The organism is Gardnerella sp. DNF00354, assembly GCF_049262755.1.
Lineage (GTDB): Bacteria > Actinomycetota > Actinomycetes > Actinomycetales > Bifidobacteriaceae > Bifidobacterium > Bifidobacterium vaginale.
Genome location: NZ_CP058402.1, coordinates 1153433 through 1384118, shown reverse-complemented (window position 1 = coordinate 1384118; position 230686 = coordinate 1153433). Strand labels below are relative to the sequence as shown.

180 protein-coding genes, 3 tRNA genes, 1 pseudogene and 1 riboswitch (2 of these 185 cut by a window edge) are annotated in these 230686 nt (G+C 39.9%); of the genes and pseudogenes, 108 read left to right on the top strand and 76 right to left on the bottom strand.

Translation table 11 applies throughout. The features are described from left to right. Positions 1–38, bottom strand: the start of a protein-coding gene (locus HXT24_RS05500) for a hypothetical protein (RefSeq protein ID WP_422119304.1). It extends 4876 nt beyond the left edge of the window; the window shows 38 of its 4914 coding nt (coding positions 1–38); the start codon lies at positions 36–38; the stop codon falls past the left edge of the window. Positions 39–624: 586 nt separating this feature from the next. Continuing rightward, entirely contained in the window at positions 625–2691 is a 2067-nt protein-coding gene (locus HXT24_RS05495; RefSeq protein ID WP_422119303.1) for an AMP-dependent synthetase/ligase, read from the bottom strand. Positions 2692–3080: 389 nt separating this feature from the next. Between HXT24_RS05495 and HXT24_RS05490 the strand changes: the two genes are divergently transcribed. The 12 genes from HXT24_RS05490 (at position 3081) to HXT24_RS05435 (ending at position 24984) form a co-directional block, all read left to right on the top strand. After that, positions 3081–3698, top strand: a complete 618-nt coding sequence (locus tag HXT24_RS05490) for a 50S ribosomal protein L25/general stress protein Ctc (protein WP_410312640.1) — start codon at positions 3081–3083, stop codon at positions 3696–3698. A 689-nt stretch (positions 3699–4387) separates the two neighbouring features. Next, a complete protein-coding gene (locus HXT24_RS05485) occupies positions 4388–14194 on the top strand; it encodes an InlB B-repeat-containing protein (protein ID WP_422119302.1) in 9807 nt (3268 codons plus the stop codon). Positions 14195–14296: 102 nt separating this feature from the next. Next, entirely contained in the window at positions 14297–14509 is a 213-nt protein-coding gene (rpmE, locus tag HXT24_RS05480; RefSeq protein WP_004114884.1) for a 50S ribosomal protein L31, read from the top strand. A 144-nt stretch (positions 14510–14653) separates the two neighbouring features. Then, complete coding sequence (prfA, locus tag HXT24_RS05475; protein ID WP_415698556.1) at positions 14654–15751, top strand: peptide chain release factor 1; 1098 nt, start codon at positions 14654–14656, stop codon at positions 15749–15751. Positions 15752–15808: 57 nt separating this feature from the next. Then, positions 15809–16717, top strand: coding sequence for a peptide chain release factor N(5)-glutamine methyltransferase (gene prmC / locus HXT24_RS05470; protein ID WP_422119301.1), 909 nt, complete (start codon positions 15809–15811; stop codon positions 16715–16717). Continuing rightward, the gene (locus HXT24_RS05465) at positions 16710–17384 is read left to right on the top strand and encodes an L-threonylcarbamoyladenylate synthase (protein ID WP_415681073.1); all 675 of its coding nucleotides are present in this window, start codon (positions 16710–16712) and stop codon (positions 17382–17384) included. Before prmC ends, HXT24_RS05465 begins: the two co-directional genes overlap by 8 nt. Next, entirely contained in the window at positions 17381–18484 is a 1104-nt protein-coding gene (locus HXT24_RS05460) for an MraY family glycosyltransferase (protein WP_410311315.1), read from the top strand. The genes HXT24_RS05465 and HXT24_RS05460 overlap by 4 nt, the downstream gene beginning before the upstream one ends. Positions 18485–18565: 81 nt before the next feature. Next, the gene (gene guaB, locus HXT24_RS05455) at positions 18566–20110 is read left to right on the top strand and encodes an IMP dehydrogenase (RefSeq protein ID WP_410312636.1); all 1545 of its coding nucleotides are present in this window, start codon (positions 18566–18568) and stop codon (positions 20108–20110) included. A gap of 233 nt (positions 20111–20343) precedes the next feature. Continuing rightward, positions 20344–20652: a type II toxin-antitoxin system RelB/DinJ family antitoxin gene (locus tag HXT24_RS05450; RefSeq protein WP_422119300.1), complete on the top strand. Its 309-nt coding sequence runs from the start codon at positions 20344–20346 to the stop codon at positions 20650–20652. Positions 20653–20739: 87 nt separating this feature from the next. Next, on the top strand, positions 20740–21447 hold the full coding sequence (orn, locus tag HXT24_RS05445; protein WP_004117685.1) for an oligoribonuclease: 708 nt from the start codon (positions 20740–20742) through the stop codon (positions 21445–21447). Positions 21448–21468: 21 nt separating this feature from the next. Continuing rightward, positions 21469–22926 carry an ATP-dependent DNA helicase gene (locus HXT24_RS05440; protein ID WP_422119299.1) on the top strand — a complete coding sequence of 486 codons (1458 nt, stop codon included), beginning with the start codon at positions 21469–21471 and terminating at the stop codon, positions 22924–22926. A gap of 228 nt (positions 22927–23154) precedes the next feature. After that, on the top strand, positions 23155–24984 hold the full coding sequence (locus HXT24_RS05435) for a proline--tRNA ligase (RefSeq protein WP_422119298.1): 1830 nt from the start codon (positions 23155–23157) through the stop codon (positions 24982–24984). 198 nt (positions 24985–25182) lie between these two features. On the opposite strand, the gene HXT24_RS05430 is transcribed toward HXT24_RS05435, so the two are convergent. After that, positions 25183–25827 (bottom strand): single-stranded DNA-binding protein, encoded by a 645-nt coding sequence (locus HXT24_RS05430; RefSeq protein ID WP_116692017.1) that lies wholly within the window; start codon positions 25825–25827, stop codon positions 25183–25185. Between the two features lie 394 nt (positions 25828–26221). Between HXT24_RS05430 and HXT24_RS05425 the strand changes: the two genes are divergently transcribed. Beyond that, positions 26222–27433, top strand: coding sequence for a CAP domain-containing protein (locus HXT24_RS05425; protein ID WP_422119297.1), 1212 nt, complete (start codon positions 26222–26224; stop codon positions 27431–27433). A gap of 106 nt (positions 27434–27539) precedes the next feature. Here the strand turns inward: HXT24_RS05425 and HXT24_RS05420 are convergent, their stop codons facing one another. Next, positions 27540–29684, bottom strand: a complete 2145-nt coding sequence (locus tag HXT24_RS05420; protein WP_422119296.1) for a M13 family metallopeptidase — start codon at positions 29682–29684, stop codon at positions 27540–27542. 91 nt (positions 29685–29775) lie between these two features. On the opposite strand from HXT24_RS05420, the gene map reads away from it, so the two are divergent. From map to HXT24_RS05365, 11 genes are all read left to right on the top strand, one after another. Then, on the top strand, positions 29776–30549 hold the full coding sequence (gene map / locus HXT24_RS05415) for a type I methionyl aminopeptidase (protein ID WP_004107450.1): 774 nt from the start codon (positions 29776–29778) through the stop codon (positions 30547–30549). Between the two features lie 60 nt (positions 30550–30609). Further along, positions 30610–31752: a peptide chain release factor 2 gene (gene prfB / locus HXT24_RS05410; protein WP_004114918.1), complete on the top strand. Its 1143-nt coding sequence runs from the start codon at positions 30610–30612 to the stop codon at positions 31750–31752. Positions 31753–31870: 118 nt separating this feature from the next. Then, positions 31871–33229: a cell division ATP-binding protein FtsE gene (gene ftsE / locus HXT24_RS05405; protein ID WP_422119295.1), complete on the top strand. Its 1359-nt coding sequence runs from the start codon at positions 31871–31873 to the stop codon at positions 33227–33229. Further along, positions 33229–34152, top strand: a complete 924-nt coding sequence (gene ftsX / locus HXT24_RS05400) for a permease-like cell division protein FtsX (RefSeq protein WP_004113496.1) — start codon at positions 33229–33231, stop codon at positions 34150–34152. The genes ftsE and ftsX overlap by 1 nt, the downstream gene beginning before the upstream one ends. A 154-nt stretch (positions 34153–34306) precedes the next feature. Then, positions 34307–35701, top strand: coding sequence for a CHAP domain-containing protein (locus HXT24_RS05395; RefSeq protein WP_020760222.1), 1395 nt, complete (start codon positions 34307–34309; stop codon positions 35699–35701). Between the two features lie 53 nt (positions 35702–35754). Beyond that, positions 35755–36243: an SsrA-binding protein SmpB gene (gene smpB, locus HXT24_RS05390; RefSeq protein WP_410311737.1), complete on the top strand. Its 489-nt coding sequence runs from the start codon at positions 35755–35757 to the stop codon at positions 36241–36243. Between the two features lie 815 nt (positions 36244–37058). After that, entirely contained in the window at positions 37059–37985 is a 927-nt protein-coding gene (locus HXT24_RS05385) for an ABC transporter substrate-binding protein (protein ID WP_422119294.1), read from the top strand. Between the two features lie 160 nt (positions 37986–38145). Continuing rightward, complete coding sequence (locus tag HXT24_RS05380; protein ID WP_004113501.1) at positions 38146–39138, top strand: amino acid ABC transporter permease; 993 nt, start codon at positions 38146–38148, stop codon at positions 39136–39138. A 66-nt stretch (positions 39139–39204) separates the two neighbouring features. Next, a complete protein-coding gene (locus tag HXT24_RS05375; RefSeq protein ID WP_016816803.1) occupies positions 39205–40026 on the top strand; it encodes an amino acid ABC transporter ATP-binding protein in 822 nt (273 codons plus the stop codon). Positions 40027–40134: 108 nt separating this feature from the next. Beyond that, a complete protein-coding gene (gene glmS / locus HXT24_RS05370) occupies positions 40135–42042 on the top strand; it encodes a glutamine--fructose-6-phosphate transaminase (isomerizing) (RefSeq protein WP_016816801.1) in 1908 nt (635 codons plus the stop codon). Positions 42043–42053: 11 nt separating this feature from the next. Continuing rightward, a complete protein-coding gene (locus tag HXT24_RS05365) occupies positions 42054–43544 on the top strand; it encodes an extracellular solute-binding protein (protein WP_422119293.1) in 1491 nt (496 codons plus the stop codon). Between the two features lie 39 nt (positions 43545–43583). Here HXT24_RS05365 and HXT24_RS05360 read toward each other — a convergent pair whose 3' ends face one another. Beyond that, positions 43584–44354 carry a type III pantothenate kinase gene (locus HXT24_RS05360; protein ID WP_004114938.1) on the bottom strand — a complete coding sequence of 257 codons (771 nt, stop codon included), beginning with the start codon at positions 44352–44354 and terminating at the stop codon, positions 43584–43586. Positions 44355–44804: 450 nt separating this feature from the next. On the opposite strand from HXT24_RS05360, the gene HXT24_RS05355 reads away from it, so the two are divergent. Next, complete coding sequence (locus HXT24_RS05355) at positions 44805–46571, top strand: glycoside hydrolase family 13 protein (RefSeq protein WP_422119292.1); 1767 nt, start codon at positions 44805–44807, stop codon at positions 46569–46571. Positions 46572–46665: 94 nt separating this feature from the next. On the opposite strand, the gene pdxT is transcribed toward HXT24_RS05355, so the two are convergent. Continuing rightward, positions 46666–47259 carry a pyridoxal 5'-phosphate synthase glutaminase subunit PdxT gene (gene pdxT, locus HXT24_RS05350; RefSeq protein WP_422119291.1) on the bottom strand — a complete coding sequence of 198 codons (594 nt, stop codon included), beginning with the start codon at positions 47257–47259 and terminating at the stop codon, positions 46666–46668. A gap of 15 nt (positions 47260–47274) precedes the next feature. After that, a complete protein-coding gene (gene pdxS / locus HXT24_RS05345) occupies positions 47275–48210 on the bottom strand; it encodes a pyridoxal 5'-phosphate synthase lyase subunit PdxS (protein ID WP_004113518.1) in 936 nt (311 codons plus the stop codon). A 418-nt stretch (positions 48211–48628) separates the two neighbouring features. On the opposite strand from pdxS, the gene HXT24_RS05340 reads away from it, so the two are divergent. The 10 genes from HXT24_RS05340 (at position 48629) to HXT24_RS05295 (ending at position 60160) form a co-directional block, all read left to right on the top strand. Continuing rightward, entirely contained in the window at positions 48629–50311 is a 1683-nt protein-coding gene (locus HXT24_RS05340) for an ABC transporter substrate-binding protein (RefSeq protein ID WP_422119290.1), read from the top strand. Between the two features lie 96 nt (positions 50312–50407). After that, positions 50408–51376 (top strand): ABC transporter permease, encoded by a 969-nt coding sequence (locus HXT24_RS05335; RefSeq protein WP_004138287.1) that lies wholly within the window; start codon positions 50408–50410, stop codon positions 51374–51376. Between the two features lie 8 nt (positions 51377–51384). Continuing rightward, positions 51385–52230 carry an ABC transporter permease gene (locus HXT24_RS05330; RefSeq protein WP_415681085.1) on the top strand — a complete coding sequence of 282 codons (846 nt, stop codon included), beginning with the start codon at positions 51385–51387 and terminating at the stop codon, positions 52228–52230. After that, the gene (locus HXT24_RS05325; protein ID WP_422119289.1) at positions 52220–53893 is read left to right on the top strand and encodes an ABC transporter ATP-binding protein; all 1674 of its coding nucleotides are present in this window, start codon (positions 52220–52222) and stop codon (positions 53891–53893) included. The genes HXT24_RS05330 and HXT24_RS05325 overlap by 11 nt, the downstream gene beginning before the upstream one ends. Positions 53894–54075: 182 nt before the next feature. After that, the gene (locus HXT24_RS05320) at positions 54076–54576 is read left to right on the top strand and encodes an S-ribosylhomocysteine lyase (protein ID WP_101887959.1); all 501 of its coding nucleotides are present in this window, start codon (positions 54076–54078) and stop codon (positions 54574–54576) included. 60 nt (positions 54577–54636) lie between these two features. Continuing rightward, positions 54637–55182: an N-acetyltransferase gene (locus tag HXT24_RS05315; protein ID WP_415681088.1), complete on the top strand. Its 546-nt coding sequence runs from the start codon at positions 54637–54639 to the stop codon at positions 55180–55182. A 126-nt stretch (positions 55183–55308) separates the two neighbouring features. Beyond that, positions 55309–56664 carry an alanine racemase gene (alr, locus tag HXT24_RS05310; RefSeq protein WP_422119288.1) on the top strand — a complete coding sequence of 452 codons (1356 nt, stop codon included), beginning with the start codon at positions 55309–55311 and terminating at the stop codon, positions 56662–56664. Between the two features lie 51 nt (positions 56665–56715). Then, positions 56716–57999, top strand: coding sequence for a deoxyguanosinetriphosphate triphosphohydrolase (locus tag HXT24_RS05305; protein ID WP_422119287.1), 1284 nt, complete (start codon positions 56716–56718; stop codon positions 57997–57999). A 57-nt stretch (positions 58000–58056) separates the two neighbouring features. Further along, the gene (locus HXT24_RS05300) at positions 58057–58206 is read left to right on the top strand and encodes a CHC2 zinc finger domain-containing protein (RefSeq protein ID WP_422119286.1); all 150 of its coding nucleotides are present in this window, start codon (positions 58057–58059) and stop codon (positions 58204–58206) included. Further along, entirely contained in the window at positions 58190–60160 is a 1971-nt protein-coding gene (locus HXT24_RS05295) for a DNA primase (RefSeq protein WP_422119285.1), read from the top strand. Before HXT24_RS05300 ends, HXT24_RS05295 begins: the two co-directional genes overlap by 17 nt. Positions 60161–60338: 178 nt before the next feature. Here the strand turns inward: HXT24_RS05295 and HXT24_RS05290 are convergent, their stop codons facing one another. After that, complete coding sequence (locus tag HXT24_RS05290) at positions 60339–61589, bottom strand: AGE family epimerase/isomerase (protein ID WP_192382152.1); 1251 nt, start codon at positions 61587–61589, stop codon at positions 60339–60341. 377 nt (positions 61590–61966) lie between these two features. On the opposite strand from HXT24_RS05290, the gene HXT24_RS05285 reads away from it, so the two are divergent. Next, positions 61967–65092: an alpha-mannosidase gene (locus tag HXT24_RS05285; protein WP_422119284.1), complete on the top strand. Its 3126-nt coding sequence runs from the start codon at positions 61967–61969 to the stop codon at positions 65090–65092. Positions 65093–65137: 45 nt separating this feature from the next. Here the strand turns inward: HXT24_RS05285 and HXT24_RS05280 are convergent, their stop codons facing one another. The 5 genes from HXT24_RS05280 to HXT24_RS05260 form a co-directional block, all read right to left on the bottom strand. Continuing rightward, a complete protein-coding gene (locus HXT24_RS05280) occupies positions 65138–65983 on the bottom strand; it encodes an energy-coupling factor ABC transporter ATP-binding protein (protein ID WP_285064348.1) in 846 nt (281 codons plus the stop codon). Then, complete coding sequence (locus HXT24_RS05275) at positions 65967–66821, bottom strand: energy-coupling factor ABC transporter ATP-binding protein (protein WP_004113544.1); 855 nt, start codon at positions 66819–66821, stop codon at positions 65967–65969. Before HXT24_RS05275 ends, HXT24_RS05280 begins: the two co-directional genes overlap by 17 nt. After that, positions 66805–67611, bottom strand: a complete 807-nt coding sequence (locus tag HXT24_RS05270) for an energy-coupling factor transporter transmembrane component T (RefSeq protein WP_004113546.1) — start codon at positions 67609–67611, stop codon at positions 66805–66807. The genes HXT24_RS05275 and HXT24_RS05270 overlap by 17 nt, the downstream gene beginning before the upstream one ends. Positions 67612–67665: 54 nt before the next feature. Further along, complete coding sequence (locus tag HXT24_RS05265; protein WP_020761463.1) at positions 67666–68277, bottom strand: ECF transporter S component; 612 nt, start codon at positions 68275–68277, stop codon at positions 67666–67668. 79 nt (positions 68278–68356) lie between these two features. Next, positions 68357–69058: a Crp/Fnr family transcriptional regulator gene (locus HXT24_RS05260; RefSeq protein ID WP_020761464.1), complete on the bottom strand. Its 702-nt coding sequence runs from the start codon at positions 69056–69058 to the stop codon at positions 68357–68359. A gap of 136 nt (positions 69059–69194) precedes the next feature. Between HXT24_RS05260 and HXT24_RS05255 the strand changes: the two genes are divergently transcribed. Together HXT24_RS05255 and HXT24_RS05250 are read left to right on the top strand one after the other, a co-directional pair. Continuing rightward, positions 69195–70373: an MFS transporter gene (locus tag HXT24_RS05255; RefSeq protein ID WP_009994132.1), complete on the top strand. Its 1179-nt coding sequence runs from the start codon at positions 69195–69197 to the stop codon at positions 70371–70373. A 17-nt stretch (positions 70374–70390) separates the two neighbouring features. After that, positions 70391–71356 (top strand): nucleoside hydrolase, encoded by a 966-nt coding sequence (locus HXT24_RS05250; protein WP_020761465.1) that lies wholly within the window; start codon positions 70391–70393, stop codon positions 71354–71356. Positions 71357–71492: 136 nt separating this feature from the next. Here HXT24_RS05250 and HXT24_RS05245 read toward each other — a convergent pair whose 3' ends face one another. Both HXT24_RS05245 and HXT24_RS05240 read right to left on the bottom strand, forming a co-directional pair. Next, the gene (locus tag HXT24_RS05245) at positions 71493–73436 is read right to left on the bottom strand and encodes a beta-N-acetylhexosaminidase (RefSeq protein ID WP_410311724.1); all 1944 of its coding nucleotides are present in this window, start codon (positions 73434–73436) and stop codon (positions 71493–71495) included. Positions 73437–73502: 66 nt separating this feature from the next. Further along, the gene (locus tag HXT24_RS05240) at positions 73503–74642 is read right to left on the bottom strand and encodes an ROK family protein (RefSeq protein ID WP_422119283.1); all 1140 of its coding nucleotides are present in this window, start codon (positions 74640–74642) and stop codon (positions 73503–73505) included. Positions 74643–74919: 277 nt separating this feature from the next. Between HXT24_RS05240 and HXT24_RS05235 the strand changes: the two genes are divergently transcribed. Next, positions 74920–75876 (top strand): ROK family protein, encoded by a 957-nt coding sequence (locus tag HXT24_RS05235; RefSeq protein WP_415698579.1) that lies wholly within the window; start codon positions 74920–74922, stop codon positions 75874–75876. 161 nt (positions 75877–76037) lie between these two features. Here HXT24_RS05235 and HXT24_RS05230 read toward each other — a convergent pair whose 3' ends face one another. Beyond that, positions 76038–77753, bottom strand: coding sequence for an acetolactate synthase large subunit (locus tag HXT24_RS05230; protein ID WP_101887970.1), 1716 nt, complete (start codon positions 77751–77753; stop codon positions 76038–76040). Between the two features lie 277 nt (positions 77754–78030). Here HXT24_RS05230 and HXT24_RS05225 point away from each other — a divergent pair, with 277 nt between their 5' ends. From HXT24_RS05225 to HXT24_RS05215, 3 genes are all read left to right on the top strand, one after another. Continuing rightward, positions 78031–79224, top strand: coding sequence for an SLC13 family permease (locus tag HXT24_RS05225; RefSeq protein ID WP_415685763.1), 1194 nt, complete (start codon positions 78031–78033; stop codon positions 79222–79224). A 390-nt stretch (positions 79225–79614) separates the two neighbouring features. Next, positions 79615–81000: a PTS ascorbate transporter subunit IIC gene (locus HXT24_RS05220; RefSeq protein WP_004113572.1), complete on the top strand. Its 1386-nt coding sequence runs from the start codon at positions 79615–79617 to the stop codon at positions 80998–81000. A gap of 301 nt (positions 81001–81301) precedes the next feature. Next, complete coding sequence (locus HXT24_RS05215) at positions 81302–82030, top strand: GntR family transcriptional regulator (protein ID WP_422119282.1); 729 nt, start codon at positions 81302–81304, stop codon at positions 82028–82030. 144 nt (positions 82031–82174) lie between these two features. Here HXT24_RS05215 and rpsT read toward each other — a convergent pair whose 3' ends face one another. Beyond that, a complete protein-coding gene (gene rpsT, locus HXT24_RS05210; protein ID WP_422119281.1) occupies positions 82175–82435 on the bottom strand; it encodes a 30S ribosomal protein S20 in 261 nt (86 codons plus the stop codon). 255 nt (positions 82436–82690) lie between these two features. On the opposite strand from rpsT, the gene lepA reads away from it, so the two are divergent. The 9 genes from lepA to HXT24_RS05165 all read left to right on the top strand — a co-directional run bounded on the left by lepA (position 82691) and on the right by HXT24_RS05165 (position 92612). Continuing rightward, positions 82691–84571, top strand: a complete 1881-nt coding sequence (lepA, locus tag HXT24_RS05205) for a translation elongation factor 4 (protein WP_422119280.1) — start codon at positions 82691–82693, stop codon at positions 84569–84571. Positions 84572–84624: 53 nt separating this feature from the next. Beyond that, the gene (gene hemW, locus HXT24_RS05200; protein ID WP_422119609.1) at positions 84625–85890 is read left to right on the top strand and encodes a radical SAM family heme chaperone HemW; all 1266 of its coding nucleotides are present in this window, start codon (positions 84625–84627) and stop codon (positions 85888–85890) included. Positions 85891–85935: 45 nt separating this feature from the next. Further along, entirely contained in the window at positions 85936–86391 is a 456-nt protein-coding gene (locus tag HXT24_RS05195; RefSeq protein ID WP_410309877.1) for a tripartite tricarboxylate transporter TctB family protein, read from the top strand. A 436-nt stretch (positions 86392–86827) separates the two neighbouring features. Then, positions 86828–88198 carry an ABC transporter permease gene (locus HXT24_RS05190; RefSeq protein ID WP_415685765.1) on the top strand — a complete coding sequence of 457 codons (1371 nt, stop codon included), beginning with the start codon at positions 86828–86830 and terminating at the stop codon, positions 88196–88198. Between the two features lie 8 nt (positions 88199–88206). After that, positions 88207–89547, top strand: coding sequence for an ABC transporter permease (locus HXT24_RS05185; protein WP_422119279.1), 1341 nt, complete (start codon positions 88207–88209; stop codon positions 89545–89547). A gap of 158 nt (positions 89548–89705) precedes the next feature. Beyond that, complete coding sequence (locus tag HXT24_RS05180; RefSeq protein WP_353582808.1) at positions 89706–90344, top strand: ABC transporter ATP-binding protein; 639 nt, start codon at positions 89706–89708, stop codon at positions 90342–90344. A 150-nt stretch (positions 90345–90494) separates the two neighbouring features. Beyond that, entirely contained in the window at positions 90495–90959 is a 465-nt protein-coding gene (gene purE, locus HXT24_RS05175) for a 5-(carboxyamino)imidazole ribonucleotide mutase (protein ID WP_217430555.1), read from the top strand. Then, on the top strand, positions 90943–92115 hold the full coding sequence (gene purK / locus HXT24_RS05170) for a 5-(carboxyamino)imidazole ribonucleotide synthase (protein ID WP_004120730.1): 1173 nt from the start codon (positions 90943–90945) through the stop codon (positions 92113–92115). The genes purE and purK overlap by 17 nt, the downstream gene beginning before the upstream one ends. 92 nt (positions 92116–92207) lie before the next feature. Further along, on the top strand, positions 92208–92612 hold the full coding sequence (locus HXT24_RS05165) for a Fur family transcriptional regulator (protein WP_004120727.1): 405 nt from the start codon (positions 92208–92210) through the stop codon (positions 92610–92612). Positions 92613–92702: 90 nt separating this feature from the next. On the opposite strand, the gene HXT24_RS05160 is transcribed toward HXT24_RS05165, so the two are convergent. Together HXT24_RS05160 and HXT24_RS05155 are read right to left on the bottom strand one after the other, a co-directional pair. Further along, on the bottom strand, positions 92703–95411 hold the full coding sequence (locus HXT24_RS05160) for a bifunctional lysylphosphatidylglycerol flippase/synthetase MprF (RefSeq protein WP_422119278.1): 2709 nt from the start codon (positions 95409–95411) through the stop codon (positions 92703–92705). Positions 95412–95414: 3 nt separating this feature from the next. Next, the gene (locus tag HXT24_RS05155; RefSeq protein WP_116692047.1) at positions 95415–96791 is read right to left on the bottom strand and encodes an alpha/beta hydrolase-fold protein; all 1377 of its coding nucleotides are present in this window, start codon (positions 96789–96791) and stop codon (positions 95415–95417) included. A 266-nt stretch (positions 96792–97057) separates the two neighbouring features. On the opposite strand from HXT24_RS05155, the gene HXT24_RS05150 reads away from it, so the two are divergent. Continuing rightward, on the top strand, positions 97058–99091 hold the full coding sequence (locus tag HXT24_RS05150) for an LTA synthase family protein (protein WP_415685769.1): 2034 nt from the start codon (positions 97058–97060) through the stop codon (positions 99089–99091). A 25-nt stretch (positions 99092–99116) separates the two neighbouring features. On the opposite strand, the gene purD is transcribed toward HXT24_RS05150, so the two are convergent. The 6 genes from purD to purT form a co-directional block, all read right to left on the bottom strand. Continuing rightward, positions 99117–100391, bottom strand: coding sequence for a phosphoribosylamine--glycine ligase (purD, locus tag HXT24_RS05145; protein WP_422119277.1), 1275 nt, complete (start codon positions 100389–100391; stop codon positions 99117–99119). A gap of 64 nt (positions 100392–100455) precedes the next feature. Next, a complete protein-coding gene (gene purM, locus HXT24_RS05140) occupies positions 100456–101490 on the bottom strand; it encodes a phosphoribosylformylglycinamidine cyclo-ligase (RefSeq protein ID WP_422119276.1) in 1035 nt (344 codons plus the stop codon). Between the two features lie 42 nt (positions 101491–101532). Continuing rightward, positions 101533–103008, bottom strand: a complete 1476-nt coding sequence (gene purF / locus HXT24_RS05135) for an amidophosphoribosyltransferase (protein WP_422119275.1) — start codon at positions 103006–103008, stop codon at positions 101533–101535. Between the two features lie 66 nt (positions 103009–103074). Beyond that, a complete protein-coding gene (locus HXT24_RS05130) occupies positions 103075–106836 on the bottom strand; it encodes a phosphoribosylformylglycinamidine synthase (protein ID WP_422119274.1) in 3762 nt (1253 codons plus the stop codon). 149 nt (positions 106837–106985) lie between these two features. Further along, positions 106986–107768, bottom strand: a complete 783-nt coding sequence (gene purC / locus HXT24_RS05125) for a phosphoribosylaminoimidazolesuccinocarboxamide synthase (protein WP_004125997.1) — start codon at positions 107766–107768, stop codon at positions 106986–106988. 172 nt (positions 107769–107940) lie between these two features. Further along, complete coding sequence (gene purT, locus HXT24_RS05120) at positions 107941–109278, bottom strand: formate-dependent phosphoribosylglycinamide formyltransferase (RefSeq protein WP_422119273.1); 1338 nt, start codon at positions 109276–109278, stop codon at positions 107941–107943. A 133-nt stretch (positions 109279–109411) separates the two neighbouring features. On the opposite strand from purT, the gene HXT24_RS05115 reads away from it, so the two are divergent. From HXT24_RS05115 to HXT24_RS05085, 7 genes are all read left to right on the top strand, one after another. Continuing rightward, positions 109412–109487: transfer RNA gene (locus HXT24_RS05115), tRNA-His, on the top strand. A 197-nt stretch (positions 109488–109684) separates the two neighbouring features. Next, the gene (locus HXT24_RS05110) at positions 109685–112438 is read left to right on the top strand and encodes a DNA translocase FtsK (protein WP_415681108.1); all 2754 of its coding nucleotides are present in this window, start codon (positions 109685–109687) and stop codon (positions 112436–112438) included. A gap of 63 nt (positions 112439–112501) precedes the next feature. Continuing rightward, positions 112502–113116: a CDP-diacylglycerol--glycerol-3-phosphate 3-phosphatidyltransferase gene (gene pgsA, locus HXT24_RS05105; RefSeq protein ID WP_019261289.1), complete on the top strand. Its 615-nt coding sequence runs from the start codon at positions 112502–112504 to the stop codon at positions 113114–113116. Positions 113117–113123: 7 nt separating this feature from the next. Then, positions 113124–113840 (top strand): CinA family protein, encoded by a 717-nt coding sequence (locus HXT24_RS05100; RefSeq protein ID WP_019261288.1) that lies wholly within the window; start codon positions 113124–113126, stop codon positions 113838–113840. Next, positions 113827–114060: a DUF3046 domain-containing protein gene (locus HXT24_RS05095; protein WP_004113620.1), complete on the top strand. Its 234-nt coding sequence runs from the start codon at positions 113827–113829 to the stop codon at positions 114058–114060. Before HXT24_RS05100 ends, HXT24_RS05095 begins: the two co-directional genes overlap by 14 nt. Positions 114061–114273: 213 nt before the next feature. Further along, on the top strand, positions 114274–115428 hold the full coding sequence (recA, locus tag HXT24_RS05090; RefSeq protein WP_004113623.1) for a recombinase RecA: 1155 nt from the start codon (positions 114274–114276) through the stop codon (positions 115426–115428). Between the two features lie 86 nt (positions 115429–115514). Further along, a complete protein-coding gene (locus HXT24_RS05085) occupies positions 115515–116240 on the top strand; it encodes a regulatory protein RecX (RefSeq protein ID WP_422119272.1) in 726 nt (241 codons plus the stop codon). A gap of 10 nt (positions 116241–116250) precedes the next feature. On the opposite strand, the gene thrC is transcribed toward HXT24_RS05085, so the two are convergent. After that, entirely contained in the window at positions 116251–117768 is a 1518-nt protein-coding gene (thrC, locus tag HXT24_RS05080) for a threonine synthase (protein WP_019261285.1), read from the bottom strand. Between the two features lie 72 nt (positions 117769–117840). On the opposite strand from thrC, the gene HXT24_RS05075 reads away from it, so the two are divergent. The 15 genes from HXT24_RS05075 to HXT24_RS05005 all read left to right on the top strand — a co-directional run bounded on the left by HXT24_RS05075 (position 117841) and on the right by HXT24_RS05005 (position 130962). Beyond that, a complete protein-coding gene (locus tag HXT24_RS05075; protein ID WP_020759737.1) occupies positions 117841–119199 on the top strand; it encodes a glutamate-5-semialdehyde dehydrogenase in 1359 nt (452 codons plus the stop codon). A gap of 49 nt (positions 119200–119248) precedes the next feature. After that, on the top strand, positions 119249–119824 hold the full coding sequence (locus HXT24_RS05070; RefSeq protein ID WP_019261283.1) for a hypothetical protein: 576 nt from the start codon (positions 119249–119251) through the stop codon (positions 119822–119824). Positions 119825–119873: 49 nt separating this feature from the next. After that, positions 119874–120710, top strand: a complete 837-nt coding sequence (nadD, locus tag HXT24_RS05065) for a nicotinate-nucleotide adenylyltransferase (RefSeq protein WP_014554566.1) — start codon at positions 119874–119876, stop codon at positions 120708–120710. A gap of 125 nt (positions 120711–120835) precedes the next feature. Continuing rightward, positions 120836–121858, top strand: coding sequence for a ribose-phosphate diphosphokinase (locus tag HXT24_RS05060; RefSeq protein WP_032836384.1), 1023 nt, complete (start codon positions 120836–120838; stop codon positions 121856–121858). A gap of 76 nt (positions 121859–121934) precedes the next feature. Next, positions 121935–122005, top strand: a tRNA-Gln gene (locus HXT24_RS05055). A 106-nt stretch (positions 122006–122111) separates the two neighbouring features. Further along, complete coding sequence (locus HXT24_RS05050; protein WP_004125964.1) at positions 122112–122774, top strand: CDP-alcohol phosphatidyltransferase family protein; 663 nt, start codon at positions 122112–122114, stop codon at positions 122772–122774. 65 nt (positions 122775–122839) lie between these two features. Continuing rightward, positions 122840–123598, top strand: a complete 759-nt coding sequence (locus HXT24_RS05045) for a YebC/PmpR family DNA-binding transcriptional regulator (protein WP_004113651.1) — start codon at positions 122840–122842, stop codon at positions 123596–123598. Between the two features lie 6 nt (positions 123599–123604). After that, positions 123605–124186 (top strand): crossover junction endodeoxyribonuclease RuvC, encoded by a 582-nt coding sequence (gene ruvC, locus HXT24_RS05040; RefSeq protein WP_004113652.1) that lies wholly within the window; start codon positions 123605–123607, stop codon positions 124184–124186. 48 nt (positions 124187–124234) lie between these two features. Beyond that, on the top strand, positions 124235–124873 hold the full coding sequence (gene ruvA / locus HXT24_RS05035; RefSeq protein WP_019261281.1) for a Holliday junction branch migration protein RuvA: 639 nt from the start codon (positions 124235–124237) through the stop codon (positions 124871–124873). 3 nt (positions 124874–124876) lie between these two features. Next, positions 124877–125938 (top strand): Holliday junction branch migration DNA helicase RuvB, encoded by a 1062-nt coding sequence (gene ruvB / locus HXT24_RS05030; protein ID WP_004113654.1) that lies wholly within the window; start codon positions 124877–124879, stop codon positions 125936–125938. A 68-nt stretch (positions 125939–126006) separates the two neighbouring features. After that, positions 126007–126423 carry a preprotein translocase subunit YajC gene (yajC, locus tag HXT24_RS05025; protein ID WP_032836704.1) on the top strand — a complete coding sequence of 139 codons (417 nt, stop codon included), beginning with the start codon at positions 126007–126009 and terminating at the stop codon, positions 126421–126423. An 18-nt stretch (positions 126424–126441) separates the two neighbouring features. After that, entirely contained in the window at positions 126442–127023 is a 582-nt protein-coding gene (locus tag HXT24_RS05020) for an adenine phosphoribosyltransferase (RefSeq protein WP_004125952.1), read from the top strand. Positions 127024–127156: 133 nt separating this feature from the next. Then, positions 127157–128752, top strand: a complete 1596-nt coding sequence (locus tag HXT24_RS05015; protein ID WP_422119271.1) for a DUF6350 family protein — start codon at positions 127157–127159, stop codon at positions 128750–128752. Positions 128753–128825: 73 nt separating this feature from the next. Next, positions 128826–130466 (top strand): bifunctional phosphoribosylaminoimidazolecarboxamide formyltransferase/IMP cyclohydrolase, encoded by a 1641-nt coding sequence (gene purH / locus HXT24_RS05010; RefSeq protein ID WP_422119608.1) that lies wholly within the window; start codon positions 128826–128828, stop codon positions 130464–130466. A 106-nt stretch (positions 130467–130572) separates the two neighbouring features. After that, positions 130573–130962: a DUF3017 domain-containing protein gene (locus HXT24_RS05005; RefSeq protein ID WP_353582788.1), complete on the top strand. Its 390-nt coding sequence runs from the start codon at positions 130573–130575 to the stop codon at positions 130960–130962. Positions 130963–130989: 27 nt separating this feature from the next. On the opposite strand, the gene HXT24_RS05000 is transcribed toward HXT24_RS05005, so the two are convergent. Continuing rightward, the gene (locus tag HXT24_RS05000; RefSeq protein ID WP_285069046.1) at positions 130990–131976 is read right to left on the bottom strand and encodes an MIP/aquaporin family protein; all 987 of its coding nucleotides are present in this window, start codon (positions 131974–131976) and stop codon (positions 130990–130992) included. A gap of 199 nt (positions 131977–132175) precedes the next feature. On the opposite strand from HXT24_RS05000, the gene HXT24_RS04995 reads away from it, so the two are divergent. The 4 genes from HXT24_RS04995 to HXT24_RS04980 all read left to right on the top strand — a co-directional run bounded on the left by HXT24_RS04995 (position 132176) and on the right by HXT24_RS04980 (position 139199). Further along, on the top strand, positions 132176–132949 hold the full coding sequence (locus HXT24_RS04995; RefSeq protein ID WP_004130807.1) for a pseudouridine synthase: 774 nt from the start codon (positions 132176–132178) through the stop codon (positions 132947–132949). After that, positions 132946–135150 carry a bifunctional cytidylate kinase/GTPase Der gene (gene der, locus HXT24_RS04990; RefSeq protein ID WP_422119270.1) on the top strand — a complete coding sequence of 735 codons (2205 nt, stop codon included), beginning with the start codon at positions 132946–132948 and terminating at the stop codon, positions 135148–135150. Before HXT24_RS04995 ends, der begins: the two co-directional genes overlap by 4 nt. Positions 135151–135203: 53 nt before the next feature. After that, entirely contained in the window at positions 135204–137732 is a 2529-nt protein-coding gene (locus HXT24_RS04985; protein ID WP_422119269.1) for a DEAD/DEAH box helicase, read from the top strand. A gap of 93 nt (positions 137733–137825) precedes the next feature. Continuing rightward, positions 137826–139199 carry a replication-associated recombination protein A gene (locus HXT24_RS04980; RefSeq protein WP_422119268.1) on the top strand — a complete coding sequence of 458 codons (1374 nt, stop codon included), beginning with the start codon at positions 137826–137828 and terminating at the stop codon, positions 139197–139199. Between the two features lie 75 nt (positions 139200–139274). Here the strand turns inward: HXT24_RS04980 and HXT24_RS04975 are convergent, their stop codons facing one another. From HXT24_RS04975 to HXT24_RS04965, 3 genes are all read right to left on the bottom strand, one after another. Further along, a complete protein-coding gene (locus HXT24_RS04975) occupies positions 139275–139580 on the bottom strand; it encodes a YhbY family RNA-binding protein (protein ID WP_004117809.1) in 306 nt (101 codons plus the stop codon). Between the two features lie 208 nt (positions 139581–139788). After that, the gene (locus HXT24_RS04970) at positions 139789–142137 is read right to left on the bottom strand and encodes an energy-coupling factor transporter ATPase (RefSeq protein ID WP_422119267.1); all 2349 of its coding nucleotides are present in this window, start codon (positions 142135–142137) and stop codon (positions 139789–139791) included. Positions 142138–142195: 58 nt separating this feature from the next. Beyond that, the gene (locus HXT24_RS04965; protein WP_415684128.1) at positions 142196–142810 is read right to left on the bottom strand and encodes an ECF transporter S component; all 615 of its coding nucleotides are present in this window, start codon (positions 142808–142810) and stop codon (positions 142196–142198) included. A gap of 5 nt (positions 142811–142815) precedes the next feature. Continuing rightward, positions 142816–142967: riboswitch (FMN riboswitch) on the bottom strand. A gap of 109 nt (positions 142968–143076) precedes the next feature. Here HXT24_RS04965 and HXT24_RS04960 point away from each other — a divergent pair. Further along, entirely contained in the window at positions 143077–144087 is a 1011-nt protein-coding gene (locus HXT24_RS04960; RefSeq protein WP_422119266.1) for a glycosyltransferase, read from the top strand. Between the two features lie 96 nt (positions 144088–144183). Here HXT24_RS04960 and adhP read toward each other — a convergent pair whose 3' ends face one another. Further along, entirely contained in the window at positions 144184–145194 is a 1011-nt protein-coding gene (gene adhP / locus HXT24_RS04955) for an alcohol dehydrogenase AdhP (protein ID WP_009994725.1), read from the bottom strand. A gap of 316 nt (positions 145195–145510) precedes the next feature. On the opposite strand from adhP, the gene HXT24_RS04950 reads away from it, so the two are divergent. The 7 genes from HXT24_RS04950 to HXT24_RS04920 all read left to right on the top strand — a co-directional run bounded on the left by HXT24_RS04950 (position 145511) and on the right by HXT24_RS04920 (position 156800). Next, positions 145511–145586 (top strand) — tRNA-Gly (locus HXT24_RS04950). Positions 145587–145861: 275 nt separating this feature from the next. Next, the gene (gene ahpC, locus HXT24_RS04945) at positions 145862–146425 is read left to right on the top strand and encodes an alkyl hydroperoxide reductase subunit C (protein ID WP_004115062.1); all 564 of its coding nucleotides are present in this window, start codon (positions 145862–145864) and stop codon (positions 146423–146425) included. A 75-nt stretch (positions 146426–146500) separates the two neighbouring features. After that, complete coding sequence (gene ahpF / locus HXT24_RS04940) at positions 146501–148120, top strand: alkyl hydroperoxide reductase subunit F (protein WP_422119265.1); 1620 nt, start codon at positions 146501–146503, stop codon at positions 148118–148120. A gap of 83 nt (positions 148121–148203) precedes the next feature. Beyond that, on the top strand, positions 148204–149103 hold the full coding sequence (locus HXT24_RS04935) for a LysR substrate-binding domain-containing protein (protein WP_422119264.1): 900 nt from the start codon (positions 148204–148206) through the stop codon (positions 149101–149103). Between the two features lie 270 nt (positions 149104–149373). Beyond that, positions 149374–152673: a tetratricopeptide repeat protein gene (locus tag HXT24_RS04930; protein WP_422119263.1), complete on the top strand. Its 3300-nt coding sequence runs from the start codon at positions 149374–149376 to the stop codon at positions 152671–152673. A gap of 86 nt (positions 152674–152759) precedes the next feature. After that, positions 152760–155642: an NAD-dependent DNA ligase LigA gene (gene ligA / locus HXT24_RS04925; protein WP_422119262.1), complete on the top strand. Its 2883-nt coding sequence runs from the start codon at positions 152760–152762 to the stop codon at positions 155640–155642. A gap of 9 nt (positions 155643–155651) precedes the next feature. Next, entirely contained in the window at positions 155652–156800 is a 1149-nt protein-coding gene (locus HXT24_RS04920) for an Mrp/NBP35 family ATP-binding protein (RefSeq protein ID WP_116692075.1), read from the top strand. A gap of 63 nt (positions 156801–156863) precedes the next feature. Here HXT24_RS04920 and HXT24_RS04915 read toward each other — a convergent pair whose 3' ends face one another. Continuing rightward, on the bottom strand, positions 156864–158231 hold the full coding sequence (locus tag HXT24_RS04915) for a DUF349 domain-containing protein (RefSeq protein ID WP_020761916.1): 1368 nt from the start codon (positions 158229–158231) through the stop codon (positions 156864–156866). Positions 158232–158327: 96 nt separating this feature from the next. Between HXT24_RS04915 and hisS the strand changes: the two genes are divergently transcribed. The 12 genes from hisS to HXT24_RS04855 all read left to right on the top strand — a co-directional run bounded on the left by hisS (position 158328) and on the right by HXT24_RS04855 (position 173366). Next, positions 158328–159728 (top strand): histidine--tRNA ligase, encoded by a 1401-nt coding sequence (gene hisS, locus HXT24_RS04910; protein WP_004111603.1) that lies wholly within the window; start codon positions 158328–158330, stop codon positions 159726–159728. 114 nt (positions 159729–159842) lie between these two features. Next, positions 159843–161639, top strand: coding sequence for an aspartate--tRNA ligase (gene aspS / locus HXT24_RS04905; protein WP_020761915.1), 1797 nt, complete (start codon positions 159843–159845; stop codon positions 161637–161639). A gap of 216 nt (positions 161640–161855) precedes the next feature. Further along, positions 161856–162626, top strand: coding sequence for an amino acid ABC transporter ATP-binding protein (locus HXT24_RS04900; protein WP_422119261.1), 771 nt, complete (start codon positions 161856–161858; stop codon positions 162624–162626). A 55-nt stretch (positions 162627–162681) separates the two neighbouring features. Next, positions 162682–163554: a glutamate ABC transporter substrate-binding protein gene (locus tag HXT24_RS04895; RefSeq protein WP_004117844.1), complete on the top strand. Its 873-nt coding sequence runs from the start codon at positions 162682–162684 to the stop codon at positions 163552–163554. A gap of 1 nt (position 163555) precedes the next feature. Further along, the gene (locus tag HXT24_RS04890) at positions 163556–164233 is read left to right on the top strand and encodes an ABC transporter permease subunit (protein WP_004117849.1); all 678 of its coding nucleotides are present in this window, start codon (positions 163556–163558) and stop codon (positions 164231–164233) included. A 5-nt stretch (positions 164234–164238) separates the two neighbouring features. Then, entirely contained in the window at positions 164239–165342 is a 1104-nt protein-coding gene (locus HXT24_RS04885) for an amino acid ABC transporter permease (protein WP_004117853.1), read from the top strand. A gap of 163 nt (positions 165343–165505) precedes the next feature. Then, positions 165506–166933, top strand: coding sequence for a UTP--glucose-1-phosphate uridylyltransferase (locus tag HXT24_RS04880; RefSeq protein WP_004115085.1), 1428 nt, complete (start codon positions 165506–165508; stop codon positions 166931–166933). A gap of 253 nt (positions 166934–167186) precedes the next feature. Next, positions 167187–169112: a helix-turn-helix transcriptional regulator gene (locus tag HXT24_RS04875; RefSeq protein WP_415685800.1), complete on the top strand. Its 1926-nt coding sequence runs from the start codon at positions 167187–167189 to the stop codon at positions 169110–169112. A 1-nt stretch (position 169113) separates the two neighbouring features. Then, a complete protein-coding gene (locus HXT24_RS04870) occupies positions 169114–169479 on the top strand; it encodes a hypothetical protein (RefSeq protein ID WP_102720695.1) in 366 nt (121 codons plus the stop codon). A 53-nt stretch (positions 169480–169532) separates the two neighbouring features. Then, positions 169533–172184 carry a DEAD/DEAH box helicase gene (locus HXT24_RS04865; protein WP_422119260.1) on the top strand — a complete coding sequence of 884 codons (2652 nt, stop codon included), beginning with the start codon at positions 169533–169535 and terminating at the stop codon, positions 172182–172184. Between the two features lie 90 nt (positions 172185–172274). Next, positions 172275–172622: an RNA polymerase-binding protein RbpA gene (locus HXT24_RS04860; protein ID WP_004111625.1), complete on the top strand. Its 348-nt coding sequence runs from the start codon at positions 172275–172277 to the stop codon at positions 172620–172622. A gap of 45 nt (positions 172623–172667) precedes the next feature. Beyond that, positions 172668–173366, top strand: a complete 699-nt coding sequence (locus HXT24_RS04855) for an HAD hydrolase-like protein (protein ID WP_004117864.1) — start codon at positions 172668–172670, stop codon at positions 173364–173366. A 116-nt stretch (positions 173367–173482) separates the two neighbouring features. Here HXT24_RS04855 and HXT24_RS04850 read toward each other — a convergent pair whose 3' ends face one another. From HXT24_RS04850 to uvrA, 19 genes are all read right to left on the bottom strand, one after another. Beyond that, positions 173483–174007, bottom strand: a complete 525-nt coding sequence (locus HXT24_RS04850; protein ID WP_410311691.1) for a MerR family transcriptional regulator — start codon at positions 174005–174007, stop codon at positions 173483–173485. Continuing rightward, positions 174007–174447, bottom strand: a complete 441-nt coding sequence (locus tag HXT24_RS04845) for an FHA domain-containing protein (protein ID WP_004111634.1) — start codon at positions 174445–174447, stop codon at positions 174007–174009. The genes HXT24_RS04850 and HXT24_RS04845 overlap by 1 nt, the downstream gene beginning before the upstream one ends. Before the next feature lie 18 nt (positions 174448–174465). Next, entirely contained in the window at positions 174466–175368 is a 903-nt protein-coding gene (locus HXT24_RS04840) for a DUF881 domain-containing protein (protein ID WP_101886464.1), read from the bottom strand. 1 nt (position 175369) lies between these two features. Continuing rightward, complete coding sequence (locus HXT24_RS04835) at positions 175370–175702, bottom strand: small basic family protein (protein WP_004111642.1); 333 nt, start codon at positions 175700–175702, stop codon at positions 175370–175372. An 11-nt stretch (positions 175703–175713) separates the two neighbouring features. Then, entirely contained in the window at positions 175714–176745 is a 1032-nt protein-coding gene (locus HXT24_RS04830) for a DUF881 domain-containing protein (RefSeq protein ID WP_246979212.1), read from the bottom strand. Between the two features lie 42 nt (positions 176746–176787). Continuing rightward, a complete protein-coding gene (locus HXT24_RS04825; protein WP_410311690.1) occupies positions 176788–177390 on the bottom strand; it encodes a CDP-alcohol phosphatidyltransferase family protein in 603 nt (200 codons plus the stop codon). Positions 177391–177492: 102 nt separating this feature from the next. Continuing rightward, a complete protein-coding gene (gene rpe, locus HXT24_RS04820; RefSeq protein WP_004111648.1) occupies positions 177493–178158 on the bottom strand; it encodes a ribulose-phosphate 3-epimerase in 666 nt (221 codons plus the stop codon). A 64-nt stretch (positions 178159–178222) separates the two neighbouring features. Continuing rightward, positions 178223–179158, bottom strand: a complete 936-nt coding sequence (gene lgt, locus HXT24_RS04815; protein ID WP_410314143.1) for a prolipoprotein diacylglyceryl transferase — start codon at positions 179156–179158, stop codon at positions 178223–178225. Between the two features lie 89 nt (positions 179159–179247). After that, the gene (locus HXT24_RS04810) at positions 179248–180288 is read right to left on the bottom strand and encodes a phosphatidate cytidylyltransferase (RefSeq protein WP_410312492.1); all 1041 of its coding nucleotides are present in this window, start codon (positions 180286–180288) and stop codon (positions 179248–179250) included. 34 nt (positions 180289–180322) lie between these two features. Then, positions 180323–180877 (bottom strand): ribosome recycling factor, encoded by a 555-nt coding sequence (gene frr / locus HXT24_RS04805; protein WP_004111654.1) that lies wholly within the window; start codon positions 180875–180877, stop codon positions 180323–180325. Positions 180878–180976: 99 nt separating this feature from the next. Next, positions 180977–181726 (bottom strand): UMP kinase, encoded by a 750-nt coding sequence (gene pyrH, locus HXT24_RS04800; protein ID WP_004111656.1) that lies wholly within the window; start codon positions 181724–181726, stop codon positions 180977–180979. A 176-nt stretch (positions 181727–181902) separates the two neighbouring features. Beyond that, positions 181903–182754, bottom strand: a complete 852-nt coding sequence (gene tsf / locus HXT24_RS04795) for a translation elongation factor Ts (protein WP_004111658.1) — start codon at positions 182752–182754, stop codon at positions 181903–181905. A gap of 29 nt (positions 182755–182783) precedes the next feature. Continuing rightward, positions 182784–183584, bottom strand: a complete 801-nt coding sequence (gene rpsB / locus HXT24_RS04790) for a 30S ribosomal protein S2 (protein WP_004111661.1) — start codon at positions 183582–183584, stop codon at positions 182784–182786. 266 nt (positions 183585–183850) lie between these two features. After that, positions 183851–184339 carry a peptide deformylase gene (gene def / locus HXT24_RS04785; RefSeq protein ID WP_116692084.1) on the bottom strand — a complete coding sequence of 163 codons (489 nt, stop codon included), beginning with the start codon at positions 184337–184339 and terminating at the stop codon, positions 183851–183853. Positions 184340–184466: 127 nt separating this feature from the next. Further along, positions 184467–186527: an AMP-dependent synthetase/ligase gene (locus HXT24_RS04780; protein ID WP_422119259.1), complete on the bottom strand. Its 2061-nt coding sequence runs from the start codon at positions 186525–186527 to the stop codon at positions 184467–184469. A 211-nt stretch (positions 186528–186738) separates the two neighbouring features. Continuing rightward, positions 186739–187320 carry a hypothetical protein gene (locus HXT24_RS04775; RefSeq protein WP_116692086.1) on the bottom strand — a complete coding sequence of 194 codons (582 nt, stop codon included), beginning with the start codon at positions 187318–187320 and terminating at the stop codon, positions 186739–186741. Positions 187321–187626: 306 nt separating this feature from the next. After that, positions 187627–188757, bottom strand: coding sequence for a GuaB3 family IMP dehydrogenase-related protein (locus HXT24_RS04770; RefSeq protein WP_004115105.1), 1131 nt, complete (start codon positions 188755–188757; stop codon positions 187627–187629). A gap of 88 nt (positions 188758–188845) precedes the next feature. Further along, positions 188846–191077 (bottom strand): excinuclease ABC subunit UvrC, encoded by a 2232-nt coding sequence (gene uvrC / locus HXT24_RS04765; protein ID WP_422119258.1) that lies wholly within the window; start codon positions 191075–191077, stop codon positions 188846–188848. Between the two features lie 47 nt (positions 191078–191124). Next, positions 191125–194148: an excinuclease ABC subunit UvrA gene (gene uvrA / locus HXT24_RS04760; protein WP_422119257.1), complete on the bottom strand. Its 3024-nt coding sequence runs from the start codon at positions 194146–194148 to the stop codon at positions 191125–191127. Between the two features lie 261 nt (positions 194149–194409). Between uvrA and HXT24_RS04755 the strand changes: the two genes are divergently transcribed. Then, positions 194410–196011 carry an ABC-F family ATP-binding cassette domain-containing protein gene (locus HXT24_RS04755; RefSeq protein WP_004111673.1) on the top strand — a complete coding sequence of 534 codons (1602 nt, stop codon included), beginning with the start codon at positions 194410–194412 and terminating at the stop codon, positions 196009–196011. A 15-nt stretch (positions 196012–196026) separates the two neighbouring features. Continuing rightward, positions 196027–198246, top strand: a complete 2220-nt coding sequence (locus HXT24_RS04750; RefSeq protein WP_422119256.1) for a beta-carotene 15,15'-monooxygenase — start codon at positions 196027–196029, stop codon at positions 198244–198246. Positions 198247–198256: 10 nt separating this feature from the next. Here the strand turns inward: HXT24_RS04750 and HXT24_RS04745 are convergent, their stop codons facing one another. The 3 genes from HXT24_RS04745 to HXT24_RS04735 all read right to left on the bottom strand — a co-directional run bounded on the left by HXT24_RS04745 (position 198257) and on the right by HXT24_RS04735 (position 201378). Beyond that, positions 198257–199471, bottom strand: a complete 1215-nt coding sequence (locus HXT24_RS04745) for a pyridoxal phosphate-dependent aminotransferase (protein WP_422119255.1) — start codon at positions 199469–199471, stop codon at positions 198257–198259. Between the two features lie 113 nt (positions 199472–199584). Then, the gene (ppgK, locus tag HXT24_RS04740; protein WP_004111678.1) at positions 199585–200355 is read right to left on the bottom strand and encodes a polyphosphate--glucose phosphotransferase; all 771 of its coding nucleotides are present in this window, start codon (positions 200353–200355) and stop codon (positions 199585–199587) included. A 180-nt stretch (positions 200356–200535) separates the two neighbouring features. Continuing rightward, positions 200536–201378: an inositol monophosphatase family protein gene (locus HXT24_RS04735; protein ID WP_004111680.1), complete on the bottom strand. Its 843-nt coding sequence runs from the start codon at positions 201376–201378 to the stop codon at positions 200536–200538. Between the two features lie 267 nt (positions 201379–201645). Here HXT24_RS04735 and serB point away from each other — a divergent pair, with 267 nt between their 5' ends. Then, positions 201646–202329 carry a phosphoserine phosphatase SerB gene (gene serB, locus HXT24_RS04730; RefSeq protein ID WP_422119254.1) on the top strand — a complete coding sequence of 228 codons (684 nt, stop codon included), beginning with the start codon at positions 201646–201648 and terminating at the stop codon, positions 202327–202329. Positions 202330–202391: 62 nt separating this feature from the next. Here serB and fmt read toward each other — a convergent pair whose 3' ends face one another. The 3 genes from fmt to hrcA all read right to left on the bottom strand — a co-directional run bounded on the left by fmt (position 202392) and on the right by hrcA (position 205721). Then, positions 202392–203372: a methionyl-tRNA formyltransferase gene (gene fmt / locus HXT24_RS04725; RefSeq protein ID WP_004111686.1), complete on the bottom strand. Its 981-nt coding sequence runs from the start codon at positions 203370–203372 to the stop codon at positions 202392–202394. A gap of 115 nt (positions 203373–203487) precedes the next feature. Then, positions 203488–204645: a DnaJ C-terminal domain-containing protein gene (locus HXT24_RS04720; RefSeq protein ID WP_004138365.1), complete on the bottom strand. Its 1158-nt coding sequence runs from the start codon at positions 204643–204645 to the stop codon at positions 203488–203490. 59 nt (positions 204646–204704) lie between these two features. Beyond that, entirely contained in the window at positions 204705–205721 is a 1017-nt protein-coding gene (hrcA, locus tag HXT24_RS04715; RefSeq protein WP_020759703.1) for a heat-inducible transcriptional repressor HrcA, read from the bottom strand. Between the two features lie 261 nt (positions 205722–205982). Here hrcA and tkt point away from each other — a divergent pair, with 261 nt between their 5' ends. Then, positions 205983–208082 carry a transketolase gene (tkt, locus tag HXT24_RS04710; protein WP_004138261.1) on the top strand — a complete coding sequence of 700 codons (2100 nt, stop codon included), beginning with the start codon at positions 205983–205985 and terminating at the stop codon, positions 208080–208082. A 211-nt stretch (positions 208083–208293) separates the two neighbouring features. Then, a complete protein-coding gene (gene tal, locus HXT24_RS04705) occupies positions 208294–209397 on the top strand; it encodes a transaldolase (protein WP_004117904.1) in 1104 nt (367 codons plus the stop codon). Between the two features lie 80 nt (positions 209398–209477). Here tal and HXT24_RS04700 read toward each other — a convergent pair whose 3' ends face one another. Beyond that, entirely contained in the window at positions 209478–210206 is a 729-nt protein-coding gene (locus tag HXT24_RS04700) for an ATP-binding protein (RefSeq protein ID WP_422119253.1), read from the bottom strand. A 358-nt stretch (positions 210207–210564) separates the two neighbouring features. Then, a complete protein-coding gene (locus HXT24_RS04695; RefSeq protein ID WP_422119252.1) occupies positions 210565–211290 on the bottom strand; it encodes a MerR family transcriptional regulator in 726 nt (241 codons plus the stop codon). Positions 211291–211555: 265 nt separating this feature from the next. On the opposite strand from HXT24_RS04695, the gene HXT24_RS04690 reads away from it, so the two are divergent. Continuing rightward, on the top strand, positions 211556–211798 hold the full coding sequence (locus tag HXT24_RS04690) for a type II toxin-antitoxin system Phd/YefM family antitoxin (protein WP_422119251.1): 243 nt from the start codon (positions 211556–211558) through the stop codon (positions 211796–211798). A 178-nt stretch (positions 211799–211976) separates the two neighbouring features. Here HXT24_RS04690 and HXT24_RS04685 read toward each other — a convergent pair whose 3' ends face one another. The 4 genes from HXT24_RS04685 to HXT24_RS04670 form a co-directional block, all read right to left on the bottom strand. Beyond that, the gene (locus tag HXT24_RS04685; protein ID WP_415686338.1) at positions 211977–212594 is read right to left on the bottom strand and encodes a hypothetical protein; all 618 of its coding nucleotides are present in this window, start codon (positions 212592–212594) and stop codon (positions 211977–211979) included. A gap of 352 nt (positions 212595–212946) precedes the next feature. Next, positions 212947–213933, bottom strand: a complete 987-nt coding sequence (locus tag HXT24_RS04680; protein WP_422119250.1) for a helix-turn-helix domain-containing protein — start codon at positions 213931–213933, stop codon at positions 212947–212949. Between the two features lie 396 nt (positions 213934–214329). Next, entirely contained in the window at positions 214330–215538 is a 1209-nt protein-coding gene (locus HXT24_RS04675) for an ATP-binding protein (protein WP_415684102.1), read from the bottom strand. A gap of 185 nt (positions 215539–215723) precedes the next feature. Beyond that, positions 215724–215924, bottom strand: a complete 201-nt coding sequence (locus HXT24_RS04670) for a hypothetical protein (RefSeq protein WP_415684269.1) — start codon at positions 215922–215924, stop codon at positions 215724–215726. 169 nt (positions 215925–216093) lie between these two features. On the opposite strand from HXT24_RS04670, the gene HXT24_RS04665 reads away from it, so the two are divergent. Then, on the top strand, positions 216094–216342 hold the full coding sequence (locus HXT24_RS04665) for a prevent-host-death protein (RefSeq protein WP_004120533.1): 249 nt from the start codon (positions 216094–216096) through the stop codon (positions 216340–216342). After that, on the top strand, positions 216339–216716 hold the full coding sequence (locus tag HXT24_RS04660; RefSeq protein WP_415684101.1) for a type II toxin-antitoxin system death-on-curing family toxin: 378 nt from the start codon (positions 216339–216341) through the stop codon (positions 216714–216716). The genes HXT24_RS04665 and HXT24_RS04660 overlap by 4 nt, the downstream gene beginning before the upstream one ends. A gap of 91 nt (positions 216717–216807) precedes the next feature. Here HXT24_RS04660 and HXT24_RS04655 read toward each other — a convergent pair. From HXT24_RS04655 to HXT24_RS04620, 8 genes and pseudogenes are all read right to left on the bottom strand, one after another. Continuing rightward, positions 216808–217197, bottom strand: a pseudogene (locus HXT24_RS04655) (hypothetical protein); the annotation flags it as partial. Then, a complete protein-coding gene (locus HXT24_RS04650) occupies positions 217193–217372 on the bottom strand; it encodes a hypothetical protein (protein ID WP_285060866.1) in 180 nt (59 codons plus the stop codon). The pseudogene HXT24_RS04655 and the gene HXT24_RS04650, both read right to left, overlap by 5 nt. A gap of 199 nt (positions 217373–217571) precedes the next feature. Further along, positions 217572–219014, bottom strand: a complete 1443-nt coding sequence (gene abc-f, locus HXT24_RS04645) for a ribosomal protection-like ABC-F family protein (protein ID WP_422119249.1) — start codon at positions 219012–219014, stop codon at positions 217572–217574. Positions 219015–219586: 572 nt separating this feature from the next. Beyond that, the gene (locus HXT24_RS04640) at positions 219587–220198 is read right to left on the bottom strand and encodes a CadD family cadmium resistance transporter (RefSeq protein WP_004123508.1); all 612 of its coding nucleotides are present in this window, start codon (positions 220196–220198) and stop codon (positions 219587–219589) included. Between the two features lie 399 nt (positions 220199–220597). After that, positions 220598–222076, bottom strand: coding sequence for an Lsa family ABC-F type ribosomal protection protein (locus tag HXT24_RS04635; RefSeq protein WP_004123507.1), 1479 nt, complete (start codon positions 222074–222076; stop codon positions 220598–220600). A 108-nt stretch (positions 222077–222184) separates the two neighbouring features. Next, entirely contained in the window at positions 222185–222469 is a 285-nt protein-coding gene (locus HXT24_RS04630; RefSeq protein ID WP_004123506.1) for a hypothetical protein, read from the bottom strand. A 91-nt stretch (positions 222470–222560) separates the two neighbouring features. Beyond that, on the bottom strand, positions 222561–223154 hold the full coding sequence (locus HXT24_RS04625) for a DUF4097 family beta strand repeat-containing protein (protein WP_004123504.1): 594 nt from the start codon (positions 223152–223154) through the stop codon (positions 222561–222563). A gap of 513 nt (positions 223155–223667) precedes the next feature. Next, positions 223668–224654 (bottom strand): recombinase family protein, encoded by a 987-nt coding sequence (locus HXT24_RS04620; RefSeq protein ID WP_422119607.1) that lies wholly within the window; start codon positions 224652–224654, stop codon positions 223668–223670. Between the two features lie 278 nt (positions 224655–224932). Here HXT24_RS04620 and HXT24_RS04615 point away from each other — a divergent pair, with 278 nt between their 5' ends. Beyond that, the gene (locus tag HXT24_RS04615) at positions 224933–225133 is read left to right on the top strand and encodes a helix-turn-helix transcriptional regulator (RefSeq protein WP_020761027.1); all 201 of its coding nucleotides are present in this window, start codon (positions 224933–224935) and stop codon (positions 225131–225133) included. A gap of 1 nt (position 225134) precedes the next feature. Then, on the top strand, positions 225135–225584 hold the full coding sequence (locus HXT24_RS04610) for a hypothetical protein (protein WP_032836439.1): 450 nt from the start codon (positions 225135–225137) through the stop codon (positions 225582–225584). A 590-nt stretch (positions 225585–226174) separates the two neighbouring features. Here the strand turns inward: HXT24_RS04610 and HXT24_RS04605 are convergent. From HXT24_RS04605 to whiA, 5 genes are all read right to left on the bottom strand, one after another. Continuing rightward, the gene (locus HXT24_RS04605) at positions 226175–227011 is read right to left on the bottom strand and encodes an HAD hydrolase family protein (RefSeq protein WP_422119248.1); all 837 of its coding nucleotides are present in this window, start codon (positions 227009–227011) and stop codon (positions 226175–226177) included. A 130-nt stretch (positions 227012–227141) separates the two neighbouring features. Further along, the gene (gene secG, locus HXT24_RS04600; RefSeq protein WP_004115170.1) at positions 227142–227390 is read right to left on the bottom strand and encodes a preprotein translocase subunit SecG; all 249 of its coding nucleotides are present in this window, start codon (positions 227388–227390) and stop codon (positions 227142–227144) included. 59 nt (positions 227391–227449) lie between these two features. After that, positions 227450–228247 carry a triose-phosphate isomerase gene (gene tpiA / locus HXT24_RS04595; RefSeq protein ID WP_004111753.1) on the bottom strand — a complete coding sequence of 266 codons (798 nt, stop codon included), beginning with the start codon at positions 228245–228247 and terminating at the stop codon, positions 227450–227452. Positions 228248–228352: 105 nt separating this feature from the next. Next, on the bottom strand, positions 228353–229558 hold the full coding sequence (locus tag HXT24_RS04590) for a phosphoglycerate kinase (RefSeq protein ID WP_075038648.1): 1206 nt from the start codon (positions 229556–229558) through the stop codon (positions 228353–228355). Positions 229559–229773: 215 nt separating this feature from the next. Next, positions 229774–230686: the 3' portion of a DNA-binding protein WhiA gene (gene whiA / locus HXT24_RS04585; RefSeq protein ID WP_004111755.1), read on the bottom strand. It continues 26 nt past the right edge of the window; only the last 913 of its 939 coding nucleotides appear in the window; its start codon lies off the right edge, out of view; its stop codon occupies positions 229774–229776.

Genomic DNA, 230686 nt, shown 5'->3' with positions numbered 1-230686 from the left:
GCGCCTAAAGATATTGCTGCGGCAAGCTTAGCGTTCATAACTATCTTCTCCTCTATCTAGTGATTTAAAAATCGTAGACTCTGTTGATTAAACAAGATTTTGTGCGAGAATCGCATTTTTTGTTCGCTTACATTGCGATCCTTTTAAACCTTGCTTCTGAGAGGATAGTATACATCTCTTGGGGGGGGGGTATCAAGTTTTCAATGCGATTTTATCAAATACCTATGGATTAAATTTGCGCGAGCGACATTCTCTGTTTACTGTTGCGCGAGGGCTGGATTCGTTATATATGTCTCGGAGGTGCGACATTTGTAACGTTTTTTGCCCTAATTTCGTTAGATTTGCATCATTGATGAGACATTTATAACGCTTTTTGGCTGATTTTCGTTATATTTGTCTCGTGAGTGAGACATTTGTAACGTTTTTTGGCTGATTTTCGTTACATTTGTCTCGCGCATGAGGCATTTGTAACGCATGAGCATGGGGTAGATGCAAAAAGCATGGGTGTGGGGGATAGATACGAAACGCTGAATCGTGTGTAGATACGAAAAACCGCGGAAGACGAGTCAGTTATAAGACCAGTCAACCGCGGTTTTGGGCGATTTGCGAGTTACGCTTTAAGCGCTATTTCTTGCGAATCGTGTACATTTGCGCGTTGAGCAATGCAGAATACTTCTTAATGACGCGCGGGCGAATAATCTTCATAGAAGCAGTCATTAAGCCGTTTTCTTGAGTAAACTCTTCTGGCAGAATAATGAACTTTCGCACAGATTCCGCGCGCGATACGCCCTCGTTTGCAATATCCACAAACTTTTGGACTTCCGCACGCACAACCGCGTTATTTACGGCGTCTTCCATGCTCATAGTCTCGTCCAAACCCTTGGTTTTAAGCCAATTGCGTAAAATCTCCTCGTCTAAAGTCACAAGAGCAGATATAAATGGCCTCTTATCTCCAAGAACAAGAGCTTGAGACACAAGCTCGCAACGCTTAATCACTTCTTCAATAGGACCAGGAGCCACATTCTTGCCGCCAGCAGTAATGATCAAGTCCTTCTTGCGACCAGTAATGTAAAGCATGCCATCGTCGTCAATTCTGCCCAAATCGCCAGTAGCATACCATCCGTCTTCTGTAAACGAAGTTTCGGTCGCCTCTTCGTTCTTGTGATACTTCTTAAACACGCAAGTGCCTTTAATTTGCACTTCGCCATCTTTAGCAATTCGCAAAGTGAAAGCTGGGAAAGCAATGCCAACGGAACCTTCACGGAATGGAACGCCAATAGGAGTAAACGCGCACGGTGCAGTGGTTTCTGTAAGACCATAACCCTCGTAAACTGGCACGCCTGCGCCGCGGAAGAACGCTAGCAGCTCTGGATCCAGTGGTGCACCGCCAGCAACAATCCAGCGCGCACGCCCACCAAGCGCTTGGCGAATTGGGCGGTAAACGAGTGGGTCGTAAGCAGCGCGGCGAGCCTTTGTTAGCGCTTTAGCATCTCCAGAATCCTGTACTTCCTTCATATATTGCTGAGCTGTAACAACAGCACCCTGGAAAGCAAGTCCCTTAGCACCATGACCCGCCTTTTGCGAAGCCGCATTATACACTTTTTCGAGCACACGCGGAACAACAATCATAACAGTTGGCTTTGCAACTTGAAGGTCAGATATAAGCGTTGTAATGCCTTGCGCAATGTAGATTCTAAGCGTGCTAGCAACAACAATATAGTTGATTGCGCGCGCAAAAGAATGGGCTTGAGGCAAGAACAACAGCACAGAACCGTTAGGCTCGCTAAGCAAGTCCGGCAAATAAGTTGGCAAGTTTAACGCTGTTGTGCAGTAATGCTCATGCGTCATTTCCACGCCTTTTGGCGCAGCCGTAGAGCCAGAAGTGTACACAATAGAGCACAAGTCGGTTTTTTTAACCGAGTCAATGCGCTCGTCTAGTTCTTCGTCGCTAACGGAGTATTCAAAGGCTTGTAGTTCCGCCAATCCGCCTGTTTCTATGCAAATAATGCGCTCAAGGCTTGGGCATTCTTCAATAGCTCCGTCTGCCTTGTCTTTCATTTCAGTTGTGCCAACAATCAAAAAGCGTGAGTCGGAGTTGTTTACAATGTTGCGAATTTGCTCGGCAGAATCCGTGTCGTAAATTGTAGCCAGCACGCCTCCGCAAGCCATAACTGCAGCGTCAACAACATCCCACTCATACGAGGTTTTGCACATTAGTGCAACAGCATCGCCTTTGCGCAATCCATAGTGAATCAAGCCTTTTGCGGCTTGTCTAACTTCTGTAAGGAACTGGTTGGCTGTTTTTGTAACCCATTCATCGTTTTCTTTGTATGTGTAAAGCGGATCATCTCCCATTCTGGCTGCCCTGTCTGCATACAAGTCGTAGATGCTTGTGCCTTCGTCTAATGGCGGATTTCCGTCCGTTTTTGTGGTTAGCAAGCCAGTTTGTGGGTCTAGGAAAGTGGTGGTTTGTAGTTGGGAACCCCATTCGTCTACTCGTGGAAGATGCTGATTTTGCTGAAGCAGATTATTCTGTTTATTCTGTGATCCGTCTTGCTGATCTTGTGGAATAGAATAGTCTGGTTCTCCTGCGATGTCGTCGCTTACTGGGTGCGCGAAGTTGCTGCCAATTTGCAAAGCCTTGCGAGCAAGATTGAAAGCTTGCTGCTGGAGTGTATTTAGGACGGACACATCTGCTCCTTAATTTTGCTAAATGCTTAAATTTGCTAATTTGTTTTGGTTAAATCAGCTTGTTTCGAGCACATATTTGTTATGCGCCTTTGACTATATATACATGATAATCGTTGGTGTGATTCAAGTCACCTTTTGGTGTTGGATTTGACTTTAGACTTTATCTGTCTAAGTGTTTTTGTAGACTAGATAAGTTGCTTTGGCGAGGGAATAACACTGCGATACTTGTAGCAGGCGCTTTGCGATTCATTGGTTGCTTGCGATTGTTGTGTAAGTTCCGTTATCGACTGGGCTGATAGCCAACTTATGGTGGTTTTCGGCGCGTCGGTGCGCCTGAAGCTGGATTTAAATAAGATTATCCGCATAATCCAGACCATAAGGAGACCGATATGGCTACAAAGATTACACTTGAAGGCGAAGTTCGCAATGAATTCGGTAAGGGCGTTGCTCGCCGTTTGCGTGTTGCCAATTTGATTCCAGCCAGCATTTACGCTGGTGGTGCTGAGCCTGTACACGTGACTCTTCCAATGAGAGAGACTACTCTTTCTCTTCGTCACGCAAACGCTTTGTTCACTATTAAGTTCGGCAATGAGTCACGAATCGCAGTTGTTAAGGACGTTCAGCGCAACCCTGTTAAGCGCATCGTTGAGCACATTGACTTCTACGAAGTCAAGGCTGGCGAAAAGATTGACGTTGAGGTGCCAGTGTTTGTTGAAGGCACTCCAAAGGGTGCTGCTGTTGCATTCGTAGATGTTCAGGAGCTTAAGGTTCGCGCAGACGTTGCCAACTTGCCAGAGCGCTTGGTGGTTAATGTTGACGGCTTGGCCGATGGCACCAAGGTGTTTGCTAAAGATGTTAAGCTTCCTGAGGGCGTTGTGCTCGACATGGATGGTGAAGAGTCTGTTGTTAGCGTCACTGTTCCAGAAGATGCTGCTACAGAAGAGCCAGCTGCCGCTCCTGCTGCCGATGCTGCCGCTCCTGCAGCCGAAGCTCCTGCAGCCGAGTAAGGTTTTGCTTAGGATTTTCTAAGATTTTACAAGCCGCGCGTAGTCAAGATTTTCTTGGCTTGCGCGGTTTTCTGTTATTTCTGCACACGCGAATCGACGATTTTCCGCACTTGGTGTTGTGCGAGGTTTGAGTATTTCTCTCCTCGCAAGTTCCGTCGCTACGCTCCTCTTTTATTGCTCGTATAGAAATACATCAAACCTTCTGAATATCTAGAACTTTTGCGTGGTTTTCATCGCTGAGATTCTCGATTTTTCTTGCTCTCTCGGCGAGTCACCACCTTCGGCGCTGAGGCTCGCCTCATTCGCGGCGAAAAATCTCGAATCTCTACCGAACTTGGCGCAACCTTGTAGTGCGTTTGTACCTGATTTACGGCGTGTCGCCATACAATCGCACTACAGAGAATCTAAACTGCGATTTATTCATATACAAATGTTTAGGCGATTAAGCTAAAAACGATGTTTGGTGTGTTGAAATCGCCAAAAATGTCTAAAGATATCACGCAAAAACACAGATATTGCAATGCTTATGGGGGGGGGTATCTATAGCTTGTGCTTAAATAATAAAGGTTAAGTATTTTTTGGAGTGCATCGGTTGCTAAACATTGCTGTATGTTGTGTATTTTGATTGTTGAATACTAAACGTGCATTTTGATTCTATGTACTAGATGTAACGGAGTTTGGGAGTCGAATTGGCTAGAACTAAAAATAGTGGTAGTGACGTTTTAAGCATTAAATCTGTTAAGCATAAGAGCGTTTCTGGCGACGCTAGTAACGCTAATGACGTTAAAAGTGTTAAGAGTGTTAAGAGCGCTAAGAAAAATGCTAAGGCTGCTAAGCGTTCTTCCTCGTCTACTGCTACTAGTGCTTCTGGTCATCGCCTTGGCGTTGCAGCTGTAGCTTTAGCGTCTACATTGTCTATGGTGTTGCCTGGCGCAGCGGCTTCAGCTAGGACTTCTTTTAACCCTGATTCTTTTGATCCGTCTTATGTAAATAGTGTTGCTAAGACTTCTGGCAAAGGTGCTGGGAATGGCGCCGGCAAAGGCTCTGGTAATGGCAAGGGCGATGGCGATGGAAACGGCTTATATAAGCATGGATTGCTTAACACGGGTGCTACTTTTGATCGTACTACGCGTCAGATGGTTGGTTCTGCTAAAGAGTATTCAGTTAAAAATACTGATCCTAATTCTATCGCTGAAGGCGTTGAGAATCAGGAAACGGTTGCTGGCGATTCTTCCGTAGGTGTTAAGGATTCTGGCGAATATTTTGTTACAAATGGCGATTCGTCTTCGCCTTCAAATCGTTCTTTTGATACTAATAATTTTGAGGATAGATCTGCTACTAGTAGTGCAGATAATAGTGCTACTAAGACTGCGACTAAGAGTGAGCAAGGTACAGCAAGTTCTGAGATTACAAAACCTATAAAATCTGCGAAGAAGTCGGATGCAACGCAGACTAAGGCTGAGCAAACCAATCCAGCTGAAACTGGTAAAGTCGCTGGGAAGACAAAATCGAACGCGTCTGTACCTGCACATAAAACGACTGAAAAGACAACTGTTGCAAAACCTAAAGTTGAAAATTCTGTAAAGCCATCAGATACAAAGGCTTCAGACACAAAGCCAGCTGCGACAAATCCTGATGCTGTAAAGCCAGAAGGAGTAAAGCCAGCTGAGACTCCTGCAGCGAAGAAATCTACACAACCAGAAACTTCACAGCCTGCAAGTGCAAAGCCTGTTGCAAAGACGAAACCAGAAGCAAAGGCTGAACCAAATCAGAATTCAGCGCAGACTGAACACGCTGAAAATCAGCAGCCTGCGAACGCAAAACCAGCTGCTTCGAATACTGATTCTGAGGGTACTAAGCCTACTGATGTTAAGCCAGCTGAAAATCAGCAGCCTGCGAATGCGCAGTCTGGAAATGCTGAAAGCTCGAAGCCTGTGGCTGAGCAGAATACAAATGCACAACCTGCAAGCACTCACGCAGAAAATACGAATACAGTAAACGATGCAAATACACCAAATGGGCGTGTTCGTAGGTCTGTTGGGAGCGGCGATGGTGCTTCCAATGGGGGTAGTGTAGCTCCTGCAGATAATACAACTGCACCGTCTGCTCCTGTAACTTCAACAGGTACAGAATCTAACGCTGGCGCTGGAAGTACAGCGAGCACAAGTACAGATACAACTGCACAAGGCAATACACAAGGGCAAGGTTCACAAGGCTCTACTCAAGGTTCGCAAGCCAATACACAAGGCGCGCAAGGGCAAAGTGTAGGCAATGCGCAAGGTGCAGATACAGTCGAAGATAAAAGCGCTACGCTTTCAGCTCCTGGCTCAACACCTTCAGAGCCTCGGTCTGCTTCTACTCCGAGCAATGATCCAACGCCTTCGCCTGCTTCAACGCCTACTACAAACACTGGCACACCGACCACTGGCACAACAACTAATAACGCAGCAACTGATCCAAACAGCCAGGTAATTAAGCCGAATACAGATAATCTAGAGGCTGACAGCACAGATACAGCCAACAAACAGGTACAAACTGACAAAAAGCCAAAAGCTACGTACAATTTGAAAATTCGCTACACGATTGGTGGCGCTGCGAATAAGCAGCTTGTGCAGCCGTACGAGCTTACGATTGACGTTGAAAAGTTGAATAAGCTTGACGATGTTAATAGTTACGAATACATTGAGCTTCCAAAGTCTGCTGGATACCGCCCGTCCGTATATCACTCCGGTGATTACCAGTACTACGTTAAAAAAGGTGAGGGAAATAACAGCAAGTTCGTTATTGACGATGGCACGGATGCGGATGCTGTTCGCTACTTGCGTTTAAGCAAGAAGCTGATTACTGATTACGCTGTAAAAGAAAGGCCGGCTGTTGGGGGCAATAACGGCGCTCAAGCTCCGCAAACCTCATCATCTCAAGCAACTACAAATCCGCAATCTTCGTCCTCTACAGAGCCAAAAGCAGAAGATGGCATTCAGTACTATGGCGAGTTGAACATCAACTACGCTCCTAAAACAGCTAAGTACTATGTACGTCACTTGGTGCAGGATCTTGATCATAAGGATGAGTTCCACGATGCTCCAAATTTGGGTATAGGTAAAGTAATTACTGTAAAGCATAAGGATGGCACTGAAGAGAGAATTCACGTTACGGAGATTACTGGCACAGTTGGCTCGGATGTAACAGCTGTTTCAACGTATATTCCAGGCTATGAACCTGAGCACAATCTTATTAGCTCGCCGCTTTCGGATTCTGAAGATGAAAGCGACAAGCTTGTTTTGAACCTTCGCTACTACCGTAAAGCGTATGAGGTTACTTACGATTCTGCTGGCGGTACGGATGTTACTGCTCAAAAAGTGTATTACCAGCAACCTGTGCCAAAAGTTAAGAAACCAACTAGGCGCGGCTACACTTTTAAAGGATGGTCTTTAGTAGATCCTAGCAAAAAGAGTAATTCACTTTATGATGATAATACTATTGTTTCTCTTGATGACTACCAGATGCCGGATCACAATGTGCAATTCCTCGCTAATTGGGAAGCGAACAAGACTACTAGCTACCGCGTGAATGTGTGGGTGCAAAAGGCGGATTTGGTTGATAAAGAGCATCCGAATTCGCTTGCAAACTACGACTTTGTTGGTCTTGTTGAGCGCAAGAACGTGCAAACTGATAGTGAAGTTGCGCTTGATAAGATGGATGATGCTGGCGTTGCTAAGGATACTAGTAAGCTTAATGGCGAAAGCGTAGATGATTATGTAGAAAGCCCAGAGCTTGGCTTAACTAGAAAAGAGCTGCAGGGTACAGAAGCGAATGACCACGAAGACGGCTTAATTGCAAAGTTCAACTGGATGAACGATACGCATGTAACAAACTTAGACGGGTATGATACTAATAATCTTGAAAACAATTACATTAAAGATTCTAAAGGAAACTATGTTAAAGACGCTAAGGGCATAAGAACTTCTAAGGACTTATTCACGCGCTACTTCCACGTGAATAAGGAGCTTACTAAAAAGCTTAACAGTGAGGAACATGATTTTGTGCCGGGTCGCCCAGATTTTGGCAAACGTAGTAAGTCGATGCTTTGCGCGGACGACTTAAACAACACTCTTAACTTAGTTTACGACCGCAATACTTATGAGCTTATTTTTGCTAAGCCTGCTGTACTTAAATCTTCAGAAGATGCTGAGCGTTTAAACAATGCTGCTATAAAAAGAAAAGACAAAGACGGCAAAACAACTATTTATTGCTATGCTGGTGGCGGCAATTGCTCAGAGAAGTATGATGAAGTAAACGAAGATGAGGATAACAATACAATTAACCACAAAGGTTACCGTGTAAATGTTCGTTATGGTCAAAGTCTTACTGGTATTTGGCCTGATGTAAATGAATTAGATTTTGGTGAAGATACAGGCTCTCTTGGGTGGCGTATTGGATATGCAGGGGAAATAGAGTTTCGTGATACTCCTCCGTATCGTTTTACTAAAAAAGAATTTGCTGACCCTAAATTCCGTGTAGTGGGTAATAAGCACAATCTTAAAATTAGTGATAATCCTGATAGTGATCCAAATAATACATACGAGTTAAAAGATAATCAGCGTCTGATTACAGCTGATACCAGTAATAAACAGGTTATGCCTATTCAGGTAATCATTAAAAAGCAAAGTATTGCGTCTGCTAAAAAAGGCAATGATATTGCGTCTGCTAAAAAAGGCAATGATTCAGGCAATGATGATTATGTTCCAGGTGATGACGATTATGAGCTTTCAACAGATTCGTATAGCAAAGATGATACTAGTAGCCCGGAATACCCTCATAAGTCTTCATCCATAGCTGGTTTTAACTCTGTTGACAAAGAGAAGCGTATAGAGACATATGATCGTGGTGATTTTGATGATACGCTATTATCAGATTTATATTCACATTCTATTGAATATAAAAAAAATGGTGAAAAAGACTGGGATGATCTAGATGATGATGTAAAAGAAGCTTTTAAGAAAGAGTACCATGTAGGCTTCCGTAATCACTTAGCTGGTGGAGGCGAAGACTCAGAAGAATATGAGGAAAACGGCTACCTTGTATTTAAATACAACCGCCAGTCGTACGACGTGCAGTTTTATAATGCGGACGGCAATGCTATAAAGGACGACAGTGGCGCTGCTACAGAAAAACTGCCGTTTGAGTATAGCTTGACTAAGCGCGGCAACGATAAATTGACCGGCGACGACGCAGCCTTGTACTACAACGATGGCGCCGTTAAGTCTTACGATGCTTCTGTAACTAAAGACGATGCCGATAACAAGTCTAAGCAATTCGACGGCAAGTACACATTCAAGCTTAACGGCAAAACTTACTCCATCGTTCGCCCTGATAATTTGCCAAAAGACTACGTGTTTAAAGGCTGGGCTGTTGATCAGGCTGGCACTCGGTTTATAAATGGCGAAGACAAAGATATTACAATGCCAGTCAACGGCATTAAGCTTTACGCTGCGTGGGGTAAGCCAGAAGGTATTAAGCACACTGTAACGCTTAACTACAATATGCCTGAAATTGACGGAAACGGCAAAGAAATAAAGGACTCTAACGTAGTTACGAAACAGCAGTTCGATCACTACTATGTTATTAAGGAAAATAAAGATATAAAGGTTCCAACTCGCAAAGGCTACGACTTCTACGGCTGGGAAATTGACAAGAATGGCACAAAACTTCCGTACGCTTTCGGCAACAAAGTAGTCGAAGATATAAAGCTTGATGCAGTGTGGGTTAAGGATACTCGCTACAACGGTACTTTTAAGCACATATTCTTAAAGCCAGGGTACACGTTTACTGACTATAAGAAGCCTGGTCTTACAGCCGCAGAAAAAGCCGCGATGGTGGATCACGTTTCTACTCAAACGGTTTCCGGCTTGCGTGAGCATTTGCGCTACAATGCGGAAGCAGTCTACAGTGACGAAACGCACTTCCCAGATAAGCATTTCACGAGCTTTGAAGCTTCGAGCGATGAGGATCAGAATACTGGCGAGTTTATTTACCAAACGTACAATACGCGCAAGTATAAGGTTCGCTATGTAACTATTGGTAAGGATGGCAAAGAAAAGAATCTTCTTCCAGAAAGCGAAGTCAGCTCTGTAAATCGAAAGTACGACGTAGCATTCTACAAGCCGATTGAAGGCTTTATGCCGGAAACTACGCAGGATAGTTTTACTTATAAAACTGACGAATATGGCAAGCAGGATGTTAATAATATTCCTGAAATTACCTTCAAATATAAAGACGTTCGCGTGCTTAAGCGCAAGAACGATGGTCAAGCTCGCCCGGATCACTACACGCGCTACGTGTTCAAAGTGGATAATAAGCAAAGCTCTATGGGTAGCGTTGTTGACTGGCAAGGAAGTAAGGTAGCTGACGGCTCTGCTCTTGTGTACGATGCGATTAAGGGCACGAAGGCGTATCAGATGCCGCTTCCAACAGTGAAAGCGAAGCCTGGATTTGAGTTTGCTGGCTGGACTTCGAAAATCGGTTCGTCTGCTCTTGGTTCTACGGAGCTTCAGTATTCTGATGGCGTAAATCGTTTGCCGATTCGCTCCGAAGAGCAGAACAGCCCTGAAGTAATTTACATTGCTAACTTCAAGCTGAAGGCACCTGTTGCTGCAGCTCCGCAAGTGCTTACGCCAAAGGAGAATATTAGTACCGGAAGTAGTAATGATGCTAAGAAGCTTATAACCAATGCTACTGATTATCCGGCTGGTGCTACGTTCAGCTTTGCGCAAAACGAAAAGTTTGACAACACTCCAGGTTTGCACAAGATTAAAGTGCAAGTGCATCTTGATGGAAATACTGCTGAAGCTGAAGTGCTGTATCGCGTGCTACCAGATTTGGTGTATGCAAGCGATTGGGAGAAGTTTAAAGCTACCGAGTATGGCAGCAAGCATAAAGACGATTACGTGCCGATTAACTTTACTGGCAAGAATGATGAAGGCAAGCTGATTGGCCACGATAGCGATAATGCTAATCCTATTGCTGGCGTAGAAACTACGCTAACTGCGTACGTTTATAAAGGTAAGGATGTTAGAATCCGCGTTCCGCAAGCCTTCGGCAATGATTACAGCGACCAGCATTACCACTACGTGTTCAAGGGTTGGGCGACTAAGGTTGTAGAACCAGCTACTGGTACGCCTTCTTCTGGCAATCCTTCTTCTGGCACGACGAAGCCAGAGGAGAAGAAGCCAGAGCAGACGTTTGATATAAATTCAAGCGACCGTTACAAGAATGTCAAGTTAGACAAAGGCGTAACTTATCACGCTATTTACAAGCGAATCGACTACTTCTCGAGTTCGTCTGACAACGGAACAGTTCCTAAGGATTCTGTAATTGCAATCTTCAAGCCTGCTGCAGGACGAAGGTGGAAGGACGGCGCAGACGGCCCTAAAGTGTTCTACGTAAAGAAGGGCGCTAATCTTGCTGATATTACAGTAAAAGTTACGGATAGCTATGGTAATACTACAGAAGAAAAGGCGTTAGATTTCCTCCAAAACAATCTCACCAACCCTACTGGTAAGTGGTCTCGAAGCAGAATGATTAATGGCAAAGAAGAAGTAACGCCTATAGGCAATGTTTCGGATTGGCATGTCAATGAACCATTCCAAGAGTTTGTGGCAGGTCAAGCTCCTTGGATAGAGCCAGAAGTGCCTACTGATTACCTTGCCGCTGTGCAAGATGATTCTGGAACATTTCCGAAGTTGGTTGATTTAGAAAAGTATATTAAAAATGCTTATAAGAAAAAGTATGAGGGTAAGCAAGAGAAAAAGGGTAACAAGTATAAGGTTTACAATCTAGGCGACGTAAAAGTCGAATATGATTTGCCAGAAGGTAAGAAGCTAGAAGACTTTAAGGAGGAAATGCTTAAGAAGCCTTCTTTGTACACTGTGCCGTTAAAGATTACGGTCAATTACAAGGATGGTGAGAAAACGTATAAGCGTGATGTTCGTCTTAAGGTGATTTATAAGTTGATGTACGGTAAGAACCTACCGAAGCCGCCTGATGGTGGTTCTCAGACTGGTTCTGGTTCTCAGCCTGGTTCTGGTACAGGAACTCAATCTGATACTACTACTGAAACTATTCTTACTGGTGCTACTGCAGAGCGTGACCTTGTTCTCAAGCAGGGTAAGTATGTTGTGGTCAACTTTATAAATGCCGAGCCAGTTAAAGGTAAAGAAAAGGGCGAACTTGATAAGGATGCGACTAAGCTGTACTACGTTCTTAAAGACGACGTTAAGGGCGTAAAAGCTCCGCAAGCTGTTGGCAAGGATTATGACGCTGATGGATATCATTATGTGTTTAAAGGCTGGAAAAAGCTTAGCGATTTTGTTGATCCTAATGCGAATAATGCTACGAATAATGCTTCTAGTCGCGCAAAGCGAAGCCTAGCAGATCAACCTGCAATTCCTTTCACTACTTTGATGGCAAGTGAACCAACATCTGTAACTAGTGTTGATGCACCAAGTTCAGATGATGGTAATTTATTATCGAATGATGATATTCGTAAAGAAACGTATCCTGAAAATACTACATACCAAGCAGTGTATGAAAAGGTGATGAACATCATCGACGCAAAGAGTAATGAGAAAGTTCCAGATAACTACGTGCCGTATGTGTTCTTACCAGCTTTCGGAAGAAAGTGGGATGATGGATCATATAAACCGAAAGTTATCTACTTTAAGTCCGATAGTACTAAGTATGATGATGACGTTACTGGCAAAACTAATGAGTTGAAGAACCGGCTTAAGAACTTTAGCAAGTGGGAAGTTTATGATGCAGGCAACAAACCTGTTCCGTCAACTGACACAAATAAGAATAGACAAATTCGCGTATATGTTGCAAATCAGATTGCTGATATGCCTGTGAATGTATCTCAGTTTGTCAGAAGTGTTGGGGATGAAGTGCCTGCTCCTGATGAGCTTGTGTCTGGTGTCGATCCTAATAACCTAGAGATTGCGGGCATGCACGGTGCTGGTGTAGTTTATTCTTCCGGTGCAAATTCTGTTCGAATTGCGAAGCCTGGCATTACTACTGTTAGAGTGAAGGTCGAAACATCTGATCCAAATAAGAAGGGCGCAAAGATAGTACGTTATGAAAATGTACCTATTCAAGTGCTTCCGAATGTGATTGCAGAGCGAGATTTGCCTTCAGGCGGCAGCCAAGCAGGAAAGTTTATTTTAGAAAACTACACAAAGGTAACGTATGTAGCTGGCAATGGCGGAACTATGCAGTCACCAATGCATACATACTGGGTGCGTAAAGATAGAATGTCTGAAATAAAGAATTATATTCCAGACGTTCTTGCTAACAAAGGCTACATATTCAAGAATTGGAATGAAGTATCTTACTCTAAACATATTGATACCATCTATAACAGTGCTGATAACCACAAATCAACTGATATTGAGCGTGAAACATTAGCTAATACTGCTGAACGCTATGGCATGTCGTTTACAGCTAATATAATCCGCAAATCTAAGAATTCTACATTTGCGGCTATAAAGAATATTCTTGCTGAAGCTATAAATAACGAGAATATGAGTTATGAAGCAAGTCGTGATAGATTGGCTATTGTTGCTGAAACATTAGGAAAGTCATATACAGCAAAAATAATTCGTAATTCAAAACGCTCAAGTATTGAAGCTTTGAAGAATTTACTTGTGCAAGCTGGTATTACTGACGCCGATATTGCAATGGTATTCCCAGAAAGAGAAACCATTATTACTGCAAACTTCGAGAAGATGGCTCCTATGAAGTTTACGTTTAGCGGTTCTGCTCGCGAGGGTATTTTAACGAACTTCAGATTGCAAAACATGACTGAAGGTTCGGGCGATGCGAATAACAAGATTACGGTAGACGGCAAGGAAGTAACTATTAACGAGTTAGTTTCCCAGGTTAAGAATTCTGTAAACGGTATTAACGCAAATTGCGCTGGCACTGCTTGCACGATTTCCGGAACTCCGAAGATTGTGGACAGTAAGCCGAAAGTTGAGCTAACGTTTACCACTACCGACAAGTACGGTCGCCAAGCGGAAATTACTGTTGAAATTGATGTGATTTCTGAGAGTAAACCTGCTCCCGTGCCAACTCCTGCTCCCGTGCCAACTCCAGTGCCTGTGCCAACGCCTGTGCCGCCAACTCCTGCACCAGCTCCGTCGAAGCCAGAGGAGGAACCAAGACAAGAAGAATATCCGATGCCAGAATCATATCCGTATATTCCAATGCTTGAAGCTCCTTCGTCTGAAGTCGTACCTGAGCAGGAGGTTGCGGAAGCGAAGCAAAAAACAGAGCCAGAAGCCGTGAAGGATTCTGCAAAGCAGCCGTCAGAAGCTCTGCCTCAAACTGGTAGTGACGTTACACAGTCCGCGTTAATCGCCAGCTTGTTAGCGTCTGTTGGTTTAGCTGGATTTGCTGCTAAGCATCGCAGACGTAAGAACGAAGATAACGAAAGTTGATTTGTTGAGTCGAGGGTGGTGACTAAAATAACGAAGGTTCCGGTTCACGCTTAGCTATTGGGGCTTTGCGACCCGGGTCGCCCGAATTCCATAGGAGACATTATGAAGCAGGGTATTCATCCCGACTATCACGCAGTGCAGGTTACCTGCTCCTGCGGAGACACTTTCGTAACTCGTTCCACCGCAAATGGCGATCATATGACGGTTGACGTGTGCTCAAAGTGCCACCCATTCTATACCGGCAAGCAGAAGATTCTCGACACCGGCGGCCGCGTGGCTCGCTTCGAGAAGCGCTACGGTAAGAAGACTAAGTAGCTTTTTAAACGCCAGCCCTGCTTTCGTGTAACTCGCGGAATCGGGGCTGGCGTTTTATGTGCTAAACATGTGTGTATCTTACAATATTTAAATTTAATATTTTCGATTCAAAATCCGCGTCAAGCGTGACTAAAAAGGAATATGATGGCTGAGTCAGTAGAGGAACAGTTCCCAGCAGCGGTTACAGCTCTAAACGAATACCGCGATATTGAAAATCGCATGGGAGAGCCAGAAGTAGCGTCTAATCCAGACGCAATTCGCAAGCTCGGTCGTAGACACGCAGAACTCGGGTCAATCGTAAGCGCGTACCTAAATTACAAGCAGCTTTGCGAAGACTACGAAGTAGCTAGCGAAATGGCAAGCGAAGACGAAGACTTAGCAAAAGAAGCAAAACATTTAGAAGAACAAATTCCAGCAGCAAAAGAAAAGTTGCGCACAGCTTTGATTCCTAGAGACCCAGACGATGCGCGAGACATGATTATGGAAATCAAAGCTGGTACGGGCGGCGAAGAAGCGGCTCTGTTTGCTGGCGATTTGTTGCGCATGTACATGCGTTACGCGGAAAAGCGCGGCTGGACTACCGTAATCCAAAGCGAAAATGCGACGGAACTTGGCGGCGTAAAAGACGTGCAGCTTGCGATTCGCGCAAAAGGCACGCCTGCCCCAGAAGACGGCGTGTGGGCAAGCATGAAATACGAGGGCGGCGTGCATCGCGTGCAGCGAATCCCAGTAACTGAATCGCAAGGGCGTATTCAAACTTCGGCAGCTGGCGTAATCGTGTTCCCAGAAGCAGACGAAGACGACGACGAAATCGAAATCGATCCAAAAGATCTGAAAATCGATATTTTCATGAGCTCTGGTCCTGGCGGACAGTCCGTGAACACTACTTATTCCGCTGTTCGTATGACACATATTCCAACGGGAATTGTGGTTAGCATGCAAGATGAAAAGTCGCAGATTCAAAACCGTGCGGCGGCTCTTCGCGTGCTAAAGTCGCGTTTGCTTGCCATGAAGCACGAGCAGGAGGCAGCGGAGGCGGCGGATATGCGCCACTCGCAGGTGCGCTCGTTGGACCGTTCTGAGCGAATCCGCACATACAACTTCCCAGAAAATCGTATCGTGGACCATCGCACGAATTACAAGGCATACAATCTTGACCAGGTGCTTAACGGAGACTTGCAGCCTGTTATCGACAGTGATATTCAGGCGGATGAAGCCGATCGCTTAGCTAAAGCCAAGTAAGTTAAGTTATCCAAGTAAGTTAAGTAAGCTAAGTAAAATCACCACGTGGCTTGTAAAATGCAAGAAATTTTACACATTTTGCGCGCATCTGCCGAAAAACTTAAGTCTGCAGGAGTAGAGTCAGCAGAATACGACTCACGTTTGCTACTGGCTCACGCTTGTGGCGTAAGTTTGGCAGACTTAAACAAAGCGCTAATACTTGGCGATTTTAAAGATTTTTCGCCCGATTATGCTAGCAAATATAGCGTTTTTATATCCAGGCGTGCTTCTCGTGAGCCATTGCAACATATTATTGGATGCGCAACTTTTCGCTACATAGACCTAATAGTTGGCAAAGGCGTTTTTGTGCCGAGGCCCGAAACGGAAGTCGTAGTTCAAGAGGGAATAGATTGGATTCGCGCAAATAATCTAAAAAATCCTATTGTTTTAGACTTGTGTGCAGGGTCGGGAGCAATCGGACTATCGGTTGCAAGCGAAGTTTCAAACGCGCAAGTGTGGGCTGTGGAAAAATCACCAAAAGCTTTTGAATATTTGCAAAAAAACTACAACAAAATCGCAGAAAAATATGATATTTTAAACAGATATCACGCAATATTAGGCGATGCTACAAGCGTTAACCTGACTGAAACAGCTGCGATTAAAGAAAAAGTAGACGTAGTAATCACAAACCCACCCTACGTACCAGAAAATCAACCAGTAGAGCAGATTGAAGCTCGCGACTACGACCCCAAAATGGCGTTATATGGTGGATCTAAAGACGGACTACTAATACCGCAAAAAATTATGGAAGCAAGTTTTGAGTATTTGCGCAACGGTGGAATAATGATTATGGAACACGACATTACGCAAGGAAAAGCGCTTACAGATTATGCAAAAAACATAGGATTTAGCAGCGCAAAAGTTAAAAACGACTTAACAAACAGAGCAAGATTTGTAGTATGCAAAAAAGAGGCTAAAAATGAGTAAAATTTGCACGATTAACGAAGAATCATTGCAACTCGCAGCGCAAATAATCAACGCAGGTGGCGTAATCGTAGTGCCGACTGACACAGTTTACGGAGTAGCATGCGACCCATTTAACGAGGCGGCAGTAGCGAAAATCTACCAACTAAAACGCAGGCCACGCACAAAAGCCTTGCAAATACTTATGAGCAGCGTAAGTGATTTAGAAAAACTCGGTCTTTACTTGCCAAGCCCATTAGACGTGCTGGCGGAAAAATTCCTGCCAGGCGGATACTCGCCAATCGCGCGCGCAAAAAAAGATTCGGTAGCTACAAGGCTTGCTACGCTTTGTAAAGCAGATGAGAGCAGTGAGCAAAACAAAATCCAAGCTGAAGCAACGCAAGGCGTGCGCGTGCCAGATTGCCCAGAATTAATGCAAATTTTAAGAGTTACGGGGCCTTTGGCTGCATCTAGCGCAAATCGCAGCGGAAACGAGAGCGCAGACAGCGTAGAAGAGGCAGTAGCAGCTTTTGGAGACGAGATTCCTCTGTATTTAAATGCCGGTCCAACTCGCTCACACGTAGCAAGCACAGTAGTTGGCGCGGATGCAAGCGATAAAGACGGAATTGTGATTTTGCGCGAAGGCGTAATAAGCGAAGAACAGATAAGAGCAGAAAGTCGCAAGAAATGAGGGTATACCTGTTTATAGCGGCAATCGCAGGAGGCGCAACTTGGCTAATAATGCCGCTTGTACGTCATCTTGCGATTCGCATAGGAGCCGTTGGAAAAGTGCGCGCTCGCGACGTGCACACAATACCTACGCCACGTATGGGTGGAGTGGGAATGCTATTCGGCTTTGCTGTATCAATGGCGTTTGCAAGCTCCATGCCTTTTATTTCAGGGCTTTTTACAGGAACACACCAGCCGTGGGTAGTTTTAGCTGGAGCTGTACTCATATGCCTTTTGGGAGTTTGTGACGACATTTGGGACTTAGATTGGATGCTAAAACTTGCAGGTCAATTGCTAATAGCTGTTTTTGTAGCGTGGGGTGGGCTTCAAATCGTAACATTGCCGCTCGGCTCTCTAGTTACAGCGTCTCCAAGTCTTTCAATCGCAATAACCGCAATACTAATCGTGGCTTCAATTAATGCAGTCAACTTTGTAGACGGACTAGATGGGCTGGCTTCTGGAATTGTGGCAATAGGCGGAATCGCATTCGCAACATACTCTTATATTCTTGCGCGCACATCTCCAAGCTATGCTTCAATGGCAACTCTTATAGACGTTGCAATGGTTGGAATGTGCTTAGGCTTTATTTTGCACAATTGGCATCCTGCAAAGCTTTTTATGGGCGATTCTGGCTCCATGCTAATCGGGTATTTAATAACTTGCGCGTCTATTATAATGACAGGTCACTTAGACCCATCTGCAGTGCACACAAGCATCTATTTGCCAGTATTTATGCCGATTTTACTTCCGATTTTAGTGCTGTTTTTGCCAGTGTTAGACATGTGCTTAGCAATATGCAGAAGGCTTGCAAAAGGGCAGTCGCCAATGCATCCAGACCGCATGCATTTGCATCACAGAATGTTGCGCATTGGGCATTCTGTGCAAGGAGCAGTGCTTATTTTATGGGGTTGGGCGGCGCTTATATCTTTCGGGTCAATAATGATTCTGTTCTTTAAAGCAATTTACGTGCTTGTTGGCATGATTATTGCGGCAGCGCTGCTTACAGTTCTTACAATGATGCCATATTTGCGGCGTCGTCTGCCAGAGCTACGAAATTCGTAAAATAATACTCGAATACTCGCGAATCATAGTTCATGAAACGCGATTTTTACAAACGTCATAGCAAAAACGTATAGTAACCCTATGGCTACAACTGATATGAACACGGAATCCGTGTATGCTCCTGTTCCACCAATTTTCGAGAAGCTCGGCCTTGCTTATGATGATGTGCTGTTGCTTCCAAATGAGACTGATGTTATTCCTTCCGAAGTGGATACAACTACTCATCTGACTCGCGAAATCACTATGAAAGTTCCTGCAATTTCTGCAGCAATGGACACAGTAACCGAGTCCGATATGGCTATTGCAATGGCTCGAAATGGTGGAATTGGTGTTCTTCATCGCAATCTTTCTATAGATGATCAGGCTGCGCAAGTCGATATTGTTAAGCGCAGCGAGTCTGGTATGATTACCGACCCACTCACTGTTCACCCAGATGCAACGCTCGCAGATTTAGATAAATTGTGCGGGCGTTTTCATATTTCGGGTTTGCCAGTGGTAGATAGCGAAAATCGTCTAGTTGGTATTATTACCAATCGCGATATGCGTTTCATTGCTTCCGAAGACTATGATCGTTTGAAAGTCAAAGACGTGATGACTCGCGAAAATCTCGTCACTGGTCCTTCTAATATTTCTAAAGAAGACGCGCATCGTTTGCTTGCAGACAACAAAGTTGAAAAATTGCCTTTGGTTGATGCAGAAGGCAAGCTTACTGGTTTGATTACTGTTAAGGATTTTGTGAAGACTGAGCAGTATCCAGATGCTACTAAGGATGATCAGGGTCGCTTGCGCGTGGCTGCTGGAATTGGCTTCCTTGGGGATGCTTGGCAGCGTGCATGCGCTCTTATGGAGGCTGGAGTTGACGTGCTTGTGGTTGATACCGCAAACGGAGAGGCTCGCTTGGCTCTAGATATGATTCGCAGAATTAAGGCAGATAGGGCTTTCGACGGCGTACAAATTATTGGCGGAAATATTGCTACTCGCCAAGGCGCGCAAGCTATGATTGATGCTGGTGTTGACGCTGTAAAGGTTGGCGTTGGACCAGGCTCTATTTGCACTACGCGCGTTGTTGCTGGCGTTGGTGTGCCTCAGCTTACTGCTGTTTATGATGCGGCTCAAGCTTGCAAGGCTGCTGGAGTACCATGCATTGCTGATGGTGGTATTCACTATTCTGGCGATATTGCTAAGGCTTTGGTTGCTGGTGCTGACACCGTTATGCTCGGCGGTACTTTGGCTGGTTGCGAGGAAGCTCCTGGTGAAAAGGTTTTGCTTCACGGCAAGCAGTACAAGCTTTATCGTGGCATGGGTTCGCTTGGCGCAATGGCTCCTCGCGGTAAGAAGTCTTATTCGAAGGATCGTTACTTCCAGGCAGACGTTACAAGCTCCGATAAGGTGGTTCCAGAAGGCGTGGAAGGCGAAGTTCCATATCGCGGTCCGCTTAACGCTGTGCTTTACCAGTTGCTCGGCGGATTACATCAGTCCATGTTCTACGTTGGTGCGCACAATATTAAGGAAATGCAAGAGCGCGGACGCTTTATTCGCATTACGGATGCAGGTCTTCGCGAATCGCATCCTCACGATATTGTGATGACTGCAGAAGCGCCAAACTACAGCGGTTTCCACAACTAAATCGCGTGGTGTGTATGTCGTGCTCGTATAAATCACGTATAAATCACGTATAAATCACGTATAAATCGCAAGTATTTTTGCACTAAACGGCGAAAAGTTAGCTAAGTCTTATTTTCTACTTTCTAACTTTTCGTCGTTTTTGTTTGTTTAAACATTATGATTGCTGTTGTATGTATATTGTATTACAATAGCAATTTAATAAAAATAAAAATCATTAGAAAGTGTGTATAAAATTGTCTGCAATATTGGTTAGCGATAGCGTCAAAAGTAAATATGCTGAAAATACGCATCAAGCAACTGTGAGTTTTCGCACAGATTCTAGAGTTAAAGAGGAAGCAAAAAAATTATTTTCTTCAATGGGAATGGATTTGTCGACTGCGATTAATGTCTTTTTAAGACAGTCAATTGTTGATCAGGCTATGCCTTTTTTGATTACTCGTGAAAGCCGTGAAAGTGTTGAAGCTCGTAGTCAAGCTGAAGCTCATGATGGAAAATCATTTAATAACACAGATGACCTTATGCAGGATTTATTAGATGCTTAAATCAGTATTTCGTACAACTCAGCTCATAGTCGTCTGTACGAAGATGTAGGCTGATGGGTTCGAAAAAATATTAGGAAAGGAACGAAAATGGCTGAAGCTAAGGAAGATCTTACGTTTACGCCGGAAGAATCGCGCTTAATTTGGATCGATTGTGAGATGACGGGACTTGATATTTTCCACGACGAATTATGCGAAGTGTCTGTAGTTCCAACCGATTTTAATTTGAAAGTTCTAGACGACGGTATTGATTTAGTGATTAAGCCTAGCGATGCTGCTGTGGCTCATATGAACGATTTTGTACGCAATATGCACACTTCTTCTGGGCTTGTTGACGAGTGGAATAAAAACGGTTTGCCGCTAGAAGAAGCGCAAAAGCAGGTAGTTGAGTACGTAAAGCGCTTCCTGCCGGCTCGCGGAAAAGCTCATCTTGCTGGAAACTCGGTTGGTTCCGACAAAAAGTTCCTCGACCGTTACATGCCAGATTTAATGGCAAATTTGCACTATCGTGTAATCGACGTAAGCACGTTGAAGGAAATTTCGCGCAGGCTTTACCCGGACGTTTATCGCAATAAGCCGGCAAAACATGGCGGTCACCGTGCGCTCGCGGATATTATTGAGTCGATTGACGAGCTTCGTTACTACCGCGATATGATGTTCGTTCCAGCTCCAGGCCCAAGCGAAGCACAGGCAAAAGCTGGCGCACAGCACATTGAGAGCACGAGCTTGCTTCGTGACTATGAGCGTCGCGGAGAGGCGCTAGAAGACGTAAATTCCGCGGAAAAGCGCGACTACTAAACGCAATAAAAGGTACTGCCAATGAAGCAATCCGAAGCCCTAACCATAATCAACGCTGGTGCAAGCGCGTTCATTACCGGCGCTCCGGGTGCAGGTAAAACCTACGCATTAAACGAAGCTATTCGCGAAATGCGAAAAAACGGTTTAAGCGTTGCCGTAACTGCTTCTACCGGCATTGCGGCAACTCATTTAAACGGTCAAACCATTCACTCGTGGAGTGGAGTTGGAGTTTCAAACGCGCTTACCGATTCGCTTCTTAAAACCATTAGAGCTAGGCGAGGAAAACGCATAAAAGCCACGGACGTGCTCGTGTTGGACGAAGTTTCAATGATTCACGCGTGGCTTTTCGACATGGTTGATGAAGTATGTCGTAAAGTGCGCAAAAACTCTGCTCCCTTCGGCGGACTTCAAGTAGTTATTTCAGGCGACTTCTTCCAGCTGCCTCCTGTAAGTACTTCTATGCGAAATCGCGATGTGTTCGAGCCAAGTCAGGCATTTATTGAGTCGCGCGAAAAGTATGCTGCTGCTGGCAAAAATCCAGAAGGCTATATTACGGAATCTTTCGCCTGGGATGCTTTAAAGCCTGTTGTGTGCTATTTAACTGAGCAACATCGTCAGGATGACGGCAAATTGCTTGAAGTTTTGACGGATATTCGTGGCGGTCTTGTAAGCGACGAAGATAAGCAAGTGTTGGCCAGTCGCCTTGGTGAGTATCCGCAAGACGATGAAGTTTCAGTGCATCTTTTCCCTACGAACTCACAGGCAGATGGCTTAAATAATGTGCAGCTTGCGGCAATTGATGCTGAGCCTCACGAATTCGTGGCAACGGAAGCTGGCCCTAAAAATCTCGTCGAGCGTTTAAAAAAGAATATGCTCGCTCCAGAACGGCTTGTATTAAAGGCTGGAGCTGCGGTAATGGCGTTGCGAAACGATCAAGATAAGCAATATGTGAACGGCTCGGTTGGGCGAGTTTTGAGATTCGCACCTGAATCTAAAGGCGGATGGCCGATTGTTGAGTTTGAAAACGGCAATATTGTCACTCTTAAGCCGGCTGCTTGGGAAATGACGGATGGTGAAACTGTTCTTGCTAGCGTAAATCAAGTGCCACTTAGATGCGCGTGGGGAATTACGATTCATAAATCGCAAGGTATGACGCTTGACAGTGCGGTAATGGATTTGCGTAGAACTTTCGCTCCCGGAATGGGATATGTGGCGCTTTCTCGCGTGGAAAATTTGAGCGGACTTTATTTGGAAGGTATTAACGATCGCGCGTTTAGTGTTTCGGCAGATGCTGTGCTGCTTGATGGATCTTTGCGTGAGGCTTCCAAACGTGCGAGTGAGCTGCTTGCTAGCGGTGGTGCTTCTGCATTTTTGACAGATAAGTTTGAAGGCGATTCTGCAAATCAGCAAGAGTTTGACATTTTTGGCGCTGTCAATTACGCAGATAATGACGAATTTTCCTTCGATAATGAGTTTTAGCATTTTGCGCCACGACCTGCCTTCGCGTTATTTTGAGTCACAAAGTGCGTCAGTTTTTCCGCTTTTTGTACGTGATTCGGGTCAAAATTGGTACAAAATGCGGAGGATGTTTCCCGAGTTTGTAGTCCAACACTCCATTTAGAGCTACAAAGTCGGTAAAGTGTTTTTGCTTTTGATTAGCTGTGTAAACAAGTGTTTATGTCCTCATGCGCAAATAGATTGGAACGCATGAATTCCAATGTACTTCGTATGTCTCAGCTGTTCCTTCGTACGCTGCGCGAGGATCCAGCAGACGCGGACGTGACTTCCGCAAAACTTATGCAGCGCGCAGGCTATATTCGTAAATCTGCCCCAGGTGTGTGGACTTGGTTGCCGCTTGGACTCAAGGTTTTAAACAAGGTTCAAGCGATTATTCGTGAAGAAATCAACGGTATCGGCGCTCAAGAAGTTCACTTCCCAGCGCTTCTTCCTCGCGAGCCATACGAGGCTACAAACCGTTGGGAAGAGTACGGCGACAACATTTTCCGCCTTAAGGATCGTCATGAGGCTGACTATCTTCTTGCTCCAACGCACGAAGAAGTTTTCACGCTCCTTGTTAAGGATATGTATTCTTCTTACAAGGATTTGCCAGTTACTTTGTATCAAATTCAAACGAAGTATCGCGACGAGTTCCGTCCTCGCGCAGGTCTTATCCGCGGCCGCGAGTTTATTATGCAGGATGCTTATTCGTTCTCGATTGACGAAGATGGTTTGAAGTCTGCTTATGTTGAAGAGCGTGCTGCTTACGCTCGAATTTTCGACCGTTTGGGCATTAAATACGTGATTGTTCACGCTGTTTCTGGTCCTATGGGTGGTTCTGATTCTGAGGAATTCTTGGCTCCAATGCCAATTGGCGAAGATACTTTTGCGCTCGCTCCTTCTGGAAAAGCTTGGAATGTTGAGGCTCTTACCACTCCAGAAATGCAAGATGTTGATTATTCGGCAACTCCTGCAGCAGAAGCTCTCGAAACTCCAGATGCTAAGACGATTGAGGCTTTGGTTAAAGTTTCTAACGATTTGCATCCGCGCAAAGATGGCCGCGAATGGCAAGCAAGCGACACTTTGAAGAACTTGATTATTGCTGTTAAGCACCCTGCAGATGCGGCTGGCGGCGAGCACGATGAGCCGTGGCGCGAAATCGTTGCTATTGGTATTCCAGGTGATCGCCAGGTAGATATGAAGCGTCTTGAAGCTCAGTTTGCTCCTGCAGAAATTGAAGAAGCAACTGAGGATGATTTGAAGGCTCATCCTGAGTTTGTTAAGGGCTACATTGGCTTTAGCGTATTAGGTCCTCAAGCTCGCAAAGAGGGTAGTGGAATTGAAAATCCTGTCCGCTACTTGATGGATGCTCACGTTGCAAAGGGCAGCGCCTGGATTACAGGAGCCGACGAAGATGGAAAGCATGTTTATAACGCTGTTTACGGACGCGATTTTGAAGCTGATGGTGTTGTTGAAGCAGCCCAGGTTCGCGATGGCGATATGAGTCCAGATGGTTCTGGTCCATTGAGTTTCGAACGAGGCGTGGAAATCGGACAGGTGTTCCAGCTTGGCTTAAAGTATTCTAAGGCTTTGGGCTTAAGCGTTCTTAACGAAAATGGTAAGGCTGTGCCAGTTTGGATGGGTTGCTATGGTATTGGCGTTAGCCGCGTGATTGCATGCTTGGCAGAAACGCATCACGATGATGCTGGTCTTGCATGGCCTATGGCGATTGCTCCAGCTCAAGTTCACGTTGTTGCTACTGGCAAGGATCAAGTTGCTTTCGATGCTGCTGAGAAGGTTGTTGAAGAGCTTAGTAAGCAGGGAATCGAAGTAATCTTCGACGATCGTCCAAAGGTTTCTCCAGGCGTGAAGTTTAAGGATGCTGAGCTTGTTGGTGTGCCGCTGATCGCTGTAGCTGGCCGCGATACTGTGAACAATGGCACAATTGAAATCCGCGATCGAAACGGCTCAAACGTTGAGGCAGTCCCAGTGGATGATGCTGCTGCTCGAATTGTAGAGCGCGTTCGCGAACAGTTGTAATCGCAATAACTGTTAACAACGAATCAGCGATTAAACGATTAAACAATTAAACGACTAAGCAATATTGCCGTTGATGTAATGCTTCGCATATTATACGCATTATTTTCAGCGGCAATATTGTTATGAAAAGCAAAAAATTATCTGAATTGTTAAAATAAAATGTTCATAAGTTTTAATGTTTAATTCTATTAAAACTTTCTAAAAATCATTTACACCTCCTTCAATATCGTCATATTGGTTTTCTTCGACTTGTGAGCCGAAATCTATTGTTTCTTTTGCTGAAGATTCAGCATCATAATGGTATTCTTGGCTGTCGTTTTCTTGCGAAGAATCCATAGAATATGTATTAGCCATAGGGTTTTTCATAGCCAAGCTCAAATCTTGGTTGGAATAAGTATCTTGATTTGCCCGATTTTCCTGGTTTATTTGATTAGTGTGATATTTGCTATTGTTACTCTGATCGGTTCTTCCACGATTATAAGAGTATTTAGTAAAAGCACTGATTCCTCGATTCAGGTCGTGTCCAATTGCGGTTGCTTCTAATACAACTCGAGATCGGTCTTCTCCATCTTTGTGCCAGGATTCCGTGTTTAAATTTCCACACACGACTATCGCATCTCCCTTATGCACACTTTTTAGCACATTTGCAGCTAAAGACTTGTATGCTTTTACTGTCATCCAAGTTGTCGGTCTATCTTTCCACTGTCTTTCTTCGCTATGATAGTAAGACGTTGTGCTTCCTATTCTAAGTGAGCATGCGGGTGAGTTTTCGTTGCGACTAAAGTTCACAGGGTCACTCCCTACATAGCCGCTGATTGTTAGTGTTGCTTGTTGTTGTGCCATATTCTTAACCTTTCAAAAGTTTGGACTGCGACTAATTTAAATCTCAAAATTCATCGCGCAACACGTGTTGATTATTGTGATTTTCAATAAATTCGCCGCAGTAGAATCAACTATGAAGTATCAAAAATAGTTTTGCAAGATATTTTTATCAATGTGGTTAAAGCCTATGCTTTATGCACATCGTTTAAAAACTCTTGACAAAATATATAAAACTGAGTAGGCGAGTCTAAAATGCGAAAAATATATGTAGATTGATATACTTAGCGGAAGTAGTTTTTGTTTTTCATTAGCATTGGAAGGTGAAACTTGAATTTTTTGCCTACATGTTTGTGTTATTTGAATCAGGGATTACTGAAAAAGTAGTTATTAATCACGTGGAGAGAGGACTACATTTATGTGGCATAAGTCGCACGTATTTTCTGCAAAGAAATGTTTAGCTGCTGCGGCATCAGCCGTTGCTTGCGTAGCAATGATTGGATCTACTGCAGTATCTGCTAGTGCTTTGGTTATAGTGCAGAATCACAGTGTTGCTAATGTTAATACTAATTGGCAAGTTCAGAATCAGTCAGTTGCAAGATACATTTTAGGTGCAATTCGTGATGTGCGTTCAAAGTATTATGACGATGGCGTTACCCTTATGAACGGTATGCCTCTTGCGGATTATGTTGCTTCTAAAGGTCTTACAAAAGAGCAGTATATTAACGATATTCGCTACGATCGTGCTAATGAAGAGGATGCTTATCGTCGTGCAAATGAGACTGTTCAGCATGGAAAACTTGGTCATTTTGCTGCGGATGGTGTGAGCCTTCCAAACTACGATGGTCGTAAGGCTTGGGGCGAAAACATTGCTTGGGGTGAAAGCCCAGAAGAAGCTATGTCGGATTGGACTGCTGGAGAGGAATCTGCATTACACCAGTCTAATGGTGCTGCAACTACTGACAATGCTCATCTTTACCAGATTTTGAATCCAGAAAACATTTCCTTCGGATATGGCGAAATAGCAGGTACATCATACGGAAGAGTATCTGTTTTAACTCTTTCAACTCAGGTTGGAGACACTGACTACCCACAAGGCAAATTAGGCGTGGCTCCTCACCTTGATTTTGCTTGGATTATCCGTAATAACGATATTGCTGTTGGTGCAAATGCTTACACCGACAAGCAGCTTGAGTATCGTTGGCTTTCCTACAATTTGAATACTCAGCAGTGGGCTACTATTGCTGATTGGAGTACTGGAAACTGGGCTTCGTGGGTTACAAAGCCAGGTGACTATTGGCTGCATTGCGAAGCTCGTGATCCTTCTACCAAGGAAGTTGTTCTAGAAAAGACTATTGCTTTCCATTATGCTGTTCCAAGTCAGACTGTTGTTTCTGGAACTTATGCTGCATGGCAGGGTAATAATGTTCTTCTTGGTGCAACTACTAATAATCCTAATGGTTCTACCAAGATTAAGATTTATGATTACAATGCTAAGCAGTGGGTTGAAGGATTTGATGGTCCTTGGGCTTTGTGGAGCCCACGCCCAGGCATTTACTGGACTCATTTCGAAGCTTACGATGAGAACGGTAATTTGTCGGATGTTAAGACCTACGCTTTCGGCGTGTGAATCTGATTAGTGAATCTGATTAGTATCATTTAAAAAGCCTGCAAACGTTTTAAACGCTTGCAGGCTTTTGTTTACTTGTTTACTTTATTTGTGTTTTATTTGCGATTTACCAAATGTGTACGCGCTTAGCAGGGTCGAGCCACATCTCGTCGCCTTCTTTAACGTCGAAAGCATCGTAGAACAAGTCAACGTTGCGTGCAATGCCGTTAGTGCGGCATTCTGCAGGGGAGTGTGGGTCGATTTGAAGGTATTGCTCCGCAATCTCGTTACGAGCCTTTGAACGCCACACAAGTGCGTAGCTTAAGAAGAATCGTTGCAAAGCAGTGAAACCATCAATCTTAGGAGCGTTCAGCAAAGTTTCGCGAATCGCATCGTCACTTCCGTCGATTTCTTGTCCCTTGCTCTTTTGCAAAGCAAAAGCGTACGCTTTAAGCGCAATAGTTACGCCGCTTAAATCGCCAATGTTTTCGCCGATTGTTAAAGCGCCATTTACGTGAGGCATTGCATCGCGCTCTTCTTTGCTCTTTAAGTGAGAGTATTTAACAATAAGCTGCGTTGGAGTAAAAGCATTGTATTGCTCAATAAGCGCTTTAGTGCGCTCAGTGAAGTTGGTTTTGTCTTCTTCTGTCCACCAATTGTTAAGCACGCCGTCGCCGTCGTATTCGCAACCTTGATCGTCAAAACCGTGGCCGATTTCGTGACCTATTACGGCACCAATAGCACCGTAGTTTGCTGCGTCTGGAGCACTAGGGCTAAAGAATGGCGGCTGCAAAATCGCAGCTGGGAACACGATTACGTTAAGCAGCGGATCGTAGTAAGCGTTTACAGTTTGCGGAGTCATCTGCCACTCTTCGCGATCCACAGGTTCTCCAGCTTTTGCAGTATACCTACCAAACACAAATCGAGAAACTTCGCGCATATTCTCAATTAAGCCAGCGTCTTCCTTAATATTTAGAGCAGAGTAGTCAATCCAATGATTAGTGTAACCAATATTTGGCTCAAACTTGCTAAGCTTTTCCAAAGCCTTTGCTTTAGTTTCCTCGCCAAGCCAGCTGCTGTGAGAAATCGACTCGCGGTAAGCGTTAATAAGATTGTCAACTAAGCCTTGCATATACTTTTTAGAAGACTCAGGGAAGTGCAAGCGCACGTATTCGCGGCCAACTTCCTCACCGCAAGCATCGTCAACAACTCCGATTGCGCGCTTCCAGCGGTCGCGCGGCTTGGTGGCGCCAGAAAGAACTTTGCCGTAGAAGTCAAATCGTGCTTGTGCAAAATCCTCGCTTAACATGCTTGCCCAGCATAAAATCACGTGCACGCGTGCCCAAATCTTTAGATCTTCTAAGTCGGCTTCTTGCCAAATCTTATTCAATCCTTCTATAAAGCTTGGCTCGTGAACTACTACTTTGCTAAAAGCTTTACGAAAATCTATTGGCTGATTCTTTGCTTCTTCGGAATCGTCGTAAGATTTTTGAGCAGCATCTAGGAAGGCGTCAAGATTTAACGCTTCAAGCGTTTTTGCCAAATCCGCATAATCGTAAGGATTATAAGTTTTTTGAGAATCGCGTGTTGCTACGTTATCCCAGTGGTTGCTTGCGATTTGTGTTTCCACCTTCAAGAAACGTTCCGATTGCTCTCTTGTAGTAGTGGCATCACCGTATCCAGCTAAGCGCAACAATGAAGCTACCATTTTTACGTATTCAGCGCGAATCGGAGCGTAATTATCTTCGCGATAGTATGCTTCGTCTGGCAAGCCCAATCCAGCCTGCTCAATGTGCATAATATTCGTCTTAGGGTCTTTAGGGTCTCCGCAGACGCCAAAAGCAAACATTGCATTAGGTCCGCCATATGGAGTAAGAGAAGCAATAGTGCGAACTAAGTCTTCTTTGCTGCTAGCTGCATCAACAGCGTCTAAATCGCTCTTAATTGGCGTAATTCCAGCTTTTTCAATAGATGCAGTATCTAAATAGTTGCGGTATAAGATTCGCGACTTTTTGGCTGGGCAATCTTCGCTTTCTAAAATATCTCGAATTTGCGTCTCTGCATCTTCTGCGAGCTTGTAGAAAGCACCATACATTGGTTTGTCTTCTGGAAGAGTGTAAGTGTCAATCCAAGGACCGTTTACGTAACGGAACAAATCGTCTTGTGGTCGAGTAACCGATGAGAAGGAAGCTGGGTCAAAATTTACAGCAGAAATTTCCTTCTGCGATTCCTTATTGTTATTAGCATTATTATTTTCATTGTTATTAGGCATGTGCCTAGATTACAAGTATTAAGCGACATCATTAGCTAGTATTTTCGCCATATTTTGCGCTATTTTCGTGCCTGCGAGTTAGTCTTAAATCATGATTGAACTTAAAACTCCATCCGAAATTGAAGCTATGAAGCCTGCAGGTCGCTTCGTTGGTAGTATTCTTAAAGACTTGAAAGCAATGACAAAAGTTGGCACAAATCTTCTTGAGATTGATGACTTTGTTCGTCAACGCATTATGAGCCGTAAAGGTGCATCTTCTTGCTATGTTGACTACGCTCCTGATTTTGGAACTGGTCCTTTTGCGCACTACATTTGCACTTCTGTAAACGATGCTGTTCTTCACGGAGTTCCTTTTGATTACAACCTTAAAGACGGCGATTTGTTGACTCTTGATTTGGCAATTAACGTTGATGGCTGGGTTGGAGATTCTGCTATTAGCTTTGTGGTTGGAAAGCATGCGGATCCTGAAGATTTGCGCTTAATTAAGTGCACTGAGGAAGCACTTGAGGCTGGAATTAACATGGCTCAGCCTGGAAACCGTCTTGGAGACATTTCTGCAGCTGTTGGATGCGTTGCTCATGAGTATGGTTACAGCGTAAATCTTGAGTTTGGCGGCCACGGAGTTGGTCATATTATGCATGGCGATCCACACGTTCCTAACGATGGTACTGCTCACCACGGTTATAAGCTTCGCCCAGGTCTTGTGATTGCAATTGAGCCATGGTTCCTAAAGACTACTGATGAAATTTACCAAGATCCAAAGGACGGCTGGACTCTTCGTTCTGCTGATGGTTCTCGCGGTGCACACACTGAGCATACGATTGCAATTACTGAGAATGGTCCAGAGATTTTGACCGTACGCTAAACTTCGAATAGTAAGTGCGTAAAACGAATAATATAAAATATAAAGAGGTACTTTAAGTAAATGGCGGAATTTGATTTTGCCCAAGCGTTAAATGATGTTGAAGCAAAGTATTCTTTGATTTCTAAGGCTTTAGACGTTAATTCGTTGAAGACTGCTATTGCAGATTTAGAAAAGCAGGCTTCGGAGCCTGGACTTTGGGATGATTCTGAGCACGCTCAGCAAGTTACGAGTAAGCTTTCGGCAGCTCAGTCTCAATTAAAGCGTTTACAAGCCGTTGAGCAACGCATTGAAGATACTAAGACTTTAATTGAACTTGGTCAGGAAGAAGAGGATGCTGATTCTATGAGCGAGGCTCAAGAGGAGCTTGGCTCTATTGCTCACGAGTTGGACGATATGGAAGTTCAAACTCTTCTTGACGGCGAATATGATGCTCGTGCAGCGGTGGTGACAATACGCTCTGGTGCGGGTGGTGTGGATGCTGCCGATTTTGCGCAAATGCTTCTTAGAATGTACTTGCGTTGGGCGGAACGAAACGGCTACAAAACTAAGATGATGGATACGTCTTACGCAGAAGAAGCTGGTATTAAATCCGCCACTTTCCAAGTTGATGCCCCATATGCGTATGGTCGTCTTTCCGTAGAAGGCGGCACTCACAGAATGGTTCGTATTTCTCCATTCGACAATCAAGGCAGGCGTCAAACTGGCTTTAGTGCCGTAGAAGTAATCCCACTTGTTGAAGCTACAGATCATATTGACATTCCAGATTCTGACATTCGTGTGGATACTTTCCAGGCGTCTGGTCCTGGCGGACAAGGCGTAAACACTACATATTCCGCTGTGCGCATCACGCATTTGCCAACTGGTTTGGTTGTTTCAATGCAAGATGAGCGCAGCCAGATTCAGAACCGAGCTGCTGCAATGGCGGTTTTGCAATCGCGTTTGCTTGTGTTAAAGCATGCCGAAGAAGCTGCTAAAAAGAAGGAGCTTGCTGGAGATATTAAGGCAAGTTGGGGAGACCAAATGCGCTCATACGTGCTTCACCCATACCAGATGGTGAAGGATTTGCGCACTGGCTACGAAACTTCGCAAACTCAGGCTGTTTTTGACGGTGATATTGACGGTTTTATTGAAGCTGGAATTCGTTGGCGTCACGAACAGAGAGTTGCAGCTAAAAAAGAGGCTGAGGAAAAGTCGCAAGCTTAGTCTGCATTAGATAAAATTCAAGATAAAAGTCAGAATAAAAATCAAAAATAAAATATAAAATAGTTAAAAACAAAATTAAAGTATATCGTTCAATAGTTCGTAAAGGAAACTGCAGAATATGTCTCTGATTTCACTAGAACATGTGTCGAAGATCTATCCTAAGGGTACGCGCCCTGCTTTGGACGATATTTCTTTAGACGTTAATCGTGGCGACTTCGTGTTTCTTGTTGGAGCGTCTGGATCTGGTAAAACAACTCTTCTAAGCTTGCTGCTGCGCGAAGAGGAGGCCACTAAGGGCGAGATTCACGTTGCTGGTAATGACTTGCGACGCTTAGTGAATCGTCAGGTTCCGCAGTATAGACGTACTCTCGGCTTTATTTTCCAGGATTATAAACTGTTGAATAATAAAACCGTGTATCAGAACGTGGCTTTTGCACTAGAGGTTATTGGCACGAGTCGTTCTACTATTAAGTCGCTTGTTCCGCGTGTGCTTGAAACGGTTGGCTTAACTGGTAAAGAAAATAATTATCCTCATGAGCTTTCGGGTGGTGAAGCTCAGCGTGTTGCCATTGCGCGCGCGTACGTGAATCATCCGCAAATTCTTCTCGCTGACGAGCCTACTGGTAATTTGGATCCGACCACTTCGCTTGGCATTATGGAAGTTTTGGACGCCATTAATCGTACGGGCACTACAATTGTTATGGCTACGCATAATGAGGAAATTGTTAACTCAATGCGCAAGCGAGTTGTGGAGCTTCATGCTGGAAAAATTGTGCGAGACGAGCGCGAAGGCTCTTATGATTCTGCGCTTTACTTCCCAGATGCAGATGTTGAGCAAAAGTCGAAAGCTCAGCAGGCAGTTGAAGGCGATTCAGGTGTTCGTACTGTGGCAGATTCTGGCTCTGATCACACTAGTTTTAACTCGTCTTCTGAAGATCCTAAAAATTACAGATTCATGTCTAAACGCGCAAAGCGTGCAGCTCAAGCAAAGCAGGCTATGGATGCTGTTGCGCAAACTTTGCAAAATGGTTCTGAAGATAATGAGGGCATTGCTCGACTTGCTCAATCTGTTCATTCAGGCAGAACGGGTAGATATGGTGAAGTTTTTCAGCCTTTAGAAACAACTATGACTTGGGGGCGTGGTCTTTCAATTCCACCAGCTCCTCCTGTACAAAAGTCGAATGATGCTGAAGATATGAAGAATTCAGATTTTGCAGATTCTAGCAACTCTTCGGATTCCGGCGATTCTTTGGATTTAAGTGAGAATCAAAAAGATAAGAATAATACAGAAAATATTGTCGAAAACGATATTGAAAATTCTGGCGAAAATTCTGGCGAAAATTCTGGCGAAAACGTCGGCAATACAAGCGAGAACTCAAGCGAAACTGGCGATTATACTGAATCTAAAGAATCCAATGAAAACAGTAAATCTGAAGCCAGTAAAAGCGAAAATCTTAAAAACGAAGGAGACGAGTAATGCGATTGCGGTTCATATTCTCAGAAACGTGGATTAGCTTGCGCAGAAACGTTTCTATGATTGTTTCGGTAATGCTCGTTACCTTCATATCGTTCTTGTTTATAGGCGCATCTGTTCTTATGCAAGCGCAAATCACAAAAGCCAAAGGCGATTGGTATGACAAGGTAGAAGTTGTAGCATGGCTTTGCCCAGACGGTACAAGTCAGTCAGCATCCTGTGCTTCTGGAAAAGCTCCTACTAAAGAAGAAATTGTAAAATTGGAGAACATTATTAACCAAGAGTTAGGTGATGATGTTTCGAATATCACTTATGTTAGTAGAAGCGAATTTTACAAGAATACTTTTCTTAAGCAATATCCTAATGGCTTATATCAGGGGCGTACTTTAACAGCTGCTGATATGCAAGATTCTTTGCGACTAAAGCTTACAAATCCAACCAAATATCAGGTTGTTTCAGAAGTTCTTTCTGGCAGAAATGGTGTTGAGGAAGTAGTAGACCAAAGACAAATTTTTGACCCAGTGTTTAGCGTTTTGAATCATGCCACGGCTGTGACAATTGTGCTTGCTGCAGTTATGGTTGTTGTTGCGATTATGCTAACCGGTACAACTATTCGCATGTCTGCAGCCTCTAGAAAACAAGAGACGGAGATTATGCGACTTGTGGGCGCGTCTAATTGGACAATTCGCATGCCATTTATTTTAGAAGGTGCTTTTGCGTCCCTTATGGGATCCCTACTATCTGGGTGCGCGCTAAGCGTTGTTGTTAAAGTGTTTATTACAGATTGGCTTGCACAAAACGTTCGTTGGATGCCATTTGTAAATCAAACAACTGTTTGGATGACAGTTCCAGTGCTGGTTCTTGGAGCCGTGCTACTTTCAATAGTCGCCTCCGCGGTTGCACTCAGAAGATATCTGCAAGCGTAAACATAAAAGAAAAATTTAAATTATCAATAAATTATGAACATTAATAAATCATAAATAAAAAATCATAAATAGAAAAATTTTATCGATAATAGAATTTTCAATGTATAATTCGCATTAGTTGTGTTTGAATTTTCTACTTGAAAGGGAAGTAAATATGGAAAGCAAGAAATGCCATGCAAAATATTGTAAGCGCACTGTCGCAAGCGCGATTGCAAGCAGCTTTCTTATGCTTTCTGCCGGTATTACCTTATATGCTTACCAGCCACTACGCGCTGATGCAGTTACCATGCAAGATTACAACAGGAAAGTTCAAAGTAATGCAGCTCTTAAAAAGCGTCTTGCTGGAGTAAATAAACAGCTTGCTGATAAGATCCTAGAGCTCAATGATTTAAACGAGCATCAAATCCCTAATCAAGTCCGTGCTGCTCAGCAAGCTCAGGAGCAAGCGCAACAAGCTATGAGCCTTGTTGAATCAACAAATCAGCGTTTGCAATCTGCACAAAAAGACAAACGCGATTTAGAAGAAAAAATCAAGCAGACTGGCGAAGATTTTGATGATGCAAAGGCTGCTGTAGCTCAACTTGCTCGCAAAAGTTTCCACGGCTCCAATGCCTCTAACGTAATGGCAATGGTGACTAATTCCACCACTACCGAGCAGTTTGTTGGAAAACTTCAGTCAGAGGCTGCTGTTGCACGTAGCGAAGCAAATGCTGCAAATGATGCTGCTGTGACTTTGAGTAATTCTATGAATAGACGTCAGCGCTTAGCTGCTATTGAAACAGAGATTCAAAAATTAAAAGCAAAAGCTGATTCTGAGGCGCAGAGTGCTCAGGCTGCGGCTAAGGCTGCCAGTGAAAAGCAGCGTTCTCTTCAGTCTTTAAGAGATCAGGGAACTATTCTAAGAAAGCAGTTAGAGAGTCAAAAGAATAGTCTTACTTCTCAAGATGCTCGCGAAGCTGCTGAAATAATTGCTTTGAAGTCACAGATTGACGCTCAAGCTAGGGCTTTAGCCGCTACGGCTGCAGCTCGCATGAATCCTAATAATGGTAATCGTCAACAACTTAGAGGCGGCGGCAGTTGGAATACTCCTTCCTTGCCTGCATTACCGCTTTCTAATGGTGCTGCAAACGGTATGAATTACGCGGTTCCTGGGAATTGTCCTGCCGGTTCTGGCAATTGCTATGGTCATAATACTGGTAACACAGCTGGAGGTTCTGCCTATCCAGCTCGTCAATGCACACTTTGGGCGTATTTGCGTAGATCACAGCTTGGTCTACCAGTAGGATCCTTTATGGGCAACGGTGCTGATTGGGCGAATTCTGGGCGTAGACTTGGGTATCTTGTAAATCGCACACCGCATGTTGGTGCTGTTATGGTATTCGCTAGAGGAGCTGCTGGATCAGATCCTACATATGGACATGTTGCTGTTGTTGAACGCGTTAATTCGGACGGTTCGGTACTGATTTCCGAAGGTGGCGTTGGATTTGCTACGTTCCCGTCTTATAGGACTATTCGTAATGCTGGCAATTATGAGTATGTTCACTATTAATTTTTAATTTTTATGATTCGATTTAGGTATGATTCGATTTAGGTTGGTGTAGTTTGGATAAAAAACCTGGTTCAGATGGTACTTTAACTGTTGCAAGAAATAAAAAAGCAAATCACGACTATGCGATTGAAGATTGCTATGAAGCAGGTATTGCTCTTACTGGCACAGAAGTTAAGTCTTTGCGCGAAGGCAGAGCTTCTTTAGCTGAAGCGTTTGTAAATATTGATAGACGTGGTGAGATTTGGCTAGAAGGCGCAAATATTCCAGAGTACTTAAATGGCACTTGGAATAATCATGCTCCTAAGCGCAAGCGCAAGTTGCTTCTTCATGCGATTCAAATTGCTAAACTTTCTAGGCAGATTGAAGCTAAAGGTTATACCATTGTGCCTTTGAGGATTTATTTTAAAGGCAGCTACGCTAAAGTTGAGATTGCTTTGGCGCGAGGCAAAAAAGAGTACGATAAGCGTCAAGCGTTGCGCGAAGAACAAGATAAGCGCGAAGCATTGCGCGTTATGCGATACAAGAATATGCAATCTAGGTGATTTGCTGTTGCGCGCTTTGAGCGTAGCGCGATTTTCCTATTTACTGTTGCGCGAGGTTTGATGTATTTCTCTCCTCGCAGGCGCGACGACCTACCTTCGCGCTTTAAGCGTAGCGCGCGAAGGTAATTCGGAGCGCTGAGCTTGCTTAAGGTTGAAAGCACGGTGTGCTTTCAACGCAAGCGAAGACGTGAGCGCGCTGTAACGCGCGAGCGGTTTTCTTTGTTTACTGTTGCGCGAGGGCTGGGTGATTCTTGTCTCACAACGCTCCGCCTATTACGTGTAATCTGTTGTTGCGGTTGTTCCGTTTTGGCTTTGATTTTGTTTTTTGTGTTGATGTTTGTTTGTAGTGGTTGATCATTTGGATTATTTGGTATCGGCTGCCGCTCTTATACTGTTCGACCAAGAATCACCCAGCCCTCTTACGTGCTTGAACAATTACGTGGTTTTTATCACTGAGATTCTCGATTTTTCTTCTTCATTCGATGAATCACCATCAAAGATGCTGAGGTTCATCTCATTCAGTGCGAAAAATCTCGAATCTCTACCCAGCTTGGTGTAATCGTACGTCTTTGTAGTAGGTCTATAAGCGACACGCCGTATATTATTCATTTTTGTGAATAATATACGGCTTTCGATTTTGTAATTCGCTATTTTTTGCTGATTTTTAGCATATTCATGTATGACAATTTATGAATATTCGGTTTTTGCATTTTAATAATCGCAATTTAGTAGCGATATAGTGTATAGTTATGCACATCACTGTAAATTATAAGTTATTAGTTGTTTAAGACTGAAATACTGAACAGGAGAAGAAAATGCTTAAGTCAAATAAGATTTTTAAGTCAATTAAGCCTATTGCAGCAATTGCAACTCTTGCATTGATTGGATGCACATGCGCATGCGGTCCAGCTGATTCTAAGGCAGCAGACCCAGATGTGGCACGCAGCTACGATGTAAGCAAAGTTCAAAAAGACGATGAGATTGCAAAGCTTGTTCCAGAAAGCGTTGCAAAAACTGGCGAATTAACAGTTGGTGTAAACGTTAGCTATGCTCCAGCAGAGTTCTTCGCTGCAGATGGCAAAACACCAGTCGGCTACGAAATCGACTTTTCTAAAGCTTTAGCAAAATTGATGGGCTTAAAAGCCAAGATTATGCACGCTCAATTCGATTCCATTATTCCAGCAATCGGAAGCAAATATAACGTTGGAATCTCGGGCTTTACTGTAAACGCTGAACGTATGAAGTCCGTTGATTTTGTAACGTACGCAAACGCTGGCTTATCTTTTGAAGTTCGTAAAGGAAACCCAACTAAAGTAGATCCAAAGAATCTTTGCGGCAAAAAAGTTACATTAGAAACTGGCACTGTTGGCGAGCCAATCATGGAAGAAGCTAAAAAGCAGTGCAAGGCAAATAACGATAAGCCACTAGAAATCATGAGCTTTAAGGAGCAGACAGACGCCACTACAGCATTGCTCTCTGGTCGCGCAGACGTTATGTATGCTGACACTCCTGTAGCTGGTTATGCTGCAATAAAGAACGATGGAAAGCTAGAGATTCTAGAAAGCAGTAACGACGCGGAGCCAATGGGTGCAGCTGTTAAGAAGGGCGATGCTAAGATGCTAAAGCTCATTAAGGCTGCAATCGATAAGCTTATGAAGAATGGCGTTTATAATGACATTCTAAAGAAGTGGGGTGTTGAAAACGTTGCTATTAAGGAAGCGCAAGTAAATCCAGAAGTCTGATCTTAAATTTGGCGTGCGTTTGTAGCTATTAGTATAGTGAAAACTGCACGCCTTATTTGTATTTAATCTATTTGTACATCGCAAGTGCGTTAATTACTAGTTAATAATCCGCTAGTTATTATTCACATATGTGACAATTTAAAATGTTAATGGAGAAAATATGTTTAACAATGCGAGTAAGAAGCTTTCGCAAAACTCTGATGGTGATAGAATTCTACCAGTCAAAAAACCTGGACCAATCATAGCTGGCATAATCGTAGCTATAATTGCGTGCTCGCTGCTTTATTCTATAGTTACAAATCCGCGTTTTGAGTGGAATGTTGTAGGCATATATCTAATAAGCGACAATGTTCTTACAGGCATTGCTTGGACGCTAATACTCACATTCTTGTCTATGATTATTGCAATCGTTCTTGCTATAGGATTAGCAATGATGCGTAAGTCTGTAAACCCTGTTCTTCGAGCCGTAAGCTGGTTCTTTATTTGGTTCTTTAGGGGTACTCCAGTTTATACGCAGCTAGTATTTTGGGGAATGTTTGCTGTACTTGTTCCTAAGTTGAGTATGGGCATTCCGTTTACATCCGTTGAGTTTTTCTCCATTGATTCCAACGTTGTTATGACTTCTTTAAACGCTGCAGTTATTGGATTGTCTCTTAATGAGGCTGCGTATTTGTCGGAGATTGTTCGTGCTGGTTTAGAAGCTGTGGATGCTGGTCAGGTTGAGGCGGCTCAAGCTCTTGGCATGGGCAGGTCTTTGACTATGCGCAGGGTTGTTTTGCCTCAGGCTATGCGTATTATCGTTCCACCTTTGGGCAATGAGACTATTGGTATGCTTAAAACTACGTCTTTGGTTTTAGCTGTGCCTTTTACCTTAGAACTTCAGTTTGCCACAAATGCTGTAGCAAATCGTATTTATAAGCCGATTCCGTTGCTTATAGTTGCTAGCATTTGGTATTTAATTATTACGTCTATTTTGATGGTTTTTCAAGTTATGTTAGAAAAACATTTTGGTAAAGGATTTGAAGCAAAAGACATTGTAAACAATGCTCAAATTAACTCTAATGCTGCAAAACGTGGGGATAATGCGATTAAAGCGAATAGTGACGCTGTAAAGGGTCGCAATAATGCAACAATGTTAGGTTTTAACGCATAAACATATAACGCATAAACCGCGTCAAAATTACAAATTTTATATAATCGTAATTAGATTTGAGGAAAAATGACTGATATTTTAACGGTTGATACACAAAACCAAAATGTTACTAAAAGTGATACTCCAGCAGTAGTCATAAAGGATTTACACAAGTCCTTCGGTAATCTTCAAGTCCTTAAGGGAGTTGACATGACTGTTAATCCAGGAAGTGTAACAGTTATACTCGGTCCTTCTGGAAGTGGAAAATCAACCCTATTGCGATTGATAAATCAACTAGAAAAAATTACGTCTGGTAAAATCACAATTTATGGCGAGCGCATTGGTGTAAAAACCGTTATACATAAAGGTAAAGAAGCATTGCAAGCGTTAAACGACAAAGAAATTGCAGAGCAACGCGCAAAGCTTGGAATGGTGTTCCAACGTTTTAATTTGTTCCCGCATATGACGGCTATTGAAAACGTTATGGAAGCGCCAGTTCATGTTTTACACATGGACAAAACCGCTGCACGCGATTTAGCAATTAAAGAACTTGAACGTGTTGGAATGGCAGACCGCGTAGACCATTATCCTTCTCAGCTTTCGGGTGGTCAGCAGCAGCGAGTTGCCATTGCGCGTGCGCTTGCGATGAAACCAGAAATAATGCTTTTTGACGAGCCTACGTCTGCATTAGACCCAGAACTAGTTGGGGAAGTGCTTAACGTTATGCGCGATTTAGCTAATGATGGAATGACAATGATTGTTGTAACTCACGAGATTGGCTTTGCACGAGAAGTTGCAGATCAAGTTGTGTTCATGGATGGCGGAAAAGTTGTTGAATGTGGTACTTCAGGAATCATAGATTGCCCACAAACAGAAAGATTTAAAGATTTTCTACATCACGTTTTATAAGTGTTTTGCAAGTATTTTGCAAGTGTTTTTCGCGTATTTTAATAAGATTTTTGCATATTTTCGACATGTGTAGAAACACGCACACTTTATAACGTACAATAGAAAATTATGTGTGGCATTGTAGGATATGCAGGTTTTGGCACAGTTTGCTCAAAGCCTCTAGAAGTTTGCTTAAATGGGTTAGAACGCTTAGAATATCGCGGATATGATTCATCTGGAGTAGCTCTTGCTGCTCCAGGAATGGATTCTATATGCGTACGCAAAAAAGCTGGTCGCTTAGCTGTTTTAAGAAAAGATATAGAAGCTAATCCAATGCCAGAAGCGAGTGTGGCAATAGGTCACACTCGATGGGCTACGAATGGCGCTCCTTGTGATTTAAATGCGCATCCGCATGTTAGTGCCGACGGAAAAATCGCACTTATTCACAACGGTATTATTGAAAACGCTATTAGTCTTAAAGAACAAATGCAAAAAGAAGGCATAGAGTTTTCATCTCAAACAGATACGGAAGTTGCAGCAAAAGCGCTTGGAAAAATCGCGAATCAAATAATTGAAGAAACTGGTAAGCCAGATCTTTTTGAAGCAATAAGACGAGTTGCGAAAATTCTTAAAGGAGCTTTTACTTTACTTGCTGTAGACGTTAGACAGCCTAATATTGTTGCTGCTGTTCGTCACGATTCGCCACTTGTAGTAGGTGTTTCAAATAACGAGTATTTTCTAGGCTCCGATGTTGCTGCTTTTGTTCAATACACAGATAAAGTGCTTGAAGTTGGTCAAGATCAAGCTGTTTTAATCGGAGATATAGAAGGAAACAAAAAAGCACAGCTTCGTCTTACTGATTTTGACGGCAACGAGATTAAAAACCCTAGTTACTTTACAGTAGACTGGGATGCTTCTGCAGTAGAAAAAGGCGGATGGGATTCCTTTATGGATAAGGAAATCCACGAAGATCCGCATGCCGTAGCTGATACTTTACGAGGACGATTCGACGCAAAAGGGAATATTATTCTTGACGAAGTTAGGATTAGTCAAGATATTTTGCGATCAATCGACAAGATAATAGTTGTGGCTTGTGGAACAGCAAGCTACGCTGGATTAGTTGCAAAATATGCGATTGAACATTGGGTGCGTGTGCCAGTAGAAGTGGAGTTGGCTCACGAATTTAGGTACAGAGACCCAATTTTAACGCATAGAACACTTGTTGTTGCAATATCTCAATCTGGCGAAACAATGGACACGTTAATGGCGTTAAGGCACGCGCGCGAGCAGGGTAGCCGCGTGCTTGCAATATGCAATACTCAAGGCTCGAGTATTCCGCGAGAATCGGATGCTGTACTTTACACTCATGCTGGCCCAGAAATCGCAGTTGCTTCTACAAAAGCATTTGTTGCGCAAATCGTGGCAGCATACATGCTTGGGCTTTATTTGGCTCAAGTCAAGGGAACAATGTACAGGGATGAGATTCAGCAAATCGTGTCCCAGCTTAAAGAAATGCCAGATAAAATCCAAAACGTTTTAGATACGCAAGCTGATTCGATTATGCAAGCCGCAAAGAAAACAATAGACGCAAAATCGTTCTTGTTCCTTGGCAGGCATGTTGGCTACCCAGTTGCTTTAGAAGGCGCATTAAAGCTAAAAGAGATTGCGTACACGTTTACAGAAGGTTTTGCGGCAGGAGAATTAAAGCATGGTCCTATAGCTCTAGTAGACAAAGGCGAGCCAGTTGTTGTGATTGTGCCATCTTCTAGAGGCAGAGACGTTTTACACGCTAAAGTAATCTCGGGAATTGAAGAAGTTAAGGCTCGCGGAGCGTTTACGATTGCGGTTGCAGAAGATGGTGATCCAGACGCTGAGCGTTACGCAGATATTGTTTTCTGGCGCCCTAAATGCCCAACGTTGTTAAGTCCTTTAGTAGATGTTGTAGCATTACAACTTTTTGCTATGAATATGGCAAAGCTTAAAGGCTATGACGTTGATAAGCCTAGGAATCTTGCAAAATCTGTAACTGTAGAATAGCAGTGAATATTATGTGTGCAAGAAGCCCGCAGAAAAGTCGCAAGCAGAATTTTGGTTGTTTTGTTATGCGTAATATAAATCGTAATATAAACCGCGTTTTTGTTCGTAATATAAAGCGCTTAATTTCTGCGATTACATGCGTTTTTATTGTTGCTTTTTGTGCATCATGCGGATCTGTTGATTCTAGAACAAAAATAACAGTATGGTCTTGGGAACCAAGCATGAAGCGGATTGCGGCAGATTTTGAGAAACGAAATCCAGATATTCGAGTTAGCGTTAAAGATACAAGCGGATACAACAATCTTAACAGCGCTATTCAAGACGGCTACGGTATGCCGGATGTCGCTCAGCTTGAATACCACGCTTTGCCACAATACGCGGTTAGCGGACAACTTTTGGATATTACAAATCGCGTTCAAGGAACTCAAACATTCTATACGCCAGGCACATGGTCTTCTGTTCAATTAGGAGGACGAGTTTATGGATTGCCAATGGATTCAGGTCCTTTAGCATGGTTTTATAATCAAGACGTATTCAACCAAGCAGGTGTGGATGTTACGCAAATTCACACCTGGAAGGATTATCTACATGCTGCAAGAAAATTAAAAAATATTGGCGTTTATATTGCTGCAGATTCTGGTGATGCTAGTTTTTATAACGCTATGATTTGGCTTGCAGGAGGAAGACCTTTTATAACTTCTCACGATGGTAAAACCGTTACAGTTCGCTTAAGTAAAGACAAAGGAACAAAAGACTTTACTAAATTTTGGCAGTCCATGATTGACGAAGATTTGGTTGATACAAGACTTGCAACTTGGACTCCAGCTTGGAAAAGTGCAGTCGGTTCTGGCAGTGTTGCATCTGTTTTTGCTGGAGCATGGATGACATCGCTTTTAATGCATGATATTCCAGGCGGAGCAGGGTTGTGGCGTGTAGCGAGAGTTCCGACTATGAATGGAAACAATGACAATGCGCAAATGGGAGGATCTGCTCTAAGCGTCCTTCAGTCTAGTCGCAAGCCTGAAGCCGCGATGCGTTTTGTGAATTTTGTATGCCATGATCAGACTGGTATTAAAGAAAGAGTTTTATCTGGAGCATTCCCAGCAGACGTTGTGACTCTTAGAGACAAATCGTTTCTAAACAAAACAATGGTTCGTGATTCTCGCGGAATCGATGTGCCATATTTCGGAGGACAACAATTCAACCGTATTTTTGCAGATGCAGCAAATCATGTAGATACAGGCTACAAATATTTGCCGTTTGAAGTATATTCTCGTAGCGATTTTCGTTTCACAGTCGGTTTGGCCTATGATTGGAACAGAAAATCAAGAGCACGTTTAACAGTGCAGTCGATGATTGATGCAGGCATTAAACAAGACGATGGTAAGGATTTTCAACTTCCCGACGACCCTGGTCCTAAAATTAGTCTTAAAGATGGTATTAATCTTTGGAAAAAAGACTTGAAAGAATACGGGTATAATCAGGGTTTTGTTGTGCGCTAGACTTATGCACTTTAGGTTTGTAATCCAAAGGAAAAGTCGCTAGCAGCCGATTGTTCGTCTATAAATCTCGTACATTCCTTTAAAAATCAAATTTGGATCGTAATAATCAATAGTTTCAACGTCTTTTTCAAAAAGTCGTCCCAAGCCGCCTGTAGCAACAACCTTAAAAGGCTCATTTATTTCTATTTTGAATTGCTCAATCGTGCGCTCAATTCCACCCAAGAAGCTGTAATACAATCCAGCTTGCATAGCAGGACGAGTTGATTTTGCAAGAACGGATTTAGGGCGCGAAATCTCAACTTCTGGAAGCTGAGCAGTATTATCCCATAGAGCTGCAGCCGCCGCACTAATTCCCGTGCAAATAAGTCCGCAAGTAATTGCTCCGCTTTTATCAACGTAGTTATAAGTGGTAGCTGTGCCAAAGTCTATAACTAATACGGGGCCGCCGTATTCGTAAAACGCGCCAACACAATCCGCTAAGCAGTCTGCTCCCAAAGAGCGTGGCTCGTCGATGCGAATATTTACGCCAGTTTTTACGCCAGGGCCTACAATCATAGGGTCGATTTGCAAAAACTTAACAATGCTTGCGCGGAACGAGTGCATAACTTTTGGGACAACCGAAGCAACAATAACATCTTCAACATCGTTTACGCTAAAACCGCTAAGATTTAAGAATTGCGTAATCATAATGCCGTATTCGTCAGAAGTGTGATTTGCTTTTGTAGTCATTCTATACGTGCCAACAATCTTGCCGTTCTCCAAGAATCCAAGCACAATATTCGTGTTTCCAATATCGACTGCTAAAAGCATATTCGCCTCCGTTGTGTTTGTGTGTTGCCAAACTTAAGTATGCGCATCTTTAGAGCAATACTACATTAATGCTAAGTCCGTTGCGGTCTTTTACAAGCTTTCCTTACTTGGTGTTGCGCGAGGGCTGGCTAATTCTTGTCTTACAACGCTCTGCCTCTTGTGTGTTGCTTGTTGTTGCGGTTGTTCCGATTTGTCTTTGATTTTGTTTTTTGGTTTAGGTTTGTTTGTAGTGGTGACTCATTGGATTATTTGGTATCGGCTGCCGCTCTTATACTGTTCGACCAAGAATCACCCAGCCCTCTTACATGCTTGAACAATTACGTATCACTTAAACACTGAGATTCTCGATTTTTCTCGCTCTCTCGGCGAGTCACCATCAAAGTGTAGCGGTGTAGAAGAGTAGGTGATAAAGTCGAAAACAATGGCAGCGAGGCTAGAAAGGAAATGTAAATGATAAATCGTCAAGCAATATTGCACCGACCACTTTCACAATATGCGTATTCTACGGCAGAATATTGTTTAACAATTCGCTTGCGTGCAGCAAAGAATAATCTTTGTTCATGCGTTTTGCATTACGGAAATCGCGTTGATTTGACTCCGTTAGATAAGTTCCGCACGTTGAAAATGGAAAAGATTGCAAGCGACGATTACTTTGACTACTATGAAGCAAACATAAGCAGCGATTTAGATAGAGTTTGTTATTACTTTGAGATGCAAGATGCGGATGAGCGCTTGTATTTGTACGCCGATACTATTGCGACTGATTTTCCAGAAGATCGTACAGAAGTCTACCAGTTCCCATTTATTCGCCGCGAGGAGATTAGCGACGTTCCTAATTGGCTTAAAGAGGCTGTTGTTTATAACATTTTCCCAGATAGTTTTGCAGATTCTAAACGTGGCATAAGTTGCGAGGCAAAAGATTATTTTGATGAAAAAACTGGTCAAACTTTACACACTCGTTTGGGTGGAACCATTAGAGGAATAATCGAAAATCTTGATTATATTGAGGATTTGGGCTTTAATTGCTTGTATTTAAATCCTATTTTTAAGGCTGCAGAATACCATCGTTACGATCTTCTTGACTATTACCATGTTTGCCCTAATTTAGGAACGGACGACGACGATTTTAGGGAGCTTGTTAGCGAGGTTCATAATCGCGGCATGCACATAATTATTGACGGCGTTTTTAATCATTCTAGTTGGTATTTCTTCGCGTTTGACGATGTTGTTAAAAATGGCGAAAATTCGAGATACAAGGATTGGTTCTATGGATTAAAGTTCCCTGTTAAGCGCCCCGAAGATGGTAAGCGCCCAAGCTACACGTGTTTTGCGTATGAGCGTAAAATGCCAAAGCTCAATACTTCTAATCCTGAAGTTCGCGACTATTTTATGGACGTTTGCCGCTATTGGCTTGAAGATTTTGATGTTGACGGTTGGCGTTTGGATGTTGCTAATGAGGTTGATAAAGACCTTTGGCGTGCCTTCCGCGCTATTGCTAAAAAGACTAAAAAAGATAGTGTGCTAATTGCGGAGATTTGGGAGAATTCTGAGCGTTGGCTGCAAGGAGACATGTTTGACTCCACTATGAACTACGAATTCCGCAAAGTTTGCCGCGATTTCTTTGCTTTTGGCAAGATTAATGCGCGCGAGTTTAATAGTCGATTTGTAGATATGCTTTTAAGATACCCATTCCCGATTGTTCAAGGTCAATTGAATTTGCTTGATAGCCATGACGTTAGTCGCTTTAGAAGCTTGTGTGCTCAAAGCTCTTCGGAAGCTTGCGACTTTTCTACGGCAGATAAGCGATTCCGCTTGGCTGAGCTTTGTTTGCTTACATCTGTTGGAGCTCCAAGCGTGTTCTATGGTGATGAGCTTGGCGTAGTTGGTTTTGAAGAGTGTGATTATCGAGCGCCTATGCCTTGGGCAAATCCTGTTAGCGATAATCGTGATTTGTTCCGCGAACTTATAAAATTGCGTAAAAATAACGATTGCTTTATTCATGGCAATTTTAGAGTTCTTGACTATGATGAGCGCGGAAAGTTTGTGTTTGCGCGAGAAACTGACTCTAAGTGTGTTGTAGTGGCTCTAAATGCGTTAAATGAATCTAATGATTCGTTTAGTGCTTTGCCTGATTGTAAGCCGATTATTAGCTACAATTATGATGCTCAAAATCAATCTCTTGGAGCTTTTGGATACGCGATTTTTGAAGTAAAATAGCGATTTATTAGCGATTTTGCTGGCGATTTAATCAATAAAAGTGGCACTTAATCAAGTTATTTAAGTGCCACTTTAATTTAAAAACGCAAGATATCTATAAGCTTAAGAAAAGCTGGTGTATTCTAGTGTCTTCATCAAGCTCTGGGTGGAAAGCTGTTCCGATTTGATTTCCTTGGCGAGCTGCAACAACGTTGCCATCTACTGTTGCAAGAGTTTCGGCATTAGGACCGATTTGCACAATATAAGGAGCGCGAATAAACGTCATCGGCACTTTGCCAAGATTTCCAAACTCAGATTCGTAGTGAAAGCTTCCAAGCTGGCGGCCGTAAGCGTTGCGCTTAACAGTAACGTCTAGCGTGCCAAATCCGCTAACTTCGTTACCTTCCACGTTTTTTGCAAGCAAAATCAAGCCTGCACAAGTGCCAAGAACTGGCATTCCGCTTGCAATCCTCTCACGCAAAGGCTCGAGCATATTTTGCTCTTTGAGAAGCTTCGATTGCACAGTGCTTTCGCCGCCCGGTAAAACAAGGCGGTCAAAAGACTGCTCCAAGTCGCGCGCTTGACGAAGCTCGATAACGTGTGCGCCTAATTTTTCAAGCATTAAGCGATGTTCAAGAAAAGCACCTTGAACAGCTAAGACAGCTACAGTATGCGAGCAATTATTTATATTGATAGGTGAGTTTGCCAAAATAATTCGCCTCAATTACTCGCCGCGATTTGCCATTAAAAGCTTGATTTCTTGCTCGTTAATACCAACCATTGCTTCGCCCAAATTCTCGGAAAGCTTAGCAATCATCTTAGCGTCTTTGTAATTAGTCACGGCCTTAACTATTGCAGCAGCGCGCTTTGCTGGGTCGCCAGACTTAAAGATGCCAGAGCCAACAAACACGCCTTCTGCACCAAGCTGCATCATTAAAGCAGCGTCTGCAGGGGTTGCAACACCGCCAGCTGCAAAGTTTACAACAGGAAGCTTGCCGTTTTGTGCAACGTACTTTACAAGATCGAAAGGCACGCGCAAAGTCTTAGCTTCCTCAAAAAGCTCATCTTCGCGCATGCTTGTAAGCTTGCGTATTGCGGAATTCATCATGCGCATGTGGCGCACAGCTTGAATAACATCTCCAGTTCCAGGCTCGCCCTTTGTGCGAATCATGGAAGCACCCTCGTTAATCCTGCGCAAAGCTTCTCCCAAATCTTTTGCACCGCAAACAAATGGAACTGCAAAATCGCGCTTGTTAATGTGGTAAACGTCGTCTGCTGGGCTAAGCACTTCGCTTTCGTCAATGTAATCAATCTCAATAGCCTCAAGCACCTGCGCTTCAACAAAGTGACCAATACGGCATTTTGCCATAACAGGAATAGACACAGCCTCTTGGATTCCGTGAATCATAGCTGGGTCGCTCATTCTAGAAACTCCGCCAGCCGCGCGAATATCGGCAGGAATACGCTCCAACGCCATTACAGCGCAAGCTCCAGAATCTTCAGCAATTCGCGCCTGCTCCGGAGTAGTAACATCCATAATCACGCCGCCCTTAAGCATTTGTGCAAGCTGGCGATTTAGAGCAGTGCGGTCTTGGCTGCCGTTATTTTGCGGATCCGAGGATTCGTTTACTGTTACCGTAGTATTCAAGTTCTCTGCCATTATTCCTCGCTTTTTACTAAACCTATTAAACGCATTTTTATGTTGTACATTGTTATACTACACATTTTCATGCATCTATTAAACGTATGTATTTTGTTAATATGCAAGCTAGCGTGATTCTAATCTTTTTAGGATTTTGCGCACGTTTGCAAGTTTACGTCTGTTGGCATTTAACCACATTCGTAGGATATATGGTAATAAAATAGGCTTAAAATATCTGAAAAATCATGCAAATATGCAATGTGTTGTTTAGACTCACCGCATCTTCGTTTGACTTGTGAATCGGATACGATTGTGTTTGCCGTTGACTTTATGGTTGCGAAAGTTGCAGCTAGATAAAGCGACGAGCTGTAAAACAGAATAAATATAAATTAAATATAAATAATGTATCTAATTACAATCCAGAAAGGTTTGTTGAATGGATAACAAAGAACCCAAAGATGGCGCGTACAATAACGACGCGACCGATAAATTCTATGGGCAAGAAAACGCAGAGCAATCGCAATTTAGTTCTAGTACAGATGCTTCGCTTAACGCTGCGTCTAAAAGGGGATATAAAACTAATAAGCGTGGTTTAGGAAAATTCTGGCTTGTTTCTGTAGCAATCGTAGTAATTGCAGTGGTTAGCGCTATTATTGCAACGTTTACAGGTCCACAAAAAAATTCTGCAAGTCAAACATCTTCTACACAAGTATCAAATAAAACTGTGTCAATCGGATTAAAACTTGCTCCTACAAATCTCGATATTCGCAATCAATCCGGCTCTTCCTTGGAACAGTTATTGATTGGAAACGTGTATGAAGGTCTTGTAGCTAGAAATACTAAAAATCAGGTTGTTCCATCCCTTGCAAAGAGTTGGGAAATAAGCAAAGATGGCTTAAAGTACACGTTCCACATGCGTAAGGGAGTCGTGTTTTCTAACAAGCACAGGCTTACTGCTAAAGATGCTGAGTGGTCTTTTAACGAGCTTGTTGCAAAGAAATATCGCGGATCAAACATGGTTGGAAAAGTTGAATCCGCTAAAGCTAAAGATGATTACACGTTTGAAATCAAGCTTAAAGAGCCAAACGCAAAGCTTTTGTGGGCGTTGTGCTCTAGAGCTGGCTTAGTCTTCGATAAGCTTGCGAATTATGATGCTAAAACTCAAGCTGTTGGATCTGGCCCGTATTTGGTAGAAAAGTTTGTGCCGAATGACCGTGTTGTGTTAAAGGCAAATCCGTGCTACAAGGGTATTAATAAGCCTAGAACATCAAAAGTTGTTGTTCGCTATTTTGTGGATGATATTGCTGCTGTAGATGCGCTTTCTTCTGGAGCTGTTCAAGCTTTGGCTCCTATTTCAGGTCAGCTTGCTAAGACTTTTAAAGCGGATACAAAGCGCTATGTTGTTAAAGCTGGAAACAGTACCGATAAATTTGTGCTTGCTATGAACATGAATGGTGAGCGGACTAAAGATAAGCGCGTGCGCCAAGCGATTCGATATGCTATTGACCATAAGCAGATTATTGCTTCACGCGGCGGTACGGATGCTTTGTTGGGTGGTCCAATTCCTTCTCTTGACCCAGGTTATGAGGATTTGACTAATATTTACACTCATGATGTTAAGCGCGCTAAGTCATTGATGAAGGAGGCTGGTTTCAGCGAATCAAATCCTTTGCATCTTTCGCTTACATACCCGAATATTTATGGAACGCAACTTGGTGACCAGTTGAGGTCTCAGCTAAAGAAGATTGGCATTGATCTGAAGGTAAACATTGTAGAATTTACTACTTGGCTTCACGACGTTTATAACAATAAAAACTACGATTTGTCTATGGTAGATCACAATGAAAGCCATGATTTTGGCCAGTGGGCAGATCCTAAATATTACTATGGCTACAACAATAAGCAGGTTCAGGATTTGTATGCTAAGGCAATGCTTTGCGCGAATACTAAGGAGTCTAATAAGCTTCTTGCTAAGGCTGCGAGAATTGTTAGCAAGGATGCTCCTGCAGATTGGTTGCTTAATTATAAGGTTGTTACAGCTAAGGTAAAGAATCTTGAAGGCATGCCTTTTGATATTAATCAAGTTCTTTTGCCGCTATACAACTTGCGACTTAGCTGATTTGCTCTAATTTTCCCGATTTTGTACGTAAAATAGGCAAAATCACGTACAAAAAGCGGAAATTCTCGGGAACATTAAACTAAGTAAGGGGTTTGTATGAAGCGCATGATTCTTCGACGCATCACGTTGTTTTTTGTAGCGCTGCTATTTATTTCTGCAATCGTATTTCTTGCTCTTAGAGTTTTACCTGGAGACGTTGCTCAAGTCATGGCTGGCTTAAACGCGCCAGATGGAAAAGTTGAGCAATTAAGACGCGATTTAGGATTAAACAAGCCCCTTTTTGTTCAATATTTAGAGTGGATTTTTGGCGTTTTTAGAGGCGACTTTGGTGTTTCAATGCTCACTGGTCGCTCCGTTGCATCCACTATTGCTATGCGTGCTAGTATAACTTTTCCACTTATTTTCCTTGGACTTTTAATTGCGCTCGCAATTGGTATTCCTCTTGGATGCTTGCAAGTTTTGCATTCTGGCAAGGCTTCGCAAGTAGTCGCAAGGTTTTGTGCTATTACAGCAGGATCTGTCCCAGCTCTTTGGGGTGGAATGATTTTAATCATGATTTTTGGCAAGGGTATTGGTTTGGTGGAGCTTTTCCCTACTCAAGGTTTTCCAACAGATGGTTGGCGTGATTTTGGTAGTGCGTTTTTGTCTTTGATTCTTCCAGCGCTAACAGTTGGCATTATTGTTGGATCTGGTTTTATGCGTTACACTGCAGCATCGTTAGAACAGATTTCTAATAGCGATATTGCTTTGCAAGCTATGGCTTGTGGAATGACTAAAAAGCAAATGATTTGGCGCGTTGGCTTGCGATTAGCGTTGCCGCAGCTTGTGTCTGTAATCGGCTTGACTTTTGCGCACATGATTATGGGCGTAATGGTTATTGAAAATCTGTTTTCGCTTCCTGGAATGGGTATGGGTCTTGTGCGCGATGTTGGTTTGCGAGATCTTATATCTGTTCAAGGCAATCTTTTTATGCTTTCTGCATTGTTCTTGCTTGTTGGGTTTGCGATTGACGTGTTGCATCGTTTGTTGGATTCAAGACTTAGCCAAGATTCAAGTGGGGAGTGATTCAAGCAATGATTAAGTTTTTAAGCCGAATTTGGCGCGGAATTATTGGAAAATTTGTTTGCATTATTTTGTGCTTGTGGATTTTTGTAGCTGCGCTTTCTTTTGTGTGGACGCCTTATTCTCTTCTAGAAACAAACGGATACCAGGTATGGCAAAAGCCTTCGCTAAAGCATTGGCTTGGCACAGATGGCACGGGTGCAGATATGCTTAGTTGGCTTATGGCTGGTTCTAGAGTAGAGATTTTGCTTGTTATTTCAACAATTGTGATTGCAAGCGTTGTTGGGTTTGTGATTTTAAGCTTTACGATTTGCCGCGTTCAAAAAATTCGTTCCGTAATCATTATGGCAGTAGACGCTTTAATTTCCATTCCAACGGTTTTGATTGCGCTTATGCTTGCTGTGCCTCTTGGAACGTCCGTTCTTGTAATCATGCTTGCATGCGGATTCGGCTACGGCTTAAATCTTGCGCGTATTTTACGTCCAAGTGCTGTTCTTGTTCTTAAGTCTGACTATGTTGATTGCGCGATTTCTAATGGCGCTAGCAGAAGTTACGTTTTGCTAAAGCATGTTCTTCCTAATATTTTGCCAATTGCTTCCGTTCAGCTTTCGCTTTCTGCAGGAACTGTTATTTTAGCGGAAAGCGGACTGACTTATCTAGGTGTTGGTGTTCCTTCGGGAGTGCCGAGTTGGGGTCGTGTTCTTTCTACTTCGGTTACTTTGATTCACGTTTATCCGCTTGCGGCTCTATGGCCTGGTCTTGTTGTTACTTTAACAGTTTTGGCTCTTAATCTTTTTGGCGATGTTTTAAGAAGTGTTACAAATCCAGCAAATAGGGAGTCTAAGAATGAGTCTTGATGTAAAAGGATTATCTCTTAGCATTGGATCTTCGCGCATTTTAAGTGATGTTTCACTTAACGTTAAAGATGGTGAGCGCGTTGGGTTAGTTGGATCTTCTGGCTCTGGTAAGTCAATGCTTTTAAGAGCTGCGATTGGCCTAGTTCCGTCTAATTGCAAAATTACGGGCTCTTGCCATGTTGGCAATGCCCAAATTGTTGGTGCTAACGATTCTGCGCTTGCGCGCATTCGTGGCAAGTATGTTGGCGTCGTTTTTCAGCAAGCGGATCGTGCTCTTAACCCTATTATGAGTGTTAGCGAGCAAATCGCGTTACCTCTTAGGCTTCATTACAATTTAGACGAAGACGATATTCAAAATCGCGTTAAAGTTATGCTTGAAAAAGTTGGTTTAGGCGCGAATATTTTGAATAAGCGTACTTTTGAGCTTTCGGGCGGGCAAATGCAGCGAGTTGGTATTGCTACAGCTCTTATAACTTGCCCTAAGTTGATTCTTGCGGATGAGCCAACTACTGCTCTTGATTCTGTTACGCAAAAAGATGTTGTAAATATGCTCACTTCTTTAGTTGATGATATGGGCGCTTCAATGCTTTTTGTTACTCACGATTTTTCGGTTCTTTCTCGCGCTGCTACTCGTTGCTATGTTTTGGATTCTGGGCGATTAGTCGATAGCGCGCGCGTTGGTGAATTGCTAGAAAATCCTAAGGTTCGCTCTACTAAACAGCTTGTTCTTGCTGCGCGAGCTTTAAGTCTTAGTAAAAATGATTTAAGTTTAGATAATAATGATCTAAGCCTTGACTGTAAAAGTGATTTAAATAAGAATAATTCTTCTAAAGATGATTGCATTTTTAAAGCTAAAAACATTCACGTTGTTTTAGGAAGTTCAAAGACTCGGGTTGAAGCATTAAAAGGCGTTGACTTTAATCTTAGAGTTGGCGAATCGTTAGCGCTAATTGGCGGATCTGGAAGTGGTAAAACAACTTTGATTCGCTCTTTACTTGGATTGCAAGAAATAAGCGAAGGAAGAATAGAGTATTGCGGCAAAGTTGTTGAAACTGTTAAAAACGCTAAAAAATTAAGTTTAAAAGATTCTGCTTACGTAAATATGAGAAGACAATGTTCGCTTGTATTTCAGCATCCTTTTGCAGCTTTAGACCCGCGTTGGACAGTTAGAAAAAGTGTTTCTGAGCCGCTTGAAATATGGCGTAAAAACATGAGTTCTGATTCAAATACTGTTGATTCAAATACTGTTGATTCACATGTTATTGATTCTAAAGTAGATGATGTTTTGAATTTAGTTGGATTAAATCCTAATGTTTTTAGCAAAAGATACCCTTGCGAGCTTTCGGGTGGGCAAGCTCAATGCGTTGCGATTGCGCGCGCGCTAATCAATAATCCTAGAGTTTTGGTTGCAGATGAGCCAATGAGCGCAATCGATGTTGCTGAGCGCACAAGAATCTTAGATGCTTTTAATGTGATTCGTGCGAATCGCCCTAATATGGCGTGCGTATTCGTTAGTCACGATCTTGGTATGATTCAGCATTTGGCGTCTAGTGTTGTTGTTCTAAAAGATGGCGTTGTTGTTGAATCTGGGAATGTAAGTCAAATTTTAACTAATCCAAAACATAGTTACACGCGTGAACTTATTGATGCTGCTACTTTGTAAGTCTGTATCTGTAAGTCTTGCAAGTTTGTAAGTAATAAGCTTTGTAAGTCAATAAAAAATATTTTTTAAATTCGCGTTTATGTGTGTTTGGCAAGAATAGCGTCTAATATTATTTAGTAATCGTTATTTACGCATATTTACGCATACATTTTGCGCGTGTATTACAAGTTAGGAAAGATAAAATGAGCGAAAATCAAAACAATAAGCCAACTCCTCGTCCAGAAAGCTTTGAACTTGATCACACTAAAGTTAAAGCTCCATATGTTCGCTATATTGACACTCAAAAAGGCCCGAATGGAGATGTTATTTCTAACTACGATATTCGCTTAACTCAGCCTAACCAAGAGGCTATTCCTACGGGCGCTTTGCATACGATTGAGCATACGATTGCTGTTCTTTTGCGTCAGCGCATTGAAGGCTACATTGATTGCTCTCCATTTGGTTGCCGCACAGGATTCCATCTTTTAACTTGGGGCACTCATAGCACGGAAGATGTTGCGCGCGCGTTGAAGGAATCGCTTGAATTTATTGCGTACAAAGCTACTTGGGAAGATGTTCCAGCTACAACTATTGAGTCTTGCGGAAACTACCGCGATCATAGTTTGTTTGGAGCGCGTCAATGGTGCAAAGATATTTTAGACAAGGGCATTAGCTCCGATCCTTTTGAGCGTAAGATTGTGTGACTTGTTGCGTTCGCTTGTGTAATACTGTAAAATCGCCATATTCTAAGCATAGGGGGGTGTATGTGTGAAATAAGATTGAGGAAAGCAACTCTTAGCGATCTAAAAGATATTGAAAATATTTATGAGAGAGCAAGAGTATTTATGGCAAATAATGGCAATCCTCATCAATGGGGAGATCGTTTTCCTCTAACATCTAGTGTTATAGAAGATATTCGTTTGAACCGTTTTAATCTTCTTGTAGACACGGACCCAGACTTTGGCAATGAGCGCATTTTGGCGCAATTTGCACTGTGCGAAGGGATTGATGAAGTCTACGCAAAGATTGACGGAGCGTGGCTAGATGACGTTTTGCCATACGTTACAATCCATCGACTTGCATCTTCGGGAGTCAAGCCAAAAATGGCAAGAGAGTGTTTAAAATGGGCTAAGCTCAACTACTCTAATGTTAGAATCGACACTCATCCCGACAACTTGATTATGCAAAAAGTTATTTTACGAGAAGGCTTTAGCAAGTGCGGTCTTGTTGTGATTCCAGATCGCGCGCATAGTGCAACTAGAATCGCGTATCAATGGTTGCGCTCGCATAATCATGTAATACGGTATTAGCGGTATTTGCTGTATTTGCAGTATTAAAATGTAAGTCAAAATTAGTTGCAGATATAGTAGACGAAAAATAAATATAAAAGTAAAAATTAAACATAAAGCTAAAAACTAAAAGTAAAGGCGTGAGATATGTGTAAAAATTCGAGTATACAAGCGATTTTGCAAGAAAACTATGCTCGCGCCTTAAGTACATACCCGGGGCAGGTAATCGTTGATTTAAAAGCGCTCAGGGATAATATGCGAACGCTGGTTGAGCGTGTTTCTAAAGATTTGCAGCCTGGGCAAAAGTCGCCAGCAGTTATGGGAGTTGTTAAAGCAGACGCTTATGGTCACGGGCTTATTCCTAGTGCGCTTGCAGCTCTAGCAGGAGGAGCAACTTGGCTTGGCACAGCTCAGCCTTATGAGGCTTTGCGACTTCGCGCGTGTGGAATTGATTCAAGCAGATGCCGTATTCTTACGTGGCTCACCAGCGCTCCAACGTCTCTTTTTGCTGATTTAATAAACGCGGATATTGATATTTCTGTTGGCTCGCTTGATTCAATTGATGCTGTTGCGCTCGCTGCTAAATCGGTTTGCACTACCGCGCGCGTACACGTTAAAGTAGATACAGGATTTGGCAGAAACGGTTTTACGCCTGCAGGCTTTAGTGATGCTTTAGAAAAACTTAGTGAATATTCTAGTCAGGGATTAATCGAAGTTATTGGGCAATGGAGTCACTTGGCTGTTGCTGATTGCCCAGACGTTCCAGAGTTTGTGGCGTCTACAGATAGGCAAATTGAGCAATTCCACGATTTTACTCGCAGAATGCGCGAAGCTGGGTTGGAGCCTAAAATCCGACATTTAGCTAATACGGCTGCAACTCTTAATAGACCAGAGATACGATTTGAGCTTGTTCGCCCAGGAATTGGATTGTACGGATACGAGCCAGACCCTGTTATGGGAGCGCCTCAAACTTACGACTTGCGTCCAGCTATGACTTTACAAGCGCAATTAGGAACAGTTAAATCTGTAGAAGCAGGTCACGGCATTTCGTACGGCCGCACGTATTTAACGCCAGACAATACAAGCACAGCAATCGTTCCACTCGGCTATGCGGATGGCATTTTGCGCGCCGCTAGCGGATACGATATGCAAGGATCTCGGCATGTTGATAAGCCTGGAGGACCAGTGCGCGTAGAAACTAATAACGGTGCTAGGATTTTGCATGTTTCGGGGCGCGTTTGCATGGATCAATTTATTGTTGATTTAAAAGGCAGTGCTAAAGAGCTTGGGGTTAAAGAAGGAGATACAGTCAGGCTTTTTGGGCCAGGCAGAGGTATTGAATATGCGGAGCCGACGGCAGACGATTGGGCGACGGCTGCAGGAACAATAAGCTACGAGATTATGACTGGGATTGGTCCTAGAGTTCCTCGATTGTATAAGAATGCTTACGAAGTTTTGCCTAAAAAAGACATAAAAATGTTGGACGAAAAAAGCTTAATCTAAATATTTTGTGATTTGTGATTTGCGGATTGCGATTAGTTGAAGAGGTTTTTAATGTGTAACGATGTGATTGCTTCCGATAACGAAGTTGTTGGCGAATACAGCTTGCACGATACTGAGAGATGGGCTAGCGAGCCTCACCACACGCGCGCTCGCACTCCGTTTGAACGAGACAGAGCCAGAATAATCCACTCTTCAGCGCTTAGAAGACTCGGCGCTAAAAGCCAAGTGCTTGTAGCAGGTTCCGACGATTTTGCTCGAACGCGCTTAACGCACACGTTGGAAGTTGCGCAAATTGGTCGCCAGATTGCTTCGATGCTTGGCGCGGATCCAGATGTTGTAGATTGCGCTTGCTTAGCTCATGACTTAGGTCATCCTCCTTTTGGTCACAATGGCGAGCGCGCGCTTGCTCAAATCGCCAGCAATATTGGTGGTTTTGAAGGAAATGCTCAAACTCTTAGACTTTTAACGCGTTTAGAGCCTAAAGTTTTTAGAGAAAATGGTGCTAGCGCAGGCGTAAATCTTACGCGTGCAAGCTTGGATGCTGCTGTTAAATATCCTTGGGGTTTTGATGAAGCAAAAGCGCACGATAAAGGCGAGCGTGACCTAAAATTCTGCGTTTACCCAGATGATAGGGAAGTTTTTGATTGGCTAAAAAGTGGCTCTCCTCGCGAATTAAAGCCTATGGAATGCCAGATTATGGATCTTTCCGATGATATTGCGTACAGTGTTCACGATATTGAAGACGCGATTGTGACTGGCGCTTTTAATACGGAGCTTGTTTGGGATTCAAGCGTTGCGGATCAAGTTGTTCAAGAAGCTCATAATTGGTATGGCAGCCAGTGGGATGCGGATAGTCTTTTGGCAGCTTTTAAGCGTTTGCGCGCTCTTAGCATGTTCCCTGATTCTTTTGACGGCTCTAGAAGGTCTCTCGCTCACTTAAAGAATATTACTAGTGCTTTAATTGGCAGGTTTGCAAGCTCAGTTGAGAGAGCAACTCGAGAAAAATATGGGAGCGGTGCTTTGATTCGCTACCGCGCAAATGTTGTTATTCCGCCAGAAACATCTTACGAGATAATCGTTCTTAAAAGCTTGGCTGTGCATTTTATAATCCAACCTAGAGAGCGCGAGTTTTATAAGCGTGAGCAAAAGATTCTAACAGATTTGGTTGAAGTTTTTATGAGCAAGTCTCCAAGAGCGCACGATGCTATGGAATCTGTGTTTATAAGTGATTGGAATACTTGCTCTAGCGAAGACGAGCGTTTAAGAGTTGCGATTGATCAAGTTGCAAGTCTTACAGATGGATCGGCTACAGCTCTTCATGCCGCTTTGTGTTAAATTTGCGCTTTTTTCGTAGAGTGTCTATAGCCTTCGGCTTGCGATAAGCTAGAGATTATGGCTGGAATGATTGTAAAAGAAGACGTTGAGCGTGTGCGCGCTGCTGCAGATTTGTACGATATTGTATCTGCAACTGTTACGCTTAAGCCTTCTGGAACGGGTACTTTTGTGGGGCTTTGCCCGTTTCACGATGAAAAAAACGCCTAGTTTTAGCGTTCGTCCAAGCTTAGGTGTTTGGCATTGCTTTGGTTGCGGTGCTGGCGGAGATGTTTTTAAGTACGTTGAGCAAAAAGAAAACATTGATTTTCGCGAGGCAGTAGAACTGTTGGCAGATCGATACCACGTTGAAGTTCATTATGACCAATCGCAAGCTGGTAAAGATAGTGCTCACGCAGGTTCTAAGCGTGCTCGTCTTATAGAAGCAAATGAGGAAGCTCAGCGTTTTTTCGTGTCCCAAATCAACTCTAAAGAAGCAGCTCCAGCTCGTAGTTTGCTTGCTGGACGTAATTTTACTCAAGCGCAATGTGAACGTTTTGGTTGCGGATATGCGCCGAATAGTTGGGATACTCTAGTTAGATATTTGTCTAATAAGGGTTTTACTCGTCAAGAATTATTGGATGCAGGTTTAGCGCGCCAAGGTCAGCGCGGAATTTACGATTATTTTCGCGGCAGATTAACGTGGCCTATTCGCGATTCTACAGGCAGAACTTTGGGTTTTGGTGCTAGAAAGCTTTATGACGACGATTCTATTAGTGCAAAGTACATTAACACTCCAGATACTGTGTTGTATAGAAAAACGCAGGTTCTTTATGGAATTGATATTGCTAAGTCGAATATTGTTAAAAAGCGTCAAGTTGTGATTGTGGAAGGCTATACGGATGTTATGGCTTGCCATTTAGCTGGTGTAGATACTGCTGTTGCAACTTGTGGAACGGCTTTTGGTGCGGAGCATGCGAAGATTATTCGCCGTCTTATTGCAGACGATTCTTTGGGAGCGATTCAGCTTGTGGGGCCTGTAAAAGTAGAAGGTCAAAAAGTTAGTTCGCGTATTGTTTTTACTTTTGATGGAGACGCGGCAGGTCAGAAAGCTGCGTTACATGCTTTTGGCTTAGATTCAGCGTTTTTGACACAGACTTTTGTTGCTGTTGCAGATAACAACTTAGACCCTTGTGATTTGCGTATTCAAAGGGGAGATGAGGCTGTTCGCTCTTTGATTGCACGCGCTAATCCTCTTTACGATTTTGTAATCGACACTGTTATTCGTAAGTTTGACACGTCTTTTGCAACAGGGCAGATGGGTGCTGTTAAGGCGGTTGCTCCTCTTGTTGCGCAAATTCGAGACATGTCTTTGCTTGACTTGTACACTAGAAAAGCTGTTAGAAATATTGGTGTTGATTTAGACGTTATGCGTAGGGAAGTGGAGTCTAATAGAAGGCGATTGCATGTTATAGACGATGACGCTTATTCTAAAAGCTATTCTTCTATCGTTTCCGCGGATTCTCGCGTATTTGATCAGCGTTCTCAAAGCATGAATGAAGCTGCTATAAAAACAGCTATGCTTAGAAGCGCGTACAAAAATCAAAGTTACTACAAGGTTGACGATTCCGTGTTTATGTGCGAACAGCAATTTATGGCTGTTCTTATGCAATCTCCTTTAGCGTTTAACAGTCAGCTTTTTGCGCAGCTTACTTTGAATAATTTTATTACGCCAGTTTTTAGAACGCTTTTTCAGGCTTTTGTGGCAGCTGGGGGATTGCCTACTTCAAATGTAAGTCAAGGATTATGGCTTCATATTATAACTAAAGCTGCTGGCCCTATGTTAGAAGGCGTTATTAACGAGCTTTCTGTAATGCCTCTTCCATTGTCTTTAAGCAAGGGCTTAAGTAGCGCTTCTTCGCTTAACTCGTCGGCTGCTTACGACTATAGTGGCGAAAGTGCTAAAGGCGGACCATCTGATCTTTTGCGCGTTCCTAGTGAAGAAGAGCAAAAGTACGCAAACGAGTTGCTTATTAAGCTTTTAGACGTTGGTTTTATGCGAAAAATCGGAGCTTTTAAAGTTCGTATGAGTAAGCTTCCTGATGGTCAAGAAAAGCTTACTCTTTTAGGTCAAATCACTAAAATGGAAAGCGCTCGAAAAGACCTTCAGTCGCAAATTCTATAATGTGCATCAATATTGTATTTACGTCCTAATGCTGCTTACTTTACTTTTTAACGTTTCTCATTTTTATATTTTTATACGTATTTGTGAAATATTTGGAGTGTATGTGATGAAATAATCCACACTGCAGATTTAATTGCAATGTGGATTATTAAATTAATAAATTAACAATATTTTATTATTAATCAAGTTGCTCTCTGTATATAGCACTTGCTATAGAACACGTCGGATCTATAAATGGAATCAGAGTGGATTGGAAAGCATGATAAGCGTCTGATTTTCCTGGCCATACAGTATTTAAAACATTGTTTTTATCATCGAGTTGATGGAACCACGAACCGTTAGAATGATCAATGACTGAGTGGTCTAGATATTTGCAGAATTCTTTATACCAAGTAGCATATTGCTTATTTTTAGTGATTCTGTAAAGCGTTGATGATGTATTAATGGCTTCTGCTAGTGTCCAATGCATACGGTCGTGGACTATAGGCTTTCCATTCCAATCTGTTGTGTATACGATACCTGGTTGCCCATCGGCATTCCATCCATCTTTTAATGCTTGGTTAAACAAATTTTCTGCAGCGTTTAATGCTTCTCTTCGCTGTTTGCAATCTTCCTTATAGTAACTGTATGCCCATTGGAGTATTAATCTTGACCATTCGATTCCATGACCTGGTGTTGCACCGTATGGTTTAAATTGGTCATCTTTTTTGTCTTTATTATATTCTAAGTCTGCTTGCCATTGATCGTTGAAATGTTCTGGTATTCGCCAATTGTTGTTAGATGCCCAATTGATTACGTGGCTGATTATGCGCTTTGCGCGTTCTCTATATTTTTCATCTCCTGTGCTATCAGCTACTGCAAGAAATGCTTCTGTTGTATGCATGTTTGCATTAAGCCCGCGATAAGAATCAAGCTTATTGAAGCTTGTATCCCATGTGTCTACTGTTAAACCTATTTCATTATTCCAGAAGTACTTATCGAATACTTTTAATGCATCTTCTAATAGTTGTTTTGCTCGTTCATGTCCTGCTAGTAGTGCGCTTGATGCGGCTAGTATAACGAATGCGTGAGTGTAACAAATTTTGTCTTTTTCAGGTTCTTTGTTCCAACTTACTTGTGGATACCATCCTCCGTGTTCGTTGTCGTGTAAAGGACCTAATAGTCCGTCGAGTCCTCGTTCAACAAGTTGATTCGCTTCTTTGTATCCTAACATTTCTCCTATTGAGTAAACATGAGTCATTCGTGCTGTAATCCATGTTTGTACTCCGCGTGTTTTATCTAGTGTTCCGTCTGTGTTGAGCCATCCTGACCCTCCTATTGGTGCTGGGAAGTTTTTTGCGAAATCAAGTAATTGTTTTGTTTGTTCTGCCATGAATATTCTGTTGGCTTGTGTGTCAAACGTATATTTAGTTGTTTCAAAATCTTGCATTATTGTCCTTTCGTAGATTGTAATTTTAAAATTGAATCAACAGAGTCATGTGTTATGTTAGGGATGAATAATTGCCTATATTCATTTATGCTGTTTATATACTGTCTACAGATAATTATTCCAATTAGAAAATATCATCTTTAATATTTTCTGAAGTTTCTAACAGCTCATCACTATATATGGACAATTACTCTTTGCTGATTAAATATTATAATTTTGGTTAGCAAAATTCATAGCAGTTATGAATTTTTATTAATTACTGTCTTTTGTCATAAACTTTTACTGATTTAATATCGTATACTTGTTTTGTCTTTATATACAGAGATACATGATTTATTTATAAATGTATAGTTGTGTAAGAAAGAAGTGTAGGAACGATGTTTTTATTACCTGAGCAGCAATTAAATCGCTGCACAAGAGTTATGCAACAACGCTTATATCCGTATATAAATACTGTTCTATTGCACTGTAAAATTCGAGCGTATGAGATTGCTGGAGAACCTATTTCTTCTAACGAATTCTTTTCTAAGTTAAAAAGAAACGATATTGTGTTTCATTCATTCAATGTTCCAAGCGTTTGGGGAACAACTTGGGGCACAACGTGGTTTGAGATATCAGGGTCGATTGATCTTTCAAAGGTAAAGGGGTGCAAAGTTGAGCTAAATGTTGATTTAGGTTGGATTGAGAATCTTTTTCCTGGTTTTCAAGCTGAAGGATTAGTATATAATCCTGATGGAAGAGTTGTCAAAGCTGTAAACCCTTGTAATCATTGGGTTCCATTGATTGATGAACATAATAATCGTTCTATTAGTATTGATGAAAATGGTAATTTTACTTTATATTTGGAAGCGGCATCAAATCCATATGTTGAAGGACCTACTCCATTTTCTCCTACTGATTTAGGTGAGTGTGCGACTGGAAATACAGAATGCCAATATATGTTGAAATATGTTGACGTTACCGTTTTTAATCGTAATATTTTTGATTATTATATGGATCTTGAGACTGTAAGTTCTTTGATGCGAGAATTGAATGATGATAATCCGCGTTACTGGAAACTAGCTAAAGCTTTACAGCGCTCCTTAAATGCATATGATGAACATGATTCTTCTACTGTTCAAAATGCTCGTAATATGTTGACTAATGTATTAAGTCAGCCTGCGGCGGCAAGTTCTCTAAGGCATATTGCTGTTGGGCATGCTCATATTGATTCTGCTTGGCAATGGCCTGTGCGCGAGACGCACAGGAAAGTCGCACGCACAATATCTAACGTTTTAGCTCTTATGGATGAGGATCCTGATTTTACTTATTCTATGAGTTCTGCTCAACAATACGAGTGGCTGGGAAACGAGCATCCTGATTTGTTTGAGCGTATGAAAAATAGGATTAAGGAAGGACGTTTTATACCTGTTGGTGGTATGTGGGTTGAGTCCGATGCAATTATGCCATGTGGTGAATCTTTGATTCGCCAAATGACTTTTGGTAAGCGTTATTTTAAGGAGCATTTTGGTGTTGAGCCGCATGGCATTTGGCTTCCAGACAGTTTTGGCTATACTGGCGCATTGCCTCAACTTGCTCGCCGCGCTGGATTTGATTGGTTTTTAACTCAAAAGATTTCTTGGAATGATACCACTAAATTCCCACATCATTCATTCCTTTGGGAAGGAATAGACGGTTCTAGGATTTTAGCTCATTTTCCTCCATCTAATACTTATGCTTCATCTGTGAGCATGCATGAGTTAGTTTATTCTCAACGCAATTTTTTGGATAAAGATTTATCTGATCACGCAATATTGTTATACGGTTTTGGTGATGGCGGTGGAGGGCCTACTCGCGAAATGACTGCTCGTATTAGGCGTGATCGTAATTTAGAGGGTGCTCCTAGAGTTGATTTCGGCACTCCTGATGAGTTATTTGAAAAAATACGAAAAGATATTGTTGACGATTCAAATTGCAATACGCCAGTGTTTAAGGGTGAGCTTTATCTAGAGTTGCATAGAAAAACTCTTACTTCTCAGCAAGATATGAAGCGCTATTGCCGCATGGAGGAATCATTGTTGCGTGTGGCTGAATATCTTGTTGTTTTAGCTCGAGTGTATGCGCCAGAATATCGTTTCAATAAAGATGAGCTTACTAGAATTTGGAAGACTTTATTATTGAACCAGTTCCACGATATTCTTCCTGGTTCTGCTATTGCATGGGTTCATAGGCAAGCTAGAGAAGAATATGCTAGAGATATTTCTTGTTTACGTAAAATTATTTCAGATATTGCCAATGCGATTGTAAAAGCTAACAGCACGGTTAACGCGGTTAATGCGCGTGAAAATGTAAAGTTGTTGACTTATACAGGTAAAAATGAGGTCGCTTGGAATTTATATCAATGTAGTGAAAGCTGTAAAAATAATACAACAACTGTAAAACACAAAAATGATGGTGGAGTAATTCTTAATAATGGTGTTTTAAGTGTGACTATTGAACGCGATGGCACAGTATCTTCTGTTGAAGATATTAAATTTAATCGTGAGCTAATCCCATCTGGTTATCGCATGGCGCAATATGAGATATTAAAAGATGAGCCGTATCAGTGGGACGCATGGGATATTGAGCGAGATGCATTTATGAGGAATCGTAAGATTGATGATTCTTCAATTGTTGACGTTAAAGAGCTTTTATCGGGCGGTGTATCTGTTGAAATCTTGGCATGTAAAAAGGATGTTAAGATTCAAACAAGTATAATTTTAGAGCCATGTGTTAAACGACTTGATTTCCATGCGCAAGTTGATTGGAATGCTAAAGAGCAATTTCTAAAAGTAGATATGCCAACATCTGTATGTTCAGATAAGGCCCAGTATGAGTGCCAATATGGTTTAGTTGAAAGGCCAATAGTAAAAAATACTCGTAGTGATGATGCAAAGTTTGAATCATGCACACATAGGTTTGTTCGCATAGAAGATTCCTCGTATGCTGTTGCTGTTGCAAATTCGTCTACTTATGGCGCTGATACTGCTCCTATTGGCGATTATTCTTCATCTTATGGAACTATGCTCAGATTATCTTTGCTTTCTGCGCCTCTTTACCCCGATCCTAACACCGATCAAGGTAAGCATGAATTTACTTGGTCATTTATTGCTGATGCAAATATGGATTCAGTTATAAGTACAGCTGATTTTTTGAATTCGCCAATTATTGATATGCTACCAGAAGTCGATCCATTGTTTACGATTCGCAGAAACTCAGGTCTAATTGCATTAGATTGGGTTAAGCTGGCTGATGATTGTTCTGGAGATATAATCTTACGTATTCACGAGCCGTCTGGTGGATATGCAAATGGGCAAATAAAACTCAATAAAATCTTGCGTTATTCCTCAATTGAAGAGGTAGATCTTATGGAAATGCCAGTGCTGCATGGTATGCCTATAGCTTTGCACAATAATAATGACGCGTTAAATGTAGAATTACGTCCTTTCCAACTATGTTCATTGCGTATTCGCATTGCCTCTTAATGTTGATATTTTGTTTATATTTTGATGCTTTTGATTGCATATACCTTAATGATTATTGCGATTCGCAATATATTTAGCTAAAGCACGTATAGGATTATCTTTATGCATATAGTTAATTCCGAGCGCATTCATTATATGTACTATGATTGGTTGGTCAATATGCGCGCGTTTTATTATTTCTACATTCTGGAATGCAGATTCGATGCTCCCTTTGTATAGCACATTTCCGTTATCAAGTATGAGAGCATTTTGACAATTTTCGTATGCGAATTCCATGTCATGGGTGATAAATAATACTGTTACATTTATCGTATGTAAATAATTAAGTATTTTTACAAGTCGCATTTTTTGTGGTTTATCCAACCCACCAGTCACTTCATCCATAATAATAATATGTGGTTCTCTTAGTAGTGCAGATGCAATGTTAATAAATTTTCTTTCAGCGAATGACAAATTAAATGGGTTTGTATTTTCTTTATCGTTTAAACCAGTAAGATTCAGAACGCGACTGTAAAGATCATTGTTTATATTCTTTATCCCATATGTAATTTCTTTATGCACAGTGCTGTTAAAAATTTGATCATTTGGGTTTTGAAAAATATAACCAACGAGTGATGTAATATCGTGTTGCTTTAATGTCTTATATTGTTTTCCTTCAATAGTTATGTCTCCAGAAGTTGGCTGTAATAAATTGTCTATTATTTTGGCGAGAGTGCTTTTACCTGCTCCATTGCTACCTATTATTGCGCATAATTCACCACTTTCGAATTCTATGTTTACGTGTTTTAGTATTCTGCAGGATTTTTCTTGTTTATCATTATTTTTATTTTTTATTTTTTCATTTGAAGGATATTGAAAACTTACATCGTTCAATTTAATTGCGATGCTCATCGCATTTCTCCTTTAATAAAACTATTAATTCGCCTATATCTGTTATGTCAGGGGTTATTTGGATATCAAACTTACGTAACTTTTTCACAATTTTGACAACTTCTGGAATATCAATACAGTCAGAAGGGAAAGTTTCATCATAAAAAACATCATATTTATTTCCATAATGAGTGATAAAACCATTTTGAAGAACAATGATATTATCTGCATATTCCGCTAACAAATTTGTATCTTGTTCACTAATTATTACGGTATGTCCCTCGTCTTTGTATTTTTGTAGAAAATTATAAATATTTTTAGTTTCTTCTGGATCAAGTTGTGAAGTAGGTTCGTCAAGAATTAGTATTTCTGGATTATTAACTATAACGCACGCTATTGCAACGCGTTGAACCTGCCCTCCGGATAGGGTTAGTGGGTTTTGAAGCGCAAGTTGTTCTATGTTAAGTAATTGCATAACTTGTGTAACCAGACTCTCTATTTGTTGAATAGGGATACTGCGATTTTCTAAGCTGAATGCAATTTCTTCAAATACAGTTTTTTTGATATGACTTAACTGTGAAAAAGGATCGCTAAATACAAAGCCTACACTGTCACATTCATTAGATTTTAATAAATCAATCGTGTTGTTTAATAGTATTTTTCCAGAATATTTTCCCTTATAGAAATGAGGAATATATCCCTTAAGAGATAAGCATAGACTTGATTTACCTGAAGCGTTAGCTCCAATTACTCCATATATTTTCCCTAATTCTAGCTGTATTGTTATCTTGCTTAAAGCTGGTTTTGAAGTAAGTGGATAAGTGTATGAAAAATTGCAAATATTATATGATATAACCATAAATTACTCTTCCTAGAATAAGAAAAACTAGCGTAATTGTTCCTATTGTTAGTACTAATTTTTCGTGACCATTATGATTAACCTGTTTAATATATGTCTTTTTTTCTGAACTAAAAAAATTTCGCGAATCAAGCATCATTATGCGTTGCTCGATGTTTATTAGTGAAGTAATAAATGCTGGAAGCAAAATCGAAGTAAATGTGCCAATTCTACGTATTAAATTTCCATTAAAGTTTATTCCACGACTTTTTTGCGAGGTTATTATTGCTTTAATTTGCATTTGTAAATAATCAATCGTTTGGAAAGTAGAAAGTATTATGAAACATGTTTTATTGCTCATCCCAAGTTTGTTTAAAGATATTGTAATATCTTCTATATCAGTTATTTGGAAAAAACATATGACTATAGTTGATATATTTAAGGTATTCATTCCGAGCGTTATAGAATTAGACAATGCTGTATCTGTAATCTGCAAAAAATTAAGACTTAATATTGTATTTCCTTGTCTACAGAAAGCGACTTGAAATATCGCAACAAATAATGAGAACATGGCTATACTTGATACGAGCTTATATCCATTCTTTTTTATTCCACATAGAATCATCAGAACAAGTAGAGCAACAAAATAGGGGAACAATAAAAGTCGCAAATTGTATAATGTGAATGAAAAAGTATTTAATATAATATCTACTAATATTAAATATATGGTCAATATAAATTTTGTTGTCGGGTATAGCGTCGCAAGTATCTTGGTATTTTTTACTTGATTAATAGTATCGATATAATGCATGTACATAATTACTTTTATCTCTGTATTTATATAGTAAACTCGATTTAATTTTTACTATTCAGAATCTGAATTTTTTAAATAAAGTAAACCTAATGGGAAAAGAAGCAGTAATTTATTGGGCAAGCATTTTATAACGCTTAAGCATATGATGATTGTTAATACTCTATCAACCCATGTAAAGAATCCTTCAGTAGAGAATACAGAAATCCAGATATTCATTCCAGATGCAGTTATTAAAGCCGCTATAATAGATGATCCTCCGCCAGTGAACCCGCTAAATACTAGGACTACAATCGGTGCTGAAATAATAATGGATATTGTTGCCATGATTATTGAAGAAATAAAAATTTTCATATAATTTGAAAACATTTTATGTTTTGCTAGAATACCAGCGCATAAGGCTAGAGCAATATTGACCACTATAAATGGAAGCATGGTTGGCATAGTGATTGATGAAATTATTGAAGATAGCATTCCAGTTGTTATTCCTACAAGTGGCCCAAAAATCATGCATGCAAATAAAGTACCTATAGTATCAAGGAAAATAGGTAGTTTTAGCAGGCCTGCTATAGTTCCAGAAATATAATTAACAGCAACACATAATGGTATTGTGACAACTGCAACAGTAGTAAATTCTTCCTTGAATGATTTAATTATCTGTTTCATGCAATCACTTCCTATTTGATTACTACAAATATTATCTTTTTTACTATTTAATTATCAAATGACATTTGTCATTTGATAATTAAATAGTCATAGAAGAGTATCTTTTATGTAGCAAAGCAAAATGTTGGTCCGTTATAACCAATTTTCCTCTTATGCTTGTTATAAGATTCTCTTTTTTCATGGATTCTAGATACCTGTATAAAGTTCGTAAATTAATATTTAGTATTTTTGCTAAATCTTCGCGAGTATATGGGCATATATACGGTCTATGTTTGTTTGCTTGAGTATATAAATAATATCCAATAATGTCAATTGATTCAAGTAGTCTTTTCGTTGCTGCTTCTTGCATTGTTCTTCCCGCTGTTTTGGCGAATATTGATAATACGCAATAGCAAATTTTGCCATTTTCTTGAACAATTTCGCGAAATAGCGAAGATGGAATTCTAAATACCAAACTTTTTTCTTCTGCCATAACGAAAGCAGTATAATGCGGTTCATTGGTAACGAGTTCAAAAAGTCCCAGTATTTCTATTGGTTCAATATTTGAAATAACTCCATCGTTACGATTTAAACTTCCTCGAACTGTAGCTTTACCATCTAAAAAGATATATACATATTTTGCTGCACTATTCATATTTATGAGAACATCATTAGTGTGATATGTTCGTATGAATTGGTGAGGAATGAGTTGTTTTGCTTTCTCTATTTTTACAATCGTACTCATGCTATCCGTTGCATCTAGTATAAATGCAAGCGCCGTTGCTATACATTTGTTGTTCATGATTTACTTTTACTCCTTAAGAACAAAATTAGTCATGACAAGTGTCATTTTAAGCATTATAAAATCATGATATTTTTTAGGCAAGCCTCTAATGGTTTATAAATGTTAATTAAAAGAACTAGGAAAGTGTGAAATCATGAAGCGTAATGATGCGCTAAAAGCTTTTCTTTCATTTGCTATGTATTTCTTGGCAGGTTCGACATGTGTAATGATTGGCAGTACGTTGCCACAGTTAGTACAAACCTATGGACAGAAGATTGAACTTGTCGGTTTACTTGGATCAGCATATGCTCTTGGTAGAATTCTCACCGTTAACATAACAGGTGTTCTTGTAGAGAAAATTGGATCAGTAAAAGTTTTAGGAATTGGTACTTTTATTACTGGCATATTTATGTTTGGTATTCCTACAATTCCTAGTTTTGTTTCTGGTTTAATACTTGCGTTTGCGGGAGGCATTGCATTTGGCACGCAGGATGCTGCATGCCCAACATTGTTAAGTAGCATATTCAAAAAGAATTATGAAAGTTCATTGACTTTTGGACAAGGACTATTTGGTGTAGGAACTACAGTTTCACCATTTGTATTAGGTCTGTTCTTGAGTGGTAAATTATCTTATGCATGGTCATATTATGTGTTAGGTATTCTTTCATTTATTATCTGTGCGGTGTCTTTTATAGTCAAAGATACGTCTGAGATTAAAGATACAGAGAAAGAGGAAGAACATATCAGGCCACTATATGCTAAGAGTAAGATTCTTGCCTATGCTGGAATTGTTATTTCAGTTGCCGCATTCAGTGGAGTATCGACTGCTATAGGTATGTATACAACAAGTTTTGCAATAACAAAAGGAATAAGCGAATCAAATGCTGCATTTATGTTTACACTATTTAACTTAGGTTGTGTCCTTGGAGGTTTCCTTTTCACTTGGATTCTGAGATATGTAAAAGGTACCTTAGTGCTACTCATGAATTGTATCGGTTCCTTTATTGCTATTCTTGCCGCAATGCTTGTTAACACTGCCTTGAGTTACTATATTGGGCTTTTCGTTGCTGGTCTTTTCTTAGGCGTTTTATTTAGTGTTATTGTTGCAATTGCCTCTAGAATTATGTATAAGCGCGTGAGTATAGCATGCTCTATCGTTGCTACAGCAAGTGGCGTAGCTGATATGCTAACTCCTATAGTTGTTGGTGCTGTTATTTCGCAATTTGGAGTAGGGTTCTCATATACATTTGGGCTTATAATGCTGGCAATATGTATTGCTTCGGCTGCACTGCTAAAGATAGTTACATTTGAAAATACAGTTTCTATTAATTGATAGGGTGTTGAGAGTTTATGGAAAATAAAGAAATTTATTCTAAAAAGAAAATAATAATAGATACAGATTGTGGTTCGGATGATGCTATGGCAATTGCCATGGCTTTAAATGATCCTAGATATAAGATATTAATGTTTTCCACTGTATCAGGAAACGTATGCATGGAACAAGCGACTATTAATACGCTTACTACTATCGAGCATGCTGGTTCATATGAACCACCTGTATATAAAGGAAGTAGCAGCATGCTGTTGCGCGATTTGGTTTATGCTCATGAAACCCATGGCAGAGATGGAATGGGTGATATTGGCCTAGTGCCTCATCGCTTAAAAGAAAGTAATGGTAATGCTGTTTTGAAAATGATTGAAACTTTGAGAAACAGTGAGGATGGTGAAATAGACATTATTGCATTAGGGCCATTAACTAACATTGCTCTAGCTATTAAGGTTGATTATGAAGCGATGAAAAAAGTTGGTCGCATAGTAGTTATGGGATCTGCTGGTCTAGGTCGTGGAAATGTTTCTCCTGTAGCAGAATTCAATATTTGGCAAGATGCAGAAGCTGCAAAGATATTAGTTGATTCTGGTCTTAAAAATATTATGTTTGTTGGATGGGACGCATGCTTGGGAGAATGTATGCTGAATCCACAAGAAATTGCTAATATTCGCGAAAGTGGAGAACTTGGTAAGTTTGCCATTGATTGCAATAGGGAATTAATGGAAATGAATATTAGCCGTTTTGGGGATGCTTATCTCGATATGGCTGATCCATCTGCTGTTGCCGCTGCGCTATATCCTGAATGTGTAAGCGAATGCACAAAATATTATTGCCAAGTTGATGCAACTCCTGGACCAAGTTATGGTTCAGTTCTTGTTGACGCTAATTTCTTCTCTGGGAAGACTCCGAATGTTGAAATATGTAGTAAGCTTAATCCAGAAAAATATAAAAATTACATTTATCGTACTTTACATGTTGTAGATTAGCAAAATTTGTCTTTACCGACATGCTTTTCTATCTTGCAATAACATTTAAATACGACCGGGTTTGTTTATTGTTATTCATAAACTTTCTCGGTCGTATTTATATTTAATGCGTATATGTCCAATAAATATACTTTTCTCACAGCCCTAGTCTTTTTATATACCAATCCAATACTTCTCGTATCCTGTACAAGTCTGCCGTTTTACCTATTGATTCCCAACGATTTTGATATTGGGTGAACCATTCGTTCAAATTTGTTTTAAAAGATTTTGCTTCAGCTAGAGTAAATCTCTGGTTTAGTATGTACAACCCTAATTGGTTGAGCAGTTGTTGACCTTGAATGTTTAAAATGCTAGTGCTTATAAAATCTTTGTTTATATTTTCACAGTTTATATTTTCGCTGCAAGCATTTATATCGTAGATGCTCTTTGAGCATTCTGATAGAGTGCGATTATATTCTTTAGCATTTAATATTTGTGCTTCTCTTTCATTTAAGAATCGTCTTCTTGCTTGTTCTAGGGAAGTGTTTTTTGGATATCCTAATGAAAATAGTACATCCTCGTTTGCTATATTTTCGTTATTGTATTCAAGTTCTTTGAATTGCACAGCGTCAGACCAGCTGAATGCTTGTGCATGAGACGCTTGTTTAATAATGTTAAGTAAGTTTGAGTTTGTTCTGTTAGCAAATACATTACTTACCTTGTTTATTAAATCTTTTTTTGCAATATTATTAGATTTCCAAGCATATTCCGATGATATTATTACATACGGAAGTGAGAGTATGGGATCGTTTATATGTCCATAATCTCCCCAATCAGTTAGCAAAAATCCTAATACATGATTTTTGTGCCCATATTCACATGTTTTGGATATGTTACTTATAGCAGAGTCAAAATCTGGTATAAGCCTATTCCAAGATTGTGTGCCAGGGCATACGTATTGATCGCGATTCTGACTTTTTATTAGTTTTATATTGTTTTCATTCACGTTTGCCGAGTAATCCCAATTTGCAAAAATAACATTTTTTGGAATATCAGCTAATAACTCTGGGTGTTTTATTGCAATATCAGCATACATTATTGGCTGCAAACCTAATTCGTGTAATTTTTCACATAGCTTTTTAATATAGGACAAATAAAGATTTGCCACTCCTATTTTTTCAGCAACATTTTTACTTTCACCGCATCCAAGGTCAAAGGTCTCATCGGCGCCAATATTAAACTTATTAGATTTAAATAGTGATGCATAATCTTTAATCCTTTTAGATATAAACGGTATAGTGTTAGGATTAGTAGGATTTAGAGTATGATGCATCATTCTTTCAACAAAACTGAAGGGTCTTTCTGATTGTTCTGGGAATTCGCCAAGCTGTTTATATGAGTTACTTCTTAGTATTTCATACATGTGTCCAAAAGTTGCAAGTGTTGGAACGAGTTCTATTCCTCGTGCATAGCAGTATTCATCTAGATCGATAATCTCACTACAAGTTAATGGTGAATGTCCAATCCAGGATTCAATTGTGTCATCTAAATCGATAACATGTTCTACGTATAGTTGAAGTTGATTATATTTGTATAGACTTAACTGGTCTACTAAAGTTTTTAACCATGAAAGTTTTGGCACTCTTCCTCTTGAAACATCATAAGAATATGCTCTTACAGGTATTTCTGGAAAGTCTTGAATTTGTAATGATGGCAGTATTAAACCATATTGCATAATTAGTTGTCTTATAGTTTGTATTGCAAAGCATATACTCGCTATGCTCCCAGCTTCTATGCTTATAAGTGTTTGATTGGTCGAGATTTTAGATGAAATTTTATATTCTTGAATACGTAGATTTTTGTTAATAGCTGCCGATATAGCGCTTTTATATCCTTCTGAGTAGCTAATGCTCCAGTTGCAATTGTGATTGTTTTTCAAATCTTCACATAGCTGTTTTGCTGCTGTAGTTATTCTTAAGTCTGGTTTAATATTTATGAAACTAATATGACTTGATTGTGGAAGCGTAATAGTATCTTTTGCGTATATTGATATATTTTGTGGTGAAGGTATTATTTCGATATTTGAATTGTCGATTTTCATTTTGTGCTTCTTTGCTACTAGTTTTTACATTAATTTTTTGTTTATTGCTTCTTTGCTTTTTATATTTTAGAGATGCATGATTCTATTTTGAATTACTGATATACATTCTCCTATAAGAGTTATGTCATTGTTGCAAGTGCATCTTCTTACTGTGCAAGGATGTTTTGGACTGTATGGACCATATTCTTGTATTGCTTTTTCTGTAGAGCTTATAAATACCTTATTTACAATGTCGGATGGTCCATAAATTACCACGTCTGTTAGGTCTAAAAGATTAATTGTTGTTGTGAGAGCTTTTCCTAAATAATTACCTGCCTCCGCTAATATATCTTCTGGTTTTCTGTTTGATGTAAACATTTTTCTATGCAGTGTTTCCGCGGAAATATATGTTTCTAAACAACCTTTTTTGCCGCATGAACAATCTGGTCCTTGTGGATCTACTGTAATATGACCAATTTCTCCTGCAGAATTATTTATTCCAGTGATAATAGCATCGTTTATTAATATTGATGCGCCAACACCTAACGATAACTGTATAAATATTGTATTTGGTACGCCGTTGCCGAAGAATCTTTCGGCTAGTAATGCGCTATTCGTGTCATGATCAACGATAATTGGACAATTAAAATGCTTAATCAACTCTTCTTTAATGTTTATATTTTCCCACTGAAGATTCGATGAGCGAACTACTCTTCCTTCATCGTCTACGATTCCAGGTACAGCAATTCCTATTCCTAGTATGTGATTATTTGAATTATTTATTAGAGTTTTGCAAACTTCTATGATTTTTTCACAGTTCGCATCTGTGCTTTTATATAACGATATTTCCGATCTTTTTAATATATCTCCGCACAGATTAACAACAGCGCCTTGTATGAGACAAGGCTGTGAAAGATCTATAGTTATAATGTTCCAATAGTTTGCGTCTACTTCGAGTAGTGTACCTTTTTTACCTCTTTCTATTTTTGACTCTTGACCACTTTCTACTAATATGTGGTCTTCAAGCATTTCGTACACGACGGTTGAAATAGATGCTTTTGATAATTTTGTTTTTCTTACGAGCATAGCTCTAGAAAGTATTTGTTTTGGGAATAAATAGTTGAATATTAGCATTCTGTTATTTATTCTTGCGTCGGCAGGTATGGTTTTTTGAGACACTGTCATTAATTGATTAATCATTGGCTTCGCTATTGTTTTTATGCTCATGTCGTCGTTCCACTTTTAATGCCCATTGTTTTATACATGATATTCTATCAGATAAATATATAGTTTGGAATATATACTAAAACATGTTTTTGTAAAATATTTTCTAATTTTATTTTTTATATATGAAATATTAGGGCTATAGATTCCTTTATTTTTCAATGTTTTTATTAAATATATTAGATAGTCTTGCATTTTTATCTTTTAGTGCAATAATTGTACTTAATTGGTTTAATAGGGTTCAACTTCAAAGCAGAAGTATTTTTCTAAGGAGTTTATTATGACGCCCAGCACACCGTCGCATATAAGCATAGGGGTAGATGTAGGTGGAACAAAAGTATTATGTGCAGCTTTCAATGCTAATAATGAACTGATTGCGCATTCTCAAGTTTCTACCAAGCAAGGTGAAGTAGAGATCGTCGATGAAGTGTGCAAGCTTATTTCTGAAGTGATTAATCAAATTATCATAAAATATGGCAATGATACTAAATTCACTATAGGAATTGGTGTGCCTGGTTTAGTTAATCAACATACTGGGCAAGTATCTGAATCAGTAAATTTGGGATCTCATAGTATAGATTTTAAGACTGAAATACGTAAACGTTTTGGATTGAATTCTGTAATAGATAATGATGTTAATGCTGCAGCATTCGGTGCATATAATTATTATGGTTCTGATTCTAGTAGTTTAGTGTTTTTGAATTTAGGTACTGGAGTTTCTGCGGGAATTATCATTAATGGCTCTATTTTCCATGGCTCCACTGGTGTGGCTGGAGAAATAGGTCATATAATTGCTGATACGCAGGGTAGGGATTGCCCATGTGGGCAGCGTGGATGTGTAGAAACAATAATCTCTGGAACTGGTTTATCTAAACTTTGGCCAGCAAAGAATGAGTATCCTATTGCGTCTTTGCTGCGCAATGTTTCTGCTAAAAATAAAGAAGCTGAAAAAGTATGGAATAAGTTCATTTCTACCTTAGTTAGTGCACTACAGATTATTACAGTTACTTTTGATCCAGAGATTATTGTTATTGGTGGAGGAGTGAGTAAAACAGGAGCAATTTTATTAAAAGGCGTAAAAGAATATATTTGTAGACTTGAACAAAAATCGTCATTTTTGTCCTCACTAAAAATATCCGATCGTGTAGTGATTGCAAATCAAGAAGTGTTCTTTGGTGCGTTAGGAGCAGCTCTTATTGGCAGATGCTACGACGATAAAGCAAAGGAGGAAAATTAAATATTTAAACCGTTTTGTAAAAGTATTATAAAAATCTCCGCATTGCATTCATGCTTCAGAAAACTACCTTTAACTATCTTTAAATTGGCAGATGATAACTGAATTAATGCAAGTGCGGAGATTCTTCTTATGCAATTAGCACTCTAGTTGCCACAATCAACCTAGTTGCCAAAATCAATGTCTCCAAGCTTTTCAATAAGCTTCATGTTTTCGCTATAATCCACTGGGCAAGCTATAACGTCAACGCCGCTTTCTTGTTCCAAAGCTTCTTTAAGCATGTTGTATAAGTCTTCTGGCTTTTGTACAACATGGCCTCTAGCTCCAAAGCTTTCCGCCAACTTTGGAACATTTGGATTAGTAAAATCAACGTATTCGTGTTCTCCAGCGTGTAAGTCCATCTTCCACTTAATCAATCCGTAAGCGTTGTCTTCCCAAACTAGAACAACCATTCTAGAACCCACGCGAACAGCGGTTTCAATCTCTTGAACATTCATCATAAAGCTGCCGTCGCCCATAACAGCAAGAACAGGCTTTGTGTTGATTTTTCCACTATTATCTTTAATAAACGATGCTCCAACAGCTCCAGGCAAAGTCCAAGCCATTGTAGAAAGGCTGTTGTCTATAATGCAGGTATTTGGGTGCATTGTTGGGTAAAGCCTTGCCATCCACATTTTTAAAGCGCCCGTATCTACAAGAACCTTAGTTCCTTCTGGAACAGCGCGCCTAGTGTCGTATACAACACGCTGTGGTTTCATAGGAATGCTGCTATCGTTTTCAAATGAACGTAGCTCGTCTGTAATCATTTGACGAATCTTTGGGTGAGTTACATCAAAAGTAATGTTTCTATCCTTAAGAACATTTGTAAGAGTTTTAAGAGTCTGACCAATATCTGCCATAATGTTTAGGGCAGTAGGGTAGTGTGCGTCTGTGTCTTCAACAAATGTGTTTATGTGAATAATAGTCTTGTCAATATTTGGATTAATCTTCTTAGGGTCAAACTGTTGTATAGAGAATCCAACAGCAATAATCAAATCTGCTGTATCGAAAGCAAAATTCTCATAATCCCTATGCATGAATCCGACTACGCCAAGAGCATTAGGGTGATTATCTGGGAACACGCCTTTGCCTTCAAATGTTGTTGCAACTGGAACATTAAGCTGTTCTGCAAAAGCGCGTAGCTGATCTTGAGCGTGGCTTCGTGCAACTCCGTTTCCTGCAAGAATAATCGGCGTTTTTGCTTGGCTAATGATTTTAGCAGCTTCGTCAATAGTATCTGGAGCGGGAAGGATGTGCAGAGGTCTTGGAAGTGGAAGTGGCTTTGCGTTTTCTGGAACGCTCATTTCGCTAATGTCTTCTGGGATTACAAGGCAGGTTGCTCCTGGACGCTTTCTTTGAGCTATTGAGAAAGCTTTACGAACCATTTCTGGAGCAGTGCTTGGAGCTAACATCATCGAAGACCACTGAGTAATCGGTTGGAACAATGACACCAAATCAATGATTTGGTGAGATTCTTTATAAAGACGAGATACGTTTCCTTGAGCGCATATTGCAACAAGCGGGGTTGTGCTTGCGTTTGCCTGAGCTACTGGAAGAGTAAGATTTAATGCTCCAGGTCCAAGCGTTGCTAAGCACACGCCTGGCTTTCCAGTAATATGAGCATAAGTTGCGGCCATAAAACCTGCGCCTTGCTCGTGGCGAGTAAGCACAAAGCGTATATTTCCATTTCGTTCGATTGCTTCTAAAAGCGGAATATTTTCTTCGCCTGGGATTCCAAAAACAACTTCAACGCCTTCATTTACAAGGCATTCTACGATTAAGTCTGCTGTGTTTCTTTTATGATTGTTTTGTTTTGTTTTCTGCAATTCTTCGTTTGCCATAATTGCGCTTCTCGCTTTTGCTTTAAGTTGTTTCAGCCTTTAAGCTTAAACTTCAAGACTTCTTTTCCATTTATAATATAGTCTTCTACGACATGCGCCCATTTTGCGCGTGTCATAAAAATGGGCGGATTTTTGCCTATTTGCTTTGTGGCAAAATTAAAGCTCTTTTAAGACAATATGCCTTGTTATTTCAACGATTTTGTCGGGAATTTTTGCCCCTTTGGATTGGGTTTCTTATACAATTGAACGAGTTGTGTATTTTTGTCACGGAGGAACGATGAGGCGTTGGCTTCTGAATTTGGTCAAGTGTGAAACCATCCTTATTGTGGCCGCCGTTTTAGCTGTTATTTCTTGCTTTTTCGTTCCACCAGATGCGCAATATTTTAGCTACATTCACGTAAACACTATTTCTCAGCTTGTTTGCTTAATGATGGTTGTTTGCGGATTCCAGAGAATAGGTGTTTTTAGAAGCATTGGTGCAAATCTTCTTAGAAGAGTAAGAACTGAGCGCGGATTAGTTCTAGTTCTTATGTCTTTAACGTTTTTCTCAGCGATGCTTATAACTAACGATGTTGCGCTTGTAACTTTTGTTCCTTTTGCGATTTCTGTTTTGATGATGGCGAATGCAGAAAAGCATGCAATTCTTGTTGTGACTTTAATGACGATTGGTGCAAACGTTGGAAGTATGCTAACTCCTATTGGCAACGCGCACAATTTGTATCTTAAAGCGCTTACTGGAATGTCTACTGGCAACTTTCTTTCCATTATGGCTCCGTACACGCTTACTGCTGCGATTCTTATGATTGCGTTTGCGTTTGTGTTCTTTAGCTCTAGAAAAGTCGATCAATTTGAGGGCTTGCATGGAGATGACATTGAACAAAGTGTCTTGGCTCCGCACTCTAAATCACCTAAGCCAGATGAGATTCGCGTTATGGGTTACGGTGTTGGTTTTACTCAATGGCGAGTTATTGTTTATAGTCTTTTATTTGTTTTGTGCTTGTGTGGAGTAGCTGGCTGGATTCCAGACTGGATTATGGTTTTGGCAGTTGTTGTTGCCTTTATTATTTGCGATTCGCATGTGTTCCGCGCTCTAGACTGGGCTTTGCCTCTTACATTTATAATGTTCTTTATTTTTATTGGAAACATGCGTAGGGTCCCAGGATTTACCGAGATTGCACAAATGTGGGTTGGCTCTCATCCTATGGAAGTTTCGGTTGTTTCTAGTCAGATGATTAGTAACGTTCCAACTACTATCTTACTTTCAGGCTTCTGCGACCAGTGGAAGATGCTTATTATTGGTACTAATCTTGGCGGTATGGGAACGCTTATTGCGTCTATGGCATCTTTGATTTCATACAAGAGTATTACGCATAAGTATCCTCATAATAAGGGTCGCTATTTGCTTATGTACACAATTGTGAATCTTCTTTTCTTGGCTGTTTTGATTGGTTTAGCTTGGATTATTGAGTAGTGTTTTTCTGGCTTTTTGCGTGATTTTTGCATTGTGGGTGTGTCTTTTATTGTAATTATTGTGATTATTTTCACATATTTTTACGTTATTCTGCAATGAAATGCTAGTAAATTTCAGATTATTTGCGATTTTGTTGTATTATTTTCTATTAAATCGCAATTATGCTTAATAATTTTCATTTTATTTAAAATATATACGAAAATCATCAAAAATTGAATATAACATTATAACAAATTTATGTCTTGGCTTATCCGTTATTATGGCTTCTTGCACTAAGTTAAGTTTGGGCAAAAGACTTTTGGCATTAATTACATTTTCTCTCTTGTAATTTTGTAAATTATGCATGCCAAAATCAGCTCACATACTAATAAAAATATATAAGGAGAGACTATGAACGGTGTTCTGTCTATACTGCTAGATGTTTTTAGACAACCATCTGTAATAGTTGCAATGATTTCTCTAATTGGTCTTGCAGTACAAGGCAAAAAGATTTCCGACATAGTACAAGGCTCTATTCGTACAATGATTGGTTTCTTAGTATTGGCAGCCGGATCTGGAGTAGTCACTGAAGCACTAAATCCTTTTGGGAGCATGTTCCAATATGCGTTCCATGTTCAAGGCGTAGTACCAAATAATGAAGCTATAATCGGTACAGTTCTTATGAAGTATGGATCAGAAGCAGCATTAATCTTCTTCTTTGGAATGATTGTTAACATTGTTTTATCAATAACATCTAGATTTAAGTTCATTTACTTAACTGGTCACGTTGCATTCTATATGGCAAGTATGCTCGCAGTAATCTTCAATGTCGCAGGTTTTAATACTCTAACCGTTATTATTCTCGGATCATTCGCGCAAGGTTTACTTATTACGATTTCTCCAGCATTGGTTCAGTCATTTATGCGCACTGCTTCCGGCAAAGATGATGTTGCACTTGGACACCCTACTAGTAGTGGAGTTCTTATTGGAACTTTGATTGCAAAACTTACAGCTTCTAAAAAGCATCCGTCTAAGTCTACTGAAGATATTAAGTTCCCAGCTGCTCTTGGATTCTTAAAAGATACGACTGTTCTCATTGCACTTTCAATGGCAATTATCTACGCTGTTGTAGCACTTTTTGCGGGGCCGCAATATATTGAATCGCATTTATCTAATGGGCAAAACTTTATTGTGTTTGTTATTCTTAAGGCTGCAATGTTCTCTGCAGGCGTTTTCATTATTCTTGCAGGCGTACAGGTTGTTTTAGATGAGATTGTTCCAGCATTTAAAGGAATATCCGAAAAACTCGTTAAAAACGCTAAACCAGCATTGGATGCTCCTATGACTTTTGGTTTTGCTCCAAATGCTGTTCTTATTGGATTCTTGGCAAGCTTTGCTGGCGGAATCGTTGGAATGGTTATTATGGCTTTGGCTGGCACAACAGTTGTTATTCCAGGAATTGTTGCCCACTTTATGGCTGGTGGTGTTACTGGCGTATTTAGCAACGGTCAAGCTGGTAGAAGAGGCTGCGTTGTAGGCGGTTTTGTTAATGGTATTGTTATTACATTCTTGCCGTTACTTCTTTTGCCTGTTTTGGGTAACCTTGGTTCTGCAAACTCCACTTATTCAGATGCTGATTTTGGTGTAACTGGAGTTTTTCTTGGTTACACGAATGTTGCAGGAGGCAAAATCGTAAGTATTATTGCAGTTGTGATATCTTATGTTCTTTTCTATGCGTCTTCAATATTGTTGACTCGCAGAGAAAATAGTAAAGTCAAATATGCAATTGAAAACTAATACAATTGTGAAGAGTTATCGTAGAAATTAAACTCAAATCACAATTAAAAAATAGAATCGATAAGTCTAAAAGGTTATAATCTTGAATTTGCGATTAAATAGCAACTTTAATCAATAATTTAAGATTGTAGCCTTTTGTAGTATAGGCGCGCCTTAATCGTATATTGGCATAATATACTGATACTATGTAACTGTTGTGTGTTTTGAAAGCAAATTTGTAAAAATTTTCTTAAAAGCTTCATTTTTTAAGATTTTTTTTTTAATAGCTTTTAAAAGAAAATTACTATTTGGAGAGTGGATTGTGACCGAAGGTGTACCTAAATATATTGCCGTGCGAGACAATCTTAGGAAACGCATTGACTTAATGGAGCCAGACGAACAACTTCCTCCAGAAGTAGAATTGTGTAAGCAATACAACGTTAGCCGAATTACTCTTAGACATGCAGTTGATAATCTGATATTGGAAGGTCTGCTTGTAAGAATACAAGGCAAAGGAACTTTTAGAGCAAGAGATGTTATTCACAGTGTTAACCGTGAAGTTATATCAGACCAGGTTCAAGGCTTTTACCAGAATTATTCTGAAAGCAAAAAACATATACGAATCAAAGTTATCCAAAACGATGTAGTTAAAGATGAATCTGCTGCTCATAAGCTTGGTCTACATGAGTCAATTGATCTGATTTGTGTTAAACGATTAAAGTATGTTGATGATGTTTTGTCTAATTACAGTGTAGTTTATCTTGAAGCTTCAAGATTTCCAAAAGTTTTGACTCATGATTTTACGAAAAAATCTTTAGCAGAGTTCCTAGAAAGCGATTACGCTGTAAAGCTTTGTGAAAATGATTTGTCTGTTCATATTGAACAACTATGTGGAACCATGGCAAAAGTTTTACAGGTTGAAGATAAAACTCCAGCTCTCGCAGTTGAATCCATTGTTAAGGACTCTTTTGGTTCAATAATAGCCTTTGGTGCTGCTGCTTATACACCAAAGTATGGAGATATTCAATTCAAAATGCATATTAGCGTTTGATATTACTTTATTTATTTTTGAACTATTCTTGTTTTTATATATAAAAATGGTCTAGTATACAGAAAATCTCCGTTACCAAATGTACACAAATGATAACGGAGATTTTTCAAACTCTAATTAAGATCGCAATCTAATGCGACTATTTTAAAGAGCGTTGATTGCCAAAGCAAGACCAGACTTACGGTTTGCAGCCTGATTCTTATGAATCACACCACGACCTGCAGCCTTGTCAAGCTTCTTAGCAGCCACTGCGAATGCAGCTTCAGCTGCAGCCTTATCACCAGCAGCGATGGCTTCACGAGTAGCGCGGATAGTAGTCTTCAAAGCAGACTTCACTGCCACGTTACGCTTGTGTGCCTTCTCATTGGTGAGCACGCGCTTTTTCTGCGACTTAATGTTTGCCACTATTACTCCAAACGACGTTTGCTATATCAAGGACATACAAAGGGTAAGCATAGCATGATTCTTGGATAAAACCACTAATTTTCACGAATATTAATCACCATAATGCTTACTGCATGGATTAAATGTAATTAAGTGCATAACTTGCTGTTCTTATCTTCTTGGACTAGGGTAGTCAAGTTGCTACCATTAATGAGTTACAGTGCTTGATGCACATTATACTATATATTCATTGTGTCTTAAAAGGAGATATTTGCTTTGATTACACCGCATAACCAGCCAGGATTTACGGATCAATCGTTGATACGCAATTTCTGCATTATTGCGCATATAGATCATGGCAAGTCTACTGTAGCGGATCGCATTTTGCAGCTTTCTGGGATTGTGCCAGAACGTGAGATGCGAGATCGTTTCTTGGATCGCATGGATATTGAGCAAGAGCGCGGAATCACTATTAAATCGCAGGCTGTTCGCGTGCCGTGGACTTTTGACGGTAAAGAGTACTCGCTTGGCATGATTGATACTCCTGGTCACGTTGATTTTACTTACGAAGTTTCGCGTGCGCTTGCAGCATGCGAGGGTGCGGTTTTGCTTGTGGATGCCACTCAAGGTATTGAAGCGCAGACGCTTTCTAACCTTTATATGGCAATCGAACACGATTTAACGATTATTCCTGTATTAAACAAAATCGATTTGCCTAGTGCGGAGCCAGACAAGCATGCTGAAGAAATAGCTGGATTAATTGGTTGCAAACCTAACGAAGTTTTACGTGTTTCTGGAAAAACTGGCGAAGGTGTAAAAGATCTTCTCGACCAAATCGTGTTGGAAGTGCCAGCTCCTAGTGGAAATCCTAATGGTGCTGCTCGTGCGCTTATTTTTGACTCAGTCTACGATTCGTATCGCGGAATCGTCACATATATTCGTATGGTTGATGGCGAGCTTAAATCGCGTGAAAAATTGCATATGATGGGTATTGGCATGACGCATGATCCTATTGAAATCGGCGTTATTAGCCCAGATATGACTCCAACAAAGGCGCTTGGAGCGGGAGAAGTCGGCTACGTAATTACGGGTGCAAAAGACGTTAGCCAGTCTAAAGTTGGCGACACTATTACTAGCGCCGTAAATCCTGCATCCGAGCCTTTGGAAGGCTACAGAGACCCTAAGCCTATGGTTTACGCTGGCTTATTCCCAATCGATAACGCGCAATTCCCAGAGCTAAGAGATGCTCTCGATAAGCTAAAACTTAACGATGCTGCTCTTATTTACGAGCCAGAAACGTCGGTTGCGTTGGGATTTGGTTTCCGTTGCGGATTCTTAGGCTTGTTGCACATGGAGATTGTTTCCGAGCGCTTAAGTCGAGAATTTGGATTAGATCTTATTTCAACTGCTCCAAACGTAACTTACGATGTTACTAGCGAAGACGGCACCGAGCATCATGTGACTAATCCTAGCGAGTTCCCAGAAGGCAAAATCAAGCGCATTATTGAGCCAATGGTTGCTGCCGATATTATTGCGCCTAAAGATTTTATTGGCGCGATTATGGACTTGTGCCAAGATCATCGCGGAGAAATGGGCACAATGGAATACATTAGTGCCGATCGCGTGGAAATGCACTACAGAATTCCTCTTGCGGAAATTGTTTTTGACTTCTTCGATCAGCTTAAAAGCCGCACAAAAGGCTACGCTTCTCTTGACTACCACGAAGATGGCGAGCAAGCTGCAGATCTTGTTAAGGTAGATATTCTTATTCAGGGAGATAAGGTTGACGCTTTTAGCGCGATTGTTCACCGAGATAAGGCTTATTCTTACGGCGTTATGATGACGAAGAAGCTTCGCGGACTTATTCCTCGCCAACAGTTTGAAATTCCAATTCAGGCTGCGATTGGCTCGCGTATTATTGCGCGCGAAACGATTAGTGCGCTTAGAAAAGACGTGCTCGCTAAATGCTACGGCGGCGATATTACTCGTAAGCGCAAGCTTCTTGAAAAGCAAAAGGCTGGTAAGAAGCGCATGAAGATGCTTGGACACGTTGAAGTTCCTCAAGAAGCGTTTGTTGCGGCTTTGACTACGGATGATGGCGCAAACGATAGAGACACTAAAGATAAGATTCGTGCAGCGCAAAAGTCTGAAGGCTGAGGCTTATATTGAATTTTGAATCGAATAAGACCAGTGAAGATTCACATTCAATCATGCCTTTTGAAGTTTACGTGCACGTGCCGTTTTGCTTGCGACGCTGCGGTTATTGCGATTTTAATACGTATACTGCTCGTGATTTGGGCGAAGGTGCGAGTCGTGAAGGGTACGCGGATGTTGCGATTCGCGAGATGCGTCTTGTAAAAAAGTGGCAGGAATTTCACGGGATTTTCGAGCCTAAAGCGCAATCTGTTTTCTTCGGCGGCGGGACTCCGACCGTTCTTAAAGCGCAAGATTTAGTGCGAATTTTGCAAGAAATACGTAACTTGTGGGGCATTATGCCTGGCGCGGAAATAACTACAGAAGCAAATCCAGACACTGCAGATGAGTCTTATATTGAGACGCTTGCAGAAGGCGGATTTACACGAATATCTTTTGGAATGCAATCGGCTGTGCCGCATGTGCTAAAAACGCTTGACCGCACGCATACTCCAGAAAACGTAGAGCGCGGAGTTAAAGCAGCGAATACTTGTGGTTTGCGCTCAAGCGTTGATTTGATTTATGGAGCTCCAGGGGAGAGTCTAGACGATTGGCGAAAGTCGGTAGAAATGGCTTTGAGCCTGGGCGTTAACCACGTTTCCGCGTATGCGCTAACAGTAGAGCCGCGCACAAAAATGGGTCGCCAAATTTCTGCTGGCACAATTCACGCGCCAGATGACGATGATGAAGCCGCGAAATACGAAGTTGCAGACGAGCTTTTTAATTCTGCTGGCTTAAAGTGGTATGAGATTTCTAACTGGGCGCGCACTGCTTTTGAGTCTCAACATAATCTTGGATATTGGAAGAACATTGATTGGGCAGGGGTTGGCCCGGGTGCGCACTCGCACTACAATGCGGTGAGCGGCATTAGCAAGCAAAGCATGGATGATTGTGCTCTTTTGGCGGATTCAAGCAAGTTTTACAATCTTAGATCTTGGGGTATTTTGCATCCAAAACGTTGGGCGCATGCGATTAATGCAGGAAACGTGCCTTGGCAAAACTACGAGTGTATAAACAGTGAGGATGCGTTGATAGAAGAGGTAATGCTTGGGTTGCGCATTAGAGATGGGCTTAGTATTGATGCATTGTGTACAAAGATGCGTAAAGCCAATTGCGAATTTGACGATTCTTATTTGCAAAAAGTTCTAATCGAAGTGTGTAAAGAAGATTTGGCAGTGTTGAACAAAAATCGTATTGTTGCCACTCGAAAAGGGCGTTTATTAAACGATTTATTAATCGAAAAAATTGTTGACGCGTGCCAAAATGGCTTAGTTATGCGTTAAAATGATTCGTATTGTGTGAAAATTCAATGCAGAAAGGAATCAATCATGGCAAACCGCAAAGAGCGTAGAGCAAAAGCCAGGCAGAGTCGTAGGGGAATCCCGTCTCAATACGATCAAACGAATGGCCGCGGTCGCGGTGGAATGATTGACGAATATAATCTGCAAGAACATTCAAGAAGACTTCAAGAAAACGGCGTTGACGGTTGGAAGCCATCTTCTAGCGTTACAGAACAAGAGGAACAGTTGACTCGCAATATTAAGCGAGCTAAGGCTGGAGATGATACTTGGAATACTGTTCGCAAGGTTATTGGCGTGTGCTCTTGGGCTGTTCTTTTGCTTTCTGCATTCGCGTTCTTGGTTATTATGTGGCTGCCAAGTCAGCCAATGGTGCTTGTTATAACTGTTGCAGTGTTGTTTGCTTTGGGCGTGTTTGGACTGTTCTTTAGCTTTAGCAACTCTAAGCAAAATCCGCGACTCGATCAGCACGGCACTGCGATTTAAGTGTATTTATAGAACTAAGGCGTGCACTTGTAATACAACGTGCTCGCCTTTTTGTTTTGGTGTGCCTTGTTGTTTTATACGCCTTTATCCATGCAAATCCTGCAAAATGATCATGCAAATTCTAGTTAAATCATGCAAAATAAATTTTTTTGACTAGTAAGTTTTAATTAGTAAAACTTATAGTTTGTTTGCGTAATTTTCTTCTATAATCATTTGACAACTAAAAATATTTAAAATGATTATAACAATATTGCGCATATTTTTTAGATTAAATCAGTAATTTTCATAAAATTTTCTAAGATATTTAAAGAAAATCAACAGTTCTTTCTTAGCTTTTTATAAGGGTAAATCATATAAGCTACGAGATTGTACTTATTGTATCTATTTTGTAACAGACAATTTCATAATGACAAGTGTTCAATGAGGAAGGTAGTCTATGACATTTATTTCTCGCGCAATACGCTACGTTTTGAGAAAAAGAGTAAAAACAGCAATCGTGTTTGTAATACTAGCTTTGATTTCAACGCTTTTGCTAGCATCTTCTGCAGTTGCGATTGCTGCGGAAAAAGAAGGCAAAAAAGTAGAAGAACAAGCAGAATCTAGTTTTGTTTTAGCAAATAATCCGCAAGTAAATCCTGGAACTCCTAGGGGAGCAGGAACCGTTAAACCAAGTGATGTTAAAAAAATCGCGTCTTTAAAAAACGTTGATTCTTATGTTTTGCGTCAAAATGTTACTGCCGATTTAGTTGGTGCAAAAGCAGCTAGAATCAAAGGTGTTCAAGACTACGATGCTCGCAGAGAAAAGCAATTTGGAAACGCTGTAAACTTAGAGGGAACAAACTCCTCTAAGGGTCTAAATGCGTTCAAAACAAAATCAATTCACATGGTTAAAGGAAGAGCTTTGCAAGAATCAGATGAGCATGCTTCCTTAATCCACGAAGATTTAGCAAAACTAAATGGCTTAAAATTAGGCGATTCGTTAACACTTAAAGCAAACCCGTTTGACGCCGATAATCTTAACCATTCTACGGAGCAAGTAAAAACACGCATAGTTGGAATTTATGGCGGAGCTAATAATCGCCCAGTTGCAACACGTGCGGAATTAACTGCAAATACTGTGTATACAGATTTGAAAACAACCAGAGAGCTTTACAAATATAAGCCTGGAAAAGAGATATACCAGGACGCAAGTTTTAAGGTTAAAAAAGGAGCGGACGCAGATTCTGTGATTGAAGAAGCGTCTAAGCTTCCGATTGATTTGCAAAACTATCAGATCACTAGAGACGATCAGTTTGTGCAAGGCATGATTGGCGCAGCAAAAGGCGTAAAATCCATGATGAACATAACAGTTATTGCGGTAAGCGCGTTTGCTGTAATTGCTTTAGGATTAGTGCTTATTCTTTGGATTAATGAGCGTAGAAGAGAAATTGGTGTTCTAACTTCAATTGGTGTTGGAAAGGCATCACTTGTATTGCAGCAGATTTCTGAGCTTGTGATACTTGCTATTCCAGCCATTGCAATAGGTTACGGTTTTGCGAGCGCAATATCTCCTTGGATTAGTGATTGTGCATTAGGCTCAGTAAAAAATTCTGCCGCGCAGCAGCTTAGTTCGATGGGTCAAGCTGGAGGAAATCTAGAATCGAGCATGGCAACGAGAACATTAGATAAGATTGCTGTTCAAGTTAACACAGAATGTTTAATTCAATCGTCATTAATTGTTCTGATGGTTATTATTGTGGCAGTTGCGTTGTCTTATCTTCCTATTTTGCGAAAGTCTCCTAGAGATTTGCTTGGCATGCAAAAGTAGGTGGTAAAATGACTCAAATTATAAAAAGAGCTTGGCTAGCTATAGTTAGAAAACCAAGGCGCAGTGCTATTTTAGCTTTGATTATTACGGTTGTTCTTAGTGCGCTTATTTGCCAGAGTGGAGTTATTGCTTCTGTAAAAAATCTTGAGAATCAAATAGCTTCTAATATTGGCTTAGGTTTTAGCGTTTATGCAAAAACGCAGGGAGAGACTTTGCCAGAGTCTGATTCTTCCAGTGATTCTGCTAATCAATCACAGCAAGATATTCCTCAAGATTTGCAAAAAAACGAAGGAATTTCCGAAAGTCTTATTGCAAAATTTAAAAAGATTAGTGGAATAAAAACTATTGCAGAAGAAAAAGATGTTTTAGCAAATCCTGTTAACGCTAAGATTGTAGCGCCAATAAATGGTCCGCGTTTAGACAATGATGGAATGTTTTCGCTTGTTTCAATAACGGGAACAACTAAATCACAGTTATCACAAGGTTTTCAAGAAGGATTATATAAGCTTGAGGAAGGTAATCATATTGATTCTTCTGTATCTGGCAACTTTAAGCGAGCAAAATCTGCAATAATTCACAAGAGCTTTGCTAAGCAAAATAATCTTAAACTCGGGTCTGTTTTAAAGCTAAAACAAGGCAGCAAAAGCATTAATCTTAAGGTTGTTGGTATTTTTTCTGGCAAGATGCAAACAAAAGGTGCGTTGCCTTCCGATTCTTCCGAAAATCGCGTAATAACTGATTTAGAATCCGCTCTTTACTTGTCTGGAAGTAAAAATCGCAGTTCTATAAAGTGCGTTATGCAAAATTCAAATAATCTAACTAAAGCTTTAGAAGAAGCTAATAAAATCGCTAAAAACGATGGCGATGGCATGCTTTCTGTAGAAAATAATGCGCAAAGATTTGCCTCTGTTCTTCAATCTGTAAAAACAGTTAAGCAACTAGTAACTATGATTTTAATGTGTCTTGCATTAGTCGGAATTATAGTGCTTGGTTTAGTTCTTGTTTTTTGGGTTCGAGGAAGGATTCACGAAGTTGGAGTTCTAATGGCAATTGGTATGAACAAGTCTGTAATAGCTTTGCAAATGATTATAGAAGTTTTTATAATAACAGCCTTCTGTTCAGTTGCATCAATTCTAATTGGGTCTGCAATATCTTCAAGTGTAGGATCAATGCTATTGGCTAATGTCTCAAATAGTGCAATTTCTGACTTAAGCATTTCTTGGATTCCAAATAAACAAACATTTTTTGCTATTCTTATAGGATTTGCTATAGCGTTTGTATCTCTATGCATTGCTCTTGCGCCAATAATGTTTAAAAAGCCTCGTTTTGTATTGAGTTCAATGAGCTGAGGTGATTTTCTTAGATAATTAAGATGAATCAATTAGAAGATTGGATTTAACTGGATTTTATTAAGAATAAGATTCGGATTCTGATAGAAAATTAAAAATTTACAAGTATTAAATATTAAGTATGAAATATTAAATTTAGAAAATATTGGAGTTTTATTATGACTACTTTATTAAAACTTAACAACGTTGATTATTCTTATGGTGCAACTAATATTCCTGTTCTTAAAAACGTTAATGCGGATTTTGAATCAGGGAAAATATACAGTATTACGGGTCCATCTGGAGCTGGAAAATCCACTATGCTATCTCTTCTAGCGGGATTAGATACTCCAACAAAAGGAACAGTATTGTTTGATGAACAAGATATTTCCAAGAATGGTGGATATTCTAATCATCGCAAGAATCATGTGTCTTTAGTTTTTCAGAATTTCAATCTAATCGACTACTTGACTCCTGTAGAAAACTTGCGTCTTGTTAATTCAAATGCTGATTCTAAGATTCTTAAAGAACTGGGACTTAGTGAAGACGAATCAACTAGAAATATAACAAAGCTTTCTGGCGGGCAGCAGCAGCGAGTGGCTATTGCGCGAGCGCTTGTATCTTCTGCTCCTGTTATTCTTGCCGATGAGCCAACAGGTAGCTTGGATCCAAATACAACACAAGAAGTTATATCAATCTTAAAAGACGCAGCTCATAAACACGGAAAATGCGTGATTGTTGTAACACATTCGAGCGATGTGGCGGCTGCTGCAGACATAAAATATGTTCTCAAAAACAAACAGTTAACAAAAAAATAATATAAAAGACTAATTATCAACAATTTTTCCGTGCTTCTGCGTAAAGTAAAACCTGTGCGTAACCTTTGCGCAGAAGTTGCGTATTAGTGCATACACGGGGAGGTTGTTGTGGCTGAAGTGTCAGATTCTAAGCCTATTGTGGCAGTTGTTATGGGGTCTTCAAGTGATTGGGAAACCATGCGTCATGCCTGCGAAATCCTAGAAAGATTCAGAGTGCCGTATATGAAAAAAGTTATTTCTGCACATCGCACTCCAGAACTTATGGCAGATTTTGCTCACAGTGCTAGAAAAAATGGTTTTCGCGTAATTATTGCTGGCGCTGGTGGAGCGGCACACTTACCAGGTATGATTGCTGCTCAAACAACTCTTCCAGTTGTTGGTGTTCCTGTAAAATCCCATGCTCTTTCGGGCTGGGATTCTTTGCTTTCTATAGTGCAAATGCCTGGTGGTATTCCTGTTGCTACAACAGCTGTGGGTAACTCGGGTGCTACAAATGCTGGTTTGCTTGCAGTAAGCATGTTGAGCACAACAGATAATCGTCTTGCAGACGAACTTGAAGATTACCGTCAAGAATTAAAAGAGAAGGTTGAGGAATCTAATGCCGAGCTTATCTGAAGTCACTAATGGTGCTGTAGAGCGTTTGATGCCAGGAGCCACTATTGGAATTATTGGCGGCGGTCAATTGGGACGCATGATGGCTATTGCAGCTAGACATATGGGATTCCGCATAGGGGTTTTAGATCCAACGCTTGATTGCCCAGTATTTCAGGTTGCAGATTTGCAGGTTGAGGCAAATTATGATGATCCTGAAGGTTTGCGCGAGCTTGCTGAACGTTGTGATGTTCTTACATACGAGTTTGAAAATGTTAACGCCGATGCGTTAGATAAAGTTCGTCATTTAACTGCTATTCCTCAGGGCACAGATTTATTGCGTGTTACGCAAGATCGTGTTTGTGAAAAAGAGTTTATTAATAAACATGGTATTGAGACTGCTAAATGGCGTGAAGTCAATAATCTTGACGATTTAGATGCAGCAATCGAAGAAATTGGTTTGCCTGCTATTCTTAAGACTCGTCGTGGTGGTTATGATGGTCATGGTCAGGATGTTCTTCGCACTGAAGAAGATGTTGCTAATATTCATCACCGTTCCGATAGGGGAGGAAAATTCCCTCCGTCAATTCTTGAAGGTTTTGTAGATTTTGCTTTTGAAGCCTCAATTCTTGTTTCTGGCAATGGTAATGATTTTGTGACTTATCCTCTTGTAAAAAACGTTCATCATAATAGCATTCTTCATATGACTCTCGCACCTGCAGTGGTGGATTCTATAGTAGAAGAGACCGCACACGATTTAGCGCTTCGACTTGCTAAAGGTTTTGAGCTTGCTGGCACGCTTGGTATTGAGTTATTTATTACTAAAGATAATCGTGTAGTAGTAAACGAGCTTGCTCCTCGCCCTCATAATTCTGGTCATTACACGATTGAAGCTTGCGATATGGATCAGTTTGAAGCACATATTCGCGGTATTGTTGGATGGCCTTTAAAAAAGCCTAAGCTGCTTTCTCCTGCAGTTATGGTTAATGTTCTTGGTCAACATGTTGCTCCTACTCGTTCGCTTATATTAGAGCATCCAGAATGGCATGTGCACGATTACGGCAAAGCTGAGGTTCGTAAGAATCGCAAAATGGGTCATATTACTGTTTTGTGTGATGACCCAGTTAAAGAAGCTGCAGAATTAGATGCTACTGGGTGTTGGGATGACGAGCTTGATTAAAAGATTTAGTATTAGTCTTAAAATTTAAATAGTTATAGTTTGTTGGACTAGTATTAGATTTTTTAATAGTTTGAAAGGTAAAAGGTTAAATAATGGTTGGTGAGCCAGTACGCAGAAACACTAAGCAAAAAGAAACTGTTCTTGAACATTTAAGAGCTTCACGTAATTTTGTTTCTGCACAGAATCTGCATCGCGCGCTTGTGGAAGATGGCGAGATCATTGGTTTAGCCACAGTGTATCGTCAGCTTAATATGCTTGCACAAAGTGGCGATGTTGATACTGTTCGTTTTAATGGACAGCAACTGTTTCGCATTTGCGATGAGAATACTCATCACCACCATCTTGTGTGTGAAAAGTGTGGTAAAACCGTTGATATAGAGCCTCCTGATGATGAGGGTTGGATTCACAAGATCGCCGAATCTCATGGGTATACGGTTATAGATCACACTTTGGAAGTGTTTGGATTATGCCCAGACTGTAATCAGAGTGTAGATTGATTGCAAACTCATTAATCACTCTAATTGTTTACAGTTGAAAATCAGCCTAGATTTAGAATTTAGGCTGATTTTTCTATATATTACTATGAACTATTTTTTAAGCGTTTTTATCATTTCTAAAATCTGCTTAGGATTAGTCTCTGGCAAATAAGAACTTGTTACCGCCAAAGATATTTGTGCTAGTTTTGCAGAATCCAAATAGCATATGTATACAGGCCTATTAGTCGGCTGGAACTTCTTTTTAAAGAAGTATAGCGATTTAAATCCGTAGGCTGGTTCCAAAATATCTGACATCATTTCAAGCGTATGAACAATAATATCATTTGATTCATGATGATTCGAAGATTGAGAATCCCCATGAATCGTAGGCTTTTGGCTTGCATGAGTATCTTTGCCAGAATCCTCATTGCTTAATGTAGGATTCTCACAAATATCTGTTATTCCAGCAAGAGGAGCTGCAGAAAGACTCATAAACTCCACAGCAGATTCTGGATTTTCAAGACCTTCGTCTCTTAACCGTTCTGCCATTCTCGCAATAAGCAGTTCCATAATTCCATTAGGGCTATCTGTGCGATGCCTCATAAAATCGAGAGTCCACCCGATTACGCGATTATTGTCATAAGTCGGCATCCAGCTTGTAACTCCAAGAACGCGATTGTTCTCGTCAATCGCATACAAAATCTTTACTCTAGGATCATGCAATTCTTCCAAACCGCCAAGAGTAAACTTCATTTCTGGAAGGGCTTTAAGTTCTGCCCATTCTTCCGAAATCTCAATAATTTGTTGCTGAACTTCCCAAGGAGCATCGTTGTATGTGCTAAGAACATCCGTTATTCCATCACGTTTTGCCTTGTTTATGGCAGTGCGAATATCCTGCCACTTTTTACCCCTAGTTTGCCACTCTTTAGGGTAGACCAGCATATCGCTTCCAACTTTTATAGAAGAAAAACCAAGAGATTCCAAGGATTTTCGTTCTTCATCATGAACAGCGTAGAATGCTGGCGACCAAGAATTTTGCTCGCAAAGCTGAATGAACGCTTTCAAATCTTGTTTATATTCTGTTTTATCTCCGAAAGGACCAGTTAGTGTTAAAGCAACCCCATACTTAAGTCTATATGCTATTGCTGAACGTGCAGTGTTAGAGAACCAATAGTGGTTATCATGCCATGTTGTCATAAAACTCATGGTGTCTCCACCAAGTTGAACTAACTTGCTCGCTTTTTCGCGGTCTTCTTCATTAATTGTTATTTTGTTTCTAAACCACACCATGCAAACAGCAAAAAGAACAAGCCAGAATAGAACTCCAACACCTTGAGTTATTGCTGAAGACAAAGGTGTTATAGGTGTAAGCATGGCATTGGATCTTAATCCAAAGCCCATAGGCATCCAACGTCCTGGAAGGTCACGTAGTAAATGATGCAAGTCTGCTACAGGCTTAAATTCATTTGGTGCAATTAACCCGAAGAAAACATATCCTATTCCAGTAGAGAATAGTGCAAAAACAATTGCGGCTAATCCAATTCTGCGCTCGAGTTTATCACTATGATTTGGAAAATGCTTTATGCTTATAAACAGTAGGATTGCGATTAATAAAGGAGGCAAAGCTGTAAGCATAAAGGCTATAGAAGTAGCATTATTCTTGTGGAAAATTACAGTTTGCTTAGTTGCAATCAAAGGCAAAATAGCAAAATACATGGTTGCATATACGGCTGTAATTGCGTTGATTGTTATAGCAGCATAAGCTGCAAGTCTTCTTCCGCGTAAAAGTCCCCAAGATATAATCATTAAAGTGACAATAGGCAAAAGAATACGAATCCAAAGACCTCCTATTGTTGCGTGCTGTAATCCTGAATGAAGCAGGCAACTGCTTGAACTATAGTTTGATATACATCTTGCTAGCCACGGTTTCGTACCCATTTGCGGAGACATGAATAAACCTAATGTAGTTAGTATTCCAGCATGAGATCTAGAAGATAGTGCAAGAACTGGTCCTAAAGCCATAACAAATTGAGTTATGGAAAATAGACGTCTAATCTCGTAGTCTGTTCCTTCCCACCAGTTAGCGCTTTTCACAGTATTTGTATTAGCATTGCTATTTTTGTTCATCAGATTGCCAATGATATGGCCACAAATTGCTGCAAAAATTGTGCAATAATCTCCAGGATTTCCACTATAAAGAAGCATTGCAGACGTGATTGCATATCCCAAAACAAACATTCGTCTACGCCACAGTATTGATTCGCATGTTGCTGCAGCCATAAAAGCTCCAACAAAAAGTGTAAAAGGAGAAAGTCTAATTGGTATTCTAGTAATCCAACGCATGTTTCTAATAATCATCGAAAGATTACCGATTAAAGTAAGACCGAGTATTGTTCCAATAAGAGTGCTTGTTACGGAAACAAAAAGCAAACGCATTTTACCGATACGTGTTTCGGCTAATCCTATTAAAACAAGTGAAAGTATTGCATTTACTATTAGAGATGAGAAACTATTTACAAAAAATAGCGAGTGGAATAGTTTAATCAGAAGCTGTGTAATATTTCTATGCCCAAACAAAAAAGTAGAGCTTATTTTCGGTTTATGATACGAGAAGAATTGTGCAAGAGTTGCATTGGTACCATAAGTATAGATGTGCATTACGGTACGGAAAACCCAGTGAATAAGGTTAATAACCAAGAAAACTAGAGTTATTTTCGCTGCTAGCACGCGCTGCGATAGCCACATGCGCACATCGTTTGTAAGAACGCTTAAATGATGTTTTGCTGTAGACTCGTGATTTTTTGATAAAAAGTTTGGCATGATTTATCGCCTCACCTTCTGATTGATAACCACTTGAATATTATTATAAGAGTTTAAATCTGGATAATTGCTTGTTATTCCAGAATCTTTACAAAGATGGTCGATTACAACTTTTAACCCATTTTGAACGGTATGCCAATCGTGTCCAGATCCTTTAGAAATCATGGTTATAACGCTTATTCCAGACTTATGAGCTGCTATAGCAATATTAGACTGATTTACTTGCGATTTAGGATCCCAAGCTCCAGCTATAGAGTAATAATTTTGTTTTAAAGGAGCATTTTTTCTCATTATGTTTGCTGGAATATGCTTTTCGTATTTTTTGCGATCTCCATCAAAATAGCGTTTTATTGTTTCATTGCGATTCTTGTATGTTGGTTCTAGTTCTCCGCCTGCAGAATACATGTTTCCAAATAGTTTAGGATAAGCTGGAACAATCTGAGTTGCGCAAGTGCCTCCTTGAGAAAATCCTCCCATTAGCCAAAGTGCTGGATTGTTGCTTGCTGGCAGATTTTTATGAATCCAATTAACAACATCTTTTGTCAAATAAGTTTGCGCTTTTCCATAAACCTTTGTATCAGCGCAAAGAGAATTATGTGTTGCAGTACCGTTTTGATCTGGGGACACAACAATCGGAGCTAAACCATTATGATCCTTAGCATAAGCGTCTAAGGTGTTTACAATTTCGCTCGCAGCAAACAGCCTATTAGGGCTTCCTGGTTGACCAGAAAGAAGAACCATTACAGGCAGTTTTGGAGCGTATTTTGTTAAAGCCGCTGGAGGTAAGTAGACGTTTGCGGTGCGAGCACGGAAGTTAGATGTTGTTGCTGGAATTTTAACGGATCTACTTATTCCTTTGGATGGTATTTTTGGGAGCTTGTTTTGTGCTGCGAGTGAATTCCAATCAGCTATTTCCATAACCCCATTATGTTTATTATGCTCTTCAAGCTTTGGATAATTACCTAATCCAAATACTGATCCAATAGTTGTGTATTCGCCATAAATCATATTTACGCGAATCATTGTGGCTAAAATAAACAAAATAATTGAAAATATTGCGAAAGCTCTTCTATATCCTTTAGATATTATCGCAGCGCTTAAAGCAAAGCCTACGGCTGCAAATCCTCCTGCAATAGAAAAAATCACAAGCCATCCTAGGCTTACTCCGAATACAAGAAAAACGTCTGAAATAAGCCAAGTTATAAATCCAAATATAAGTGCGAATAATGACGCAGAACCTAATTGTGTTAAAAGAGATGGAAAATACTTTATTTTTTTAGATTTTGTTATTAAAAGGACAGCTAAGCATAATCCAGATATTGTGAATATACTTACAGGTAGTATGCCGTGCATTAGATTAATTGTGGCAATAAACTTCATTCTTACTGTTCCTTAAAACCTCACTAGATTAGAGCTATCAAAAATACAGCCGTTGATAATATAATTCGTAATCCTTAAAATTTTCTATATTATGTCATCAATTATAATGATAAAAGATACAGGGTTTATTACAATACGTCAAAAGTATGAATATACACAATTGTTTACTACAAGTTATGTTTATTTATGACGATAGCGATAATTAAGATGTACTTGTAACATAGATGCGTAAATGAGTTATGTATTAGCCATGTAATTAGAAGGGTGTGAAATTGCCATTAAGCAATTTTCTTACTATTTTTAAACGTTTTAAGCTTGCGATTCCGCGATGGTTGTATGCGGTTCTGTTCGTTGTATTTGATGCAATAATGGTTATGATTGTGCAGCTTTCTGTTCAAAGGTCTGGACGAGTAGAAATGACTTCCTCGCTTTCGGCAAGCGCATGGAACATAATTTCAAAAATGTGGATTAGCTTAAATTTTGTATTCGTTTTGAATCTGCTTATAGTTGCTCTAATTTACGGAATTCTGTTGATGGTAATAAATCGTTTTTGGATTACTACACTTATTCTGATTACATTATCTGTAATAATTTCTGTAATCGAGTATATGAAGGTTAATGTTAGATACGAGACAATTCTTCCAGCGGACTTGAACTTTTTAAAGAGTAATACGGGGAATATCGCATCTTTTCTGCCAGATAATGCTATAGCCGTGATTGTCTGCTCCATAATTGCTGTACTTGTAGCTGTTATTGCTGCTATTTTTATGCATTTTGTAGATGTAAATCGCGGAAAAATCGTGTTTACTAAGGATTTTCGTATTTCTATTGTAATTAGAGTTGTTACATGCTTAGTGTGTTTTTTGGGTCTTGGATGGTATGTTTCTGGGGTTGGAACAGTTGGTTCTAGTGCTAACGGTTTTGCTAAGTTTATGGGCGATGCTCCTGCGATGTGGGATTCTGTTTATGATTCGCAAAGAAACGGTGCTTTAGTTGCTTTCTTAAGACAAGTGAATCCAAAAGTTATGGATAAACCATCGGATTACAATGAATCCACTATGAAAGCTCTTCTAAAAAAATATGATACTGAAGCTAAGAAAATCAATGTTTCTCGCAAAAGCAAAATTTCAGACAATACTGTGGTTTATGTACTTTCGGAATCTTTCTCAAATCCAATGAGGGTTCCAGGATTGCAACTGAATAAGAATCCAATGCCATTTATAAGCTCTTTGAAAGAGAAAACAGATAGTGGTTTAATGCTTTCTTCTGGTTATGGTGGGGGAACGGCGAATCTCGAATATATGTCTCTTACGGGATTGAGCATGGTGAACTTCAATTCATCTCTTACAAGCCCGTATCAGCAGCTTGTTCCAAATTCTTCTTGGACTCCTACAATAAACAGATATTGGGGTAGTGAAGAAAATTCTGTAGCTTTTCATCCATATGAGCCGAGCATGTATTCTAGATCAATAAACTACAAGAAGTTCGGTTTTAGTAAGTTTTATGCTCTTGAAGGTACTAATATTATTTCTCATAGAAAAATGTTGGATAAATCTCCTTATGTTTCAGATTCTTCAGCTTACGATAGCGCAGTTGAGTCAATTTCTGCTAGTAAAAAACCGCAGTTTGTGCAAGTAGTCACAATGCAAAATCATATGCCTTATAGAAATTGGTATAAGAATAATGATTTTGTTGCAAAAGCAAAAGATGGTTCACCTAATTTAGGACAATCGGAAACATCCTCAATTGAAACATATGCTAAGGGTGTTAATTACACGGATCATGCTACGCAAAAGTTCTTAGAGAATCTTGATTCTATTGACAAGCCTGTTACCGTTGTGTTTTACGGCGATCATCTTCCTGGCGTATATAGTACGGCTAGTGCGGATCAAAATAATTCTCTCGATTTGCATTTAACTGACTACTTTATTTGGTCAAACAGAAAAGCTATTGAGACAAATAAGATTAAAAATATTCATAAAAATACTTATTCGTCTCCAAACTTCTTCATATCTCAAGTAGCATCTCATACTAATTCCAAGGTTTCGCCTTATATAGCCTTCCTTACTAAATTACACGATAAGGTTAGTGCTATGGAGCCTCCTGTAGTCAATAAGATTCAAGGTTGGGATAGGATTCCAGAAGGACAATCCATCTATCTGGATAATCATGGTAAGCCAATGATTGCTAATAATATGAATAAAGAAACTAAGCAATTATTGCATGATTACCGCTTGATTCAGTACGACATTACAGCTGGGAAACATTATCTTAAAAATACAAACTTTCTTGGTTTTTAAGATAATCAGATAGTTGGCTAATCCTCTACAAGTCTAGTGCTTTTGACGCAATGTCATGCCTAAAGAACATGTGAGGAAGATTAAGCTTATCTAATATGCTGTAGACGTTGTTTTGAGCGTCCTTTACGTCGTCTCCATGCACTTGCACAAGAGCTACTCTACCCGAAGAAGTAAGAAGTTTGCCGCTTTCTTCATCGCTTTTTACTCCTGCATAATACACGTGCTGACCTTGATTTTCGTCAACAGGAATTTGAGGAAGAGGAGTTCCGGTAACTAAAGTGCCAGGGTAGCCTTCGCTAGCGATGATTACGCCGAGCGTAACACCGCTATCTTTCCAAGTAAAAGTCGGATTTTTATGCTGCAAAATATTCCATATAGCTGCACCAAAATCTGAAGTAAGACGAGGAAGTACAACTTCTGTTTCTGGGTCTCCAAAACGAGCATTAAACTCAATAACTTTAGGACCTGAAGCTGTATCAATTAAGCCAGCATAAAGCACACCGGTAAAAGGCGTACCCTCTTTAGCTAGTCCTTCAACGGTTGGGCGCACAATTTCGTCGATAGCACGCTGAACTGTTTCGTCGCTAATTTGTGGAACAGGGCTATAAGCTCCCATGCCTCCAGTATTTGGTCCTTTGTCGTCGTCATAAGCACGCTTGTGGTCTTGAGAAATAGGCATAACCCAAAAATCAGTTCCGCTTACAAAACTCATAAGTGAAAACTCTTGACCTTGCAAAAATTCTTCAATAACAACTTTTGCTCCGGCTTGACCAAAACGATGATCGACGAAAATATCCTCCAAAGCCTCAATTGCTGTTTGCTCATCCATAGCAACAGTAACGCCTTTTCCTGCAGCTAAACCGTCCGCTTTAATAACAATTGGAGCACCATGCTCAAGAACGTATGCGCGTGCTGGTTCCAAAGTGTCAAATGTTTTGTAGGATGCAGTTGGAACGTTGTGACGAGCCATAAGCTTTTTTGCGAAATCTTTAGAGCCTTCAATTTGAGCTGCAGCTTTGTTTGGTCCGAATGCTGGGATTCCTTGAGATTCAAAATCATCCACTATGCCATTCATAAGCGGAACTTCAGGGCCAATAAACGCAAAATCGTAGTTGTTGTCTTTAACGAACTTAATAAGAGCGTCATGATCTGATTGACTTATGTTTACAGTTTGAATGCCATCTGCTGCAATACCAGGATTTCCAGGAGCAACAGTTACTTCTTCAACGCTTTCTCCTTTAAGTAGCGCGTGTGCAATAGCGTGTTCGCGAGCGCCAGAACCAACTACTAAAACTTTCATTTTTAATCCTTTATTGCTTTAAGATTTTGCTGTCTACTGTTTTGCGTTTTTGCGTTTTTGCGGTTCACAACAAATCAACTGCAGCGTTTTCGCGCTTAGCCATTTTGCCAATAATATAAGCGGCTTCGTTATGCTCGTTTAATATACGCATTGCCTTGTTTGCTTGGCTTTCATCAACTGCCAAAACCATGCCAATGCCCATATTAAAAACGTTGAACATTTCAGAGTGAGCAACTTTCCCAGCTTTTTCAATAACGCCAAAAATAGGTGGAACGCTCCAGCTAGTAGTGTCAATTTTTGCGGCTAAATCATCTGCGTACATGCGCGGAACATTTTCAATAAATCCGCCGCCTGTAATATGAGCAACTCCCTTAATAAGATGCTCAGCAAAAAGTGGCTTCAAAGCTTTTACGTAGATTCGAGTAGGTTCAAGAAGAACTTCGCCAAGCGTTTTGCCATTAAGCTCATCCAACTTCGTATCGACGCTAAAACCTGCTTCTTCAAACAGGGCTTTACGAACAAGAGAGAATCCGTTTGAATGAACTCCCGAAGAAGGCAATCCTATAAGCACATCACCGGCAGTAATAGTGGAGCCGTCAACAATATTCGAACGTTCTGCAACGCCTACTGCAAAACCTGCAAGATCGTACTCGTCTTCGTCGTACATTCCAGGCATTTCGGCAGTTTCGCCGCCAATTAAACCTGCTTCTGATTGCACGCAACCGTCTGCAACGCCTGAAACTACTTGCTCCAGTATTTCAGGATTGTTTTTTCCACACGCAATGTAATCGAGGAAGAAAAGCGGCTCCGCACCTTGAGCTGCAATGTCGTTTACGCACATTGCAACGCAATCAATGCCAATAGTGTTATGCTTATTCATCATTTTTGCAATCACAAGCTTGGTTCCTACACCATCTGTGCCAGAAATTAGCACTGGCTCCTTGTAGCCAAGAGATGCCAAATCAAATAAGCCGCCGAATCCGCCGATGCCACCTACAACGCCTGGGCGCTTCGTGCGATTCACATGCGATTTAATACGACGCACTACTTCGTAGCCTGCTTCTACGCTAACGCCAGCTTCTTCATATGCGTGTGGCATTGGAAAATCCTTTCTGCTTGTTTAATATCAGTTAAGTTTTACTTAAAAATTGTATTTACTATTCTTTTTAATATTTTCTAAAACTTCTTTATCTTCTTTAGAAAGAGATGCGAGGAACTCATACCTATAATCGTCTAAAGCAGTAGGGTAGTCGCCGTTAAAATACGCTACGCATAACCCGCCATAAGGCGCTGGCTTATTTAAACCGATTGATTCAACTAATCCATCTAAAGATAAGAAGGCTAAAGAATCTGCTTCAATATATTGTCGAATCTGCTCAACAGAATGCTTTGCAGCAATAAGCTCTTTAGTGGTTTGAATATCAATACCATAGAAGCAAGGGTATTTAAGTGGAGGTGAAGAAATTCTCATATGAACTTCTTTAGCACCAGCTTCTCTAAGAAGACGAACAATTCTTTTAGATGTTGTTCCGCGCACTATAGAATCGTCAATAACAATTACACGCTTATTCTTAACAACGCCTCTAACAGCGGAGAGCTTCATGCGAACTCCCTGCTCACGAAGCTCCTGAGTTGGTTGAATAAAAGTTCTAGCAACATACTGGTTTTTAATCAATCCCATTTCATTAGGAATACCACTAGCCTCTGCATAACCTGCTGCTGCAGAAAGAGAAGAATTAGGCACGCCAATCACCATATCTGCATCTACAGGAGATTCCTTAGCTAATCGCGCTCCCATGCGTTTGCGCGCAGAATGAACATTAATTCCATAAATATCGGAATCAGGGCGTGCAAAATAAATAAACTCCATGGAACACACAGCATGCTGAACGTTCTCAGCATAACGGTCAATCGTGTAACCATTATCATTAATAACAATTATTTCGCCAGGCTCAATATCCCTAATAAACTCTGCCCTAACAATATCTAATGCGCAAGTTTCGGATGCGAGTACATAAGCTCCATTACTCATTCTTCCTAAAGAAAGAGGTCTAAAACCATTCGGGTCTGTTACGCCAATAAGCTCCTTTTCAGTTAGAAGCAAATAGGCAAAACCACCATGAACGATTTGCAAAGCATCTTTAAGCTTATCCATAAAAGAAGTTTTATTTGATCTTCTAATAAGATGCATTAACACTTCAGTATCCGAATTTGAGTGGAAGATTGCTCCCTCATCTTCAAGCTTATTTCTAAGAGTTGTGCAATTAGTAAGATTGCCATTATGCCCTAAAGCAACATCTCCATCATGGAAGCAAAAAAGAAAAGGCTGAATGTTTTCAACACTTCCCGAACCAGCAGTAGCATAGCGAACATGCCCAATTGCGCTGTTTCCAGTGAGTTTCTTCATAATGTCTTCGTTTGCAAAAACTTGAGTTAAAAGACCTAAGTTTCTGTAACCTTTAAGATGACCATTATCGTTTGATACGATTCCAGCGCCTTCTTGACCTCGGTGTTGCAGTGCATGCAATCCGAAATATGTTAATCTAGCAGCATCTGAATGACCCCAAACGCCAAAAACGCCACACTCTTCATGAATGCCTTCAAGCTCTGCAGACATCAAACACCCCCTGTTGTTTTAGATTCTTAATCAAGATTTTCCTATAAACTTGCTACAAAAATCACGTTATGCAGTGAAGTATTCGACTCCAGCGCTAAAAATGTTTTGTGTTCTAAAATCTGGAATATTCACGTACAAACCGCTACCGCTGCGTTCGCAATGTCCCATTTTTCCAAACACTCTGCCATCTGGGCTAGTGATTCCTTCTACGGCCATAAGTGAACCGTTCGGATTCACTTTAAGATTTATGCTTGGAACTCCATTGCTATCAACATATTGTGTTGCGATTTGACCGTTTTGTATAAGCGCATCCATAACTTCTGGCTGGGCTACGAATCGACCCTCGCCATGCGATATTGCTACGCTATGAACATCGCCAATTTTGCAGTTTGAAAGCCATGGAGAAAGATTAGAAGAAACACGAGTTCTAACAATCTTGCTTTGATGCCTTCCAATAGTGTTAAAAGTTAAAGTTGGGCATTCTGAATCAATTGGAACAATATCTCCAAATGGAACAAGCCCTAGTTTAATAAGAGCTTGGAAACCATTGCAAATACCGAGCATTAAGCCATCGCGATTATTGAGCAAATCGCGAACAGCGTCACTAACAGCAGGATTTCTAAAGAAAGCTGCTATAAACTTGGCTGAACCATCTGGTTCATCGCCTCCAGAGAATCCGCCTGGAATCATAACAATTTGGCTTTTATTAATCTCATCAACAAGATCTTTTGCAGATTGCGCAATATTATCAGCGCTTAAGTTGTTGATTATAAGCGTTTTGCATTTCGCTCCAGCTTTTTCAAAAGCAGCTTGAGTGTCGTATTCGCAATTATTACCAGGGAAAACTGGAATGATTACGCGAGGATGGCTAAGTGGAGTTTTTCTATGAGAACGCATGTGGTTATGAGAAGACTTCAGTTCACTAGAGTTTATAGCAGGAACTGAGTCTCCCTTAGCTCGATACGGGAATATATCTTCTAAAGTATTTTCCCAATCTTCTTGCAAACTAGCTAAATTAAGTTTCTCGTTTTCTACGCAAAACTCGAACTCATTAAAAGTTTCGCCTACTACATCTACGCTTACAAGATCTGAATTTGCATACGTAAGTTCAGAATCATCTTTAAGTTCCACATAGAACGACCCATATGCTGGCTTAAACAAATCATTCTTGCTAATCGCATTATTAAGCTTTAACCCAATATGATTTCCCAAAGTCATCTTAAATAAGATTTCCGCACTAGCGCCAAATCCAGGAGTGCTAACTGAAAGAGCATGCTTATTTGAGGTAAGATTTTCCACAATCCTAATCGCCTCTAAGAAGCTTTGAGATTTAGGCGTGATTCCATCTTCCTTATATTTAGGCAATATTCTTAAAATTCTACTATTGGCTTTTTTGAATTCTGGCGAAACAACATTTCTTGCGTCTCCTGTAGAAACAGCAAAAGAAATAAGTGTTGGTGGAACATCAAGATTTTCAAAGCTTCCGCTCATAGAATCCTTGCCGCCGATAGCTCCTACACCAAAGTCAATTTGTGCGCTTAAAGCTCCAAGAATGGCTGCCATTGGTTTTCCCCAACGTTCTGGAACATTATGAGGCTTTCCAAAATATTCTTGCAAACTTAAATAAGCATTTTCTATAGTAAAACCGCTGGCTGTGAGCTTTGCCAAAGATTCAACAACAGCTAAGTAAGCTCCAGTAAATTGATTCTTTTCCATAATATATGGGTTAAAGCCCCATGACATTGCAGAAGCGGTGTTCGTTTCTCCAAAAACTGGCAATTTTGCAACCATTGCTTGTGCAGGAGTAAGCTGACGTCTGCCTCCAAAAGGCATAAGAACTGTTGCAGCTCCAATAGTGGAGTCGAACATTTCACTAAGACCTTTATTTGAGCAAATGTTTATGTTGGAAACAAGATTTTTCATGCGCTCGCCAAAAGATTTATTAGCGTATTCGCCACTTATATCTTGCCACTTTGAAGTATAGTTTTCGCCACTTTCAACGTGAATATTCTGCTCTTTTGGAGCTCCATTAGAAGCTAGGAATTCACGGCTTAGATCTACAATTGTTTTTCCTCGCCAAGTCATTTTCATTCGGGCTTCTTCTGTGACTATAGCTACAATTTGTGCTTCCAAATTTTCCTGACGCGCGTAGGACAAAAATTCGTCGGCATCGCTTGCAGCAACATCGACTGCCATTCGCTCTTGAGATTCAGAAATCGCGAGCTCCGTGCCATCAAGACCCTCATACTTTTTAGACACTTTATCTAAATCAATAATCAAGCCATCTGCAATTTCACCCGTTGCAACACTTACGCCTCCAGCACCAAAATCGTTGCAACGCTTAATAAGTCTGCATGCATCTTTGCGGCGGAAAAGTCGTTGCAGTTTGCGTTCAATAGGAGCGTTTCCTTTTTGAACTTCTGCTCCGCATTCCTCGATGCTATCAGTGTCTTGAGCTTTAGAAGCGCCAGTTGCTCCGCCTATTCCGTCTCTTCCAGTTCGTCCACCTAGAAGAATAATCAGGTCTCCTGGCTCAGGTGTTTCTCTTCGAACATGGTCTGCTGGGGTAGCGGCTACAACAGCACCCACTTCCATTCGTTTTGCAACATATCCTGGGTGGTAAATCTCGTGTACTTCGCCTGTTGCAAGTCCAATTTGATTTCCGTAAGAAGAGTAGCCTGCAGCTGCCGACGTTACGATTTTTCTTTGAGGCAATTTTCCTTCAAGAGTTTGGTCTATTGGCGTTCTAGGATCTGCAGCGCCAGTTACTCGCATTGCCTGATATACGTAAGATCTTCCCGAAAGAGGGTCGCGAATGCATCCGCCAATGCATGTTGCAGCGCCACCAAAAGGCTCGATTTCTGTAGGATGATTATGCGTTTCGTTTTTAAACAAAAACAGCCAATCTTCATCGTGTCCGTTTACGTCAACTTTGATTTTTACTGTGCAAGCGTTGATTTCTTCGGATTCGTCTAGATTTTTAAGAATTCCATTATGCTTCAAATACTTTGCACCAATAGTTGCCATATCCATAAGGCAAATCGGCTTATTTGTACGCTTAAGCTCTTCTCGCATTTCAAGATAACGATTGAATGCGGTTTGTACCTGCTCATCGTCTATTTTTATGTTTGTAAGATGCGTACCAAAAGTTGTATGGCGGCAATGATCAGACCAATATGTGTCTATTACTTTGATTTCTGTAATAGTTGGATTGCGATTTTCGTTTTTAAAATAGTTCTGGCAGAATTTTGCGTCTTCCAAGTCCATTGCGAGCGCGCGATCTTCTATGAACTTTTTTAAACCTTGTTCGTCTAAATCGGTGAATCCGTTGATAACTTCTACATTCGCTGGAATAACTGTTTCTGTTTGCAAAGTATCGACTTTATCTAAAGATGCTTCGCGCGCTTCAACTGGATTAATTACGTAGTGTTTAATTGCGTCTAAATCTTTTTTAGACAAATCACCTTTAAAAGCCAAGATTTGTGCGGTTCTTACTCTTGGTCGCTCTCCTTGGCTTATAAGCTGTATGCATTCACTTGCAGATTCTGCTCGCTGATCGAATTGTCCTGGAAGAAATTCCATAGCAAAAACATGTTCGCTTGTGCTTATGGGCAGGTAATCATAGGTGTTATCGACTGGTGGTTCGCTAAAAACTGTTTTGATAGCAGTGTTGAATAGATCTTCCGATATTCCTTCAACATCATACCTGTTTATTATGCGCGTTGATTTTAAAGAATCTATTCCTAGAATTTCTTTAAGCTCGTGATTAAGATGCTGTGCTTTAACATCGAAACCAGATTGCTTTTCAACATAAACGCGAAATACCACGGTAAACCTGCCTTGTAATTGTACGTTTTGGCTATTTTGGTTGTTTTGTTTTTTTCAGTTTTTTTTTCAGTTTTGTTTTAAGTTTCGTTTAGTTTTGCTTTAAGAACGCGCGTGGCTCGCACCTCGAAAGATGCGAGCCACATTAAAAATCATTCTTCAACATAATTATTTGGATTTATTTCGTCGAAGTTTACGCCTTCGCTTTGAGCAAGAGATTTAAGCCTTGAGAATATCTCCTCATAGGCTGGGATTATATCTCCTAAATCTCGTCTGAATAAATCTTTATCTAAGTGGCTTACTTCAGAATTATTTGTATTGCGCTTATCCCAAAGCCTGCAAGTATCTGGCGTTATTTCGTCAGCGAGCAGAATGTTTCCCTTAGAGTCAACGCCTTCTTCAATCTTGAAGTCAACAAGTTGTACGTCAATCTTAGAGAAAACATCAAGTAATGCATTATTAACAGCATGAGCCTGGCGCGTAATTTCTGCCAGCTCTTCATCTGTTGCTAAGCCAAGAGCTACAACGCCTTCAGGATTAATAAATGGATCGCCAAGTTCGTCGGATTTCACGCAGAATTCCAATAATGGTTTCTTTAAAGGAGTGCCTTCTTTTACTGCATAACGTTTTGCAAAAGATCCAGCAGCAGTGTTTCGCATTATTATTTCTAATGGGAACATTTTCATGCGTTTTACAAGCTGCTCAGTGCTAGAAACGCGCCCTAGGAAGTGGCTTTTTACGCCACGCGCTTCAAGGAGATGGAATAGTAAAGAAGTTATTTGATTGTTTAAGCTGCCTTTGCCAGCAATTTGAGCTTTTTTAAGACCGTTGCCAGCTGTTGCCTGATTCATGTACTCCACCCACAACACATTATTGTTATCAGTGGCATACAATTTCTTTGCTTTGCCTTCATACAACTTGTCAAGTTTTTCCATTGACGTGCCTCTCTTGTTGCATCTATGGCTGTAGGCGAAAACCAACATTATTTGAAGGTTTATCCAACCTTGTCAGCACGTTCAGACTAACAATTGTTACCTACAATTTTTTTGTATTATTTTTTAATTTTTTAATGTCTTAAACCAGTAAAAACCTTGATTTTCCAATGCTTTAAGACGGTAGCTCTACAGTGCTTAAGTCGCTAACAATGCGTGTCGCACAAGATTTTGCATCACTTACGTTGTCTGCTACTGTCAAAATAACACCCATGCGTCTTGAGCCATGAACTTCTGGCTTTCCAAAGATGCGTATATCACATCTTGCACAGTCTTCAGTGTTTAACGCTTTTGCTACATTCGTAAATCCAATTTTTCCGTTACCTTCTACAACAAGAGCATGGCTTAAAGCGACTTCATTATTCTTTAAGCAAAGAGCAGTGTGCTTTTGAGTAATAGGAACACCCAAAATCGCTAAAACATGCAGAGCAAACTCGCTGTAATACTGTGAAATCATTGTAACCATGCCAGTATCGTGCGGACGAGGGGATAGTTCGTTGAAAAGTAAATCACCGTTTTTAAGAACAAAGAGTTCAACTCCATAAACGCCCCACCCAGTTTCTCCGTTTTCTCTTGCTATTTGAGATAGACCTTCAACGGCTCGTTTAGCAATATTTTGAGCGTTGATTCGAACGTTTTCTGGTATATTTGCTGGTTGCCATGATTGTCTGTAATCGCCATTTTTTTGGAATTGTGCAATGGGTTCGCATGTTGTTATTCCAGCGCTGGAGCTTACAGTCAGTACTGTTAGCTCGTAGTCTAATGGTGCTAAAGCTTCAACAATTACGCGAGATATATCAGCGTTTTGCGTGTTCTGATTCTTATGCTTAGATCTTCTTCCATTTTGTGCTTCTATCCAAGCATTTTGTAGGTTTTCAGGATTTTTTACTATTGATTGACCATGACCAGATGAGCTCATAATTGGTTTCACGACGCATGGATATCCTACGATTTTTGCTCCTTTTTCTAATTCTTCATAGTTAGAAGCAAATCGATATGGTGTTGTTGGCAATCCTAGTTTTTCGTGTGAAATTTTTCGCAAAGCTTCACGGTCCATAGCAATTGCAGTAATATCAGAGCTTGGAACAACTTGAATTTTCTTACTCTTTACAACATTTTTTAGTATTTGAGTTGATATTGCTTCAATTTCAGGAATTATTATGTCTGGGTTTATATCGTTTATTAAGTCTTGTAACTCTTTAGAGTCGCTCATATCTAGAACGCGATTCTCTTGAGCTACTTGCATTGCTGGAGCGTTCGCATAGCTATCTGCCGCGCATACTCTTATGCCAAGCCTGATAAGTTCTATAGCAATCTCTTTGCCAAGTTCTCCAGAGCCAAGAAGAAGAACTTTTGTTGTATGTAACTTTGAATCAAAAATACCAAAAATTCGCTCGTTCGTAACGCTTTCATTTAATTCATTATTTGAATCTGATTTTTGCGAAAAACTCATAACTATATTCTTACATTACGCAATGTCGAATTGTCGTGCGACGCGCCGAATGAAGATGGACTAGCATAAATTTAAAAAATCGTGTATAGTATTCCTCTGTTGTGCGATTCCCGAAGGGTTTCGCGCCGTAATGGTGGCTATAGCTCAGTTGGTAGAGCATCTGATTGTGGTTCAGAAGGTCGCGCGTTCAAGCCGCGTTAGCCACCCCACTTTTTCGGCTGGTTTCAGCCGAATTTTTTTTTTTATGCTAGCTTATTTTTTTACTTTGAGTATCATTCTTTTTGCAATTAGATTTTTTAATTTATCAGTACACGTTTATGCCCGTATATTAGTACACGTTGGGGTAGAATAATGTGGGTTGCATAATTTGTTATGTTTCATAAATTTATGTTTAAGGAGCTTATATATGGCAGGCAGGGGCGGTAAGTCATCAAAGTCGTCATCAAATGTATCTTATGATGAACCTTTTTGGGAATCCGCGCTGCTTTTTGTTCCGCGACTTGTTGGTAAAGTAGTACGTTCGCTTTTTGGTGTGGGAGAATACGACGAAGCATACCGCAGAGATGGATTGTGCTTTGTAATGATTATTCTTGCTATTCTTTTCTGCGCATCGGAATGGTTTAGAGTTAGTGGTTTTATAGGCGTTGCTTTTCACTTCGCAGCATCTGCAGTTTTTGGAGTTATGAGCATTGTTTTACCAGTTTGGTTATTTGCCGTAGCAATTAGACTAATGAGAAATAGTGGATCAAAATCAGGTAACCCACGTGTTATAGGTGGTTTTGTTCTTATTTTGTGGTCTATATGTTCTATTTTAGATATTTTATTTGCTAGTAAAAATCAACGTTTTCACATAGAAGATTTGCAAAAATCTGGTGGATTATTAGGTTTTTCTCTTGGTTCTCCTTTAGCTTGGGGATTATCTAGGACTTTTGCTCTAGTGATTTTTGTTATTATCGCAATTTTTTCGCTTTTGATGATTTTAAAATTGCATGTTACAGACATAACTCAGTTTATATTTTCTGCTTTTTCTAAAGATAGTAAAGATAGTAAAGACGATAATTCTGAGGAAGATTCATACGATAATGATTCTAAGGATGATGATAAAACACTTGAATTTGCTGATGGAGTGCCAACTCATGATGATTCTGACAAATCTGAAAAGTCTCGCAGGTCTTTGCATAATTCGTTAATTTCTAAATTATGGAATTCACTATTTGGCACTAAGAAAAAAGACAGTAATAATGAGCTTTTAGATGAGTATGCTGGAGATGATGCTTTTCTCTGTGCATCTTCAAAAGATGGCGGTAGTAATTTCGAATCAAATAATGCTGATCGCACGAATAGTCATGATGGTGATTTTAATAATCAATCGCAAGGTTATGAAAATACGGTTGATAAATCACATAATAGTGAGTCTCCTAGGTTTGTATCTTCAAGTGGTTCTTCTGCGAATTCTAATTCTTGGAAAACATCTCCAGAATTATATATTGATGAATTCCCTAAGGCTCCTATAAGCTCCAGTGAGCAATATTCTTCTGATCCTTGGGGAAAGATGCCTGCTCAGCAATTAGATAAGTATAGGTCATCGCAAGAAAATAATAGTGATAGCGCTGCTGGCAAAGATATATACGATTCAAATCATAGTGATTCTAATGTTTATGAAGATGAACCTTATATGCTACCAGATTTGAACATACTTGTTCATGGAAAGCCTCATGCAACAAGAACACCAGCGAATGATCGTGTGATTCGAGCTTTAACGTCTACCTTTGAACAATTTGAGGTAGATGCGAAGGTTATTGGCTTCTTAAGAGGTCCTTCTGTAACTCAATATGAAGTTGAGTTGGGATCTGGAGTAAAAGTAGAGAAGGTAACGAATCTTCAAAAGAATATTGCGTATGCTGTAGCAAGCACTGATGTGCGTATTCTCTCTCCAATTCCAGGCAAGTCTGCAATTGGTATTGAGATTCCGAATGTAGATAGAGAGATTGTAAATCTGGGAGATGTTCTTAGGTCTGATAAAGCGCGACAAGATCCAAACCCTATGCTTACAGGTGTTGGTAAGGATGTTGAGGGTCATTTCGTAACGGCAGCTCTCGATAAAATGCCGCATTTGCTTGTTGCAGGTGCTACAGGATCTGGTAAGTCGAGTTTTATTAACTCGATGCTCACTTCTATTATCATGCGAGCAACACCTGAACAGGTTCGTATGATTTTGGTAGATCCTAAGAGAGTAGAGCTTTCTGCATACGCTGGCATTCCGCATTTGCTCACGCCGATTATTACGGATCCTAAGAAGGCTGCACAGGCTCTCGAGTGGGTTGTTAAAGAGATGGATTCGCGCTACGACGACTTGCAATTCTTCGGCTTCCGCCATGTTAAAGATTTCAACAAGGCTGTGCGCGAAGGAAAAGTTCATGCTCCGGCTGGTTCTAATAGAAAAGTTGCTCCATACCCGTATTTGCTTGTGGTTGTAGACGAGATGGCTGATTTGATGATGGTTGCTAAGAACGATGTTGAAAGTTCTATTCAGCGTATTACTCAGCTTGCTCGAGCTGCAGGAGTGCATTTGGTTCTTGCTACTCAGCGTCCGTCTGTTGACGTTGTAACAGGCTTGATTAAAGCAAATATTCCTTCTCGATTGGCTTTTGCTACTTCATCTGCAACTGATTCAAGAGTTATTCTCGATACTGTTGGTGCAGAAACTTTGATTGGTCAAGGTGACGCTTTGTTCCTTCCAATGGGTGCTGCTAAGCCTCAGCGTGTGCAGGGCTCGTGGGTGAGTGAATCTGAAATCCGCAGGGCTGTGGAGTATGTTCGCACTCAGCGCAAGCCAAAGTATCGTGAAGATATTGAACAAATGGCTCAAAAAGCGGATGCTCAAGCTCAAAGCAAGCTTAAAACTAGCGATATTGGCGACGATATGGATGAGCTGCTTCAGGCTGCAGAGCTTGTAGTAGGTGCTCAGTTTGGATCCACTTCGATGCTTCAAAGAAAATTGCGTGTTGGCTTTTCTAAAGCTGGTAGGTTAATGGATTTGCTTGAGTCGCGTGGTGTTGTTGGCCCATCCGAAGGGTCTAAAGCACGTGAGGTTCTTGTGCAACCTCAAGATTTGCCTAAAGTTTTAGCATTTATTCGCGGTGAAAGTGATTCTTTGTAAAAGTTGAATTAAGTTTTGCGTTTGCTATACCATATTTGTGTAGCTTTATGGAGGTATTTATAAATGTTGAAAAACAGTAAGTCTAAATTACTTGAAGGTTGGGATTATGCTCCTAATGTAGTGACATACATAAGGATTATTCTTTCTATTCTATTTATAATCTTATATTTGGTTGCAGGTCCTTGGGGATATGCTTCTACTGCAATACGTTGGTCAGTGTTTGTTTTGTTTGTAATTGCAGCTTCTACAGATAAATTAGATGGTTGGATGGCTAGAAAATACAATCAGGTAACTGAGCTTGGTAAATTACTAGATCCTATAGCAGATAAGCTTCTCATGCTTTCCGCGCTTATTATTGCGTCAGCTTTTGGAGAACTATATTGGTGGATTACTGCTTTGTTTGTTATTCGTGAAATTGGCATAACTATTTTACGATTCTATGTTATAAATAAGGGCGGTAAAGTGATTGCAGCATCTTCTGCTGGAAAGTTTAAGACACTTTCTCAGTCAATTGGTATTGCGATGCTTCTCGTTCCTATTGTTCCTGTTTTCTGCGCAAATGATATTCCACTTTGGGTGATTTGCTATTACTCCATTTCTTACGGTTTGATTGGAATAGCGATAGGCTTTGCTACTTACTCTGGTATTCTTTACGTGAACGACGCTTTGAAGCATTGATATAGATATGTGTAGTGACTCTGTCAGTGTTTTAGCTAGTGAGATTCTTGATTTTTGCGATGAACATTCTTTGCATATCGCATGTGCTGAGTCTCTGACTGGGGGTCTTCTTTCAGATTCGTTTGTAAAGATTCCTGGCGCTTCTAGAGTTTTTCTTGGATCTGCTGTTACTTACGATATTCGTGAAAAATCTAAGATACTTGGTGTGGATTGCGATTTATTAAAATCGTGTGGTGCTGTAGACGCGCGAGTAGCAAAGCAAATGGCGTTTGGTGCAGCAAGATTATACAGTGGATCTGGTTGGTGTTATAAGCGTTTTGAGCAACAAAAAGATGTTGACAATCCTGATTTTCCTATTATTGGATTGTCAACTACTGGTGTTGCTGGACCTGGCTCTGATGCTGGTAAACCAGCTGGATTGGCGTATATTGGTGTTTTTGTTCCAAATATTACCGATAAATCTTGCTTTTCGCTTGACTCTGATGCGATTTCTTGCAAGTTTAATAGAATAAAAAATTGCGTTTTTGATTGTAAGTGTGGAAAAATTAGTAATTTCTCCTTGGAGAAATGTGATTTTTATTCTTGTGATTTAGGATTGTTGATTTCTGCTCAATTAAATATTTCTGGTAATCGTGAAGAAGTTCGAAACGGTGTCGTTTATGCGTTAATTAAAATTCTGCATTCCATAATTTTTGAAGATTGGATTTTTGATGCGCGAGCGTGAATTTTGGGAGCTTCTTGAAGAGGTATTTGGCAGGGAGTTTGGCAGGAGTATCGCAAAAGATCAGGAGCTGCAAAAACTTAATGGTATGAGTGCTCGTGAGGCGATTGATGCTGGAGTAGAGCCAAGAATTGTCTGGAATGTTTTATGTGATCACATGAATATTCCTGATAGTAAGAGGTGGGGTAAAGATCATAATGCTCCACCAATGCCTGCAAAATAGATATTTTCGCCTAGTTTTCAAGAACAACACGCTTGTCGAACAAATGTTCGTTTGTGGTGTATAATGTCAATTGTTGGGCTTCTTGCAGCGTGATAAGTGCCTATTGTGTTATTGAGTAAAACCTTTAACCACATTGCTCTAAAACGCTTGCATAGTCATTATGTATTGCATTAACGTCAATCAATACATCGGCATGCGAAAGGAGTAGCAGATATGGCACAACAAGCAAAAAAAGGTGCAGTGGATCGTCTTATTGATGCCGACAAGGCAGATCCTCGTAGAAAAGCAGCGTTGGAAACAGCTCTTGCCAATGTTGAAAAACAATATGGTAAAGGTTCAGCAATGCGATTGGGTGATAAGCCACTACAAGACGTGGAGGTTATCCCTACTGGCTCAATAGCTCTAGATATGGCTCTAGGGATTGGTGGCGTTCCTCGTGGGCGTATTGTGGAAGTTTATGGTCCTGAATCTTCTGGTAAAACAACATTAGCTTTGCATATTGTTGCTAATGCTCAAAAGAATGGTGGTATTGCTGCATTTATTGATGCTGAGCATGCTTTAGATCCAGTTTATGCGCGTAAATTGGGTGTTGACACAGATTCTCTTATTGTTTCTCAGCCAGATAATGGTGAACAAGCATTAGAGATTGCCGACATGCTAATTCGTTCTGGTGCTTTAGATGTTATAGTAGTTGATTCTGTAGCAGCTCTTGTTCCAAAAGCGGAAATTGATGGAGACATGGGAGATAGCCATGTTGGTTTACAAGCGCGCTTAATGAGCCAAGCTTTAAGAAAAATGACTGGTGCATTGTCTCAAGCTGGAACAACAGCAATATTTATTAATCAGCTTCGTGAAAAAATTGGTGTATTCTTCGGTAATCCAGAAACAACTACTGGTGGTAAAGCTCTTAAATTCTATTCATCTGTTCGAATGGATATTAGACGAGTTTCTACTATCAAAAATGGTGAAGAGGCTGTTGGAAATCGTACTAAGGTAAAGATTGTAAAGAATAAAATGGCTCCGCCTTTTAAAACAGCAGAGTTTGATGTTCTTTACGGAGAAGGGATATCAACTGAAGGTTCTGTAATCGATATGGCTGTACAGTGCGATGTTATTAAAAAATCTGGTTCTTGGTTCACTTACGAAGGTGAACAACTTGGGCAAGGTAGGGAGAACGTTCGCCAATTCCTTAAAGATAATCCTGCTATTACAGAAGAGATTAGCGATAAAGTAAAAGTAGCGTTTGGGCTAATGAAGCCAGAAGATCAATTCGTTGAGGTAGAAGATGAAGATGACAATTCTCAGTCAGTATCATCTTCAAGTGCTGATAGTAAAACAAACACTTCAAAAGGCAGTGATGTCAAATAAAACTATATTAAATAAAATTATTAAAACAAAGTTGAATTTAGCTGATTCACATCATATTGGCTGAGATTCAGTGAAAAGAATAGAAGATGATTAGTGTAGAGAGTTTTCTTCGCAATCATAAACCTGTTGATTCTTATTATTCTGCAGAAAATGAGTGTGAAAAAGCAGAAGAATCTGAAGTTAATGGTTGTGATTTAACAACAGTTGGCGTTAGTGATGCTTATGATAAGTCATTTGATAGCTTGGATAATAATCATGAAGATTATTGCGAAGAAAACTCTTATTACGCTTTTAAGAAGTATAATTCATTTAATGGCAGAAAGCCTGCTAAAAAAGTAGATGCTAAAAAAGCCTCTGATTTCGACGATTGTAGAGAATCTGCTTTACGAATGCTAGATTATTCAGCTAGATCTTCCGATGATTTAAAGAATAGGCTTATAAATAAGGGTTATAAAGAGAATATTGTTGAATCCGTAATAATTCGTTTGGAAGAATTACATTTGGTTGACGATAAACAATATGCTAGATCCGTTATACGCTCATGTGTATCTAGATTGTTGGGAGAACGTGCGACTCGCATTGAGCTACAAAAAAAGGGCGTTTCTTCCACTGTGGCCTGTTCAACATTGCAAGAAGCTAGAGAAGACGGTGTTTTTGAAGAAGTTGCATGGGAATTAGGCAGAAAATTATCGCTAAAACTTAAAAGCCTAGACGATAATGTAAAAAGACGTAGATTCTTTTCTGCAGGAGCTAGAAAAGGTCATGATTTAAACACACTAAACGAAGTATATTATGCTTTGTTTAAGTCTTAAACCAAAATCTTTAGCAAATTTCGTTAGCGCACTTAAGAACATAATCTGGCATATCTTCGATGTTAATAACATCGTTGAATCTAGCTGTTTTATTTTTAAGTTCGCTAAGCATTTTAGGAGCTTTTGTAGAAGTTTTGCTTTCTAACAAATCCATGCAAGCAAAATCATCTAATCCTTCAACATTTAAGCCTAAAGATTCGCAAACAACCCTAGGGAACTTATACGGGCTTGCTGTGCTCAAAAGAACACGCGGAACATTAGAATCATGAGGAATATGATTCATAACAAAGTATCCGCAAGCAGTATGTGGATCAATAATATAATTATGCTTATTCCAGCATTCTTGTATGGAATTGCGAATTTGATCCTCGTTTGCCCATCCGCATCCAAAAAGTTCTCGAATTTTAGAAAGCACGTCTTCTGGTATTTCAAAAGCGCCCCATTGTTGTAAATCATTCATAAGCATTTGCAACAGTCGTGTATCTTTATCGCACATGTAGTAAAGCATGCGTTCTAAATTAGAAGAAACAAGAATATCCATAGACGGTGCAATTGTTTGGTTAAATGGTCGAATCTTGTTATATGTTCCACTGACCAAAAAGTCAAACAAAACATTGTTGCTGTTGCTCGCTACGATTAAGTGTTTTACAGGAAGACCAAGAATTTTCGCATAATATCCAGCAAGAATATTTCCAAAATTGCCAGTAGGGACACAAAATTCCACTTCATTACCAAGTTCAATAACGCCTTGTTCAACAAGCTTAGAATAAGCGTAGAAGTAGTAAACAACTTGAGGAATAAGTCTGCCAATATTAATCGAATTAGCAGAAGAAAGCAGTGCGTGATTATTGTTTTCAACCGTTTCATTAATTGAATTGTTAGTAAATATTTGTTTAACGCCGCTTTGCGCATCGTCAAAATTTCCTCTAACAGCGCATACTTTTACGTTATTTCCACTTTGAGTTGTCATTTGCAATTCTTGAATTTTACTTACTTTACCTTCTGGGTAAAAAGTGACCATAGAAGTGCCTTCAACATCCGCAAACCCAGCTAGCGCAGCTTTTCCTGTATCTCCCGAAGTGGCGGTAAGAATCATAACGTTTTGATTAGAATCAGATACATCTTTTGTGCGACTAATGAATTGTGGCAAAATCTGCAAAGCAACATCTTTAAAAGCACAGGTAGGACCGTGGAAAAGCTCTAGAACAAAATCATTATTATTACCAAGAGCCTTTAAAGGAGTAATCTCAGTATCTTCCCACTGACTTCCATAAGCCTTCTCTACGCAATCATCAAGCTCGCTAGACGTAAAATCTGGAAGGAGAATTTGAAGAACATCTTTAGCAATCTGTTTATAAGTTTTCCCAGAAAGATTAGAAATATCGTAACGAGTTTCACCAAGGCAATCCGTAACAAACAAGCCACCATCATCTGCTATTCCTCTACGAATAGCTTGCTTCGAGGTATAGGTTTTAGAGTTTGACCTAGTGCTGTGAAACATAACTGTATTCGTAGTGTTTTCTGCCATGATTCCTCCATTCGTGCTAATTGGTATACATGTTACCTGAAGAGGTGGAGCCTAAGTACTGCTATTGCTAATATGTTCAATATGATTAATCTTGATACAAAGTTAGATGAAACGCATAGTAATGCACAAAGCAATATGTCTAAAGATTATGGGGACTCTATAGATTCTATTGTTTTTTCTAGAGCGGATGCTTCGCGAATAGCACAGCGTGAATTTGCTAAAGCTAATACCAATTTTAAAAATAATCTTCTAAATGCTATTGCTGATTCTATTGAAAATAATGCAGAATTTATTGAAGAAGCAAATAAGCAAGACTTAGAAAAAGCTCAAAAAAATGGTATGGATGCTGGAAAACTAGACAGACTTAAATTTGATGAAGAAAGAATATTTCAATCTGCAAAAAGTATTAGAAAAATAGCGCAATTACAAGATCCTGTTGGAGAAGTTGTTCGTGGATACACACTAGAAAATGGTCTTAGGCTTTCTCAAGTAAGAGTGCCAATAGGCGTAATGGGAATTATTTACGAAGCTAGACCAAATGTGACTGTTGACGTTGCATCTTTGTGCATAAAATCTTCAAATGCTGTAATTTTAAGAGGCGGTAGTGCAGCTGAGCGCACGAACCATGCGACAATTTCTGTAATCAAGCAAGTCTTAAAAGATTTTGGTGTAAGTGGAAATCTTATAGAATCTGTTGATGATCTTGGAAGAAGTGGAGCAACGTCAATGATGCATGCTCATGGTCATATTGATGTTCTTGTTCCTAGGGGAAGTGCAAATCTAATCGCTGCAGTTGTTAAAGAATCAACAGTTCCAGTTATAGAAACTGGAGCTGGAAATGTTCATATTTACGTGGATAAAACAGCAGATTTTGAAAAAGCGATACCAATTATTGTAAATGCAAAAACTCAAAGAGTTGGAGTTTGTAATGCTGCAGAAAAATTGCTTGTAAATCAAGATATTGCTAAAGATTTTCTGCCAAGAATTGCAAGCGAGTTAGCTAAACATAATGTTTTGATTCATGCTGATGAAAAATCCTACAATATTCTATTCGATTCAAATATCAATGGTTTGCAGTTAGAACATGCAAATGATGATGATTGGAATCGTGAATATTTGTCTTTGCAAATAGGAGTAAAGATTGTAAAAGATGTTGAGGATGCTGCGAATCATATTACAAAGTATTCAACGGGGCATACTGAGACGATTATTGCTGAAGATTATTTAACAATCAATAATTTTGTGTCATCTGTAGACTCAGCTGTTGTTATGGTAAATGCTTCAACAAGATTTACGGACGGCGGCGAATTTGGTTTCGGAGCTGAGCTTGGCATTTCCACTCAAAAATTACATGCCAGGGGCCCTATGGGTTTGAGAGAAATGACAACCACAAAGTGGATTGGTTATGGAGATGGTCAAATAAGAGCTTGATGTTATAAATTGTGACAGATAATAAGGTATTAAGAGTAAGGTTATGAGTATGCCAAATACACAGGAATCAACTAAATCAGATAATGTATACGCGAAAAGCGAATCATATGGTGTGTCTGATTTTAATGTTTTAGATGCTTTAGATATTTCCGCTGAGCGTTTATCCATAGTTCGCTATGTGTTTTTAGTGCAAATTGAAGATGGTATTGCGTCTGCATCTCAAAGATCTTCTCTTGAATATGCTGATGCAATATTAATGGGTTGGCCAGATAGGGATAATCGTACTGTTTTCAAGCCTCAGGATAATGCTGCTTTAGATGAGATTAATCAGAATTTGAGAAAAATGGAAGATAATATATCTCAATTCAGTAATCTTGAGCGTTGCGGTGAAGTAGATAATATGGCAGATATTCTTATTAAGATTACAGAATCTGTTGCAAAGATTAGAAGTATTTTCCAGCCTGATTTTCCTCTTCCAACATTTGAGGAGATTAAACGGGTTGTTCAAGATGAGTGGAATGAGGAAATGGGCAATATTAATCCCGATAAGGCGAACGTTGCCTCTAGTGTTATCGATGAAGCTAAGGCAGATGATGCTGCTGATTTGCTTGATGGTGCAAAATAATCATGATGCTTGATTTTGTGTATTTTGAACAAAATGTGGAAATGAATTAATGCAAAATAATCTAAACAACTCTAAAGTTGATTCCCAAAATAGTATTAAGTCAGAAGTAAAAGATTTTTCTGAAGAGCGCAGAATGTCTGACTTGTTCCAAGGGTCTTTTAATGGCACTGAGGCTGCGCCGCCTGTTGTGGCAGGTGTTGCTAAACACCGTCAATCTGCTAGAGGTAATGTTCATCAGCGCCAACGAATAGGGATCATGGGCGGCACTTTTGACCCTATTCACAACGGCCACTTGGTAGCAGCTTCTGAAGTTGCATGGGTTTATGATCTAGACGAAGTTATTTTTGTTCCTACAGGAAAGCCTGTTTTTAAACTTGATAAGAAGGTTACTAACGCAGAAGATCGATATTTGATGACTGTGATTGCAACTGCTTCTAATCCTAAGTTCACAGTTTCCAGAGTGGATATTGATAGACCAGGTGTTACTTATACGATTGATACGCTTCGCGATATTCGATCTCAGCATCCAGATGCTGAACTTTTCTTTATTACAGGCGCGGATGCTATTGCGGAGATTATGCAATGGAAAGATGCTAGAGAACTGTGGAATTTGGCTAGATTTGTGGCTGTTACTCGTCCTGGGTATTCTAGTCCAGAAAAGTTTACTCAAATTGAGGCTCATGTGTATTCGGCGGATTCTTGTGACGATATGATTAATTGTCACAGTCATCGTTTCCCAGTTGACATTTTGGAAATCCCAGCACTAGCAATTTCTTCTACTGATGTTCGCAAGCGAGCTGAGCACGGGGAACCTGTATGGTATTTGGTTCCAGATGGAGTTGTTCAATACATTGTTAAGCATGGTTTATACAGACGCGATTTGTGATTATTTGGAATCTTTTGCAATGATTTGTTGTGTATGAAACGGCTTAATGATTATAGTCTGCGCAAATAGATAGTATTAATCACAGTCCGTTTTTGTGGGCTGTTAGTGAACTAGCGTTTGGAGATATGGTGAGCATCGTCCTTGAAGGAAAGCCAGATAAAAACCTTGTTCTCGTAACTGGTCGCGCGCATCCGAAGCTTGCTCGAGATGTTGCAAATCAGCTTGGTATAGAAGTATTGGAAACAACAGCATATGATTTTGCCAATGGCGAGATGTATGTTCGTTACACTCAGTCTGTGCGAGGAACAGACGTGTTTGTGTTGCAAAGTCATAGTGACCCTGTTAACAAGTCCATTATGGAACAGTTAATTATGATCGACGCATTAAAGCGCGCGTCTGCTCGTTCTATTACCGCTGTGTGCCCGTTGCTTGGATATTCTAGACAAGACAAAAAGCATCGCGGTCGTGAGCCTATTTCTTGCCGCTTGATGTTTGATTTGCTTAAAACAGCAGGCGCAGATCGAATCATGAGCGTTGACTTGCATGCGGCACAATCGCAGGGATTCTTTGATGGTCCTGTAGACCATTTGATTGCTATGCCAGTGCTGGTTGATTACGTTCGAGATCGTTTCAGCGAAGATTTAGGAAACGTTACCGTTGTTTCGCCAGACGCAGGTCGAATCCGAGTTGCAGAACAGTGGGCGCAACGTTTAGGCGGAGGCCCATTGGCTTTTGTTCATAAGACTAGAGATATTACTCGTCCAAATCAGGCTGTAGCAAATCGTGTTGTTGGTGATGTTGCTGGGCGTGATTGTGTTATGGTTGATGATTTAATTGACACTGCTGGAACAATCGCAGGCGCTTGTAATGTTCTTAAGGACGCTGGTGCAAAGTCTGTTACGGTTGTTGCAACTCACGGCGTGCTTTCTGGTCCTGCAGTTGAGCGTTTAAAGAATTGCGGCGCTAGAGAAGTTGTGTTAACGGATACTGTTCCAATTCCAGAAGAAAAGCGTTGGGATGGGTTAACTGTTCTTTCAATTGCCCCACTTTTGGCAAGTGCTATTAAAGCTGTGTTTGAAGATGGGTCTGTTGCAAAGCTGTTTGACACTTATCCAGAGCATCATGGCAAGGGGTTCTTGTTTGCATAAATCCTATTTCGCCACGCCAAACTTGACGATGTCAATTGTTATGGCATAATAGTGACTTGGCGGTTTTTTCCGCCGTTCCCTCATGGTGTAATGGCAGCACACGGGTCTTTGGAACCCTTTGTCTTGGTTCGAATCCAGGTGAGGGAGCTAGAAATTGCGCCGCTTAATTTTAAGCGGCGTTTTTTATTAGCATAGTTTGTTGATAGTGTGTGTATGAGTAGCTTTTTTAATCTAGGAAGGCGTTTTATTAGATATGTTGGAATCTTTAAGAGGTGGATTCAAGCGTGTTATTGCGCCTATTGCTAAGCTGCTTGTAAAATTTGGCTGTACAGCAAATGGCATTACTGTTTTCGGTGCTTTGGCTGTTGTAGTAACCTCAATTTTTGTTTCTATGACTGGCTGGCTTTTATTCGGTACAATTTTGCTTACGATTTTTGTCCTTGCAGATGCTTTGGATGGTTCAGTCGCTGCTTTAACTAATCAAAATGGTGGAACGAAATTTGGTGCGTTTTTGGATTCTACTTTAGATAGAATCGCTGATTGGTCTCTATTTTTGTGTGTTTGTATTTGCTTATATCGTGCTAAAAATATCAACATATGTTTATATTTGCCAGAATATGTTAATGGTTTTATAAAATATTGCGGATTGCTTTGTTCGCTAATAGCAATTATGGCTGCTTTTGTAACGTCATATGCTAGAGCAAGAGGTGAGTCTGTTGGGGTGGAAGCTAAAAAAGGTTTGATTACTAGAGCAGACAGAGTGGCTATTATATTGATTTCAATGGGATTAAGTGGATTAACTGGCTGGCTTTTATGGCTTAGTTTAGCCATGTTTATCCTTTGTATTGGTGGTATCATAACCGTTATACAGAGGATTTTTGAAGTTAAAAATTTGCTTAAAAATACTAGCGTATGACGATTTGTCGCTAAAGAGCATTAAAATCATCACGTTTACGTAACCGTACACTTTTTAGGAGTATCATGTCAGGTCATTCCAAGTGGGCGACCACAAAGCATAAGAAAGCCGCTATTGACGCTAAGCGCGGCAAGCTTTTCGCCAAGCTTATTAAGAATATTGAAATCGCTGCTCGTCTTGGTGGTGGAGACCCTGATGGTAACCCAACTTTGTACGATGCAATCGTTAAGGCTAAAAAAGCTTCTATGCCAGCAGATAATATTAAGCGCGCTGTTAAGCGTGGTTCTGGTGAAGAAGCAGGCGGCGCAAACTACGAAGAGATTGTTTACGAAGGCTATGCTCCAGCAGGTGTTGGATTGATTATTGAGTGCCTTACTGATAATCGCAACCGCGCCGCAGCAGACGTTCGCTCCACTCTTACAAAGGGCAATGGTTCTTTGGCTACAAGCGGTTCTGTTAGCTTCAACTTTGAGCGTAAGGGCTTGATTGAAGTTCCTAGCGAAGGCGTTGACTATAGCAAGCTTTTTGATATTGCTGCAGAAGCTGGCGCTGAAGATGTTGCTGACGACGGTGATGTGTATTCCGTATACACTGATTCTAGCGATTTGGTAACTGTTCGTAAGGCTTTGCAAGATGCTGGTTTCGACTATGATTCCGCAGAAATCGTTATGCATCCAAACAATGAGGTTGAATTGAGCTTTGAAGATGCTCAGAAAGTGTCTCGTTTGATTGACAATCTCGACGATTTGGACGATGTTCAGAATATTTACAGCAACTGGACTGCTTCGGATGAGGTTATGGCTCAGCTTGAGGAAGCAGAATAGTTTCCTATGATGATTTTGGGCGTTGACCCCGGGCTTACTCGCTGCGGGGTCGGCGTGATTGAAGCCGGCGTTTCTCGTCGGCTTTCTTTTATTCACGTCGATGTATTAAGAAGTGATCCTAAGACTTCTCAAGATTTAAGATTGCTCGAAATTTACAATGGACTGGTGGAGAAAATCGAAAGGTTTTCGCCAGATACTATTTCGATTGAGCGTGTTTTTGCTCAAGAAAATCGAAACACTGTTCTTGGTACTGCTCAAGTTGCAGGTGTTGCAATGTTGGCTGCTGCTCAGAGAGGTATTCCTGTAGCTTTGCATACTCCTACAGAGGTTAAACTCGCTGTTGCTGGAAATGGAAAGGCGGATAAAACTCAGGTAGAGCGCATGGTTGCGCGTCTTTTAAATCTTAATGTTTTACCGACTCCTGCAGATGCAGCTGATGCTTTGGCTCAAGCGATTTGTCACGCGCTTCGCCCAGCAGGGGCTTTGCAAGGAGGAGAGCGAGAGCAGCATTTAACTGAGGCTCAACGAAAGTGGGCTGCTTCTTTGCGTTCTGCTAGCAGACATTCTTCTGTCGGACGTGACATGTAGTATGTTTTATAGAACAGATGTTCTATTTATCTAGAAAGGTGAGCGCTGATGATTGGTATGCTTAGCGGCGTTATTGAATCAGTTGATTCTCGATGTGCGCTTATCTGTGTTAGTGGTGTTGGCTATGAAGTTTATATGCCATCGTCTGATTTGGCTGCGCTGCATGAAGGTCAAGATGTTAAGGTTTATACGTCTTTACAAGTAAGTCAAGATGCTGTTACTTTGTATGGTTTTACGAGTATGCCTGCAAAGCGTATTTTTCTTCAAATTCAGCAGAAAGTTAGTGGTGTTGGTCCTAAAGTTGCTCTTTCTTTACTTTCCACTTTAAATGTGAATCGTTTATTGCAGGCTATTGCAGATGGCGATATCACCGCATTGTCTTCTGCTCCAGGATTAGGTAAAAAGGGTGCTCAAAAAATTGTTCTTGAACTTAAAGGTTCTATTGACGTATCTCAATTAAATGAAGATGATACTTCTAAAGATTCAAAATCTTATAAAAAGGAATTTGATGAATCTGGCATCAGCAAGGTTGTCGATGGACTTATGTCTTTAGGGTGGAAGCAGTCAGATGCTCAAAGAGCGGTTGAAAACGTGTGTAATAGTGAAAAAATTGCTCTGCCAATCAGTGATTCAGATATGTCTAATGTTTTGCGCATGGCATTGGCAGCGTTAGATAGAGGCAGGTGATTCATGAGTTTGGATGAAGGAATCGACGTACAAGCTTTAAATACTGGCGTATCCGAAGATTCATTAAGAATTGTTTCATCATCTCCTATAGGAAATGAACAGATTAGCGATGAAGAATTAAGACCTCATGCTCTAGATGGATTTATCGGACAGCCTCTTTTAAAGGCGCAGTTACAACTTTTTTTGGATGCTGCAAGATTGCGTGATGTTCCTCCAGATCACATGTTGCTTGCAGGTCCTCCTGGGCTTGGAAAAACAACATTAGCAATGATTGTTGCTAATGAGTTAGGCGTATCTATTAGAGTTACGTCTGGCCCTGCTATTCAACACGCTGGTGATCTAGCATCAATTTTGAGTTCTCTTGATACTGGTGAAGTACTGTTTATTGATGAGATTCATCGTTTGCCTCGAGCCGCAGAAGAGTTGCTTTATATAGCTATGGAAGATTTCCGAGTTGATGTTATGGTTGGCAAAGGACCAGGGGCGTCTTCTATACCTCTTACATTGCCGCATTTTACTGTGGTTGGTGCTACTACGCGCGAAGGTATGCTTCCTTCTCCGCTTAGAGCACGTTTTGGTTTTACGGCTCACTTGGATTTTTATCCTCACGATGAGTTGGAAAAACTGATTGAACGTTCATCTGTTCTTCTTGGTGTTCATCTTGTTGATCAAGCAGCTAAAGAACTTGCTATTCGTTCCAGAGGAACTCCTAGAATCGCAAATCGACTGTTAAGACGCGTACGTGATTGGGCAGTTGTGCATAATCTTAAAGATGTAAATCGCGAGTCTGTAATAGAAGCCTTATCGTTGTATCAGATTGATACTCAAGGTCTTGACCGTCTAGATATTGCGGTTTTGAAAGCTATTGTGAATCAATTTAATGGTGGTCCAGTTGGGCTTAATAATTTGGCTGCAATGGTTGGAGAAGAGGCAGAAACTGTAGAAACCGTTTGTGAGCCATATTTAGTGCGTGAAGGGTTTCTTATTAGGACTCCTAAAGGTCGTGTTGCCACTGAAAAAGCTTGGCAACACTTAGGTCTTAAAGCGCCTGATAATGTCAGATAGATAACATAAAATAAGTGTTTTGGACGGTGTTTTGTCCGTCTCAGGGTTGGATACATAAGGAGTTTATTGTGCCCCAATTTGTTAGCCAGTATGGCATGCTTATTGTACTCGTAATTGCCATGGTTGGTATCATGTGGTTCCAATCTCGTAATATGAAGAAGCGCCAAAATGAGTTGAAGTCCTTCCATGATTCTTTGAAACCAGGCGTTGAAGTTATAACAATTGGTGGAATTATCGGTAAGGTCGTCTTAGTTGATTCTGATCACGAAGAGATTGTTCTAGATTCAGAAGGTAGTTTACTTCGAGTGTCTTTCAGAGCTGTGAATAGAGTTTATGTTCGTGTAGATTTCAACAGCTATGACAAAGACGATGAAGCTGATAACTCGGAAGATGTTGATGCATCTGATAAAGATGAATCTCAAGAATCGAGCGAAACTGAGCAGATTCAAGAATCCAGCGAGACTGGTGAAGTCAAAGAAAACTGAGATAAGAACAATAAGATTATGACAACAACTGATATTACAGTAAAATCTTTGAAGAATGTTAGTGATGAGGATGTTAAATATTTAGCATCTCTTATTAGAACAATTCCAGGGTTTCCAAATCCAAAGATTGTTTTCCGCGATTTTCTTCCTGTTTTTGCTGATAATCGTGGTATGCGAATTCTTATTGATTCATTAGTAGATTCGTTACCAGTTTCTAAAGATTCATTTGATTTAGTTGCTGGACTTGAGGCTCGTGGATTTTTGTTTGGTCCAGCTTTGGCTGCTCGACTCAATAAAGGTTTTGTTGCCGTAAGAAAAGCAGGTAAATTGCCGCCCGAAGTCATAAGCGAATCATATTCTCTCGAATATGGGGAAGCTAAGATAGAGATTGAGAAAGATCTTATAAAGCCTGGTCAGCGTGTTCTTATTGTTGACGATTTAATTGCTACAGGAGGAACTGCAAAAGCTGCTGCGCGACTTGTTGAAAGGTCGCAGGGTACTGTTGCTGGATTCTGCTTTGTAATGGAGTTAACAGGAATTAGCGGGATGAATGAGTTGCAATCTTATAAATGCTCTAGTTTAATGACGATGCCTGCGTAAAAGTGGTGTATGAGTAGTAGCTTGTGTTGTAATTAGGCAGCTACATTTATCCATATATTGTTTTTAGGTGTAATCATAAAAAATCGAACAACTTAGATCTAACTTCAAGCGGCTAATAAGGGAGGATGATGTTATGAAAAAACTGAAGTCTTCTCTTATTAGCATTTTGAAGGGGATATCTATACCCGCTATTGCGACTTTGATTTTTGCAATAGTTGTTGGATTATTCATGTCACTAACCCTTCTTGTTATTTCTATAGAAGAAGGAACTGGTAATCTTTCCGATTCATCAATGTCGATGACGTGGGCTGCTCTTCTTTTTGCGCAAGGAGTTGGTCTAGGCTTTGATGATTTTATTCTTACAGTTATTCCACTTGGTTTGACTTTGCTTATAATTACAATGCTTGCGATTCTGATGAGAAAACTAAAAGGTGGATCGCTAGTAAATTGTATTGGTTTGTTTGTTTGGGTTTTCATCAATGGAGTTATATCTCAAAATACTAATATTGAGTTATTGGATTCGTTACCAGTCATATTGTTAAAAAGCTTTTGTGTATATGCTTTTGCACAGTTAATAGCTGTTTTCCCATACAGCTCATTGTTTGTATTAATCAAAAATAATATAACAAAAAATGTTCCTGAACATATATTAAAACGCATAAAAATTTGCCTTTATTCAACCGTAATCGTGTTGTCAATTTATGCAATTATTGCATTATCAACGATTATCTTTTGGTCCATTGTTGGAGCAAGTAATGTTGAGATAGTTTTTTCAAAGTTAGGAATGCAATTAGGTTCAAGAATTTTAACCACAATTGCATGTCTGGTATGGCTTCCAAACGTTGCATTATGGGCATTATCATGGATTTCAGGTTCAGGATTTGCGATAGGATCAGTTGCTAATTTCACAATTTATGCAGTTAATCGTAAGTCTTTGCCTCCTGTTCCATTCTTTGCCATATTCCCAGACTCTATAGGTGATTCACTTTATAGGCTTCTTGTTAATGGTATTGTTTTTGCCTTATGTGGCGTATTTGCGTTATTTGTGATCTTATATTCTAAGTCTTGTAATCTTCGTTTGCATTTCGATAAAGATAAACTTGATTGGAAGTCTACCGTTATTGCTTTTGTGGAATCAGCTGTAGTTTTGGTATCAACTTGCATATTAGTAATACTCGTTATGAGTATACTATTCTTGTTCGCAAACGGTGATTTAGGTAAATATCGTTTATCCAATGTTGGTATAAATGTAAGTAGAAGTGTTCGTGCTTTAGGGCATTTAACAGTATTTGGTTTTGGGTTGGCCTGGATTCTCGTTATATTTGTGTGCGCAATAATAATTTCTATTCGTGCGTTAAGTTCTAAAATTTTTGAGAAATATGATTCCATTAAGCCGTCGAATTTTAATATATTTTCCAAAAAGTTATCTGAAAATATTAGTGAAAAGGCAAAAGAAAATCAGAACATAAAATCGCAATCAAAACCAGTTGAACAGTCATATGAAACGTCAGTAATAACTCCTAAAGAAAACAATATGTCTGAAAAGTCTGCTGATGATATGTCTTCAAAAAAAGAAAAAACGCGTTCATCTTGTTCAATTAGTCAAAATGAAACAGATAATATAAGTCAGCCGCGAAGCGTTAAATCCACTAAAAAACAACCTTTGCTTGAGAACAAAACTGATACTAGAAAACCTAGAACAGTTAGTTCGAAAGTCAATAAAAAATAATCCTCGTCCAACATCAAGGAGGAAGACCACCGTGCAACAGATACACGCGCAAGAATCAAGTGCAGATGTGCTGATAACCACAGGTAAAAGGTCAATCAAGCGAGTACTTGTATCAGTATTTTGCAAAGAAGGGCTAGAAACTCTGGCAGACGCTTTTAAAAGGTGCGGAACTCAGGTTGTTTCAACAGGTTCAACAGCTGCAAAACTCCAAGAATTAGGTGTAAAGGTTACGGAAGTGTCTGATATAACAGGTTTCCCAGAAAGCTTAGATGGTAGGGTTAAGACGCTCGATCCACATATTCACGCTGGGATTCTAGCAGATATGAGCAATCCTGATCATGTAAAGCAGCTTAAAGAGTTAAATATTGAGCCATTTGATGCTGTTGTAGTGAATTTGTATCCGTTTGTAAACACTGTTATGAGCGGTGGAAGCGAAGCTCAGATTATTGAGAAAATCGATATTGGTGGACCATCTATGGTTCGCGCTGCCGCGAAAAATCATAAATCTGTGGCTGTTATTACAGACCCTGCAGATTATAATATTCTTGCCCAAAGAGTGTTATCTGGAGAAGGTTTTAGCCTAGAAGAACGCGAATACTTGGCGCATAAAGCATTTGAACATACGGCTTCTTACGATGCTGCAATATGCCAGTGGACAAGTGAAGTTTGGTCAATTCCAGAAAGTATGAAGACCAAGTCGGAGGAAGACGCAAATTCAGTTGATAAAACAAGTGAGGATTTGATTCTTCCAACTGATTATACGCGTACGTGGAAGTTAAATCGCGAGCTTAGATATGGTGAAAATCCACATCAGCAGGCGGGGCTTTATCTTGACCCATTGCATAAGGGAGGTTTAGCTCAAGCTGAACTTCTTGGTGGAAAGCCGATGAGCTACAACAATTATGTTGATGCGGATGCGGCTTGGCGTGCAGTATGGGATTTTGCCCCACAAATCGCTGTTGCAGTATGCAAGCATAATAATCCTTGCGGCTTAGCAATAGGTGCAACTGCAGCTATTGCTCATAAGAAAGCTCACGCTTGCGATCCTGTAAGTGCTTACGGCGGTGTGATTGCTTGCAATTCAACTGTTACACTAGAAATGGCTGAAAGTGTTCGACCAATTTTCACAGAGGTAATTATTGCTCCAGGTTATGAGCCTGAGGCTTTGGAGTTATTGCGCACTAAGAAGAAGAATTTGCGAATCTTAAAGGTTGCAAATCCTCCAGTTTTGGGCTTGCAGGTGCATCCTATTGATGGTGGCGCATTGGTACAAAGCGCAGATAAGATTGACGATTTTGGCGATAATCCTCAAAATTGGACTCTTGTATCTGGAGAAGCTGCAGATACTGATACTTTGAGAGACTTAGAGTTTGCATGGCGCTCGCTTCGTTGCGTAAAGTCTAACGCAATTCTACTTGCACACGATAATGCTACTGTTGGCATTGGCATGGGGCAGGTTAATCGCGTGGATTCTTGCCACTTGGCTGTTGAGCGTGCTAATACTCTTGCTGATGGTGTTGAGCGTGCTCGTGGAGCTGTTGCGGCTTCGGATGCATTCTTCCCATTTGCTGATGGTCCGCAAATCCTTATTGACGCAGGTGTGCGAGCAATTGTGCAGCCAGGAGGGTCAATTAGAGATGAGGAAGTGTTTGAAGCTGCGCGTGCGGCTGGAGTAACAATGTACACTACTGGTACAAGGCACTTCTTCCACTAAATAGTATTTAACTGAATAATAAAATATTTATTAATTTTTTAATTAATACAAGTATTCTATAAAAAGGACCTTGGATTGTATTTTCGTATACTTTCCAAGGTCTTTTATGTATTATACAAGTATGACAATTAATGATCGGTATGAAAAACAAGACGATGTAGCAAAAATTCAAAAGAACATTTTAAATGTAAATGAATCTGAATTAGCAAAAAAATCAAACCATATATACGTTTCGGAGGTCAAAGAAGGAAAACCGTATGCGCAATGGATTGTGGCAGCAATAGTATGCGTAAGCGCAGTATTGGCGTTTATGGGTAAAACAATGGCTGCCACGGTAATAATTGCCGCAACAGCCATTGTTCTTGGAATCATACGCTTAATATTTACTCAAAAAAGTCCATGGAAGGTTAGATCTGTAGCCTTCGATTCTTTCATAAGCATTTCGCTAGGAATTGGACTATTGATAACGTATTTTTCAATTTTTTTCTTAATGTAGAATCCGATAGATTTAATTCACGAAATTCTATTTATCATCTCTGTTAAAAGGATTAAATGGAACATTATCGTTTCCAGTAGAATCCAAAGTCGTAGAAGGAGTTACTGAAGACTCTGTGTTAACAGGAGGTTCTGGAACTACAGGAACAGTATTCTGTAGAACAGGAGAAGTTTGATTTGAGTAATCAGCAGCAACAGGATTCTGATTATTTGAAGAAGATGTTGCAAGCTTGCAAATAAGCATGACAAATCCTACGAGTGCAGCGGCAAAAACAGGTGCAATCCAAAATACCCAAAGTTGACTTAATGGGGAGACGGATAACTTTTGCGATTGAGCAAGAATGGCAATGCCAGTAGAACGGGCAGGGTTTAAACCAGCTCCAGTAATTTGATACGTTATGAAAGCTCCGGCGGCATAAGCAATGCCCATGTGAGTAGAGTATCCGCATTTAGTGCTGCCATTGTCATTCATGTACGTCATTGCTGTTGCAACAATAACAAGAACTGCAATAATTTCAACAACAAGAGCAGTAATAACGCCAAAAGATGCATTAACACTCTTAAGTTGGTTTGCAGAAATGGAAGCATTTTCAAAACCATTAACAACAGGAGCGAACCAAGTGTGAGCTGGAACCATCTTTGTTTGTGGCAGAACAAAAACAGTTACTCCAGCTGCAGCGATAGCTCCAAGAACCTGAGCAATAATGTATAAAATTCCAGAAATATAAGGAGTTCTGCCAGTAAGCATAGATGCGATAGTTATAGCAGGATTCACATGTCCGCCAGAAAACTTAGATGCAATACCAATAGCAGCAGCATAAGCAATACCAGTTCCTACTGCAATCATAAGAACATTTACGCCATACATTGCAGTAACAATAGATGAGAACATGTAGATAGTGAACATTGCAAAAGCGCTTGCAATGAATTCTGCTCCTATTCTAAAAATGAGCGGAGTTCTAGGTGCAGATGATTGTTTAGAAACAGAGCATTCTGCATTTGAAGTGTAGTTCATAACAATTCCTTACGTTAATTGTGTACACCGCTATGCTGGTTTTTATTATTTACAGCACAACCAAACGTTTGCTATAGTATCACGGCTATGCCATACGCTAACATAGAAAAACGTGGTAATTTCCTGTATTTATTGCAGAGTATGAAAATTTACTACTAATTTATTAGAAGAATACGAATAAGGTCACGTTGGGAGAACGATGCCAAACGCATATTCCCGCGCCAATCAGGCGCAACAAGAATCCAAAAACGCTGTTCGACTGCAAAAGCTACTTGCTGAAGCGGGATTTGGTTCACGCCGAAAGTGTGAAGAAATAATCTTAGATGGGCGTGTTGAAGTAGATGATGAGCTTGTAACAACACTCGGAACTCGAGTAGATCCAAGTAAACAAAAAATACGCGTAGACGGATCGAGAGTAAAGTTCAATCACAAGCTTGTAACACTCGCGCTTAATAAGCCAAAAAGAGTTTTGAGCGCAATGGATGATCCAAAAGGTCGCTTCACTTTAAGAGATATTGTTGGAGATAAGTACGAGCGAATTTTCCACATGGGACGCTTGGACTACGATTCTGAAGGTCTTATTTTAATGACCAACGATGGTGAGTTAAGCCAGCATGTTATGCACCCAAAGTACGAAGTTGAGAAAACGTATATTGCAACTGTTGAAGGAAAGATCAACGGAATGGTTTGCCGCCGCTTGGTTTCGCAAGGCGTAAATCTTGAAGACGGTTGGATTAAGCTCGATCGCTGCGCAATAATCGACCAGAATCACGATGCAACTATCGTAAAAGTTGTGTTGCACTCTGGCAAGAATCGTATTGTGCGCAGAATTTTTGGAGCCGTTGGCTTCCCTGTAAAGCGTCTTGTGCGTACTCAAATCGGTCCTATTAAGTTAGGGGACTTAAAAGCTGGGTCTTACCGCGTGCTCTCGCAAGTAGAAGTGCGCTCGCTTTCTAAGGAGGTTGGCCTGTGATTTGCGTAGCAATTGATGGACCAGCAGGAGTAGGTAAATCTTCTACTTCTCGTGCTTTAGCGCAATACTATGGTTTTGCGTATTTAGATACGGGGGCAATGTATCGAGCTGCTGCTTGGTGGTGCTTGAAGCAAGGTATTGATTTAAGTAAGCAGCTTGAGTTGGATGAAGAAGGAAATCCAACGAATTCTGCAGATGCAGAACGCTTTAATCAAATTGTTGAAGCTGTTGGAGCATTGTTTACGGAAGATCATGCTGAATTTAGTGTTGATCCAAAAAATCCTGTAGTCGTAATTGATGGTGAAGATATTAGCGAAGAATTGCGTTCCAGCGAAGTTTCTTCGCACGTGTCTACGGTTTCTTCGATTCCTGCAGTTCGACGCATGCTTATTGCTGCTCAGCGCGCGTATATTGCTTCAGAGTCTAGTGAAGATTCTTTCTCAGGCGGAGAGGGAATAGTTGCAGAAGGCCGCGATATTACTACTGTTGTGGCTCCAAATGCTCAAGTTCGAGTGCTTCTTACTGCTCGTGAGGAAGTGCGTCAAGCTCGCAGAAATAAGCAGGATATTGCGCAAGAAAATTTGCAAAATAATGGATCTAAGAATAATGAATCTGAAGAAGACGATATTCGTGCTCGCGACGCTAAAGACGCTAAAGTTACGAATTTTCTTAAAGCTGCAGATGGTGTTACAACTCTAGATAATTCTGATTTGACTTTTGAGCAGACTCTTGACGCGCTTGTAGAGATTGTTGACGATGCGATTGAGCAAGATGAGTACGACCGTTATGCTGCAAATCTTGAAGGCTACGATCTTGATGATGAAGATCGTGCGCTTCTTAGCGGTGATTTTGCAAGCGATGATGAATCGAAAGATACAAAAGCTGTTGGAGTAATCGCCGTTATAGGTCGACCAAACGTTGGAAAATCAACTCTTGTAAATCGTATTTTGGGCCATCGTGTCGCTGTTGTAGAAGATACTCCAGGTGTTACGAGAGATCGCGTAAGTTACGACGCTGAGTGGGCTGGAACCAACTTTAAGCTGGTTGACACTGGCGGCTGGGAAGCAGATGTTGAAGGCATTGATTCTTCTATTGCTCAACAAGCGCAAGTAGCAGTGCGTTTAAGCGATGCTGTGATTTTCCTAGTAGATGGTCAAGTTGGTTTAACAGCTACCGACGAGCGCATTGTTTCAATGCTTCGCGCTGCAGGTAAGCCTATTACTCTGGCAGTTAACAAGGTTGACGACGCTAGAAGCGAGTATTTGACTGCAGAGTTTTGGAAGCTTGGAATGGGTGAGCCTTACGGAATTTCTGCAATGCATGGCAGAGGTGTTGGAGATTTGCTTGACGCGGCTCTTAACTCTTTGAAGAAAGCAAATAAAACTTCAGGATTCTTAACTCCAGAAGGACTTCGCAGAGTTGCTTTAGTAGGTCGTCCAAACGTTGGTAAGTCTTCGCTTTTGAACCATTTAGCTCATGAAGAACGTTCTGTTGTAAACGATTTAGCTGGAACTACTCGAGATCCTGTTGATGAGGTTGTGCGAGTTGATGGAGAAGACTGGCTGTTTATTGACACTGCTGGTATTAAGCGCAGGCAGCATAAGCTTACGGGTGCTGAATACTATTCTTCACTTCGTACGCAAGCTGCGATTGAGCGTTCTGAACTTGCTTTGATTCTTTTCGATTCTTCCCAGCCGATTGCAGAGCAGGATTTGAAAGTTATGAGCCAGGCTGTAGACGCGGGTCGAGCCATCGTACTTGTGTTTAACAAGTGGGACTTGATGGACGAATTTTCCAGACAGCGCATGGAACGCTTGTGGAAAACTGAGTTTGAGCGCGTAACTTGGGCTGAGCGTGTAAATCTTTCCGCAAAAACAGGCTGGCATACGAATCGTCTTGCGCGCGCTATGCGAACAGCTTTAGACAGCTGGGATAAGCGCATTCCTACAGGCAAGCTCAACGCTTTCTTGGGGCGTATTCAGTCTGCTCATCCGCATCCTTTGCGAGGTGGAAAGCAAGCGAGAATCTTGTTTGCTACTCAGGCTTCTACGCGTCCACCGCGTTTCGTGATATTCACAACAGGCTTCTTAGAGCACGGCTACCGTCGCTTTATTGAGCGTTCTCTTCGAGAAGAGTTTGGATTTGAGGGAACTCCTATTCAAATCTCTGTAAAAGTACGAGATAAGAAGAAGCGCAAGTAAATAAATTTGCGATTAAAGTCACGAGTAAAGCTTAAGTAAAGTAGGAGCGCAATATGGCTGGTTTGGGCGAGTTAGCTTTTGATTTGCATCATGCTAGCGAAGATGAGATTTTTCAAGCATTTGTTGATTGGGTTAAAGATAACAAGCATGTGGATTTGTGGCCGCATCAAGAAGAATCTGTTATGGATTTGCTTGCAGGGGATCACGTAATCTTAAATACTCCAACCGGTTCTGGAAAATCTCTAGTAGCGCTCGGCATGCATTTTGCAGCGCTAGCCACTGGCAGACGCTCCTACTATACTGCGCCAATTAAAGCTCTTGTTTCTGAAAAATTCTTCGATTTAGTTGCGATTTTTGGGCGCGACAACGTTGGCATGATTACAGGCGACTCGCATATTAACGCGGACGCTCCAATAATCTGCTGCACTGCAGAAATCTTAGCAAATCAAGCCTTACGTGAAGGCGCAAACGCTGAAGTCGATTGCGTTGCAATGGACGAATTCCACTACTATGGTGATCCAGAGCGCGGATGGGCTTGGCAAGTGCCTCTACTTACACTTCCAAACACGCAATTCTTACTTATGAGCGCAACTCTTGGAGACGTAACGGATATTGCGGAACGCTTAGAAAAATCAACAAAACGTAGTGTTGATATTATTGCTAATGCGCCAAGACCAATCCCACTCGAATACGAGTACACAGATAAGCCGCTCGCAACAACTGTAGAACTCTTATTTAACAAGGGTTTAACGCCAATATACGTAGTTCATTTTTCGCAAGACGCAGCTCTTGAAACAGCGCAAGCGCTCGCAAGTACGGGAGTTTCAAGCAAAGAACAGCGAGACAAAATAGCGCAAGCAATTAAAGGTACTAAATTTACTACAGGATTCGGCAAAATCTTGCAAAGGCTACTGCGCACCGGTGTCGGCGTACACCATGCTGGTATGCTTCCGCGCTACCGTAGGCTTGTCGAACAGCTCGCACAGCAAGGATTGCTGCCCGTTATTTGTGGCACAGACACTCTCGGAGTTGGCATTAACGTGCCAATTCACTCGGTTGTGCTTACAGCTCTTACAAAATTTGATGGGAATCGTAGTAGAAAGCTTCGTGCTCGCGAGTTTCATCAAATTGCAGGACGTGCAGGCAGAATGGGATTCGATACTGAGGGCTTAGTAGTTGCAGAGGCTCCAGAGTTCGAGATTGAGAATGCGCGCGCTGTTGCAAAAGCTGGAAATGATCCTAAGAAGCTTAAAAAAGTTAAGCGTAAGAAAGCTCCAGAAGGCTTTGTAGTTTGGGGCGAGCCAACGTTTACTAAGCTTATTGAAAGCGCTCCAGAAACTTTGAATCCTCACATGGTTGTAACGCACTCAATGATTTTGAACGAAGTTACGCAAGGTGGGGATGCTAGAGCACGCGTTGAAAAACTTATTGAAGATAGTGCGCAAAAGCCGCAAGATAAAGAGAAATTGCTCGAGCGTTGCAACGATATTTTCCAAACTTTGCTCGATACTCAAGTTATTGAATGCAGAGAGCTTTCGGATGGTTCTTGTGATTATGATCTTGATGTTGCTATGCCAGAGGGCTTTGCGCTGGATCAGCCGCTTTCTCCGTTCTTGCTCGCAGCTTTGGAACTTCTAGACCCAGAATCTCCAAGCTATGCGCTTGATGTAATTTCTATGGTTGAAGCAACTTTAGATGATCCTAAGCCTGTGCTTCGCGCACAAGAGCGTAAGGCTCGCGATGCTGCAATGGCTGGCATGAAGGATGATGGCATTGATTACGAGGAGCGCATGGAACGCTTAGCGGAAGTTAGCTACCCTAAGCCTCTTGAAGATTTGCTTGAGCCTGCTTTTGCGCAATATCGCAAAGATGTTCCGTGGGCAAACGACTACTGGATTAAGCCTAAATCTGTACTTCGAGACATGGTTGAAACCGCATCCGATTTTACTGGATACATTTCTCGTTATGGCATTGCTAGAAGTGAGGGAACGCTTCTTCGTTACCTTTCGGACGCTTATCGTTCGCTTGCTCGTACTGTGCCAGAAGACATGCTTAACGAAGAATTACGTGATATTATTTCGTGGCTTCGTCTTGTTGTGCGATCTATTGATTCAAGTCTTGTTGACGAGTGGGAAAGTGCTGGAGGGTCGGACGCTGAAGCTAGCGCTGTAACTATGGCTGCGCCTGGAACTTCTGAGTCTGTAGTTGAGGATCGTCGTGGACTTATTGTGTTGATTCGAAACGCAATGTTCCGTCGCGTGCAGCTTATGGATTTGGAAGATGCGGATACTTTAGGAGAGCTTGACAAAGCTTGGGGTTACGGTGTTCACGAGTGGAATGATGTGCTTGACGACTATTACGATGAGCACGAGTATGTTGGTATCGATGCCAAGGCTAGAAGTGGAGACTTGTTTATTTTGGATGATTCTCTTGAGAAGAGTGAACATTCGTGGAAGGTTCGGCAGATTATTGACGATTCAGACGGAGATCATAATTGGGCTATTACTGGCGTTGTTGATTTGGATACAACGCAAGACGAAGGCGAAGTTGTGTTCTTCGATTACCAAGTTTCGCATGTGTGATTTTTAAAATGTGCTAACAGAGCACAGAAGGCAAAACACAGAATGCAGAATGCAATCGAACGTTTGTTCTATATGTAGTGTAAGCTGGTATTTATGGAGCAAGATTTATTTTCCGCAAGTAGTGCACCTAGCGATGTGACGCGTCCATTGGCAGTGCGTATGCGCCCAAGCAGTATTGAAGATGTGTTGGGGCAGTCGCATGCTCTAAAAGATGGTTCGCCTTTGCGCAGGCTTGCGAATCCACAATCTAAGGGTTCTCTTACTGCTCCAAGTTCTGTTGTGTTGTTTGGTCCTCCAGGAGTTGGTAAAACTACGCTTGCTTATATTGTGGCTAGACAGTCTGGTCGCGTGTTTGAAGAGCTTTCTGCTGTAACTTCTGGAGTTAAAGATGTTCGAGCTGTGTTAGATCGAGCACATGAGCGTTTAGTTAGTAAAGGTCAAGAAACAGTTCTGTTTATTGACGAAGTTCACCGTTTTTCTAAATCACAGCAAGATGCTTTGCTTCCAAGCGTTGAAAATCGCGACGTAACTTTTATTGGAGCTACTACCGAAAACCCAAGTTTTTCAATCATTAAGCCACTACTTAGTAGATCAGTAGTTGTTAAACTTGAGTCTCTTAGTGTAGAAGATTTGCACACGCTTATAGAACGCGCAATTTCTAGCGAAAATGGTCTTAATAATCAGCTTAAAATCGACGAAGACGCAATAGATTCAATTATTCGTTTAAGCGGGGGAGACGCTCGCAAAACTCTCACTATTTTAGAGGCTGCAGCAGGAGCAGTAACAGGAGATGTTGCGTTGCAGCATGGCAAAAAGAAGCCTGTAATTACTGCTGATATTGTTTCTAACGTAATGGATACTACTACAGTTCGCTATGACAAAGATGGCGATGATCATTACGATGTGATTTCTGCTTTTATTAAATCAATGCGCGGAAGTGATGTTGACGCTTCTTTGCATTATTTAGCGCGAATGCTTAGAGCTGGGGAAGACCCGCGTTTTATTGCAAGGCGGATTATGATTGCTGCTGCCGAAGAAGTTGGCATGGCAGCTCCGCAAATTTTACAAGTAACTGTTGCTGCAGCTCAAGCAGTTGCTTTAATTGGCATGCCAGAAGCGCGGATTATTCTTTCGGAAGCTGTGATTGCTGTAGCAACTGCTCCTAAATCAAACGCAAGCTATAATGCGATTAATCAAGCACTCAAAGACGTTGATGCTGGAAATATCGGTCAAGTGCCTCTTCATTTGCGAAACGCTCCGACTGCTTTAATGAAAAGTTGGGGCAATCACGACGGTTACAAGTATGCTCACGATTATCCGGGTGCTGTTGCATCTCAGCAATATATGCCAGATGAGCTAGTTGGCCGCGAATATTATCACCCAAATAATCGCGGCTACGAGCACGAGATTTCGCAACGTTTATCTCAAATCCGCAATATTCTCCACAAATCTGCTGACAATAACTAAAGTCAATAATTAAAAGGCTTCTTAGAATTGTAAGAAGCCTTTTAATACAGTATTACTATTTTTTTTAAGATAGTTTTATTCACGCACAAGCATAATGTGGTCAATATCTTCGCGATTTGAAACTCGGAATAACACAAAACGGTTGCCAATTACTTGCACGACTTCTGCACCAAGATGTTCTGCAAGTTCTTGCGCAGCTTCTTTAGCGCTTAATCCAGAGCCATCTTGCACAGCACACTTCATAAGTTCATGAGATTGCATTGTTTCGTCTGCTTGCTTAACAGCAGCGTCGCTAATATCGTTTTTTCCAACATAAAGCAATGGGCTTAAAGTGTTAGCGAGCGCGCGCAATTGCTTAATTTGCTTTTTAGTTAATGCCATTATTTTCCTTTCAAATCGCGTTCAACATGCGTAAAACGCTAAAACGTCAATTTTCAAAACATTAAAACGTCAAAACGCTATATTGTCAAACGCAATTATCGACAACCAACTATCGACTATTGATTATCTACTTGTAACGCTTAAATTTTCAATGCTTATCGGATTATACATTAACCGTAAGAATCCGCGTTCAATACGTTCAATGAGTTCAATATACAAATATTCCAGCAAAAATTATTCCGCACACAATGCCTAATGTAATTATTAAAAGCGCAAAGTCTTTTAAGCGCATTTTCTCCGTATGTAAGTGCGTGCGCTTAGCTCCAGGAACGTAGCATCTAGAATCTAGCGCAAGTCCCAGTGTGTTTGCGTGCCGAATCACACTTGCAAATCCTGGAACTATAAGAGATGTTATTGCTTGCAATCGCTTTTTTATAGACCCGTCTTTTATGTTTCCACCTCTTGCAACTTGAGCTAAAGCAACAGATTCTGCTTCTTTTGCAAGAGTTGGCAAAAATCGCAAAGCAAGGCTCATAATAAGAGCAATTTCTTGACTTGGCAATCCTACGCTTTTAAGAGGCGAAATAATAGACGCGCATGCTTCAGTCAATCGCGTTTGGCTTATTGTTAGTACAATTATTGATCCGATTAGTATAACAAGCGAAAATCTTGAAGCGAAAAGTATTGCAAACTTTATTCCATCATCTGTTATTGATAGCGGTCCAATTTTAAAAATTTCTCTTCCAGAATGTACAACTAGGAGATTAAACATTCCAGAAAATACGAATATTGCAATAAACATGTGCAATGACAACAATAATTTTATAGGCGATATTCTAGCGAGAAATATTAGAGCAAGCGTTGATAGTGCAAGAATTCCTAGTTGATAGAAGTTTGTAATGCTAAATGCGCTAAACATAAGAATTAAGCATGATATTAGTATTATTCGCGTATTGAATAAGCTTAGCAATGACTTGTTTTTGTCTTTGTTTTTCTTTTCGTTAACATTCTCGCTAGCATTTTCAAGCTTTTCGTCTTGCGCGTGTTCTTGAATTTCCTTCTTTTTGCGCGAATCTAACGTAACTATGCGCGCTCCAAGCGATTTTGCTTCGTTTAAATCGTGAGTAATAACAATAATTGTTACGCCTTTATTGTGTAAATCGCTTAAAATTTTTAGCACGATTTTTGCATACTCAAAATCTAATCCTGCTGTAGGCTCGTCTAAAACCAAAATTTTTGGATTGCAAGCTAAAACACCTGCAATTGCTGCTAGTCGTTGCTGGCCTCCAGAAAGTTCGAATGGGGATTTTTGTGCTAAGTGTTCAATATGCAATGATTTTAGTGCGTTCAATACTCTGGAATGTAATTCACGTCCTTCTAATCCAAAGTTTTTTGGCCCGTATGCTACGTCTTCAAAAACAGTTTGTGCAAAAAGTTGCTGTTCTGGCAATTGCATAACGTAACCAATGTTTTTGCGAATTTCTCGCATTTGCGATTTGCTTGTTTTTTCGCTAATTTTTATTCCGTTTACGCAAATGGAGCCAGAATCGTATTTAATAAGTGCGCATATTGCTTTTGCGAGCGTTGATTTTCCGCACCCGTTTTTTCCCATTATTGCAACGATTTCGCCTGATTTTACGCTTAGAGAATAGTCTCTTATTATTGGAGTTTGACTATTTGTATAGCTCACATTTAAATTCGATATTTCAATTGCTGTATTTGAATTTTCTACATTTTTCGTCATGCTTTTTGATCCAATAACAGCTGGCGATTTTTCCGTGAAAAATTCATCTAATTCCAATAAACTTACATCACGCAATTTTCCATTTTCTAGCATCAATATTCGATCCGCATTTTTGCATTCGCTAATCTTATGTGTAACTTGCACGATTGTTGTGCCGCTCGTTTGCAATTTGTTAAAAAGCTTATTTACATCTTCTTTTGCGCAAGAATCAAGCATACTTGTAGGCTCATCTAATACAAGAAGTTTTGATTTTGTAGCAATCGACGATGCAATAGCAACGCGCTGCTGCTGACCCCCACTCATATTGCTCGGGTCGCTAAAACGGTGATTTTCCATGTTTACAGCGCGTAATGCATTGCTTATATTTTGCTTCATAAATTCTTTAGAGGCGCACAAGTTTTCAAGCCCAAAAGCAACATCGTCTTCTACAACTGTTGTAACGATTTGGTCTTCTGGGCTTTGAAATAATGCTCCAATAGATTCTCGTGCTTTTTGGTAAGCTTTTGAATCAACATTGTTTGCTTCAAAAACTTTTATTCCGCATAGCGTAACAATTCCAGAATCTGGGGAAGAAAGTCCTGCAATAATTTTAGCTAGCGTGGACTTTCCACTACCATTTTTGCCAATGATTGCGATTCTTTGACCATATGCAATTTCAAGATCTATTCCGTCTAGAATCCAAGTTTTTCCGCCATCGTAGCTAAAGCGAACTTTTTGCAAAGAAACAGCATTATCTTTTTTAGCGCAATAATCCGTATTGCTTTTTTCGACTTTGCAACATGTTTTATCTTGAATAACTTTATTGCTTTGCATAATCAGCTTGCTTTTTACTTAATTGACTAATGCTATTTTGGCTAATGCTATTTGTTTGCTATTTGTTGTAGTTAAGAAGCTTTGAAACAGGCTTATAAACAAGCATAGTTATTACGCAATGAATCGCAAGCTTAATAGCATTAAACGGTAGCAGAGCTGGAACTATAAGAGCGGCAACTTGTTCAACGCTCATATGCGCATAAAATGGCGTAATAATAAGGTTTCCAACTATTGCAAGAGCAATCGCAACTACAGAGCCAACTATAAGCGAAATAATAGCGCCTTCTTTGGTTCTAATTTTTTTGTAGACGATTGCAGCACTAACAGACGCGCCCATTGAAACCAATATTGCCATTATTGCGCCAAACGGGTTAGTGAAGAAGTGTGGAGCAAATCCTAGTACGCTTACGATTGCAGCGGCGAATGGTCCGTATGCAAATCCTGCAATCAAACACACAATTCCCGAAGGATCATATTTAAGGTAGTTTACGTCTGGAATAAGTGGAAATTCTATAAAGCTTACAGCAATAGAGAGCGCAACAAATAGCGCGTATTTAGCAATTTTTTCGCTTGACCAATAGTTTGTGCCAGAGTAAGTTGCGTGATTATTTACTGTGTGATTATTTGCTGTGTTATTGCTAGTTTTATGATTATTTTCGCGTGAAATGCTCATTAGAGCCTCCGTTTCTTTCATCCGGACTTTAACCGTTGGCTTCGGATTCTAACCGAATCAGCAGCGCAATGCCGCTCGCGGGCTTCGAGAAAATTCACTAATTCAAGAATTACCTCGTTACCGCCAGTAAGGATTTTCACCTTCCCTGAAACTACTCTTTATTTTTATCTTATGCTAAGAACATTTATCCGAAAATGAAGTTTGTACTAAAAAATTTGAATTTTATTAATAATATTGATGGCAATGCTAAGTGTAATATTAAAAATATGAGCGAAGTTATAAATGATAATACTATTGATAAGCTTACTGTTGTTGTAGTTACTTATAAGCGTCAGGAGTTGCTTGAAAATCTGTTTAAATCTTTTGAACGATTAAATCAATGCCCATGGAGGATTGTTGTTGTAGACAATGAGAAGAGTGAAAAAACTCGTGATATGGTGCAAGATTTAGATGATGTTCTTACACGTCGCTGGGGTTCTGCTAGCGCGGATGATTCTGGCGATTCAAGCCGCGTTGTTTACGCACCTCAAAGCAGCAATCTTGGTGGAGCTGGCGGTTTTAGTGCTGGCGTTAAAAAAGCGTATGAACTTGGCGCACAGTGGTTCTGGGTTATGGACGATGATGTTGAAACTGTTCCAGAATCTATTGAACGTCTTTCAAAGTGGACTAAAAGCCACGATGTGATTCAAGGCAGCCGTTTAGACTACGACGGTGGCGATTTTTATTGGCAATATAAATTTATTGTTTCTCTTGGAATCCCTAACCCAATTGCTCCAGCAGCATTTGGACCATCTGGCTACCGCGTTATGAACACTATGTGCTTTGAAGGTGGATTGTTTAAGCGCAATATTGTAGAGAAAATCGGTTTGCCAGATCCGCACTATTTTATTTATTGGGATGACACAACTTACGGATACCTTGCTAGCAAAGTTACGAATCCTATTGTTGTAAAAGATGTTATTCTTCGTAGAACTCGTAATATTCCTAATTGGGATATTGCTGGCGTTCGTCAACTAAATTCTACTTCTGACATGAATCGTTACCATATTATGCGAAATCGTGGTTTTATGGCGCGATACTTTATGATTCATGGCGATTATCGACCATTTATGTTTGCTCTTGGAACAGCGTTAACTGCTGCAAAAGAGCTTATTAGGCTTGTTGCTGTAGATCGTGAGCATATTTTAAGTGGTGTTAAAAAGCTTTTTACTGGTTGGATTGCAAGCAGAAAAATTTTGCATGATCCTAATTGGAAGCCAATGCCTCCGTTAAAATAGTGTACAAAAATTAAGTCTTAAAATATCTTAAAACATAAACTAGAAGCCACCTAGTATTTGCTAAGTGGCTTCTAGTTTTTATAACTTATCTCTTTTTCAGTGGGAGAGGTCGATTACCATTCGACCACGAATCTTACCGCTGAGCATCTCGTCGAAGATGTCGTTAATGTCTTCCATCTTGCGCATATGGCACTGTGGAACAACCTTGCCTTCAGCACCAAACTGGAACGCTTCTTCCAAATCCTTACGAGTTCCAACAAGAGAACCAACCAAACGGATTCCGTCAAGAACAAGGCGAGGAATGCTAAGTTCCATGTCTTCTGGTGGAAGACCAACAGCTGCAACGGTGCCGCCTGCTCGCACAGAGTCAACTGCGCTGTTAAAAGCAGCCTTGCTTACAGCGGTTACGACAGCGCCATGAGCGCCGCCTACCTTCTTCATAGCAAATTCAGGAACATTTTCCTTAAGTGGGTTCACGCACAAATCTGCGCCATATTCCTTAGCAAATTCAAGCTGAGCATCGTTAACATCTACTGCGATTACGTGCGCACCAAATACGTTCTTTGCATATTGCAACGCAAGATTACCAAGACCGCCAAGACCAAAGAGAATAAGCCATTCGCCTGGATGTACGCCAGATTCCTTAATAGCCTTGTAGGTTGTAACGCCAGCGCAAGTGATGGAGCTTGCAGGAGCTGGATCCAAGCCTTCTGGGACCTTTACTGCGTAGTCTGCTGCGACGATGCACTCTTGAGACATGCCACCATCGGCAGTGTATCCTGCGTTCAAAACGCTACGGCAAAGTGTTTCTCTGCCCGTGGTGCAATATTCGCAATGTCCGCAACCCTTGAAGAACCATGCTACAGATGCACGGTCGCCTGGCTTTAATGTTGTAACACCAGGGCCAACTTCCTTAACAATACCAATACCTTCGTGTCCAAGAACCACGCCTGTTTTATCGCCAAAATCTTGGTTCTTAACGTGAAGATCAGTATGGCATACGCCGCAGCACTCCATATCGAGTAAGGCCTCACCAAATTCCAATGGGCGGAGTTCCTTCTCTACAACCTGAGCCTTCTTATCTTTGGTTGCAACAATAGCCTTCATAGAAACCTCCTTGTTCTATGCTTCATCTTTGAAAAACATTACCTTTTCAGTTTTCTTTTACCTGTTTGGTAAAAGCTAATTCTCATTCTACATTATTTTTACGATTTTTCATGATAAAAATCACATTTTAAGAAAAATTTTATAAAAATTTATGGCTTAATGATAATAATTATCGTAATCAATATTTTTCTCATCTTTTTCTGTTATTCAACACTCCGTAAAATTGCATGTATATTGCAGAAAAATCACTATAAATTTTTATTTTTACTCATAACTTGCATTTAAAAAGAAATCAGGCTATTATGACATTTTGTTTGCGGACATAGCTTAGTTGGTAAAGCGCAACCTTGCCAAGGTTGAGACCGCGGGTTCGAGTCCCGTTGTCCGCTCCATTTTTTTTTTCTTTTGCTTTTGTCATATTTTTTTTTAGTTTGTTTTAGTCATATTTGTTTTATGAAAATATAAATTTATTAAAGAGTTATTGATATACGACATCTAGCGCTATAGATATTGTCTATACATATAGTCTTTTTGATATAAATAATCTATCATGATTTTAATGCTGAATTCTGATTCTAAATAATTAGATTTAGCAAATAGGTCAAAATATTGCTAATTGCAAGAAATGAAAAATTTTTTAAATAAACAATTAAAGATTGGAGTTGTTATGAGCCTTATTGGTACGCATATTCTTCCGTTTAAAGTAAACGGATATAAAAATGGGGAATTTGTAGAAGTAAGCGATAATGATGTTCTTGGAAAGTGGGCTATATTCTTCTTCTATCCAGCAGACTTTTCGTTTGTGTGCCCAACAGAGCTTGAAGATCTTGCAAATCACTACGAAGACCTTCAAAAATTAGGCGTAGAAGTTTATTCTGTTTCAACAGACACTCATTTTGTTCACAAAGCTTGGCACGATGACTCTAAAGCTATTGCAAAAGTAAAATACACAATGCTTGGAGATCCAAACGGCGCGCTCTCTAAAAACTTTAATGCTTTGAATGAGGAATCTGGTTTAGCTCATCGCGCAACATTCTTGGTTGATCCTCAAGGAAATATTCAATTCTACGAGATGACAGCAGATGGAATCGGCAGAAATGCAGATGAGATGCTTCGCAAAGTTAAAGCTGCTCAATTTATTGCAGCCCATCCAGGAGAAGTATGTCCAGCAAAGTGGGAGCAGGGAGAAGAAACACTTGCTCCATCTATTGACTTGGTCGGGAAGATCTGATTTTTTAAAAGTCTGATTTTCTAATAATTAATTTACTGCTAAAGATCTGCTACTTAAGAATAGAAAGTGAAAATAATGTCTTTATTGGATTCAAACTTAACTACTCAACTTGCTGGATTACTAACAAAAATGGTTAATCCTATTAATCTTGTTGCATATGTTGATAGTAGTAAAAATTCTCAAAAAGTTATTGAGCTTTTAAATGAAGTAGCAGATCAAAGCAGCAAAATCACTGTTATAGAAGGTGATAAAAGTCGCGTAAATCGCAAACCAAGTTTCGCAGTACTTAATCCACAAACTAATGTGTCTGTAAGCTTTGCTGGTTTACCTCTTGGACACGAGTTTAGCTCTCTAGTTTTGGCTATTTTACAAGTAAGCGGTTACGCTCCAAAAATAAACGACGATCAGCGCAAAGCAATTTTGAGCATTGGAAGTCATGAAGTTACAACATACATGTCTGTTACTTGCATTAATTGCCCAGAGGTTGTTCAATCGCTTAATACAATTTCGATTATTAATCCTAAAGTAAAACATATTGCTGTAGAAGGAAGCGCTTTTAAAGACGAGGTAGATGCTCTTGGCGTAATGAGTGTTCCTGCAGTTTTTGAAAACGGAAAGATGATTTCTTCTGGAAGATCATCTATAGACGAATTAGTTGCGATTCTTTTAAGTCAAGAGGAAAATAGCGATTCAAGCAATTCTAAGGTTTCTGGCGATTATTCATTAGCGCAAAAAATGAACGCCAAAAATCCGTACGACGTTATTCTTGTAGGTGGAGGTCCTGCTGCAAGCGCCGCAGCGATTTACACAGCTAGAAAAGGCCTTAAAACAGCAATGATTATGGACCACAGAGGCGGTCAAGTTGTTGAAACTGAAAGCATAGAAAATCATATTTCGCAAACGCACACAACAGGCGCAAAGCTTGCTAACGATTTAACAAACCACATTGCTCAATATGACATTGACGTATTTACTCCCGATTGGGCTACATCTTTAGATATTGCTGAAGAATCATACGGATTGCACACGATTAACACTAAATCTGGCGGAAATCTAAAAGCCAAAGCAGTAATTATTGCAACAGGCGCTACATGGAGAACACTTGGCATTCCTGGGGAAGACGAATATAGAAACAAGGGAGTGTCGTTCTGCCCGCATTGCGATGGTCCATTGTTTAAAAATAAGAATGTTGTAGTTGTTGGCGGAGGAAATTCTGGAGTCGAAGCTGCAATAGACTTAGCAGGTGTTGCAAATCACGTTACTCTAATCGAATATATGAACACGCTTAAAGCAGATCAAATATTAGTTAATGCTCTAAATAATCTTTCTAATACTACTGTGATAACAGGTGCTGCTCTTAGTTCTATAGAAGGAGACGGAACAAAGGTTATTGCAGTACGTTATAAAGATCGCAATGCTAGTAATGGTGAAAATAGTGAGAAAATTTTGCACACAGACGGTGTGTTTGTTCAAATTGGTTTAATGCCAAATACTAAGTGGATTTCAAACAAACTAAGCTTAAATAATCGTTCGGAAATCGTAACAGATAGAAAAGGGTGCACGAGTGTTCATGGCATTTTTGCTGCTGGCGATTGCACAGATGAGCCTTATAAGCAAATTGTTACAGCATATGGATCTGGAGCAAACGCGGCTCTTAGTGCATTCGACTATCTAATTAGAAATGTGCAAAACTAGATTAACTTTTAACGCATAAGCTTTTAATACTTAAAATTTTTATATATTATATTCTTACTACTTTTAATGAGAAAGATGATTACGTGAACATTAAATCACTTGAATACTTAATTGCTTTTGCAAAAGAGGAAAGTTTTACAAAAGCAGCTGAACGTATGCACGTTTCTCAACCAACGTTGTCTACGCAAATTAAAAAGTTAGAAGATTTGCTTGGTGTTTGTCTTATTGAAAGAACTCCTGGAAAGCAAATTCTAACTCCAGCAGGCAGGGAAGTTGTGTATTACGCAAAGCGTATTCATGCCGACGTTTCAAGTATTTATCAAGCAGCAAGGCGATTAGAAGACCCATGGTCATCTACTATAGTTTTAGGCGTTTTTCCAACATTATGCCCTTATCTTTTGCCAAGAATAATGCCAGTTTTGCGTAAAGTTAAGCCGAATTTTAATATTCGATTTGTTGAAGAAAAGTCTGCTATCCTTGTAGAAATGTTGCATAGTGGTCAGATTGATGGCGCAATATTAAGCGAGCAATTAAATGAATCTTCTTTGAAAGTAAAACATATTTTTGACGAGGACTTTTTATTGGCTGCTTCTACAAATTCGCAGTTTGGTCATGAAAAAACTCCGATTGATGTTTCGCAATTGTCTAGCCAAAAAGTGCTACTTTTAGAAGATGGTCATTGCATGCGTAGAAGCATGATAGATGTATGTCAAAAAGTTGGTGCAAAACAGTCTGAATTTTGTGCTACGTCTTTGGAAACCTTACGATACATGGTTGTTGGAAGTAAAGATGTGACTTTGCTTCCGCGTCTTTCTATTCTTCCTCCAATTGTTCAGCCATCAGGATTAACAATTCGCGAGTTTAAAGATCCAAAACCATATCGTTCGCTGTATTTAAACTGGAGAGCAGCTTCTCCAGTGGATCAAATTATGGACGGTTTAACTAAGATTATTTCTGGTGCATGCGTGAATTTGCATAAGTGAAGTTAATAAAATTTATATTTTTAAACTTTAAAAGCAATTAAAGCATTCACATGTTAGATTAAAACAAGATTGAAATGAAATATAATTTGATTTTGTTCTAAAAGAGTTAAAACATATTCTACTTCTAATTGTGTTTTTCGAACCGATAATCAGCTATACTTAAAATGTTTGAGTAAGAATAAATGCAACACGTATGGAAATCACTTAAATATTTAGTTTTACGGGTTTTACGAAAATAGTAGTTGGCTTTAAAACGAAAGAACGAGGAATATGCAAGACGAAGTGCAATCTAGCAAGAAAATAGATTCTGCCGAAAGTAGTGAAAAAAATCGCTCAGATATTGCAGATGATAGTATGCAGATTGTGCAGGAAACCATTAAAACATTGTGGGAAAATAGAGAATCTATTCCAGTTAGGCTATTTTCTAAAAAGCATATTTTTAAAGATTTTCCAATGATGCCAAAAAACGTAAAGTTAGGTTGGATTAAACTTTCTGGGAAAAAACATGGTATAGCTATTGGATTATTCAATGATGATTGCAAACGTTTTCGTCAGCTTGCTGTTGCAGATTTTGAAGGTCGTGTTTATACAGGACATGACATTTCGATTGAAGATACGATGGAAAGAATACCAGAGTTATCTTTTGTAGAACAAAATTCTATGACTCTTAAAGATTCGTTACGTTTCTACGGTGTTGATGATAGGAAAATTACTCATGCGAGTCATGCGCGTAAAAAAGTAAATTCAATCAATAAAAATAATCGTGAATCTGATTTAGTTGTTATAAGAGGAGATGTAGTTGTTCAGCTATCACAAGATGAAGGCATGCAATGGGTATCATCTTGGATTCGTAAAGTTAATGACAAAAAAGAAGCATATACTCTTGAAGAAACTAGAGTTTTGCTTCCTGACAGACTCCGTTGCAATCTTTCATACTGCGATGCTATTTCAACATCTTTCTTTGCATCGTTCTTTATTCCAGATATAACGAGAGCGTTTAGCGGTTTCGGATCTGGCAATATTTTTAGGCGTCTTACAAAGGAAGCCCCTCTTGGAGCTATTAGAAGAAGCATTATGGATTCAAAAGTGGCGGAAAAAGCAGGTTTGCGTGTTTCGTCAATGGAAAAATATTTTGCTTATCTTATGTTAGATTCTGGCGCTTTAGAACATAGTGGTCCTCTTGAAGCTGTTCATGGGGCAGAACGCTTACATTTGCAAAAGTCGCAAGTTTCAGACGCTAATTTCCTAGTATGGGATGATTCTTTAGAAGCAAAAGCTGCGTTGAAAGTATTGCGAATAGAAGGTTCTATTAACCGTTTCCAGTCCATTAGTAGTTGTTTAGAAGAAAATTGCGCTAATGGCGGTAATTTAACGGAAAATTCTGTAAACTTTGGTCAAATATCTGAAATAGATTTATCGTTTATAGAAGATCCAGCGTTTTGTGCTAACGGCGAATTGGATATGAATAGTTTTGGTAATCCTTTACAAGACGACAATATTCGCCCATTAATGCACTTGTGGAATACTGCAAAAAAATCTAACGACCTTTATATTTACAAGTCAGATGGATCTTCTAATTGCGAATGGTCTTATAGGCAAAGACTATCTGGATTAATTAGAAGTCTTTATTTACCATTTAGGTTTGATACTGATTTTCGCTCTAATCTAGAAGACGGTAATGTTGCATTAGCGTTTATGGCAACTGGCAGTTCGATGATGCCGACTAGAAGATTTGATTCTGCTAACCAAAAATGGATTACTTTAACTAATGCAGATAAGTCTCGTATGACAACTGATTACAATCTTCGACTTGGAATAATCATGGCAACCCTTGCATTCGGAGCAAGTGAAGAAGTACAGAATGTATCTATAAGATTAGATTCAATAGGCTTAGAAGAAATGGTTGCTGCTCAAGATGATGCCATGAGTAAAATCCTAAATCAAACAATTAATGCTTTGAACAATATGAATCGTGAGGCAGCTCGTTCTAAAGGCGATCCTAAAGATGGAGATATTCATGGAGATGTTAATAACGGACTAGCGAATGTGCAAGATTTACAAAACTTTACTAATCATCCTATTCTTCACGAAGATGAAGTGACTGTGCCTGATAGTAGTAATAAAGCCACTGGTAGCAAATCGATAAATTCTAGTGATAGCTACAGTGATACTGAGATTAGTGATAGCAATACGAACGATATTGGATCAGATCCTATTGAACCTGATCCTATGGATGCTTTTAGCAAATACCCAACTGTAAAGTCTTTATTGACAGTCACATTCAATCGCGAATCTTTTATAAAACATATTCGTGCAAATGGGTTGAATAATCCTCTTGGCGCATACAAAAAATTTAACGCAAATATGAAAATAGATGAAGAAGGCGCATTAAACCCGATTGAACCAAGCTTTGATCTGAGAGATAGTTGTTTTTCTCCTCATGGAGCACAGGAAGAACCTGAGTTTTCAGATGTAATTTTTGACATCAAATCTCAAAAAGCATTAGGTACTACCAACTCTAAAGGTCTTTCAATTCAAAGAGAAGATTTATTACAACAGGCTGTTGCGGATTTTCATCACATATCGTCAGAAGTAATGATATCTAATGCAGAAAAAGCTCGTATGGCAATGGATATTGTGGAAAGTATTGACGATCCAGAATTAAATGAGAAAGCAAATCTTATAACAAGCGCTTTAATAGACGAAAAAGAAATACCCGAAATATCTTTTAAAGTTTCAAAAGATATTTATAATATGAGACTTCATGCTCATGAGCAATTTATGAGTGGAGACTTTGAAAATGCCATCGAAGAATACGAAAATGCAGTAAAACATTTCGATTCCATGTTTTCCTTCAACGATGTTGTACCAAGATACTTTAATTCCTACGCAGAGAGAGTTGTCTACAATCGAATATTTGCAACCCAAAATGAACGTATGATACTTATACCAGATGGTCTTTTTTATGCGCATATGGAGTTAGCAGACTTACTAACTCAACTCAACAGGCATGAGGATGCACTAAAACACTTAAACACAATGGTTTCATACGCTCCAACATATGTTATTTCTCATCTCAAGTTAGCTTCACAGCTTACGGAGAAAGAAGATTGGACTTCTGTAGAAGCAGTGTGTCTAAACGCATTACCAGTATGCTTTGATAGAGAAGACGCCGCTTTTATATATTACAGACTTGCTTACGCAGAGTGGATGCAAGATAATTTCCCTCTTGCTGTAGCAGCATATAAAATGGCAGACAATTTATCTTCTGGAAAAATTGAGTCTATTGAAATAGAGCTTGATGAATTACTGAGCCGTATGCAGTCACAGTGCATTCCAGCTCCTAATGATATGTCTCAAGTAGAAGAAGTTTTAAAAATAAACAATGTTCCAAAATGGCCAGATGTTGAAGCTTATGAGATTATTGATGAAGCTGCAAAAATAACAGTAAACGAGGGAATGTTTGTTATTGCACGAACGCTTTCCGTTGCAAGAGCAAGAATGCTGTTTAGCAACAATTCATCAGATAACGTTGTTCAAATGCAGTTTTTGCGCTCGCTTAACTCATAAACAACTCTTATTAAATAGTAATTATAATCAGTTATTGACGCCTGTCTGGTAGATAGGATAGTGAAAAGGTTTTGAAGGGAAAGCTTATGATTGCGTCTAATAGCGATAAGTCGTCACACGCAGTTGGAGAACAATTATCTCTTTTCGACGATTTTGATGATTCGCTAAATACTGATAAATCAAGTGTTAACAACGATTCATTATCTTCAAGCATTAGCACAGTCGATAATCAAAACCAAAATGTTCATGAGCCAGGCGAGAACAATACATCTAACACATCACACGAGTTTAGTTCAACTACAGATTTTAATGATTGGATTTCTAAATTAGAGCCAACAGATGTAGACGCTATTGCATTATCTAAGCTAGAACCTTCACTTTTAACAAGCGAGCAAGCTGCTAGATTATGGGCAAAATTAGCTGCTTGGGCTCAATCAGATCAGATAGCTTATTATGTTGATGATTCACCAAGTAGTTCTGACGCTGCTTATGACACAAGAATGCGAGTTTTAAGCTCACTAGAATCTACATTCCCAATATTAGATACGCCTCAATCACCAACACATAGAGTTGGCGGAACTTTTTCGAACGATTTTGCGTCAGTTAAACATCCATCAAGAATGATGAGTTTGGATGATGTGTTCTCATTAGAAGAGCTAAAATCTTGGTACGATAGCATTATTCGCGATTTAAAATGGCCTCAAAATAAGCCATTGCCAATGACATGTGAAGTAAAAATCGATGGACTTGCGTTAAATCTCATATACAGAAATGGAACTTTGGAACAAGGTCTAACTCGAGGAGATGGCGTTACTGGAGAAGACATATCTCTGAATGTAAGAACAATCGAAGAAATACCGACTCAGCTTAAATGCGAAAATTCAGACGATATTCCAGAATTTGTGGAAATTCGTGGTGAAGTTTTTATGAAATGGGCGGATTTTAGAAAGCTGAATATTGAGCAAGAAGATTTAGGAAAGCCTGCTTTTGCTAATCCAAGAAACGCTGCTGCAGGGTCTTTAAGACAAAAGGATCCTAGAATCACTGCAACAAGAAGATTAAGCTTTATAGCGCATGGATTAGGCGATTTAAAGTGGAAAGATTCAGTAAGAAATGATTCTGAGCATAAATCACATACGCAAACATCGTTTAATCAGTCGGACGCATACGAGCTGTATAAAAAATGGGGGATACCCGTATCTCCTTATACTCGCAAAGTTACGTCTTTTGAACAAATAGAAGATATGATTGAATACTATGGAGAACACAGAAACTCTATTATTCATGCCTTAGACGGAATTGTAGTTAAAGTAGACGATCGTGCTTTGCAAAGAGAACTAGGGTCTACCTCTAGAGCACCAAGATGGGCAATTGCGTACAAGTATCCTCCAGAAGAAGTAAATACTGTTCTTAAAGACATTGTTGTTCAAGTAGGAAGAACAGGTAGAGTCACTCCTGTTGCTGTTTTGGACCCAGTAACTGTTGCAGGATCTACAATATCGCGCACAACATTGCATAATCCTTACGAAGTTGAGCATAAAGGTGTGCTTATAGGCGATACTGTTGTTGTTCGTAAAGCTGGCGATGTTATACCAGAATTAGTTGGTCCAGTACTAAAGTATAGGGATGGAAATGAAAGCAAATTACGCAAATTTGTTATGCCAGAGTATTGCCCATCATGCGGATCTAAACTTGCACCTGCTAAAGAGGGAGACAAGGATATTCGTTGTCCAAATGTAGAAAACTGCCCAGCACAATTAACAGAGAGAATAATTAATCTTGCATCGAGGCACGCATTCGACATTGAAAATCTTGGAGAATCTTCTGCACTAGCTTTAACAAATCCAGAAGATTCTAGACCTACAACTGCAGAGGTCTATCATCCTGATATTGACAAAATAGTAATTCAGCGCGGCTCTTCTTTGCAACCAACTATTCCAGAATCTGTATTTGATCTTCCAAAATATCAAGAACCTGTTATAAGAAGCGAAGCGGATATTTTTAACATTACTGCAGCTGATTTGCGAAATATTAAAGTTTGGAAAGAAATACCTCTTGTTGAAGAATGGAAAGAATTAGGAAAAGACGGAAAATTAAAGAAAAGAACTAAAAAAATAGGCGGATCTGGATTGTGGAGACAGGTTTCTGCATTCTGGACTAGACCTTTAGAAGCTACAAGAAGAAAATCCAATGATGATTCCAACAGTGATGAGCTTAAGGAATCTTTAAATCCAGATTACCCAATGTTTGAAGTTCCTTCTGACGCTTATGTAATAAGGTTAGTTGAAAAGAAAATTCGTAAAAATAATGTTCTTCAAACAGTGAGTGTTCCTGAATACACTCGTCCAAGTGAAACAACAAGAGCAATGTTAGAAGAAATAGCTCAAAAAGGTAAGTCTGCAACACTTTGGCGTGTGCTAGTGGCTTTGTCTATTCGTAGACTTGGTCCGCCTACAGCAAGACTAATAGCGGCAAGATTTGGTTCAATTGAGAATATTTCTAAAGCATCTGTTGAAGATTTAACACAAATTGATGGAGTTGGTCCAGAAATTGCTCAAGCCGTATACGATTGGTTTGAAAAATCGAAGAATCCTCAAGATTGGCGTAGTGAAGTTTTACGTAAATGGAATGAAGCCGGAGTAGTTGGATCTTCTGACTCTTCTAATGCGGACAGTATCGAACAGACTCTTAGTGGCAAAACGGTTGTTGTTACAGGATCATTAGAAGGTTTTACCAGAGATTCAGCTAAAGAAGCTATTTCTTCTAGGGGAGGGAAAGCAGCTTCTTCTGTTAGCAAAAAGACGTATTGCGTTATTGTCGGAGAAAATGCTGGTTCTAAAGCCACTAAAGCAGAAGAACTTGGTATACCTATGCTAGATGAGAATCAATTTAAGATTTTGCTTAATACTGGCAGTATTGAATCTGCTCTAGATAGCAAATACGAACTTGATTTTAAGGACGAATCGTAAAAGTTAAAAATGAGCAGCACTATTGAACTCGAAACTCGCATTTACGATCTATTAGGAAGTGTTATTGATCCAGAATTAGGTCGTTCAGTTACTGAACTAAATATGGTAACTGGCATACACGTAAGTGGAAAACAAAATGTCACTAGTGTATGCGATTTTGATAATTCTTATCCAACTTATGATGTGACTATAAGCATAGAACTTACTGTTCCAGATTGTCCTCTAGCACAAGTAATTACACAGAGAATTCAATCAGCTGTAAAAAAATATCCTAATGCAAATCTTGTTCCTCACGTAAATATAAGCGCTATGAGTAAGGATAAGCTTGCAAAACTTGTTTCGGATTTGAAAGAGGAACGTAAAGAAAATCCTTTTAATAAAAATGGCGTTAAAACAAGAATTTTTGCTATAGCATCTGGAAAAGGGGGAGTTGGAAAGTCTTCCATAACTGCCAATTTAGCAGCCACTTTCGCGGCTCTTGGATACAAAACAGCAGCAATAGATGCAGACGTTTATGGATTTTCTCTACCGCGTATGTTTGGTGTTACAAGTCAGCCTACTAATTTGAATGGCATGCTTATGCCAGTAGAAGCTTGGGGAGTTAAACTGATTTCTATTGGAATGTTTGCTGGAACAGATCGTGCGATTTTGTGGCGTGGTCCGCGCTTGCAACGTTCTCTTGAACAGTTTCTTTGCGACGTTTGGTGGGCAGACCCAGATGTGCTTCTTTTAGATTTGGCGCCTGGAACTGGAGATATGGCTCTGGCTGTTGCTCAATCATTGCCTAATGTGGAGCTTGTGGTTGTTACAACTCCTCAGCCTAGTGCTTCAGATGTTGCCGTTAGAGCAGGTCTTATGGCGTTGCAAATTCCAGTTAATGTGCGTGGAGTTGTAGAAAATATGAGTTGGTTTGAAAATAATGGAGCGCGCTTGGAAATCTTTGGTTCAGGTGGCGGGAAACGCGTTAGTGACCAGCTTTGTAAAGCTCTTGGTAAGAATGTGCCTCTTTTAGCACAAATTCCATTAGATACGAGTATTAGAGAAATTGGAGAGTCTGGCAGACCTGCGGTTCTTAAAAAGGATGGAAGTCTAGCTAATTCACAATTAGCTAACACCTTTATTCAACTTGCTAAAGCTTTAATGAAAACTGTTAAATAAAACTATTAAATATGGGGTTACTTAAAAATTAAGTAACCCCATATTTAAATGATTAATGATTAATTACTTAATAGCATTCAACCATTGTTCTTTTGTAGCTTTTTCAGCCTGAAGCTTAGCCTTACGCTTTGCATCTTTTTCACTTGCAATCTTAGAATCAAGCTCCTCGAGCTGAGCCTTCAATTGCGTAGCAAAACTAGACTTACGAGCGTCTGCCTCTGGGTCAGCATCTTTCCAAGCAGCATCTTCAACAGCCTTAATCTTCTTATCCACATCATTTAAGCGGGATTCAATTCTGCGCATATCTTCGCGTGGAACAAAACCAATCTTGTCCCATTCTTCTTGAATCTCAGACAACGCTTTGCGAGCTGCTTTTGCTGCTTCTTCATCTTTAACAGGAAGAAGAGCTTCTGCCTTAACAAGCAAAGCTTCCTTCTTGGAAAGATTTTCTTTTTCACCAGCATTCATCTTTTCTCTATCTTCTTGACGAGCATGATAGAATGTGTCTGCAGCTTCACGGAACTTAGCCCATAACTCATCGTCGTGCTGACGACCAGCATTTCCAGCCTTCTTCCAGCGATCCATCAAAGCATTAAACTTCATAGAAGTTTCACGCCATTTAGTTGATTCCTTCAAGCTTTCAGCTTCAGCAATAATGGCTTCCTTAATTTCTTTAGCAGTATTTCTTTCAGTATCACGCTCCTTAACCCAAGCGTTGCGTGCTTGAGTGAAAGCAGAACGAGCTTTAGAAAATCGCTGCCACAAAGCGTCAGCATCCGCCTTATTGAGATGAATCGTAGTGCGCTGATGTTGCTGCCACTTGTCAAACAGGGAACGAAGCTTATCTGAAAGCGAGCGCCAATTTGTAGAATCACCTATTTGAGCAACTAACGTTTCTGCCTGTTCAACAATAGCAGTACGTTCTTTAAGAGCTTTATCTAATTCATCTTTGCGAGCTTTTGCAAGTTCTTCTTTTTTAGACGCAGCCTTAGCTTGCAATTCGGCGTGTCGAGCATTCAAAGCAGCGATGTCTCCAACTACCGATGGTTCCTTAAGATCCGCCTCTAAAGTAGCTAAAGTCTCATCAATTTCCTTAGGTCTCACATTAGACGATTCAAGTCTTTTTTCGAAGAGATCAAGCTTGATCTTTAAGTCAAGATAACGATGTACGTAGAAAGTCAAAGCATCCTCTGGAGTGCCAGTAGAATATTGACCTACTTCGCGTTCGTCAGCTCCTTCACGAACATAAACGTTTCCATTTTCATCAACTCGCCCAAAGGTTTTAGCGGTTTTAACATCTTCGTCGCTATACGAGACAGTTGGAACTGCAGCAACAACGCGAGCCTTGTTAGCAAAGTTTGCAGGCGACGGCGCATGCGGCTTTGGGGTAGTTTGTTTAGTAGTTTCTTCAGGTTTAGTCTGTTCGGTCACGGGTCGACTCCTTACAGCAAATGCACGGTAACAGTGTTACGAATAAGTATGACGGTAAGCCATGATTTTTCCGCAACATAACCTATTATAGTGGACATGGTACAAGGCTCATCAATATCTGGTTTTCCAGAGTGGCTTCCTAGTGAGCGCGCTGTTGAACAGCGTGTTATGGACACATTGCGGGAAGTATTTGAATTAAATGGTTTTATAGGCATTGAAACTCGTGCTGTTGAGCAGGGTTCAAGTCTGTTAAAAAAAGGCGAAACTAGCAAAGAAATATATCTTTTGTCTAGATTGCAAGAGGTGGGGCATGAAAGCGACACTCCTGTTGAAAATCGAATAGGTTTGCATTTTGATTTAACAGTTCCTCTTAGTCGTTATGTTGTTGAACACACTGGCGATTTAGCTTTTCCTTTTAAACGCTGGCAGATGCAAAAAGTTTGGCGTGGCGAACGTCCACAAGAAGGACGCTTCCGTGAATTTGTTCAAGCAGATATTGATGTTGTGGGTAATGGTGATTTGCCGTCTCATTACGAAGTAGAGCTTCCTCTTGTTATGGTAGAAGCACTTGAGCGTTTGCGCGAATTTGGATTACCTAAAGCTACTGTTCACGCCAATAATCGTAAGCTTTCTGAAGGTTTTTATCGAGGTATTGGTTTAAGCGATATTGAGGGAGTTCTTCGAGAAATCGACAAACTCGACAAAATTGGCGCTGAAGAAGTTGCTAAGCTTTTGGTAAAAGAGTGCGGAGCTACGGACTCCCAAGCTGCTGCATGCTTAGAATTGGCTGAACTTACTGCTGAAACAGGAGATGAGTTGAAGTCTCGTTTCGATGAATTATGCGATAAGCATGATATTTCTCGCAGTGAAGATAACGAATCGTACACTTTAGCTTCACAAGGTGTTGAAACTCTTGCAATGATTGTGGACGATGCAGCAAAAATTCGTCCAGGTGCTGTTGTGGCAGATTTGAAGATTGCGCGAGGATTGGATTATTACACTGGTTCTGTGTATGAAACATTCTTGGATGGCGCTGAATCCCTTGGATCAATCTGCTCTGGCGGACGCTACGACAATCTTGTTTCTCAAGGTAATAAAAAGTATCCAGGCGTAGGTCTTTCTATAGGACTTTCGCGTTTACTTTCTTATATGCTGCACACAGCTGGTGCCACTGTTTCCCGTGTTTCTCCTGCTGCAGTATTGGTGGCAGTTTGGAATGAGGAAGATAGGTCTGCTTGTAACGAGATTGCTCGAAAGCTTCGTGCTAGAGGAATTGCTGCCGATGTTTCTCCAAGTGCAGCAAAACTTGGTAAGCAGATAAAATATGCAGATAAGTTAGGTATCCCTTATGTGTGGTTCCCAGCTGATAGTGCAGATTCTGAATCTAACCATGATGAAGTGAAGAATATTATTACTGGGGAACAAGTTTCTGCAGACGCCACGTCTTGGCAACCAGATACTGTTTATGCCCGGCAGACTGTTTCTTGCGCTCAATAATTTGCTTTATATTTTAAGAATATATTTTGCAATATTTGAACGCGCGATTCATGCGGTAAACTATTAAAGTCAAAACAAAAATTAACAAAATTATTTAAACAAGGAAGTGGACTTATGAGCCAGACGGCGTATCGCACACACCATGCCGTTGAAGTGACTGAGACCTTGGTCGGACAGAACGTAACCATTGCTGGTTGGGTTGATCGTCGCCGTGATCACGGTGGCGTCGCTTTCGTAGATGTTCGTGACAACACAGGTTTAGTGCAGGTTGTTATTTACGATGAGGAAACTGCGCGACCATTGCGTAGTGAATTTGTTGTTCAGGTTACTGGCGAAGTTCGCCTGCGTCCAGATGGCAATGAAAATGACCATTTAGCAACAGGAAAAATCGAAATTGTTGCGAATAAAGTGACGATTCTCGCTAAGTCCGATGCGTTACCATTCCAGGTTTCTACAGCATTGGAAAACGAGTCTGAAAACAAGCTTCCTAGCGAAGATGTTCGTTTGAAGTATCGTTATCTTGATTTGCGCCGCCCATCAATGCAGCGTAATCTAAAGCTTCGCTCTAATATGGCTAAGGCAGCTCGTCACGCTTTGGAAGATATGGACTTTACAGAAGTAGAAACACCAACGTTTATTAAGTCCACTCCAGAAGGCGCTCGCGACTTTGTTGTTCCAGCACGTTTGGTTCCAGGATCTTGGTACGCTCTTCCACAGTCTCCTCAGCTTTTAAAGCAGTTGCTTATGGTTTCTGGCGTTGAACGCTACTATCAGCTTGCCCGCTGCTATCGTGATGAAGATTTCCGTGCTGATCGTCAGCCTGAGTTCACTCAGCTTGATATGGAAATGAGCTTTGCAAGCCAAGAAGATGTTATGGCTATGGCAGAGCGCGTTATTGCTGCTATTTGGAAGGAAGCTGGTCACGAGATTACTCTTCCTTTGCCTCGAATCACTTGGCAGGAAGCTATGGATAAGTACGGTTCCGACAAGCCTGATTTGCGTTTTGGAAACCCACTTATTGAATTAACTGACTTCTTCAAGAACACTCCATTCCGCGTGTTCCAAGCTCCTTACGTTGGTGCTGTGCTATTTAAGGGCGGTGCTGAAACTCCTCGTCGTCAGTTTGACGCTTGGCAGGATTGGGCTAAGCAGCGTGGAGCTAAAGGATTGGCTTATGTCGTTTTTGGCGAAGATGGCGAGTTGAAGGGCCCTGTTGCTAAGAATCTTAGCGAAGAAGAGCGTGCAGGACTTAAGGAAGCTGTTGGAGCTCAAGATGGCGATGCTGTATTCTTTGCAGCAGGCAGCCGCGAATCTTCTCAGCTTTTGCTTGGCGCTGTTCGCGTAGAGCTTGCAAGCCGCGCAGGATTACTTCACCCAGATGAGTTTGCTTTCACTTGGGTTGTTGACTTCCCACTGTTTAAGCGCACGGACGATCCAGACGATGACGATGTTGCTGTTGGACACTCAAAGTGGACTTCTATGCACCATCCATTTACAATGCCATCTGCTGATTGGATTGATAAGTTCGATAAAGATCCAGAGCATGCAATGAGCGATTCTTACGATATCGTGTGCAACGGTAACGAGATGGGCGGTGGCTCTGTTCGTATTCACCGCGACGATATTCAAGATCGCGTGCTTGATGTTCTTGGAATTGACAAAGCTGAAGCAGAAGAAAAGTTCGGCTTCTTGCTTGAAGCCTTTAAGTACGGTGCTCCACCTCACGCTGGTATTGCTTTGGGCTGGGATCGTACTGCTGCAATTCTTGCAGGCGCAAGCTCGATTCGCGACGTAATCGCCTTCCCTAAGGCTGGCGGCGGACGCGACCCTCTAACTGGCGCTCCTGCTCCAATTTCTGACGAACAGCGTGCTGAAACTGGCGTCGATTACGATCCAGAAGAAGACGAGTAATTGTAAATATAATAGAATGCAATAATTTACAATTTAAATATTGCTAATAAATGCCGTTAAGTTGTGTGATTGTATTAGGAAATCCGCACTTAACGGCATTTTTAAACTAAAATTAACATTTTTGTATCATTTTTATTGTTTTTCGTAACTTTATAAGCGTTTAAAAGTAACTATTACGATAAACGCATGTAACAAAAGAACATTAGAATCCTTTCTATGGATACTAAATTAAACAACACAAAAAAAGTAGCACAGCCGTTGGTGGAACTTAGCCATGTTGAAAAACACTATGGTAAGCTTCACGTTTTAAAAGATATTAACTTGACTGTTAATAAAGGCGAAGTGCTTGTAATTATTGGACCGTCTGGCTCTGGCAAGTCAACGATGTGCAGGACGATTAATCGTCTTGAAACTATTGACTCTGGAGACATTCGCATTGATGGTAAGCCTCTTCCTCAAGAGGGAAAAGAACTTGCCGCATTGCGTGCAGAAGTAGGAATGGTGTTCCAGTCTTTTAATCTTTTTGCAAACAAGACGATTCTAGAAAACGTTACGCTTGCTCCTATTAAGGTTCGTCATATGGAACAGCAAGATGCAGAAAGTTTAGCAATGGATCTTCTTGCTAGAGTTGGCGTTGATAATCAAGCTAACAAAATGCCTTCTCAGCTTTCTGGCGGTCAGCAGCAGCGAGTGGCGATTGCTCGCGCGCTTGCAATGCATCCAAAGGTTATGCTTTTTGATGAGCCTACATCTGCACTTGATCCAGAAATGGTTAACGAAGTTCTTGATGTTATGGTTGAGCTTGCAAAAGAAGGAATGACCATGATTTGCGTTACTCACGAGATGGGCTTTGCACGTAAAGCTGCAGACAAAATCGTGTTTATGGCAGATGGCAGAATTCTTGAGCAAAATACACCAGAAGAGTTCTTTGAAAATCCAAAGACAGACAGAGCAAAAGACTTCCTTTCAAAGATTTTGACTCATTAATTTGACTCGTTTTTAAATCATTAATAGCGATTTTTTAAATCTTTAAGAGGTAGTTATGAAATATTTACACAATATTGCGCTTAAGTGTAAGCGTTGCAAACTGGGATTAAGGCATACATATCGCGCAATTTTATCTATGATTTGCGCATTGTGCTGCGTTCTACCACTTAGCGCTTGCAGTCAAAATAGTCGCAACGATGTAATACGCATTGGCATTAAGTTTGATCAGCCTGGTCTTGGCTTTAAAAAGTCTGGAACTTACGTTGGTTTTGATGTAGACGTTGCAAAGTACGTTGCCAAAAAGTTGGGTTACTCCGAAGATAGGATTGTTTGGAAGGAATCGCCTTCAAAACAGCGTGAAGCAATGCTTCAAAATGGCGATGTGGATATGATTGTTGCAACATATTCCATAACAGATGCTAGAAAAAACACTGTTTCTTTTGCTGGACCATATTTTGTGGCAGGTCAAGATTTATTAGTTCGTAAAGATGAGCATAAAGTAAGCGGTCCAGATGATTTAGACGGAAAGCGTTTATGCTCAGTAACTGGTTCTACGTCTGCAATAGTTATTAAAGAGAAGTACTCTTCAAAAGTTCAACTTATGCAACAGCCCGGCTATGCAGAATGTGCAACAGCATTATTCTCTGGAATCGTAGACGCTGTTACAACAGACGATATTATTCTCGCTGGTCTTGCTACAGCATCTAGAGGCAGACTAAAGCTTGTTAGTAAGCCATTTACCGAAGAACACTACGGCATTGGTATTAAAAAAGGAAACACGAAGCTAGCTAAGCGCATTAATAATGCTCTTAAAGACATGATTAAAAATGGATCATGGAAAAGAGCTTTAGACGATAACATGCGCGGAACTGGTTTTAAGCCAAACGCAAAGTATAATCCGCCAGTACCAAATGAGGGGGAGGAGTAAAATGCAAGACTTTGTGCAATTATTTACTTCATACAATATTCCAGGAGCATTCTTGGTGAATATTGAAATCACATTGTGGAGCGTGCTTTTTTCAACGATTCTTGGTGTGATTCTAGTTATGATGAGGATTTGTCCAATTCATTCGCTTCGAATTATTGCAAGCGCATACGTTGAGTTCTTTAAGAATATGCCTCTAACAATAATCATGGTATTTATGGTTCTTGGCGTGTATGCTCAGCTAAAGCTCGGTTTTTCAACTGTTTTTAGCGTAAACTTCTTCTGGCTTGCTATAGCTGGCTTGAGTTTTTACACTTCAGCATTTGTTTGCGAATCTTTAAGATCTGGCTTAAACACTGTACCTTTGGGTCAGGCAGAAGCATGTAGAGCGCTTGGGCTTAACTTCTTCCAATCAGCTTTTAATGTGATTTTGCCTCAAACATTTTGCGGATCTGTAGCACCTCTTGGAAACACTTTTATTGCGTTGCTTAAAAATTCCACTGTTGCTGCAGCTGCATCTGTTGCAACTGAAACATCTACTCTTATGAGTGAGATGATTGAAAGGCATGCAGATTTGATTGTTCCAATCTTTTTGATTTTTGCGTGCGGATACATTGTGTTGATTATTCCAATCGGTATTTTCACAACTTATTTGTCTAATAAGCTTGCGGTTAGAAGGTGATGAAAATGGCAAAAAAACAAGAAAAATCTCTGTTATTTGATGCGCCTGGGCCTAAGGCTTTAAAAAAGATTCGTATTGCAAATATTGTTGCGTGCGTTGTGTTTGCGCTTATTGTTATTGCTTTGCTTTTAAGACTTAGCAATCCTCCCGAAGGCGAAAATCAGCTTTCGTGGGATTTGTGGAATCCAGCTGTGGAATCGGAAGCGTGGACTGATTTTTATCTTCCAGGATTGTGGATGACTCTTAAAGCTTCACTTCTTGCTGTTGTAGGTTCAATAGTTTTTGGACTTTTGTTTGGTCTTTTAAGACTATTGCCTAGCTTGATTCTTCGTAGCATTTCTGCCGTTGTAGTTGAGTTTTGCCGCGCTGTGCCAGTGCTTTTGCTTATGATCTTCCTTTGGAGAGGATTTGCGTTTGCTGGAATAAGTGGCGCGTCTTACTGGGCCGTTGTGTTGTCTTTGATTTTGTACAACGGTTCCGTGGTCGCAGAGCTAGTTCGATCTGGCGTTGGAAATCTTCCTAACGGTCAGCGTGAAGCGTCTTTGGCACTTGGACTATCTCAATATCAGTCTTTAACACAAATCGAAATGCCACAAGCTATATTCGCAATGCTTCCAGCAGCTGTAACTCAGCTTGTTGTCGTGTTAAAAGATACTGCATTAGGTTCCATAATCATGTACACTGATTTGCTCCAAGAATCTAGACGACTTGGATCAATGTACTTTAATATTTTGCAAACTTTGACTGTTGCTGCAGTTGTGTACTTCTTGATTTGCTGGGCGCTTTCTTGGTTTGCTGAATGGCTCCCATCAAAGCTTAGTAGCAGAACAGCAGCTCCGACTGAGCCAGAACCTGTTGCGCCAATCGCAATTATGGATCCTTCTAACGTGAATCAGATTGCTGTTGCTAAGGAAGTTAAAGAGCTTCCGTACGGTGGAACTCCTAGAAAGTACCACGTGCATCATCGCGGTACAAACGCTTCTATTCACCATTGGCGTCGTACTCGTTACTTGCAAGGCTATGATGAGCATCATCTAGAAACTGGTGACGAGAATTTAGATGATAGTCAAAATACTAACCAAGATAAAAATAATAAAAAGCATGATTAATTCTAATTTTTAGATTAATTATGAATAATAGCGCAATGGGTTTGATTCCGCCTGTTGCGCTATTTTTTTGATGTTTAGTAATAAAATCGATTCACCTTGTTTGCAACATATAGATTGAATAGATAAACTATTAAACATAATGCATACAAGGAGGCTGTCTTAAATGGGCGACACTTTTGAATTGTCCGCTGCAAAGATGCGCGAACAAGGTATGAGTGAGATTGCGATTAATCAATTTGCACATCTTTATGACTCGTGGATTAATGATAAGTCTGGTGAATTTATTCGCGAAAACACTGTAGAGCCTATTAAGAGTGTTCCAAATTTTCACGAAATTTATGAGACTATTGATCATGATAAAGCTGTAAACGCTTTTGCAAAAACAGCGTTTATTAAGCTTAATGGTGGTTTGGGAACGTCTATGGGATTGTCGTGCGCAAAATCTTTGTTACCTGTCCGTAGGCACAAAGCTCGACAAATGCGATTTATAGATATAATAATAGGTCAGGTTCTTACAGCACGCCAACGCTTAGGTGTTGATTTACCTCTTATTTTTATGAACTCTTTCCGCACATCTAAAGATACATTACAAGTGCTGAAGCGTAATCGTAAATTTTCTCAAGAAAACATTCCTGTTGAAATTATTCAGCATCAAGAACCGAAATTGCTAGAGGAAACCTGTGAGCCAGTTTCTTATCCAGAAGATCCTGAGTTAGAGTGGTGTCCTCCAGGTCATGGAGATATTTTCTCTACAATTTGGGAATCAGGATTGTTAAACGTTTTGAAGAAAAATGGTATTGAATATTTATTTATTTCAAATTCGGATAATTTAGGTGCTAGACCTTCTCGTACTCTTGCTCAGCACTTTGAAAACACGGGTGCTTCAATAATGATTGAGGTTGCTAAGCGTACTCAAGCCGATCGTAAAGGTGGTCATATTGTTAGAGATCTCGAAACTGGAAGAATGATGCTTCGAGAAATGACTCAAGTTCATCCAGAAGATCGAAGAAGTGCTCAAAGTATTAAAAAACATCCCTATTTTAATACAAATAATATTTGGGTTCGCGTTGACGCATTGCAAAAAAAGTTGGAAGAATACAATGGAGTTCTTCCTCTTCCTGTGATTTGCAATAGAAAAACTATTGATCCTACAAATGAAAAAAGCGAGAAAGTTATTCAGCTGGAAACTGCGATGGGTGCTGCAATTTCGCTTTTTAATGATGCTATTTGTGTAGAAGTAGATAGAATGAGATTCTTGCCTGTCAAGACAACTAATGATTTGTTTATAATGCGTTCAGACAGATTCCATCTTACTGATTCTTATGAGATGGAGGATGGCAACTACATATTCCCAGATATTGATCTCGATCCTCGTTATTATCGAAATATCAATGATTTCAATGAAAGATTCCCTTACTCGGTACCTGCTTTAGCTGCTGCAAAGTCAGTTACTATTCGTGGTGATTGGACATTTGGTAATCAGGTTTCTATGTTCTCCGATGCTGTTTTAGAAGATACTGGAGAGCCAAGCTACGTTCCAAATGGGGAATTTGTTGGGCCTCAGGGTATTGAACCAGATGAATGGGTGTAAATAGCGTGTGAAATTTGGGAATTAAAAAATATTTATGGCGTGTCGCGCGTGAAATGGCTTGTTTTCAAGGGTTTTCTTACCCTTGACAATAATAAAATAAGAAAAATCATGAGTTTTTTTAAAAATGTCCACACGTATAGCAAAACACCATTAAAATAGATAAAGTGTGTGTGGAGGATTTAGCGTCTTACATTAATCGCAGATTCTCTATGCATGGAAGGAAAACTACAAAAGAAACGATACGTGAGGACCAATGGCAGAAGGAAGTAACGGAAGACGTCGTTTTTCCGATAAGTGGGGCAAACATGAGCTAGATGTGCTCGCGGTGTTGTCTTCCGCATTTCCACAATGGCTGACTTCGCGTCAGATTGCACAACGAGTTAAAGCTTATGCTGATTCATATGGAGAGCTTGCTGATCAGGCTGCTAAGGCAGCTTTTGCCAAGCAGTTCCAAAGGGATCGTGCAAAACTTGCGGCTATGGGAATTGCAATTGAGTCACGACAGCCAGAATATTCTTCCAAATCCGAAGGGCAAGATTTTGCATCTTATAGATTGCAGCTTGGCGATGAGCCAAGAGTTCGTATACGTTTCGAGCAAGAAGAACTTCCTGTTTTGGCTGCTGCCAATTATTTGGCTAGGTCTATGTCCATTTCTTCTTCTGAATCTCGTAAAGTTGAGCAACAGCATTCTTCTGCGTCTCGCACAGCTCCGAGAGTTCCTCAAACTCCTATACCTGGACTAGGTCTTGATTCTATCGCTCCAGGTCTAGGAACTCAGACAATTCCAGATGCATTAGTTAAGGTTATTGATTCACGTAGATTCGCTGCAACAGTTGATGTTGATGGAGAGCATTTGAATGTTGCTTATACTGATTCAGATGATTTAGCGATGTTTGTTCTTGAACATCCAGGTTCTTGTGTTGTAAGTCCACAAGAAGCAGTAGATGCATTCCATCGTAGACTTAATGCTGCAACGGAATTTGTGTCTTGCGATGAGGATTATGTTGAGCAAGACGATTTATCGCAAAATAGTTCTGACGATAATAAGGATTTGTCTGGCTCTGAGCCAGACAAATCACGCCAAAAGAAAGCATCTTTCCAAACTGGCAGTGAGGTTGATCGCAGACTTCGATTAATGCTCTTCCTTTCTGCACATCTTGGTGAAGAGTTCCCATTGGATGAGCTTGCTGTTAGATTTATAGGCAAGCCAAAGAGTGAAGATGAACTTCGTAGATTTGTTGCTATTTTGCACAAAGATATCAATACTCTTACGACTGTATCTGATGATGGAGAGATGGCTGGTAGTCAGTTCTTCGATATTGATTGGTCTTTGCTAGAAGCTGAAGGAATTGTTTCTGCAACAAATTCATTAGGGCTTGAGCGCTTGGCTGGCGTTTCTCAACAGTATATGAGCATGTTGACCGCATCAGTTAATTATCTTGCTCATTCTCCGCTTCTTCCTGTTGAACAGAGAGACCAGGCTAAGGCTTTGTATATGCGTTTGCGTAGGCATGTGCGTCCAGGTGAAACTCCTTGGCTGAGCCTTACTGGTTATGAAGTAGAGCCTAGAAACTGTTCTATAGTTCGTAGCGCTATTAATGCTGGTGCTCTAATTGACATGGAGTATACAGACGGAGCTGGCAGAACTCGTAGGAAAGTTGTTGCACCTTCTAAGATTTTTGTTGATGAAGGCGTTTATTACGTTGCAGTTTGGACTGATGTTGAAAATCAGGCTCCAGAAGATAAACGTAGTCTAGTTGCGAAGGATACTTCTATCAATAAGGCAAATGGTTTGCCTAGAATTTGGCAAGTTCTTCGCGTTGCTCGCATTGAGCATGCAGAGGTAATTACGCCTGTTTGCCCTGTAGAAATTCCAGATGTTCCTATTAGCGAACTTCGTAAGTGGAGTTTTGACAATGGTACGCAAACATGCTTTATCACTGATGAACCTGATTTAAACTTCTTAAAGAGTCTTTCAGGTGCTACGGTTGAGCCTTGTGGGAGTGGCGTTAAAGTTCATTTGACTGTTTGCTCAGATTCTTGGTTTGTTGCTTTCTGTATTGCGCATGCCCGTCATATTAAAGCTGTTTCTCCAGAAACTTTGCGGACTATGATTATTGCTCGTGCTCAACGTGAATTGAGTGTTGATCATAGCGATTCTCCTATTGTGGAGAATTAAAATGCCGTGGTGGATTTGGATTATTATTACGCTTTTCATGCTTTGTATGATTGCATGCGGGACTGTTTTCGCTATTAGAAATGCTTTTAGGATTTTTGAAAATTCTTCAAGTTTTCTTGAAAAAGTTTCTTCTTGCTTTGAAAGACTTCAAGACAATAATGATTCTTTAGATAATGATACAAGCCCGCTATTCACTCGTCCTATAAAGGATGCGGCACGTAGATACGAGCATACTCGAATTAAGGTTAATGAGCGTCATAATCGTATAAGAGAAACCCATAAGTCCATTTGGCAAAATTGGAATACAAAGTCGTTGCGTCAAGAAGATATTGATAATCCTAATTTTAAAGAGTCAAAAGAATCTTAGTGAATTGCGAACTTAAAATTATTTTGATTTAAGAAGAAAGAACTAAACTTTTTATGTCTAAGACGTCATATCGCAAGAAAAAGAAAAATGATATTCTTGTTGATTCAAACGATTACAAGAATGATTCTGAAATTCCTTTATCTCCAGCTGAACGGTTTAATTTGTTTAAGCAAACTATTAAGCACTCTCGAACTATGGCTGCAAAATTTGAACAATCTTTAAGTTTTGATTTAGATGATTTTCAAGCAGAAGCAATTGATGCACTGGAAAATGGAGATAATGTTCTTGTGGCAGCTCCTACTGGAGCAGGTAAAACTGTTGTTGCTGATTTTGCTGTTTTTCTAGGCGTAAATCGTGGGGTTAAAACATTTTACACAACTCCTATTAAGGCTCTAAGTAATCAAAAATATCATGATTTTTGTGAAGTTTATGGAATAGATAGAGTTGGACTTTTAACTGGAGATACTTCGGTTAATCCAGAAGCTGATATTGTTGTTATGACTACAGAAGTTTTACGCAATATGCTTTATGAACGTTCAATTACTCTTAAATCTCTTGGATTTGTTGTTTTAGATGAGGTTCATTATCTTGCAGATAAGTTCAGGGGCGCTGTGTGGGAAGAAGTTATTATTCATCTTCCTCAGAGCGTTAAGATTATTGGTCTTTCTGCAACTGTTTCTAATGTAGAAGATTTTAGTGCATGGATTTCTTCTGTGCGCGGAGAAACACATTTGGTTGTAGATGAGCATCGTCCTGTTCCACTTGAAAGACATGTTATTATCCAGAAGGATGGACGCACAGAGCCTGAATTACTTAACTTATATGATGTTGATAAAAATGGTAATAGCACCAATCATGTAAATCTTGCTTTAACAAGAAAAATCACTCAATGGGAGAATGCCTCTTTACGACGTAAAGCATCTTATCGTAATGTAAATAAACGTTTTAGCAAAGGCAAGTTTTCTAAGAATAAGTTTTCTAACAGATATGATAATTCATCTAAAAGTAATAGGGGAGAAGTTGCTGTTAGACACACCCCTAAAAGATGGGCTGTTATAGATGAGCTTGATTACCTTGATATGCTACCAGGAATATATTTTATTTTTTCTCGTTCAGGATGCGATCAGGCTGTTCAACAATGTTTAAACGCTGGATTATCTCTTACTAGCGATGAAGAAATGTATGAAATCCGCAGAATAGTTGATTCTATGATTGCGGAAAATAAACTAAGCAAAAGCGATTTAAAGGCACTTAGATTTGAGCGTTTTAGGTATGCTCTTGAACAAGGTTTTGCAGCTCATCACGCTGGTATGATTGCTATTTTTCGCCATATTGTAGAAACGCTTTTTGAACGCGGTCTTATTAAGGTTATTTTTGCTACAGAAACTCTTGCTTTAGGTTTAAATATGCCTGCGAGAAGTGTTGTTGTTGAAAAACTCGTTAAATTTGATGGTACAGGTCACGTTCCGCTAACTCCTGGTGAGTTCACACAACTTACTGGTCGCGCTGGCAGACGTGGCATAGATGATATTGGTCATGCAGTGTTAATTGACAATCCTGATTTTGATCCTTCTAAAGCTGCATCCTTGTCTAGTAAACGTGTGTATCCTCTTCATTCTAGCTTTGTTCCTACATTCAACATGGCTGTTAATCTCCTAAATAATAGTGATGTTAAAACTGCTCGCATAACTCTAAGCAGTTCTTTTGCTCAATGGGAAGCCAATGCTTCTGCTCAAAGGCTTTTAAGTCGTGTTGAGGATCTTAAAGAAGCTATTAGCGGTTACGAACAAGCATTTCATTGCACTCAAGGTGATTTTTCTGAGTTTATGACTCTTAGAATGCGTCTTAAAGATGCTCAACATGATCAGCGCAGAAAACTTAAGCACACAATATTTGCTAGTGAAGTTGAGCGTGCTAAAGCTTTTAAAGAATTAGATAAAACTATCGATACCTTACGCAACGAGGAGCGTAACCATCCTTGTGCAGGATGCCCAGATATTCAAGAACATTTACACTGGGGTTATTATTGGGCTCGAGAAATGCGTGAACTAAATCAGGTTAAGGATCGCTATAATTCTCGCACTGGCTCAGTTGCAAGATGTTTCGATAATATTTGTGAAGTACTTTGTAGATTAGATTATTTAAGAAATACGAACGATGCTTTAGTGTTAACAGACAAGGGTCAGTTGCTTCGTAGACTTTACAACGAGCTTGATGTTGTTTTTGCTCAATCAATTTGTGAAGGAATTTTTAATAATCTAACTCCTATTCAATTATTGTCTTGTTTATCTGCATTAGTGTATGAATCTAGGGGTCCTGCTGGGGGAGAGCCGCGTAGGTATCCTGGAGGATTAAATGCGCCTGTATTCAATACAGTTTTAAAGATGAAAGAATTATTTATTCGTATAAGTGATATGTGCTTGAATAATCATCTTGATGCTTTAAGACCTCTTGATTTTGGTGCAATTGATATGATTTATGATTGGGCTCAAGGTGCTGATTTACTCGACATATTGCAAAATACTGACATAACTGGTGGTGATTTTGTCAGATTTGCAAAAAGACTTATTGACTTACTTAATCAACTTGCTGTTGCTAGCGAATATTTGAAAATATTGCCTAACGTAGATGATTCTTTAGCTCACAATGCTTATGAAGCAGCTAAACTTATTAATCGCGGGGTAGTTGCTTATTGTGATGTTTGATATGTTATTGATATATCATGGTATACCTTTGTGTATCGTCCGTGCAATTCGCTAGCTTTATAATGAAAACAAAAAGGAGAATAATATATTATGGCAGAGCGCAGTTTACGTGGAATGAGCATTGGAGCTAAATCATTGGAATCCGACGATAATGTTGATTTCGCTGCTCGTAACGATGTTGCATATGTGTGCCCTAAGGGTCACAGAACGATTCTTCCATTTGCTCAAGGTGCAGAGATTCCTGAAGAGTGGGAATGCCGTTGTGGTGCATTAGCGCATAAGGAAGGCGATGCAGACAGACCAGATGATGATTTTAATAAGCCAGCTCGTACGCATTGGGATATGCTTTTAGAGCGTAGAAGTGAAGAAGAGCTTAAAGCTTTACTTGATAAGCGTTTAAAGATGCATCATGAGGGTTGGATTCCTGATTACGAGTGAGAATTATTTTTATAAACAAAACACTTCTAAGGGAAATAAGCTGTCATGAAAGTTGTTCTTCTTGATTTAGATGGTACTTTAACACAATCGCATGCTGGTATTATTGCGTGCGCTAAAAAAGCGATGTCTGATCTTGGTATGCAGATACCTGATGATACTGAAATGTTGCGTTTTGTTGGACCGTCTATACTTGAATCTTTTCAGAGGAATCATATGCCTAAAGAATTGCAATCTGAAGGCGTTAAATTGTATAGGAAATATTATTCCGAAGTTGCAACTTTTATAGATCCTGATAATCCAAATGGTGATATGATTACTGGGAATTTTTTGAACAAAGTTTATGATGGCATTCCTGAGCAGCTTAAGTTGCTACGAAAGTCTGGTTATTATCTTGCTACTGCATCTTGCAAGCCTGAATATCAAGTTAAACCAATTTGTGATCATTTTGGATTGACAAACTTGATTGATGGTATTTATGGTGCTAGCAAAGATATGTCTAGGATTAATAAAGATCAAGTTATTCGCTATGTTTTTGAAAATATTGGATTCAATCCTTTACGGGATCGTGCTTTAATGGTTGGCGACCGTTGGACGGATGTTGATGGCGCTTTAGCATGCGATATTGATTGTTTGGGTTGCTCTTGGGGTTATGCCGAGCCTGGTGAGCTTAAAACTCACGGAGCATATCGTATTATCGACAGTGTTTCTGATTTGAATAATGCCATTAACGAGTATTTTGAATAATTTTGAAATATTATTTGTTTTTCGTGCTAAAGAATATATGAGTATTTACCCGATAATGTACGTTATGTCAGATTAGATATATTTTAGGGATAAAATATTACAGATACATTAGAAATTTACTTAGATAATGCAGAATCTAAATCAGCTTTAACCTGTTTAACAATACGACCAACAGCTATAGCAAAAACAGCTGTGCCACATTCAAGCATATCTCGCATATTTTCCTGATTACTATCGCATTCCACAACAGATTGACCATCGCAAATTATGGTCATATTTTCGAGATGCTTTACACTAAAACAATTTAAAAACACTATAGCAGTAGTCACATTAGTGAGATTTACTCCAGCGTCTAAAAGTCGCTTAGAAACCGCCATAATTGCAATGTCTTTAAAGGAATATAAACGACGAGACCCAGAACCATGAGACGGATTAATAGAAGGCTCAATTATGTGTTTACGCGCCCAATAATCAAGTTGTCTATATGTAATACCAGCTATATTCATAGCAACACTTCCACGGTATCCTGTGGAATACTCTTCATCATCCGAAAACGAAAACAGTTCCCCCTGCGTTGGCTGATGATCATGTTCTAAAGAATCAACCAACGCACTATCTTCAGGAGAGCTTTCAAAAGTCATTATCGTTTAGTAACAGCGTCACACGTAAAGAACATTAATCGGAACTTGCCAATCATAATTTCGTCACCATTATGAAGAATAGCTTCATCAACACGGTTACGATTAACATACGTTCCATTTAGACTTCCAGCGTCAGCAATGCTAAAAACAGTACCATTTCTACGAAAAACAGCATGAGCTCTAGAAACAGTAGAATCGTCTAGCATAATATCGGCTCTAGAATCTCGTCCAACAGAAACGACGTCCTCATCTAGTAAATAACGCGATCCAGAAACTGCTCCACGTGTAGAAATAAGTAAAGCGGTACCAGGAAGCAGCTTTGCTATAGTATCTAAATCATCCTGCCTAAGAGGACGATCTGCATTAGAGTTTATTGGAATGGTAATAGCTGGCATACCAATAATGGTTGTTTCGCCAGCAGTAGGAATCGGTTCAGTCATAATTGCTATTTTACCTTCTTATTCGACCGGTTTTGCATATTGATACTGTTTTGGTTCGCGTGTCGAGCGAATTTCAACCTCTTCAGGCGTTGAAACATATACGGAAGCACCGAATTTGACTTTTAATCTAGAACCAACTCCCCCAGCAATATTTACGGCGTTTTGCAAGTTCTGAGGCTCGCCAATAGCCTTAACAACATATGGAGGATTAATCTCAATTGCGTCACACAATAACCCATGTTTAGTGTCAGAAATATAGCTAGAAGTTACTATACGTATGTCGTTAACAGACATAACCTCCACTCCAGCATTACGAAGCTCTTCAAGCAGTTGAAACATTGTAGCAGCATCCACACGCTCTTTTTCTCCAGCAGTAATGTGAATAATTACTCCCTTACCAACAGCTGGAAGACGACCAGATATTAAACCACTCGTCTGAGAATTCTGCTTAGCAATCCTAGCAGCTTCCTCCTGTTTGTTAACAGATGCTTTTAAAGAATTAAGCTGGCTAGTTAACTCAAACTTTCGCTGCTCTAGATTTTGTATTTGCGAATTAGTTTCTGTAATTAAACGAGTAAGCTCATCCTCACTCATCGTCTGATATACAAGTGTACTTCTATTAACTTGAATCATATAAGCAAATCCAAGCAATGCACAAAGAAGCATAACAAGTAAGCCAGTTAAAATACGAGTACGCGTAATATGACCTTGCAATGAAGGCTTATTTTTTCGTTTAACAATCGGGAAAGAACCTGTTTGTGTACGATCACTTTCGCGATCTTTAGCATGCTGACGATGCAATTTTCTGACGATATTGTCAACATTTTTATCAATATTTTTGTCAACATTTTTATCAAAAGTATCGTCTAAATTGTCGTTCTTTATGCTATTTTTTGATGTATTAGAAAATGGATGACGCATATTAGCCTCTAAATATAAAACGACGTATTGCAGAAACGTTAGAGAAGATTCGTATTCCTAATACAACAATAACAGCAGTTTGCAATTGTGCTCCAACTCCAAGTTGGTTTCCGAGTAAAACTAAAAGAGTAGCAGCAATAACATTCGAAAAGAATGAAATAACAAACACCTTATCAGAGAAACTACGCTCAAAATAAGCTCTAGCAGCTCCAAGCAGAGCATCCAAGGCTGCAAGAACCATAATCGGCAGATAAGGTTGAATAACTACTGGAATATCAGGATGTACAACAATCCCAATAAGCGCACCTAAAATCAATCCAAGAACAGCTGTCATAACCTATTTTCCTATCTCCTACTCAATAATTCTTTTGCAAAATTAATTTCACCAGTTCCCGCAGCGGAAAGTTTAAGCGTATTTGACTTAGAAATTTGCGGGTTAATACCTGCGTCGCTAAGAGAAACAAACCACGGAGAGCGCTTTTGAGAATTTAACTTTTCAATAAGACTAGAACTGTCTCCAATAGCCTCAATCGTATAAGGGCTTTGAGTCTGATTAACACCTATAAGAATAGTTGACCCAGCAGTACGTATGGACGTTTGAGCGCCAATTCTATGACCATTTATTGATATTGCTTCTGCGCCTGCATCCCAAAGAATGGAAACAAAAATCTGAATATCTCTATCTGTAACAACCCTAATTCTTTCTCCTTTAGCCATTTCTCTAGGAATGTTGCCGCTAGAGACGTCATTGTTTGTAGAAATAGGATTAGCAATAGTTAAAACAATTCCAGGCCCTACAACGCCATGTGTACCATTCGTCATATTGTCAGATTTATCAACTTGATTTTCATAAGGAGTATTAATTCTTTTTGACTCACGATCTACACTAGCCCGCAATCTAGTTACATCTTTAACAAGATTGTCAAAACGGCTTGCATGAGAAGTAAGCTCGTTAGCTAACGATAAACGTATGGCTTTACGAGAATCCGTATGCAATTTTCGCACAAATTGGCTTCCCACAGTACCAAGAGCAACACAAATAATAAAAACAATTATTCTAGTAATCCAGAGATTAATCTTACTAACATTCTGCTTATTAAGACGGGAATCCATAAAAAGAGGATCCACTGGTCTATTGCTTAAATCGTCAATTAAGCGTAATGAATAGTCTTCAATACGACGTCTTTTTTCATTATGGTTAGAAAAGTTATAACTTGAATTAGTCACATGATGAGGACCAAGAGCAAATACAGATTTGGAAAAAACTGCTCTGCGTTTTGAAAATAAGATAACGGTTGGAGCAGGAAAAGACTCTGGAATAACACTATTATCAGTGTTATTCACATCATGATTTAGATTAGAAGTCTTTTGCACCATAATATGTCCGTTATTCAAACCAGTTTATAATACTTATAATCCTTATTTAAACTTTTTTATTAATAGCTTATAGGCTTGAATGCAATACAATACTCCAGCAAACCAGTAAAGTGTTATTCCCCAAATTGCGCAAGCTATCGCTGCAGCATACAAAATAAGCATTGGTTCAGTCGCAACAGCATAAACAATCATAAATAATACGATAGTAACCATCAATAATGCTGTTCCAGTTTTACCCATGAAATTCACTGGTAAAGGTCCATAATCATATTGTGCAAGAATAACAATCAAAATAGCCATTATTATGTCTCGCAAAACAACAAGAGCCAACGCCCACCAAGGTATAATCTTGGCAAACGCTAAAGCTAAAATGCTGCATGCTATTAAAAGCCTATCTGCAACAGGATCTAGAATTTGCCCTAATTTGCTAACCTGATTAAAAGTTCTAGCAATATAACCATCAACGCAATCTGAAAAAGCAGATATAGCAAGAACGATTAGAGCAACCCCCATTTTATTTTGCGCAATTAAAATGGCAAGATATGGTATAGAACATATACGCAGAAAACTAATCACATTAGGTACAGTAAAAACTCGATCAAGTGCTTCAGGACTGTACTCCTGGTTAGAAACGAACTTAACCATACCTATTTCCTTAAAAACAATTTAAAAGACTTACCAATTGTATTCTATTTTGCATATATAAAATATTGGGGCATTATTCTAAAAATGCCCCAATAAAAGTTTTTATGCTCGCCAGGCCTCTTGTGCAATATTACGAATAGAATCAATAGCAGCTGATGGATTTTCAGCGCCATAAACAGCAGATCCTGCAACCAGTACATCAGCACCAGCTTCTGCGACTATAGCAGCTGTAGAAGGGCTTACTCCGCCATCAACTTGAATATGAGTATCCAATCCACGACGAGTAATTTCATCACGTAAACGACGAACCTTACCCATTTGATTGCTCAAGAACTTCTGTCCACCAAAACCAGGCTCAACAGTCATAATAAGAATCATATCGAATTCATCAAGAATATCGAAAATAGGTTCAACTGGCTCAGCTGGGCGAACCGCAAAACAAGCTTTGCAACCCATATCTCGAAGCTGACGAGCAAGACGAACAGGCGCATGAGTTGCACCCATATGGAAGCTCACAGAATCAGCACCAAGTTTTGCATACTCTGGAGCCCAACGATCAGGATCCTCAATCATCAAATGAACATCCACAGGAAGACTAGTAACTTCGCAAATGCGTTTTACAATCGGCTCCCCTAAAGTTAAATTCGGTACAAAATGATGATCCATAACATCAACGTGAACAAGATCAGCATTTGAAATTGCTATAAGATCTCTTTCAAGATTGCAAAAATCTGCAGAAAGAATGCTAGGTGCTATTTGTATATTCATGTGTTCCATTCTAAGAAAAGCAAGCGACTAGAAAAACAAAATAACTATATTATTTAAGAATATTTTAGGATAATCTTTTTGTTTTAATATTTGAATTAGATTGAGATTCACGCTCACGTTCATCTGCAGTTATATCAATAAGACGATTCACAAGATCTGTTCGTGACTTGTGGGTATTTTGCAAAATCATAAAAACAATAATTGAAATAATAAATATAACTATAGAAACCCATACGTTAATTCTTACTCCAAGAAAAGTATGTGAAAAATCAATCCTTAAAGACTCAATCCACATTCTTCCTGCCGTATACCACATTACGTAAAGAACAAACTCAGATCCAGATTTAAGTTTTCTCTTAAGAACTTTGCCGAAAGAAATAAGCAAGGCTGCGCCTGCAAAATTCCAAATCATTTCATATAAGAAAGTAGGGTGAAACAGAGTACCCTCTGGGCATGTGAGACCATCGTAGCAACTTTCACTGTGTCCTATAGCATTTGCAGCAGAATAATTAAGTTTTAGGCCCCATGGCAAAGTAGTTGGAGCACCATAAAGTTCTTGGTTAAACCAATTACCTAACCGCCCTATACCTTGTGCAATAAGCAAGCTAGGTGCAGCTGCATCTGCAAGCAAGCTTATTGGATATTTTTTATAGGCACACAGTGCGCTTGCAGCAATAGATCCTAGGATTACTCCTCCCCAGATTCCTAAGCCACCATTCCAAATTCTAAACATCTCCAACAAATCTCCCTTAGGTCCAAAGAACTTTTCGGGAGTGGTAATAACATGATAAAGACGTGCTCCAACTATTCCTGACGGAAGACTAACCAGTGCAACATCTAATATCTGATTAAAATCTCCGCCTTCTCGTTTCCATCTACGAGTGGTAATCCACATTGCAACAAGTGCACCAGCAAGAATTGATAAAGCATAAAATCTTAACGTGATAGGTCCTAATGTAATCTGAGAAATACTAGGACTAGGAATAGAACAAATCGTCATAAATCCTCATGTTAGTAGAAAACCATGACGGTTACTTGTAATGTTTTATGACAAAACAAACGATTAATATCTAAAATATTACCTATAAATTAGAATCCTACAACCTTAATCAACGCCATAAGAACAGGCGCACAAAGCAAAATAGAATCCACTCTATCTAAAACGCCACCGTGACCTTTAAGCAAATGCCCCATATCCTTAATACCAATATCCCTTTTAAGCATTGAAGCACATAAATCACCAAAGGTACCAACCATGCCTGATGCAACACCCATTATTGCTGGCATCCACCAGAATTTTATCCAAGAAGATCCATAGAAGCCAGATATGATAGCGTAAGCACCTATCAAAGCAAAAAGCATTGACCCTAAAAGACCCTCTATTGATTTCTTAGGAGAAATACGAGGAGAGAGCTTATGCTTACCAAGCCACGCACCAGCAAACAAACCACCAGTGTCACTTAAAGCTGGTAGAAACACAAGCAGCATCGCATGCGCTATAGCATACTTAGTATTTGTTAAAGACAAAACAATGCATGAGGCAAGCAAAGGAATATACAATACAACAAACAATGAGACTGCCGTATTAGTGAAAGTATTTGCCTTTGCACTTTTAGATGACGTAGGATGCTGGAGCTTTTTTTCTACAGCGCGTAAAGTCCTTTGCGAAACAGTGCTATTCAATGTAGCAAAAACAACAGTTAAAAGCAATGATGCTGTTATGCCACTAGCCATAGCAACAGCATGCCATCTTGCATAAAAAGCAGAAAGAATAGTGATTACAGAACAAACAGACAATACCAGAAATGGGATCCTGAAACCTGCCGTAGCAAAATCTACATGCAACTCCCACAACGCGAGAACCATAAAAATGGTTAAAAGAATAACAAAAGTATCGATGCTAATTACAAGACAAGCAACAATCACAGCAACCAATAAAATCGCAGTCGCTATAGCCTGAGGCATATTTCTGCCAGTACGCCGATTTATATCGTCTAAAGTATCATGGGTGCCGTTAATGGTCTTTTCATGTGAAGAATCAGATTTTGCCGACTTATTATTACCGACTAAATTGTTATTAGTTAACAAATCAGCTTTGTTAGACAATTCTCCAAGATTTTCTTGATTCATACGACACCCATTCAGCCTAAAAGTTTCTGAAGAATCAGACCTCCATTATTTCCTTCTGCTTGCCATCAAGCAAAGCATCTAAGGAATCAGTTACTTGCTTCGTAACTTTATCAAGCTCTTTTTGTAAACGCTCTCCTTCATCTTCGCCGATTTCACCATCTTTTACAGATTTATCAATATTCTCCTTGGTTTTACGGCGAATATTTCGAACAGCAACCTTACCTTCTTCAGCTTTTGTCTTAGCAAGTTTTACGTATTCCTTACGACGATCCTCTGTAAGCTCTGGCATTGTAACACGAATTACATTTCCATCTCTATTAGGGCTTACTCCTAAATCTGAATCGCGAATAGCCTTTTCTACAGCATTAGCTTGCGAAGCATCAAAAGGAGTTACAGAAAGAGTGCGAGGCTCTGGAACACCAATAGAAGCAACAGCCTTAATAGGTGTTGGAGCACCATAATAGTCAACCATAATGCCATTAAGAAGAGCAGGATTAGCACGTCCAGTTCTAATACCCATGAAGTTCTCTTTAGTAGCTTCCACAGACTTGTTCATCTGTTCAAGAGCCTGATCGATAATCGCTGGCATGTATTCTCCTTTATCGGTATGTGCCAATTTTAAAATCTATTTAACTATTTATTCATGTTTATTAAATTTTAAATATTCAAATTATGAATATTTGCATATTTAAGCAAATGTAGGTTCAGCATCCGAAACTAAAGTTCCGATTTCTTCACCAACCAGTGCTCTAGTGACGTTTCCTTCACCCTCTAATCCGAATACGCGAATCTTCTGCTTGTTATCTCTAGCCATAGATAGTGCAGAAGCATCCATAACAGCAAGACCATCGACAAGAGCACGTTGATAATTTAACGTTACAAATTTCTTCGCGTTCTTATCTTTCCGTGGATCAGCGCTATAAACGCCATCTACACCATTCTTGCCCATCAAAACCTCATCGCAATGTATTTCCAAAGATCGCTGAATAGATACAGTGTCGGTTGAAAAATATGGCATTCCAGCACCAGCACCAAAAATAACTACACGACCCTTTTCAAGGTGTCGAATTGCCTTAAGTGGAATATAAGGTTCTGCAACTTGACCCATTGTTATAGCAGTTTGCACACGTGTTGCCTGCCCTGCTTGTTCAAGAAAATCTTGTAGAGCCAAGCAATTCATAACAGTACCAAGCATACCCATATAGTCACCACGGCTACGATCAATTCCAGCCTGCTGAAGCTCTGCTCCGCGGAAGAAGTTTCCGCCGCCAACAACAATTGCAACTTGCACGCCTTCATGCACTGCTTTTACAATTTCTCCAGCAATTCTACGAATAACATGAGTATCAATACCAACGGCTCCACCGCCAAATGCTTCTCCCGAGAGCTTCAATAAAACTCTACGAGACTTGCTTTCCCCCGCTTGTGCGATAGTCATAAAACTTTCCTCCAGTCATAACGGCGAACGCAAGCATATCTTTGCCATGATATCTTTCAATGACGACACAGCAAAACACGATTTTATAATGTATAAATTAAAAGAATGGGCTTGCATGACTTATCACGCAAACCCATTCTTGTTTTATGAATTTTTAATAAGCTTTCGCTTAAAAATTACTCAGCAGAGCCTTTGCCAACCTCAACACGAGCGAAAGCCAAAGCAGTGCCACCAACTTCCTTGAACAAATCTCCAATAGTCTTGGAAGGATCCTTGACATAAGACTGCTCAAGAAGAACGGTTTCCTTGAAGAAGGCATTCAAACGACCTTCAACAATCTTTGGAACAATCTTCTCTGGCTTGCCTTCAGCTAAAGACTTTTCTGTAGCAACGCGACGCTCAGACTCCAACACATCTGCTGGAACATCTTCGCGGCGAAGCCACTGAGCGCCCATAGCGGAAATCTGCAAAGCAGCTTCGTGAGCAACCTTAGCGCCTGCTTCGTCGGTAGCAATCATAGAAACAATGCTTGGAGGTAATTCAACGGACTTCTTGTGAGCATAAACCTCAACGTGAGGACCGCTAATCTTGGCAATCTGACCAACCTTAACGTGCTCACCAAACAAAGCTGCTGCTTCTTCTACTTCTTCCTTAACCGTAGCATCTCCAGCCTTAGCTGCAAGAAGCTCTTCTGCACTAGAAGCGTCAGCTTCAATAGCATTGCTTAACACGGTTTCAGAGAATTCAACGAACTTTGGAGTCTTAGCAACAAAGTCGGTTTCGGAATTCAATTCAACTGCATAGCCAGTTTCACCTTCTGCAGTTTTAACAACCTTAGAAGCAACGGTTCCTTCCTGAGCCTTGCGACCTTCACGCTTGCCAGCGGCCTGAATGCCCTTAGCACGGATAATTTCCTTAGCGCGAGCTACATCGCCTTCGGCTTCGGTAAGAGCCTTCTTAACGTCCATCATGCCAGCGCCAGTTTCTTCGCGCACCTGCTTAATCAACGCTGCAGTAATTGCTGCCATTTTGTTCTCCTCATTAACCGCCAACAGACTTATTCAGCCTTGGCTTCGTCTTCAGACTGTTCAGTTTCCTTAGTGAGTAGTTCCTTTTCCCATGCTGCCATTGGCTGAGCGTCAGAACCTTCGGACTTTGCGCCCTTTCCAGCACGTTCAAGCAAACCTTCTGCAACAGCGTCAGCCATCAAGCTAGTAAGAAGCTCGACACCACGAATTGCATCATCATTTGCTGGAATAGGATATTCAACAGAGTCTGGATCAGTGTTGGTGTCAACGATTGCCACAACTGGAATACCAAGCTTGTGAGCTTCTTCAACGGCCAAAGCTTCCTTGTTAATATCAACAACAAACATTGCCGAAGGAGTACGGTTCATGTTGCGAATACCGCCGAGCTGCTTGGAAAGCTTGTCCTTTTCGCGTTCAAGAAGCAAAAGCTCCTTCTTAGTCAAACCAGATCCACGAACATCAGTGAAGTCCATTTCCTCAAGTTCCTTGAGACGCTTTACGCGAGTGGAAACAGTCTGGAAGTTCGTCAGCATACCGCCGAGCCAGCGCTCGCTCACGTAAGGCATGTTCACACGAGTAGCCTGATTTTGCACAGCCTCTTGAGCCTGCTTCTTGGTACCCACGAACAAAACAGTACCGTTATGAGCAACAGTCTGCTTAATGAAGTCATAAGCCTTGTCGATCATGTCGAGCGACTTGAACAAATTGATGATATGAATACCATTGCGCTGGGTTAGAATAAATTGCTTCATCTTTGGATTCCAGCGACGAGTCTGATGTCCGAAGTGCAAACCTGCCTTCAGCATTTCACTCATGGTAATCTGTGCCATATCTATATACCTTTCTTGTCGGTTCTTGCCTGGCCATGCCTGTTCGCATGCAACTTGGCTAATGTCTAAATCCAAGCCGACCGACACGAACGGACGCGTACATGGCGCGTATTCGCGTATCCGAGTAGACAATAAAAAACGAGCAATCGTATGACGCGACAATATTCATGCTCAATGGACACGCAGAGAATGATTATATCAGACGCTTAATACTAAATAAATAATACAAACTAATACTATAGCTGTTGCTAGTTCTTATTTAGATATTATTTAGATAATCCATTACGAAGTTGGCGCAAAGCTTGTTTTCTAACATCTTTCTCTAAACGATCCAAATAAACGTGTCCATCTAAATGATCACACTCATGCTGAATCATACGAGCCATTAACCCCTTGCCCTCTAGAACAATAGTTTTACCGTCTAAATCAATGCCTTTAGCCCTAGCATAATCTGCCCTGCGAGTCTTATACCATAATCTTGGAACGGACAAGCAACCTTCATCCCCATATTGTTCACCACTCAATTCTTCAATAACAGGATTGAGAATATAGCCAATATGACCTTCAATATTGTATGAAAACGCTCTAAGGCTAATACCTATTTGATTTGCACTAAGACCTGCTCTACCTGGATCGTTTACAGTCTCTAATAAATCTTCTACGAGACTTCTAACTGCTGGAGTAATCTCACGAATTGGATCACATGGTGTTCGAAGAACAGGATCTGGAACAATGCGAATCTGTCTAATAGTCACAGTACTTCCTTAAAAATTCTAAAAGGCTAATTAAAAATGCAATGCAATTATACAAGACTTAGTGTAATTAAAATTGCAATTTTAATCAGCCTATTTAACGTTTTATAGCTAATTTAGTTTCGAATAACTATTCTTTGTCGTTAGAATTATTATTCTTCTCAGCATATTCAGTATGCTGATCTTTTACATTAACCTGTGTAGGCAAATCCTCACCAAAACGTTTCAGATGAGTAGCAGCCTGATCGATTGCTTGCTTAACTTTAGGAGTAACCGCTTCTTGAGCCTGTTTAACAGTTTCTTGCGCTTGCTTAACAGTCTCAGTTGTCTTATCTAAAATCTTAACTGTAGCAGGTAATGGTCTACTGTTTGGTTTTGGAGCATAAAGCTGATTCTCTATAAGATCACAATACCTCTTCAAAACCTTAGGACGCACAACTTTCATGCTTGGAGTCAAAGTGCCAGCTTCTTGTGAAAATTCTTCATCCAAAATAATAAATTTACGAATAGACTCAGCCCTAGAAACAGTGCTATTTGCCTGATCAATAAACTGTTGTACAACAGAACGAATAGCATCGTTTTCCGCAACAGCACTCATAGGAAGATTTTCATCCATTCCTTGACTCTTAAGCCAAGAACGAACCATATCTGGCTCAACCTCAATCAAAGCGGAAACAAATGGCTTACCGTCTCCTACAACTACTGCGTGAGATACGAGAGGACACTTAGAGATAATACTTTCCAAAGGCGCTGGACTTATATTTTTTCCACCAGCAGTGATAATAATATCTTTCTTTCTACCAGTAATAGACAAGAATCCTTCATCGTCGATCTCGCCTAAATCTCCAGAATGGAGCCATCCATCTTCGTCAATAACATCCGAAGTAAGATCTGGCTTATCATAATATCCGATAAAAACGTTAGGACCTTTTACAAGGACTTCTCCATCATCTGCAATACGGATAGTAATTCCAGGACCAGGGCGACCCACAGAACCAACTTGATTAGCATGCTCAAAATTAACAACACAAGGAGCTGCTGTTTCGGTCATTCCATAACCTTGAATAAAGGTTATTCCATCCAACCCGTTAAAGAAATGAGCAAGCTCAGCATTTATTGGAGCTCCGCCACAAGCTAGCCATGATAAATTAGGTCCCAAAGCAGATCGTATGGAAGATCCAACAGTTTTCATATAAAAGTCATGCTGAAGTTTTGCATAAATTGAGTGTGTTCTACCTTCAACTTCATCTTTAGACCACTCAATAAAATGTTGTACAGCCTTTGCAAAAATCCTACCGCGTATACCTGCTCCAGCTTTTTGAGACGCAGCATTATAAACCTTTTCAAACACTCTTGGGACTCCAAGCAAATATGTAGGTTTAAAACTACGCAAATCTGCTAATAAATGCTTTGCATTTGGCACATATCCAATAACGCCGTGAGAACCTATTGCCACATACTGTATGTATCTGGCAAAGCAATGAGCTAACGGAAGGAATAGCAATAGTCTACTTGGCTTATAAAGCATATCATTTAAAACGTCATAAGCTGCATACACAATATGCGTAAAATTCCTATTGGAAAGCATTGCACCCTTTGGTTTTCCAGTTGAACCAGAGGTGTATACGATAGTCGCTAAATCATCAGCTTTTACTTGACATATGCTGTTATTAAGTTCGTCATCGCTGATTGATTTTCCAAAATCAATCACTGCGTCTATTCCAGCAGCTTTAAAGTTAAAAATAGTCTTTAAAGACATACGCTTATTGTCTTGGCGAACTCGCTCTAAGCATTGCGCATGTTCATCATCACCTGCAAAAGCTATCACAGGCTTTACTTCAGAAATAATTTCAGCAGCTTGGATTGCTGAATCTGTTTCATAAATCGGAATGCTTACAGCACCAATGCAAGCGCAAGCAAAATCCGCAACGCCCCACTCATAACAGGTTGGGGAATAAATAACAACTTTGCTTCCTCGTTCAACGCCAAGAGCAATCAACCCCTTAGCTGTTGCACGAACTTTTAATAGCATTTCAGATGCAGTAACATCATGCCATTGACGAGTATCATCGTCTTGCCATTGGGCTATTACGCCTTGTGGATCTCGCATTGCCCTATTGGCAAGCAGTGAATAAATTGTGTCACCGTCATTTGTTGGGTGAATGACCTCTACAGCAAATTCTCGCAGCATAGTCTTAATTGTACGGTATATCTAACACGACACAAACGAAAGTCGTACAAAAAAATCAACCTAAAATTGGTGGTTTTTACAAATAAACTCTTCTGGTTAGATAATTAGAAGCAAACTAATAATGATTACCTAAACCAGAAGAGTCATATTTTTGTATTTAACTATTATTTAATTGACAATGGAATTTAAAGGCTAGTATATTTCCTACCAATCATCCCAAGTCAACTAATGTACATATCCAACTCCCGTTTTGAGATTTAAATGCCAAAGACGCACAATAATTTAAGCTTCCAATAGAAAATAAAACAACTGCCTCAAAACGAGTTGGACTAATTAGCATTCCATTTATCATTCTTGGCATAGTCGGTTTGCAACGTAGTTGCCAACTTGTATATTCATCGTGTTTGTCTGAGAAACATTGAGATATTAGATACCACATGTTTTCAAGCTTAAAAATACATTCTTTGCTAAGAACCTTACGCATTTGTGACGATATCGGTCTTCCTCTAGAAATGTCACTAGCAATACATGCTACTTTGCACGCTATTAAAGCGAGGTCTAAGTACAATTCCTCATCTGCCGAATTATTAAAGCATGATGATACATGATATGTTGCCATAAAATGCGAAGAACCCACTGGGAATGAACCTTCGTATACTGGCAATGGCTTGCGATCATTCCACTTGAACGTAGGATGATCATCATTTGCAGCAAAGTCGTTTTTTACAACTTCCCAGAATGCATCATTTTCGTCATAGTTATCGCTGACTATGGTACCAAGAGTATTATTCATTTTCCTGCTCTTTCCCGTTAAAATTTGTTACTTATCCCATTTTCTATTTTTAAATTCCTTATTTTATTTTTTTGTATTTTTAATTTAAAACCAATGTCTAGCAAAGGTTTAAATAAAGCATACAACTTATTTCAAAAATTCAAAGTATTATTTCTAAGTGTGCATAAATAAAATTAAATCCTCGATTTTTGTTGAAAAATCAAGGATTATTTAGTGTTAAGTTATGCACATTATAGTTTTTACTTCCTTGTGAACTTAAATTTTTAGTTTTAAGCTCACAAGGAAGTAAACAAATAGTATTAAAAATTACCGAACATCCTGATGGAATGGGTTAAATACAACACTACAACGCTGGAAACTCTTAACATCAACATACCCAGTGGATGCCATTGTGCGCCTTAACGCACCAACATAATTTGTTTTTCCGTCTGCCATATGACTTGGACCAAACAAGATATTCTCCAGCGGAGCAACAGTTCCAACATTCGTACGCATTCCGCGTGGCAAAGATGGATGGCGAGCTTCTGCTCCCCAATGCATTCCGCGTCCTGGAGCCTCGGTTGCTCGTGCTAAAGGAGTTCCAAGCATAACTGCATCTGCTCCCATAGCCAAAGCCTTAATAAAGTTGCCAGATGTTCCCATTCCGCCATCTGCAATAATTTGAACATACCTTCCGCCAGATTCATCCATATAGTCGCGACGAGCTTCGGCAACATCTGAGATTGCAGTTGCCATAGGAGCTTGAACACCAAGAGTATTCATAGTTGCAGAAACTGCACCTCCACCGAAACCTACGAGAATTCCAGCTGCACCAGTTCTCATTAAATGCAAAGCTGAAGTGTAATCAGCACAGCCTCCCACAATAACTGGAACATCAAGATCATAAATAAATTTCTTTAGATTAAGTGGTTCATGATCTTTAGAAACATGTTCTGCACTAACAGCTGTTCCACGGATAACAAAAAGATCTACTCCAGCTTCTAACACAGTAGAATAGAATTCCTGAGTGCGCTGAGGAGAAAGAGCACCTGCAACAGTAACTCCAGAATCACGAATAGTGCGCAAACGTTTAACAATAAGTTCAGGCTTAATTGGTTCAGAATAAATTTCTTGTATACGCTTCGTAGCAATTTCGTTTGGAAGCTCCGAAATTTCCTTTAGAAGTGGTTCTGGATCCTCGTAACGAGTCCATAAACCTTCCAAATCAAGTACACCCAAGGCGCCCATCTGACCCATTGCAATAGCCGTATCTGGGCTAGTAACAGAATCCATTGGCGCAGCAATCACTGGTACGTCAAAACTATAAGCATCGACTTGCCAGGACGTAGAAACAGCCTGCGGGTCGCGAGAACGACGAGAAGGTAGTATAGCAATATCGTCAAGTGAGTAAGCAACTCGGGCTTTTTTGCCCAATCCTATTTCAATTTCCTGAGACATACTTACAAGGCTAGTGTCTTATCATGACGAATCAACATGCCGAAAATTATTTAACTAATTTATAAGATAATTCTATTGAATATCAGTGTTACTTATGCAATGATTCGTAAATAGATTTAGCTTTAGCTTGACCGATGCCAGAAACCTTTTGTAAATCGTCAACACTCGCATCTTTTAATTTCTTAACACTACCAAATACGGAAAGAAGACGTTTTTTGTAAAACTCTCCAATACCAGGAATCGAGTCTAGTGACGAATTTAACATGGCTCTTCTTCGTTTCTGCCTATGATAAGTTATAGCAAAACGATGCGATTCATCTCTAGCTCTCTGTAGCAAATATAATCCTTGGGAGCTTCGTTTAAGAATAATTGGGTATTCATTATTAGGAAGCCAAACTTCTTCAAGCTTTTTAGCCAAACCGCATACGACTATGTTTTTTATTCCACAATCTATCATAGCTTTTTGTGCTGCTCTGGCTTGTTCTCTACCCCCGTCAACAACTATAAGATTAGGCGTATAAGCGAATTTTTTATATTTTGATTTTTCAAGATTTTCTCCGTAATCATCATCTACATCGCCACTACTTGTGTGCTTAAAACGCCTAGAAATAGTTTCATACAATGCGCTCAAATCATCAAGTTTTCCGTTGCCATCAGACCCTTTTATGGAGAATCTTCTGTACTCGCTAGGTTTAGCAATACCATCTTCAAATACAACCATTGATGCAACCTGATATTCTCCATTTACCGTATTGGAAATATCATAACATTCAATACGCAAAGGAGATTCGCTCATTCCAAGAGCTTCAGCCACCTCGTTCATGGCGCTACTTCTTGCATCTAAACTGCTGATTCTGCTGGACTTCAGTCTCATTAATGATTGTTTAGCATTATCATTTGCTTGATTCATAAGATTTCGTTTATCGCCACGTTCAGGAACCTTAATGCTAACTTTAGACCCACGCAATTTGCTTAACCAATTTTCCAAATTTTCACATTGATTCTGTGATATTTCAAAAGGAATGATTATTTCTCTAGGGATTGGGGTAATTGGATCTAGTAAATCTCCCCTTCCTGTTGATTCTTGCCTTTTTTTACGCTCTTTTGTTGTTTTTGCACGATACGCTGAGTCAATATATTTACTCTTGGTATTCTCCAAGTCAATCTGCAATGCATTTCTTGATTGCTCTATTTTCAAAGAGTCTTCATATTGCAAATTATTATTTGATTCATATTCTGAATAAACTCGCATAAGCAAATTCGCTATTATATCTGCATCGCTAATATCCTCGCTTCTTTCAACCTGCCAATTTTTCTCTCCTCGCAATAAGCCTTCGCGAACAAAGAATGCGTGAACGCATGCCTCTAGAGAATCTCCACTAAAACCAAAAACATCAGCTTCAACATTCTCGTCAAAAACAACAGAATTTTGTTGCATAACAGTTTTAAAAATGTTTATTTTATCTCTTATTTTTGCAGCATTCTCAAAATCAAGATTATCGCTAGATTCTTTCATTTCTCTTGTTAAATCGTTAATGTAAGAATCACCTATAGAACCAGTTAGTACACCAACTAATTGTTCAACATTATTTCTGTGAGTTTTACGATCCACTTTTGCAATGCAAGGTGCAGAGCATTTTCCAATGGCTGCAAGAAGACAAGGTCTACCAGTTTTATGAGCTTTGACAAAAACGGATTGTCTACACGTTCTTACAGGAAAAGTCTTAAGCAAAGAATCTAGACTGTGCCTTAGCTGCCACACTTTTGCATATGGACCAAAGTATCTAGTTGATTTAGAATTCCTATTTCTTGTGATCCAGACTCTTGGAAAATCATCATTCACAGATACAGCAAGATAAGGATATGTTTTATCATCTTTAAAAACAACATTAAAACGTGGATTAAACTCCTTAATCCACGTGTATTCTAGTGTTAAAGCTTCAAGCTCAGTGTTTACAACGGTCCATTCTAGACTTCGAGCTGTTAAAACCATCGACTGAGTTCTAGGATGAAGCTGATTTAACGGTTGAAAATAATTAGACAACCTATTTCTTAAACTTTTTGCTTTTCCAACGTATATTACTTTCCCCTTATCATCTCTCCACTTGTATACTCCAGGTTGATTTGGAATATCGGAAGTTTTTGGTCTAAATAAGTCTCTCGTGTCACCTAAAAGTGATGCTCCAAAATTATTTTTAACTGAATTGTTCAAAATGTCAGTAGTGCTTATATCACAATTAGACAGATGAGTTTTTTTCCATTTGCCTTGACTGCTTATAGCATCTTCTTTGATATCTATGTTATTATTCACAATTTCCATTATGTTTTCACCTCCTTTCATAAAAATACTATTTAATAATATTTCATTTAAGATTTGAGCATATGCTTTAAGAATTTGCCCGTCCAACTTTTTGTCGATTTTGCAACTTCTTCTGGAGTGCCAGTGATTACTATTTCGCCGCCTTTGTCTCCTCCCTCTGGTCCTAAATCAATAATCCAATCCGCGCATTTTACAACATCAAGATTGTGCTCAATAACTATTACAGTATTGCCTTTATCTACCAAAGATTGAAGAACGCCTAAAAGTTTACGAACATCTTCAAAGTGCAATCCAGTTGTAGGCTCATCAAGAATATAAACAGTTTTGCCAGTTGAACGTTTTTGCAACTCTGTAGCAAGCTTTACTCTTTGTGATTCTCCACCAGATAATGTTGGAGCACTTTGACCAAGTTTGATATATCCAAGACCAACTTGTACAAGAGTATCCAAATATCTTGAAATAGATGGATATGCTTTAAAGAATACAGCAGCTTCAGAAATTGGCATATTCAGCACGTCTGAAACAGTTTTACCGTTATACGTTACGTCTAGAGTATCTCTGTTGTACCTTTTCCCATGACATTCTTCACATTGTACGTATACATCTGGCAAAAAATTCATCTCGATTTTAAGCGTTCCGTCTCCGCTGCAAGCTTCGCATCTTCCGCCTTTTACGTTAAACGAGAATCTTCCAGGACCATAACCTCTAACTTTTGCTTCTGGTGTTTGAGCAAAAAGTGTACGTATTTTGTCCCAGACACCAGTGTAAGTCGCAGGGTTTGATCTTGGCGTTCTGCCAATAGGGTTTTGGTCTACGTGAACAACCTTGTCACAATTTTCAATACCATCAACTCGTTTATGAAGTCCTGGAACAATGCGAGCGCCGTTTAGCTTATCTGCTAAAACTGGGTAGAGTATCGAGTTTATAAGACTAGATTTTCCAGATCCAGATACTCCTGTTATGCAAGTAAATATGCCTAAAGGTATTTCTACATCTATATTTTTAAGGTTGTGTTCTTTTGCTCCAACAATAGTTAGTAAACGATTTTTGTTTATTTTTCGACGATTTTTAGGAACTTCTATGCATTTTCTTTTTGCAATATAGTCTCCTGTAATTGAACGTTTTGCATCTTTTATGTGATTTGCTGGTCCGCAATATACTACTTCTCCACCGTTTTCTCCAGCTTCGGGTCCAATATCTACTAACCAGTCGGATTGCCGAATTGTATCTTCATCATGTTCAACAACTATAAGAGTGTTACCTAAGTCGCGAAGATTGTGCAATGTTGATATGAGTTTCTCATTGTCTCTTTGATGTAATCCTATTGAAGGCTCGTCAAGAACGTACATGACTCCAACTAGTCCAGATCCAATTTGAGTCGCCAATCTTATTCTTTGTGCCTCTCCACCTGAAAGTGTTTTTGCGGCTCTAGAAAGAGTTAAATAATTTAAGCCAACATCATTTAAGAATCCTAATCTTGCCTTGATTTCTTTTACAATTTCTTTAGCAATTATCTTGCTTGATCCTTCTAGTTTTAAAGAATTAATCCATTCAAGACTTTTTTCTATTGGCATATCACATATGTCTGCAATTGAGTATGAGTTTATTGTTACTGCTAAAACTTCTGGACGCAGTCGTTTACCGTTACATGTTAAGCATGGAACTTCTCGCATGTACGACTCGTAGTATTGGCGCATTTGATCTGAGTCTGTTTCATCATGCTTGCGCATAAGAGTGCGCACTACACCTTCGAATCCTGTTGAATATTCTCTCTGCCTACCCCATCGATTTTTATAAGATACTTTTACTTCGAAATCATGCCCATAAAGTATTGAATTTTGCGTGTCTTTCGACAATTCACACCATGGTGTATTCATACTAAAACCAAGTTCAACACTTAGCCCTTGTAGCACATGCCTATAATATTCTCCTGCAGCTTTATTTAGTGCCCAAGGTTCTATCGCGCCTTCGTTAAGTGATTTTTCTGTATTTGGAACAACAAGAGCAGGGTCAATCTCTAGATTGTAACCGATTCCAGAGCAATCGGGGCACGCCCCATAAGGAGCGTTGAATGAGAATGTTCTAGGCTCTATTTCTGATAAATTAAGCTGGTGATTGTTAGGACAAGCTCTGTGCTCAGAAAAATTTCGGCGTCTGCATTTAGAATCAGCAGCTTCATCTACAAAATCAGCTATAACAATTCCTTTAGAAAGTTTTAAAGCCGTTTCTATAGAATCAGTCAAACGAGTACGTATGCCATCTTTTATAATTAACCTATCTATTACAACTTCGATTGTGTGTTTCTTTTGTTTTTCTAAAGTAATATCTTCAGAAAGCTCGCGCATTTGCCCATCTACAAGCGCTCTCGAATAGCCGTCTAATCTAAGAAGAGTAATTGTATCTTTGAATTCGCCCTTTCTGCCGTTAACAACAGGTGCTAATATTTGCAATCTTGTTCTTTCTGGTAAAGAAAGTATAGAATTAGCCATTTGTTGTGGTGTTTGAGCACTGACAAGTTCGCCACATTTAGGGCAATGAGGAATTCCAACTCTAGCAAAAAGAAGCCTTAAATAATCATAAACTTCTGTGATTGTTCCAACAGTAGAACGAGGGTTACGATTAGTAGTTTTTTGGTCAATAGATACAGCTGGGCTTAATCCCTCAATAAAATCTACATCTGGTTTATCCATTCTTCCAAGGAATTGCCTGGCATACGCGCTTAAGGATTCCACATAACGCCTTTGACCTTCTGCAAAAAGAGTGTCGAAAGCAAGAGAAGATTTACCAGATCCTGACAATCCAGTAAAAACAATCATACGATTTCTAGGCAATTGTAAACTAACATTTTTTAAATTGTGCTCTCTAGCTCCTTGTATGGTTATCTTTAAATCTGAAGGAACAGAAGACAAATCATATACTAAATTGTCATTGTCTTTTACAGGCTGAGCAGAATCGAGCATAGATTGCAAGATGTCAGCTTTTTTAGTACATTCACGGTTTTTGTTATCTAAAATTGCATCTTGGGATAAAGGTAATTGCATGTTTTGCGAAGAATCTGATTTGCTTTGCATTCTGCCTCCCTAAGAGCTATTTTAAGAATCAAGACTTTGCACCAAACCCATTCTTGATTGAGCATTAATTATACAATACGATTAATTATAGAACACTTGTTCGAAGTAGATAATTTTCTGCGTGTTGACGAAATACATAGAAAAATAAAAGATAAAATCCTTTAGTAAAAACTATGCAAGCCTAACTGTATAATTGTGAGTTTGGCTAACACATTTTGAAGATATTCAGATTAAAAGCATTATTTTAAGGAGTGGGTGCAAATGGCTATTGACGCACAAGGATTAACTATACAAATTGGTGCGCGTACGCTATTAAACCCTACCGACTTTCATGTAACAAAAGGCGACAAAATCGGCTTAGTTGGAAGGAATGGAGCTGGAAAAACAACTCTTACACGAGTAATAACAGGAGAAATGCTCCCTGCTGGCGGAACCGTACGAGTAAGCGGTGGATTGGGGTATCTACCACAAGATACTCATGCAGCAGACCCAGAACAAAGCGCATTAGATCGAATCATGAGCGCTCGCGACATTTCATCAATCGTATCTCGTATACGAAAAGCAGAAAAAGAGATGACGAATCCAGATCCAGATATTATGACGAAAGCCATGAATCGCTACGATAAGGCCATTGAAGACTTTGAAAAAGCTGGTGGATACGCTGTTCAATCGGAAGCAATATCGATGGCAAACAGCCTTGGGCTTCCACAAGAAATTATGAAGCAAGCTCTTGGAACTCTATCTGGCGGCCAACGTAGACGAATTGAACTTGCACGAATACTTTTCTCCGATGCAGACACGCTGATATTAGATGAGCCTACTAACCATTTAGATGCAGATTCTATAATTTGGCTGAGAAACTATTTGAAAAAATTCTCTGGTGGATTCTTAGTAATATCCCATTCAACAGAATTGCTAGATGAGGTTGTAAATAAAGTCTGGCATTTAGATGCACAATTGGCTCAAATAGACATGTATTCAATGGGTTGGAAAGCATACTTACATCAACGCGTTGTAGACGAAGAGCGTAGACGAAGAGAACGAGAAGTGGCTGAAAAAAAAGCTGAACGCCTTATGAAACAAGGTATTCGTTTACATGCAAAAGCAACAAAAGCAGTAGCAGCTCAAAACATGATGCGTAGGGCTGAACGTCTGTTAAGTGAAACAAGCGAAGCACAAAGTCGCGAGAAAGTAGCAGATATTCGTTTTCCAGAACCTGCTCCTTGCGGACGAACACCTATTATGGCTGAAGATATTTCAAAAGCTTATGGATCCAATATTGTATTTGCTGGCATAAATTTGGCTATAGATAAAGGTTCAAGAGTTGTTATTCTTGGATATAACGGTGCTGGTAAAACAACCACTTTGCGTATTCTAGCTGGAGAAGAAAGTGCAGATACTGGCAGCGTAAACTATGGGCATGGCTGCAAGATTGGCTATTTTGCTCAGGAACACGACACTTTGGATTTAGATGCGACAGTATTAGAAAATCTTCAGCATGTTGCTCCAGATTTAAATGACACTCAAGCAAGATCTATGCTAGGAAGCTTCCTATTTTCTGGAGATGACGCAATGAAGCCAGCTAAAGTGCTTTCGGGCGGCGAAAAAACTCGTCTAGCGTTGGCAACTCTTGTAACTTCAAAAGCAAACGTGCTTTTGCTCGATGAGCCTACTAACAATTTAGATCCAGCTTCTAGAGATGAAATTCTTAAAGCCATTGCAAAATACGAAGGCGCTATTGTATTGGTTACTCACGATGAAGGAGCAGTTCTTGCGTTAAACCCTGAACGAGTTCTTCTTATGCCAGACGGTGACGAAGATTTGTGGAGTGATGACTATCTTGATTTGGTTGCGGAAGAATAGGATTTTAGGATTGCTATGAAAACAACAGCTAGATTTGCTAATTTTACGCTACAACACATTTTCCATGTTCTTCGCGCGCCTTTAGCAATCTTGCTGTTAATAGCATTGTTTGAATGCACTGTTGGAAATATTCCATTTTGGAATAGTGTTACTGGCAGCACAGATAGCATGTTTGCACACAATGCAACTGGTCCAGGTATTGAAAGACTTTCTTCTGGAGGACTTTTAATTACCGATCCTTCGGAATCTTATTTAGAAGTTAATTCCGACGGATCTTCACCATATATTCAGCTTAAGCCTTCACTAATTGCTCCGAAAAAAATTGGCAAAAGTCCTGTTAAAACAGACGTGCATGTACGAATTGATGTTAATAAAATTGCTGGAAAGCCTTTGAGTACCAACCCTAGAGCCATTAGTTTTGCTATGCTTCCAGTTCCAGATCAAGCAATTGGAGTTAAAAGCACTCTTAGATTATGGATACAACATCCTAAAGGAGATGTTGTAGATGTTGAGGATGCTAAAGCAAATGTTAGAGCACCTTTTAGCTGGAATTGGGGTCGCGTTTTTCTTCTTATAATAATTTCAATTTTTATTGCATTATGGAATCCGTGGTCTAAGCTTTGGAAAATCAGACTTAATACAAAGAGTATTAATCAAAGACTTTTACTCACTTTATTTTGGACACCTTTCCTTTTGATTGCTATTTTTGCAATATTTTGGAATGTTTTTAACGGTATTCCAATGCATTTTGATGTTGCTGGAAACTACACTTACGATTTTGATCAATACGCACGTACAGCAGACGCTCTACTTAAAGGTAAGACTCATCTTGATTTACCTGTTCCACCGCAAATGCAAAAATTATCTAATCCGTATGACCCAATTGCAAGAAATAATCTTCTTTCTGATTGTGTACACAATATTTATTGGGATCATGCGTATTATAAGGGTCATTGGTATTCGTATTTTGGTGTAATACCAGTTGTTTTATTCTTTATCCCGTATAAGATTATATCCAATTTGTGGATTCCTGGTGGAGCCATGCTCCCTACAACAATAGCCACGTTCATATGCTTAATTGGATTTTTAATTTTTGGCTCACTATTGGTTATTCGTCTAATTAAACGTGTTAATCATCAGGCAACTCTTGCTTGTGTATCAATTTGTTTAACCTTATTCTTTATTACTTCAAACACCGTTTACTTGTGGTTTAGAACATCCTTTTATTCAGTTCCAATGGCTGCATCATTATTCTTCACTTCACTAGGATTATGGTTTTATCTCGGGTCTATTAAAGATGAGGAAACTATAAAAGCACACAAAATAGTGGAACAATTAAAACCATCATCAATAATATCGTTTAAGCATATTGCAGCAGGATCGTTGTTTATTGCTTTTAATCTTGGTTGTAGACCAACCTTTATAATCGCTTTTCTATTCGCAATTCCGCTATTTTATACTCATTTTTATTCATATATTAAAAATATTATTATCAGTGACAAAAAATCTATAGAAAGTATTAAAAACTTATTAAAGCTAATTCTTTGTATAATTATTCCATTTATAATAGTTGCAATACCAATCGGATTATATAATGCTTTAAGATTTGGGTCCCCTTTTAATTTTGGCAATGAATATCAGATTACGATTACAGATATGACTACAATGCGTCTCCCTTCGCAGAACATCATTCCATCCATTTTAAGTTATATAGCTTTGCCAATACGTTTTATATCAACTTTCCCTTGGATAGCAATTCAACCTATTGCTTTTGAAAAATGGCAATATGCAGAGCCAATGATTGGTGGAATGTTTACATTATCTCCACTCGCATTACTAGGAATTATATGCGTTTTCACAATGGCTAGAAACATGAGTAAAATCGCTACAAGATTAGCTATAATATCTGTAATTTCAGGCATAATCGTTATTGTTTTTGACAGCTTAAAAGCTGGTATAGGATGGCGATATATTGCGGATTTTGCATGGCTTTTCGCTTTAAGCGCAATAATAGGTATTAATTCTTTACTACAAAAATATGCTGATATTACAGTATGTGACACTTGGAAAACTAAAACATTATGCTATTTACTGCGATTCGTTATTTTTGGTCTTCTATTTTTCTCCATAGCAATAGCTTTTCTAAGCTGGTTCGTACCAGGCAGAGAAGACTCAATACTACGTTTTAATCCTCAAATGTGGCATACTGTGAGATGCTGGTTCACATTAATCTAATTTGTTTTCATTAATTTAATTCTTCCAGCATTGTATGAACAGTATCTAGCAACGCTTTAACACCATACACAAATTGTTTTTCTTCTGGCAGCAAAGATAATGCCAAATATCCATTATTTGGCATATCGAAGTAATAGCCAGGCTGAGATACAAGATGATAATCTTGCATAAGTCTTAGAGCTAAATCATCATCATCTAAACACGATGGAACACGGATAAGAATATTCCATCCGCCTTCTGCTCGCAATGCACTAACGCAACAATTTGGGTAGTTTGCAAGCATTTTTCTAAGCGTTTTAAGATTAGACCTAACTCTGTTTTTAACAAGATCGGTTTGCTCTTTAGCACATTGCAATAATTCCGGAATTCTTTCTGATACAGTTGCACCAATTGGAAGAAAATCATCAGCAATAACATCAAGGCGTTTCATAGCATCCTGTACGTCTTGACTTGGTCCCGAAACCTCAATCCATCCAACTTTTGCATGCGGAGCTGCAAGCATCTTTGAGAATCCATCTAAAGCAAAAACTAGCGTAGATTCTTCACCTGCTAACCTACAGTTTCCATCAAAAGGTTCTAGACAATAATCATAAAAAACTTCATCAGCTATAATTGCCACATTATTTTTATTGCATAGTTGCAATAATGCGTCTCTTTCTTGAGGCTTTATATAAGATCCTGTTGGATTATTTGGATTTATTAAAACAAGTGCACGAATACGATTATCAGTATTCTCTAAAAGTTCTTTAACCCTAGGAATATCAATAGTCCAAGAGCCATCATAAACAAGCGGATAAGGTATAGATTTTACGCCTTGTAGTCTTGCAATCGATTCTATAAGAGGATATCCAGGAGTCGGAGCTAAAACAGAATCACCGCAATCACACATTAGCATCATTAACCATGCGTATGCTTGAGAAGTTGATGATAATACGTATAGATTATCTGGATTAAGAACCTTAGCTGAACTACCCTTCTTATTTACAATATTTTGATCTACGCGATTATCTCTATGATTTATAAAGTTAGCAAGAATGCGCCTAACTTCGACAGGTCCTCTAGGATCCGCAGTATATTTTGCATTTAAGCACTCTGGAGAAAGACCATGTACTGTTGGGTTTGAATCGTTAAGTTTTGTAAGTTTAATACCTTTAGATATAGCAACACGTTGAGCCAGAATAATTGGATTTGGCTCACTAACATCAACTCTAGAAGAAAATCGCACTCGACTACACTAGCGCATTGTATAAACCAAATATATAAAAATACAAAAATATGCAAATACAAAAAATGCGCTGAACGCAAAAGCATCCAGCGCAAATAAAATATCAAAAATCCTTAATTGTTTCTTTGCTGCATTGCATAATATGCCGCACCGATAATGCCAGCTTCATTATGCAAAGACGCAACTACAATAGGTGTCTTAATATCGATATGAGGCAAGAACTTCTCGCTAACACGGCTAACACCGCCGCCAACAACAAACAGGTCTGGGTTAAAGTACTTCTCCATCAAACCATAATACTTAGTAAGACGCTTAGCCCACTTTTTATAACCCATGTCTAACTTTTCGCGAACAGAAGAAGCAGCATACTTTTCCGCATCTCCCTTACCCTTTTCAAGCTGAATATGACCGAGCTCTGTATTAGGAATAAGAGTGCCATTATAAATCAATGCTGTGCCAATTCCAGTGCCTAGCGTAGTAGCAATAACCAAGCCATCTTTATCTTTTGCAGCACCAAAGTGTTGCTCAGCAAGACCAGCAGCATCAGCATCATTCACTACAGTAACAGGACGACCGCAAGCTTCGCTGAACACTTCTGTAACATCCACACCAATCCAAGATTGATCGAGATTCGCCATAAACTCAAGCTTCTTTCCAGGCTTAATAGGAGCTGGAAAAGCGATTCCAACAGGAACATCTGCAGGAACATCAAAATGCTCAAGTTGCTGACGAACAATATCTGCAACAGCTTGAGGTGTGGAAACCGCTGGAGTGAGAATCTTATATCGCGGTTCTGCAAACTCGCCTTTTTCCAAATTAACTGGTGCAGCCTTAATACCAGAGCCACCAATATCTACGCCAAATGCTTGTGCAGTGTCAATCATCGTTAACACTCCCCTCTGAATGTCGGACAATGGGATATCATGTTCATTCTACAATATTGCTAAAGCGACACGCTTATATATTGTCTATTTAATGATAACGATTGCATAAATGTTTTTCTCAAAATTAAAGCTTTAATATTAAAAATCATGCAAACAATTGCTAAGATTTTTAACTCTAATTTATCGCAAATAGTTTTGAAGCTCTTTGTTTATTAAACCATTTGAAGCAATAACGTCATTTTCACGTCTCCAATGAATTGAGTCACCATTCCATTGTCGAACATGCCCCTGTGCTTCTTTAACAACAACGGCACCAGCTGAAACACCTGGAATATCCCACCTATGAAGATGTGGCTCAAAATATGCGTCGTAAGTACCATCTGCTACTTTGCACAAGTCAAGCGAAGCAGGACCAATACGCTTAATATCTGCTGGACATTCTTCCTCAAGCGAAGAAACAACGTCTAAAGCTCTTTTAGATTCACCTGGAATATAAGACATTCCATAGCAAACAACAGAGCCATGCAATGTTGATGTTGTAGAAGGCGTGATTTTCTCTCGCTTCTCTCCATTAGGAGTTTTACGAATACGAATAGCACCCTGACCCTTAGCAGCCAAATATGTAAGCCCTAAAGCTGGGGCATGAACAACACCAAGAACAGGTCTAGCAGAGCCTTGATCATTAAACTCGAAAAGCGAAACAGTTAAAGTCCATTCAGCCATATCGCGGTTAAAGTTAATAGCACCGTCAATATTGCCTACACACCAAAAACGATCACCTGTTTTGCAATCATCTGGTCTATTTCTCCAGAATCCTTGAAAAGTATTTATATAAGTAAGACGATTTTCAATAAAACGTACTAGCTTATCTCCAAAAGCTGAATCAGATTGATTAGGATCACCTAGAACCATCATACTTGCCATATCTCTAGGATTAAGCTGATCCTGATATGCATGTTTACCAACATCTTCTAATATTCTAGCAACTTCAAGAGCTACATCCCTTAAATTCATACCTGCCATATTCTTCTCACCCCTCTGTCTAATACAATTGTTTTCAAATTCTTTAATCTTGTTCTCATAAAATCTGCAACTATTCTACTCAACTAATTAAATTAAACCAAACTTCCACACGCAATATTCCAATAAAATCAATAAACTTTCACATTTGATATAAGTTTTATAGAAAAGTTTTACAATGCAAAACGCATAGAAAAACAAATCCTTAAATTTCTTAAACCAGCCTTAAAATTAATTCATAACCTAACATCTCTTCCAAAAGATTATAACATGACTAAAATACTAGAGTTAAAAAACCAAAAATTAATTAATGCTCCTTCATTGAAAAGACCAGGACTTCTTGTTTTAGATGTTGACGCCACTCTTATTGAAGAAGAAGTGATTGACTTACTAGGAGATATTGCTGGAGTCGGGTCAAATTTAGCATATATAACTTCTAAAGCAATGAAAGGAGAAATTGACTTTGACACATCTTTAAAACTAAGGGTTTCAATGTTAAAAGGACTCGAATGCACTTGTTTTAAAAAAGCTATTGAAAGTATCCACGTAACCAGTGGAGCCAAAAAACTTATAGACACATTACATTCCTTTGGATGGAAAATAGGAGCAGTTTCTGGAGGATTCAATAATGTTTTAGATGATTTTCTGCCAAATCTAAACATAGATTTTTGGGTAGCAAACAATCTAGAAGTAGTAGATTCTAAGCTAAGTGGGAAAGTTATTGAGCCTATAGTAAATCGCCAATATAAAGCAAAAGCATTGATTAATTGGGCGAGAAAAAACAATATTGACATTAGTCAAAGCGTTGCGATTGGAGACGGTGCTAACGATATCGATATGATTAAAACAGCCGAATTAGGAATAGCATTTTGCGCAAAACAATCTTTAAAAAACCAAGCTAAAAAAAGCATAGATACGCGTGACCTAAGCCTAGTTTTAGATCTACTAAACTAAACTTAACTAACTAGAATTTATACAAATTTTACTTTGCGTTTTTCAAGATTACACTTATCGCTTCAATCCAAATAGGACTCTTGACTTAAATGCGCTCCTCTTGCCCAATCTGCAGCCTTCATAGCCTTTTTACCTTGCGCTTTAACTTCTAAAAGCTCAAGAACACCACTTGAAGAACCAACCCAGACATTTCGCTTACCTGCAAAAATCTGCCCAGGCTTAAGTTCGCTTAGATTATGTATTGAAATATCCTCATCTTTTGCCAATGCACAAGAAAGAACATGCAAACTAATGATTTGTGAATCTTCGCAATAAGCGTGAAGATTACACCAAGCTCCAGGATTTGGCGTGCAAGCACGAATCTGCCTATCGATTGCAAATGCTGGAATATCAAAACGAATATGAGCATCCTCAACAGTGATTTTTTGCGCGATTTGGCAAGGTGTAGGATCTTGCTCAACAGGAATAATTTGACCAGATTCCATCCCAACAAGAGCAGAGCAAAGAAGATCTGCACCATCATTGCTTAGTCTCATAAGCAAGTCGCCAGCTGTTTCATGAGCACCAATCTCGGTAGTCATTTGTGCAAGAATAGGTCCTTCATCCATTCCACGCGTAATCTTAAAAACAGTGGCACCGGTAATATCATCTCCAGCCCAAATCGCACGCTGAACAGGAGCTGCCCCTCGCCACTGTGGAAGAAGCGAGAAATGCAAGTTGTACCATCCTAGAGGAAGAGCGTCCAAAACAGATTGTCTAAGAATCTTTCCATAAGCAACCACGGCAGCAAGTTTAGCGCCAGTTGCCTTTAAAGCTCTTATGCACTCCTCTTCATCACTAGGATTAACCTCTAAAACAGGAATCCCAAGTTCAATCGCAGCTTTTTTAACAGCGCTAGGAACAATTTTCCTACCTCTGCCTGTCGGAGCATCAGGTCTCGTAAGAACAGCACGAACATCAAAATGCTCTTTATCTTGAGCTAAAGCACGCAATGGCGCAACAGAAACCTCTGGTGTTCCAGCAAATAAAATAGGTAGCACCATACGTAAACCCCCTTAAGAAAAATATCTTCATTATTCTTAACATCTTCAAAAATCATATACTCTCAACAATCGAACAGTAACGAGAATAGTCATGAAAATACTAAGAATTAGCGAATTAGCAGAAAGCATCCTTTAACTTGCTAAAGAATCCTTTGTGATTTGTAGTCGAATCTGGGATAGCGCGTTGAACAATAACATCATCTTTTCCATCATGCAATTCTTCAAACTCTTCAATAAGTTTACGCTCTTCATCACTCAGCTTTGTTGGAATATTAACAAGAATGTGAACAACAAGATTCCCGCGTTCTTTAGAGCCTAGAACCGTTACACCCAAATTAGGTACAGAAATAGTATTTTCACTTTGAGAGCCAGAAGGGATTTCCACGCTCTTTTTGCCGTCAAAAGTATCTATATCAACTTTATGTCCCAAAACAGCCCAAGTCATTGGAATGTCAATCCAACAATGTAAATCGTTTAGATTCCTAGTAAACTGTTTATCTTCTCGAATATGTACATCAACATACAAGTCGCCAGCAGGACCGCCACATTCCCCTACTGCTCCTTGCGAAGCAAGTCGCAATCGAGAATTATCTTTTATACCAGCAGGAATAGTAATCCCAATTTCTCTTGATGTACGAATTCGACCATGTCCATGACAATTTGGGCAAACATTCTTAATGATTGTTCCGTGACCTTCGCATTCTCTACATGGCTCAGATGACATCATTTGACCAAACATTGTTCGAGTAACCCTTTGTACAAAACCAGCGCCCTTGCATTGCGGGCAAGTTATAGGGTCTGATTTATCTGCAGAGCCTTTTCCAGCACAATCTTGACACAAGCCAAAAGTCACTACATGAACCTTAGCATTTCCACCAAATACTACTGTTTTAAGATCAACTTTAACTTCTGTGAGTGAATCTTCACCACGATTCACGCGCGGAATAGGAGAACCCGTACTTGTTCCAAAGGATCCAGAGAAGAACTGATTTAAAATATCTCCCATATCCATATTCATATTGGCATATCCGCCAGCGCCAGCTCCAGCACCCGATGCCGATAGATTGTTTGGGTCAACACCCATATCTACCATTTTGCGTTTTTCTGGATTAGACAAAACGTCGTATGCAGCATTAACTTCCTTGAATTTGTCTTCAAACTCAGGACCTGCGATATCTGGATGGTACTTTCGACTTAATTTTCTATATGCTTTTCGAATCTCATCATCGCTAGCGTTAGAATCAACACCTAAAATCTTGTAATAGTCAGTCACTTAACTCCCCTTTTACCTTAATAAAATAATTCTTGCATAAGGCACAGCCAGTTATATTTTTATGAATTTTCGGATATAAACGCATTAAGATACTTAGCCACTGCTTTAACCGCAGTCATTGTTGCAGCATAATCCATATGAGTAGGTCCGATTGAACCAATGAATGCGGAATCAGGATCGGAATTATATCCGTAAGCACTCGTCACAACAGAAGCATTCAAAAGACCAGGCGTGTGAGTTTCCGAACCTATTGCAACACTGACTCCACTTGCACAATCACTTGCCTCCTCACTTAGCGAAGTCATCAAACGCATAATAACAGCTTGCTCTTCTAAAGCATCAAAAAGAGCAGCAAAATCACCAATATTCTGTCTATGAGCAAGCTGGGAGGTTCCAGCCATGTATAATTCGTGTGCTCGATCGCCATCGTACATATCTTCAATAGCATTAGACAATTGTTTAATTATTTGTAACGAAGAAACTAAATCTTTACGTTCCGACAATGCACACACTTTTTTAGATGCATTCAAAAGTGACAATCCAATGCAATCTTCATTAATCATATTTGTTAAATGCAACAAATCATCTGAATTCACATTAGAAGCCTGAATCATATGTTGCGCTACCCCTCCAGCGTCTGTAATTACTACAACAAGAAGAGTTGATGACGATACTTGAACAATCTCAATTCTTTTTACTTTTGATCTAGATAATGCAGGTGACGCAACAAGAGCAACCTGCCCAGTGATACTTGCAAGAAGACGAGCTGAACGTTGAAGTGTGTCTTGCAAACTTACAGATCCACTTAAAAAACTGCGTATTCCTCTTCTTTGTGCATTAGAAAGTGGTATTAGCGCCGCCAATCCATCAACGAAATATCTGTATCCTTTTTCCGTAGGAATTCGACCAGCAGATGTATGTGGCTGAATTAAATAACCTTCTTCTTCTAGTATTGACATATCGTTGCGAATTGTTGCAGAGCTAACACCTAATTTGTGATTTTTAGCCAAAGACGCTGATCCAACTGGCTCGTGTGAACGAATATAATCTTCAACAACCGCACGGAGTATCATCATGCGACGTGATTGCATTGATCCTCCTTTTATTTAGGTAATGTAACTTTTACTGTCAACTATTATATATTCCAGAATAATATGTGATTAACTATTTTTTGTTATCTTAACAACTAACTATAAATATAAACTTTTGTTAAGTTTTGACACACTTTGTTAGAAATTCGTCTGATATAAAAGATAGGATTAAATGGCAATGTGAGGGTGATGGCCAGCGTAAGCTGTGCGCAAAAAACCCGAATTATTGGAAGGAAAGTAGATCACATGACCGAATTCAACTGGTCTGCATTAGACGAGCGCGCCGTAAAGATGGCGAAGGTTCTCTCGGCTGATGCTGTTGAGCGAGCAGGACACGGACATCCTGGCTCCCCTGTTTCATTGGCACCGATTGCGTACACCTTGTACCAGCACTTCATTAAGCACGATCCAGCTGACCCAAAGTGGGCCGGTCGCGATCGTTTTATTCTTTCTGGCGGCCACGCTTCGCTTACGCAATATGTGCAGCTGTTCTTCTCTGGATACGGCTTGACTCTTGATGATCTCAAGTATTTCCGTGGCGGCGCAGACACGCGTACTCCAGGTCACCCAGAATATGGCTTAACTCCAGGCATTGAAATGACCACTGGTCCTCTTGGACAGGGTCTTGCTTCTGCTGTTGGTTTCGCTTATGGTCAGCGTTTTGAGCGTGGTCTTCTTGATCCAGAAGCTCCAGCTGGCACTTCCCCATTCGATCACAAGGTTTGGGTTATCTGCGGCGAAGGCGACGTTGAGGAAGGCGTTTCTTCCGAGGCTGCTTCCTTGGCTGGAAACCAAAAACTTGGTAATTTGACTGTAATCTTCGATGCAAACCACATTCAGATCGAAGGCGACACTAAGCTCACCTTCTCCGAGGATATTCTTGCTCGTTACCGTGCATACGGTTGGTACACCGACGAAGTTAGCTTCATTCAGCCAGACGGCTCCTACAAGGAAGACGTTCAGGCTTTGGCTGCAGCTATTGAAAAGGCTCAGGAAGTTACCGATAAGCCTCACTTCATTAAGGTTAATACTTTGATTGCTTGGCCAACCCCAGGCAAGACCAACAATGAAGCTTCTCACGGCTCTAAGCTTGGTGAAGAAGCTGTTAAGGGCTTGAAGGAACTTTGCGGTTTCGACCCAGAAGTTTCGTTCCCAATCGACGAAGAAGCTTTGGCTCATGCTCGTAAGGTTGCTGAACGCGGTTTGGCTGCTCACAAGGCTTGGGATGAAGCTCTTGCAAAGTGGGCTGCTCAAAACCCAGATAAGGCTGCTCTATACGAGCGCCTTAAGGCTGGCAAGCTTCCTGAAGGCTTCGACAAGGCTATCGACGACTTGGTTGCTGGTTTCGAAGTCGGTTCCAAGGTGGCTACCCGTAAGGCTTCTGGCGCAGTTCTTAACGCAATTGCTGCTGTTATGCCAGAACTTTGGGGCGGCTCCGCTGATTTGGGCGGCTCCAACAACACCAACATTAAGGGCGCTGACTCCTTCGGTCCATCCGAGGATGCAACTCGTACTTGGCCAAATGTTTCCGAGTACGGCCGCCAGCTTCACTTCGGTGTGCGCGAGTTCGCAATGGGTGCTATTACCAACGGTATTTTGCTTGGTTCTGACACTCGCCCATTCAACGGCACATTCTTCCAGTTCTCTGACTACGAGCGCCCAGCAGTTCGCTTGGCTGCTTTGATGGAGATTCCAAACCTCTACGTTTGGACTCACGACTCCGTAGCCTTGGGCGAAGATGGTCCAACTCACCAGCCAATCGAACACTTGGCTGCATTCCGCGCTATTCCTCAACTTGAGGTTGTACGCCCTGCAGATGAGTATGAGACTGCTGAAGCTTACCGCTACTTCTTCGAGAAGAAGAACAACTACCCAACCGCTATGATTTTGACCCGTCAGGGCGTGCCGACCCTCGCAGAAACTGCTGAGAAGGCTCGCGAAGGCGTAAAGCACGGCGGTTATGTGTTGGTTGACTGCGAAGGCACTCCAGACGTAATCATCATGGCTACTGGCTCTGAAGTTCAGTGGGCTGTTGCTGGCGCTAAGACTTTGGCAGCAGAAGGCATTAAGGCTCGCGTTCTTTCTATGCCATCTCTCGAGTGGTTCGAAGAGCAAGACGAAGAGTACAAGGAAGCAATCTTGCCAAAGTCCGTCAAGGCTCGCGTTTCCATCGAAGCTGGCTTGGCATTGCCTTGGTATAAGTATCTTGGCGATTGCGGCAAGGCTGTTTCTATCGAACAGTACGGCTTGCAGGGTGACGGCGGTCAGAACATGATCGATTTGGGCATTACTGCTGAGCATGTAGTAGAAGCTGCTAAGGCTTCTATCGAAGAAGCTCGCGCTTAAGATAGAAATTAAGCAAAATAAAAACTTGATGTATCAAAATAAAATTGATTCATCACAAAACTCGAAGTGCTAATTTAGCAACTTCACTGGAAACAGCAAAGGCGTGTTGATGTTAAGCTACAGCTGGTTTAGCATCAACCGCTGTTTCCTGTAAAAACGCCAACACTACCAACGTGTTCCAACTGGTGGAGCACAGTGTTAAGGAGATAACATGACTGAAGCAACGCAGCGCACTAGCGATTCCGGCGTTTCTATTTGGTTGGACGATTTGTCCCGTACCCGCATTGAGTCTGGTTCTTTGCAGGATTTGATTGCTAACAAGAATGTTGTTGGTGTTACTACCAACCCATCTATCTTCCAGAAGGCTTTGAGCCAGGTTGGTCCATACGACGCACAGCTTAAGGAACTCGGCAAGGTTGACGTTGAAACCGCTATCCGCGAGTTGACCACCACCGATGTTCGTAACGCAACTGATATCTTCCGCGAGATTGCTGAAAAGACCGATTTCGTTGACGGTCGCGTTTCCATCGAAGTTGACCCACGTTTGGCTCACGATACTGCTAACACTGAGAAGCAGGCTGAAGAGCTTTGGGCAAAGGTTGATCGTCCAAACGTTATGATCAAGATTCCAGCAACTTTGGAAGGTCTTCCAGCTATCACCGCTACCCTTGCTAAGGGTATTTCTGTGAACGTAACCTTGATCTTCTCCCTCGAGCGCTACGAGCAGGTTATCGACGCCTTCATCGAAGGTATCGCTCAGGCTGCTGCTAACGGCCACGACTTGAAGCACATCGGCTCCGTAGCTTCCTTCTTCGTCTCCCGCGTTGATACCGCTGTTGACAAGCTCCTCGAAGCTAATGGTTCTGAAGAAGCTAAGGCTCTTGAAGGCAAGGCTGCTGTTGCTAACGCTCGCTTGGCTTACGAACTCTTCGAGAAGAAGTTCGCAGCTGATCCACGTTGGGCTGAACTTGAGGCCAAGGGTGCTAAGAAGCAGCGTCCACTTTGGGCTTCTACTGGCACCAAGAACGCAGCTTACTCCGATTGCAAGTACGTTGACGAGTTGGTTGCTGAGCATGTTGTTAACACCATGCCAGAAAAGACTTTGAACGCTCTTGCTGATCACGGCAACGGTGCTGCTTCCATTAAGGGCACTTACGAAGAGAGCCACGCTGTTATGAACAAGCTTGCTGAGCTTGGCATTAACATTAAGGACGTTACCGACAAGCTTGAGGCCGACGGTGTTGCCGCCTTCATCAAGTCTTGGGATTCCGTGATTGCAGACGTACAGTCTGGCATCGATCGCGTAAACGCCTGATTTGATTAAATCAATAAATAAATAACAGAAGCCGCACGTGCACGTGGATTAATTTCCGCACATGTGCGGTTTTTGTTTAATTAGTGGTTAAAAACGTAAGTAGTAGCTCGACCTTTTCCACAAACTGAAATATCTCCTCTACTAACTAGATTAGATAACAATTGCTTAGCTTTGGTGCTACCCACGTTAAGAATATTTTGCACTTGCTCACGCTTTATTGTTCCATGATTATTTACTGCTTCAATAATCTTTTTATAGCAATCGTCAACGCTCATACGCTTATATGACTTATTAGAATCTTGTGAAAGTGCATTTGCAGTAAGTCCTGAATTATAAGTATTATTCACTAAATTTGACGAATGAACACTAAGATTCGTTTTGTGATTTTCAGGACTAGATACAATGTTATTCTTATCGCTTACAAAAAATTCAAGAGTGGTGCGGTCAGGATTAAAGGACTCACTTAACCTTGGATGAGGTATTCCAGCCCAATCACATCCAGGTCGCATAGCATCAAATCCGCTTCCTGCACGTTCAACAACAGAAATCAGTGCAAACATTTTAAGCAGTGCGGGATTTCGAGAATCAGAAAAACCTCCAGTCAAAGCCACTTCTATAGGCATACGTAAACACACAGGGTTTGCAAAAGAAAGCTTAAAACCAGCGTTCAAGCTATTCGTTTCTGTAGAAGATTGTGAAGAACCGTCAACAGAAGTGTTCACAACATTATTATATGCAATAACCGTGTTTCCTCGCATATAATAATCAGCATGAATCAACGTGTTTGCAAGAGCTTCTCTAATTGCCATATGCAACGGGGTATCATCAACTCTTAATGATTGAGAATTAAGCAAAAATGGTAATAAATGCGATGATAAATTAACACTAAAGACTACTAAAAACAGTACTTCAATCCGGATTGAGAGAATGGGTAGTATAGCTACACTTTTTTGAGTGCATACTATTGATAGTGTGTGCACTTTTTAACGATAGGAAGGGCTATCGTTAAAAAGTTTGAGAATCTATTTTCTACAAAACAATTTTTTATTCTGGTAGAAAATTAAAGCACCTTTTTGCAATGATCCCAAAAGTTAGATTTTTGGTCCAACTTTTGGGAGCACTACATTAATTAATTAGGTGTCTTAATCAATAATTCGATTATAAAACTTACTTGCAATAATATTCGATTGCCTTGTTGACAAATACTGATGTCCCTTCGCCTGCAAACGCATCTATATTTTTCGTAAAATCACCACCAGAAGCATACATCTTGCCAAGTCCGGATAAAATCTCATTCGAGCACTTATAGAAATTAGCTGTAATAAAGTCCTGCAGTTTCTTTACCAAAGCCTGAACTTCAACTGAATCGCTGGGTTGTGATTTTACCTTGCCAAATTCTGCAAAAATCAGCATGAGTTGTTGATGGAGCATTTTTGTTTCCTCGCTGTTTCTCCTTTTTTCTTTAGCTTCAAATTCCTTGAATTCCGGTGTATCTCCCCAATACTCTTTTGCCTGTTTGGCATACTCATCAATTTTGCTTGTGTCAAATGCTGTAAAGTTCATATAGTTACCTCCTAATTCTTTTAATCCCTTTGCAAAAAGAATTAAATTTTCCAAATGCTCTTTTTTCAGGATTAATAATTTGATTTGTTGTTCCAGTGCTAAATCTTTGTCGAAATGCTCACTGGTTATTATTTCTTTAATTTCTTTGAGCGGAAATTCCAAAGCTTTAAACAGCAAAATGGATTGTAGTACCTTTAGATCCTCATCACCATACAACCTATATCCTGACTCCGAATAAGCAGACGGTTTTAACAAACCTATTTTGTCGTAATACTGAAGAGTACGAATACTAATTCCTGCTATCTTGCTGACTTCATTCACTGTTTTCACTATCTCACCTCCTTCCTTATCACTAGAATAAAGTATTACGCAACGTCATAGTCAAGTATTTTAGTCAAGTATTTTTTGCTACGTTGCCGTCTAATGCTCAACCTAAGACTGTTGTATTTATACAGCCTCAATCAACAAACCATGAGTTCCGATTGACACCTGTCACATCTTTTCTGAGTTAATAGTTATGACGTAGATTTGAAATACTTAGGAATGATTCATCCTAAAATATAGGGTACAAACTCCTTAAAAGGAGGCTATCGTTATGAATGTAAATACAGATACGCTGATTTCAATTTCTGAAGCCAATCAAAACTTCTCAAAGGTTGCTCGTCTTGTCGATAAATACGGCTCAGCTGTAATACTAAAAAACAACTCTCCGCGCTATGTGATTTTAGAGTTCCCTAAAGCCGATGAGGTTTCTGTTCCAGCTGATGATGATGTCATGGCTTTATCGGATATGTTCATCAAAAAGAATAAAAAAGTCTATGAGAAACTTGCCAAATGAAGAACTGATTGATATTATTCTCAAAGTTGCATCAGGCGAAGCAAATGAAAATGACCTTTACACTTGGATTAAAAACCACCAAGCCTAATACTCCAACATTCCGAAGCATTTTTAGAATATGCCAAACTCTATTTCGTGCGATTGGTCAAAGTAGCGGACATAAAACACCGCAACAATATTACTTCACTACAGCTTTCCCATTCAAGCAATGCACAGCATAGTGAGCACATCCGTCTGTTTTGCGCCCAAGATTATTACAACTAAGATTGACCTTATTCTTATCAGAAACCTCGCTAATACCATTCTCACAAACTACTTCAAGACATGCATCCTTAGGTATTTCTCCTTCTAAAACACTCGTACCATTTAACGTATCCACCATGCAAGAAGCAACAACCTTAACATTATTCGCCACAGCAGAACCATTAAGGCACTTTAGAAAAACATCATTCGCCTGAACATTCCTTGCTTCCACCCTGCCATTATGAACCTCCGCATAAATCTTGTCAGCTTTAATATCCGTTACTAATACTTGATTCGACTCAGCTTCAATCTCACAAAAATAAACACTCTCTGGCAACGAAACAATTACCTCAGGACTGCCTTTAGCAAGCCAATGCAACCAGTAAAAAGCCGACACTTTTTCTGTTTGAACGAGTTTTATACCATCTTGATTTTCTTCAATCCCAAACACGTCTTTTTCACAATTAACATAACTAATACTAAAAGAATCAGCCCTTCTAACCTTTAAGCTAACATCTTTCGTTTTTGCTACAAACTTCCTACTATTCGCCACTTGAACAACTCCCTTGTTAAATATCGGGTTATAGACCAAAAATCAAAAGACCCGACTTGGTCCGCATTGTTAATAGGCGCGTCGGGTACTGTTATTTACGTATGCTACACCAATGAGAGTATTTTATTAAATCTTTCAAACTAGCACAAATTTTTTCTTTCTAACAAGATTATTTAGTCTTACACTCACCTTCATGAACACAAACAAATGTCAGAACGAAAACGCAAACTATCACAGCACACTAAATGTTTTGCCCTTTATCACTTGATGACACGTATTCCACACACAGCGTTTTCCAATCATCTTCACGAACGCCGCAAAACATCGGAACAAAATCGACGCTGAAAGTCACTTATTTCTTTCCGAGCCTCCACGCTTTGAGCACTACTTCTATTACACCGTAAGTCAATGCGGCCAACGGCCAAACAATCCAACTTCTTCCCCAATCGGACGTGATGAAACTGTAGGCTAAATAAATGCAGACAACTATAAGCCAATAAGCTTGGAGGAATAACCTAATCTTTGCAGGATAGACAATCTTTTTCTTCGGTTGCAGCAAACGGCAATAGGACGAGCGGACAATATTCGCCTGTACGAATAAATAAACAGCTGCTGCCACCAGAGCAATAGCGATAACTACAAAAAAGCCGGATGAAAGTTGATAAAATTCCGGCGCTATATCCGAAATTATAAGAAAAATAAAAGCAACCATACATAAAACGACACCGCTGACCGTCCGCAGCACATACGACGGCATGAACCGTTCCAAGCGTTCTTTGAGCACACTGTCAACTCCGTAAGCCGTTTCAAAGTCCTCTTTTTCCAAATATTGATAACGCTTTCCGTGGAAACTCTGAATAATAAAAATAGCTACAGCTACAGTAATAATCGCAACACTAAATGCTAAGCCCAAAGTTTTACCGACTTGCGCATTTACTGTGTGAGAAAGCAAAAGATCACTGCCGACCAACGGGATTGCCGCCAGAATACAAAGAAGAACGCCTAGAGCAACATAGGCGGCAAATGATATTCTGTGAGCAATATAAGCGGAGGCTTCTTCCAGCTCAATTACACGCATGCGAACGCCGGCTTCTTCCTGGCAGGCATTTTCATCTGCGTTGACGTTCTTCCCCATAACATCAATTTCATCTTTTACAAGAAGATCTGTACTAACACCAAACAAACGGCTCAATGCAATTATCCGTTCAATATCCGGGATACTTTGTGCGCCTTCCCATTTGGAAACAGCTTGGCGACTGACGCCCAATTTGTCCGCCAATTCTTCCTGCGACCAACCGTTTTGCTTACGCAATTCCAATATTTTATCTGCTAAAATCATAAAAACATCTCCATTTCAAACTCGAATTCATCATGATTATGGTGAAATTATAGCCGAAACAGCAGTTGCGTAGTAGCAAGTGCAGTTGGCAATTGCCTTTAAAAGCGCAATTTCTGCCGACAAATGAGCGCAACCGACCGCCAATTCGTTTTCTTTCATTTTCACACCGCGCTTTCCAATCATCTTCACTGATGCCGCCAAACATCGGAACAGAATTTCGCCAATCGTCGGAATGAAAACTCGCCAATCGTCGGAATGAAAACTCGCCAATCGTAGTACTAATATCCCGCCAATTCGCAAGGAAAACTATGAAACATCGCACTTACGCTTTCAAATTAAACCTTTTAATAATAGCCATCGCGAAACATAATCTACATAAGAGCAAAATCAAGCAGATTACGCATTCTCTTCCAGTAGAAAATCTGGTAAATATTTGTGTATAATCCCTTCTTGCGAAAAATTCATTGTATCCATCGACAAAACATATTTAGGATAATTATCCTTAACCAATCGATAAACACCAAATTCCCGGCTACGAGTCTCTTCGCTAGCCATCAAATAAGAGACTTGATAATACTCAGTTTCACCTTGTCTAGTAGCAATGAAATCGATTTCTTGATTATTAATACGACCAACTTGAACCTGAAAACAACGAGACAAAAGCTCAATATAGACAATATTTTCTAGAATACGTTCAATTGACGCAACGTTTGAGAAACCTACTGCTTGCCTAAAACCATGATCTGTTACATAACATTTTTCCTCAACCGTCAGTAACTTTTTCCCAACACTGTCATAGCGTGGAACTTTTTTTAGAAGATACGCCGCTTGGCAAAAATTCAAGTAATTCAAAATGGTATCGACTGAAACTTTACGATTTTCGCTAACAAAATATTTTCGTAAACTGTTAGCTGAAAAACTTTGTCCAATATTATCTAAACAAAAAAGTAAAATGCGATTAAATACGTCAACATCTCGGATCGAATTGTATTCAAGTATATCCTTAACAACAACGGTATTATAAATGTCGTTTAAATATCTAAAACTCGGCTCCTCTTCCCCATTAAAATAATGAAGAGGAGGCATACCACCAATTTTGATATATAGCTGAAATAATTCCTGTATGCTTAAATTCAAACTTTGATACAAATTCACGAATTCGCTAAAAGTAAAAGGAAGCACCTCAAAACTTACGTAACGCCCTGCAAGCAAGGTGGCAAGCTCTCCGGACAATAATTTTGAGTTAGAACCAGTCAAATAAATATCGCAATCATAATCAACTCTAAGCGCATTTATAACACGTTCCCAGTGAGAAACTAATTGAATTTCATCAAAGAAAAAATATATTTTACCTTCTATTTGTTGACTACGTTCTGTAATTAATTTCTGCAGATCAAAATCATTTTTCACAGATAAGTATTGAGCTGATTCTAAATTGATATAAATAATACGACTTTGAGGAACGTCTACAAGCAATTCAGATTGAATCATTTTTAACAAAGTGGACTTTCCCACTCGTCTCATACCTGTAATCACCTTCACAATAGGCTTGTCAATAAAAGGTTTGATCTTATTAAGATATTTTTTACGTAATATATATGACATATCCTCACACCTTTCGATTACAGCTTTGCTTACAATTTCGATTATAGTCGATAAATTTATTGTTTTTTATAGTTGTTTCTATTATAAACGAAACAAATTAAAAATTCACCTTTGAGATTGAAGCCGCAGTGTTCTAATAATGGGCGTAAATTTCAAGTTCAACTTTAAAATTACGCTCAAATTGGTTAACTTATCTTCTTATGCAGAAAATGCACGCAGCAAACAAAATAGCCAATCAGTGCTCGTTTAATGCTTCCAACAATACCCATCATAAACGAAGCAATCACCTGCAAATCTTCACCCTCATAATACTCAACAAGCAACTTCTTAAACTCAGGAACTTTATTTTCTGGAATAACCAACAAGCCTTTACCGTGAGAAATCAAATAATGTAGGGAACTTTTTTACAATTATTACACCGATTTGTTCCCCAAAACATAAACAACTAAATCACATATAGACTATATGTCATTTATAAAATAACTCTCAAAATACTTAGGATTTATTTATCCTAAAATATATGCTATAATTCTCCTAAAAATGGAGGTTCTTGATATGAATGTAAATACAGACACGCTTGTTTCTATTTCTGAAGCAAATCAAAACTTTTCCAAAGTTGCGCGACTTGTTGACACATACGGATCAGCTGTTATTTTGAAAAACAACGCTCCTCGCTACGTAATTTTAGAATTCCCAAAAGCCAAAACTGAAAAAGTTACTGTTCCAACAAACGATGAAGTTATGGCTTTATCCAACATGTTCATAAAAAAGAACAAAAAAGTCTATGAGGAACTTGCCAAATGAAGTATTTAACACGAGAACAGGTGATTAAACTTCACCAAGCTCTGATTGAAACAAGCGGCGGTTCTTCAGGTATCCGAGATGTAGGAATGCTTGATTCTGCATTAAAGACTCCACTGCAAACATTTGACGAGAATGAACTTTTCCCATCTGTCTTAGATAAGGCAGCACGTCTAGCTTTTGGTCTTATAAAAAACCACCCTTTTATAGATGGAAACAAGCGCATCGGCACACATGTCATGCTAATCTTTCTGACACTCAACAACATTATGTTGTCTTATAAAGATGAAGAACTGATTGATATTATTCTCAAAGTTGCATCAGGCAAAGCAAATGAAAATGACCTTTACACTTGGATTAAAAACCACCAAGCCTAATACTCCAACATTTAAAATCATTTTTTAGAATATGCCAAACTCTATTTCGTGCTACTAGTCACAGTGACGGACACAAAACACCACAACAGTATTACTTCACTACAGCTTTCCCATTCAAGCAATGCACAGCATAGTGAGCACATCCATCTGTTTTGCGCCCAAGATAATTACAACTAAGATTGACCTTCTTCTTATCTGAAACCTCGGTGACACCATTCTCACAATCTACTTCAAGACATGCATCCTTGGTAATTGGTCCTTCTAAAACACTCATGCCATTTAACGTATCCACCATGCAAGAAGCAACAACCTTAACATTATTCGCCACAGCAGAACCATTAAGACACTTTAGAAAAACATCATTCGCCTGAACACTTCTTGCTTCCACCCTGCCGTTATGAACTTCCGCATAAATCTTGTCAGCTTTAATATCCGTTACTAATACTTGATTCGACTCAGCTTCAATCTCACAAAATTCAATCAGTCTTTCGAAGGACAGTCTTAAGCGAGATCACTGTGACACCAATAACAAAAGAGGTAAAACCAACTCTAATAGCAAGTGTGCCACCCCATATTAAGGCAACCAGCATCGCGATTAAGGCAACCGTCAAGCCGAATGTCGCTACTTCACGGCAAAAACGAACGAGCTTGTCCATTCCTTAAAAACCTCCTCGTGCACATACTAATAATCAGATTTCATTTTACCTTTTGAGCTATATTTCTTCAATGCGTTCTATTACACCATCCCAATCACCAGGATAATTGCAATTGACATCTATGTATTCCTGGGCACTAAACTTCTCATTTGTTCAATGCCAGCGAATAACAGCAAATATTCTCATTATGATAATTAGTTTAAACCTCATTTTCCTCATTATATTGCTGCAAATTACCTTCAAAACCAGTAATCTTTTCATTCTCGATAAGTAACAAAGAATCCGCTACATTGTTGATAAAGGACACATCATGCGTCACGAAAAGCAAAGGTCTGTCGTAGCCTTGAAGCAGCTCTTCTAAGGCTTCTATGGCACGAATATCTAAAAAGTTAGTTGGCTCATCCATCACCAAATAATTAAAGTTACCTGTTAGAAGCTTCGCCAATTTCACCTTGGCTTTTTCACCATCACTAAGCACATTCACTTGCTTGAACACATCATTTGTTTTGAAACCTAGACGAGCTAAGATGATTCTCGTCATTGACTGGTCATAGATTGAATAAGGTAATACATTGTCTAGAATCGTTTTTGTATAGTCGAGTGTTTCTCCTAGCTGACTATAGTAACCAATTCGTAAATTCGGATGTGTCCACGTTTCACCGTTAAGAATCATGTTGAGCAAAGTGGTTTTCCCTGAACCGTTGTCACCTAATAAGGCAACTTTATTTGTATTGTCTATCGCAAAATTGACATTCTTAAAAATCACCTTGCTATCAAAGCTCTTATTGAGATTTTCTGCCCTGATGAGTACCTTGGAATGAATTTTTTCTCGCTCGTCCATATTGAGCTTGATGGCTGCATTTTGATATGGCTTACTCTTCACCTCTAGTTGACTTACTCTTTCTAAAGTGGCTTTTACCTGTTTGTCGAGCTTCTTCTTATTTTGTTGCCCACCCATTTTATGCAGCCTAGCTTCTGAGTTACCCATCCTTTTGGGTGTGGTTTTTACTTTTGCTGACTGCTGTTTTATTGCATTTGCAACCTGTAAAAGACGCTTCTTTTCTTTTACATAACTCTCATATTCCCTCTCAGCACACTTATACCTCTTTTCTCTTTCACATAGGTAAAACGAATAATCACCGCTATAAACCTCAATTTTCCCATTGACCAATTCGAAAATTTTCGTACAGGTTTGATTAATAAAATCTCGATCATGGGAGACAAGAATAAAACCCTTATTGCGAGAATAGAGCCGTTTAGCTAATAGCTTTCTTTGCTTAATGTCTAAATGTGATGTAGGCTCGTCAATAAGCAAAAATGCTTTATTATCAACTAAAAGGTGCTCCAGTTTCAATCTTTGCTGCTCGCCTGGACTACTACTACAATTCTTCTGAAAACGACGCTGATACATAAAACCGAGTTCATCTTCTAAATTGTTGAGCAAATAACTAATCTCGTCGTCCATTTGAACTCGCCCCGCATAGTCAGTATCAAGACTTGAAAGTATGCGTAAAAAGGTGGTTTTGCCTGTGCCGTTATCACCAATTAAACCAACCTTGTCACAAGCACCAATAGATAGATGATCAATCGCAAATAAAGTTCTTGCACCTATAACTTTTGTTAAATTATCAATACGTATCATAAATCCTCCTTGAAAATACCGAGAGGATTTAACCTCTCTACATTAGTTAGAACAGGATTTATTAATTACCATCTTTTGATACCTCCGAAAATAATTGCCACTATTATACCATGTACTCATATATAACTTAGTACTTCAAGCAACTTAACTATCGTCTTACTTATTTCACAAAGCTGGGTGCAAAGTGGCGAATCGACTTGCATGAGCGATTAAATATAATTCGCGAATGCACTTCGATTCGCTGAGCTTGCTCAAAGTTGAAAGCACAGTGTGCTTTCAACGCAAGCGAAGTACGTTAACATCCTGTGCACTCGACCCTACACCGTCGATATGTTTCCTCAAACAGCCAAACTGCGCTCAAAAACCGCGAGAACCCAGCTTAAAGCCGCTTCGCATTAAACCTTTTAACGATAGACCCTGCAAACCCCTGCTACACAAGGGCAAAAATGCACCCACCTAATCAGCCTCCTGCATCTTATAGCACGGTGAAGCGCCGTGACGGTGGGAAGCACCACTTATTTTCTCGTTTGAGTTTGAACATAAAAATAGCAGATAAAGGGAAGGAAATGAATTTACACCACTTTTAGGACTTGACCTATGAAATAATTAATAGTTCCATTTTCAATCAATATATAAAGACCGAGTCCAATAAACACGACAGGTACAATTATTTTTTCGTACTTTTCCACAGTCTCTCCGATAGCAGAAATTGAGGCGAGATTTTGAGATAATTTGCATAGAACCAAAATCCCTAAGGCAAATATTACTAAACTTATACCAATCTCAATCAAACTCTTTCCTGTAAAATAAGGGATATAAATTCCTAAATTATCTCCACCCATTGCCACTGTTAAACTTGTAAATGCTAAGATTTTTGATCCATTTCCGGTAATTTTCCCCTCGATATCTTCTTCATCAATATCTTCATCCACAAAAATTGCTCTTATACCAAGACCTAGCGGAATTAGACCAAGGAGTCCGATAATCCAATCTTGTGGAATAAAATTTAAAAAGTAAGCGGCAATAAGACTAGCCAGTACAAGCAGTCCTGTACCTAAATACTGCCCTACATAAATTGATTTCAAACCTTTCTTTCCTTGACTAGCGAATAAAATAGTCAAAACAACTAAGTAGTCAATGGATGTAGAAACAAAAACTAATAAAGCGGATACTATTGTTTCCATTATTCCTCCTTTCAAAATGTTAAATTTTTTAGACAAGGGGGTGCAAAGTGTGTGCACTTTTTAACGTTAACATCCTGTGCACTCGACCCTAGAGCGTAGACATATCCCCTCAAACAGCCAAACTGCGCTCAAAAACCACGCCAAGCCAGCCTAAAGCCGCCGCATATTAAACCTTTTAACGATAAACCCTGTAAAGCCCTGCTACACAAGGGCAAATTTGCACCCACCTATTAAGCCTTTGACATCAATACGACAGTCTCACGTGTATCAAGACTACCCTTATGATAACCATGCATCAATAAAAGAGCCTTAACGTTCATTGCAGGAGAGAAACTGGCAAGGGGAATGTCGTATGATGATAAAAGTCTAAGGCACTACAAACTGGGATTTGGATTTTACTTAAAATTGTATTATTTTATTAGCGATATCTTCTACAAATCGCTTATCGTGTTCCACAAATATGAGTGTAGGCTTTGCTTCTTTTATAATTTCCTCAATCTGTATTCTTGATATTACATCTATATAATTCAGTGGTTCGTCCCAAACAAATATATGAGCTGGCTTTGAGAAACTTACAGCAATTAAAACTTTCTTTTTTTGTCCATCACTATAATTCTTCATATCCATTTCAAATAATTCTCTTGAAAAATCTAATTTTCTTAGAATTGTTTTACACAATGTTTCATCAACATCTTGCTTGTGAATATATTCATTTAGGCTACCTGTTAAATTAGATGTGTCTTGAGGAATATACGAGATTTTTAAATTACCTGCTAATTTTATCTCACCTGTATACTCGTGATTTATACCTAATAAAATTTTAATCAAGGTTGATTTTCCGCTACCATTACCCCCATATATAGCCACTATGTCGCCTTGCTTTATCTCGAAACTTACATTATTTAGGATCTGTCTCTCTCCATAGCATGATGATAAATTGCTAACCGATATTAGAGGATTTTTATGATGATGTAATGGATGCAATAATAGACTTTCCTTTATTTCGATATCTTTTAGTAAACTCTGTTTTTCTTCTATTGCCTTGTTTTGTCTATTCTCCAAATTCTTAGATTTTTTCATCATCTTGGCTGATTGATGACCTATATGTCCTTTGTCTGGTTTTACACCTGATACTTTCACACCATTTTTAGTATTCTCAATTTTATCAGACCAAATTTGACTTTGTCTTGCAGCCTCTTTTAATCGTTTAATATCTTTTCTTAATCTCTCATTTTGACTAATTTCAAATTGGTCTTTCATCACTTTGTTTTCATACCATGATGTAAAATTTCCCGATTGGACATCAATAGAATTCCTGTTAATAGAAATAACATGATTGATACAACCATCTAAAAAATCTCTATCATGAGATATAAGCAAAAATCCTTTTTTACTTTTCAGATATTCACTTACAATTTTTCTTCCGTCCATATCTAAATGGTTTGTTGGTTCATCAATAAGTAAAAAGCCATCTTCTCTTGTAAACAAAATAGCTAAAAGGATTTTTGTTTGTTCCCCTTTAGAAAGCGTTTCAAACTCTCTGTAAACAAGGTTCTCATCTACATTTAGCAAACTGAGTTCTCTAAATAACTTCCATTCTTCATCATCTGATATTAGTTCTTTATATAACTCAATTCCTAATTTTGAAGTATCGCTTATATTTGGTGGAAATTTAATAAATTCAACATCCTTGCTTATTTTACCTTGATAAGTTTCTTGATTTAAAAGTAACTTAAATAGAGTTGATTTACCGATTCCATTTCTTCCTATCAATCCCGTTTTCCAGTTTGTATCAAAGGAAAACGATACATTTTTAAATATGGGTTTTACATATCCATAATATGAGAAAGTGAGGTTTTCAATTTTAATTACTGACATAAAACGCCTCCCTAAATTATCATTTACCGCCCGGGTGCAAAGTGTGTGCACCTTTTAACGTTTAGTTTTTCCTGTATTACTACGGTTATCACTGCTTTGCTTTTTCAGTTATTTCAATTCTCGATTAGGTAATTTTCCAGTTCTCAAAGCAACAGTAACAAACTCAACCTCTTGCAAGCACTTCTCGCAAAGTTCATAACCTTCATTGAAGTTCACTCTTGACCTAAATGTGCTAGCAATGAATTCGCATGGTGAGGAGATCCTTTCAACTACACCGCACCGTTCACACTCAGCATACACACTCCCATCCTTAATCGGAATAAACATTCCATGATCTTTCTCATTTCCCATGACGCTAACATCTTCGAAATCATCAAATTTTACATAGAGCATATACGGCTTCCTCCTTTATCGGTATGTCTATATACGCTCTAATTCCAACTTATATCAAGTTTTATTGCTTCTTTTTTGATCTATATGTCTGCTACTTCGCAATAGCTTTCCCATTAAGACAGTGCACCATGTAATGCGCAAATCCATCGTTTTTACAATTTACCTTCTTCTTATCTGAAACCTCGGTGACACCATTCTCACAAACTACTTCAAGGCTTGCATCCTTGGTGATTGTTCCTTCTAAAATACTCATGCCATTTAACGTATCAAGCGTACAAACATGAGTTACTTCTACGTTTGTTGCTGAAACCGACCCATTATAACATTTAAGAAAGACATCATCCGCCTTCAAATTAACAACTTCTACCTTGCCATTGTTCACTTCTACATAAAGCTTACCAATCTCAATATCCGTGATGAGCACTTGATTAGAATCAGATTCAACCTCACAAACTTCCACATCATGTGGCAAACTCACAACAATTTCAGGCATACCCTGAGTAAACAACCTCAGCCAATTCGAAGCTGAGACTTTTTTAGTTTGAATAAGCCTTATAACATTTTGCGCTTCCTCAACCCTCAATATATCTTGTTCACAGTTAACAAAGCTCACGCCAAAGGTATCAGCACGTTTCACCGTTAAACGAACATCTTTCGTCTCTGCGATAAACTTCTTATTACCCATTCCTTAAGCACCTCCTCGTGCACATACTAATAATCAGGCCTCATTTTACCTTTTGAGCTATATTTTCCCACTTCACAAGGTGGGTGCAAAGTGTGTGCACTTTTTAACGTTATCCATCCTGTGCACTCGACCCTAGAGCGTCGACATGTTTCCTCAAACAGCCAAACTGTGCTCAAAAACCGCGAGAAGTAAGCTTAAAGCCGCTTCGCATTAAACCTTTTAACGATAGACCCTGCAAACCCCTGCTACACAAGGGCAAACTTGCACCCACCTAATCAGCCTTTGACATCAATACAACACTCTCGACGTGGATTGAGAGAACTCCAAGTATAGCTACACTTTTTTGAGTGCACACTATGGATACCGGGTGCACTTTTTAACGATAGGAAAAGCTATCGTTAAAAGGTTTAAGATTGGCTTAATAGCTTAATTTTTGAGCATAAAAACAGCCTAGAGAAGATCCCCCCTAGGCTGAGTTTTGTAACATTTCAAATGCTCACATTCTTTTGGCTTTTACGATGCTCTTTCAACATTCACACTAATCTCTGATTTAAAAGTTACGCTGAACCTGTCCTCGTAAACTTTTATTTTCTTGATGTACTTTCTTACCAGCTTCTCATCATACTCACTAATATCGTGACGCTCACTTTTCAGAAAATCTTCCATTTCTCTGATTCGTCTTTTAGAATCTTCTTGACCTGCTTTTTCTATAAGAAGCTGCTGTTTCTTACCCTTAAGCTCATCAATTTCATCAGCTATTTTCGCGTAGTCTTTTTTAGCTTTAAGCAAGGTTAGTAGTATCGCTTGTTTGTCTGCAATTTTTTTATCAACCGTTTCAAGCTCACTTAAGTTGTTGCCCGCGATAATCTCTCTAATATTATTCTTCAACGTATCCAATACTTCACCAGGTACGGTGAGTATTTTGTTTATGGCTTTCACTGTAGCAGACTGCAGTTCTTCCTCTTTTACTGTCGGAGCATCGCAAGCACTAGGACCATTTTCCCATCTGGTACAACAACGCCAAACAACAGAACGCACTCCTCGATTATTCCAAGCAATTCTTCTGTAAACATCCCCGCATTTAGAACAAACACATAAGCTAGATAAAGCGTACTTACTGGAATAAACTCTCCTTTTTTTATTCTCCTCACCACTAAACATGTTGGCTCGTCTTACCATTTCTTCTTGAACTTTAAAGAAAATATCTCTTGGAATAATAGGCGTGTGACTATCTTTGACATAATACTGTGGTTCTGTTCCATCATTTTTTATACGAACATGATTAATAAAATCTGTCGTGATGGTTTTTTGTAAAAGAGCATCACCAATATATTTTTCGTTTTGCAAAATGGTTTTAATATTAGACAAGTGCCATTTTAAATGCCCGGCACCGTTTTTAACACCGTCTTTTTCAAGACCCTCCGCTATATCTCTAAGGCTTAATCCTTCTAAATATTCTCTATAGATTCTTCTTACAACTTTTGCTTCCTTTTTAAGAATTACAAGTTACTTGAAGATTATGATAAAAAGAATTTGTTTGATGGTGAAGATTTTTTGAAAAATAGGGATAAAGCTAAATTAACTTCAAAATCTAAGGTATTAAAAATAAAAATATAAAAAACTAATTATAGGATTGAATATAGCAATAAACGATAGATAGTAATAAAATCTATAGTCTTTTAGTTTAAGAAATTATAAAAAAGCAAAGTACGCTTGACAAAAAAAGCAAAGCGAGCTATACATTATATGTAAAGTGAGCTTGCTGTTGGAGGAGGAAAATGAAAAATGTAATTTCTCAATTAAGAAAACAGCATAAAATAACTCAAGAAGAATTGGCAAATGAAGTTGGAGTAACAAGACAAACCATAACTTCCATTGAAACTGGGAAATATATAGCGTCACTGCCGTTGGCTTTTAAAATTGCTAAGTTTTTTGATATGAGTATTGAAGAAATATTTAGTATAGAAGAGGATGATTAATATGAACAAATTAGAAAAATATAAAAAAGAAATAGGATTTAGAATTAGTATTTTAGTCTTATTATGTATGGTTGCCTTACTCGCAGTTATTATTGGAAATTTTTACTTAAAATATAAATTTCCATTAAAAGAAGATGTGACAGATTATGTAGTAGGATTTTTTATTGGACTTGAACTTGTATCTGTATTCTACATGTCAATGCTTAGTAGAGCATATAGAAATAGGGATATATTGGAGAAGATGTATACTAAAGAAACAGATGAGAGAATGATATTAATAAAGATGAAGTCAGGATCAAATATAATACCTATATTTTCAATGGTTATTGTAATAGTTTCTTTAATTGTAGCATATGTAAGTTATGAAGCCTTTTTAGCGTTAATAATAGTTGCATTTGTACAAATAATATTTTCTAAATTATTAAAAGTATATTGGTCAAAAAAGATTTAAAAATATCATGGTAAAGGTATTAGACGATAGACAGTTAAAACTCTATCGTCTTTTTTTATACTCAAAATTAGGAGGTAAAAATGGTAAGGATAAGAAGCCACACTTAAAACAATTTAATATATAAGACATTTAGCGATTGAAATATAAGTTCAGTCGCTTTTTTAATTGAAATTTATAGATTAAGGAGAAGAAATTAATGGATAGAGAAATGATAATTTAGCGCCTAATCTTCGATTGTCGCTTGCCCGTTCATTAGCATAGGTAAAAGCCAATCACGGAGAGCTATCAAAGATCTATTTTCGCGTTGATTAGACGATACAGTCGTATAAGCAGGCATATCCAATGCTATTAAACACCTTAAGTTCAATCTCATTTGGAATATAAATGGGTCGATTTTTGAGTAGTGGTTTATCACAAGAAAGTACAGCATCACCACTAATGAAAAATGGGTATTCTCCATTGAGATCTTTAGCTGTTTCGACTTGAATGGTAGATTTCTTCTCTTCACTGATAATGTCACCAAGCTTTCCGTTTGACTCTCTACGAAAGAATTCGTCACACAACTTCGCCAGTAACGAAAGGTGGGTTATTCACAATCTAGTAAAAAGATTTGAATTAAGCCAGTTGGCAACGCCGTCGTTGTTGTTGGAGTCGCAAACCTCATCTGCAATCGCAAGCAACCGAGGATCACTATTCGATACCGCTACACCGTATCCCCCTGCGCGGAACATGTCGATATCTATAATATCGTCTCCAAAAACGACTGTGCGACTAGGCTTTACACCCAAACGATTGCAAATAACGTTCAAAGCATGCCCCTTGTTCGCAAGGGGATTCGTAAGCATCCACAAAACATCTTCGCTAATGTGTAGCGAAAAGTCACTTGGAAGAATGCTCTGAAGTTTTTCCTTCTCACTCTCTCGAGGAACAATAATAATCTTGTCTGCAATGCCACTTGGAACATTAGAAAAATCGGTAATAATAAAATCCTGCTCGTTCCAAAGCATACGAACATCAAAATTAGTGTAACGAACATCGTTCATAACAATGCCAATGCGAAGCGTAGGAATCTCATTAAGCAAGCGCAAACACACACTACAAGCATGTTGAGAATCAAATCCAAAACGCGTAAGAGTATCAAGGCTTCTTTGCGAAGTAAGCTCACCTATCGTGCTGTGAGCACAGTCAAAATCAATAAGAGCACCATTAAGGTACGCGCAAACTTGAGCATTCAAATCGTGAATAAAATCAAAAGCACTTCCAACAGGTCGAGCAGTAATAATCGCAAGCGGAATTCCACATTCACTCAAACGCTTAGAAGCGCTAACAGTTTCTTGGCTTAAATATCTGCTTTCAAAAGCATTAGCATCATGAAGCATAGTGCCATCAAGATCTGCTACCACAAGAGAAGGAGAAAAATGAAGCATAACAATAACCTAATGTATTTTAATTAGTCTAACATCTTCTAACATCTTAAAAAGCATAGCAAAATGTACACCTGCTCTGCTTATAAAATAAAAAGCGCGCAATCTTTCGACTACGCGCTTAAAAGAATACTTAGATAAGTGAGAACTTAGTCATAAGATTCAAGGCAACAATAACAGCCACCCAAATCAACGCTATAATAACAGTCCAACGATTCAAGTTCTTTTCTGCAACACCAGAGCTACCAGCGTTCTTCGTTAAACCGCCGCCGAACATGTCGGAAAGACCGCCGCCCTTGCCCTTGTGCATCAAAATCAACAATGTCAACAAAATGCTGGTCAGCACAAGCAACACTTGCAAAACAATTTTCACAGCGGACACAAGTAACCTCCTGTTTTAGAGTACTTTGTAAAGTATAGTAAAAGCCATTGACCTATGTATTAAATTCGATTTTTGTAAGACGACAATTGAACAATAGTAGCCAATTCCTCAATGTCTAAAGAAGCTCCACCAATAAGAAATCCATCAACGTCTGGCTCACAAATAAGACTTGCTGCATTAGAAGACGTTACAGAGCCGCCATAAAGTATTCTAACTTTTTGTGATACAGTATCCCCGAAAGTTTCCTGCAAATCATCCCTAATAGCCTTAGCAGCATCTTGAGCAGACTGTGCTGTAGCTACCATTCCAGTTCCAATAGCCCAAACTGGTTCGTATGCAATAATCAAACGCTCTGCCTGCTTAGAATCTAAATCGCGAGTAACGTCATGAACCTGTCCAACTGCAAAATCAAGCTCTATACCCTGCTTGCGCTCTTCAAAACTTTCACCAACGCAAAGAATAGGTTGCATTCCAGCAGCAAGCACAGCTCGCACTTGGTCAACAATATTCGCATCATCTTCTGGATGATACTTGCGTCGCTCAGAATGACCTACAATCACCATTGAGCAGCCCAAGCTTGCAAGCATATCTGCAGAAACATCTCCAGTAAACGCGCCTTGAGCTGTAACGGAAACTGCTTGTGCGCCATAAAGAATAGGAAGATTATCAGACTCAACTAATACTTGCACACTTCTTAAGGACGTAAACGATGGCATAAGAGCAATATCGCATTTTTTACAGTCGAAGTGAGAATCACATAGACGCCACCAGAATTTTTGAATAAAATGAGTGGCTTCGAGGTGATTAAAATTCATCTTCCAATTGCCTGCAACTAGCGGTTTCCTATTGACAACCATAATCACCCTTAAGAATTAGTTATAAAGATAAAATTAACATTATGCCGACCCCGATCTACAAAAAGAATTTATAAAATCGAAGTCGGCACAATATTTTAAAGTCACTTACTCAAGCACGCTCAAACCTGGAAGCGTCTTACCTTCCAAGAACTCGAGTGAAGCACCACCACCAGTGGAGATGTGAGAGAAGCCATCTTCTGGGAATCCAAGATTACGAACTGCAGAAGCGGAATCTCCACCACCGACAATAGTGAAAGTGCCGTTCTTCGTTGCATCAACCAAACCCTGAGCTACAGCGCGAGTACCAGCAGCAAACTCTGCAACTTCGAACACGCCCATTGGTCCATTCCAAACAACAGTCTTGGAATCAACAATCTTGTCGTGGAAAAGCTTTTGAGAATCAGGGCCAATATCCAAGCCCATCTTGTCTGCTGGAATAGCATCCGCTGGAACAACTTCTGGAGCAACAGGAGTATCGCCTGCTGGGAAGCCAGCGTTCACAACAATATCTGTTGGAAGAACAAGCTCTACGCCATTCTTCTTGGCGGTTTCAATATATCCCTTAACTTTCTCGAGCTGATCCTCTTCAAGCAAAGAAGTACCAACTTCATGACCCAAAGCCTTAAGGAATGTGAACACCATTCCGCCGCCAATAACAAGGCGATCAGCCTTAGAAAGCAAGTTTTCAATAACGCCGAGCTTGTCGGAAACCTTAGATCCACCAAGAACTACTGTCAAAGGACGCTCTGGATTTTCGGTTGCGCGAGAAAGTGCCTTAACTTCCTTCTCAACAAGCAAGCCAGCAGCAGCTGGAAGATCGGCAGCAACATCGTAATTTGAACCCTGGGCGCGGTGAACAACACCGAAACCGTCGGAAACAAAAACTTCTCCAAGAGCAGCAATCTTCTTAGCGTATTCAGCGCGCTCAGAAGCATCCTTGCTGGTTTCTTCGGCGTTAAAGCGCACGTTTTCAAGCAAAACAACGTCGCCATTGTTCATTGCAGCAACCTTAGCTTGAGCATCTTCGCCGTAAGTATCTGCAGCCAAAGCAACATTAACACCAAGAAGTTCACCTAAGCGAGCCGCTACTGGAGCCAAAGAAAGCTCTGGAACAACCTGACCCTTTGGACGGCCAAGATGAGCCATTAAAATAACCTTGGCGCCCTGCTCGCGCAAAGCTTTAATCGTTGGCAAAGCAGCCTTAATACGACCGTCGTCTGTGATAGTCGTGCCCTTGAGAGGAACATTAAAATCAGCACGAACGAGTACGCGCTTGCCGCTCAAATCTCCCAAATCTTTAAGTGTCTTCATTGGTATCCTTTCCAAAACATGATTCAACCAATCATGATGGCGAATTTAACAAGAAAAAAGACGAAAGCAAAGCTAAAACGTCTATAAATTCCATGAGTTATTATATCGCATGTGCGCAACAAGCACGCCCAAGATTAGATAATAAAAAACTACAAAAAATGCCGCATACTCAAAGTATGCGGCTAATACGAATAAATACTCAGTCAAAAAAGCAATTACATTCGCGACTTTTCTACTTTAGCGCAAAGCTGCAAAAGCCTACGAATACGACCAGCAACAGCATCCTTTGTAATCGGAGGATCCGCTAAATGACCAAGTTCTTCTAGACTTGCATCACTATGCTGCAGTCGCAGCTTTCCTGCCATCAAAAGATTTTCTGGAATATCGTCCCCAAGAACGTCGAAAGCGTGACGAACCTTTTCGCAAGCTTCTGCAGCAGCTTTAGCACTTCTGCGCATATTAGCATCATCAAAGTTTGCCAGTCGATTAGCTTTGCCTCTTGCTTCACCATCAGAACGCTTACCAGTCCATTCTCGAGCAGAACGAGGAGCTCCAATCAAAATCAGCATACGCTCAATAGCGTCAGAATCTCTCAAAGTAACACGCTCAGAGCTTTTAACTTTGCGCGCTTTTGCACCAACTCCGAGTCGTGCTGCCATTGCTTGCAACGCTGTAGCAGCCTCATGAGTTGGGCAAACAATCTCTAAATAGCTTGCCTTTCCAGGATCGGATATAGCCCCATGAGCTAAGAAAGCACCTCTCCACGCAGCTTTAACCTGCGCAATACTTCCACCAACAATTTCAGGGGCAAGACCAGCAACGATATGCATACGACGGTCCAACAAACCTGATTGCAGAGCCAAAGCTGCAGCACCTCGCTCCACAAGAACATCGTAACGAGTAACAACACCTGTAGGAGTCTGACGAGTAGTTTGAGAAATCGTTGCTTCTCTTTGGAAACATGTCACAAGCGTATCTACAAGCCATTGCGCTGCGCTTAGAGAATCAAACTGTGCACGAATCACAGCCTGATTATTGACCGGCCTTAAGCCGCCACCAAAACGCATCATTGCTGCTGCCTGAGCCATAACAACCGCTGGTAGCTCACTATTATTTGCGACGAGTTCG

Excerpts from the sequence above, each read along its gene's own strand:
- HXT24_RS05490 (WP_410312640.1), top strand. The coding sequence starts at position 3,081 with ATGGCTACAAAGATTACACTTGAAGGCGAAGTTCGCAATGAATTCGGT.
- rpmE (WP_004114884.1), top strand. The coding sequence starts at position 14,297 with ATGAAGCAGGGTATTCATCCCGACTATCACGCAGTGCAGGTTACCTGC.
- prfA (WP_415698556.1), top strand. The coding sequence starts at position 14,654 with ATGGCTGAGTCAGTAGAGGAACAGTTCCCAGCAGCGGTTACAGCTCTA.
- prmC (WP_422119301.1), top strand. The coding sequence starts at position 15,809 with ATGCAAGAAATTTTACACATTTTGCGCGCATCTGCCGAAAAACTTAAG.
- HXT24_RS05465 (WP_415681073.1), top strand. The coding sequence starts at position 16,710 with ATGAGTAAAATTTGCACGATTAACGAAGAATCATTGCAACTCGCAGCG.
- HXT24_RS05460 (WP_410311315.1), top strand. The coding sequence starts at position 17,381 with ATGAGGGTATACCTGTTTATAGCGGCAATCGCAGGAGGCGCAACTTGG.
- guaB (WP_410312636.1), top strand. The coding sequence starts at position 18,566 with ATGGCTACAACTGATATGAACACGGAATCCGTGTATGCTCCTGTTCCA.
- orn (WP_004117685.1), top strand. The coding sequence starts at position 20,740 with ATGGCTGAAGCTAAGGAAGATCTTACGTTTACGCCGGAAGAATCGCGC.
- HXT24_RS05440 (WP_422119299.1), top strand. The coding sequence starts at position 21,469 with ATGAAGCAATCCGAAGCCCTAACCATAATCAACGCTGGTGCAAGCGCG.
- HXT24_RS05435 (WP_422119298.1), top strand. The coding sequence starts at position 23,155 with ATGAATTCCAATGTACTTCGTATGTCTCAGCTGTTCCTTCGTACGCTG.
- HXT24_RS05430 (WP_116692017.1), bottom strand. The coding sequence starts at position 25,827 with ATGGCACAACAACAAGCAACACTAACAATCAGCGGCTATGTAGGGAGT.
- HXT24_RS05425 (WP_422119297.1), top strand. The coding sequence starts at position 26,222 with ATGTGGCATAAGTCGCACGTATTTTCTGCAAAGAAATGTTTAGCTGCT.
- HXT24_RS05420 (WP_422119296.1), bottom strand. The coding sequence starts at position 29,684 with ATGCCTAATAACAATGAAAATAATAATGCTAATAACAATAAGGAATCG.
- map (WP_004107450.1), top strand. The coding sequence starts at position 29,776 with ATGATTGAACTTAAAACTCCATCCGAAATTGAAGCTATGAAGCCTGCA.
- prfB (WP_004114918.1), top strand. The coding sequence starts at position 30,610 with ATGGCGGAATTTGATTTTGCCCAAGCGTTAAATGATGTTGAAGCAAAG.
- ftsE (WP_422119295.1), top strand. The coding sequence starts at position 31,871 with ATGTCTCTGATTTCACTAGAACATGTGTCGAAGATCTATCCTAAGGGT.
- ftsX (WP_004113496.1), top strand. The coding sequence starts at position 33,229 with ATGCGATTGCGGTTCATATTCTCAGAAACGTGGATTAGCTTGCGCAGA.
- HXT24_RS05395 (WP_020760222.1), top strand. The coding sequence starts at position 34,307 with ATGGAAAGCAAGAAATGCCATGCAAAATATTGTAAGCGCACTGTCGCA.
- HXT24_RS05385 (WP_422119294.1), top strand. The coding sequence starts at position 37,059 with ATGCTTAAGTCAAATAAGATTTTTAAGTCAATTAAGCCTATTGCAGCA.
- HXT24_RS05380 (WP_004113501.1), top strand. The coding sequence starts at position 38,146 with ATGTTTAACAATGCGAGTAAGAAGCTTTCGCAAAACTCTGATGGTGAT.
- HXT24_RS05375 (WP_016816803.1), top strand. The coding sequence starts at position 39,205 with ATGACTGATATTTTAACGGTTGATACACAAAACCAAAATGTTACTAAA.
- glmS (WP_016816801.1), top strand. The coding sequence starts at position 40,135 with ATGTGTGGCATTGTAGGATATGCAGGTTTTGGCACAGTTTGCTCAAAG.
- HXT24_RS05365 (WP_422119293.1), top strand. The coding sequence starts at position 42,054 with ATGTGTGCAAGAAGCCCGCAGAAAAGTCGCAAGCAGAATTTTGGTTGT.
- HXT24_RS05360 (WP_004114938.1), bottom strand. The coding sequence starts at position 44,354 with ATGCTTTTAGCAGTCGATATTGGAAACACGAATATTGTGCTTGGATTC.
- HXT24_RS05355 (WP_422119292.1), top strand. The coding sequence starts at position 44,805 with ATGATAAATCGTCAAGCAATATTGCACCGACCACTTTCACAATATGCG.
- pdxS (WP_004113518.1), bottom strand. The coding sequence starts at position 48,210 with ATGGCAGAGAACTTGAATACTACGGTAACAGTAAACGAATCCTCGGAT.
- HXT24_RS05340 (WP_422119290.1), top strand. The coding sequence starts at position 48,629 with ATGGATAACAAAGAACCCAAAGATGGCGCGTACAATAACGACGCGACC.
- HXT24_RS05335 (WP_004138287.1), top strand. The coding sequence starts at position 50,408 with ATGAAGCGCATGATTCTTCGACGCATCACGTTGTTTTTTGTAGCGCTG.
- HXT24_RS05330 (WP_415681085.1), top strand. The coding sequence starts at position 51,385 with ATGATTAAGTTTTTAAGCCGAATTTGGCGCGGAATTATTGGAAAATTT.
- HXT24_RS05325 (WP_422119289.1), top strand. The coding sequence starts at position 52,220 with ATGAGTCTTGATGTAAAAGGATTATCTCTTAGCATTGGATCTTCGCGC.
- HXT24_RS05320 (WP_101887959.1), top strand. The coding sequence starts at position 54,076 with ATGAGCGAAAATCAAAACAATAAGCCAACTCCTCGTCCAGAAAGCTTT.
- HXT24_RS05315 (WP_415681088.1), top strand. The coding sequence starts at position 54,637 with ATGTGTGAAATAAGATTGAGGAAAGCAACTCTTAGCGATCTAAAAGAT.
- alr (WP_422119288.1), top strand. The coding sequence starts at position 55,309 with ATGTGTAAAAATTCGAGTATACAAGCGATTTTGCAAGAAAACTATGCT.
- HXT24_RS05305 (WP_422119287.1), top strand. The coding sequence starts at position 56,716 with ATGTGTAACGATGTGATTGCTTCCGATAACGAAGTTGTTGGCGAATAC.
- HXT24_RS05300 (WP_422119286.1), top strand. The coding sequence starts at position 58,057 with ATGGCTGGAATGATTGTAAAAGAAGACGTTGAGCGTGTGCGCGCTGCT.
- HXT24_RS05295 (WP_422119285.1), top strand. The coding sequence starts at position 58,190 with ATGAAAAAAACGCCTAGTTTTAGCGTTCGTCCAAGCTTAGGTGTTTGG.
- HXT24_RS05290 (WP_192382152.1), bottom strand. The coding sequence starts at position 61,589 with ATGCAAGATTTTGAAACAACTAAATATACGTTTGACACACAAGCCAAC.
- HXT24_RS05285 (WP_422119284.1), top strand. The coding sequence starts at position 61,967 with ATGTTTTTATTACCTGAGCAGCAATTAAATCGCTGCACAAGAGTTATG.
- HXT24_RS05280 (WP_285064348.1), bottom strand. The coding sequence starts at position 65,983 with ATGAGCATCGCAATTAAATTGAACGATGTAAGTTTTCAATATCCTTCA.
- HXT24_RS05275 (WP_004113544.1), bottom strand. The coding sequence starts at position 66,821 with ATGGTTATATCATATAATATTTGCAATTTTTCATACACTTATCCACTT.
- HXT24_RS05270 (WP_004113546.1), bottom strand. The coding sequence starts at position 67,611 with ATGCATTATATCGATACTATTAATCAAGTAAAAAATACCAAGATACTT.
- HXT24_RS05265 (WP_020761463.1), bottom strand. The coding sequence starts at position 68,277 with ATGAAACAGATAATTAAATCATTCAAGGAAGAATTTACTACTGTTGCA.
- HXT24_RS05260 (WP_020761464.1), bottom strand. The coding sequence starts at position 69,058 with ATGAACAACAAATGTATAGCAACGGCGCTTGCATTTATACTAGATGCA.
- HXT24_RS05255 (WP_009994132.1), top strand. The coding sequence starts at position 69,195 with ATGAAGCGTAATGATGCGCTAAAAGCTTTTCTTTCATTTGCTATGTAT.
- HXT24_RS05250 (WP_020761465.1), top strand. The coding sequence starts at position 70,391 with ATGGAAAATAAAGAAATTTATTCTAAAAAGAAAATAATAATAGATACA.
- HXT24_RS05245 (WP_410311724.1), bottom strand. The coding sequence starts at position 73,436 with ATGAAAATCGACAATTCAAATATCGAAATAATACCTTCACCACAAAAT.
- HXT24_RS05240 (WP_422119283.1), bottom strand. The coding sequence starts at position 74,642 with ATGAGCATAAAAACAATAGCGAAGCCAATGATTAATCAATTAATGACA.
- HXT24_RS05235 (WP_415698579.1), top strand. The coding sequence starts at position 74,920 with ATGACGCCCAGCACACCGTCGCATATAAGCATAGGGGTAGATGTAGGT.
- HXT24_RS05230 (WP_101887970.1), bottom strand. The coding sequence starts at position 77,753 with ATGGCAAACGAAGAATTGCAGAAAACAAAACAAAACAATCATAAAAGA.
- HXT24_RS05225 (WP_415685763.1), top strand. The coding sequence starts at position 78,031 with ATGAGGCGTTGGCTTCTGAATTTGGTCAAGTGTGAAACCATCCTTATT.
- HXT24_RS05220 (WP_004113572.1), top strand. The coding sequence starts at position 79,615 with ATGAACGGTGTTCTGTCTATACTGCTAGATGTTTTTAGACAACCATCT.
- hemW (WP_422119609.1), top strand. The coding sequence starts at position 84,625 with ATGCCTTTTGAAGTTTACGTGCACGTGCCGTTTTGCTTGCGACGCTGC.
- HXT24_RS05195 (WP_410309877.1), top strand. The coding sequence starts at position 85,936 with ATGGCAAACCGCAAAGAGCGTAGAGCAAAAGCCAGGCAGAGTCGTAGG.
- HXT24_RS05190 (WP_415685765.1), top strand. The coding sequence starts at position 86,828 with ATGACATTTATTTCTCGCGCAATACGCTACGTTTTGAGAAAAAGAGTA.
- HXT24_RS05185 (WP_422119279.1), top strand. The coding sequence starts at position 88,207 with ATGACTCAAATTATAAAAAGAGCTTGGCTAGCTATAGTTAGAAAACCA.
- HXT24_RS05180 (WP_353582808.1), top strand. The coding sequence starts at position 89,706 with ATGACTACTTTATTAAAACTTAACAACGTTGATTATTCTTATGGTGCA.
- purE (WP_217430555.1), top strand. The coding sequence starts at position 90,495 with ATGGGGTCTTCAAGTGATTGGGAAACCATGCGTCATGCCTGCGAAATC.
- purK (WP_004120730.1), top strand. The coding sequence starts at position 90,943 with ATGCCGAGCTTATCTGAAGTCACTAATGGTGCTGTAGAGCGTTTGATG.
- HXT24_RS05165 (WP_004120727.1), top strand. The coding sequence starts at position 92,208 with ATGGTTGGTGAGCCAGTACGCAGAAACACTAAGCAAAAAGAAACTGTT.
- HXT24_RS05160 (WP_422119278.1), bottom strand. The coding sequence starts at position 95,411 with ATGCCAAACTTTTTATCAAAAAATCACGAGTCTACAGCAAAACATCAT.
- HXT24_RS05155 (WP_116692047.1), bottom strand. The coding sequence starts at position 96,791 with ATGAAGTTTATTGCCACAATTAATCTAATGCACGGCATACTACCTGTA.
- purD (WP_422119277.1), bottom strand. The coding sequence starts at position 100,391 with ATGAAAGTTTTAGTAGTTGGTTCTGGCGCTCGCGAACACGCTATTGCA.
- purM (WP_422119276.1), bottom strand. The coding sequence starts at position 101,490 with ATGCCACACGCATATGAAGAAGCTGGCGTTAGCGTAGAAGCAGGCTAC.
- purF (WP_422119275.1), bottom strand. The coding sequence starts at position 103,008 with ATGTCTGCAGAGCTTGAAGGCATTCATGAAGAGTGTGGCGTTTTTGGC.
- purC (WP_004125997.1), bottom strand. The coding sequence starts at position 107,768 with ATGGAAAAACTTGACAAGTTGTATGAAGGCAAAGCAAAGAAATTGTAT.
- purT (WP_422119273.1), bottom strand. The coding sequence starts at position 109,278 with ATGAGTTTTTCGCAAAAATCAGATTCAAATAATGAATTAAATGAAAGC.
- HXT24_RS05110 (WP_415681108.1), top strand. The coding sequence starts at position 109,685 with ATGGCAGGCAGGGGCGGTAAGTCATCAAAGTCGTCATCAAATGTATCT.
- pgsA (WP_019261289.1), top strand. The coding sequence starts at position 112,502 with ATGTTGAAAAACAGTAAGTCTAAATTACTTGAAGGTTGGGATTATGCT.
- HXT24_RS05100 (WP_019261288.1), top strand. The coding sequence starts at position 113,124 with ATGTGTAGTGACTCTGTCAGTGTTTTAGCTAGTGAGATTCTTGATTTT.
- HXT24_RS05095 (WP_004113620.1), top strand. The coding sequence starts at position 113,827 with ATGCGCGAGCGTGAATTTTGGGAGCTTCTTGAAGAGGTATTTGGCAGG.
- recA (WP_004113623.1), top strand. The coding sequence starts at position 114,274 with ATGGCACAACAAGCAAAAAAAGGTGCAGTGGATCGTCTTATTGATGCC.
- HXT24_RS05085 (WP_422119272.1), top strand. The coding sequence starts at position 115,515 with ATGATTAGTGTAGAGAGTTTTCTTCGCAATCATAAACCTGTTGATTCT.
- thrC (WP_019261285.1), bottom strand. The coding sequence starts at position 117,768 with ATGGCAGAAAACACTACGAATACAGTTATGTTTCACAGCACTAGGTCA.
- HXT24_RS05075 (WP_020759737.1), top strand. The coding sequence starts at position 117,841 with ATGTTCAATATGATTAATCTTGATACAAAGTTAGATGAAACGCATAGT.
- HXT24_RS05070 (WP_019261283.1), top strand. The coding sequence starts at position 119,249 with ATGCCAAATACACAGGAATCAACTAAATCAGATAATGTATACGCGAAA.
- nadD (WP_014554566.1), top strand. The coding sequence starts at position 119,874 with ATGCAAAATAATCTAAACAACTCTAAAGTTGATTCCCAAAATAGTATT.
- HXT24_RS05060 (WP_032836384.1), top strand. The coding sequence starts at position 120,836 with ATGGTGAGCATCGTCCTTGAAGGAAAGCCAGATAAAAACCTTGTTCTC.
- HXT24_RS05050 (WP_004125964.1), top strand. The coding sequence starts at position 122,112 with ATGTTGGAATCTTTAAGAGGTGGATTCAAGCGTGTTATTGCGCCTATT.
- HXT24_RS05045 (WP_004113651.1), top strand. The coding sequence starts at position 122,840 with ATGTCAGGTCATTCCAAGTGGGCGACCACAAAGCATAAGAAAGCCGCT.
- ruvC (WP_004113652.1), top strand. The coding sequence starts at position 123,605 with ATGATGATTTTGGGCGTTGACCCCGGGCTTACTCGCTGCGGGGTCGGC.
- ruvA (WP_019261281.1), top strand. The coding sequence starts at position 124,235 with ATGATTGGTATGCTTAGCGGCGTTATTGAATCAGTTGATTCTCGATGT.
- ruvB (WP_004113654.1), top strand. The coding sequence starts at position 124,877 with ATGAGTTTGGATGAAGGAATCGACGTACAAGCTTTAAATACTGGCGTA.
- HXT24_RS05020 (WP_004125952.1), top strand. The coding sequence starts at position 126,442 with ATGACAACAACTGATATTACAGTAAAATCTTTGAAGAATGTTAGTGAT.
- HXT24_RS05015 (WP_422119271.1), top strand. The coding sequence starts at position 127,157 with ATGAAAAAACTGAAGTCTTCTCTTATTAGCATTTTGAAGGGGATATCT.
- HXT24_RS05005 (WP_353582788.1), top strand. The coding sequence starts at position 130,573 with ATGTATTATACAAGTATGACAATTAATGATCGGTATGAAAAACAAGAC.
- HXT24_RS05000 (WP_285069046.1), bottom strand. The coding sequence starts at position 131,976 with ATGAACTACACTTCAAATGCAGAATGCTCTGTTTCTAAACAATCATCT.
- HXT24_RS04995 (WP_004130807.1), top strand. The coding sequence starts at position 132,176 with ATGCCAAACGCATATTCCCGCGCCAATCAGGCGCAACAAGAATCCAAA.
- HXT24_RS04985 (WP_422119269.1), top strand. The coding sequence starts at position 135,204 with ATGGCTGGTTTGGGCGAGTTAGCTTTTGATTTGCATCATGCTAGCGAA.
- HXT24_RS04980 (WP_422119268.1), top strand. The coding sequence starts at position 137,826 with ATGGAGCAAGATTTATTTTCCGCAAGTAGTGCACCTAGCGATGTGACG.
- HXT24_RS04975 (WP_004117809.1), bottom strand. The coding sequence starts at position 139,580 with ATGGCATTAACTAAAAAGCAAATTAAGCAATTGCGCGCGCTCGCTAAC.
- HXT24_RS04970 (WP_422119267.1), bottom strand. The coding sequence starts at position 142,137 with ATGCAAAGCAATAAAGTTATTCAAGATAAAACATGTTGCAAAGTCGAA.
- HXT24_RS04965 (WP_415684128.1), bottom strand. The coding sequence starts at position 142,810 with ATGAGCATTTCACGCGAAAATAATCATAAAACTAGCAATAACACAGCA.
- HXT24_RS04960 (WP_422119266.1), top strand. The coding sequence starts at position 143,077 with ATGAGCGAAGTTATAAATGATAATACTATTGATAAGCTTACTGTTGTT.
- adhP (WP_009994725.1), bottom strand. The coding sequence starts at position 145,194 with ATGAAGGCTATTGTTGCAACCAAAGATAAGAAGGCTCAGGTTGTAGAG.
- ahpC (WP_004115062.1), top strand. The coding sequence starts at position 145,862 with ATGAGCCTTATTGGTACGCATATTCTTCCGTTTAAAGTAAACGGATAT.
- ahpF (WP_422119265.1), top strand. The coding sequence starts at position 146,501 with ATGTCTTTATTGGATTCAAACTTAACTACTCAACTTGCTGGATTACTA.
- HXT24_RS04930 (WP_422119263.1), top strand. The coding sequence starts at position 149,374 with ATGCAAGACGAAGTGCAATCTAGCAAGAAAATAGATTCTGCCGAAAGT.
- ligA (WP_422119262.1), top strand. The coding sequence starts at position 152,760 with ATGATTGCGTCTAATAGCGATAAGTCGTCACACGCAGTTGGAGAACAA.
- HXT24_RS04920 (WP_116692075.1), top strand. The coding sequence starts at position 155,652 with ATGAGCAGCACTATTGAACTCGAAACTCGCATTTACGATCTATTAGGA.
- hisS (WP_004111603.1), top strand. The coding sequence starts at position 158,328 with ATGGTACAAGGCTCATCAATATCTGGTTTTCCAGAGTGGCTTCCTAGT.
- aspS (WP_020761915.1), top strand. The coding sequence starts at position 159,843 with ATGAGCCAGACGGCGTATCGCACACACCATGCCGTTGAAGTGACTGAG.
- HXT24_RS04900 (WP_422119261.1), top strand. The coding sequence starts at position 161,856 with ATGGATACTAAATTAAACAACACAAAAAAAGTAGCACAGCCGTTGGTG.
- HXT24_RS04895 (WP_004117844.1), top strand. The coding sequence starts at position 162,682 with ATGAAATATTTACACAATATTGCGCTTAAGTGTAAGCGTTGCAAACTG.
- HXT24_RS04890 (WP_004117849.1), top strand. The coding sequence starts at position 163,556 with ATGCAAGACTTTGTGCAATTATTTACTTCATACAATATTCCAGGAGCA.
- HXT24_RS04885 (WP_004117853.1), top strand. The coding sequence starts at position 164,239 with ATGGCAAAAAAACAAGAAAAATCTCTGTTATTTGATGCGCCTGGGCCT.
- HXT24_RS04880 (WP_004115085.1), top strand. The coding sequence starts at position 165,506 with ATGGGCGACACTTTTGAATTGTCCGCTGCAAAGATGCGCGAACAAGGT.
- HXT24_RS04875 (WP_415685800.1), top strand. The coding sequence starts at position 167,187 with ATGGCAGAAGGAAGTAACGGAAGACGTCGTTTTTCCGATAAGTGGGGC.
- HXT24_RS04870 (WP_102720695.1), top strand. The coding sequence starts at position 169,114 with ATGCCGTGGTGGATTTGGATTATTATTACGCTTTTCATGCTTTGTATG.
- HXT24_RS04865 (WP_422119260.1), top strand. The coding sequence starts at position 169,533 with ATGTCTAAGACGTCATATCGCAAGAAAAAGAAAAATGATATTCTTGTT.
- HXT24_RS04860 (WP_004111625.1), top strand. The coding sequence starts at position 172,275 with ATGGCAGAGCGCAGTTTACGTGGAATGAGCATTGGAGCTAAATCATTG.
- HXT24_RS04855 (WP_004117864.1), top strand. The coding sequence starts at position 172,668 with ATGAAAGTTGTTCTTCTTGATTTAGATGGTACTTTAACACAATCGCAT.
- HXT24_RS04850 (WP_410311691.1), bottom strand. The coding sequence starts at position 174,007 with ATGACTTTTGAAAGCTCTCCTGAAGATAGTGCGTTGGTTGATTCTTTA.
- HXT24_RS04845 (WP_004111634.1), bottom strand. The coding sequence starts at position 174,447 with ATGACTGAACCGATTCCTACTGCTGGCGAAACAACCATTATTGGTATG.
- HXT24_RS04840 (WP_101886464.1), bottom strand. The coding sequence starts at position 175,368 with ATGCGTCATCCATTTTCTAATACATCAAAAAATAGCATAAAGAACGAC.
- HXT24_RS04835 (WP_004111642.1), bottom strand. The coding sequence starts at position 175,702 with ATGACAGCTGTTCTTGGATTGATTTTAGGTGCGCTTATTGGGATTGTT.
- HXT24_RS04830 (WP_246979212.1), bottom strand. The coding sequence starts at position 176,745 with ATGGTGCAAAAGACTTCTAATCTAAATCATGATGTGAATAACACTGAT.
- HXT24_RS04825 (WP_410311690.1), bottom strand. The coding sequence starts at position 177,390 with ATGGTTAAGTTCGTTTCTAACCAGGAGTACAGTCCTGAAGCACTTGAT.
- rpe (WP_004111648.1), bottom strand. The coding sequence starts at position 178,158 with ATGAATATACAAATAGCACCTAGCATTCTTTCTGCAGATTTTTGCAAT.
- lgt (WP_410314143.1), bottom strand. The coding sequence starts at position 179,158 with ATGACGATTTGTTCTATTCCTAGTCCTAGTATTTCTCAGATTACATTA.
- HXT24_RS04810 (WP_410312492.1), bottom strand. The coding sequence starts at position 180,288 with ATGAATCAAGAAAATCTTGGAGAATTGTCTAACAAAGCTGATTTGTTA.
- frr (WP_004111654.1), bottom strand. The coding sequence starts at position 180,877 with ATGCCAGCGATTATCGATCAGGCTCTTGAACAGATGAACAAGTCTGTG.
- pyrH (WP_004111656.1), bottom strand. The coding sequence starts at position 181,726 with ATGACTATCGCACAAGCGGGGGAAAGCAAGTCTCGTAGAGTTTTATTG.
- tsf (WP_004111658.1), bottom strand. The coding sequence starts at position 182,754 with ATGGCAGCAATTACTGCAGCGTTGATTAAGCAGGTGCGCGAAGAAACT.
- rpsB (WP_004111661.1), bottom strand. The coding sequence starts at position 183,584 with ATGGCACAGATTACCATGAGTGAAATGCTGAAGGCAGGTTTGCACTTC.
- HXT24_RS04780 (WP_422119259.1), bottom strand. The coding sequence starts at position 186,527 with ATGCTGCGAGAATTTGCTGTAGAGGTCATTCACCCAACAAATGACGGT.
- HXT24_RS04775 (WP_116692086.1), bottom strand. The coding sequence starts at position 187,320 with ATGAATAATACTCTTGGTACCATAGTCAGCGATAACTATGACGAAAAT.
- HXT24_RS04770 (WP_004115105.1), bottom strand. The coding sequence starts at position 188,757 with ATGTCTCAGGAAATTGAAATAGGATTGGGCAAAAAAGCCCGAGTTGCT.
- uvrC (WP_422119258.1), bottom strand. The coding sequence starts at position 191,077 with ATGGAAATTGTGAATAATAACATAGATATCAAAGAAGATGCTATAAGC.
- uvrA (WP_422119257.1), bottom strand. The coding sequence starts at position 194,148 with ATGCAAAGCAAATCAGATTCTTCGCAAAACATGCAATTACCTTTATCC.
- HXT24_RS04755 (WP_004111673.1), top strand. The coding sequence starts at position 194,410 with ATGGCTATTGACGCACAAGGATTAACTATACAAATTGGTGCGCGTACG.
- HXT24_RS04750 (WP_422119256.1), top strand. The coding sequence starts at position 196,027 with ATGAAAACAACAGCTAGATTTGCTAATTTTACGCTACAACACATTTTC.
- ppgK (WP_004111678.1), bottom strand. The coding sequence starts at position 200,355 with ATGATTGACACTGCACAAGCATTTGGCGTAGATATTGGTGGCTCTGGT.
- HXT24_RS04735 (WP_004111680.1), bottom strand. The coding sequence starts at position 201,378 with ATGGCAGGTATGAATTTAAGGGATGTAGCTCTTGAAGTTGCTAGAATA.
- serB (WP_422119254.1), top strand. The coding sequence starts at position 201,646 with ATGACTAAAATACTAGAGTTAAAAAACCAAAAATTAATTAATGCTCCT.
- fmt (WP_004111686.1), bottom strand. The coding sequence starts at position 203,372 with ATGGTGCTACCTATTTTATTTGCTGGAACACCAGAGGTTTCTGTTGCG.
- hrcA (WP_020759703.1), bottom strand. The coding sequence starts at position 205,721 with ATGATGATACTCCGTGCGGTTGTTGAAGATTATATTCGTTCACACGAG.
- tkt (WP_004138261.1), top strand. The coding sequence starts at position 205,983 with ATGACCGAATTCAACTGGTCTGCATTAGACGAGCGCGCCGTAAAGATG.
- tal (WP_004117904.1), top strand. The coding sequence starts at position 208,294 with ATGACTGAAGCAACGCAGCGCACTAGCGATTCCGGCGTTTCTATTTGG.
- HXT24_RS04700 (WP_422119253.1), bottom strand. The coding sequence starts at position 210,206 with ATGGCAATTAGAGAAGCTCTTGCAAACACGTTGATTCATGCTGATTAT.
- HXT24_RS04690 (WP_422119251.1), top strand. The coding sequence starts at position 211,556 with ATGAATGTAAATACAGATACGCTGATTTCAATTTCTGAAGCCAATCAA.
- HXT24_RS04680 (WP_422119250.1), bottom strand. The coding sequence starts at position 213,933 with ATGATTTTAGCAGATAAAATATTGGAATTGCGTAAGCAAAACGGTTGG.
- HXT24_RS04675 (WP_415684102.1), bottom strand. The coding sequence starts at position 215,538 with ATGTCATATATATTACGTAAAAAATATCTTAATAAGATCAAACCTTTT.
- HXT24_RS04665 (WP_004120533.1), top strand. The coding sequence starts at position 216,094 with ATGAATGTAAATACAGACACGCTTGTTTCTATTTCTGAAGCAAATCAA.
- HXT24_RS04660 (WP_415684101.1), top strand. The coding sequence starts at position 216,339 with ATGAAGTATTTAACACGAGAACAGGTGATTAAACTTCACCAAGCTCTG.
- HXT24_RS04650 (WP_285060866.1), bottom strand. The coding sequence starts at position 217,372 with ATGGACAAGCTCGTTCGTTTTTGCCGTGAAGTAGCGACATTCGGCTTG.
- abc-f (WP_422119249.1), bottom strand. The coding sequence starts at position 219,014 with ATGATACGTATTGATAATTTAACAAAAGTTATAGGTGCAAGAACTTTA.
- HXT24_RS04640 (WP_004123508.1), bottom strand. The coding sequence starts at position 220,198 with ATGGAAACAATAGTATCCGCTTTATTAGTTTTTGTTTCTACATCCATT.
- HXT24_RS04635 (WP_004123507.1), bottom strand. The coding sequence starts at position 222,076 with ATGTCAGTAATTAAAATTGAAAACCTCACTTTCTCATATTATGGATAT.
- HXT24_RS04630 (WP_004123506.1), bottom strand. The coding sequence starts at position 222,469 with ATGCTCTATGTAAAATTTGATGATTTCGAAGATGTTAGCGTCATGGGA.
- HXT24_RS04625 (WP_004123504.1), bottom strand. The coding sequence starts at position 223,154 with ATGGGTAATAAGAAGTTTATCGCAGAGACGAAAGATGTTCGTTTAACG.
- HXT24_RS04615 (WP_020761027.1), top strand. The coding sequence starts at position 224,933 with ATGAAAAATGTAATTTCTCAATTAAGAAAACAGCATAAAATAACTCAA.
- HXT24_RS04610 (WP_032836439.1), top strand. The coding sequence starts at position 225,135 with ATGAACAAATTAGAAAAATATAAAAAAGAAATAGGATTTAGAATTAGT.
- HXT24_RS04605 (WP_422119248.1), bottom strand. The coding sequence starts at position 227,011 with ATGCTTCATTTTTCTCCTTCTCTTGTGGTAGCAGATCTTGATGGCACT.
- tpiA (WP_004111753.1), bottom strand. The coding sequence starts at position 228,247 with ATGGTTGTCAATAGGAAACCGCTAGTTGCAGGCAATTGGAAGATGAAT.
- HXT24_RS04590 (WP_075038648.1), bottom strand. The coding sequence starts at position 229,558 with ATGAAGACACTTAAAGATTTGGGAGATTTGAGCGGCAAGCGCGTACTC.